General features: G+C 35.4%; 203 protein-coding genes, 2 pseudogenes and 2 riboswitches (2 of these 207 only partly in view). Of the genes and pseudogenes, 160 read left to right on the top strand and 45 right to left on the bottom strand.

What is annotated here, in order from left to right; genetic code table 11:
- Positions 1-346: the beginning of an ABC transporter ATP-binding protein gene (locus JOC75_RS15470; protein ID WP_204954918.1), read on the bottom strand. Its footprint begins 485 nt before the window's first position; the window shows 346 of its 831 coding nt (coding positions 1-346); it begins with the start codon at positions 344-346; the stop codon falls past the left edge of the window.
- Positions 347-667: 321 nt separating this feature from the next.
- Here JOC75_RS15470 and JOC75_RS15475 point away from each other — a divergent pair, with 321 nt between their 5' ends.
- A complete protein-coding gene (locus JOC75_RS15475) occupies positions 668-1,714 on the top strand; it encodes an NAD(P)/FAD-dependent oxidoreductase (protein WP_204954919.1) in 1,047 nt (348 codons plus the stop codon).
- Positions 1,715-1,841: 127 nt separating this feature from the next.
- Here JOC75_RS15475 and JOC75_RS15480 read toward each other — a convergent pair whose 3' ends face one another.
- Entirely contained in the window at positions 1,842-2,438 is a 597-nt protein-coding gene (locus JOC75_RS15480; RefSeq protein WP_204954920.1) for a LysM peptidoglycan-binding domain-containing protein, read from the bottom strand.
- A gap of 389 nt (positions 2,439-2,827) precedes the next feature.
- Between JOC75_RS15480 and JOC75_RS15485 the strand changes: the two genes are divergently transcribed.
- From JOC75_RS15485 to JOC75_RS15500, 4 genes are all read left to right on the top strand, one after another.
- Entirely contained in the window at positions 2,828-4,039 is a 1,212-nt protein-coding gene (locus tag JOC75_RS15485) for a NupC/NupG family nucleoside CNT transporter (protein ID WP_204954921.1), read from the top strand.
- Between the two features lie 175 nt (positions 4,040-4,214).
- Entirely contained in the window at positions 4,215-5,054 is an 840-nt protein-coding gene (locus JOC75_RS15490) for an oxidoreductase (protein WP_204955096.1), read from the top strand.
- 454 nt (positions 5,055-5,508) lie between these two features.
- Positions 5,509-7,257: an ABC transporter ATP-binding protein gene (locus JOC75_RS15495; protein ID WP_204954922.1), complete on the top strand. Its 1,749-nt coding sequence runs from the start codon at positions 5,509-5,511 to the stop codon at positions 7,255-7,257.
- A 1-nt stretch (position 7,258) separates the two neighbouring features.
- Positions 7,259-9,292, top strand: a complete 2,034-nt coding sequence (locus JOC75_RS15500; protein WP_204954923.1) for an ABC transporter ATP-binding protein — start codon at positions 7,259-7,261, stop codon at positions 9,290-9,292.
- Positions 9,293-9,496: 204 nt separating this feature from the next.
- Here JOC75_RS15500 and JOC75_RS15505 read toward each other — a convergent pair whose 3' ends face one another.
- The 3 genes from JOC75_RS15505 to JOC75_RS15515 form a co-directional block, all read right to left on the bottom strand.
- Positions 9,497-10,216, bottom strand: a complete 720-nt coding sequence (locus JOC75_RS15505) for a DUF421 domain-containing protein (protein WP_204954924.1) — start codon at positions 10,214-10,216, stop codon at positions 9,497-9,499.
- Positions 10,217-10,384: 168 nt separating this feature from the next.
- A complete protein-coding gene (locus JOC75_RS15510) occupies positions 10,385-11,635 on the bottom strand; it encodes an MFS transporter (RefSeq protein ID WP_204954925.1) in 1,251 nt (416 codons plus the stop codon).
- Between the two features lie 117 nt (positions 11,636-11,752).
- Complete coding sequence (locus JOC75_RS15515; protein WP_204954926.1) at positions 11,753-12,187, bottom strand: GNAT family N-acetyltransferase; 435 nt, start codon at positions 12,185-12,187, stop codon at positions 11,753-11,755.
- Positions 12,188-12,651: 464 nt separating this feature from the next.
- Between JOC75_RS15515 and JOC75_RS15520 the strand changes: the two genes are divergently transcribed.
- From JOC75_RS15520 to JOC75_RS15590, 15 genes are all read left to right on the top strand, one after another.
- A complete protein-coding gene (locus JOC75_RS15520; RefSeq protein WP_146949799.1) occupies positions 12,652-12,945 on the top strand; it encodes a WXG100 family type VII secretion target in 294 nt (97 codons plus the stop codon).
- Positions 12,946-13,019: 74 nt separating this feature from the next.
- The gene (yukD, locus tag JOC75_RS15525; protein WP_204954927.1) at positions 13,020-13,259 is read left to right on the top strand and encodes an ESX secretion system protein YukD; all 240 of its coding nucleotides are present in this window, start codon (positions 13,020-13,022) and stop codon (positions 13,257-13,259) included.
- Between the two features lie 14 nt (positions 13,260-13,273).
- Positions 13,274-14,617, top strand: coding sequence for a type VII secretion protein EssB (gene essB / locus JOC75_RS15530; RefSeq protein ID WP_204954928.1), 1,344 nt, complete (start codon positions 13,274-13,276; stop codon positions 14,615-14,617).
- Positions 14,618-14,654: 37 nt separating this feature from the next.
- On the top strand, positions 14,655-19,118 hold the full coding sequence (essC, locus tag JOC75_RS15535) for a type VII secretion protein EssC (protein ID WP_204954929.1): 4,464 nt from the start codon (positions 14,655-14,657) through the stop codon (positions 19,116-19,118).
- Positions 19,115-22,303, top strand: coding sequence for a type VII secretion protein EsaA (gene esaA, locus JOC75_RS15540; protein WP_204954930.1), 3,189 nt, complete (start codon positions 19,115-19,117; stop codon positions 22,301-22,303). Before essC ends, esaA begins: the two co-directional genes overlap by 4 nt.
- Entirely contained in the window at positions 22,293-22,799 is a 507-nt protein-coding gene (gene essA / locus JOC75_RS15545; protein WP_204954931.1) for a type VII secretion protein EssA, read from the top strand. The genes esaA and essA overlap by 11 nt, the downstream gene beginning before the upstream one ends.
- 24 nt (positions 22,800-22,823) lie before the next feature.
- Complete coding sequence (locus tag JOC75_RS15550) at positions 22,824-23,252, top strand: YwqH-like family protein (protein ID WP_204954932.1); 429 nt, start codon at positions 22,824-22,826, stop codon at positions 23,250-23,252.
- Complete coding sequence (locus JOC75_RS15555; RefSeq protein WP_204954933.1) at positions 23,252-23,518, top strand: DUF5344 family protein; 267 nt, start codon at positions 23,252-23,254, stop codon at positions 23,516-23,518. Before JOC75_RS15550 ends, JOC75_RS15555 begins: the two co-directional genes overlap by 1 nt.
- A 12-nt stretch (positions 23,519-23,530) precedes the next feature.
- Entirely contained in the window at positions 23,531-24,961 is a 1,431-nt protein-coding gene (locus JOC75_RS15560; protein WP_204954934.1) for an LXG domain-containing protein, read from the top strand.
- Positions 24,962-25,011: 50 nt separating this feature from the next.
- Positions 25,012-25,308 carry a DUF4176 domain-containing protein gene (locus tag JOC75_RS15565; RefSeq protein WP_204954935.1) on the top strand — a complete coding sequence of 99 codons (297 nt, stop codon included), beginning with the start codon at positions 25,012-25,014 and terminating at the stop codon, positions 25,306-25,308.
- A 485-nt stretch (positions 25,309-25,793) separates the two neighbouring features.
- Positions 25,794-26,360: a hypothetical protein gene (locus tag JOC75_RS15570; RefSeq protein WP_204954936.1), complete on the top strand. Its 567-nt coding sequence runs from the start codon at positions 25,794-25,796 to the stop codon at positions 26,358-26,360.
- Between the two features lie 169 nt (positions 26,361-26,529).
- On the top strand, positions 26,530-26,916 hold the full coding sequence (locus JOC75_RS15575; RefSeq protein WP_204954937.1) for a hypothetical protein: 387 nt from the start codon (positions 26,530-26,532) through the stop codon (positions 26,914-26,916).
- Positions 26,917-27,168: 252 nt separating this feature from the next.
- Entirely contained in the window at positions 27,169-27,774 is a 606-nt protein-coding gene (locus JOC75_RS15580) for a hypothetical protein (protein WP_204954938.1), read from the top strand.
- Positions 27,775-27,874: 100 nt separating this feature from the next.
- Entirely contained in the window at positions 27,875-28,510 is a 636-nt protein-coding gene (locus JOC75_RS15585; protein WP_204954939.1) for a hypothetical protein, read from the top strand.
- Positions 28,511-28,540: 30 nt separating this feature from the next.
- Entirely contained in the window at positions 28,541-28,828 is a 288-nt protein-coding gene (locus JOC75_RS15590; RefSeq protein WP_204954940.1) for a hypothetical protein, read from the top strand.
- Positions 28,829-29,254: 426 nt separating this feature from the next.
- Here the strand turns inward: JOC75_RS15590 and iadA are convergent, their stop codons facing one another.
- Positions 29,255-30,427: a beta-aspartyl-peptidase gene (gene iadA, locus JOC75_RS15595; protein WP_204954941.1), complete on the bottom strand. Its 1,173-nt coding sequence runs from the start codon at positions 30,425-30,427 to the stop codon at positions 29,255-29,257.
- Between the two features lie 371 nt (positions 30,428-30,798).
- Between iadA and JOC75_RS15600 the strand changes: the two genes are divergently transcribed.
- Positions 30,799-32,181 (top strand): VWA domain-containing protein, encoded by a 1,383-nt coding sequence (locus JOC75_RS15600; protein ID WP_204954942.1) that lies wholly within the window; start codon positions 30,799-30,801, stop codon positions 32,179-32,181.
- A 422-nt stretch (positions 32,182-32,603) separates the two neighbouring features.
- Here JOC75_RS15600 and pepT read toward each other — a convergent pair whose 3' ends face one another.
- Entirely contained in the window at positions 32,604-33,836 is a 1,233-nt protein-coding gene (pepT, locus tag JOC75_RS15605; protein ID WP_204954943.1) for a peptidase T, read from the bottom strand.
- Between the two features lie 218 nt (positions 33,837-34,054).
- On the opposite strand from pepT, the gene JOC75_RS15610 reads away from it, so the two are divergent.
- On the top strand, positions 34,055-35,086 hold the full coding sequence (locus tag JOC75_RS15610) for a hypothetical protein (RefSeq protein ID WP_204954944.1): 1,032 nt from the start codon (positions 34,055-34,057) through the stop codon (positions 35,084-35,086).
- A 63-nt stretch (positions 35,087-35,149) separates the two neighbouring features.
- Here the strand turns inward: JOC75_RS15610 and JOC75_RS15615 are convergent, their stop codons facing one another.
- Positions 35,150-36,079 carry a DMT family transporter gene (locus JOC75_RS15615; protein ID WP_204954945.1) on the bottom strand — a complete coding sequence of 310 codons (930 nt, stop codon included), beginning with the start codon at positions 36,077-36,079 and terminating at the stop codon, positions 35,150-35,152.
- 208 nt (positions 36,080-36,287) lie between these two features.
- The gene (locus JOC75_RS15620) at positions 36,288-38,354 is read right to left on the bottom strand and encodes a metallophosphoesterase family protein (RefSeq protein WP_204954946.1); all 2,067 of its coding nucleotides are present in this window, start codon (positions 38,352-38,354) and stop codon (positions 36,288-36,290) included.
- Between the two features lie 163 nt (positions 38,355-38,517).
- Between JOC75_RS15620 and JOC75_RS15625 the strand changes: the two genes are divergently transcribed.
- From JOC75_RS15625 to purU, 3 genes are all read left to right on the top strand, one after another.
- Positions 38,518-39,276, top strand: coding sequence for a threonine/serine exporter family protein (locus JOC75_RS15625; RefSeq protein WP_204954947.1), 759 nt, complete (start codon positions 38,518-38,520; stop codon positions 39,274-39,276).
- Positions 39,277-39,310: 34 nt separating this feature from the next.
- Positions 39,311-39,760, top strand: a complete 450-nt coding sequence (locus JOC75_RS15630) for a threonine/serine exporter family protein (RefSeq protein ID WP_204954948.1) — start codon at positions 39,311-39,313, stop codon at positions 39,758-39,760.
- Positions 39,761-39,850: 90 nt separating this feature from the next.
- Positions 39,851-40,750, top strand: coding sequence for a formyltetrahydrofolate deformylase (purU, locus tag JOC75_RS15635; protein WP_204954949.1), 900 nt, complete (start codon positions 39,851-39,853; stop codon positions 40,748-40,750).
- A 453-nt stretch (positions 40,751-41,203) separates the two neighbouring features.
- Here purU and JOC75_RS15640 read toward each other — a convergent pair whose 3' ends face one another.
- Entirely contained in the window at positions 41,204-41,593 is a 390-nt protein-coding gene (locus tag JOC75_RS15640) for a hypothetical protein (protein WP_204954950.1), read from the bottom strand.
- Between the two features lie 44 nt (positions 41,594-41,637).
- A complete protein-coding gene (locus JOC75_RS15645; RefSeq protein WP_204954951.1) occupies positions 41,638-41,844 on the bottom strand; it encodes a helix-turn-helix transcriptional regulator in 207 nt (68 codons plus the stop codon).
- Between the two features lie 219 nt (positions 41,845-42,063).
- On the opposite strand from JOC75_RS15645, the gene JOC75_RS15650 reads away from it, so the two are divergent.
- The 11 genes from JOC75_RS15650 to JOC75_RS15700 all read left to right on the top strand — a co-directional run bounded on the left by JOC75_RS15650 (position 42,064) and on the right by JOC75_RS15700 (position 52,982).
- Positions 42,064-42,891, top strand: coding sequence for a uroporphyrinogen-III synthase (locus tag JOC75_RS15650; RefSeq protein WP_204954952.1), 828 nt, complete (start codon positions 42,064-42,066; stop codon positions 42,889-42,891).
- A gap of 362 nt (positions 42,892-43,253) precedes the next feature.
- The gene (locus tag JOC75_RS15655) at positions 43,254-43,577 is read left to right on the top strand and encodes a PadR family transcriptional regulator (RefSeq protein ID WP_204954953.1); all 324 of its coding nucleotides are present in this window, start codon (positions 43,254-43,256) and stop codon (positions 43,575-43,577) included.
- Positions 43,570-44,127, top strand: a complete 558-nt coding sequence (locus JOC75_RS15660; RefSeq protein ID WP_204954954.1) for an HAAS signaling domain-containing protein — start codon at positions 43,570-43,572, stop codon at positions 44,125-44,127. Before JOC75_RS15655 ends, JOC75_RS15660 begins: the two co-directional genes overlap by 8 nt.
- Positions 44,124-44,969 carry a DUF4097 family beta strand repeat-containing protein gene (locus JOC75_RS15665; protein ID WP_204954955.1) on the top strand — a complete coding sequence of 282 codons (846 nt, stop codon included), beginning with the start codon at positions 44,124-44,126 and terminating at the stop codon, positions 44,967-44,969. The genes JOC75_RS15660 and JOC75_RS15665 overlap by 4 nt, the downstream gene beginning before the upstream one ends.
- Positions 44,970-45,525: 556 nt before the next feature.
- Positions 45,526-45,642, top strand: a riboswitch (SAM riboswitch).
- A gap of 172 nt (positions 45,643-45,814) precedes the next feature.
- Positions 45,815-46,834 carry a BMP family protein gene (locus JOC75_RS15670; RefSeq protein WP_204954956.1) on the top strand — a complete coding sequence of 340 codons (1,020 nt, stop codon included), beginning with the start codon at positions 45,815-45,817 and terminating at the stop codon, positions 46,832-46,834.
- Between the two features lie 76 nt (positions 46,835-46,910).
- Positions 46,911-48,419, top strand: coding sequence for an ABC transporter ATP-binding protein (locus tag JOC75_RS15675; protein ID WP_204954957.1), 1,509 nt, complete (start codon positions 46,911-46,913; stop codon positions 48,417-48,419).
- Positions 48,416-49,495, top strand: a complete 1,080-nt coding sequence (locus tag JOC75_RS15680) for an ABC transporter permease (protein WP_204954958.1) — start codon at positions 48,416-48,418, stop codon at positions 49,493-49,495. The genes JOC75_RS15675 and JOC75_RS15680 overlap by 4 nt, the downstream gene beginning before the upstream one ends.
- A complete protein-coding gene (locus JOC75_RS15685; RefSeq protein WP_204954959.1) occupies positions 49,482-50,399 on the top strand; it encodes an ABC transporter permease in 918 nt (305 codons plus the stop codon). The genes JOC75_RS15680 and JOC75_RS15685 overlap by 14 nt, the downstream gene beginning before the upstream one ends.
- A 42-nt stretch (positions 50,400-50,441) precedes the next feature.
- Entirely contained in the window at positions 50,442-51,104 is a 663-nt protein-coding gene (locus tag JOC75_RS15690) for a sulfite oxidase-like oxidoreductase (protein ID WP_204955097.1), read from the top strand.
- Entirely contained in the window at positions 51,097-51,819 is a 723-nt protein-coding gene (locus JOC75_RS15695) for a nucleoside phosphorylase (RefSeq protein ID WP_204954960.1), read from the top strand. Before JOC75_RS15690 ends, JOC75_RS15695 begins: the two co-directional genes overlap by 8 nt.
- 179 nt (positions 51,820-51,998) lie before the next feature.
- Positions 51,999-52,982 carry an aldo/keto reductase gene (locus JOC75_RS15700; RefSeq protein ID WP_204954961.1) on the top strand — a complete coding sequence of 328 codons (984 nt, stop codon included), beginning with the start codon at positions 51,999-52,001 and terminating at the stop codon, positions 52,980-52,982.
- Positions 52,983-53,278: 296 nt separating this feature from the next.
- Here the strand turns inward: JOC75_RS15700 and JOC75_RS15705 are convergent.
- The 3 genes and pseudogenes from JOC75_RS15705 to JOC75_RS15715 form a co-directional block, all read right to left on the bottom strand.
- Positions 53,279-54,541, bottom strand: a pseudogene (locus tag JOC75_RS15705) (MFS transporter); the annotation flags it as partial.
- 74 nt (positions 54,542-54,615) lie between these two features.
- Positions 54,616-55,023 carry a MarR family winged helix-turn-helix transcriptional regulator gene (locus JOC75_RS15710; protein WP_204954962.1) on the bottom strand — a complete coding sequence of 136 codons (408 nt, stop codon included), beginning with the start codon at positions 55,021-55,023 and terminating at the stop codon, positions 54,616-54,618.
- A gap of 169 nt (positions 55,024-55,192) precedes the next feature.
- Positions 55,193-56,398: a nitrate/nitrite transporter gene (locus JOC75_RS15715; RefSeq protein ID WP_204954963.1), complete on the bottom strand. Its 1,206-nt coding sequence runs from the start codon at positions 56,396-56,398 to the stop codon at positions 55,193-55,195.
- A gap of 268 nt (positions 56,399-56,666) precedes the next feature.
- Here JOC75_RS15715 and nirB (JOC75_RS15720) point away from each other — a divergent pair, with 268 nt between their 5' ends.
- The 5 genes from nirB (JOC75_RS15720) (at position 56,667) to cobA (ending at position 66,790) form a co-directional block, all read left to right on the top strand.
- Complete coding sequence (nirB, locus tag JOC75_RS15720; protein WP_204954964.1) at positions 56,667-59,003, top strand: nitrite reductase large subunit NirB; 2,337 nt, start codon at positions 56,667-56,669, stop codon at positions 59,001-59,003.
- 60 nt (positions 59,004-59,063) lie between these two features.
- Positions 59,064-61,196 (top strand): assimilatory nitrate reductase catalytic subunit NasC, encoded by a 2,133-nt coding sequence (gene nasC, locus JOC75_RS15725; protein ID WP_204954965.1) that lies wholly within the window; start codon positions 59,064-59,066, stop codon positions 61,194-61,196.
- A 1,188-nt stretch (positions 61,197-62,384) separates the two neighbouring features.
- Positions 62,385-64,799, top strand: coding sequence for a nitrite reductase large subunit NirB (nirB, locus tag JOC75_RS15730; RefSeq protein WP_204954966.1), 2,415 nt, complete (start codon positions 62,385-62,387; stop codon positions 64,797-64,799).
- A gap of 74 nt (positions 64,800-64,873) precedes the next feature.
- The gene (gene nirD, locus JOC75_RS15735) at positions 64,874-65,197 is read left to right on the top strand and encodes a nitrite reductase small subunit NirD (RefSeq protein ID WP_239589512.1); all 324 of its coding nucleotides are present in this window, start codon (positions 64,874-64,876) and stop codon (positions 65,195-65,197) included.
- A gap of 141 nt (positions 65,198-65,338) precedes the next feature.
- The gene (gene cobA, locus JOC75_RS15740; protein ID WP_239589513.1) at positions 65,339-66,790 is read left to right on the top strand and encodes a uroporphyrinogen-III C-methyltransferase; all 1,452 of its coding nucleotides are present in this window, start codon (positions 65,339-65,341) and stop codon (positions 66,788-66,790) included.
- A gap of 316 nt (positions 66,791-67,106) precedes the next feature.
- Here cobA and JOC75_RS15745 read toward each other — a convergent pair whose 3' ends face one another.
- The gene (locus JOC75_RS15745) at positions 67,107-67,253 is read right to left on the bottom strand and encodes a hypothetical protein (protein WP_204954969.1); all 147 of its coding nucleotides are present in this window, start codon (positions 67,251-67,253) and stop codon (positions 67,107-67,109) included.
- A 135-nt stretch (positions 67,254-67,388) separates the two neighbouring features.
- On the opposite strand from JOC75_RS15745, the gene desB reads away from it, so the two are divergent.
- Complete coding sequence (gene desB / locus JOC75_RS15750; RefSeq protein ID WP_204954970.1) at positions 67,389-68,507, top strand: Delta(10) desaturase DesB; 1,119 nt, start codon at positions 67,389-67,391, stop codon at positions 68,505-68,507.
- Between the two features lie 524 nt (positions 68,508-69,031).
- Here the strand turns inward: desB and JOC75_RS15755 are convergent.
- Positions 69,032-70,573 (bottom strand): FAD-dependent oxidoreductase, encoded by a 1,542-nt coding sequence (locus JOC75_RS15755; RefSeq protein WP_239589514.1) that lies wholly within the window; start codon positions 70,571-70,573, stop codon positions 69,032-69,034.
- A gap of 431 nt (positions 70,574-71,004) precedes the next feature.
- Here JOC75_RS15755 and JOC75_RS15760 point away from each other — a divergent pair, with 431 nt between their 5' ends.
- The 6 genes from JOC75_RS15760 (at position 71,005) to JOC75_RS15785 (ending at position 75,568) form a co-directional block, all read left to right on the top strand.
- Positions 71,005-71,355: a lmo0954 family membrane protein gene (locus JOC75_RS15760; RefSeq protein WP_204954971.1), complete on the top strand. Its 351-nt coding sequence runs from the start codon at positions 71,005-71,007 to the stop codon at positions 71,353-71,355.
- A 41-nt stretch (positions 71,356-71,396) separates the two neighbouring features.
- Positions 71,397-72,044 (top strand): PspA/IM30 family protein, encoded by a 648-nt coding sequence (locus JOC75_RS15765; RefSeq protein WP_204954972.1) that lies wholly within the window; start codon positions 71,397-71,399, stop codon positions 72,042-72,044.
- A gap of 268 nt (positions 72,045-72,312) precedes the next feature.
- A complete protein-coding gene (gene liaF, locus JOC75_RS15770) occupies positions 72,313-73,050 on the top strand; it encodes a cell wall-active antibiotics response protein LiaF (RefSeq protein WP_239589515.1) in 738 nt (245 codons plus the stop codon).
- Positions 73,047-74,090 carry a sensor histidine kinase gene (locus tag JOC75_RS15775; RefSeq protein WP_204954973.1) on the top strand — a complete coding sequence of 348 codons (1,044 nt, stop codon included), beginning with the start codon at positions 73,047-73,049 and terminating at the stop codon, positions 74,088-74,090. The genes liaF and JOC75_RS15775 overlap by 4 nt, the downstream gene beginning before the upstream one ends.
- Positions 74,083-74,715 carry a response regulator transcription factor gene (locus JOC75_RS15780; protein ID WP_204954974.1) on the top strand — a complete coding sequence of 211 codons (633 nt, stop codon included), beginning with the start codon at positions 74,083-74,085 and terminating at the stop codon, positions 74,713-74,715. Before JOC75_RS15775 ends, JOC75_RS15780 begins: the two co-directional genes overlap by 8 nt.
- Positions 74,716-74,728: 13 nt before the next feature.
- Complete coding sequence (locus JOC75_RS15785; RefSeq protein WP_204954975.1) at positions 74,729-75,568, top strand: STAS domain-containing protein; 840 nt, start codon at positions 74,729-74,731, stop codon at positions 75,566-75,568.
- A gap of 146 nt (positions 75,569-75,714) precedes the next feature.
- Here the strand turns inward: JOC75_RS15785 and JOC75_RS15790 are convergent, their stop codons facing one another.
- A complete protein-coding gene (locus JOC75_RS15790) occupies positions 75,715-77,271 on the bottom strand; it encodes an ABC-F family ATP-binding cassette domain-containing protein (RefSeq protein ID WP_204954976.1) in 1,557 nt (518 codons plus the stop codon).
- A 245-nt stretch (positions 77,272-77,516) separates the two neighbouring features.
- Between JOC75_RS15790 and JOC75_RS15795 the strand changes: the two genes are divergently transcribed.
- The 7 genes from JOC75_RS15795 (at position 77,517) to qoxD (ending at position 85,629) form a co-directional block, all read left to right on the top strand.
- Positions 77,517-79,694 (top strand): DNA topoisomerase III, encoded by a 2,178-nt coding sequence (locus JOC75_RS15795; RefSeq protein ID WP_204954977.1) that lies wholly within the window; start codon positions 77,517-77,519, stop codon positions 79,692-79,694.
- Between the two features lie 40 nt (positions 79,695-79,734).
- Positions 79,735-80,199 (top strand): SRPBCC family protein, encoded by a 465-nt coding sequence (locus JOC75_RS15800; RefSeq protein ID WP_204954978.1) that lies wholly within the window; start codon positions 79,735-79,737, stop codon positions 80,197-80,199.
- 300 nt (positions 80,200-80,499) lie between these two features.
- A complete protein-coding gene (locus tag JOC75_RS15805) occupies positions 80,500-81,474 on the top strand; it encodes a nuclease-related domain-containing protein (RefSeq protein ID WP_204954979.1) in 975 nt (324 codons plus the stop codon).
- A gap of 307 nt (positions 81,475-81,781) precedes the next feature.
- The gene (gene qoxA, locus JOC75_RS15810) at positions 81,782-82,711 is read left to right on the top strand and encodes a cytochrome aa3 quinol oxidase subunit II (RefSeq protein WP_204954980.1); all 930 of its coding nucleotides are present in this window, start codon (positions 81,782-81,784) and stop codon (positions 82,709-82,711) included.
- An 82-nt stretch (positions 82,712-82,793) separates the two neighbouring features.
- Positions 82,794-84,737, top strand: a complete 1,944-nt coding sequence (gene qoxB / locus JOC75_RS15815; RefSeq protein WP_204954981.1) for a cytochrome aa3 quinol oxidase subunit I — start codon at positions 82,794-82,796, stop codon at positions 84,735-84,737.
- Positions 84,738-84,740: 3 nt separating this feature from the next.
- Positions 84,741-85,337, top strand: coding sequence for a cytochrome aa3 quinol oxidase subunit III (gene qoxC, locus JOC75_RS15820; protein WP_146949733.1), 597 nt, complete (start codon positions 84,741-84,743; stop codon positions 85,335-85,337).
- 1 nt (position 85,338) lies between these two features.
- Positions 85,339-85,629 (top strand): cytochrome aa3 quinol oxidase subunit IV, encoded by a 291-nt coding sequence (gene qoxD / locus JOC75_RS15825; protein WP_204954982.1) that lies wholly within the window; start codon positions 85,339-85,341, stop codon positions 85,627-85,629.
- A gap of 73 nt (positions 85,630-85,702) precedes the next feature.
- On the opposite strand, the gene JOC75_RS15830 is transcribed toward qoxD, so the two are convergent.
- Complete coding sequence (locus JOC75_RS15830) at positions 85,703-85,969, bottom strand: spore morphogenesis/germination protein YwcE (protein ID WP_204954983.1); 267 nt, start codon at positions 85,967-85,969, stop codon at positions 85,703-85,705.
- 430 nt (positions 85,970-86,399) lie between these two features.
- Between JOC75_RS15830 and JOC75_RS15835 the strand changes: the two genes are divergently transcribed.
- The 4 genes from JOC75_RS15835 (at position 86,400) to JOC75_RS15850 (ending at position 91,607) form a co-directional block, all read left to right on the top strand.
- Entirely contained in the window at positions 86,400-87,608 is a 1,209-nt protein-coding gene (locus JOC75_RS15835; protein WP_204954984.1) for an MFS transporter, read from the top strand.
- A gap of 151 nt (positions 87,609-87,759) precedes the next feature.
- Positions 87,760-89,286 carry a sensor domain-containing diguanylate cyclase gene (locus JOC75_RS15840; protein WP_204954985.1) on the top strand — a complete coding sequence of 509 codons (1,527 nt, stop codon included), beginning with the start codon at positions 87,760-87,762 and terminating at the stop codon, positions 89,284-89,286.
- A 432-nt stretch (positions 89,287-89,718) separates the two neighbouring features.
- Positions 89,719-90,591, top strand: coding sequence for an ABC transporter permease subunit (locus tag JOC75_RS24375; protein WP_204954986.1), 873 nt, complete (start codon positions 89,719-89,721; stop codon positions 90,589-90,591).
- On the top strand, positions 90,588-91,607 hold the full coding sequence (locus tag JOC75_RS15850; RefSeq protein ID WP_204954987.1) for an ABC transporter permease: 1,020 nt from the start codon (positions 90,588-90,590) through the stop codon (positions 91,605-91,607). The genes JOC75_RS24375 and JOC75_RS15850 overlap by 4 nt, the downstream gene beginning before the upstream one ends.
- 46 nt (positions 91,608-91,653) lie before the next feature.
- Here JOC75_RS15850 and JOC75_RS15855 read toward each other — a convergent pair whose 3' ends face one another.
- Complete coding sequence (locus JOC75_RS15855) at positions 91,654-91,821, bottom strand: aspartyl-phosphate phosphatase Spo0E family protein (RefSeq protein ID WP_204954988.1); 168 nt, start codon at positions 91,819-91,821, stop codon at positions 91,654-91,656.
- Between the two features lie 211 nt (positions 91,822-92,032).
- Between JOC75_RS15855 and JOC75_RS15860 the strand changes: the two genes are divergently transcribed.
- The 4 genes from JOC75_RS15860 to JOC75_RS15875 all read left to right on the top strand — a co-directional run bounded on the left by JOC75_RS15860 (position 92,033) and on the right by JOC75_RS15875 (position 96,379).
- Positions 92,033-93,331, top strand: a complete 1,299-nt coding sequence (locus JOC75_RS15860; RefSeq protein WP_204954989.1) for a TolB-like translocation protein — start codon at positions 92,033-92,035, stop codon at positions 93,329-93,331.
- A 470-nt stretch (positions 93,332-93,801) separates the two neighbouring features.
- A complete protein-coding gene (locus JOC75_RS15865) occupies positions 93,802-94,707 on the top strand; it encodes an SDR family oxidoreductase (RefSeq protein WP_204954990.1) in 906 nt (301 codons plus the stop codon).
- A gap of 397 nt (positions 94,708-95,104) precedes the next feature.
- Positions 95,105-96,007, top strand: a complete 903-nt coding sequence (locus JOC75_RS15870) for an NAD(P)/FAD-dependent oxidoreductase (protein WP_204954991.1) — start codon at positions 95,105-95,107, stop codon at positions 96,005-96,007.
- Between the two features lie 117 nt (positions 96,008-96,124).
- Positions 96,125-96,379 (top strand): hypothetical protein, encoded by a 255-nt coding sequence (locus JOC75_RS15875; RefSeq protein ID WP_204954992.1) that lies wholly within the window; start codon positions 96,125-96,127, stop codon positions 96,377-96,379.
- A 154-nt stretch (positions 96,380-96,533) separates the two neighbouring features.
- Here the strand turns inward: JOC75_RS15875 and JOC75_RS15880 are convergent, their stop codons facing one another.
- Positions 96,534-97,385, bottom strand: coding sequence for an AraC family transcriptional regulator (locus tag JOC75_RS15880; protein WP_204954993.1), 852 nt, complete (start codon positions 97,383-97,385; stop codon positions 96,534-96,536).
- A gap of 444 nt (positions 97,386-97,829) precedes the next feature.
- On the opposite strand from JOC75_RS15880, the gene JOC75_RS15885 reads away from it, so the two are divergent.
- The 3 genes from JOC75_RS15885 to galT all read left to right on the top strand — a co-directional run bounded on the left by JOC75_RS15885 (position 97,830) and on the right by galT (position 101,629).
- Complete coding sequence (locus JOC75_RS15885; RefSeq protein ID WP_204954994.1) at positions 97,830-98,996, top strand: galactokinase; 1,167 nt, start codon at positions 97,830-97,832, stop codon at positions 98,994-98,996.
- 45 nt (positions 98,997-99,041) lie between these two features.
- Positions 99,042-100,031 (top strand): UDP-glucose 4-epimerase GalE, encoded by a 990-nt coding sequence (gene galE / locus JOC75_RS15890; RefSeq protein WP_204954995.1) that lies wholly within the window; start codon positions 99,042-99,044, stop codon positions 100,029-100,031.
- A gap of 71 nt (positions 100,032-100,102) precedes the next feature.
- Positions 100,103-101,629 (top strand): UDP-glucose--hexose-1-phosphate uridylyltransferase, encoded by a 1,527-nt coding sequence (gene galT, locus JOC75_RS15895; protein ID WP_338036600.1) that lies wholly within the window; start codon positions 100,103-100,105, stop codon positions 101,627-101,629.
- A 119-nt stretch (positions 101,630-101,748) separates the two neighbouring features.
- Here galT and JOC75_RS15900 read toward each other — a convergent pair whose 3' ends face one another.
- Complete coding sequence (locus tag JOC75_RS15900) at positions 101,749-102,063, bottom strand: YflT domain-containing protein (protein ID WP_146949718.1); 315 nt, start codon at positions 102,061-102,063, stop codon at positions 101,749-101,751.
- A gap of 469 nt (positions 102,064-102,532) precedes the next feature.
- On the opposite strand from JOC75_RS15900, the gene JOC75_RS15905 reads away from it, so the two are divergent.
- The 5 genes from JOC75_RS15905 to JOC75_RS15925 all read left to right on the top strand — a co-directional run bounded on the left by JOC75_RS15905 (position 102,533) and on the right by JOC75_RS15925 (position 106,402).
- Complete coding sequence (locus JOC75_RS15905; RefSeq protein WP_204954998.1) at positions 102,533-103,366, top strand: glycosyltransferase family 2 protein; 834 nt, start codon at positions 102,533-102,535, stop codon at positions 103,364-103,366.
- Positions 103,347-104,036, top strand: coding sequence for a uracil-DNA glycosylase (locus tag JOC75_RS15910; protein ID WP_204954999.1), 690 nt, complete (start codon positions 103,347-103,349; stop codon positions 104,034-104,036). The genes JOC75_RS15905 and JOC75_RS15910 overlap by 20 nt, the downstream gene beginning before the upstream one ends.
- A gap of 226 nt (positions 104,037-104,262) precedes the next feature.
- On the top strand, positions 104,263-104,577 hold the full coding sequence (locus JOC75_RS15915) for a DUF5327 family protein (protein ID WP_204955000.1): 315 nt from the start codon (positions 104,263-104,265) through the stop codon (positions 104,575-104,577).
- Between the two features lie 147 nt (positions 104,578-104,724).
- Positions 104,725-105,024, top strand: a complete 300-nt coding sequence (locus JOC75_RS15920; protein WP_204955001.1) for a hypothetical protein — start codon at positions 104,725-104,727, stop codon at positions 105,022-105,024.
- A 1,006-nt stretch (positions 105,025-106,030) separates the two neighbouring features.
- A complete protein-coding gene (locus JOC75_RS15925) occupies positions 106,031-106,402 on the top strand; it encodes a DUF423 domain-containing protein (protein ID WP_204955002.1) in 372 nt (123 codons plus the stop codon).
- Positions 106,403-106,455: 53 nt separating this feature from the next.
- Here JOC75_RS15925 and gerQ read toward each other — a convergent pair whose 3' ends face one another.
- Complete coding sequence (gene gerQ / locus JOC75_RS15930; RefSeq protein WP_204955003.1) at positions 106,456-106,947, bottom strand: spore coat protein GerQ; 492 nt, start codon at positions 106,945-106,947, stop codon at positions 106,456-106,458.
- Positions 106,948-107,215: 268 nt separating this feature from the next.
- Here gerQ and JOC75_RS15935 point away from each other — a divergent pair, with 268 nt between their 5' ends.
- Entirely contained in the window at positions 107,216-107,686 is a 471-nt protein-coding gene (locus tag JOC75_RS15935) for a GNAT family N-acetyltransferase (RefSeq protein WP_204955004.1), read from the top strand.
- Between the two features lie 134 nt (positions 107,687-107,820).
- Here the strand turns inward: JOC75_RS15935 and hemQ are convergent, their stop codons facing one another.
- Positions 107,821-108,570 (bottom strand): hydrogen peroxide-dependent heme synthase, encoded by a 750-nt coding sequence (hemQ, locus tag JOC75_RS15940; RefSeq protein ID WP_204955005.1) that lies wholly within the window; start codon positions 108,568-108,570, stop codon positions 107,821-107,823.
- Between the two features lie 580 nt (positions 108,571-109,150).
- Here hemQ and pta point away from each other — a divergent pair.
- Entirely contained in the window at positions 109,151-110,119 is a 969-nt protein-coding gene (pta, locus tag JOC75_RS15945; RefSeq protein ID WP_204955006.1) for a phosphate acetyltransferase, read from the top strand.
- 224 nt (positions 110,120-110,343) lie between these two features.
- Positions 110,344-111,189, top strand: a complete 846-nt coding sequence (lipL, locus tag JOC75_RS15950; RefSeq protein ID WP_204955101.1) for an octanoyl-[GcvH]:protein N-octanoyltransferase — start codon at positions 110,344-110,346, stop codon at positions 111,187-111,189.
- A gap of 55 nt (positions 111,190-111,244) precedes the next feature.
- On the opposite strand, the gene JOC75_RS15955 is transcribed toward lipL, so the two are convergent.
- Together JOC75_RS15955 and JOC75_RS15960 are read right to left on the bottom strand one after the other, a co-directional pair.
- Positions 111,245-112,054, bottom strand: a complete 810-nt coding sequence (locus tag JOC75_RS15955) for an EcsC family protein (protein WP_204955007.1) — start codon at positions 112,052-112,054, stop codon at positions 111,245-111,247.
- Positions 112,055-112,348: 294 nt separating this feature from the next.
- The gene (locus tag JOC75_RS15960; RefSeq protein ID WP_204955008.1) at positions 112,349-113,161 is read right to left on the bottom strand and encodes an RsfA family transcriptional regulator; all 813 of its coding nucleotides are present in this window, start codon (positions 113,159-113,161) and stop codon (positions 112,349-112,351) included.
- Between the two features lie 375 nt (positions 113,162-113,536).
- On the opposite strand from JOC75_RS15960, the gene JOC75_RS15965 reads away from it, so the two are divergent.
- The 4 genes from JOC75_RS15965 (at position 113,537) to JOC75_RS15980 (ending at position 116,730) form a co-directional block, all read left to right on the top strand.
- Complete coding sequence (locus JOC75_RS15965) at positions 113,537-113,761, top strand: YuzB family protein (protein ID WP_146949861.1); 225 nt, start codon at positions 113,537-113,539, stop codon at positions 113,759-113,761.
- A 236-nt stretch (positions 113,762-113,997) separates the two neighbouring features.
- On the top strand, positions 113,998-115,296 hold the full coding sequence (locus JOC75_RS15970; RefSeq protein ID WP_204955009.1) for an HD domain-containing protein: 1,299 nt from the start codon (positions 113,998-114,000) through the stop codon (positions 115,294-115,296).
- Positions 115,297-115,336: 40 nt separating this feature from the next.
- Positions 115,337-115,858, top strand: coding sequence for a YwgA family protein (locus JOC75_RS15975; protein ID WP_204955010.1), 522 nt, complete (start codon positions 115,337-115,339; stop codon positions 115,856-115,858).
- Positions 115,859-116,025: 167 nt separating this feature from the next.
- Positions 116,026-116,730, top strand: coding sequence for a Dps family protein (locus JOC75_RS15980; RefSeq protein WP_204955011.1), 705 nt, complete (start codon positions 116,026-116,028; stop codon positions 116,728-116,730).
- 106 nt (positions 116,731-116,836) lie between these two features.
- Here the strand turns inward: JOC75_RS15980 and JOC75_RS15985 are convergent, their stop codons facing one another.
- Positions 116,837-117,022: a 2-hydroxymuconate tautomerase gene (locus JOC75_RS15985; RefSeq protein WP_146949704.1), complete on the bottom strand. Its 186-nt coding sequence runs from the start codon at positions 117,020-117,022 to the stop codon at positions 116,837-116,839.
- A gap of 578 nt (positions 117,023-117,600) precedes the next feature.
- Between JOC75_RS15985 and JOC75_RS15990 the strand changes: the two genes are divergently transcribed.
- Positions 117,601-118,275 carry a site-2 protease family protein gene (locus tag JOC75_RS15990; RefSeq protein WP_204955012.1) on the top strand — a complete coding sequence of 225 codons (675 nt, stop codon included), beginning with the start codon at positions 117,601-117,603 and terminating at the stop codon, positions 118,273-118,275.
- Between the two features lie 77 nt (positions 118,276-118,352).
- The gene (locus JOC75_RS15995) at positions 118,353-118,874 is read left to right on the top strand and encodes a YwhD family protein (protein WP_204955013.1); all 522 of its coding nucleotides are present in this window, start codon (positions 118,353-118,355) and stop codon (positions 118,872-118,874) included.
- A 405-nt stretch (positions 118,875-119,279) separates the two neighbouring features.
- Here the strand turns inward: JOC75_RS15995 and JOC75_RS16000 are convergent, their stop codons facing one another.
- Positions 119,280-121,346, bottom strand: a complete 2,067-nt coding sequence (locus JOC75_RS16000) for a transglycosylase domain-containing protein (RefSeq protein ID WP_204955014.1) — start codon at positions 121,344-121,346, stop codon at positions 119,280-119,282.
- Between the two features lie 381 nt (positions 121,347-121,727).
- On the opposite strand from JOC75_RS16000, the gene speE reads away from it, so the two are divergent.
- From speE to argS, 6 genes are all read left to right on the top strand, one after another.
- Entirely contained in the window at positions 121,728-122,558 is an 831-nt protein-coding gene (gene speE, locus JOC75_RS16005; RefSeq protein WP_204955015.1) for a spermidine synthase, read from the top strand.
- Positions 122,559-122,778: 220 nt separating this feature from the next.
- A complete protein-coding gene (gene speB, locus JOC75_RS16010; RefSeq protein ID WP_146949699.1) occupies positions 122,779-123,660 on the top strand; it encodes an agmatinase in 882 nt (293 codons plus the stop codon).
- A 357-nt stretch (positions 123,661-124,017) separates the two neighbouring features.
- The gene (locus JOC75_RS16015) at positions 124,018-124,707 is read left to right on the top strand and encodes a CAP domain-containing protein (RefSeq protein ID WP_204955016.1); all 690 of its coding nucleotides are present in this window, start codon (positions 124,018-124,020) and stop codon (positions 124,705-124,707) included.
- A 74-nt stretch (positions 124,708-124,781) separates the two neighbouring features.
- The gene (locus JOC75_RS16020; protein ID WP_204955017.1) at positions 124,782-124,922 is read left to right on the top strand and encodes a hypothetical protein; all 141 of its coding nucleotides are present in this window, start codon (positions 124,782-124,784) and stop codon (positions 124,920-124,922) included.
- 137 nt (positions 124,923-125,059) lie between these two features.
- Positions 125,060-125,491, top strand: a complete 432-nt coding sequence (locus tag JOC75_RS16025; RefSeq protein ID WP_204955018.1) for a YwiB family protein — start codon at positions 125,060-125,062, stop codon at positions 125,489-125,491.
- A complete protein-coding gene (gene argS, locus JOC75_RS16030; RefSeq protein WP_204955019.1) occupies positions 125,488-127,158 on the top strand; it encodes an arginine--tRNA ligase in 1,671 nt (556 codons plus the stop codon). The genes JOC75_RS16025 and argS overlap by 4 nt, the downstream gene beginning before the upstream one ends.
- 261 nt (positions 127,159-127,419) lie before the next feature.
- On the opposite strand, the gene JOC75_RS16035 is transcribed toward argS, so the two are convergent.
- The 3 genes from JOC75_RS16035 to cls all read right to left on the bottom strand — a co-directional run bounded on the left by JOC75_RS16035 (position 127,420) and on the right by cls (position 131,514).
- A complete protein-coding gene (locus JOC75_RS16035; RefSeq protein WP_204955102.1) occupies positions 127,420-129,042 on the bottom strand; it encodes a family 14 glycosylhydrolase in 1,623 nt (540 codons plus the stop codon).
- 300 nt (positions 129,043-129,342) lie between these two features.
- A complete protein-coding gene (uvsE, locus tag JOC75_RS16040) occupies positions 129,343-130,299 on the bottom strand; it encodes a UV DNA damage repair endonuclease UvsE (protein WP_204955020.1) in 957 nt (318 codons plus the stop codon).
- A gap of 12 nt (positions 130,300-130,311) precedes the next feature.
- A complete protein-coding gene (gene cls, locus JOC75_RS16045; protein WP_204955021.1) occupies positions 130,312-131,514 on the bottom strand; it encodes a cardiolipin synthase in 1,203 nt (400 codons plus the stop codon).
- A gap of 295 nt (positions 131,515-131,809) precedes the next feature.
- Between cls and JOC75_RS16050 the strand changes: the two genes are divergently transcribed.
- The 16 genes from JOC75_RS16050 (at position 131,810) to JOC75_RS16125 (ending at position 157,047) form a co-directional block, all read left to right on the top strand.
- On the top strand, positions 131,810-133,924 hold the full coding sequence (locus tag JOC75_RS16050; RefSeq protein ID WP_204955022.1) for a (Fe-S)-binding protein: 2,115 nt from the start codon (positions 131,810-131,812) through the stop codon (positions 133,922-133,924).
- Between the two features lie 144 nt (positions 133,925-134,068).
- Entirely contained in the window at positions 134,069-135,247 is a 1,179-nt protein-coding gene (locus tag JOC75_RS16055; RefSeq protein ID WP_204955023.1) for an acetyl-CoA C-acetyltransferase, read from the top strand.
- Between the two features lie 39 nt (positions 135,248-135,286).
- Entirely contained in the window at positions 135,287-136,135 is an 849-nt protein-coding gene (locus JOC75_RS16060) for a 3-hydroxybutyryl-CoA dehydrogenase (protein ID WP_204955024.1), read from the top strand.
- 75 nt (positions 136,136-136,210) lie between these two features.
- Entirely contained in the window at positions 136,211-137,347 is a 1,137-nt protein-coding gene (locus JOC75_RS16065; protein WP_204955103.1) for an acyl-CoA dehydrogenase family protein, read from the top strand.
- 449 nt (positions 137,348-137,796) lie between these two features.
- Complete coding sequence (locus tag JOC75_RS16070; RefSeq protein WP_204955025.1) at positions 137,797-138,936, top strand: acyl-CoA dehydrogenase; 1,140 nt, start codon at positions 137,797-137,799, stop codon at positions 138,934-138,936.
- Positions 138,937-138,988: 52 nt separating this feature from the next.
- Entirely contained in the window at positions 138,989-139,612 is a 624-nt protein-coding gene (locus tag JOC75_RS16075) for a TetR/AcrR family transcriptional regulator (RefSeq protein ID WP_204955026.1), read from the top strand.
- A 59-nt stretch (positions 139,613-139,671) separates the two neighbouring features.
- Positions 139,672-142,932 carry a fused isobutyryl-CoA mutase/GTPase IcmF gene (icmF, locus tag JOC75_RS16080; RefSeq protein ID WP_204955027.1) on the top strand — a complete coding sequence of 1,087 codons (3,261 nt, stop codon included), beginning with the start codon at positions 139,672-139,674 and terminating at the stop codon, positions 142,930-142,932.
- Between the two features lie 652 nt (positions 142,933-143,584).
- Positions 143,585-144,112: a DNA-directed RNA polymerase subunit delta gene (rpoE, locus tag JOC75_RS16085; protein WP_204955028.1), complete on the top strand. Its 528-nt coding sequence runs from the start codon at positions 143,585-143,587 to the stop codon at positions 144,110-144,112.
- Between the two features lie 343 nt (positions 144,113-144,455).
- Positions 144,456-146,063 carry a CTP synthase gene (locus tag JOC75_RS16090; protein ID WP_204955029.1) on the top strand — a complete coding sequence of 536 codons (1,608 nt, stop codon included), beginning with the start codon at positions 144,456-144,458 and terminating at the stop codon, positions 146,061-146,063.
- Between the two features lie 797 nt (positions 146,064-146,860).
- Positions 146,861-148,162: an ABC transporter substrate-binding protein gene (locus JOC75_RS16095; RefSeq protein ID WP_204955030.1), complete on the top strand. Its 1,302-nt coding sequence runs from the start codon at positions 146,861-146,863 to the stop codon at positions 148,160-148,162.
- A gap of 77 nt (positions 148,163-148,239) precedes the next feature.
- Positions 148,240-149,181: a carbohydrate ABC transporter permease gene (locus JOC75_RS16100; RefSeq protein WP_146950185.1), complete on the top strand. Its 942-nt coding sequence runs from the start codon at positions 148,240-148,242 to the stop codon at positions 149,179-149,181.
- Complete coding sequence (locus tag JOC75_RS16105; RefSeq protein WP_204955031.1) at positions 149,181-150,023, top strand: carbohydrate ABC transporter permease; 843 nt, start codon at positions 149,181-149,183, stop codon at positions 150,021-150,023. The genes JOC75_RS16100 and JOC75_RS16105 overlap by 1 nt, the downstream gene beginning before the upstream one ends.
- Positions 150,024-150,142: 119 nt before the next feature.
- A complete protein-coding gene (locus tag JOC75_RS16110; RefSeq protein WP_204955032.1) occupies positions 150,143-151,153 on the top strand; it encodes a LacI family DNA-binding transcriptional regulator in 1,011 nt (336 codons plus the stop codon).
- A gap of 33 nt (positions 151,154-151,186) precedes the next feature.
- Entirely contained in the window at positions 151,187-152,536 is a 1,350-nt protein-coding gene (locus tag JOC75_RS16115; protein ID WP_204955033.1) for a GH1 family beta-glucosidase, read from the top strand.
- Positions 152,537-152,794: 258 nt separating this feature from the next.
- Complete coding sequence (locus JOC75_RS16120; RefSeq protein ID WP_204955034.1) at positions 152,795-153,397, top strand: YesL family protein; 603 nt, start codon at positions 152,795-152,797, stop codon at positions 153,395-153,397.
- A 635-nt stretch (positions 153,398-154,032) separates the two neighbouring features.
- On the top strand, positions 154,033-157,047 hold the full coding sequence (locus JOC75_RS16125) for a carbohydrate-binding domain-containing protein (RefSeq protein ID WP_204955035.1): 3,015 nt from the start codon (positions 154,033-154,035) through the stop codon (positions 157,045-157,047).
- A 513-nt stretch (positions 157,048-157,560) separates the two neighbouring features.
- Here the strand turns inward: JOC75_RS16125 and JOC75_RS16130 are convergent.
- Together JOC75_RS16130 and JOC75_RS16135 are read right to left on the bottom strand one after the other, a co-directional pair.
- Positions 157,561-157,993: pseudogene (locus tag JOC75_RS16130) on the bottom strand (terpene synthase).
- Between the two features lie 25 nt (positions 157,994-158,018).
- Positions 158,019-158,558 (bottom strand): DUF2529 family protein, encoded by a 540-nt coding sequence (locus tag JOC75_RS16135; protein WP_204955036.1) that lies wholly within the window; start codon positions 158,556-158,558, stop codon positions 158,019-158,021.
- A gap of 489 nt (positions 158,559-159,047) precedes the next feature.
- Between JOC75_RS16135 and JOC75_RS16140 the strand changes: the two genes are divergently transcribed.
- From JOC75_RS16140 to JOC75_RS16170, 7 genes are all read left to right on the top strand, one after another.
- Positions 159,048-159,422, top strand: coding sequence for a response regulator (locus JOC75_RS16140; protein WP_146950192.1), 375 nt, complete (start codon positions 159,048-159,050; stop codon positions 159,420-159,422).
- A 180-nt stretch (positions 159,423-159,602) separates the two neighbouring features.
- Positions 159,603-160,460, top strand: coding sequence for a class II fructose-bisphosphate aldolase (locus tag JOC75_RS16145; protein WP_146950193.1), 858 nt, complete (start codon positions 159,603-159,605; stop codon positions 160,458-160,460).
- 813 nt (positions 160,461-161,273) lie between these two features.
- On the top strand, positions 161,274-162,563 hold the full coding sequence (locus JOC75_RS16150) for a UDP-N-acetylglucosamine 1-carboxyvinyltransferase (protein ID WP_204955037.1): 1,290 nt from the start codon (positions 161,274-161,276) through the stop codon (positions 162,561-162,563).
- 573 nt (positions 162,564-163,136) lie between these two features.
- On the top strand, positions 163,137-164,408 hold the full coding sequence (rho, locus tag JOC75_RS16155; RefSeq protein ID WP_146950195.1) for a transcription termination factor Rho: 1,272 nt from the start codon (positions 163,137-163,139) through the stop codon (positions 164,406-164,408).
- Between the two features lie 224 nt (positions 164,409-164,632).
- Positions 164,633-164,845, top strand: a complete 213-nt coding sequence (rpmE, locus tag JOC75_RS16160; RefSeq protein ID WP_204955038.1) for a 50S ribosomal protein L31 — start codon at positions 164,633-164,635, stop codon at positions 164,843-164,845.
- Positions 164,846-165,066: 221 nt separating this feature from the next.
- Complete coding sequence (locus JOC75_RS16165; RefSeq protein ID WP_204955039.1) at positions 165,067-165,696, top strand: thymidine kinase; 630 nt, start codon at positions 165,067-165,069, stop codon at positions 165,694-165,696.
- Positions 165,697-166,459: 763 nt separating this feature from the next.
- Positions 166,460-172,948, top strand: coding sequence for a lamin tail domain-containing protein (locus JOC75_RS16170; protein ID WP_204955040.1), 6,489 nt, complete (start codon positions 166,460-166,462; stop codon positions 172,946-172,948).
- Positions 172,949-173,184: 236 nt separating this feature from the next.
- Here JOC75_RS16170 and JOC75_RS16175 read toward each other — a convergent pair whose 3' ends face one another.
- The gene (locus JOC75_RS16175; protein ID WP_204955041.1) at positions 173,185-173,874 is read right to left on the bottom strand and encodes a hypothetical protein; all 690 of its coding nucleotides are present in this window, start codon (positions 173,872-173,874) and stop codon (positions 173,185-173,187) included.
- Between the two features lie 486 nt (positions 173,875-174,360).
- Here JOC75_RS16175 and JOC75_RS16180 point away from each other — a divergent pair, with 486 nt between their 5' ends.
- Positions 174,361-174,795, top strand: coding sequence for a hypothetical protein (locus tag JOC75_RS16180; protein WP_204955042.1), 435 nt, complete (start codon positions 174,361-174,363; stop codon positions 174,793-174,795).
- A gap of 22 nt (positions 174,796-174,817) precedes the next feature.
- Here JOC75_RS16180 and JOC75_RS16185 read toward each other — a convergent pair whose 3' ends face one another.
- The gene (locus JOC75_RS16185; RefSeq protein ID WP_204955043.1) at positions 174,818-175,339 is read right to left on the bottom strand and encodes a MerR family transcriptional regulator; all 522 of its coding nucleotides are present in this window, start codon (positions 175,337-175,339) and stop codon (positions 174,818-174,820) included.
- Positions 175,340-175,539: 200 nt separating this feature from the next.
- Positions 175,540-175,926: an SMU1112c/YaeR family gloxylase I-like metalloprotein gene (gene gloA2, locus JOC75_RS16190; RefSeq protein ID WP_204955044.1), complete on the bottom strand. Its 387-nt coding sequence runs from the start codon at positions 175,924-175,926 to the stop codon at positions 175,540-175,542.
- Positions 175,927-176,083: 157 nt separating this feature from the next.
- On the opposite strand from gloA2, the gene prfA reads away from it, so the two are divergent.
- Positions 176,084-177,154 carry a peptide chain release factor 1 gene (gene prfA / locus JOC75_RS16195; protein WP_146950204.1) on the top strand — a complete coding sequence of 357 codons (1,071 nt, stop codon included), beginning with the start codon at positions 176,084-176,086 and terminating at the stop codon, positions 177,152-177,154.
- Positions 177,155-177,160: 6 nt separating this feature from the next.
- Complete coding sequence (gene prmC / locus JOC75_RS16200; protein ID WP_204955045.1) at positions 177,161-178,030, top strand: peptide chain release factor N(5)-glutamine methyltransferase; 870 nt, start codon at positions 177,161-177,163, stop codon at positions 178,028-178,030.
- Positions 178,031-178,576: 546 nt separating this feature from the next.
- Here prmC and JOC75_RS16205 read toward each other — a convergent pair.
- Positions 178,577-179,125 (bottom strand): DUF4240 domain-containing protein, encoded by a 549-nt coding sequence (locus tag JOC75_RS16205; RefSeq protein WP_204955046.1) that lies wholly within the window; start codon positions 179,123-179,125, stop codon positions 178,577-178,579.
- Positions 179,126-179,423: 298 nt separating this feature from the next.
- Between JOC75_RS16205 and spoIIR the strand changes: the two genes are divergently transcribed.
- The 5 genes from spoIIR to JOC75_RS16230 all read left to right on the top strand — a co-directional run bounded on the left by spoIIR (position 179,424) and on the right by JOC75_RS16230 (position 183,619).
- Positions 179,424-180,080: a stage II sporulation protein R gene (spoIIR, locus tag JOC75_RS16210; protein WP_204955104.1), complete on the top strand. Its 657-nt coding sequence runs from the start codon at positions 179,424-179,426 to the stop codon at positions 180,078-180,080.
- Positions 180,081-180,178: 98 nt separating this feature from the next.
- Positions 180,179-180,622 carry a GNAT family N-acetyltransferase gene (locus tag JOC75_RS16215; RefSeq protein ID WP_204955047.1) on the top strand — a complete coding sequence of 148 codons (444 nt, stop codon included), beginning with the start codon at positions 180,179-180,181 and terminating at the stop codon, positions 180,620-180,622.
- A 158-nt stretch (positions 180,623-180,780) separates the two neighbouring features.
- Complete coding sequence (locus JOC75_RS16220) at positions 180,781-181,827, top strand: L-threonylcarbamoyladenylate synthase (protein WP_204955048.1); 1,047 nt, start codon at positions 180,781-180,783, stop codon at positions 181,825-181,827.
- A gap of 425 nt (positions 181,828-182,252) precedes the next feature.
- Positions 182,253-182,813, top strand: a complete 561-nt coding sequence (locus tag JOC75_RS16225; RefSeq protein ID WP_204955049.1) for a manganese efflux pump MntP — start codon at positions 182,253-182,255, stop codon at positions 182,811-182,813.
- A 41-nt stretch (positions 182,814-182,854) separates the two neighbouring features.
- On the top strand, positions 182,855-183,619 hold the full coding sequence (locus JOC75_RS16230; RefSeq protein ID WP_204955050.1) for an alpha/beta hydrolase: 765 nt from the start codon (positions 182,855-182,857) through the stop codon (positions 183,617-183,619).
- A gap of 359 nt (positions 183,620-183,978) precedes the next feature.
- On the opposite strand, the gene JOC75_RS16235 is transcribed toward JOC75_RS16230, so the two are convergent.
- On the bottom strand, positions 183,979-184,956 hold the full coding sequence (locus tag JOC75_RS16235; RefSeq protein WP_204955051.1) for a CobW family GTP-binding protein: 978 nt from the start codon (positions 184,954-184,956) through the stop codon (positions 183,979-183,981).
- A gap of 198 nt (positions 184,957-185,154) precedes the next feature.
- On the opposite strand from JOC75_RS16235, the gene JOC75_RS24500 reads away from it, so the two are divergent.
- The 11 genes from JOC75_RS24500 (at position 185,155) to upp (ending at position 197,489) form a co-directional block, all read left to right on the top strand.
- Entirely contained in the window at positions 185,155-187,464 is a 2,310-nt protein-coding gene (locus tag JOC75_RS24500) for an alkaline phosphatase (protein WP_420828037.1), read from the top strand.
- A 111-nt stretch (positions 187,465-187,575) separates the two neighbouring features.
- Complete coding sequence (locus JOC75_RS16245; protein WP_204955053.1) at positions 187,576-189,000, top strand: alkaline phosphatase; 1,425 nt, start codon at positions 187,576-187,578, stop codon at positions 188,998-189,000.
- Between the two features lie 158 nt (positions 189,001-189,158).
- Positions 189,159-190,172, top strand: a complete 1,014-nt coding sequence (locus tag JOC75_RS16250) for a permease (protein WP_239589520.1) — start codon at positions 189,159-189,161, stop codon at positions 190,170-190,172.
- A gap of 21 nt (positions 190,173-190,193) precedes the next feature.
- A complete protein-coding gene (locus JOC75_RS16255; RefSeq protein WP_204955054.1) occupies positions 190,194-191,069 on the top strand; it encodes a TIGR03943 family putative permease subunit in 876 nt (291 codons plus the stop codon).
- A 310-nt stretch (positions 191,070-191,379) separates the two neighbouring features.
- A complete protein-coding gene (locus JOC75_RS16260) occupies positions 191,380-191,826 on the top strand; it encodes a low molecular weight protein arginine phosphatase (RefSeq protein ID WP_204955055.1) in 447 nt (148 codons plus the stop codon).
- Positions 191,827-191,851: 25 nt separating this feature from the next.
- Complete coding sequence (locus tag JOC75_RS16265; RefSeq protein WP_204955056.1) at positions 191,852-193,144, top strand: methyl-accepting chemotaxis protein; 1,293 nt, start codon at positions 191,852-191,854, stop codon at positions 193,142-193,144.
- A 116-nt stretch (positions 193,145-193,260) separates the two neighbouring features.
- Entirely contained in the window at positions 193,261-193,707 is a 447-nt protein-coding gene (rpiB, locus tag JOC75_RS16270) for a ribose 5-phosphate isomerase B (RefSeq protein ID WP_204955057.1), read from the top strand.
- A 16-nt stretch (positions 193,708-193,723) separates the two neighbouring features.
- A complete protein-coding gene (locus JOC75_RS16275; RefSeq protein WP_204955058.1) occupies positions 193,724-194,296 on the top strand; it encodes a TIGR01440 family protein in 573 nt (190 codons plus the stop codon).
- 586 nt (positions 194,297-194,882) lie between these two features.
- Complete coding sequence (locus JOC75_RS16280; RefSeq protein ID WP_204955059.1) at positions 194,883-196,124, top strand: serine hydroxymethyltransferase; 1,242 nt, start codon at positions 194,883-194,885, stop codon at positions 196,122-196,124.
- 348 nt (positions 196,125-196,472) lie between these two features.
- Entirely contained in the window at positions 196,473-196,772 is a 300-nt protein-coding gene (locus JOC75_RS16285) for a hypothetical protein (RefSeq protein WP_204955060.1), read from the top strand.
- 87 nt (positions 196,773-196,859) lie between these two features.
- A complete protein-coding gene (gene upp / locus JOC75_RS16290) occupies positions 196,860-197,489 on the top strand; it encodes a uracil phosphoribosyltransferase (RefSeq protein ID WP_204955061.1) in 630 nt (209 codons plus the stop codon).
- A gap of 111 nt (positions 197,490-197,600) precedes the next feature.
- Here upp and JOC75_RS16295 read toward each other — a convergent pair whose 3' ends face one another.
- The gene (locus tag JOC75_RS16295) at positions 197,601-197,870 is read right to left on the bottom strand and encodes a hypothetical protein (RefSeq protein ID WP_204955062.1); all 270 of its coding nucleotides are present in this window, start codon (positions 197,868-197,870) and stop codon (positions 197,601-197,603) included.
- A 209-nt stretch (positions 197,871-198,079) separates the two neighbouring features.
- Here JOC75_RS16295 and JOC75_RS16300 point away from each other — a divergent pair, with 209 nt between their 5' ends.
- The 11 genes from JOC75_RS16300 to JOC75_RS16350 all read left to right on the top strand — a co-directional run bounded on the left by JOC75_RS16300 (position 198,080) and on the right by JOC75_RS16350 (position 207,845).
- Positions 198,080-200,299, top strand: a complete 2,220-nt coding sequence (locus tag JOC75_RS16300; protein ID WP_204955063.1) for a S8 family serine peptidase — start codon at positions 198,080-198,082, stop codon at positions 200,297-200,299.
- A 209-nt stretch (positions 200,300-200,508) separates the two neighbouring features.
- Positions 200,509-200,730 carry an AtpZ/AtpI family protein gene (locus JOC75_RS16305; protein WP_146950226.1) on the top strand — a complete coding sequence of 74 codons (222 nt, stop codon included), beginning with the start codon at positions 200,509-200,511 and terminating at the stop codon, positions 200,728-200,730.
- 7 nt (positions 200,731-200,737) lie between these two features.
- A complete protein-coding gene (locus JOC75_RS16310) occupies positions 200,738-201,106 on the top strand; it encodes an ATP synthase subunit I (RefSeq protein ID WP_146950227.1) in 369 nt (122 codons plus the stop codon).
- Between the two features lie 20 nt (positions 201,107-201,126).
- Positions 201,127-201,861: a F0F1 ATP synthase subunit A gene (gene atpB / locus JOC75_RS16315; RefSeq protein ID WP_146950228.1), complete on the top strand. Its 735-nt coding sequence runs from the start codon at positions 201,127-201,129 to the stop codon at positions 201,859-201,861.
- A 45-nt stretch (positions 201,862-201,906) separates the two neighbouring features.
- Positions 201,907-202,119, top strand: coding sequence for a F0F1 ATP synthase subunit C (gene atpE, locus JOC75_RS16320; protein ID WP_146950229.1), 213 nt, complete (start codon positions 201,907-201,909; stop codon positions 202,117-202,119).
- Positions 202,120-202,282: 163 nt separating this feature from the next.
- Positions 202,283-202,801 carry a F0F1 ATP synthase subunit B gene (gene atpF / locus JOC75_RS16325; protein ID WP_146950230.1) on the top strand — a complete coding sequence of 173 codons (519 nt, stop codon included), beginning with the start codon at positions 202,283-202,285 and terminating at the stop codon, positions 202,799-202,801.
- Positions 202,798-203,343, top strand: a complete 546-nt coding sequence (locus JOC75_RS16330) for a F0F1 ATP synthase subunit delta (RefSeq protein ID WP_204955064.1) — start codon at positions 202,798-202,800, stop codon at positions 203,341-203,343. Before atpF ends, JOC75_RS16330 begins: the two co-directional genes overlap by 4 nt.
- A gap of 15 nt (positions 203,344-203,358) precedes the next feature.
- Positions 203,359-204,867: a F0F1 ATP synthase subunit alpha gene (gene atpA, locus JOC75_RS16335; protein ID WP_204955065.1), complete on the top strand. Its 1,509-nt coding sequence runs from the start codon at positions 203,359-203,361 to the stop codon at positions 204,865-204,867.
- A gap of 94 nt (positions 204,868-204,961) precedes the next feature.
- The gene (locus tag JOC75_RS16340; RefSeq protein WP_146950233.1) at positions 204,962-205,819 is read left to right on the top strand and encodes a F0F1 ATP synthase subunit gamma; all 858 of its coding nucleotides are present in this window, start codon (positions 204,962-204,964) and stop codon (positions 205,817-205,819) included.
- Positions 205,820-206,006: 187 nt separating this feature from the next.
- Positions 206,007-207,425 (top strand): F0F1 ATP synthase subunit beta, encoded by a 1,419-nt coding sequence (gene atpD, locus JOC75_RS16345; protein ID WP_146950234.1) that lies wholly within the window; start codon positions 206,007-206,009, stop codon positions 207,423-207,425.
- 24 nt (positions 207,426-207,449) lie between these two features.
- The gene (locus JOC75_RS16350; protein WP_204955066.1) at positions 207,450-207,845 is read left to right on the top strand and encodes a F0F1 ATP synthase subunit epsilon; all 396 of its coding nucleotides are present in this window, start codon (positions 207,450-207,452) and stop codon (positions 207,843-207,845) included.
- Positions 207,846-208,420: 575 nt separating this feature from the next.
- Here the strand turns inward: JOC75_RS16350 and JOC75_RS16355 are convergent.
- Positions 208,421-208,921, bottom strand: coding sequence for a hypothetical protein (locus JOC75_RS16355; protein ID WP_204955067.1), 501 nt, complete (start codon positions 208,919-208,921; stop codon positions 208,421-208,423).
- Between the two features lie 423 nt (positions 208,922-209,344).
- On the opposite strand from JOC75_RS16355, the gene JOC75_RS16360 reads away from it, so the two are divergent.
- The 4 genes from JOC75_RS16360 (at position 209,345) to spoIID (ending at position 213,179) form a co-directional block, all read left to right on the top strand.
- Positions 209,345-209,581, top strand: a complete 237-nt coding sequence (locus tag JOC75_RS16360) for a DUF1146 family protein (protein ID WP_146950237.1) — start codon at positions 209,345-209,347, stop codon at positions 209,579-209,581.
- A gap of 161 nt (positions 209,582-209,742) precedes the next feature.
- Complete coding sequence (locus JOC75_RS16365; protein ID WP_204955068.1) at positions 209,743-210,471, top strand: YwmB family TATA-box binding protein; 729 nt, start codon at positions 209,743-209,745, stop codon at positions 210,469-210,471.
- Between the two features lie 32 nt (positions 210,472-210,503).
- Positions 210,504-211,811 carry a UDP-N-acetylglucosamine 1-carboxyvinyltransferase gene (gene murA / locus JOC75_RS16370; protein ID WP_204955069.1) on the top strand — a complete coding sequence of 436 codons (1,308 nt, stop codon included), beginning with the start codon at positions 210,504-210,506 and terminating at the stop codon, positions 211,809-211,811.
- Positions 211,812-212,156: 345 nt separating this feature from the next.
- On the top strand, positions 212,157-213,179 hold the full coding sequence (gene spoIID / locus JOC75_RS16375; protein WP_204955070.1) for a stage II sporulation protein D: 1,023 nt from the start codon (positions 212,157-212,159) through the stop codon (positions 213,177-213,179).
- Positions 213,180-213,402: 223 nt separating this feature from the next.
- On the opposite strand, the gene JOC75_RS16380 is transcribed toward spoIID, so the two are convergent.
- Entirely contained in the window at positions 213,403-213,774 is a 372-nt protein-coding gene (locus JOC75_RS16380; RefSeq protein WP_204955071.1) for a VanZ family protein, read from the bottom strand.
- A 154-nt stretch (positions 213,775-213,928) separates the two neighbouring features.
- Between JOC75_RS16380 and JOC75_RS16385 the strand changes: the two genes are divergently transcribed.
- Positions 213,929-214,834, top strand: coding sequence for a stage II sporulation protein SpoIIQ (locus JOC75_RS16385; RefSeq protein ID WP_204955072.1), 906 nt, complete (start codon positions 213,929-213,931; stop codon positions 214,832-214,834).
- A gap of 37 nt (positions 214,835-214,871) precedes the next feature.
- On the opposite strand, the gene JOC75_RS16390 is transcribed toward JOC75_RS16385, so the two are convergent.
- Positions 214,872-215,297 (bottom strand): VanZ family protein, encoded by a 426-nt coding sequence (locus tag JOC75_RS16390; RefSeq protein WP_204955073.1) that lies wholly within the window; start codon positions 215,295-215,297, stop codon positions 214,872-214,874.
- 465 nt (positions 215,298-215,762) lie between these two features.
- Here JOC75_RS16390 and JOC75_RS16395 point away from each other — a divergent pair, with 465 nt between their 5' ends.
- The 4 genes from JOC75_RS16395 (at position 215,763) to mreB (ending at position 220,146) form a co-directional block, all read left to right on the top strand.
- Positions 215,763-216,065, top strand: a complete 303-nt coding sequence (locus JOC75_RS16395) for a DUF4212 domain-containing protein (protein ID WP_204955074.1) — start codon at positions 215,763-215,765, stop codon at positions 216,063-216,065.
- Positions 216,066-216,160: 95 nt separating this feature from the next.
- On the top strand, positions 216,161-217,810 hold the full coding sequence (locus JOC75_RS16400; RefSeq protein ID WP_204955075.1) for a sodium:solute symporter family protein: 1,650 nt from the start codon (positions 216,161-216,163) through the stop codon (positions 217,808-217,810).
- A 903-nt stretch (positions 217,811-218,713) separates the two neighbouring features.
- On the top strand, positions 218,714-218,989 hold the full coding sequence (gene spoIIID, locus JOC75_RS16405; protein ID WP_026563140.1) for a sporulation transcriptional regulator SpoIIID: 276 nt from the start codon (positions 218,714-218,716) through the stop codon (positions 218,987-218,989).
- A gap of 155 nt (positions 218,990-219,144) precedes the next feature.
- Entirely contained in the window at positions 219,145-220,146 is a 1,002-nt protein-coding gene (gene mreB, locus JOC75_RS16410) for a rod shape-determining protein (protein WP_204955076.1), read from the top strand.
- 546 nt (positions 220,147-220,692) lie between these two features.
- On the opposite strand, the gene JOC75_RS16415 is transcribed toward mreB, so the two are convergent.
- Complete coding sequence (locus JOC75_RS16415; RefSeq protein WP_204955077.1) at positions 220,693-221,595, bottom strand: amidase; 903 nt, start codon at positions 221,593-221,595, stop codon at positions 220,693-220,695.
- 38 nt (positions 221,596-221,633) lie between these two features.
- Positions 221,634-221,722, bottom strand: a riboswitch (cyclic di-GMP riboswitch).
- A 336-nt stretch (positions 221,723-222,058) separates the two neighbouring features.
- Here JOC75_RS16415 and JOC75_RS16420 point away from each other — a divergent pair.
- From JOC75_RS16420 to cotJC, 8 genes are all read left to right on the top strand, one after another.
- Positions 222,059-222,910, top strand: a complete 852-nt coding sequence (locus JOC75_RS16420) for a flagellar hook-basal body protein (RefSeq protein WP_204955078.1) — start codon at positions 222,059-222,061, stop codon at positions 222,908-222,910.
- Positions 222,911-222,925: 15 nt separating this feature from the next.
- Entirely contained in the window at positions 222,926-223,762 is an 837-nt protein-coding gene (locus tag JOC75_RS16425; protein ID WP_204955079.1) for a flagellar hook-basal body protein, read from the top strand.
- A 12-nt stretch (positions 223,763-223,774) separates the two neighbouring features.
- Positions 223,775-224,059 (top strand): DNA-directed RNA polymerase subunit beta, encoded by a 285-nt coding sequence (locus tag JOC75_RS16430; protein WP_204955080.1) that lies wholly within the window; start codon positions 223,775-223,777, stop codon positions 224,057-224,059.
- A 104-nt stretch (positions 224,060-224,163) separates the two neighbouring features.
- Positions 224,164-224,604, top strand: a complete 441-nt coding sequence (gene fabZ / locus JOC75_RS16435; protein ID WP_146950252.1) for a 3-hydroxyacyl-ACP dehydratase FabZ — start codon at positions 224,164-224,166, stop codon at positions 224,602-224,604.
- Positions 224,605-224,795: 191 nt separating this feature from the next.
- Positions 224,796-225,113 (top strand): hypothetical protein, encoded by a 318-nt coding sequence (locus JOC75_RS16440; RefSeq protein ID WP_204955081.1) that lies wholly within the window; start codon positions 224,796-224,798, stop codon positions 225,111-225,113.
- Positions 225,114-225,640: 527 nt separating this feature from the next.
- Positions 225,641-225,892, top strand: a complete 252-nt coding sequence (locus tag JOC75_RS16445) for a spore coat associated protein CotJA (RefSeq protein ID WP_204955106.1) — start codon at positions 225,641-225,643, stop codon at positions 225,890-225,892.
- A gap of 6 nt (positions 225,893-225,898) precedes the next feature.
- Positions 225,899-226,165: a spore coat protein CotJB gene (locus tag JOC75_RS16450; protein ID WP_204955082.1), complete on the top strand. Its 267-nt coding sequence runs from the start codon at positions 225,899-225,901 to the stop codon at positions 226,163-226,165.
- 57 nt (positions 226,166-226,222) lie between these two features.
- Positions 226,223-226,792 carry a spore coat protein CotJC gene (gene cotJC / locus JOC75_RS16455; RefSeq protein ID WP_204955083.1) on the top strand — a complete coding sequence of 190 codons (570 nt, stop codon included), beginning with the start codon at positions 226,223-226,225 and terminating at the stop codon, positions 226,790-226,792.
- Between the two features lie 80 nt (positions 226,793-226,872).
- On the opposite strand, the gene JOC75_RS16460 is transcribed toward cotJC, so the two are convergent.
- Positions 226,873-227,319, bottom strand: coding sequence for a YwpF family protein (locus JOC75_RS16460; RefSeq protein WP_204955084.1), 447 nt, complete (start codon positions 227,317-227,319; stop codon positions 226,873-226,875).
- Between the two features lie 57 nt (positions 227,320-227,376).
- Positions 227,377-227,787, bottom strand: coding sequence for a helix-turn-helix domain-containing protein (locus JOC75_RS16465; RefSeq protein ID WP_204955085.1), 411 nt, complete (start codon positions 227,785-227,787; stop codon positions 227,377-227,379).
- Between the two features lie 282 nt (positions 227,788-228,069).
- On the opposite strand from JOC75_RS16465, the gene JOC75_RS16470 reads away from it, so the two are divergent.
- The 4 genes from JOC75_RS16470 (at position 228,070) to JOC75_RS16485 (ending at position 229,978) form a co-directional block, all read left to right on the top strand.
- Entirely contained in the window at positions 228,070-228,477 is a 408-nt protein-coding gene (locus tag JOC75_RS16470; protein WP_204955086.1) for a hypothetical protein, read from the top strand.
- 173 nt (positions 228,478-228,650) lie between these two features.
- Positions 228,651-228,995: a single-stranded DNA-binding protein gene (locus JOC75_RS16475; RefSeq protein WP_146950259.1), complete on the top strand. Its 345-nt coding sequence runs from the start codon at positions 228,651-228,653 to the stop codon at positions 228,993-228,995.
- Between the two features lie 230 nt (positions 228,996-229,225).
- Positions 229,226-229,495, top strand: a complete 270-nt coding sequence (locus tag JOC75_RS16480; RefSeq protein ID WP_204955087.1) for a hypothetical protein — start codon at positions 229,226-229,228, stop codon at positions 229,493-229,495.
- Between the two features lie 78 nt (positions 229,496-229,573).
- On the top strand, positions 229,574-229,978 hold the full coding sequence (locus tag JOC75_RS16485; RefSeq protein ID WP_204955088.1) for a hypothetical protein: 405 nt from the start codon (positions 229,574-229,576) through the stop codon (positions 229,976-229,978).
- 169 nt (positions 229,979-230,147) lie between these two features.
- Here JOC75_RS16485 and JOC75_RS16490 read toward each other — a convergent pair whose 3' ends face one another.
- On the bottom strand, positions 230,148-230,686 hold the 3' end of the coding sequence (locus JOC75_RS16490) for a DEAD/DEAH box helicase (RefSeq protein WP_204955089.1). It continues 2,227 nt past the right edge of the window; 539 of the gene's 2,766 nt are visible here — the last part of the coding sequence; the start codon falls outside the window, past its right edge; its stop codon occupies positions 230,148-230,150.

Here is a 230,686-nt window from a genome sequence, read left to right on the forward strand (position 1 = left end):
CTTTTTTTGTTAATCGACCAAAACCCTTTTGATAAGGAAAACGTCCATATGATACAAGCTCACCAACAGTTAATCCACTAGCACTTTCAGGTGTTTGTGGAAGGATAGCCATTTTTTTTGCAAGTATTTTTGTGTTTTCTCTTGAAATGTTTTGTCCATCTAAAAGAACAGAGCCAGCTTGATGTGGAATAATACGCGTAATGGCTTTTAACAACGTAGATTTTCCACAACCATTTGACCCAATTATCGTCGTTATTTTCTTATCAGGAATTTCTACACTTAAATCCTTTATAATAAGTTGCTCTCCATAGCCTATTTGTAATTGATTTGTATATAGGCGAACCATTATGTACCTCCAATTTTATTTATTAATTGAAAATGATTATCATTACTGGTAATTAAATACTATAATTTCTTTTTGGTGTTGTCAACTTTATAAAAGGATTTGTTTGGGAATTAACAGCAATATTTAACAGGGAATTTAAACTAGATCTTATAAGGTATCTACAAAAGTAAGGGATAGCTAAAGATAATGAAAGCATAGTGGGAGAGCTATCCATGTAAAATAATAATCAATATGAAAACAACCATTGTAAAATACAAGGAATCGTTGTATATTTTAATGAGAATGATAATCATTAGCTGTATAAATGAGGAGTGGAATGATATGGAGCATGAACTATTCGATGTTACAGTTATAGGTGGAGGCCCCGCAGGTCTTTATTCAGCCTTTTATAGTGGACTTAGAGAAATGAAAACAAAAATAATAGAATATCAACCACAATTAGGTGGTAAGGTTCATGTATATCCTGAGAAAATGATTTGGGATATTGGGGGTCAGACCCCAATTTTAGGCTCAAATTTAATTAAACAGCTTGTTGATCAAGGTTTAACCTTTGATCCTACTGTTGTATTAAATGAAAAGATTGAGTCTATTTCTCAAAATGAAGATGGAACTTTTGTATTATTAGCTACTTCTGGTATGAAGCATTATTCTAAAACCATTATTGTTGCTGTTGGTGGCGGGATTTTAAATCCTCAAAAGCTTGAAATTGAGGGTGCTGAGAAATATGAAGTTGCTAATTTGCATTACACAGTGAAATCATTACAACGTTTTAAAGATAAAACTGTTATTATTTCTGGTGGAGGTAATTCAGCTATAGATTGGGCCAATGAACTAGAGCCAATTGCGAAAAAGGTCTATTTAACGCATAGAAAACCAGCATTGTCTGGCCATGAAGCCCAGGTCACACAGCTTTTAAATAGTTCGGCACATTGTTTTTTACAAACTTCCATTACAAAATTAATGGCTTCTGATAATCATGAGAAAATCGAACAAGTTGAATTAACAAATCTTGAAACTGGGGACATTACCTATTTGCCAATCGATGAAGTTATCATTAATCATGGCTATGAACGTGATGCCTCACTTTTAGAGAATAGTGAAGTGAAATTAGATTTAACGGATAACTTTTATATTACAGGCACTACAACAAGTGAATCCTCTGTAGAGGGTATATATGCTGCTGGAGATATCTTAAAGCATGATGGAAAACTTAATTTAATTGCTGGTGCATTTCAGGATGCGGCAAATGCAGTAAATAAAGCAAAATTGTTTATTCAACCTGAAGCTACAGCAATTGGAATGGTTTCTTCTCATAATGAAATTTTTAAAGACAGAAACCGTAAATTAATTAGAGAAATGGTTAAATGAGAATATCAAAAAATGTTTAAACAATAAAAACGTGAATTCAAAAGTGAATTCACGTTTTTATTTGATTTACCTTATCATATTCCAAATCGGAACCTGTGAGCAATAAAAGTTACTCTTTTTCAATAGATTAGTCTAAAGGAATGGCAATTTGTGAACCAATTGTTAATGCTCTAGGATCAACATTTGGGTTAGCATCCATTATTTCATCTACTGTTACCCCATCATACACACTTGCTATTCCATATAACGTATTTCCTGGTTGGACAGTATGATGTACATAGTTTGCATGTTCGTCACTATTGTTATTGTTATTTGAACTTTCACCAACAACAGTTATCTCTGATCCAATTGTTAGATTATAAGGATCATTACCTTCATTCATTTGATGTAAGTCATCTACTGAAACCCCGTCATATGCTTGTGCAATTCCATAGAGTGTATTTCCTGGTTGAACGGTGTGCGTAACCATTTCTCCATTTTGTGAACTATCTGAATGATTATTCGAGTTTAATTCAACCTCAGTGCCGACCGGGAGTGCATATGGATCTAAGTTACTATTATAATCCATTAAATGCTCAACACTAACATTGTTTTCTTGAGCGATACCCCAAAGTGTATCACCGGGCTCAACTGTTTCCGTTGCAGCATTTGCTGACAATCCACTTGCTCCGAACGCCATACCTAATGCTAAAGTTGGTACTAATACTTTTGAAGTTTTCTTCATGATCAATTCCTCCTTTAGTAGTATATTAGTTCATTACCTTAAATGGATTGACACTAAACGTGAAATTTCGACATTTATAGGATTCTGCTATTTTCTTATGTTTTCATCCTTTATTATCTAAGTTGATTCCTGCTTCTAGTAAGGAATTCATTACATTTATAATAGGCTAATTGAAATATTTCAAATCTGCATATGTAAGTAAATTTGTACTTGTATGAAGAATAACAAAGAAGCAAAAGCAAGATTGAGTTAAATTCTAAAGAATTTTAGAGCTAGTGAAAATTTATCCATTTACATAACCGAAACTATTTGTTAATATCAAATGGTTGTCTGACGACTGACAATTGGTAAGCGTTTTCTTAATTAAAATCTTCTAAGAGGTGACATTCATGAATGTATTATGGGGAATCTTTGGTATATTAACTGTTTTAGGTATTGGATTTTTGTTATCTAGTAAAAAGAAAATGATAAATTACCGCACAATCTTTGGTGGCCTAGCTATTCAAATTGTCTTTGCTTTTATTGTTTTAAAATGGGAAGCAGGAAGAGAATTACTTAAAGGGATGACAGCGGTCGTACAACATATTATAGATTATGCTAATGAAGGAATTTCCTTCGTGTTTGGACCAGCTGCAAATGTAGAAGAATTTGGATTTGTCTTTGCCTTTCAAATTCTCACGATAATAATCTTCTTTTCTTCATTAATTTCTGTACTATATTATCTGGGCATCATGCAATTGTTTATTAAATTTATAGGTGGAGGCTTATCTAAACTGTTAGGAACTAGTAAGCCAGAATCAATGTCAGCTGCAGCAAATATTTTTGTTGGACAAACTGAAGCACCACTAGTTGTTCGTCCATATTTAGATAAAATGACAAAATCAGAATTATTCGCAGTAATGACAGGTGGACTTGCATCTGTGTCAGGCTCAGTGCTTGTTGGATACGCTTTATTAGGTGTTCCACTTGAATATCTATTAGCAGCAAGCTTTATGGCTGCACCAGCCGGTTTAATTATGGCCAAGCTATTAATACCAGAAACAGAAAAAGTCAAAGCACAAGAATATAAGATGGAAAAGGATACAGAAACAGTCAATGTAATTGATGCTGCTGCAAAAGGGGCATCTGATGGATTAAAGTTAGCACTAAATGTTGGGGCAATGTTACTAGCATTTATCGCATTAATTGCTTTAGTAAACGGTATCTTAGGCTTATTTGGCAGTGTCTTTGGTTATAGTGATCTTTCTCTTCAAGCAATTTTGGGTATTTTGTTTTCTCCACTTGCTTTTGCTATAGGTGTACCATGGGCAGAGGCTGTGACTGCAGGAAGCTTTATTGGTCAAAAACTAGTTTTAAACGAGTTTGTTGCATATTCTGCTTTTGCACCAGAAATTGCTCAGCTATCTGAGAAAACAGTTATTGTTGTAAGCTTTGCTTTATGTGGTTTTGCAAATTTAAGTTCTATGGCTATTCTATTAGGTGGATTAGGTGGACTTGCACCAAGTCGTAGAGCTGATATAGCAAAGCTAGGAATTCGTGCAGTAGCTGCAGGAACACTAGCATCATTATTAAGCGCAGCCATTGCTGGAATGTTTCTTTAATTAACGATCTGAAATATAGACAAGAGCAACCAAGGATTGTTTTATGAATCCTTATGGTTCGCTCTTTTTTATTATGTTTCTTTTATATAATGAAGCATTCAGGCGTAAATTTGATTTACTATCTGATGCTAGGGTGTTATGGTCAGTTTATATAGTCGTGTTAAAAGGAGAAAAAATGAGAAATAAAATGGCGGTTGTAACAGGTGCTTCTAGTGGTTTTGGATTAGTAACTTCTATTGAGTTAGCAAAGAAAGGCTACACAGTCATTGCGACAATGCGGAAACTCAATAGTAGTACAAATTTCCTCAATGAGGCAACCTCTGTTGGTGTTAAAGATTTGATACATATAAAAGAGTTAGATGTGACAGTCAATCAATCGATTCAAAATCTTATGGGTTATATAGAGTCTTTAGGTTATATTGATGTTCTTGTGAATAATGCTGGCTATGCAGGAGCTGGCTTTGTTGAGGAAATTCCGATTGATGAATATAGAAAACAGTTTGAAACAAATGTGTTTGGAGCAATCAATTTGACTCAAGCAGTATTACCACTAATGCGTCAGCAGCAAAGTGGGAAAATCATTAATGTAAGTAGTATCAGTGGCAAAGTTGGTTTTCCAGGACTATCACCATATGTTTCTTCTAAGTATGCATTAGAGGGCTGGAGTGAGTCATTGCGTTTAGAAACGATACCATTTGGCATTGATGTTGTATTAATTGAACCTGGCTCTTTTCAAACAAATATTTGGAGTTCAGGAAAGCAAATAACAGAAAAATCATTAAAAAGAGAATCTCCTTATTATAAAACGATGCAAAGTCTTGAAAGCCATATTAATAAAGAAGCTTCAAACTATGGTGATCCTCGGGATGTTGCAAAGCTAATTAGTATGATATGTGATAAAAAATCACCATCACTACGTTATCCTATTGGCAAGGGAGTAAAGCTAACCATTTTACTAAAAACGATATTACCATGGAAAATTTGGGAATGGTTAGTGCTTAAACAAATAAAATAATTCGTTGACAATACATACTGGAAAATAATACAATTAGCTAAGAGGAAAAAATTTAAAAAATTGGAGGGTTATGAAATGAGAATTCGAATGAAATTACCTAATCAAATTTCATATGATGATGTGACCCCCAACCTATTACGTTAGAAGAGTAACGCTTTTATAAAGCATGTATAATTTTAATGCTAACGCAGGTCACTATGTTCATGACGTGCGTTTTTATATTGTCTTTTTTTTATAGGCATTATGCGATGTAACGCATAATGCCTTTTTGTGCTTGAAAAAACGATTAATTAAAGACAAATGGTTGTTATGAGCTTTGCTCGTTTCAATAAATACACCGAATTTGAAGGGAGTTTTTAAGATGATTAATCAAACTGTAAGGCGTATCGATCTAGATTGGATAAAAGGTGGCTAATCATTTAGTTTATGTCTTTAATAAAGGGAGGAATAGTATATGTTTTCAGTTTTAATGAAGTTAAGCTGGTTTTTTAAACAGCATTGGCGACGGTATACGGTTGCTATTACATTACTAATTATTGTTAGTTTTCTTGATATCATTCCGCCCAAGTTAATTGGAATCGCAATTGATGATATTCAGTTTGGACAAATGACAGCAAGCAGATTAAGTGAGCTATTGATATTTTTTGGTGTTCTATTAGTTGTTAGTTATTTAATCACATATGTGTGGATGTATCAGCTGTTTGGGGGAGCACATTTAATTGAAAGAACGTTAAGATATCGATTTATGAAACACTTGTTATCGATGACACCGAGCTTTTATGAAAAAAGCCGTACAGGCGATTTAATGGCCCGCGCAACTAATGATTTAAAGGCAATATCTTTAACAGCTGGTTTTGGGATTTTAACGCTAGTGGATTCAACTATCTTTATGATCATGATCGTCTTTGTTATGGGCTTTACTATTAGCTGGCAGCTAACGTTAGCGGCGTTAATTCCTTTGCCACTTATGGCAATTGCTATCAGTTATTTCGGAAAGCTTATTCATAAACGGTTTACCATTGCACAGGATGCATTCGGTGATATAAATGATCGAGTTTTAGAATCTGTATCTGGTGTAAGAGTAATACGTGCCTATGTTCAGGAAAAGGCTGATGAAAAGCGATTTAACGATATGACTGAGGATGTTTATGAAAAAAATATCTCTGTAGCTAAAATTGATGCTTTATTTGAACCTACTATAAAGATACTTGTAGGTTTAAGCTATTGTATAGGACTTGGTTACGGGGCATATCTAGTTTTTAATCAATCTATCACTTTAGGAGAGTTAGTCAGCTTTAATATATATTTAGGTATGCTAATTTGGCCTATGTTTGCCGTAGGTGAGCTTATTAATATTCTTCAACGTGGAAATGCCTCACTTGATCGTGTCAATTCAACACTTGCTTACCAGCAGGATGTTAAGGACGTTAGTAATCCAATAGATGTTCACATACCTAGTTCAATTGAGTTTGACAATGTATTCTTTCGCTATCCATCTTCAACAGTAGATAATTTGAAAAATATAAGCTTAGAAATACAAAGAGGGCAAACAGTTGGGATTGTTGGAAAAACAGGATCCGGAAAAACAACGTTGCTTAAACAATTTCTAAGAGAATATCCATTAGGGACTGGAGAAATATGTATTTCGGGAGTGAAGCTTGAATCAATTCCTATAGATACTGTTCATTCCTGGGTCGGTTATGTTCCACAAGAGCAAATCTTATTTTCGAGAACAATCCGGGAAAATCTTAAATTTGGTAAAGAGCATGTAACAGAGGATGAAATTGAACGTTCATTATTATTAGCAGCTTTTGATAATGACTTGGCTGTGTTACCAAAAGGTTTAGACACATTAGTAGGAGAAAAGGGTGTGGCTTTATCAGGGGGGCAAAAGCAACGTATCTCTATTGCTAGAGCGCTTATTAAGGATCCTGAAATACTTTTACTGGATGATGCTATGTCTGCAGTTGATGGGAAAACAGAAGCGAAAATAATAGAAAATATTCGAAAGGAACGTGCACAAAAAACAACCTTTATAACAGCACATCGTCTGTCTGCAGTACAGCATGCAGATTGGATTATTGTCATGGATGAAGGGAAGATTGTTGAAGAAGGAACACATGAACAGCTTCTTAGTTTAGGAAAATGGTATAAGGAACAATTTGATCGACAGCAGACAGCTTCTTATGGAGAGGTGGGATAACATGACACAGCCATCGACAGGAAAACGTCTTGTTCAATATGCTCTTCACTATAAGAAAATGATTATATTAGCATTGGTTATGTTAACCTTTGCAGTTGCAGCAGAATTAACAGGACCATTTATTGCAAAAAAGATGATTGATGACCATATGATGGGAATTCAAAGCCCGTGGGTTGAAGTAGCGAATAAAGACGATTCAGCAGTTGCTTATAATGACCGGTATTATAAAAGGGAAGACTACATTTCACAGGAAGACACATTAGGTGAAAGAGAAATGGAAATCATTCAAGTAGGGCGTTCCTTTTATACAACTGAAAAACACCTTACATTCACCGGTGAGGCTTCAATATCAGGCAATACACTAACAATCTCAAGTGGAGAAAGAGCTGAAACTTACCAAGTAGATAAATTAAATCAAAAGGAACTTTTAGCATTTTATCAGCCTGAGATATCACCAATTATTCTTCTATTAAGTTTGTATGTAGGCTTGTTATTTATTGCAGCAATCTTTCAATATGGAAAGTCCTTATTACTACAAAAAGCTGCAAATAGAATCATTCAAAAAATGAGAACTGATGTATTTGAACATATTCAAAGAGTACCAATTACGTATTTTGATAACAGACCAGCAGGTAAAATTGTTTCACGTGTAACAAATGATACAGAAGCAATACGTGAATTATATGTTAAGGTACTAGCAAGCTTTTTTACAAGTGGAATTTATATGACAGGAATTTTTGTTGCTTTATTTTTCCTTCATGTAAAATTGGCACTTATCACAATGCTGCTTATACCCATTATTTTTATATGGATTATTGTTTATCGAAAAATGGCGTCTAAGTATAATCATTTAATCCGAACTAGAGTAAGTGATATAAATGGAATGATCAATGAATCGATTCAGGGAATGACAATTATTCGTGCATTCAGACGTAAAAAAGAAACGCTAAATGAATTTGAAACGTTAAATGAAGAGCATTTCACATACCAGAATAAGCTACTTAGTTTGAACTCATTGACCTCACATAATTTAGTTGCAGTTCTTCGGAATATCGCATTTGTTGTGTTAATTTGGTACTTTGGTGGTCAATCTATTTCTGGGAGTGGAATCATTTCAGTAGGCTTACTTTATGCATTTGTTGATTACCTGAACCGCTTATTTCAACCTGTTACAGATATTGTAAATCAGTTAGCGCAGCTTGAACAGGCAAGGGTTTCATCAGAACGAGTTTTCCAGCTTCTTGATGAAAATGGCGAAGAAGTTGAAGTGAAGGAAATTCCTAGATATGAAGGTAATGTTAAGTTTGAAGATGTATCTTTTTCCTATAATGGTGAAAATGATGTATTGAAAAACATTTCCTTTGAAGCGAGAAAAGGCGAAACAGTAGCTTTAGTTGGTCATACAGGATCAGGGAAAAGCTCGATTATTAACCTATTGTTTCGTTATTATGATATTAATAGAGGAAAAATCACAATTGATGATAATGATATCACAAAGCTGCCACGTCAGCAGTTAAGACAACATATGGGAATTGTGCTTCAAGATCCCTTTTTATTCACTGGTACAATTGAATCAAATGTTAGCCTAGAAAATCAAGAGATAACCAAGGAGAAGGTTCATAAAGCTTTGCAGGATGTAGGAGCAGAGAAATTTATCAAGCAGCTCCCAAATCAGTATGAAGAGCCAGTACTTGAAAAAGGTAGTACATTATCATCAGGAGAAAGACAGCTCATTTCTTTTGCACGTGCACTTGCATATGATCCTGCTATTTTAATTTTAGATGAAGCAACAGCCAATATTGATACTGAAACAGAAGCAATGATTCAAAGGGCATTGAACATCGTGAAAAAGGGGAGAACAACCTTTATTATTGCCCACCGATTATCAACAATCCGTGAAGCTGATCAAATTTTGGTTTTAGATCATGGCGAAATTGTTGAAAGAGGCAATCATGAACAACTACTGAACCAAAAGGGTAAGTATTATCAAATGTATCAATTACAAACAGGGAAGAACACAGTACAAGTAGGATAAAATAATGTTTACCTTCTACTTTTAAAGGGGAAGATACTTTAAAAGTAGGAGGTATTTTTAATGAAGAAAATCATAAAGAGACTAATGAAATGGGCACCAATTATTTATCCTATTGCCAAAAAACTCTTAAATCAGCGAAAAGGGAAAAGATGAATAAGGATGTTTACCATATACTATTAAGTTTTCAACTTAATAGTTTTTTTATTAATTGTAGATAGGTGGAATTTTTATTTGTGTATCATCCTTTAATGAAATATGTAGTTTATGATTTTCATTTATCGCTGCAAAAAATACGTGTTGAGATGACAGGATTCCTTGCTGAGACAGCTGTTGTTTCAACCATTTTTCATCCAAATCAAAATATTGTAGAACATTGTGATAAATTTTCCCGTCCAATATCAATGGATAGGAAATGGATGGAATGCTTCGTTTGATACCCATATCCTCTAAAAATTGCTTTTGCTCTCTTCTTAAAACACTAAGCGAGCCATTTGCTTCTATAATGGCTGTTTTTACATCGCTTATATCAAACACATCTTTTTCTCTCAGCATTTGAAGAATATTATCAATTGAATAGCGTATCGATTTTATATTTTGTTTTAGCAGAATTCCATCTTGAACAACGATTGTTGGTTCAAAGGTAAGGAGTTTACCAATTTTATGATTAGAAATCTTCCAATTTGCCACAAGCCTTTGTAATAAGCCAATAACAACGATAGTAAAGGCAGTAGGAATATGTTGAATACTTGGGTCAGCGATATCAGCCCCAACAACTGCCCCTAAAGTAATAATGATTAGAAAGTCAAATATCGGTAATTCTCCAATTGCTCTCTTCCCCATAAAAATTGTTATGAATAGTAATAAAGGTAAAATGGTAATAATTCGCCCAAAAACAATTAGAATATCTTTTAGAGTTTCTTCCATTTAGATGCCTCCAGATAAGATTCGATAGAAAAAGGCTCTCCTAAATGAGTGGGATCAATACCTCTTAAAGAATATGATTATAAATAATCAAATTTTTAACAAACTAAAAAGGATTGTATTTTAGACTAAAAAAAGAGACGAATATAATCGTCTCTTTAAAAAAATTAATTAAGATACTTTAGGTTCAGGTACTCTAGATAAAATCACCAAACCTATAATGAACAACAGGACTAAACTAAATACACCACTACTTGAGTTTCCAGTTGCTTGCGCTGTTACTGCTACTAAAAGGGGACCCATTATAGAAGCAAATTTACCAAAGATATTGTAAAAACCAAAGAACTCATTAGCTTTTTCTTTTGGTATGAGTTTAGCGAAATATGAGCGGCTTAATGCTTGGATACCACCCTGTGAAGTTGCAACTAACATAGCTAATATCCAAAAATCTAATGTTGTTTCTAAGAAATAAGAGTAAATACAAACGATTATATAGATAAAAATTCCGACATATAGCATTTTCTTGCCAGTAAATTTTTCAGAAAGCCGACCAAACAAAATAGCAAATGGTGCTGCTACAACCTGGGTTACAAACAAAACAATCAATAAATTTGTTGAGTCTATACCAAGATCTGTTCCATATGCAGTTGACATCGTAATGATGGTGCCGACACCATCAATGTAAAAGAAATAAGCTAGTAAAAATAAGAATAAAGCCTTGTATTTCTTGATTTCTTTAAGTGTATTACCTAATCTTTTAAAGCTATTAAAAACAGGGTTTGGCTCACGTTCTATGTAATATTTCTGGTGGACATTTTTGAATAAAGGAATAGAAAATAAGCCCCACCATAATGCAGTTATGATAAAAGCAATTTTACTTGCTGATGTTACAGATAATGGAATCACTTCATTTTGTGCTAAAACTATGATTGCAATACTGATTATGAATGGAATTGTACTCCCGATATAGCCTAAACCAAAGCCACGTGAGGAAATACGATTCATCCTTTCTTCTGTTGTAACATCAACTAGAAAAGCATCATAAAAGACATTCGCTCCAGCTGAGCCAACAGCAGCTAGGGTGTAACAAATTAATAATAGCCACCACTTATCGGTAGGGATAAATGCAAGAAGTCCTGTAAATACAATCCCGATTGAGAAAAAGAAGGTAAAAAAGCGTTTCTTAAAGCCTCGGTAATCTGCAATTGTTCCTAAAATAGGTCCTAGCAAGGCTAAAATGAAGGTAGCAATTGCTATGGTATATCCTAAATATGCTGTTGAATTTGAAGGGCTAACTCCTGCATCTGTCGCAGCAGCTTTATAATATATTGGAAAAACAGCAGTGGAAATAATGATTGAATAGGCAGAGTTGGCCCAGTCATAAAAAATCCAACTATTTTCTTCTTTAGAAAAACGCTTCATCGCTTTGTCCTCCATAGTGAACTTCATTTCCATTGTACATGAAACTTCACATGGAAATACAAATGTTGAAAAATTTAACATTTACTTAACATGGATTTAATACTACAGTGAATTTTCCTACAAGTTCATTCCCATCACTGTTGATAAATCAGTAAAGCCAAGATCATCATATAATGATTTAGCCGGATTTCCTGTATAGACATTTAACAATACCTTTGCATAGCCTTCTTTTCTTAACTCTTCTATAGCACTATTCATTAACTGCCGACCAATACCTAGCTTGCGAAAAGCTGGAAAAACATAAACAGATGTTATTGTGCCAGTTCTTACCTCGTTTATCGGATTAAAGTCTGGTCCTATAAGTACCCATCCTGCAATTTGATTATGCTCGATTGCGATTATATAGTAAGCCCCACTATTTAATAATGGTACAAACATATTTAACCCTCTTTGTAGATCATTTTCTACTAACCCCATCGAACTTTCATTCATTGCTTGAATTGTCATATGAAGAAGAGTGTTTGTTTCATGGCTTGTTGCTTTTCTAATCATTTTTAGTTACACCCCATTTTTATACATATGAACATATCTTATGCCAACAGACCAAAATAGTGATTTCCGGATGTATCCGATCTATATGTTCGAAAATATAGGAAATCTACTTAATATGTAATCTATGATTATTAGCCCAAAATATATGGTGTGTAGAAGTACCTATTCACTTACTTTTTGTAAGAGTTTTTATCAGTCTAAAGTATGAAGTGAAGATAGGTTGTTTTTGTGTAAATCATACTGTAGACATTTGGGTTTAATAGGAAAATAGTTCCCTTTTTGCTTACATTTAAGTTTATATATGTAAATTAATGGTTATATGTGGTATTGGTATAGGTAGGGGATTTCGTGATTCAAACTTTATCACGGGACTTCTTAGGTTATTATGTTTTGACAGTAAAAGGGTATTCTTAAATCAAAATAGATTAGATGCCAAAATAAATAAGTGTTAGGAGAGGAAGTAAATGTCAGGAATTATTCGCGTTACCCCAGCAGAACTAATGGATATGTCAAATCGTTATTCAGGTGAAAGCAGCCAGGTAGAGGACCAAATTGGTCGTCTGGACACAATGATAAGAGATCTTGAAAGCATGTGGGAAGGTGAATCTAGTAGAGCCTTCAATGAACAATACCAAACATTAAGACCTTCATTTGTTCAAATGCAGCAGCTTCTTCAAGATATTTCTGAGCAATTAAATAGCACTGCTCAAGCTCTTGAAAATGCTGATCAGCAAATTGCAAGCCAAATCAGAGGCTAATAAAGCATATGTAAGTAATGGAGGAGTGCCGTATTTATACATAGGTGGTGCTCCTTCTTTATGAGGTGAGGATTATGTACATAGAAATTACCGTAGATTTAAAAAATTACCAAAGAGAAAGCTTTGATATTAGATTATCAAACTACCATTCTATAAAAAAAGTTATCAATATTGTGTGGCAGGCTAAAAAGATATCAGAAAATCCAAAAGAAGGATCATGGGTAAGGGTTGTTAATAAACAAAAAGTGATACAAGGAAATACAAGATTACTTGATGCAGGCATTATGACAGGAGACAGAATTGAAATTTTATGAAGGAGACAATGGGAATGTCACAGAACGATATCTCATATTTACAAGAACAGCTAGAAGCAGATATTAAACGCGAAGAAAATATTATAACCTTTACGTTTCAAAAGGAAAAAATAAAGTTAGACGATTCTACAGAAATATCCTTTATAACAAACATCAATCCTACGATTAAGAAAGAAGTTAGTATGATGGATGATGCGTTATCGATTCATTATACCATTCCAAAAACATACTCTTTTCTTCCTCCTCAACTTAAGCAATTAGATGAGAGAGAGCGGTTATTTCTTACATATAAGGTTGTACAACAGGTGAATCAACATGCTTTATCAAGAATACATCTACTTGTTTGTCCAGAAAATATTGCCCTAGATAAAGGATTAAATCCATACTTTCTACATCATGGAATAAAGGAGAGTTTACCTCCTTATGAAAGAGATCATGAACAATTACTAAAAGAAGTGAAGGCAACCATTATCTCAATTGTCGATTCACAATATACATTTGAGCAATATGTTTCTTACTCTCAAACATTAAAGCTGTCTACATTTGCTAAAAAGATAGTTGAGTCAAGCTCATATAATGAACTCCTTGATATTCTTGAGGATAGAATTCAAGGGTTGAATGAACAAAAGCCATTAATCATGATGGTGAATAAAAAAACGTGGAAACTTAATCGCTATGTTTTATATGGAGTTACTTTGTTGTTGATTCCTTCACTCATTTATTGCTTTTATTCTTTATTTTCCTTACAACCTAAACAAGAAAGCTTTATTTCTGCTCAGGAAATGTTTCTGCAAAATAATTATAGTGAAGTAGTAACAGAGCTGCAGCCCTATGATGTTGATGAGATGCCAAAGGTTACACAATATGAACTTGCTCTATCGTATATCATCAATGAGTCATTAACAGAAAATCAAAAGGAAACAGTGCGTAACACTATTACCTTACAATCTGATCCACAATATTATAAATATTGGATTTTAATTGGACGTGGTGAAGCTGAAGAGGCCCTAGATATTGCTAGATATATGGAGGACCGCGATTTAATTTTATTTGGATTATTAAAACATAAAGAGCTAGTCAAATCAGATGATGAATTGAAACGAGAAGAAAGACAGCAATTATTAGCTGATATTGAAGATGAAATAAAAGAATATCAGCGTGAAGTAGAGGAAGAGCTTGTAGAGGAAAATAATCCTGATCAGCCTGTCTCAAATTCAGTACAAGAAGACTCAGCACCTGAAGAAGATAAGGAAATGAAAAGTGACGTAGATAATGCTGATACAAAGGCAGAACAAGAAGACTCTGCAGCAGAAGAAAAACAAGATGACCCAGCCGTTGAGCAAGAGACTCAGCAATAGATAAGCTAAAAATGATAGAAATACAGGTGGTGAACATATGTCTGTGCTTTGGATTTTTAACAAAACGAACTATCAGCATTTACAACTTAAACCAAATAGTCATGAGGTAACAATTGGAGCTAGCGACAAGCATACATTGACACTTCATTCATTAACATCGCCATGTAAAATGATCAATAAAAATGGTACTTATTATATGGACCAAGGTGTTGAGCAAGAACGGGAACTTGTTAAGGATACCTTTCATTCACTAGCTGTTGGAGAAGAGGAACTATCCATTTATTTATCATCTAAAGACTTTGAAGGTAAATCCTATTACATAGGACATTTAGATGAATGTATCTTTTCATCAATTGACGAGAGTGCTACTTTTTTTAAAAAATCAGCTGAGCTGTTAAATCAGGAATCGTTTTCATTAAATCGCCTTCAAGGTCAAATAGAGGTGTCAATTCTAGCGGGAGTAAATGTGTATATAAATGGCCATTTAATCAAGGAATCAACAAAGCTAGAGGTTGGTGATGTAGTATGTTGGCCATTTATGATTATTACCTTAATTGATGAAGATGTGATAAGGGTAGAAAGTTTATCCGATTATAAAACAAGTCTTCCAGAAATGATTGAGCCTCAATCAGAAATGAAAAAAAAGTATCCGTCATATCGACGAACACCACGGATGGTTTATGAATTACCAAAAGAGAAGGTGCAGCTTTCATTTCCAACTCAGGATACAGAAGGATCAAATCGAAGTTTATGGCTCATCATTATGCCACCACTAGTTATGTTAGTAGTGATGGGACTTGTTGCGATCCTTGTTCCAAGAGGAATCTTTATTATTGTTTCCCTCGTGATGTTCCTGACAACCCTAGTAACCTCTACTGTTCAGTACTTTAAGGATAGAGGAACACAAAAGAAAGCAAAAGAACGCCGTAAACGTATATATACAAATTATCTTCATGCAAAAAGAAAAGAGCTACAAGAGCTTGCTGATAAACAAAAGGATGTACTCACATTCCATTTTCCTTCGTATGAACGAATGAAATATTTAACTAATCAGGTATCAGATCGATTATGGGAAAGAACGCTCGAAAGTCCAGATTTCCTGCAATTTAGGCTTGGTACAGGTACTGTGCCTGCTAGTTATACGATTTCTTCTACATCCTCAGACATGTCAAACCGGGAAATGGATGAACTATTAGAGGAATCTCAAACTCTTGAAAAAGCTTATAAGAATTTAAGCAATTTACCAATTACAGCAAATTTATCTGATGGCGCAATAGGATTAATCGGTAAGGATGCTGTATTAAAGAATGAATTACACCAACTGATTGGACAGCTGGCCTTTTTTCATAGCTACCATGACCTGCGATTGGTGTTTATTTTTGATGAGCATGAGTATAGCGACTGGGAATGGATGAAGTGGCTTCCTCATTTTCAGTTAGCAAATTCCTTTGCAAAAGGCTTTATTTATAATGAAAAAACTCGAGATCAATTACTGTATTCTCTTTATGAAATGATCAGGGAACGAGATCTTGAAGAAGATAAGGAAAAAATGAGGTTTTCACCACATTATGCATTTATTATTACAAACCATCAGCTAATATCAGATCACGTGATTTTGGAATATCTAGAAGGAGAACACGCTCATTTAGGGATTTCTGTTATTTTTGCTGCAGAAGCAAAAGAAAGCTTAACAGATAATATCCACACACTTATAAGGTACATTAATGATCAGCAGGGTGACATTTTAATTCAACAGAAAAAGGCTGTTCGCATTCCCTTTCATCTTGATGAACATAAACGTGATGGTAATGAAAGCTTTGCTCGTATGCTGCGAACTCTTGATCATCAAATTGGTATGACAAATTCCATCCCAACAAGTGTGTCCTTCTTGGAGATGATGAATGCCAAAAACATAGATGAATTACCAATTAAGAATAACTGGCTAACAAGAGAATCCTCAAAATCCTTAGCTGTACCAGTAGGTTTAAAAGGAAAAGAAGAAACTGTGGAGCTTAATTTACATGAAAAGGCTCATGGGCCACACGGATTATTAGCAGGTACAACAGGATCAGGGAAAAGTGAATTTTTACAAACATATATCCTTTCCTTAGCTGTGCACTTTCACCCACATGAGGTTGCCTTTTTATTGATAGATTATAAAGGTGGTGGGATGGCACAGCCATTCAAAAATATCCCACATCTACTAGGGACAATTACAAATATTGAAGGAAGTAAGAACTTCAGCTTACGAGCACTTGCTTCGATAAAAAGCGAACTAAAAAGACGTCAGCGCTTATTTGATCAGCATACTGTTACACATATCAATGATTATACGAAGCTTCATAAACAGGGAAAGGCTAAGCAACCTTTACCTCATTTATTCTTAATATCTGATGAATTTGCCGAGCTGAAAAATGAAGAGCCAGAGTTTATTCGTGAGTTAGTTAGTGCTGCACGAATTGGTAGAAGCTTAGGAGTTCACTTGATTCTTGCTACTCAGAAGCCAGGGGGAGTTATTGATAACCAAATTTGGAGTAACGCTCGCTTCAGGGTAGCTCTTAAGGTACAAAATACAGAGGATAGCCGGGAGATTTTAAAAAATGGTGATGCGGCCTCCATTACAGTTACAGGACGAGGATATTTACAGGTTGGAAATAACGAGGTATATGAGTTGTTTCAATCAGCTTGGAGTGGTGCCCCGTACTATGAGGAGGAATCCTTTGATTTAGAAGATGAGGTTGCAATTGTAACTGATCTTGGTTTGGTACCTTTATCAGATGTATCATCACAAGAGCAAAAACAAAAGGAAACGTTAAGTGAGATCGCTGCAGTTGTAGATCGAATTGAACAGCTTCAAGAGGAGATGGCGCTTGAGAGAATTCCAAGTCCATGGTTACCACCATTATCACCAAGAATCTATCCAGTGGATGAGGACTATGATGAACAAACAAAAGCAAAAATAGTGTTTGCTATGATCGATGAGCCTGAAAAGCAGAGTCAATCAAATTATACGTATGATGTAATTGATGATGGAAATATCGGTATTTTTGGATCAGCAGGCTATGGCAAAACAAATACAATGCTGACTTTATTACTTGGAATGGCAAGGAGCTTCACTCCTAAAGAGGTTCATTATTATTTAATGGATTTTGGTAACGGAGGATTATTACCTTTAAAACAGCTACCACATACTGCTGATTACTTTTTACTAGATCAAGAACGCAAAATAGAAAAGTTTATGAATATATTGCGTGAAGAGGTTGCAAGGAGAAAGCAGTTATTCCAAAAACAAGAAGTTAGTTCAATTAAAATGTATAACACATTAAGTGAAGAACAGCTGCCTTTGTTGTTTTTGGTGGTTGATAATTTTGATGTTATTAAAGAAGAAATGATGGATCTTGAACAACAATTAAATTCATTTGCTCGTGATGGTCAATCTCTAGGAATTTATATGATGTTAACAGCTACACGTATTAATTCTGTTCGCCAATCACTTATGAATAATTTAAAAACAAAGGTTGTTCACTATTTAATGGATACATCTGAAGGTTTTTCTGTTTTAGGAAGACTACCTTTTTCACCCGAAGCGATACCAGGTAGAGCAACGGTCAAGAAGGAAACAGCTTATTTCTCTCAAATTTATCTTCCAGCAGAAGGAAAAGATGATTTTGAACAAATGTCCAATATAAAAGCTCAAGTACAGAAATTGCAAGAGGTTTATACAAATGTAGAGAAGCCAAAGCCGGTTCCTATGCTTCCAACTGAGCTTACAATCACTAATTTCGCTGCATATGTGGAAAAGAAAAACGGTCTACTTCCAATAGGATTAAATGAAGAGCATGTCACACCTGTATATGTGAATTTCTTAAAGGTAAAGCATTGTCTAGTTCTGGGGCAAGCACAAAAAGGAAAAACAAATGCTTTGAAGGCTCTTATTTCTTCAGCTCTTGAACAAGATGTTGAGACTCTAGGGATTTTCGATGCAATTGACCGAGGCTTATCTACTTTCATTGGTGAAGATAAGCTTGTCTATCTAGAAGGCAAAGATCATATAAACTCTTGGTTAGATAAGGTTGAAGAACGATTGATCAAGAGAGAGGAAGAATATCAGAAGAATATTCTTGTTGGGAAAACAGCACAAATATATTCACCTATTTTGTTAGTTATAGACGGCTATGCTCGTTTCCTTCAAAATCTTGATAATCCTTTACAAGATAGAATTGTAAGATTCATGAAAAACTATAGTCATATCGGCTTTAATGTCATCATTTCAGGAAGCAATAATGAATTATCAAAGGGTTATGATCCATTAACAACAGAGATAAAGCAGATTCGTCAAGCAATCGTTTTAATGAAAAAGTCAGAGCAGACAATGTTCACCCTTACTTATGATCGCAAAGAAAAAGATGTTCAACCAGGGTTTGGCTATTATGTAGAAAATGGAAAAGAGCAAAGCATTCAAATACCGTTTGTTAATGTGGAGAGGAAGGTGCACGTATGAAAAAATCTGCAACCATCATAAAGTTACTTGTTGTTATTGCATTAATCGTCATTACCCCTCTTCTCTTCTTTCGAATTATTGGTGATAATCCGTTTAAGGTAGAAAAGGTAAGTGCTGCACAAACAATTGCCATTATAAATGAAGATATAGGAACCGAAGAAGAGGGAGAGCAAATACAGTTTGGTCAGGATATAGCATCGATTTTGAAAGAAAATTCAAGTTTTGAATGGACAGTTGTAGGAAGAAGTGCAGGAGAAAATGGGCTAAAAAGCCAAAAGTACGATGCAATTGTTTATCTGCCTTCTAACTTTTCAGAAAATGTTATGTCTTATAATGAAGCAAATCCAGTTAAAACAAACTTTCAATACAAAGTGCAAAGTCAGTTAAATGCAGTAAATAAAGAAAAGGTCTTGTTAGAATTAGAAAAATCAACAAAAAAAGTAAATCAAAAAATATCAACGCTTTATTGGAATTATGTATCAGCAGATATGGAAAATATCCGTCAGGAATTTGATGAAATTCTTGAAAAGGAAGTAGCTTTTCAGGAAGCAATGAGTGCCTTCTATCAACCTAGCTCAAAAGATCTTGCAGGACAAATAGAAGAACAAAAAGCAATGCTATCAAGTATTCAATCTTCCATTCAAGATGCTGGAAAAAGAACACCTGATCAGCAATCAATGCTAGAAGACTATGAACAAAATTTAACGAGCTTTGTAGAATATGTTGAACAATATAAAGAATATCAAGATAAACAACAGCAAATACTAGCTGAAATTCAAAAAGAAGCCATTCAATCCGTAACAGATGCAACAACGAACCAACAGCCTTTATTTCTTCAGTCAAAGGATTTGTTTGAAGAAAAAGGCGGAAGCTTTATCGAGACAATGAAAGTGATTGATTCTCAGATGGTTGGCTCGCAACAGGTTTTTGGCCAACTAGAGGAACAGCGTTATAGTCAAGTAGCTAGACAAATTAGTGATTATTATAATTTGCAAAAGAAGCTATTAGACTTTTATCAACAGCTAAAAGATACAACAGAGCTTAATGCTGTTGAGGTTGAGCTTGCGTCATATAGTGATAGCTTGAATGAAATGCCAGAAGAGCCAGAAGAGGAGACACCTGATAAGCCTGAGGAGCCAGGAAAACCTGATGATGAGAATCCAGAAGAGGAAAAACCTGATGAATCAGATAGCAGTAACTCAACACTATTAACAGCAAGCACTGAACCAAATGAAGATCCGCTTCCATCTGATGGAGAGGATGAAGATAATACGGAACAGCCTCCTACAGAAGAAGAAGGAGAGCCTGAAGTTCCGACAGAGCCAACTGAGCCAACAGAACCGGAAACACCTGAGGAAAAGTTTGTAGACCTAAGTGCTGAAAAAGCAGAGATTATGAGTATCGCTGATGAAATGACTGATTTAAAGGAAACTTTATCCGCCCTTTTAGAACCTACTCCTGATGATTTAGAAGGTGCAATAGTAGAATTAGAAGGTTTAAGTGAAAGGTTAGCAGATGTAAATATTTCTTTAAGTAATAAAGAAAATGGAGAAAACCCGTTACAAAGTAAACTAGACGATTTACAGAATACTCTTGCTGAAACCATTCGAACAGCAAGTGAAAGAATTAAGAATCTTGAAGGTGATATTGGTGTTCTTGAAGCAGATAAGAAAGAACTTGAAGAGGAAAGGGATAATCTGATTGGAGATATCCTAGATCTTGAAAAATCTAAAGAAGATTTGCAAAAGCTATATGATGACCTTCTTGCTAATTTCAATAAATTAGAAGCTGAGCTTAATTTATATAAAGATTATGAAACTAGTATTAAGGATGAAATAACGAATAAGGAACAATCGATTTTATCGTCAAAAGCATTATCTGAGACAAGAAAAGAAAAGCTTACTAAAATCTTTTCCAAGGAAATAAACAGCAAAGATCTTCTAGATATGATGTTTTATTATTCGTATTTGGATCGATATGAAGCTACTTTAATTAGCATGATATCTGAAGATCAAGCAAAAAAAGATACATTGAGTAAGCCAGAGTTACAAGATGAAGCGAATAAGATTGTAGCTATTACAAATGAGGAACAAGTAATTTGGGATCAGCTTAAAGGTGAACTGCCAACAACACAGGATGCTTTAAATACAATGGAGGATAACTTCACAGTCTTTATGGTTGAGTATCAGGTAACCGTTGATGAGCACCAAACAAAGCTGATCGAAAGCCTTGATATGATTGCGAAAGAAGCACAAGAAGTACTGAACCAAATTCAACAGCCAGAAAAGATGCTATCAGCTGCACCTCCAACATCAACGATAGAAGGTCAAGAAATGATAGTAGGAACTGAGCGAATCAATGATCAAATGGAATCTATTCACACATGGCTAGATTCTGTGCAGGAAAGCCAAACAAGTATTATTGACTATACAGGTGAGCTTCAAGGAAGAGTTGGTGACGTTCAAGCAGATGCAGATAAGTTAAATAATAAATGGGCAACAAATGTGGCATCAACTGAATTAATTAGAAATGACGTATTTAGTGTACTAGGCAATACATTTGTTGATGGACAATCAAACGGATATGTTTATGACTTCTTAACAAATCCATTAAAAATAAGTGGAGATATTCCTGAGGAAACAAAGAGTACAGTAGTTAAAAACATCCCACCGGTTGTTGTATTATTTATTGTTCTTGTATGTAGCTTGTTAATTGGTTATACAAGTTATTACTTTAAACAGCCGCCACTGTGGATTCAAGGTATTTTGTTTTTGTTATTAAATTTAATTGTTGGTTTCGTTGTAAGTCTATTTGGCTTAGACATTTATCCTTTAAGAGAAGAAAGTGCTGTGGAGTGGACGATCTTCACCATTGTCCTTCTTACAGTAGGGTCAGCATTAGTAAGAGTAGGATTTGCTGTCCATCATTTAGTGGGGTTATTTATAACAGTAGGTATGGTTATCTTCTATGTAACACCATTACTTGCTTTAACAACTCCAAACTTTAGCTTCCAGGATCCGATGTCTAAGGTGTATATGAGTATTCAATATGGAACAGAGTCTTTATTTACACAGGCTATGATTGTGCTTTGTTTATTACTTCTAGGTTTGGGAGCATTACAATACTTTATTGGTAGATCTCAGATGACGGTTATCGAGAAAGGGTCTGAAACATATGAAGCATAAGCAAGTGAAACTAGTTTTCTTCTTTCTTTTGATGGTAATGGTTTATCATCTCACAGCTGCTAATGTTGTGCTTGGCGTGGAAGAAAAGTCGAAGATTGATGAGCTTGTGCCGAATGATTATCAAAAAGAAAAATTCAAGATTAATAAAGATTTAATTTTAGATAAACAACAGCAGACCCAACGAACAACAATACCAGAGGAACAAAAAGAGTTAACATTTGAAGGGGAAAAAGTTTCAAATGATCGTGAAGTGAAGCATAACTTATTTTCAAGTGATGCAAAAGATTTAAATACAATTAAAGCAAAGGCTGTAAGTATGCAGCTTTTCTCAGAAAAAGAGCTGCTATCACAAAGTGCAATGGAGGAAGAGACAGACTCTTCCTCTGCTTCACCACTCAGCCTGTTAATTTGGATTTTAGTAGCAATATGCAGTATCTTGCTGATTGTTGTGCTTTTTGTATGGAATAAATCTACTACTTTAGAAAAACGGGTTTAAAAATAGCTAGTGAGGTGATTTTTCATGAGCTTATCAAGTACGTTATATGCGATTCAACGAACAATATCTTCACAGGCCAACGATCTTGATGAAAAAATTGATCGATTAAGAAAAGCAAAAAATGAAATTAATAGGGAGCAAGGCTATTTACTTCAAGAAATAACGAAGTTGAAACAACCAGATCTAGGTAAAGAATGGGTAGGAAAAAGAGCCAATGAATATGATGATGAACGTGAGGAAGCCTATTCTGTTATGCGGAAAATCGGTAACGTTGATTATGATGGATATCAGCAGCTTATCGAAAATAAAATCAATAGCTTAGAAATGGAAAGAAGTGTTCTTTCTTTTACACAAAGTCTGGCTTATGAAGCAGGAAGATTAGTTGGTAAAGGTGAAGAAGCGGCAGATGAGCTATCAGATCGTATTACTGACTTAAGAAGGCGGTTATTTTAATGGTAACAATTAAATTAAACTATCAAGCTGTCATAAAAGATCTTAATGAAGCGAAAGCAGCACTTCATCATGTAAAGCTAGCCACACCAAGTTCTGGTGATCTTGGTAAGAACAAATTAGACTACACAAGCTATTTTCTTGAGCGTGAAGCAAGAATTCATCAGCTAATTAACGAATATGTCTCCATTGTTGAAAAGAATCTTGAAGATACCAAAGTAAATGTCCGTTCATTAAAAGAGCAGGATGAAGCCATTACGAGAAACTAATGGAAAGGACAGATGCGGGCTGTGAAAGTATTTGAAGCAAAAACATTAATCGAGTCAATGGAAGACCGCTCACAAAATTATGATGATTTAAGAGAAAAGCTTCAACACCTAAAAAAGAAATTTACTGATATTGTTCAACTAGATGATGCTCTTCAAGGTAAAGGTGCAACAGCAATCAAAGGCTTCTATCAAGGTCAGATCGACGTTGTAGAAGCCTGGCTTCGCCTTATCGACCGAAATATCGCCTTTTTCAATGGCATATCAGGTATGACTGAAGATGTTGATTTAAGTGGTAACACTACTGTATACCTTCCCTTTCTTGAAGACGAACTATCCCATCACGAAACCAGCTATAGCGCGATGGTCACAAGTCAGCAAGAAGAGCTCCAAACAATATCCAATCGAATTGATGACCTTGTTCCTCTAAACGTATTTTCAATGGATCGCTTCAATGATCAACTAGCCCAGGCACAAAAGAAAAGGCGTTCTACAATACAAGCAGTAGAATCACTTGATGCAGACTTAAAAACAGAATATATGCTTTCAGAGAACGATGAATATTATGCAGTTACTCTCTTTCAGCAATTAATAGAAGCAACCAGACAAGGTGGCAATACAATTTCGCCAATCCATTTTAACGCTGAGGCTTATAAGTCGAGTGATGTTTATAAGCTGAAGGAGCAGGCAGAGAAGCAGGCGATTGATTATATAGCCTATAAAAATAAACAGGAAGAAGCAAGGGATCTCCAAGTTGAAAAAAGCCAAAATAAAACTGTTAATGATATAACTGAAAAGAATAAATTGAAAACAGATGATAATTATTATATTGCTGGGCAGACAGAACAAGTAAATGACCATTTTAAAGTCTCTGGTGGTGCTGGGTATTATAAAAATGATTGGATGGGACTTGATAAATTTAAAAGTGGAAGTAATCAACTTGGTGGTAAAAGTGAAACTAGTCTTATTCATGGTGGTATAGATTTTGATACGGATATAATTGATGGAAAGGGTGGTATAGATATACTAAATGGTACTGCAAGTGCACAGATTGGTGGGGAATCTATATTTGGATTGAAGTTGTTCCTTCCGCTTGTGAAGGCAGAAGGAATAGCCTATCAACTGCAGGGAAGAACACAAATAGATAGAAAAACTCCATATGTAGGAGAGATTTTTGGTGGAACAGGTATAGAAGGTAAAGGTACAATGGGGAATGCAAAAGCATATGCAGGTTTTGATAAAAGCTCTGTAGGTTTCGCTGCTAAAGCTGCGGTTGTTGAGGGAGAAGTAAATCCTATAATTGGCATCCCATTTACGGAAACAGAAGTAAAATTAACCTTTGGTATGTCAGGTGGAAGTATTGGTGGAGAAGCGAAGGTTGGTAAAGAAACTATCCTCGATCTACGGTTTATAATTGGAATAAAAGTAGGAATAAGTTTTGAATGATGTATATTGTAAACTTACTTTTGAAATTGAATTATCAGGGAGGGTAACAAATGAAAAGTGAAATTAACTCATTAGAATTAGAAATAGGAACCGATTTATTACCAATTGGGACTGTAGTCTCTGTCGAGGTTGTTAAACAGGCTGTTATGATATATGGTAGGAAACAGCAACAGGAGGATAATGATATTATCTGGGATTATGTAGGATGTCCATATCCTCAAGGGCATCTTTCGCATGAGACCAATGTTTTTTTTAATCAAAACCAAATTATTAAAGTAGAGTATAGAGGGCTAGAGACAAAAGGGGAACTTTTCTTACGTGATAAATTAAATCAGCTAGACCGATAGTTTTAGTATATATGGAGGGGTTAATTAACTTGAACAAGATTACTAACTGGTTGTTGGAACCATATAAGATAGGAACAAATGAGATAAGGGATTTGAGAAAATTACAAAGGGAAACAACTGATAAAGGAAAAAAGAATAGATTACATGGTCTAATTTCATTTAATGTGATTATATTCATCATACATACTTTTTTACTTGCTATGATCGCGACATATATCGTTCTTACTTTTGTTAATGTATTTTCCTTTTTAGGAATAGCATTTATTATTCCAATTATCATGTTTCTAAAATGGTTCTATAGGAACAGATATATGAAATTCAGGAAGGTCTATATCAATAAGGACCCCAACTCGATAAAACATTTTTAGTTGTAAAAGAATTCATTTACTCCTAATTTACAAAAGTAAGCTTTTCAATTATTTGATCTTCGAGAGGAACCCCCTTACTCAGCAATAATAAAATTGTCTCTGAAGGGATAGGTATACGTGAAAAAATTTAGTTTAATCATCACATTTATTTTGATGCTTGTCGGTTGTAGTAGTGGTATTTCTTCAGAGAAGCAAACGGATTCGAAACAAGCAAGTCCTGCAAGTACATCTACAGATAATGAGTTATCATATGAAGAAAAACAAAAAGAAATAGTTGATTTTATAAATGAAGATATGAACGAAATTGCTAGCTATGAAACGAAGGCAAATAAGGCATTAGCAAGTGTTTCTGCTGAAAACTTTAAGAACGATGAGGAGTTATACAAAGTTTTAACAAGTGAGGTTATTCCAGAGTACGAAAAGGCTCTTGAGAAAGCGAAATCACTTGAAGTAAGTGTCGAAGAACTAACGCCAATAAAAGATAAAATGAAGAAGGCATTAATTATCTATTACGATGCACTACAACTTGAGAAGGAAGCTTTAGAGAAAACAGATAAGGCATTGATCGAGCAGTCAAATGCAAAAGGTAGTGAATATATAGAAGCGATCACAGAATATCATGAAGAGATGGAGAAGCTAGCGGAAGAATATGGTGTTGATTATCAGAAAAGCACAACAAATTAATGTTGTTCAAACCAGCCTATAATAGACTGGTTTTTTATTTTATCTAACTTACAGTCTAGATTCTTAATTTAGTAATGGTAGATTTCTGAACGAGAAATAAAAAAAACCCTCTGAGGTTATGAAGCTTATTAATTTGGACAATTTTTCTTATAAATAAGGAGAGCATAATATGAGGAACGGAAAAAGAGCTGTCTATAAAGGTAAAGAGTATGAATATATTACAACTGACGATATCGTTTACAAATTGTTTGTACGTAAAGGATTTGTTGCTCCTAATGATTTTGAAATAAATGAGAAGGGGAACTTTCAAAAGTTAGTCAATAGAGGAGAACTAGACGAAGTCTACTATATTCGGCAATTTGCCAAGTATAAAGGACATACTCTTCCAATATGGGAAAGTGGTGATGAAAAGTTATTATTAGGTGAAGGTAGCTATACTATTGCCAAAGAATTAGAGTTTGCTCCATCGGACTTACCATGGGAGCGAGGATTATATAAGAAATGGGTACCAAGAATAGATATAGAAGAAATTGTAGAAGAAAGAATCCCACTATAGAAGACACGACTAAAGTCAAATTATTGTATAAACTTTATCGATTCTTCTTTAATCATACATACTTGCTTAAAAGTATGAGATTTTTAATACCATCTCATAAAGAGCTGTAAGACTATTATTACTGAAATGATAGCTATATCTTAGTGGTATTTTTCACACTGCAATATCCAAAACCAACTCACCCAAGAAACGACGATTTACAATATAAGCAATAGACTCAATACATTTAATTAATATGAAAGGAACAAGGAAATGGATATCAATCAATTACAATACATATGTACAGATTTAGGAATAAATATTGTTATTAATAATGGGGAAATAAAAGAGAATAAAGGATATTATGAAAATTATCATCAATTAGAAAGAGAAGGAGAAAATTGGTGCTATTCTGTAATGAATTATGAAAAGAGAACAGGATCGAGGAAAGAAGAGATTATAAAATTTTATGCTGAAAAAGAAGCTGTAAAATACTTTTTTATAAAAGTTTTATATCAGAATTATTCCTCGGAAATTTATCCGCCCTATAATCCAATAAAAAAATTCAACAGATTAGATGAATTATTAAAACACTTTCAAAATATCGGTATTTCAGATGAGTTTTACAGTTTTAGTGTTATTGAAACTCAAAAGATATATGGAGAAATAGAAGACGATAAGATTGTAGTTAGCTATATTGATGAAAAAAAACAAAAGAAATTCACAACATTACCATTAGATAGTAAAGATGGGATATTTGAAATTTATAGGTTAACTTATTCTCTTTGGTTATTAAAGACTTTAGAGGAGAAATATCTTGAAAAAGGTATTCTATTAGAAGAATTTAATGATGAAGATATAGTACGATTTATAAAGTGAAAATGATAATAAAGTTTTCATGCTTAAACTATATCAGTTTCTAATTATATCAACACTAACCCATATAGATGATGGTGTTAAAGGAAAGAGGTGATCTTAAATGAATATTATTCAAGTAGCAAAGCTATTAAATCGTGTGGGAAAGTTAGTGGAGACTAAAGATGGATATCTTAAAGAGAAAGAATTCTATTCTGAAAATTACTATCAGCTAAGTGAAGTAGATGGTGTTTGGGAGTTTGGATTAGTTATGATAGAAAGGACAAACAACCCAAAAATGAGGAAACTAAAAGAATTTAGCACAGAAACTGAAGGTGCAAAATACTTCTTTTTAGATAGACTATCGTCTTTCTTTTTTTCAGAGAAAGTTCGTCCGTTTATGATGGCGCATGATGAATTAGACATAGGAGGATCAAATTTTGATATAGATATGTTGTTTAAAACAATGTCTTTATTAAGCATTCCTTCTTCCTTGTTAATAAAAGCTAAGCAAAAAGTCAAACAAAGATCTATTCAGTTAGAAAGAGTAGATGAAACCAATTACATTGTTTCTTTTATTGGAGAAAAAGGAGAGATTATCCATTCAACGATCCCAATAAATGACCATAGAGCATTATTTATAGCATTTAAAAAGGTTTACATGCTCCACCTTTATGAACAAGAAGTAACTAAGCTGTTGGAAGATGAAGAGATCATAAATGACTTCTCTGAAAATGATATAAATTTATTTTTACAATGATTCTATAAAGCTATGCAGAGGTGGTTAAATATGAACTATAATCAATTTACCAAGGAGCTAGGAAATGAGTTTTTGATAATAAAAAAAGATGAAATTGTTCAATCTATTATAGATGTGTATCCAAAGAATATTGATGGAAGTGCTAACCTTGATGTGGGTTTTAAGTTAGTGGAGCAGAAATCTACCCAATCTCGATTGCTAAGAGAAGTTCAAAGAGAGCGAGAATACGAGATAAGCAAGTTTAGTAGCCAGGAAATAGGGGTTTTAGCACTTTATACTGTGGTAAGAGGTAAATTTGATAATTTAAAGATTGATTAAGATGTACAAAAGAAGTTAAGGGACAAAGCTGATACGTTACTTATAGGAGATGAGATTCTAAAAGATAGTATTGATAGTAAATATTTTTCTTTAGATCTAGAAAAAGAAGGAGCACTTAACATAGAAGAAGAATCAAAGAAATATACTATATATTATTTATCTTTTATGAAAGAAAAGGTAAGTATATCAAAGGACAGACCTTTGTCTAGTGCTCTTGTTGTACTTTATAATTATAGTTTATTACTTGAAAAATTTGAAAAACTCATAATTCCTTTGATAAAACAATCTTCATTACCTTTGGCCGAAAGTGAAATATTAAAAAGGATATTTATTGGAAAGTGATTCAGTTAAATGCTGAGCAGAGAAAAGTAATATCCCCTAAAGTTTTTCATATGATGGACCTAGCTAAGAGCTAAGCCCCCTTACTCAATCCTCAAACGTCCCTTTCACAATTGCCATTCCATTTTCAACCATATGCTGCCCTTTTGCCCAAACTGATTGAACATTTAGGTTATGATCTAATAAAACGAGATCAGCATCTTTGTCTACTTTTACTTCCCCTTTTTGATGAAGCTTTAAAACATTAGCGGGATTGCTTGTGATTACTTTTAGAGCTGCTGCAAGGTCAACGTTTTCTTCTTTAACTGCATCTCTTACCTCTTTGAACAACGTATTTACCTTCCCAATTTTAAGACCTATCATCTCACCGTCTTTATCAAAATCAGGGAGGCTAGCTTGTCCGTCTGATGTAAACGTAATTTGTTCAATCGGAACACCAGCTTCTAGCATTCTTCTTAGTCCTACACTACACTTTACCTCCCCTTCTTCGAGGAATTTAGGAATAGAACTTGTAGTAAAATCAACCCATCCACCCTTTTTAGCGTATTCGATGCCTGCTTCAAAAAGATGCGGATTTCGATTAATATGAGTTGGGTAAAATTGTCGGATAGGAAGATCTGTTGATGACACAACATGTAATAGTAAATCAAGGTGATCATGACTGTCTCCAACATGAATGTTCACAATGCCCGCTTTGCCTGAAAGCATTCCACCAATTCTTGCTGCAGATGCAATTTTAGCCATTTCTTCAATGGTTGGCTGTGAAGAACGATGATCGCTAATGGCAATTTCTCCAACACCAATGATTTTATCAATTAGAATAAGATCATCTTCAATCTTCCCTGTTAGTGTTTTAACTGGTACCTGATATGAACCTGTATGGACATAACATGAGATTCCTTCCTCTTCAAGACCCCTGGCTTTGGCTATCAAGCTACTCATTGTTCGAGTTGTGCCATCTGTGCCAATTACACCAACTAATGTTGTAATTCCGGCTGTGGTAGCATCAGACAGTTGAAGTTCGGGCGTACGAGTTTTATAGCTTCCCTCACCCCCACCACCCATAATATGGACATGAGAATCAATGAATCCGGGCACAACCTTATGCCCACCTGCATCTATCACTTTTATATCAACAAAGCCCTCAGGTACATCTATAGTATCTTCTACAAAGCCAATTTTATCGTGAACAAGAAGTATATCCTTTTTTCCTACATAATCAGGTGAATAAACCTCGCCATTTTTTATTAGTGTTAACATCCCAAATGTCCTCCCCTTCTACAAAAGATGGGGTCAGACCCCAAATTAAAGATACTTGATCAATTACTTAAAGGCAAATTGATTCAATGTATGCTTTGCCCATAAGGAATTTTTACTATGACTGGTTTATGCCCATTAATGGGCAATGTGAATGCACAGTTGTTAGGAAATAAGAGCTAACTCTAAAATTTTAGGTGAAATTTACTAAATAGCAGTTAAAGTTATTAGGTTAAAAGTATGGTTTTTAATTACATTAAAGTAATTTAATGTAATATATTTTATAATTATTGTGCTCAGAAATTTTATAAAAGGCTTATATAAATATCAAACATAAAGTTTCAACTTGCTTTATAAAGAAAGGAGAAATTCACATGAAAAGATTTACTTTGATTTTTGTCCTAATATCCTTAGTTGTAGGAATAATGGTGGGTTGTGGAGCTGATAAAGCTTCTGATAATAAGGTTAACTCTAACTCAGAACAAGAAAAAGAAAATGTTGAAAAAGAAGAAGAAACTGATGAAGAAAGTAGTAGCAATGATATAGAACAAGAGGTATCAACAACTTTAGAAGAAATAATTGAAGAGAAATCAGGTAAATATGCTGGCAATGCTTATAATGAAGCAATAGTACATAGAGATTTAGATGATAATAGCTTTCAGGATAAAGATAGCTTCCAAGTTTACAATTATTTATTAAGTCTTATGAGTGAATCAGAAACATATAAAGGCTTTTATGAGGATTTACAGAATTTCAATGATTCTATTGAAACATCAATTTCAAGCACTCCAGAGGGAATGAAGCTTGAAGATGGCCAAACGGTAAATGGAACTTCTAACATTGCGATTTTACTAGATGCTAGTGGAAGCATGGCTCAGAAAATTGGCGGGAAAACAAAAATGGAGCTTGCTAAGCAAGCAGTAAATGAGTTTGTTGCATCAATGCCTGAGGGATCAAATATTTCCCTAAGAGTATACGGACATAAAGGAAGTAATAGTGATAAAGATAAAAAGGCTTCATGCTCAAGCACAGAATTAGTTTATGAATTAAATTCATATGATGAATCAACATTTAAGGAATCATTAAATAGCTTTAAACCAACAGGCTGGACACCGATTGCCAATGCGATCAATGAGACGAAAAAAGATTTTGAACAGGTTAATAATGAAGCTCAAAATATCATTTATGTTGTGAGTGATGGAGTGGAGACCTGTGATGGAGACCCTGTAAAAGCTGCCAAAGAACTTCATGACTCAAATATAAAGGCTGTTGTTAATATCATTGGCTTTGATGTTGATCAGGATGGTCAGAAGCAATTGCTGCAGGTTGCAGAAGCTGGTGGTGGAAAATTTGAAACAGTAGACTCAGCAGATGATTTCAAGAAGGTTTGGGAGCGTGAGCGAGTACGTCTTTATAATGAATGGAGCTCTTGGTCAGCAGAAAACTATAATGACATAGCTACTGAGCAATCAAAAAAGATCAATAAATTATATAGTTCAAAATCAGACTTTTCTAATTTAACTTATGATGAGAAGAAACATCTTAATGAAGCAGTATACTACCTAAAAAATAAAGAACAAATTAGTTCTGAAGTGAGAGAAGAATTACTAAGTCTAATTAACCAAAGACATAATATTCTAGATGATTACCAAGAAGAATATAAGGCTTCAATTGAAGAAATTGAAACAGAAGGTAAAAGGCTGAAGGAAGAGATTCAAGATAAAGGAAAAGAAATGAAAGATAAATATAGCAATTAAATAATGGGAAAAAATGAGGCTGCGACATAAGTATTTTAGCTAATGATAAACCCTAATTATTAGGTGATATTTCAATTAATCTTTCACCTAATAGTTCGGGTCTTTATTTGCCTTTAAAAGATTTTAGTTTTTGTATTAATATCTTTAAGAACTTAGTGGAATGGAGCGGAAGACACTCGACTCCTACGGGAATTGAGGAAAAGCTGAGACCCCGCAGGCGTAGCGAGGAGGCTTAGCTTCCTCCCCGTGGAAAGCGAGTGTCTGCAGCGCAATGGAACGAACTTTTTTTTCAGCCTAACTGAATTTAGATTTATTCGTCTTTTTGGATGATTTCTTTAATTATATCCCAGCCTCTTTTTTACTACTGAACATAGTAGCGATATTGAACAAGTACTTACAGGCTACTCAAAACATGTGATAAATTATCCTCTTTTTTCAAACAGCTTAACAATTTCAATAATTGTTTCCACTGACTTCTCCATATTTTCAATTGAAATAAATTCAAATTTACCATGGAAGTTTTCGCCACCTGTAAACACATTTGGTGTTGGTAAACCCATATAAGAAAGCTGAGAGCCATCTGTTCCGCCACGAATTGGTTCAACGATTGGCTTTATACCGAGGTTTTCCATTGCTTGATGGGCAACATCAACAATATATTTTACTGGCTCGATTTTATCCTTCATATTGAAGTACTGATCATTCAGTTCAAATAAAATAGCTTCTTTTCCATAAAAAGATTGGAATTCAGCGACAAGCTCAGAAATTGTGTTTTTACGAGATTGGAATTTTTGTTTATCATGATCTCTTATTATGTAATGTACCTTTGTTTCTTCCACAGATCCTTCTATTGATATCAAATGGTAAAACCCTTCATAGCCCTCTGTGAATTCAGGTGCTTCCATTGCAGGTAATTTACTTTGGAAGGCCATAGCCATTTTAGCGGAACTCACCATTTTTCCTTTTGCTGTTCCAGGATGTACATTGTTTCCTTTAAAAGTAATTTTCGCAGCTGCAGCATTGAAGCTTTCATATTGAAGCTCACCTAATGGACCGCCATCAATTGTATAAGCAAAATCTGCACCAAAAGCATCAACATCAAATTTATGTGGACCTCTACCAATTTCTTCATCAGGTGTAAAAGCTACTCTTATTTTGCCATGCTTAATTTCTGGATGCTGGATTAAATATGCCATAGCCGTCATGATTTCTGTAATACCTGCTTTATTATCTGCGCCTAATAAAGTGGTACCATCTGTTGTCATTAGTGTGTGGTCAACATAATTTTCAAGGTTTGGAAATTGTTTTGGTGAAAGAATAATGTTTAATTCTTTATTTAAGACAATGTCCTTACCATCATAGTTTTCAACGAGCTGTGGGTTTACATTTTTACCAGTGAAATCTGTAGCGGTATCAACATGTGCTAAAAATCCAATTGTAGACACTTGCTTTTCTGTATTAGCAGGAAGTGTTGCCATTACATAGCCGTTTTCATCAATTGTTACATCGTCCATGCCGATTTGGTTTAATTCTTCTACAAGCATGTTTGCTAATGTTAATTGTCCCTCTGTAGACGGACAATTTTCGTTATTCTCATTAGATTGTGTATCAACCTTTACATAATTTGTTAATCGATCAATTAATTCTCTTTTCATTTTGTAACCCCTTCCTTATTGTAGGATAATTTTATATTATCATGGTCTGTGTGTTATCGCATTTTAAAATGAATCGACAGTAGAACTTTATTTTAATTTGATTAGTAATCCCCCCCCTTTGCACAATTTTTTAAAAAGCAGTGGTTATGATTTACTCATTAAATATGGTAAAACATTAGTAGCAGCATTAAATACGGTATAAAGAAAGGAATACATAAATGAACTTTAAAGATAGAGTTGAACCCATTCTCACAACAGATGATCCTTTTTTACAAGAATTTATTTCATATCTATTACATGATTATCCTGGCACAGAAAGTTCATGGCTAAAAAAGTTATTATTTAAGGCAAAGGAAAATCCAGAAAGTGCTTCTACGATCTTATTACTTTTAAATGTTGATTCTGCTGATGAAGAGGTTGCACGTATGTTAGCTGAGGGAGTGATAAACTCAGATCCAAGCATTGCTCCACTATATTTACAGTTAGTAAACAAATTGTCACCAGATCTAGTATTAACACAAAAACAGCTGATTGAATCATATATCTCTACAGAGGCATGGGATTTTTACGAATTATTAAAGAATGGAACAGAAGATGATGTGTGGCCCGCATTCTTTGAGACATTATCGAAACTAGAGTCTAACTATAATGAACACGAAGAATTTCAGAAGGCCAAAAATATCGCTTATACACTTGTCCAAAGAAACTGGATTACGGTAGATACTGTGGTTCGGATATTTCAGGAGAATCTAGTGGAAGAGTCATTTTTCTACAGTGGAATTCTTGCTATCTATTTAATGAGATTGATGAAGTTAGAGCAGTATATGGAAGATTTAGCAAAACTGCTTGAACGAGAGGATGAAGACCTTCTATTAGATGAGGTTTGTGAAACATTAATTTCCTTTCAATCTCCTGCTGTTATCGATGCAATCAAACCATATCTATCAGAACAAGAAACAAATATATATGCTCTTTCCATTGCGGAAAATATTAAAATAGAAGAAAGTGTAGACGCGTTACGCAATGCCTACTATAAAGTGGAACGAGATGATAGTAAAGAAATGATCATCGAAGCTCTCGCAAACCAGCTTCATTCAGATGCAGAAAAAGAAATAAATGATTATGTAAGTAGAAGACAGCACGGTTTTATCATTGATCTTGATTTAACCTCATATGGCTATTATAAAGTTGTAGGAATCGCTCATCCATTAATGTCAAAATGGGTAGAAACTCTACATAATAGAGCTTGAAGAAAGAGGCTGGGGCAAAATGAAAGAAATCATTTATTTTGCCCCAGCCTCTTTATGATTAATTCATGCAACATATTTTTGTTTCCCTTTACGATATCGTAATAATTCCTCAAATCCACCTGATCCAAGAACAACACCGAATATAATAAAGATAAATCCTAAAACCTGAGGAAGTGAGATCACTTCACCTAAGAATAACGTTGCCCCTACTAACGCAAAGAAAGGATTTAGGTTTATGAATATAGCAGATTCTGATGGACCTACCTTCCCTATTGCATAATTGTAGATCATATGGCCAACTGATGTAGCTAAAAAGGCAGATGCAAAGAATAGCAACCAAATACTGATTGATCCATTCCTCATACTCTGTAATCCGTTCGGCTCCACAATTAGACTAATAGCAAATAAAATGACTGATCCAAAAAGCAGCATGTACCCTGTCATTAATCGAGGATCCAATGTCCCTGAAATCTTCTTAATCATAATAAAGCTGATTGCTTGCAAGAAGATCGATAAAAATACGTGGAAATCACCCAATGAAATGGCTTGAAGTCCTTTGCCACTTTGAAAAATAATGAAGAAAATCCCGATAAAGCCAAATAAAATACCAGCAAACCGCAGAACGGTAACTTTATATTTTAATAAAAATATAGCTAAAATTGTTGTCAAAATTGGTCCCATACCTAAAATAAGTCCACCATTAGAAGCAGAGGTTTCCTTTAATCCAACTGATAGGAAATAATGGTGTCCAACTACATTAAAAAGTGAACATAAGATAATATAATAAAACTGATTTTTTGTTGGCTTCTTTAATAAACCTAAATAAAATAGAATAAAGAAGACCCCTACAGCAGCAGTAAAGATACGAAATGCTGTCATGGTAACTGGCATAAAGCTAGTAACAAGAAGCTTTGTTGCAATAACATTAAGTCCCCAGATGATCATTACAAAAAACAATGTAATATAAATTTGTAGTTTACTATTTCTACTCATGAATTTACTCCCTTAAAAACAAAAGATGTTACAGTATATTTCATAAATCATATAGCAAACACTTATTATTGTCTAATGTGCGAACACATTTTTATTTGAATGGAAATTAGGATGATTTTAGTAGTGATGAATACAAAAATCGATGGTTTTCACTAATATGACATCACAAAAGAAAAGAGGATACTATTTCAAGTATCCACCTAATGTTTTAGATATCTTCATTCAAAGGTTGCTCACCGAATGGTTTTGCAACAGAATCTAGAAGTAACTTACTTTGTATCTTATTACCTGAAAAATTTAATATTCCAAGATTATTATTTGTTATCAAAATTGAACCGTCTTTTATAGATTGATAGCTAATATCCTCTGTCCACGAAAGATGATTATTCTGTAAGGAATTTGAATCAAGATTATGATTGCTCACTTTGCGATCTTTTCCTTGAAGGGTATTGATCCACACAATAAGATTTAATAAACTGCCAAATACACCGCCAAAGCTATCATTATTCATCGGACTACTTGTTAGCTGGTAAATGGAAAGATCATGATTGTTTAACTCAACATTTGCTTTTGCAGTAAAAGCATAATGCACATCACCTGATAATATGATGGTGTCACTTGGCTGCCATTTTTTTAGTTGTTGTAGAAAAGACGAAAATCCTTTCATATTGTATCTCCATGCTTCAAAATCTAGCTTGTAATGAACAGGAACACCTAGTGCACGAAATGGATAGATATTGTTTTGAAGAAAACGCTCGATCAATTGTACCCCGTATAAAGGTGTGGCTGATGCGATAATTAACGGCTCTCCTGTCTTCCATTGGGCTTTTGATAATAGAGAATCAACAAGACTCCACCCTTTCTCTCCGATAAGTATTGGTGGTTTGCTTACTTCATCAACAAAGCTCAATAGCTTTACTTCTTCTAACGAAGCATCATATTCTCTTAGAGTTCGCGTATCAAGGAATAAAGAAGCTGGTGTTGTAGGTGCTACAAAATGCCAGGATTGAAAAGAGAATAGCTGTGATACCCAATTTACATAAGAAGTTGCTCCAACACGATAGTTTTTAAAATAAGCTGTATGTGTTTGAATAAAAGCTTCATCGTAATCTGCAGGCTGATTCCCCCATCCTTGAAACAGCCAGTATGCAGATAATCCGTTTGCAATTGTGTGTTTGCCTAGCGGTGAATCATATACATCTTCTTTCCATTGTGAAGAAAGATTCCAATCATCAGTTAAATCATGATCATCAAACATCATATAGGTTGGAGTATTTGCTAAAACCCTTCGAACCCTTGATATAGATTTCTCAAAGGCTTGAAGATCATTTAATTGTTCAGCATATCGTTTCTTATTCTCGATATACTCTTTATTATGTTCATCATCTGAGGATTTCTGTGAAGTAAAATGAATTTGATTTCGCTCATATACATCATTATAAGATTTCATAGCATTTTCTCCATGAGCTAAATTCCATAATTCAGGGCTCCAGCTTAGAAGATACATTACAGCATACTCACCAAGCGTTATTAAATGGTTATGCGCATTTGAAGAAGTGAATTGACAAAGGTTGTTCATAATATCTTGTCTACCGCGGACTTTCGTAAGCTGTTTTTTCCGCTTTTGTTCTTTTAGCTTTGGTTCTACAGCAACTAAGTTCTCATGCTGTGTACCGATTAACCTTCTACTTATATTATAGATAAATGAGAATATGGGGTCGGCTACATCATCGGCATAAATTTGATCTCCTAGCATAAACAATCCACTTGGTCTTTGAGAAAGATCATTTGAGGTTTTGGCTAATAAATGATCTGCTTCTGCTAAACGATCTGGACCTTTTCCATGAAGCTTTCTGCACGAGCCATATAGAATGTTCGGATTTATTGCTGATTGAATAAAAAACGTAGGATATTGGAAATCTTTATATACAATTGAGTCAGGATTTTCTTGGTTAAGTAATTCAAGGTTGTGTAAATCAAAGGCTTTTTCACTATTTTTAAAAGTGATGTTATAACCGAGAAGTTGGTCAACAGGAAATTCACCATAAAAGGGTGTAATTTTAATGAGATTTATAAATAGATGATCGCCTGTTTTTACTGTTTTTTGATTTACTCGAACATGTAAATCGTCATATTCAAATGATACTTCGTTTGTTTGAATGGTAAAAAGCTTAGCACTTATTGAAAATTCCTCACTTGTGGCTAACCATATATAAATATGTGACGGCTCTACCCTCCGAAGAATCGGACCAGCCAATATAGTTGGAAAATCCATTTATGTTAGTCACCACCTGAAATAGGTTTTTATTAACGTATTCAGATTTAGGCATTTTTGTGAGGGGGGGTAGAAGATTTTCAAACAATTAAGCTAATGGAATTGATTATCTAGACTTTCTTCATTACACTTTAACTAGACATCACAATGATGGAGTGAAAAAATGGTGAATTATAATGAAAATGAGATTTTCGATATAATGGAGGTATGCTTGCTAGCTGGGAAAATCATGCTCCGAAGTGGCGCAGAGACATACAGGGTAGAAGATACGATGATGAGAATTGGGTCAGCTTATGGAGTTGAAAAATCACATAGCTATGTAACACCAACTGGGATTATCTTTTCTGTTAGTAGTAAAACACCTACCCAATTAGTAAGAATTGAAGATCGATCAACAGATTTACAAAAGGTTGAAAAAGTAAATAGTATTTCAAGGGAAATTAGCAATGGTGAGCTTTCTGTAGAGGAAGCATATAAACAGCTTAAAGTGATTGAACAAGCAGCACATGCTTACCCAATATGGGTGCAAATTGCTGCAGCCTCAATATCAAGCGGCTGTTTCCTCATTATGTTCAATGGTGGCTGGAGTGATTTTTTACCTGCTGTTATTGCTGCCGGCATTGGATTTTCCAGTCTCATATATTTTCATCAGCTAGTTGAAATCAAGTTTTTTGCTGAATTTTTGGCATCCTTTGTTATTGGTTTATTAGCAGTTTTGATGGTCACCTTAAACATAGGAACAGAGTTAGATAAAATTATTATTGGATCTGTTATGCCTCTTGTACCAGGCTTATTAATCACAAATGCAGTGAGAGATTTAATGGCCGGGCACTTAGTATCAGGCATCTCAAAGGGTGCAGAGGCATTTTTAACAGCATTTGCGATTGGTGCAGGTGTGGCGGTTGTTTTTTCTATTTATTAGTTAAATTATTATTTTCAATATGGGGGCCTTACATATGATTGAGCAGCTTGCTACTAGCTTTATTGCATCAGCAGCATTTGGTGTCATTTTTAATGCACCTCAGAAGTCATTATTAAAATGCGGCTTAGTTGGAATGGTTGGCTGGATTATTTATGTAACACTTTATGAATATTCAAGTGATAGTGTTTTTTCCTCATTAGTAGCTTCCTTTTGTATTGCGATTATTAGCCAGTTTTTTGCTAAAAAATATCGTACACCTGTGATTATCTTTAACGTATCAGGCATTATCCCTTTAGTTCCAGGTGGGTTAGCATATGATGCAATGAGACGTGTTGTTGAAAATGAATATAACGCAGCTATTTCGTTAGCAGCAGAAGCATTTATGATATCTGGTTCAATCGCAATTGGACTGGTTTTATCTGAAGTGATCAATCAAATCATTCGAAAAAAGAAGCTGAGGAAGGTTTCTACAGAGGGTTTGTAAGTAATGTTTCAAAAGAAAATATGAAAAAATCTTAAGTATTTAAGCTAACTAATGTATAATGTTTTAATCACTTACAGAGAGGTTTGTATCATGAATTCATATATTAAGGATCAAGTAGAACAATTTCAAGTACGTAACAAAAACCGTGGACGATTATTAGTAAGCTGTCCAGACCAACCAGGTATTGTTTCAACTATTTCTCAATTCTTATTTTCCCATCAAGCAAATATCATTGAATCTAGCCAATATTCAACAAATCCAGAGGGAGGATCATTTTTTATTCGTATTGAATTTGAATGTCCGAATCTTGATGAAAAGGCAAGTAAAATGGAGCAGGAATTCACTGAGATTACTGGAGAATTTACGATGGAGTGGAGCTTCACACATGTGTACAATTTAAAGAAGGTAGCAATCTTTGTTTCCAAAGAGCTTCACTGCTTATTAGAGCTTCTATGGGAATGGCAAAGTGGAGATTTAATGGCAGATATCGCCCTTGTGATTAGTAATCATGAAGAAGCTAGAGAAGTTGTTGAAAACTTAAATATTCCGTTTTATCATATCCCTGCTAATAAGGATATTAGACAGGAAGTAGAAGAAAAACAGTTAAAATTATTAAAAGAGTATGATATTGATTTAATTGTGTTAGCTCGCTACATGCAAATTTTAACACCAACATTTGTTTCAGCAAACCCTAATAAAATCATTAATATTCATCACTCCTTCTTACCTGCATTTATCGGAGCAAGACCTTATGAAAGAGCTTATAACCGTGGAGTAAAATTAATTGGAGCAACATCACATTACGTAACAAATGACCTTGATGAAGGCCCAATTATTGAGCAGGATATAAGTCGAGTTGATCACCGAGATAATGTTGATAAACTAAAGAAAATAGGCCGTGGTGTTGAACGGAGCGTATTAGTACGTGCAGTGAAATGGCACCTAGAAGACCGTATTCTTGTTCATGGAAATAAAACGATTGTGTTTTAAAAGGTGTTTTGATTAAATAATCTGGAAATTAATTCAGTCTATGTACTACATTGGATTCAAAAGCAATTCATAGATAGACTAATGCACAAACAGGTTCCGATTCAGGATGAAAATATAGTAAACCACAATATAATTTTAGTGTGAATTCTCATTTGAATTCACGCTTTTTTTGTGATAATTCATCTTTTTGGAAAGTTTGTTGAACAGAGATACTACCTGCGAAAACAGGTGTGAAAGTTAGGAAGATGTAAGGAATCAAATTTGCAACGCTCATTTCTAATAGAAATGCAACTTCAAACTATGTATAAGATCTTGATGAGAAAGTAGTTCGTTCCATTTCGCTGCAGACACTTGCTTTCCTCTGCACCCGCAGGAGTCAAGTGTCTTCCGCTCCATTCCACTAAGTTTTTTAACATAAACTTGCTATGGGATGACTAAAAAAGTAGTAAGTTTTTAATAACGCTTCGACAATACAACAAACGATGAAAATACCGTAATTATCGTTAATGTTGCTAACAAACTAACAGTCTGATATCCACTTAGCTGAATGATTTCAAAATAAAGAAGTGGCATGAGTACAACCATATAACCTAATATAAAGAAATAACTTACAAACATCCCTCTTTCTCGTATTCTTTTTGATCGTTCATCATTTTCTTTAAATTGCGGATAGAGATACGATAAACAAAAACAAATAACTGTTGAACCTAAAAAAACAAATTCATATCCTACAAAAAACCCGCCTGTTGATATACTCGCAAAACTTAGTAACAAGCTATAAAATAAAAATAACAGACCACTAAATAAGAAAAACCTTCTCCCGACTTTACTACTCATTTGCATAAATATTCCCCTCTCTTAGCAAGTTCAAAATAATCCTGTAAAACCTATTCTTTTCCTTCGTCTTCTAATAGAAAAACTTCTTCTACAATTGTGTTAAAACATCGTGCTATTTGAATAGCCAGAGGCAATGAAGGATTATATCGACCTTTTTCAATAGATATAATTGTCTGACGTGAAACTTCTAGCATCTCTGCCATACGTTCCTGAGAGATTCCATTTTCCTGTCTTAACTGTTTCATACGATTTTTCATATAAGTAACACTTCCTCTATATAGATTATTGTAATGTAAAGTTACATTTACTGTAAAGGGTACTTTACATAGAAGACAGAGCTCAAATTGTGATATCTTTTTAAAAATGTGGTTTTGCTCAACTATATTTGCTCTACAGCCTTTTTTATTTATTGTTTCACTTATCTAACCTCGAAAAATGGTAAAATAATAGAAATGAATCATGACGGAGGGGTTTTTTTGAAACGATTAAATGGCAAAACAATCGCACTTGTTGGACAAAGGAAATCGGAAGAACTAAGCAAGCTTGTAGAAAACCTAGGTGGAGTAGCACTGATTCGTCCTGCACAGGGTACTGTATTTCTAGATGAATCAAATGTTGAAAAGGAAATACATGCACTAGTAACAGGTGATTTTGATTGGCTTATTTTCACAACAGGAATTGGCACAGACAAATTATATCAAACAGCGGTAAATATGGGATTAGGAGAAACATTTATTGAAGCACTGCAAAACGCAAAAATTGCAGCTCGAGGCTATAAAACTGTAAATGTATTAAAAAAATTAGGTATTAAAATAGATGTAAGAGATGATGATGGAAGCACTGCTGGACTGGTGAGACAGCTTGATGCTCATAAACTAACAGGTTGTCGGGTTGCACTACAGCTTCATGGAGATCCTGCTCCTTTATTGATTGATTGGTTAAAAGATCAAGATGCTGAGTATCGCGAAATTCTCCCATATCAACATATCCCGCCAAAACCAGAAGTCATGGAGCAATTGGTAGACGAAATTTTAAGTGGCAAGATTGATGCGGTTAATTTCACAAGTACACCACAAGCGAGATTTCTATTAGCATATGCTAAGGAAAAAGGAAAAGAAAAGGAGCTACTTCATGCATTTGAAACAAATGTGATTGCTGTATCTGTTGGTAAAGTAACAGCTCAAGCCCTTCGTGAGGTTGGAATTAATCGAATGGTTATCCCAGAAGAAGAGCGAATGGGAAGTGCGATTATAGCTTTAGTTCAGTTTTATCAAAAGCAAGAAGAAACGAAAGCAAATGAGTAAATCAAGGCTATTCTTTATATAAACTCAACTGAATTTAACAATATAGAAACAAGGATAGTAAAATGATTTATTTTTCCTCACATAGGTACTTAATTAAAAGTAAATAATGTTTAGTTGAAGCATATTTCTACTTGCTTAAAAGATCTTCATTGTATATTTTTTAAAATGAAAAGCGACTTTCTATAGTCGTTTTTCTCTTTTGGTTTGTATCTGAAGAAAATTTTGTAAATTTATTATTCAGTACCTTGCAATGTTCACTAGTGGATGGTAAGATATACTTGAAATTGGAAAAAACGTATTTTTTTGGTCCACTAGTAGATAATACACAGTAGTGATCAACATATAATAGGAGCTGACCGAAAATGAATGTTCAATTTAAGAAAGGTGTGCTAGAGCTATGTGTTTTAGTTCTGATCTCCAAAAAAGATCAATATGGTTATGAGCTAGCACAAAATATATCAAAGCGAATAGATGTTGCAGAAGGTACTTTATATCCATTACTTCGTAGATTAACAAAGGAAGATTACTTCACAACATATTTAGTTGAATCTTCAGAAGGACCATCGCGGAAGTATTATACCCTAACGGAGAAGGGCCGAGAGTATATGGTGAATTTGGTTGATGAATGGAAGCAGTTTAGTTCAGGTGTAAATCAATTAATTGAGGAGGGTATGACAAATGAATAAGCAAAAATTCTTAGGTGAATTATCAAATCAGCTAAAAAGTGTTCCACAGCATGATCGTAGTGAGATGCTTTATGATTTTGAGGAGCATTTTAAGAGTGGAATTCAAGAAGGTAAATCTGAAGATGAAATAGCACAAGGATTAGGTAATCCGAGAGCCATTGCAAAGGAATTACTTGTTGAATATAGAGTTACACAAGCAGAGACTGATCAATCAGTAAAAAGTATGTTCAATGTTGTGCTTGCAACAATAAGCTTGAGCTTCTTTAATATTATTTTTCTATTAGGACCGATTGTAGCTATTATTGGTGTTTATATTGCTTTAGCAGGTGTTGCACTTGGTTTTACACTTTCCCCAATTGCATGGATTGTTTCTCTATTTTTCATTGGTTTTACGGACTTTTTATCAGGATTTTTTGCTAGCGTTATCTTATGCAGTTTAGGTGTGTTAATGAGCATTGGAATGATTTATGTTGGTAAGTTTCTTTATAAAGTTATTTTGAAGTACGTTAAATTCAATATAAGGATTGTAAAAGGGGGAGAAAGTCGATGAAAAAGGTAGCTTTTACAGCTTTTATAACGCTTATTATTGGTATCATAGGTTTTTTTACTGTTAGTGGAAATGTGTTTTCAGTAGGAAGAAATGCAAGTATTGATGAAAGAGAAACAGTTACTTCTAGAAACATAGATTCTATGATTATAAAAGTAGATGTGGGAGAAGTGAATATAAAGGAAAGTAAGAATGACGAAATTGATGTTCATTTACACGGTAGTATAGCAAAAAAGCTTAAAGATCAAATGGAATTTTCAGTTGAAGAAAATGGATCTACGGTTGAGGTTAAAGTTAGTCAAAGAGAAAATACATTCTTCTTGCAATTTCCTTTTATAAATGCTGATTTTAATAGTAAACGAGTGTTAGATGTCAGTGTACCAAAAGAGTTACTTAATAAACTTGATGTGAAAACAGATGTAGGAGAAATTGCTATTAATGGCATTGATGTGGATGAGTTAAAGGCACATAGTGATGTTGGAGAAATATATGTTAATGGTTTCACTGGACTGGGTGATTTTCAGTCAAATGTAGGAGAAGTTGAATTAGAAAACATAAGCGGGAAAATTAAAGCTCATACCGATACTGGGGAGATTGACATAAAGGTAGAAGAGATGACCGATGATATTGAGCTTTCATCAGATGTTGGTGAAGTCACTGTTCGTTTTGCAAAAGAACCCAGTAACATTGGATTTGATTTAAGTAGTGATATTGGTGAGGTTTCAATAAATGGTTTTAAAGGCTATGATAACAATTCATCAGGCAGTATTATAACGCAAATTGGCAATGGTGGTCCAATGCTTAAGGTCAGCACTGATATTGGTGAGATTTTGGTAGAAAATTAAAAAAATCATTAGTGAGCTGATATATAAACAAGTATTGTAATGGTTGATTTCTGCTACAGGATGCTCGCTTTCCGCGGGGCGGGCGGTGAGCCTCCTCGACGCATAGCGTCTGTGGGGTCTCACCTGTCCCGCTGCTCCCGCAGGAGTCTCGCACCTTCCGCTCCAATCAACCCTATATAGTTTTGTGCAAAGCACTTTTAAACATAATAACTATATAGAATAGGGCCTAAATTAAATTTACAGCTCTATAACTAAGATAATTAGGCGTTTCAAACACATACAGATAGGTCATCATTCAACCGATTACATTTATACTGATTGTATAAAATTCTGTATTAAAAATGCTTTTGAAATACTCATCAACATTGTATTTTAATGGTTATTTATATGAATGCTTTGTGAGGTAACTATTTTTATATAGGAACCTCTCTTTAATGATATCGTAAAACATTTGATTTTGTTTTCGAAGTTATTAGAAAAAATAAAAAAATCCTTGCAATATTTTATATTTGCTTTAGAATAGAAAATAATTTAATTTTACGACAATTTACGACATACCTTATCAAGAGAGGCAGAGGGACTGGCCCTATGACGCCCAGCAACCACTATGTGTAATCTAACATAGAAAGGTGCTAAATCCTGCAGAACATATTTCTGTTCTGACAGATAAGGAAGAGATCTTAATAAGACAACTCTTCCTTTTAAAGGGAAGAGTTTTTTATTGTCTAAAAACGAACAATAAATAAACTTTTGTATTTAATGTTTGTGTTTTAGGGTTTAATTTTCTATAAAACTGTTGTATAGTTGTCACTATGATTAAAATTACCGAAGAAGGTGGAGCATCTATGAAAAAAATATTTGTCTTTTTAGCATTGTTTACATTACTTTTAGCTGGCTGTGGTGCCAATGAAACAGCGAAATCAGAAAGTGATACATCATCAGAAGAAAAAGCAAAGAAAGTAGCCCTGATTCTTCCAGAGAAAATTGGTGTGAACCCATTTTTCCAACAGATGGATGAAGGAGCTAAAAAAGCTGCTGAAGAATTTGGTTTTGAGTTTAAAACAATTGAATCTACAGACATTACGGCAATAGAAGAAAATCTTCGCGTAACAGTAGCAGAGGGATATGACCTAATTATTACATCTTCATTTGAATCAGAAGATGCACTTAAAAAAGTAGCAGGAGAAAATCCTGATCAACAATTTGCCATTATAGATACTACAGTCGATTTACCAAATGTACGAAGTGTCAATTTTAGAGAGCATGAAGCAGCGTATTTATTAGGAGCTACAGCAGGTTTATCAACAAAAACAAATACAGTTGGAATGGTTGCAGCAGTGGAAATTCCACTTCTGAAGAAATGGACAGTTGCTTTTGAAGAGGGACTTAAATCAACAAACCCAGAAGCACAATTCTTATTGAACTATGTTGGTAGCTTTGAAGATCCAGCAAAAGCAAAAGAACTGGCATTACTTCAATTCTCAAAGGGTGCTGACTTTATTGCTGGTGCGGCAGCAGTAGGAGATCTTGGTGTATTTGAAGCTGCTAAAGAAGAAGGCTTTTATACAGCAGGACAAGATATCGATCGAACAGAGCTTGATCCAGAGCATATCGTTCTTTCCCAACTAAAAGGAACAGATGCAGTTGCTTATGAAACAATTAAGGCTTTTGCTGAAGGAACGTATGAAGCAGGTGTTGTTGCTTATGGCTTAAAAGAAAATGGTGTTGGATTAACATATGTAACACATGATAGTAGCACACCATTAAATGACTTTGTGGGTCAAGAAGCAATCGATAAAGTGAAGGTTATTAAAGATGATATTATCATTGGAAAACTAGAAATTAAAAATCCATTAGAAAACTAATAAGATATGAATAAATGGAAACCGACTACTTTTATAGCAGTCGGTTTCCCATGCTTTTTGGAGAGGAGGAAGTAAGATGGCTGTTCGTTTAGAAATGAAAGATATGACAAAAAACTATGGTAGCTTTAAAGCGAATGATTCAATTTCTCTATCATTAAATGCTGGTGAAATTCATGCTGTCATTGGTGAAAATGGAGCAGGTAAAACAACATTAATGAGAATGCTGTATGGGATGGAGCAGCCTACCTCAGGTGATATTTATTTAGATGGAAAAAAGGTAGTGTTCTCTAATCCTAATGATGCCATTGAAAATAAAATCGGGATGGTACATCAACATTTCATGCTATTTCCTGACTTCACTGCAGCTGAGAATATTGTCATCGGTCATGAACCTATGAAAATTGGATTTTTTGATCGGAAAAAAGCAATTGAAGAAGTACAGAGCTTAATAGATCAATATAAAATTCCTGTTAGACCTACTGCTAAGACTGCTAGTTGTTCCTTAGGAGAACAACAAAGAATTGAAATTTTGAAAGTTCTCTATCGAGGTGCAGACATTATCATTTTGGATGAACCAACTGCAGTTTTAACTCCTTTAGAGGTAAAGGGCTTATTACAAACAATACGAGAGCTGGCTAATCAAGGGAAAAGTATTATTCTAATTACTCATAAACTACGTGAAGTGATGGAAGTAGCTGACAAAATGACTGTCTTGAGAAATGGGAAGGTAACAGGCTCTGTTTCAAGACAAGAAACATCAGTTGATGAGCTTGCTAAACTAATGGTAGGCCGAGATCTCCAGAATTTAAGTACACTCACTCCTATGGATGGAAAGCCAATACTTGAAGTAAGGAATATAACACTTCAAGAAAAAACGAATAAGCCTCTTCTTGATGATATTTCCTTTACTGTCAAGCAAGGTGAAATTGTTGGAATAGCAGGTGTTTCTGGTAACGGACAATCAGAGCTTCTTCAGGCGATAACTGGGCTGAGATCGATACAACAAGGAAATGTTTATTTAGAAGGAAAAGATGTGACAAATCAACACGCTGCAACCATTCGTGAAGCGGGATTATCGCATATACCAGAAGATCGCTATTTATGGGGTGCAGCTAAGGAAGCAACTGTTGAAGAAACAGCATTAATGGGGTATCACACAAAACCAATGTATCGTTCCAAATCCTTCTTACTAAAAAAGCCTTTCAGAAAATTAGTTCAGGACTGGATTAATAAATTTGAAATTAAAGCCGGATCACTAGATGAAGAAGCAGGTAACTTATCAGGCGGTAATCTACAAAAGCTAATTGTGGCTAGAGAGCTTGGACAAGAAACACCGATTTTAATTGCGGCAGAGCCAACTCGTGGTGTTGATATTGGGGCAATGGAATACATACATGAAGCTCTTCTTCATAAGCGGAATAAAGGTGAAGCTGTTTTACTTGTGTCGTCAGAGTTAACTGAGATTATGGCACTTTCTGATCGTATCCTTGTTATGTATGAAGGAAAAGTTGTTGGTGAAATAGGACGCAAAGATGCAACTGAAGAAGCAATAAGTGTCTTAATGGCAGGAGGGGTAACAGCATGACAGGCGTTCAAAATGGTATAAAGCGTTTATTTCAAGCGCTACTACAGCCCTTTTTTGCAATATTTTTAGGCTTGTTAACTGGAGCAATTGCAATAAGTATTGTTGGGGAACCTGTTCTAGCTTCTTATAAAGAAATGTGGAATGGTGCCTTTGGAAATTTTTACTTCCTCACATCAACACTAGCGAGAGCAACACCTATTATGCTTGTTGGACTTGGTGTTGCGCTAGCTTTTAGAGCAGGTGTTTTTAACTTAGGAGCAGAAGGACAGATGGTTTTAGGTGCTGTGAGTGCTGCATTAGCAGGTGTCTATATACCTGGAACTGGAATTGGAAAGACGCTTCTCGTTTTGTTAGTTGGAATCTTAGCAGGAGGTCTTTGGTCATTACTTGCAGGCTGGCTTGAAGCAAAATTTAAAGTTCAACTATTAATTTCTACGTTACTTCTAAACTATGTAGCTGTTTTATTTGCGAGCTATTTAGTATCAGATCCATTTCAAGATAAAACAGGATCAGGTGCATTAGCGCAAACTCATATGCTTGATCAAGATATGTGGCTTCCTAAACTTTTTCAAGGTATGAGTGTTCATTGGGGCTTTTTAATCGCAGTGGGTGCAGCGATTATCATGTTTATTATTTTTCGAACAACTTCTGCAGGATATGAAGTGAAAATGCTTGGATTAAATCCTTTTTTTGCATCTTACGGTGGTGTAAATAAAGTAAAAGTGATGCTAACAAGTATGTTTATTAGTGGTGCACTATCAGGCTTAGCCGGTACAGTTGAAGTGTTAGGCTCACAATATCGATTTGTAGATGGTGCTCTTACTGTCCCGGGGTATGCATGGACAGGCTTGATGGCAACATTACTAGCAAACTCTCATCCAATTGGTACAGCTATTACATCAATTTTCTTAGCGGCAATCGAAACAGGTGCAATGGGTATGGAACGTAATACGCAAGTTCCTTTAGAAGTTTCAAGCATTATTCAATCTGTTCTTATTTTATTTATTTCAGCAAAAATCACGTTAAAATGGTGGAAACGAAAATCGAAAGTGGGTGGATCACATGGAACTCTTTGACCTTACATTACTTAGCTCAACCATTCGTATGGTTACACCCATTTTATTAGCTGCACTTGGTGGTGCATTATGTGCACGTGTTGGTTTATTTAATGTTGGTTTAGAGGGCTTAGTACTAATTGGAGCCTTTTCAGCAATTGTAGGAAATCATTTAACAGGAAATGTGTTACTAGCTGTTTTATTCGCCGCCTTTATGTCATTTTTATTTGCGATGCTCTTTGCCGTTATGACCATCCAGTTAAAAGCAAATGATATTGTTGTCGGTGTTGCCATTAACTTTTTAGCACTTGGGCTTACAACCTTTGCTTTAAGAACAATTTTTCAGGTAAAAGGTGCTTATTATGATAAGGATATGGAAGGACTTCCAAAATGGGATATCCCGGTTATACAGGACATACCAGTTATAGGTTCGATCTTATCAGGACATTCCCCACTTGTTTATTTTGCCTTTTTAGCAGCCATTTTATTGTATGTATTTTTATATCGAACAGTTATAGGGTTTCGAGTTTTATCCGTGGGGATGAATCCAACAGCAGCAAAAAGTATTGGCTTAAAGGTTGGTTCATTACAGTACTTAGCTATAGGCTTGAGTGGTATTTTATGTGGACTTGCCGGTGCTCAGCTTTCATTAGGACAAGTGACATTATTTACTGAAGGAATGACAGCTGGACGTGGCTTTATTGCATTGGTTGCAATGATGCTAGGACAATCACATCCAATTGGTATTATCGGATCAAGTTTATTATTTGGATTTATGGATGCAATCAGTATCCGACTGCAAGGCTTTTCCCTACCCACTCAATTTACACAAATGCTTCCATACTTAATTACGATATTAGCCATGTTCCTATTAAGAGATCGAGGAATGGGCTCACAGCTTGGTAATCAACAAAGTGGAAGATAAAAAGATCGTTAGTCAAATAAATAACTGAAGGGGAGATAAATGATGAATAAAGCAGATCGAATAAAACGTATGAAAGTACCTGCCGTCGATCCACAGCTAGCCAAACGTTTACCACCTGGTCAGGTATTAACAGAGCGTTTTCCCATTCTACATGAAGGTGAAGTTCCTAAGTATGATCTTGAAAAATGGACATTGAAAATCTTTGGAGCAATTGATAAAGAAATGACCTTAACATTTGATGACATTATGAAGCTCACTCAATCTTCTGTAACGTGTGACATTCATTGTGTAACAAGATGGTCTCGTTTTGATAACACATTTACAGGAGTACTTTTTAAGGATTTATTAAAAGAGCTGAACATTAATCCAACAAGTAAATATGTGATGCTTCATGCAGATCAAGATTATACAGCAAACCTCGAATTATCTGATTTAGATCGTGATGATGTATTACTAGCACATTCATTTGAAAATGAACCACTAACAGATAAACATGGTTGGCCACTTCGATTGGTTGTTCCTCATTTATATTTCTGGAAAAGTGTGAAATGGATAAGAGGCATAGAATTCATTGATGAAAACAAACCAGGATTTTGGGAACAAAATGGATTTCATATGAATGGAGATCCTTTTAAGGAAGAGCGCTTTTCTGGTGAAGACCTGCCAATACCAGAGGATGAATGGGAGAGAAAGGACTATGACTGAGTTATTGACAAATCTAAAGGTGAACTCAGATGAATTGCCTAAAAAGGTGCTAGTTTGTGGTGATCCGGTACGAGCTGAAAAAATTGCTAGTTTACTTGAAGACTCTAAGCTTCTTGCAAAAAATAGAGAGTATCATTCTTATAAAGGTAGCTGGCAAGGTGTTGAGCTAGCAATAGTAAGTCATGGAGTAGGATCACCAGGTGCTGCTGTTTGCTTTGAAGAGCTAGCAAAGGGTGGTGCCAAAACCATTATCAGAATTGGAACAGCGGGTTCTTATCAGGCAGAAATTCAGCCTGGTCACATTGTGATCAGTACAGCTGCCGTAAGAAGAGATGGTTTAACAAGCCAGCTTGTACCAGAAGGCTTCCCTGCCGTTGCTACTCGGCAAGTTGTGAAGTCATTGGCTGATGCGGCTAATGCAAGAAATCAACAGATTCATGAAGGAATAACGTTAACATTGGATGTGTTCTATTCAGGTATCATCGAGTTTCCTCATGAATTGTATAAAAGGGCCGGAGTGTTAGCAGTTGAGATGGAGAATTCTGCTCTTTTTACAATTGGTGCGATCAGAGATGTGAAAACCGGGGCAATTCTTGCTATTGATGGCTATGCTGATGCTGATCTAAGAAATGAGTATAATCCACATACAGATGTAGTTTCAGAGGCAATTGAACAGGAAGCATTTATTGCTTTAGATGCGATTATTCATACTTAATAATAGAAGGTAGCTGTGATGAAATAAAGCTAATTTATTCTTCACAGCTACTTTTTTCAATCTGTTAGAAGTCCAATTTCTTTTGTTAACGCTTTATTTTTACTATAATAGATGTATTGTAATAAAAGTTAGGCCTGGTATATTAACAGTGCCTTTTAAAAAAAGGGATGGTGTAGAGTATGAACTATCGTCAATTAGGAGACACAGAGCTTAAGGTTAGTGAATTAAGCTTTGGTACATGGGCAATAGGAGGTTCTTGGGGTAAATCATCTGATCAGGAAGCATTAAAAGGATTAGAAAAAGCAATGGATGCAGGTGTTAATTTTTTTGACACTGCTGATGTTTATGGTGATGGACATAGTGAGGAATTGCTTGCAAAAGCTACAAAGGGTAAAGAAGATAAAATACATATAGCCACAAAATTCTGTCGTGCTGGAGATATTTTTGATCCGGAAACATATTCAGAAAAAGCAGTTACAGAATATTGTGAAGCAAGTTTAAAGCGCCTTAAACGTGAAACAATCGACCTTTACCAAATTCATTGTCCGCCAATGGAGATTTTAAAAGATGGACGTGTTTTTGAGGTATTAGATAAATTGCAGCAACAGGGTAAAATTCGTCACTACGGCGTAAGTGTGGAAACAGTTGAAGAAGGCTTATTTTGCTTAGAGCAGGAAAATGTAAAAGCACTTCAAGTTATTTTTAATATTTTCCGTCAAAAGGCCGTAACAGAATTACTTCCTCAAGCTAAAGAAAAAGGTGTTGGCATATTAGCACGTGTTCCTTTAGCAAGTGGATTATTGACTGGTAAATTTACAAAAGTAGCGAAGTTTGAAGAAGATGATCATCGTAACTTTAACAAAGATGGTGAACATTTCAATGTTGGCGAAACCTTTGCAGGTGTTGAGTTTTCTAAAGGTGTTGAATTAAGTGAACAGCTAAAGTGGATTGCTGAAGGTCGTGGCAATATGACGAGAGCTGCTTTACGATGGATTCTTGATCATGAAGAAATTACAACCGTTATTCCAGGCTTTAAAACAGTGAAGCAGGTAGAAGATAACTTACAAGCAACAGAAGTTCCACACTTCAGTGAAGCTGAGCTTAAAAAGTTAACAGATTTTTATCATCATGACATCCACCCGAATATTCGTGGAGTTTACTAATAAGTAGGAAAAAGAGTTAAAGCTGATTTATGTGGCTTTAACTCTTTTTTTTGAGGTTTGTATTGGAAGATTGCAGATTACTTGTAAAGCTGACGAAATTTGTCGAATGATGGAATAGTTAAGAAAGTTGATTGATTATCGTGAAAAGTTGAATGAATAACAGCAAAAGTTGAATGATTATTCCCCAAAGTTGAATGATTAATGAAAAATGAGAGAAACGAAGGTATCAACAATCATAAAATAGCTCAAATAAAACCCTGTCTATTCGAAAATAGACAGGGTTTTATCGTTATTGCTTATAAATTTGCAGAAACTGGTGCAGTTGTTGCTTCTTTTCTTCTTTGATGCCAGTGGTAGACGGCGATAATTCCGATAACAAACAAGCCAGAATAGAAATAGAGCACTTCATAGCCAAGTTGTGAGACGATTATCCCTAGAATGTATGAACCAGCTGCTATTCCGATATCAAAGAAAGTGAAAAATGTCGCGGTAGCATGACCACTACGCTTCAAATCTGTTGATTGAATAGCAAGTGTTTGTAAACACGGAACAATTGAGCCATATCCTAGACCGATAAAGCCCCCTGCTAAAAGGAATAGAAAAGTAGTTTGGGCAAAGCTTAGTAAAACTAATCCGAAAACAAAGAAAATGAGTGCTGGATAGATCACACTATTTGGCCCTTTATTATCAAATAAGCGACCACTAAAAGGTCTTGATATAATCATTACAACTGCAAAAACTACAAAGAAATAGCTAGCAGCTTCTAATAAATCAAGCTCTTTTGCATACATAGAGATAAATGAAATCACACTTGAATAGGCGAAAGCAACTAAACTACCGATTAAAGCGATAGGAAGTGCTTTTTTATCAAATAAATCCTCAAATGTTATTTTTTTATCCGAAATCTTTTGACTAGCTGGAAGCTCCTTAATTTTACTAAATGCTGTAAACACAACACCAATAACCATTAGTATAGCTAAAATAAGAAACAAAACAAAAAATGAGGAAAATTGTAATAAAGTTAAAGAGATAAAAGGACCGAATACTACGGCTAAGTTCATTGACATGGCAAAATAACCAAGTCCTTCTCCGCGGCGTTTGTTTGGTACCAAATCTGCGGCAATGGCTCCAGTAGCAGTAGTAGCAATGCTAAACCAAATGCCATGAAAAAATCGAAGTGCTAATAAGAGACCATAATGATCAATCCATAAATAGAGAAAGGATGATAAAGTAAATAAACTAAGACTTATCATTAATACTTTTTTCTTTCCAAAATCCTGTAGTAACTTTCCGGAAAATGGTCTAACAATAATGGCAGAAAGAAGTAAAGTCGTTACAATCAGTCCTGCTTCAACACTAGATTTATTAAGTTCATCAACAACATAAATAGGTAAAGAGGTTAATAGACCATAAAAAGTGACAAAGAGAAAAAAGTTACTTAAGAAGATACTAATAAAGCTCTTTGTCCAGATCGGCTGTTTATCAACGTTATTCATTTTTTCATCCTGCCTCCTTTGTTTTTTACTTTCCTGGAGTATAGTTACATAGAAATATAAGGCAAGAACAACGAGCTATTTTAAATTTCATCTGCTTTGGTCACAAAAGGCTATGTAGCTAGCTTGTGCTTACCTTATCAATTTCCTAGTTTACTTAATAAGGAAAGTAAGTATTGTTGTTCTTCCTCTGTTAACTTATGAAGCATTTGTTCTTCGAAATTTGTGACACTCTTCTCAACAGTGGGTAGATGACTTTCAGCCTTTTCAGTTAGAAATACAAGTCGTTCGCGCTTATCTTTGCCGTGCTTTCGTGAAATCCATCCAGCGTCTTCAAGCTTAAGTAGTGTGCGTGTAACAGTTGGTGCTTCAACACCTAAATAACGCCATAGTTCACTTTGTGTCATTGGTCCATTCGTTTTTAAGCAATAAAGGATCGACCATTGTGAACTGTATAATTGATGCTCTTGTAGCTGTTCATTAAGTTCTTTTGTCATATGCCTTGTTTTTTGGTATAGCGTATGAAATAACTCACTTTTATTTATCATCACATGTCACCACCTGAAATTATTTACCTAGGTAAATAATTAACTTCTACTACTATAACAGATTTATATTTGATGTAAAGGATTCTTGATTTTATTTTCTAAACCTAACTAACTACAAAAAAGCCTAGCAATAGTCTGCTAGGCGAAATTTAAATGATGAATTTTTCAATTATATTTTTACTGCGCGATCCTTTATATTCCATGTCTTTCTCCACGAGAAGTTTGCAATGACTAAGATTGCAATTGCAGCAAGGGCAATACATGAAAATGTGATAAATCCTGAAGAATAGGATCCTGTTAGTTCTTTTAATGTTCCTAAAATGTTTGGTAAGAAGAAACCGCCGATACCACCTGCTGCCCCTACTATTCCTGTTACCATACCAATTTCCTTTTGAAAGCGTTGAGGTACTAATTGGAACACTGCTCCATTACCCATACCTAAGCACATCATTCCAACAAAAAGTAATGCCGTGATCGCAAATAATGGTGGTAATTGACTTACACCTAGCATACAAACAGCAACACCGATGAATAGGAATGATAGGACTTTAACTCCACCTATTTTATCTGAGATATATCCTCCAACTGGTCTGAAAAAGCTTCCGGCTGCAACACAGAGTGTCACAAAGTCACCTGCTTGAACTGAGGAAAGGCCATATTCATCAACAAAGAACATACTAAGAAAGCTTGATAAACCGACAAAACCACCAAATGTAACACTATATAATAAGCAAAAGAACCATGTATCTTTATGAGCAAACACTTTAAAGTAATTTGCTAAAGGCTGTGGAGCAGGCTGTGTTGGTGCATCCTTCGCCAATAGTATAAAAACAAAAAACGTAATAAGAAGTGGGATAATGGCAAGACCCATTGTTACATGCCAACCAAAGCTTTCAGCTAAACGAGGACCAAATAAAGTAGCAATTAATGTTCCGCTATTTCCAGCACCTGCGATACCCATTGCTACACCTTGTAAGTGTGGAGGATACCATCTGCTAGCCATTGGAAGTGCTACTGCAAAGCTTGCACCTGCGACACCTAGTAAAATCCCAATCATATAAAGCTCAGGAATGGTATTACCAGCAAATAAACCCCAAAGTAAAGGAATAGTTGTGATACTCATCCCTAAAATAGCTGTCTTCTTAGGTCCAAAACGATCTGTTAGGATACCTAATACAATTCTAAATACAGATCCTGCAAGGATAGGAACAGCAACAATCATTCCTTTTTGAGAAGGTGACAAACCAAAATCCTGTGTGATAAAAACGCCTAGAGCTCCAAGAATAACCCAAATCATAAAACTGACATCAAAATACAGAAATGACGAAAAAAGTGTTTTTGGGTGACCGCTAGTTTTTAATTCTGATAATTTCATATAAAATCTCCTCTCATATTTGTTATTGTTAAAATTTTCTGTCTACTCATGTTCTGTGCTCATTATAAAACGTGAAAAAGAAGTAGAAAAGATACTTGTAATTAAATGTAACGCGGAATGTTAAGAAACCTTATTGTATCAATGGTTTGAAAAGCTCACTTTTAAAAATGTGTGTTAGGAAATATGACAAAAAACCAATGTGAAGAAGCTCTGTATGAAATAATGAGAGCAATAAATTAGGTCAGACCATTTGTGCTAGGAGGGTAATATGAAGCAAAAATTGGTGGTTGTCGGAAATGGAATGGCGGGAATCCGTTGTGTTGAGGAAATTTTAAAGCACTCTTCAGATGTTTATGAAATATCTATTATTGGCAGTGAAACACATCTTAATTATAATCGGATTTTATTGTCATCCGTTTTACAGGGAGAAGCAAAATTTGAGGATATCACACTTAATCATAGCGAGTGGTATTCGGGTAACAAGATAGATCTATACTCAGGTGAAACTGTGATTAATATTGATTCAACCCAAAAACATGTATTAACTGACAAAAATCGGTTGCTGTCATATGACAAACTTATTTTAGCTACTGGTTCATCTCCATTTGTTCTACCTGTTCCAGGTGTAGAAAAAGAAGGGGTCATCACTTTTCGAACAATCGAGGACTGTAAAAAAATGATTGAAACCACCAAAAATCAACGTGCAATTGTGATTGGAGGAGGAGTATTAGGTCTTGAAGCAGCTTGGGGATTGCTGCATCTTGGTTTAGATGTGAGTGTTGTACACAATTCAGAGTGTTTAATGCAGCGTCAATTAGATCAAGCTTCCTCCCAATTACTGCAAAAACAGCTAGAGAGAAAAGGTATAAAGTTTCTTTTAGGTAAAACAACAAAGGAATTCAATGGAGAAAACAAAGTAGAGGAAATAGTCTTTACTGATGATTCCTCGGTGTCAGCTGATTTGGTTGTGATGTCTGTTGGTGTTATGCCAAATGTACAGCTAGCTAAGGATAGCGGTATAAAAACTAATCGTGGAATTGTTGTAAATGACTTTATGGAAACAAGTGTAAAGGATATATATGCAGTTGGTGAATGTGTGGAGCATAACGGTTTTGTTTATGGACTTGTTAAACCGTTATATGAACAAGGAAAGGTACTGGCAAACCGACTTTGCAGTACTAAGAGTAAAAGGTATAAAGGCTCTGTGTTATCAACAAGCTTGAAAGTGCCTGGTATCGATCTCTTTTCGATCGGAGATTTAAGAGAAGATGAATCAACACAAGCATTAACAATACTAAATGAAATCAATGAAGTCTACAAAAAGATGATATTTCGTGGTGATATCATGGTCGGTGCAGTGTTATATGGCGATACAAAAAGTCAATCAAAATTAGCAGATGTGATAATGAAAAGAAAGCATATAAATGACGTGGAAAAGCAGCAGTTAATGTATTCAACAGAAAAAGATTACTCACTGTTAAGTTCAATGAAGGTAAGTGAGGTTATTTGTAACTGTAACGGAGTATCTAAAGGAGCTATTATGGAGGCCGTTCAGCATGAGGGAATATCAACTCTAGATGAAGTAAAGCAATGCACAAAAGCATCTAACTCTTGTGGTAGCTGTAAATCACTTGTTTGTGATCTGCTTGAATATATTCATAGTGATGATTGTGATGAAGTTACAGAAAAGAAGACACTGTGTGCCTGTACAGCCTTAACAGAAGATGAGGTTGTTTACGAGATTCAACAGCAGAACTTATCTTCAGTAGGTGAAGTAATAGCAAAGCTTAATTGGTTTTCTAAAGATGGGTGTTCAAAGTGCATACCGGCAATTTCCTACTATTTAGCGATGATCTATCCAAAAGCTGAAGCTGCTAACACCTCTAGTTTTGAAAACCAAGGACTTTTGCTTTCTTCTCAAAAGGACGGAACATATAGCCTTACCCCAAGAATATATGGTGGTAGAATATCCGCTCAAGAATTAAAGAAAATTGCCAATGCTATTGAAAAATATCAGTTGAGTTATGTCGGATTAACGTCAGCTCAAAATATACAAATAAAAGGAATAAAAAAGGAGTACGTTCAAGCTGTATGTGCCGAATTAAATATGAGTTTTCATTCTTTAGAAAATAACACTGTTCAACATATTAACACGTTGTTTGGTGAACATGCTTGTACTTGTGATTATGATGATGCCATGCAATTAGCAATTGATTTAGAAAAAGGTATGGAAACAATCATCACTCCATATAAAGTGATATTGAGTGTTTCAGCATGTAAGCATAGCAATGCGGATAATATTCAAAAAGACATTAATATTATTGGTGATGATAGAGGTTGGGAAATTTACGTTGGTGGTCAAATTCTTTCGCCAGATCAACAGGAAGAGTTGCTAACAATTGCCCAAGATGTAGTAGAAGTAAAACAAGTTGTTTTAGGATTAATTCAATATTATAGAGAAACAGCAAATTATTTAGAGTGTATTTTTGACTGGATTGAAAGAGTTGGGTTGATTCATATAAGAGAAGTTCTCTTTGAAGATTCTTTAAGAATGCAGTTGGTAGAAAGGTTAGAAGTGGAAGTGGAGCAAACATTAAGTTTCTAGGTGATTTCACTTGTAATGACTTATTTTTCTAAATAGATTAATAGAGGAGGTTCGTGTACATTGACTGATTTATTACTAAAATATTTCAGAACAAAGCAGCAGGAAGTTCAATCTGAAAAGGTGTATGATACGCAATGTCCATTTTGTAGTATGCAATGTAAAATGCAATTAATCGAACAATCTGTTGTATCTAGAAAAACGTTTAAAACAATTGGTAAGGATAATCCAACATCACAAGGAAGATTATGCGTAAAAGGAATGAATGCACATCAACATCCTTTTCATAAGGACCGAATTATGCATCCTTTGCTAAAGGTTAATGGTGAGTTTGTTCAAATATCTTGGGAAAAGGCATTGCAGCATATTAAGGAGCAGTTCGAATCAATTCAAGCTACGGATGGTCATGATGCTCTTTCTGTTTATGGAAGTGCGTCAATTACAAACGAAGAAGCTTATTTGCTTGGAAAGTTTGCTAGAGTAGCATTGAAAACTCCGTATATCGATTATAATGGTCGTTTGTGTATGTCCGCAGCAGCTACAGCAGCAAATCAGACATTTGGAGTTGATAGAGGATTAACAAATGCATTGTCTGAAGTACATCACACAAGGGTGATCATTTTAGCTGGCACAAATATTGCAGAATGTCAGCCAACAATCATGCCATATTTTGAAAAAGCAAAGGAAAACGGTGCATATATTATTGCAATTGATCCTCGTGAAACGGCAACAACAATGCTTGCTGATTTACATTTAAAGGTGAAGCCTGGGATGGATGCTGCTTTAGCGAATGGTCTACTCAAAGTGATTATTGATGAAGATTTAGTAGATGAACAGTTTGTTCAAGAGCGGGCAACAGGATTTGAAGAGGTTAAGGAGCATATTGATTCTCTTTCATTGGATGAAATTTCTAGCTTAACAGACGTTCCAGTTGAACAGATTAGAACTGCTGCAATAAAATTTGCAAGCGAGGATTCAGGTATGCTTTTTTCAGCGAGAGGGGTAGAGCAGCAAATTGATGGTACCCATGCTGTTCGTAATTTACTGAATATTCTAATCTCTACTGGCAAGATTGGGAAGAAATATTCTGGCTATGGAGCAATAACTGGTCAGGGAAATGGTCAGGGAGCAAGAGAGCATGGACAAAAGGCTGATCAGCTTCCAGGATATCGATCAATTGAAAATGAAGAGCATCGTGAACAGGTTGCAAAGGTGTGGGGTATAGATAAAGATGAGCTTCCTCGAAAAGGTGTATCTGCATATGAAATGTTCCAAAAAGTAAATGAGGGAAAAATAACGGGTATGTTCTTAATGTGCTCAAACCCTGTTGTCTCAAATCCGAATGCAAACTTTATTAAGCAGGCCTTAAAAAAGCTTAAATTTCTAGTTGCGGTAGAGATGTTTATTTCAGAAACAGCAGAAATGGCAGATCTCATTTTACCAACATCATCTTATCTAGAAGATGAAGGAACAATGACAAATCTAGAAGGAAGAGTCACACTAAGAGAAGCGAGTCGACCTTGCCCTGGTGAAGTTAAGCATGATTGGGAGATCCTTTGCGAAATTGCGAAGGTGCTAGGTAAAGAGAAGTATTTTCCTTTTACATGTGCAGAGGACATCTTTAATGAATTAAGGGAAGCAAGCAAGGGTGGAGCAGCAGATTATTATGGAATTACCTATGATCGAATTAGAAAAGAACAGGGAATACTCTGGCCATGTCCAGATATAGATCACAAAGGAACTGTTCGTTTATTTGAAAATGAATTCGCGCATAGTGATGGAAGGGCGAGAATGCTGCCTGTATCAAATTTGTCAGAAATTCCAAAAGAAAAGGTTGATGAAGAATATCCATTGTATTTAACAACAGGAAGAATTGTGTCTCAATACCTAACAGGTGTACAAACAAGAAAAAGCTCCGCATTAGCTGCAAGAAATTTCGAATCATATCTAGAGATTCATCCTGAAACAGCAAAGAGATACAATATTGAGCATAACAATTTAGTATCTGTTACTTCTAAACGAGGAAATATTGTTGTAAGAAGTAAGTTGTCTGAGAAAATTAGAAAAGATACAGTGTTTGTTCCAATTCACTGGGCAGAAGCACAAAATGTAAATCTGTTGGTAGGTGAGGATCTTGATCCGAGCTGTAAAATGCCTGGGTTTAAAGTGAATGCGGTTAAGGTTACGCCTGTTTGATTTATCGATTTGATCCATTAAAGGCTCTTTTCGTAAAAGTTATAGTGTTTAACAAAGGAGTGGTTGGTTGAGCTACAGGTTGTTCGCTTTCCGCGGGGCGGGCGGTGAGCTTCCTCGGCGCACTGCGCCTGTGGGATCTCACCTGTCCCGCTGCGCCCGCAGGAGTCTCACACCTTCCGCACAACCAACCACTGCTATCGTAAATTGTTTAAGAAATGAAAATAGAGAAACCTATAAGCTAGTTCTCTTTTTTCTTATTATTTTAGAAGATAATCAATTTACCTCTCCCAAATGAATCATATATAAATATTAAGATCTTCCCTCACCTTAAAATTCTGAGACCACAATATAACAATTTAGATAATCTATCATACAATCCTACCAGATAACTTATATATTACATCTACAAATCCCTTCATTCATGATTCTTCATACTTATTATTTTAAAACCGTTCTGACAAAAGTACAAAATGCTACTAATGCCCTTTAACAATACAAGCTTAACTTTTATTTAATGTAAAATTATCCTTTTCTATGCAGATACATAGTTTTTTCTATTGCTCTTACAATCTCTTAATTCAGCAATAAAAAGTAACTATGAAAAGATCTATATTAGCAGGAAGTTAACAAAGTATAAAAGTTCAATTTTTCAAGGGTTATTTGATTTCACACGCTATAGTGGAATGGAGCGGAAGACATTTGACTCCTGCGGGTGTAGAGGAAAGGCTGAGACCCCACAGGCGCTTGCGCCGAGGAGGCTCAGCTTCCTCCCCGCGGAAAGCAAATGTCTGCAGCGAAATGGAACGGAGTTGTTACGTACTAAAAGCTATTAAAATAACAACAAAGTTGCGAGACAGCATTTCCAAAAGATTAATTGATTTTAACTATCCTATAGTGGAATGGAGCGGAAGACATTTGACTCCTGTGGGTGTGAGGAAAAGGTGAGACCACGCAAGCGCTTGCGCTGAGGAGGCTCAGCTTCCTCCCCACGGAAAGCAAATGTCTGCAGCGAAATGGAACGAACTTGTTACCCTCAAAAGAACTAATTAGATAGAGAAATAAAACAAAATCAATAAATACATATCAGCCTAAATCTAAAAAACCATGTAAGGAAAGCTAACATGTATATAAAATAAATGATTTATCCGTGATACATTATAAGAAACTTTCCTAAGGGAGGCAATTCAAGTGGATAAAAAGAAATTAGTCTTAATTGGAAACGGAATGGCCGGAGTTAGAGCAATCGAAGAAATCTTAAAAATATCAAATGAATTATTTGACATTACAATCTTCGGAAGTGAACCACACCCTAACTATAATAGAATTTTATTATCAAAGGTTCTTCAAGGAGATACAGCTGTTAAGGATATAACGTTAAACGACTGGGATTGGTATGAGGAAAATAATATTACCCTTTATACAGATGAAACAGTCACGAAGATTGACTCAGAAATGAAGGTTGTTTTATCAGATAAAGGCCGAGAGATTGCTTATGATGAAGTGATTATTGCTACAGGATCCGTACCATTTATCCTCCCTTTACCTGGAGCTGATAAAGAAGGTGTAACAGCATTTCGTGATATAAAAGATACAGACATTATGCTTGATGCATCCAAAAGATTTAAAAAAGCAGCTGTTATCGGTGGTGGGTTACTAGGACTAGAAGCAGCTCGAGGTTTATTGAATTTAGGAATGGATGTTTCCGTGATTCACATAGCTCCAACATTAATGGAACGTCAATTAGATGAAACAGCAGGTAAATTATTGCAAAAAGAATTAGAGAAACAAGGAATGAAGTTTCTTTTAGAAAAAGCAACTGAAGAGATTTATGGAGAAGAGCGAGTAGAGGGATTGAAATTTAAAGATGGTACAAATCTTGAAGCAGATTTAGTTGTTATGGCAGTTGGAATTAAACCAAATATCCAACTAGCGAAAGAAAGTGGATTAACAGTAAATCGAGGAATTGTTGTAAATGATTATTTACAAACAGATCTTCCTAATGTTTATGCAGTTGGTGAATGTGCAGAGCATAACGGTATTCCATATGGCCTTGTTGCTCCTTTATATGAACAAGCAAAAGTATTAGCACATCAAATATGTGGTAAAGCTACAGCTCCTTATCAAGGCTCAGTTCTATCAACACAACTCAAAGTATCTGGTGTTGAAGTTTTCTCTGCTGGTGATTTTACAGAAGATGAAGAGAAAAAATCGATTAAGATCTTTGATGAGCAGGATGGAATTTATAAAAAGATTGTCCTCAAAGGTAATAAAATCGTTGGTGCTGTTTTGTTTGGTGATAGTAAGGAAGGTAATCGTCTGTTTTCAATGATTAAAAAAGAAGCAGATATTTCAGACACAGAGAAAATTAGCATTTTACAACCATTAGGTGCAGAAGCTGGAGAAAGCTTAGTTGCTACAATGAGTGCTGATGAAATTATTTGTGGATGTAATGGGGTTTCTAAAGGTGCCATTATTGAGGCCATTCAAGAAAAAGGCTGTACATCTGTAGATGATATTAAAGCCTGTACGAGTGCTTCAAGATCCTGTGGAGGTTGTAAGCCACTAGTTTCAGATGTTTTACAATTTGCGTTAGGCTCTGATTTTGATGCATCTACCCAAAAAGAAGCAATCTGTAGCTGTACAGCATTATCAAGAGACGAAGTTGTTGAAGAGATAAAATCAAAAGGTCTTAAACATATAAGAGAAGTGATGAATGTACTTGATTGGGAATCTGAGGAAGGCTGCTCTAAATGTCGTCCAGCTTTAAACTATTACTTAGGTATGGTTAATCCAATCGAATATGAAGATGAAAGAGAATCACGATTTGTAAATGAACGAATGCATGCAAATATTCAAAAAGATGGTACGTATTCAGTTGTTCCAAGAATGTATGGTGGAGTAACAAATGCGAAGGATTTACGAAAAATTGCAGATGTTGTTGATAAATTTGACATTCCATTAGTAAAAGTAACAGGTGGTCAACGGATTGACTTGTTTGGTGTTAGTAAGGATGATCTACCTAAAGTATGGCAGGAGCTAGATATGCCTTCTGGTTATGCTTATGGAAAATCACTGAGAACGGTAAAAACCTGTGTTGGTGAGCAATTCTGTCGCTTTGGTACGCAAGATTCAATGGGACTTGGAATACGATTAGAACAAAAATTTGAAGGCTTGCAAACACCTCATAAAGTGAAAATGGCAGTATCTGCTTGTCCGAGAAGCTGTGCAGAATCAGGCTTTAAAGATATTGGTTTTATTGGCATAGACGGTGGTTGGGAAATTTATGTTGGTGGAAATGGTGGTACACATGTTAGAGGCGGAGATTTATTATATAAAGTCAAAACCGATGAAGAAGCAATGAGTATTACTGGTGCATATTTACAATATTACCGAGAAACAGCAAACTATTTAGAACGTACATCAGCTTGGATTGAAAGAGTCGGCTTAGCACATGTTCAATCTGTATTAGATGATGCTGCTAAATGTAAAGAACTGAATGCACGTATGGATGAAACATTGTCTGTTTATAAAGATCCTTGGAAGGAAATCGTCGAAAGTAAGAAAACAACTAAAGAGTTATTTGAAACAGTGGGTAATGCTTGATTCTTATAAAATCGAATCGGAATGCAAATTGCACACTTTAAAGACTGAATATTTCGCCAAAGGGGATGATCGATATGAAGGAAATGACAAAAACCAAGTTATATGTGGGGCCTCTATTAGAATTACCTGAACGTGTAGGTAAAACCGTTATCATTGAAAAGGGAAAAGAAGTGGCAGTGTTTAGACTTTCTAATGGAAAAGTGAAGGCTGTTGAAAATAAATGTCCACATAAAGGTGGAGTATTAAGTGAAGGAATCGTAAGTGGGGACTTCGTATTTTGTCCGATGCATGATTGGAAAATTTGTCTTGAAGATGGAAATGTTCAAAAACCAGACTTTGGCTGTGTTAATAAATATGAAACACTTGTAGAAGAAGGCGATGTATTTCTATTAATATAGAAAAAAGGTATTTGGTATTTACTATATAGATTCTGTTATTATGTTAATACAATACTTTAATAGAGCAGCAAAGTAAGGTATAAAGCGAGGAAATTCTTCCCTTACTTTAAACAAAATAAAATGTGAGGGAGAATGATGGCAATGGGAAAGGTATATTTAGTAGGTGCTGGTCCTGGGGACAGTGAGCTTATTACAGTGAAGGGTTTAGAGACGATCAAAAAAGCGGATGTTATTTTATATGATCGTCTAGTAAACCCAGCAATCCTTGATCATGTACCATTAAATTGTGAGCTAATCTATTGTGGAAAGCTACCAACTCGTCATTTTATGAAGCAGGAAGAAATTAATACTGTATTAGTAGAAAAGGCATTAGCAGGCTTCACCGTTGTGAGGCTAAAAGGAGGAGATCCGAGTGTATTTGGAAGAGTTGGTGAAGAAGCTGAAGTATTAGCGGAAAACAACATTCCTTATGAAATAGTACCCGGTATTACCTCAGGAATTGCGGCTCCACTTTATGCAGGGATTCCTGTCACACACCGTGATTATGCAGGCTCCTTTGCCATTGTTACAGCTCATGATAAATCAAAAAATGGTAAGCCTGATATCGATTGGGAGGGCTTATCACGAGGAGTACAAACAATTGCCTTCTATATGGGGATTTCAAATTTAGAACATATATGTGAAAATCTAATTTTACATGGCAAGCCGGCTGATACTCCTGTAGCAATCATCAGGTGGGGAACATGGAGCAGACAGCAAACGGTTGTTGGGACATTATCAACAATTGTTAAGATGGTACGTGATCAAAAGATCGAAAATCCCGCTATTACATTAGTTGGCCAAATCATTGAAACAAGAGAAAAAGTAAAATGGTTTGAAGATAAGCCATTTTTTGGCCAACAAATATTATACGTTCGGGGAAATCTTGATAGAGAGAGCTCTGTTAAAGAACTTACAGATCTTGGTGCTGATGTTATTGAATTTCCCAAATGGAAGCTTAATGAAGCAACAGTAAATAATGATGATCGAAACAACCTCTTACAAGCAGAGAAGCTACTTTTTACAACAACATTATCAGTTACCTATTTCTTAAAGCTACTAAGGAAAGAAAAAATAGATATTCGTCAAATAAAAGCTGCTTTTTACTCCAGAAATAAACACATTCAAGATTTACTTGAGGAACATGGTCTACTTGCCTTTTTAGAGGATGAATTAATAAATAAAGAAGGCTGTTTAGTTATAGGATCAACTCAGATGGAACTGCATGATACCGAACAACATCTTGGTGTGTATGATTATTATGCTGATACTAGATTTGAATCTATTATCACTAGAGCGATATCTGATGCATCAATAAATTCGGTTATGTTAGATTCTAAAGAGGCTGTACATCTTTTAATGAAGAAATCAGCGAAATATCAAATAGAAAACCTATTGGAAGCATCCATCCTTGTTAATTGTTTAACAGAAGATGCATTAGAAGTGGCTAAAGCTTATGGACTTAACGCTAATTTATTAAATGAAATAGCTCCACCTGTTTTTACCGATTTAAACCAAGGTAAAGGTAGTAAAGTCATTGAATTAACTTACTAAATATAACGGCATAATGAGTCTTACTTCAAAAATCAGATTATCTCTTTAAGAGTTGATCTGATTTTTTATTTCTTTATTTTATTACTTAATTCAATACTATAGGGTCTAACAGTAGTTTTATGACTTACACTAAAATCGATAAAATGGTAATAAGTAACATAAAGCTTTATCGATTTAGCTAATTTTATCCAGTTGAGTATATTTTGGTAGATAATGTGGCATAATTTTTTCCTGTAGAAGTGTCTTTTGTAGAAGATTAGCTAACCATGGTATGGGAATTGTTTCCATGGTCAGCTTCAAAGTATTTCTAGAAAAATTAATACTCAATTTCTTCATAATCCTTAGGTTGAGGCACAGGTTGTTCTGGAAGTGAGATGTTGTATTCTGAAAGAGCTTCTGATTTTCTTCTGTAAATTTTTCCTTTAAGAGAGTTTGACTGTTTATTGTTAGCTGGCTTTTCCATATAAACAACTCCTTTTAATTATTGATGATTATAGTTTAACCAAAATGGGTATTAAAATGTTTGAATGTAGGCATTATGCCATTGTTAAAAATTCACATCAAATGAAAACAATTGTTATGGAAGGAGACATCTTAGATGAAGGATCTTCATTCTTTTGCATGGTATGCAAAGCAAATTTCCCCTAAGCTTCCTAAAAAAGTTTTTAAGCCTGTTCCTAGTAGGCTGTGGGGTGGACTAGCCTACTTATTAATTGTGGTTGCAGGTTTTTTAACGATTGGTTTATTTCAACTACATCCATTTATTTACCTGTTAATCTCATTTGTACTTGGCACAAGCTTTGCTGCAATGGGCTTTCTTGGACATGAGATATTACATGGAACAGTTGTCAGAAAACCGTGGCTCCGTGATTTTCTTGGGGCAATTGCTTTTTGGCCATTAAGTACAGGACCTAAATTATGGAGAAAGTGGCATAACCTTTCTCATCATGTAAATACACAGCATGAGGAACATGATCCTGATGCATGGCCTACATTAGAAAGACTTTCTAGAACAAAATTATTAAATTGGATTTATCGTTTACCACACGGAGTTCGAGCATTTGGCAGCTTTGCTTCACTAACACTGATGTTTTCACTACATTCAGCAAGAATGTTTGCTGCGTATATCAAGGAGTTTAATCCAAAGCATCGCCGTTCAGTATGGGTTCAGCTAATTCTTCCTTGGATATTTTGGATAACGCTACTATTTATAATGGGACCTATAAAATGGGTGTTTGCTTTCTTGATTCCATTACTTATCGCGAATGCAATTGTGATGGGGTATATCTCAACTAATCACAGATTAAACCCAATTACAGAGATCAATGACCCATTGGCAAATAGCTTAACCGTAACTGTTCCAAAATGGGTAGATGTGCTTCATTTCAATTTTTCCTATCACACTGAGCATCACCTTTTTCCTGGTATGAGCTCGAAATACTATCCTTTAGTAAAAAAACACGTGAAAAATATGTGGCCTGAACGCTACCATGAAATGCCAATTGGTCAAGCTTTAGTGGCGCTTTGGAAAACTCCGCGTCTTTACTATGAGGGAAATCAGTTAATTGATCCAAGAGAAGGTCACGTTTATTCAACACTAGGTCATGGTTTAGATATATCCAACATAACATTTCGTAAAGTAAACAAAGACGACGCTTTAGAGAGAATCATAAAGCTTTCGAAATCCAAAGTTGGACAAGTTGTAAAAGATAAATAATATGAGAAATTAAATATTTAAAATGATGAAAGAGGCTGGGAAATAAGTATTAGCAAATGATGAATCCGAATTATTAGGTGATATTTCAATTAATCATTCACCTAATAGTTCGGGTTTTTTATTTGCCGTCATCAATAGATTTTTTGATTTTGCATACTATTTTTAAGAACTAGTGTAATGGAGCGGAATACACTAGGGCACCTACTTAGAAGAAAGGAAAGGCTGTGTCCTAAAACTAAGCAAGCGTATCTGACTGAGGAGGCCAGCTTCCTCCCCGTGGAACGCGAGTGTCTGCAGCGCAATGGAACGAACTTGTTTCTTTCAGCTTAACTGAATTTAGATTTATTTGTCTTTTTGTATGATTTCTTTAATTATGTCCTAGCCTCTCAGTTCGTAGATAAAGGATCGCTGACTTTCGAGGTACTAAGCCTAGTTTGTAGCGGATACCCTGTTTGGTAATGGATATTAATTACGAAGAAAACAAGCATGTCAAAACATTTAAAGGGATAGACATTTGTCTATCCCTAGTTAAAATCCACCTTTTTTAAAGCTTTTTTCGCAGGTCCTTCGATTACATCTCCGCCTACATCAAATCGAGATCCATGACATGGGCAATCCCAAGAACGATCACCACTGTTCCACTCTACTTCACATCCCATATGTGTACACGTTGTATCAACAAGATTAATGTTACCGTCAGCATCTTTATAACAGCCAGCACGTTTTCCATTCACCATGACGATAGAGCCTTCATCATTTCCGATATCTTCAACACGCTTATCTGCTATATCGATTTTTCCCTCAATAAGATGTGCTGCTACATCGATATTTTGCTTTAGGAATTTCTTGATACTTGGATCAGCATAAAATCGAGATGGTGAATACAATTCTTCATACGGATTAGATTTTTCTGCAACAAGATCAGCAAGTAAATGTGCTGCTGCTGTTCCGTTTGTCATACCCCATTTACGGTAGCCTGTTGCAATAAGAATATTTGTTTTGTTTGAAGTGATTGGACCAACATAAGGAACCTTATCTAATGTATAAAGATCTTGAGCTGACCAGCGATATTTAATTTCTTCAATACCAAGAACTTCTTCACCAAACTCTTCTAATGCTTGGTAATGCTTATAAGTTGATTTTCCTTGACCGGTTTTATGACCATCACCACTTATTAAAATAAGCTTTTCTCCGTTCATCGGTGTGTAACGTAATGATCGTGTTGGCGAATCTGCGCTGTAGAACATCCCACCAGGGTAATCAAGCTTTGAACGAACAGCTAAAATATATGAGCGTTCGGCATGTAATCGAGCAAAATAAAAGCCTTTTTTATCAACAAAAGGAAAATGAGAACAAGCAATTGCAAATTGACATGCTACTCTATGACCATCTCTTGTGATAATGGTTGGTTTTGGTGTTGTTTCATCAATATCAATAGCTGTTGTTTGCTCGTATATTTCACCACCAGCCTTAATTATTTCATCGACAAGTGCTTTTAAATAATTTAGTGGATGATATTGACCTTGTGACTTCATAATAACAGCACCTTTAACATCAATCGGTAAAGGGATATCATCAACAAACTCACTATGTATTCCTAGCTTTTGATAAGCATCAAATTCTTTATGAATTTTTCTAGCGTATTCATCACTAATTGCGTACATATATGAATCTTCATCTGAAAAATCACAATTAATTTTTAACTCTTTCGACGTTTGACGAATAAAGTTCAGCGCCTCATTGTTTGCCTCATAGTAAAGCTTAGCTTTTTCTTCACCCAAATGCTGAATGAATTCATCATAAATTAGTCCATGCTGTGCCGTTACCTTTGCAGTTGTATGTCCAGTTGTTCCATTTAAAAGGTTTCCTGCTTCAATAATAGCTACTTTAAAGCCTTTTTTAGATAATAAATAAGCAGTTGTAATCCCAGTAATACCACCTCCAACAATGGCAACATCAGCTTCTGTATCAATTTTTAAAGGTGAAAATGTATTTAATTGTGAAGTGTCTCTCCAAAATGGTTCTGGTTCATAAGGCATTTTTCCTTGAGGAAATTCTTCAGTCATTCCTTCTACCTCCTATATATACGTTCATTTCATTTTTTCCAATATCAGTTAAAACATGTATGTTTTTTAAAAAGACTTTCAAAAAAAAACGCTGGTGCGCTTTTATAAATTGTGGATAGGAATGAGATCGTTCCATTGTGCTCCAGACGCTTGCTCTCCTCTTAATCCACAGGAGACAAGTGTCTTCGGCTCCAATCCACTATATTTTATGTGAAAAGTAATGGTATTGAATGAGTCTTATTCCTTCTACGCCTCAAGTCCTAGTACAAAATAAAGCTCTAGCTCGTTTTGAGCTTCTTACAATACAGGTAAGATAAAGACATAGAAAAGAGCACAAGTAATAACGGAGATTAGCTCAATAAATAAAACTTGTGTAGAGCTGAAGGTATTATTAAAAACTTCACGCTTTAAAAAAGAAAGGAGGAAAAAAGATGAAGAAGTTTGGTTATTTATTATTAGGTGGGGTGGCTGTTATTGTCCTACTATCAAATCTTGCGCCAATGATTGCCCTGGCATTAACTCTTGTGATTTTGTATTACTCTTATAGAGGCTTCGTAAAAACAACCTCAACATTTAATAAAGTGTTGTTAGCTGTAATCGGAGTAATTGCTTTGTTTGCGTCAGCATCCAACCTACCAGCAGTTCTTGGCTTTGTCGCTTTATATGTACTGTATGTTGTATTTAAAAACTGGAATAAAGCTTCTAAGGTAAAAGAAAAAGAAGAGGCAGATCCATTTACGAATTTTGAAAAAGAATGGAAGAACTTAAAAAGTAATTACTAAATAACTACTAGTAAAACCACAATTAAAAGGAGAGAAAAATAATGGCAAACATTTTTTCAAGAATTAAAGATACAGTAACAGCTGATTTACACGAGGCAATTGATCAAAAGGAACAAAAAAATCCTATTTCCGTTCTTAACCACTATTTAAGACAATGTGAAAATGAAACGGAAAAAGTTCGTAAGCTTGTTGAACGTCAATATTTATTAAAAGAAGAATTTAATCGTGAATATAAAGAAGCTCTATTTTTAGCAGATAAGCGCAAACATCAAGCAGAAGTTGCAGCAAAAGCTGGAGAATCTGAGTTACATGAATTTGCTATAAAAGAGCAAGCACATTATGAGGAAAGAGTAGCTCGACTAAATGAATCTCGACTTCAAACAGGTCGTCAGCTTGAGGAATTAGAGCAAAAGTATGAGGAAATGAAGCATAAATTAAAGGATATGCAAATAAAGCGTTTGGAATTAATGGGAAGAGAGAATATTGCAAGAGCTCATCATCGTATGAATAAAGTGGTTGAACAAAATAGCCTTTCAACAAAAGCTTTTTCTCGCTTTGAAGAAATGGAAGGCTATCTAGATCGTCTTGAGCATCAAGTAAATTCAACATATCACCGTAATACAATTGATGCAAGAATTGCTCAGTTAGAAAAAAAGATAAAAATGGAAGAAACAAATACAGTTTCATAAACGAAACGTGGTATTCTAAGAAAGTAGCAAGGTACCTGGAGCTAGACACAAAAACTAAGGTTGAAAACTTATAAATACTTCTTCCTTTTTAAAAAAGGCGTAGATTTCTACGCCTTATTGTGCATGAAAAATAAGAGCTATAAGGTTGATAGTAACAGCGATAGCAAATGCTAACGGGAATTTACCAATAAGTACAGATCCTTTTAAATAAATATACTATCTATCTACTAAAATCGAGTAAAATAAAAAAGGAAGGAGGATATCACTTATGATACAAAATAACGTAAAATCAGAATACTTCAATTGGATTGTTTTAATAGGAATACTCCTTCTTTTTTTAGAGGTTTTATTTTTTAATGGTGGATTAATTATTACCTTTATTTTATCGATTGGATCCATCTATTTAGGCCGAAAATGGAAGCCTCGTTTTAGCGGTAAGGTCTTTTTTTGGATAGGGTGGATATGGTTTATTATCACGGTTTTAAATATGATGACATTTCGTTACTTTTTATGTGTTGTTTTGTTATATTATATTATTCAGTTTTTCCAAACGCAGCAGAGACCGAAGAAAATTAAACCAATTTTGTTGGAAAAACCTAATGAAAACCGTACAGAACCTTTAATGGAGCGTAAAAAGTTATTTGATAATCGATTCTTTTCCAGTCAAGAAACACCTGAACATGCCTATGAGTGGAATGATGTTAATATCCAGGTGGGGATTGGAAATACAGTGATTGATTTAAGTGAAACCGTATTACCTAAAGGTGAATCAGTTATATCTATTCGCCATTTAGTAGGAAATGTAACAATTCTTGTTCCATACGAAGTTGAGGTTCATATCAATTCTTCGATAATCGCTGGAACGCTTGCGATATTTCATGAACAAGAACAGAGAATTATTAATGAAAATATTGTTTATGAAACAGAAAATTATCAGCCTTCTGAACAGAAAATAAAGCTTTTCACTTCATTTATAACAGGTAGACTTGAGGTGAAGAGAATATGACGATTATCCAAAGGCAAATTTTAAATGGAGCTATTTTTTCACTTTGCTGTTTTGTTTTATTATCATTATTGTTTTTCACTGCTTTCCCAATAGCTAAATGGAGTTCTTTATGGGAAGAAAAGATCTTTGATTTGCCTTTCATTTATATCGTACCAAGTATTAGTATTTTAATTGGTGTTTCTTATGGACTAATTTCAGGATTGTTTTGGCAAAAGCAGCTGAATTCAGTAGAAATGGCGATACGTGAGCTTGAAAAAGGTAAAGCGATATCTGCTGAGCCACATTCAGTACCAGAAATACTAAGCATTTGGAAAAAGATTGATAAGGTACAAAAGCAAATGTTAGAGCAAACAAAGCTGTCTCAAAAGCTAGCAAATGAAAGGGCAGAGGATCAAGAAAAAAGAATTCAAGAAATGGTATCACAAGAGAGGAATAGATTAGCAAGAGAATTACATGATTCTGTAAGCCAACAGCTTTTTGCTGCTTCTATGATGATGTCAGCTATTACAGAATCGAAAGCTTCTTCTGATGATCGTGAAACAAAGCAGCTAAGATTAATTGAAGAAACGATTCATCAATCACAGCTTGAAATGAGAGCACTTCTGCTTCATCTACGTCCTGCTGCATTAAAGGGTAAAACCTTACAAGAAGGAATTCAAGAGTTACTAGTAGAATTAATGCAAAAAGTAACAATGGATATTAAATGGAAGATCGAACCGATCACTTTAGATAAGGGTGTTGAAGATCACTTATTTCGAATTCTCCAGGAATCTGTTTCAAATACATTGCGTCATTCAAAAGCAACTAGCTTAGATATTTTATTAATATTAAGAGATGATTTTGTTATTTTACGAGTCTCTGATGATGGTGTAGGTTTTGAACTTGACGAAGAAAAAACCGGATCTTATGGGTTGCAAAATATGCATGAACGAGCTATTGAGCTTGGAGGATCTATGAAAATTGTAAGCCTAAAAAATAGAGGAACACGTTTAGAAGTGAGAGTTCCTGTGCTTGCAGGGGAGGGTGCAAAAGATGATTAAAGTGGTGTTTGTTGATGATCATGAAATGGTTAGAATAGGGGTTTCCTCCTATTTATCCGCACAATCAGATATAGATGTTATTGGTGAAGCTGATAACGGTAAAAAGGGTGTTGAATTATGCCTAGAGCTTCGTCCTGATATTATTTTAATGGATTTGGTTATGAAGGAAATGGATGGTATAGAAGCAACAAAAGCAATTATTGCTGCATGGCCTGAAGCAAAGATTATTATTGTCACAAGCTTTCTTGATGATGAAAAGGTGTACCCAGCACTTGAGGCAGGTGCAACTAGCTATTTGTTAAAAACATCTAAAGCTAGTGAAATTGCCAATGCAGTTCGCTCTACATTTCATGGGCAATCAATACTTGAGCCAGAAGTCACCGGAAAAATGATGATGAAAATGAGGCAAAAAGATGTCATTTCTTTACATGATCATTTAACATCAAGAGAGATGGAGATTCTCATGCTGATGACACAGGGGAAAACGAATCAGGAAATAGCTGATGAACTATATATCGCTCTAAAAACAGCAAAAACTCATGTGAGTAATATTTTAAGCAAGCTTGAGGTTCAAGATCGTACCCAGGCTGTTATATATGCTTTTAAACACTCGCTTGTAAAATGAAGGGAAGACCAATATGCATAGACATAATGAGTTATATGAATTTCTATTAGATAATTCTTGGGAAATAACTGAGCAATGGTATCAACAAATAGAAGGTCAAGATGAATCTTCAATATACGCTGCACAGGATACAGCAACAATTAATTCCTTAAAGGAAAAAAATCAAGAATATGTAATGCAGCTACATAGAATATTTAATACAGAAGAAAAGTCATTTTTTGAGAATTTCAAAGAATGGACTGCTCATTTAGCAAAAGATCAAAAGCATTTAGATACTGATGTTCATTATGTAGTAGGAGAATTTAATCGAACACAAGAGATTTACTTATCTTATATTCAAAAGTTTTATAAAGAAAATCAAAATCAGTTGACGATTGACCAATTCTTCACATGGAGTAACATTGTAAGAAAGGTTATTAATTTAACTATCTATATTTATATTGATGAAGCAAATAAAAATACAAAGAAGCAAATTGCGGCTCAAAAAGAAATGATTAATGAATTAAGCTCACCTGTTATTCTTCTTCAAAATGATGTTGCCTTACTTCCGCTGATTGGTGATATTGATACAGCGAGGGCTAAGTTAATTATAGAAAACACATTAGCACAATCTTCACAGCTTGGAATCAATCATCTATGTATCGATTTATCAGGAGTGGCAATTATAGATACGATGGTAGCTCATGAAATCTTTAATTTGATAAAAGCACTTAAATTATTAGGAATTTCAACCACTTTATCTGGAATCCGCCCTGAAATTGCGCAAACAGCTATCCAGTTAGGACTAGATTTCGAGGAAGTACATACAGCTGCATCTCTTGCTCAGGCATTAGAGAAAATAACTAAGGGTTAAGCTTAAACACAAAAGGGTTTACTTTAATTGAAATCATTAATCTTATTTTCATAAACTCTTAGGTTTTGACAATCAACAAGCATCATCATAAAACAAATTACATAACAAAAAAGCAGCTAGTAAGATTCAGCTGCTTTTTACTCATGTTAATTTGAACTATTTTCCGCCCAATCCTCAATATCCCATACCTTTGTTACCCAATCTTCATAAAAATCAGGTTCATGGCATACAAGGACAACAGTTCCTTTATAGGCTTTGATTGCGCGTTTTAATTCTTCTTTTGCTGTCACATCCAAGTGATTTGTTGGCTCATCAAATAGTAACCAGTTGCTTTCGTTCATTTGTAGCTTACATAAACGAACCTTTGCCTGCTCTCCACCACTTAATTGTGTTAATGGTCGTGAAATATGCTCGTTTTTTAAACCACTACGTGCTAAAAGAGCTCTTACTTGATGTTGATCTAAGCTTGGGAAAGCATTCCATACATCATCGATTGGCGTAATAGAATCAGCTTTTACTTCTTGTTCAAAATAAGAAGGAAATAGGAAATCACCACGATTTACCTTACCACCTAGTGGATCAATTTTCCCAAGAATTGTTTTTAATAATGTTGATTTACCAATACCATTACAACCAACAATCGCAATTTTTTCTCCACGTTCAATTGTCATCGTTAGCTTAGGTAAAAGAGGCTCATTGTAGCCAATTTCAAGATCCTTTGCTTCAAAAACAAAGCGGCTACTTCCACGAGATTCTTTGAATTCAAATGTTGGCTTCACAGCTGTTTCAGGACGATCAATTCGTTCGATACGATCAAGCTGTTTTTGACGACTTTTTGCACGACCTGTTGTTGAATAGCGTGCTTTATTTTTAGCAATAAAGTCTTCTTGCTTTTTAATGAATTCCTTTTGTTTTTCATACGCATGTATATGTTGATTTTTATTAATTTCAGCAAGCTCTAAGAACTTCTCATAAGTTGCTGTATAACGTGTCAGTTTTGAAAATTCTAAATGGAAAATAACGTTTGATACACCATTCATAAATTCTGTATCATGTGAGATTAATAGGAAAGCATGTGGATATTCTCGTAAATAATTGCTTAACCAGCGAATATGCTCTACGTCCAAATAGTTGGTCGGCTCATCGAGTAAAAGAACATCAGGCTGTTCAAGTAAAAGCTTTGCAAGTAATACCTTTGTACGCTGACCACCACTTAATGCAGATACATCACGTTCTAAACCAATCGCATCAAGACCAAGACCACGAGCTGTTTCTTCGACCTTCATATCTAATAAATAGAAGCCTCCAGCATCTAGACGATCTTGAATTTCTGCCATTTTTTCTAGCAATTCTTCAAGCTCCTCAGGACTTGCAGTTGCCATTTTATCTGTTACTTCATTTAATTCCTTTTCTTTCTCAAATAAAGGTAAAAAAGCATCGTTTAAAATATCACGGATTGTTTTCCCTTTTGTTAAAACTGTATGTTGATCAAGGTAACCATAACGAACACCTGGAGTCCATTCAACACGCCCATCGTCATGAATCAGCTGCCCTGTAATAATATTCATCATCGTAGATTTACCTACGCCATTTGCACCAACAAGACCTACACGTTCTCCCGCTAATAAGCGAAGTGAAACGTCTTTAAATAATGTTCGATCTCCAAAGCTATGACCGAGATTATCGATTGTTAATAGACTCATTTCTCTTTAACCCTCCAAAAATAAACAGTATCTTGCCTCATTCTACTATTTTTTTATTTAATAAGCTATTGGTATATAGATGAAGTATTTTGATTTTTCAATGTTTTTTCAATTTAACCTATGACAATAAACATTTACTATGATCATGCTTGTTTTAAAAAAATGGGTACGAAAACAAATTAGATTTACGAAGTAAATACACTTATAATAGAACAAGGACTATGTGTATGTGAAAGGATGTTTTGATGAGTAAAACTGTTGTTTTAGCTGAAAAGCCTTCTGTAGGAAGAGATTTAGCTAGAGTATTAAATTGTCATAAAAAAGGAAACGGATATCTTGAAGGAGATCAATATATCGTTACATGGGCATTAGGTCATCTTGTGACTTTAGCTGACCCAGAAACATATGGTGAAAACTATAAATCCTGGCGTCTAGAAGACTTACCAATGCTACCTTCACCATTAAAGCTTGTAGTGATTAAAAAAACAGGAAAACAATTTCAAGCTGTTAAATCTCAGCTTTTACGTAAAGATGTAGGAAATATTGTCATTGCAACTGATGCAGGTCGTGAAGGAGAGCTTGTTGCTCGCTGGATCATTGAAAAAGCACATGTGAACAAGCCAATTAAACGCCTTTGGATTTCATCTGTGACAGATAAAGCCATTAAAGAGGGCTTCCGTAAGCTTAAAAGTGGTAAGGAATATGAAAATTTATATGCATCAGCTGTTGCCAGAGCAGAAGCAGATTGGATCGTTGGGTTAAATGCAACACGTGCACTAACAACAAAGTATAATGCCCAGCTATCTACTGGTCGCGTCCAAACACCAACACTTGCCATGATTGCTCAGCGCGAGGAGGAAATCCGTAGCTTCAAGCCTAAGAAATTTTATGGCATGAAGGCTGTAACAAATGACGGATTATCTCTTATTTGGCAAGATGCTAAAACGAAGGATGCAAAAACATTTGCTGAAGAACAGCTTGATCAAAAATTAAAGGTTTTGAAAAATAAATCAGCAGTCGTTGTTGATGTGAAAACAACGCCGAAAAAATCCTATTCACCTGCACTATACGATTTAACTGAGCTTCAGCGTGATGCAAATAAACGATATGGTTATTCTGCAAAAGAAACACTTTCAATCATGCAAAAGCTATATGAGCAGCATAAAGTATTAACATATCCAAGAACCGATTCACGCTATTTAACAAGTGATCTTGTTTCTACATTAAAAGATCGACTTGATGCCTGCCGAACAAAGGAGCATGCTGCAGTTATTGCAAAAATTACAAAACAACCGATAAAAGCAAATAAATCATTTGTTGATGATCAAAAGGTTTCAGATCACCATGCGATTATTCCAACAGAAGAGTCTGTACCGATGAGTGCTCTCAGTGATAAAGAAAGAAAAATTTATGACTTAGTTGTGAAGCGTTTTTTAGCTGTTTTATTACCTGCTTATCAATATGATCAAACGATTGTAACAACTGAAATCGGGAATGAGCCATTTTTTGCAAAAGGAAAACAAATTGTTTCTCTTGGCTGGAAAGAGGTTTACACCGACTACAAAGACGAGGACAGTGATGACGAACAAACACTTCCTTCCTTATCAAAAGGTGACAAGCTTTCACTAACATCATTATCAAAAACAACAGGTGAAACAAAACCACCTTCACGCTTTAATGAAGCAGCTCTTCTTTCGGCAATGGAAAATCCAACAAAATATATGGCAGGAGAAAGCAAAGAGCTAATCCAAACAATAGGTGAAACAGGTGGATTAGGCACTGTTGCAACAAGAGCTGATATTATTGAGAAATTATATAGTAGCTTCTTAATAGAAAAGAAGGGGAAAGAACTGTTCATTACTTCAAAAGGTAAACAGCTGTTAACACTAGTTCCTGGAGATTTAAAATCTCCAGTGTTAACAGCAGAGTGGGAGAGAAAGCTAACAAAAATCTCAAAAGGCTCTTTACCGAAGCAAACCTTTTTAAATGAAATGAAGCATTATGCCAAAGAGGTTGTAAATGAAATAAAAAATAGCAAGCAAACCTTTAAGCATGACAATGTAACAGGAAAGAAATGTCCAGAATGCAGTAAGCTTCTTCTTGAAGTGAATGGCAAAAAAGGAAAAATGCTTGTTTGTCAGGATCGTGAATGCGGCTATAAAAAGGGTGTTTCAAAAGTTACCAATGCTCGCTGTCCAAATTGCCATAAAAAGCTTGAGCTACGAGGTGAAGGCGAAGGTCAAATGTTCGCTTGCCGCTGTGGTCACAGAGAAAAAATGTCAACATTCCAGGAAAGACGTAAAAAAAATCAAAACAGTAAAGTCTCCAAACGTGATGTTGCACAATATATGAAAAAACAAGATGACGAGTTTACTAACAATGCACTAGCAGATGCGTTAGCTAAGCTTAATCTTAAGAAGTAATTCCCTGCAAGTGAACGATTTTTAGAATAGGAAGATTAACATGCCACTTATTAAAACGGATATGTTTATTTATGCACCGCGCCACATTTGCTTTGATATTGCGCGGGATATTGATATTCACACCCAATCAACAAGCCAAACGAATGAACGCGCAGTTGCTGGTGTAACAAGCGGCTTGATTGGATTGAATGAAACGGTAACATGGGAAGCCGTTCATTTTGGATTAAAACAGAACCTAACTGTACGCATAACAGAACTGGATTTTCCAAACAGGTTTGTTGATGAAATGGAAAAAGGTGCATTCAAACGCTTTTATCATGTTCACGAATTTATCGAAAAAGAAAATGGTACATTGATGGTGGATTCGTTTGATTACACATCTCCATTTGGCTTTATAGGCAGAATAGCAGATCGACTTTTTCTCGAGCAGTATATGAAGGACTTTTTAGTGAAGCGTAATCGGTATATTAAGCTGATTGCGGAAGATAGGTATAGTGGGAAGTAGGAAGTGGGCCGCTTGGATGCGGCTTTTTTGTATTTGGGAAATTTGCAGGCGCGTCGGCATAGGTGGGTGTGGCTGACGGGGGGGCTTGCTTTGCGAAATTTGTTAATTGGTGTCGAATGAACGATTATATATGAAAGTTGAAGAAATAACATCAAAAGTTGAATGATTATCGCCCAAAGTTGAACGATTAATAGCGAAAGTTGATGATTCCTAGTTCCAAACGAAATTTAATATAAAAGGAGAGAGGAATTAGCTGTTTTTTATAGAAGATATACGTCATAAATGAATGGAGTTGATAGAATGATCATAAAAACACGTGAAAAGCCGCTAGTTATTTTACAACTAGAAGCATTAGTAGACAGGTTACCACAAGACCATATTAAACTACCTAGGATAAAAGAGAGTTTAGCGAAAAGAAAGGCCGGATACAAAGGAGAAAAGGCTGTTGACTATCATCTTGAGCAGTTACCGGAAAAAGACTTCATCATTTTAAATGATTTACGACTTCAAAATGATGTTTACTACTTTCAACTTGATTCTATCCTCATCAATAGTAGCTTTATAATTAATCTAGAAATAAAGAATATTGCGGGTACACTCTTTTTTGACCAAAACTTTCATCAGTTAATACGTACTATAGATGGCAAAGAAACTGCTTTTCCAGATCCAATAGTTCAGTCGCAGCAGCATGTTACAAAGCTAAAGAAATGGCTAGGCAATAAACAGTTTCCAGAAGTTCCAATTATTCCTCTTGTTGTAATAAGCAATACAAACACTCTCATCCGGACATCTCCTGAAAATCAACGGTTAAATGACATTGTCATCAACATCAATTACCTTCCCTTTAAAATCCTACAAATTCAAAAACTCTTTTCAAAACAAATGTTTACTGACAAAGATATGAAGAAATTAGCAAGGCAATTGAAGAAAAACCACATAGAGCAATTTCAACCTGTTTTACCTAGGTTTGAAATAGATGAAAAAGAGGTACTTAAAGGTGTAATATGTCCAGCTTGTAAAACGTTAGGTATGGCAAGGATATTTGGGAGTTGGTGTTGTCCTAGATGTCAAACAAAAGATAAAGAAGCACATATTCTGGCATTAAATGACTACTATCTATTATTTGGTCAAGATATTACAAATAAGCAATTAAGAAAACATATATGTATTTCTTCTCCTACATTAGCTGTAAGGATTCTAAACTCTGTAACTCACTCATCTCATGGATCCACAAAATCAAAAGTGTACAAATTATCCTTAATTGATAAAGAATAACCATCCAACTAATGCACAACCTCCCATTACAGTAGTATTTTTTCCAAATAAGTGAACAATTTATGATCAAATTATTACGAATTCGTGATCATCCGTTGAACGTTGCATGACACTTCTTTTTATTGATTATCAGAGAAGCGAACGTCTGATATGATGTGAGTAAGCAGTTTGTGTGATCTTTCACACAGTTTATTTTAAATTATATCGAATTGTAATTAGTTCATTTGTTCACAATTGCTTTTCGGATTTATGTAGTTCCAAAGAATAGATTGAAAGTTTATGTGTTTTTAAAGAAAGGAGTACTTGTATGAAATTGAAATTGGCTTTATTCACAATTATTTTATCTGCTATGACAGTACTTGCAGGTTGTGAGCCTTTATTGGTATTAGATCCTAAAGGTCCTCAAGCAGAAAGACTCGCTAGTGACATTCTATTATCAATGGGAATTATGCTAGGTATTGTTATTGTTGTATTAGTGTTATTGGTTATGACGTTAGTAAAATATCGTGCTTCTAAACAAGCAGATGATTATGAGCCACCACATATTGAAGGGAATATTTGGGTAGAGGCAGTTATGATTGGTATTCCAATCCTTATCGTTGCGTACCTTTCATTTGTTTCCGTACAGAGTAACTATATTGTAGAGTCAGCACCAAAAGGTTATGAAGATAAAGAGCCATTAGTTGTTTATGCTTCATCATCTAACTGGAAATGGCATTTTAGTTATCCTGAAGAAGGAATCGAAACAGTTAACTATTTATATATTCCAACAGATCGTGCTCTTGAATTTAAATTATATTCTCATGGACCCATTACAAGCTTCTGGATTCCACAATTGGGTGGGCAGAAATATGCGATGAATGACCATGTGACAACCCTTCATTTAGCAGCAGATGTTGCTGGAGACTATATGGGACGAAATGCAAACTTTAGTGGTGCAGGCTTTGCTGAAAATATTTTTGATGTAACAGCTATGTCACAAGAAGAGTTTGATGAGTGGGTAGAAGAAGTAAAGAAAACAGCTGAACCGATAACAGAAAATAAATTCGAGGAATTACTTGAGCCTGGTCATCTTGGACGTATGACATTCACTGGTACACACTTAGAATTCAATTCACCACCAGAAGGTCACCATAATCATGGCTCAACAGATGATGAAGATCATGAAGACCATGAAAATCATGGAGAAGAAACAGATTCACATTCATCAGAAGAAACAGATCATAGTCATCATTAATAGAGGTTTTTAAAGAGCTAAATCCTTAATAAAAAGGTTTTATCATTACGGATATTTCACTTCCGAAAGGAGTCAAAATAGAATGGAATTTTTCGAACGCTTTGCCATACCTCATCCAAGTCTTCCGATTTATATAGCAATGGTATCTATTGGACTTACTGTTATAGGAATACTTGCAGGGTTAACGTACTTTAAAAAATGGGGTTATTTATGGCGTGAATGGTTAACAACTGTAGACCATAAAAAAATCGGTATTATGTATTTACTTTCTGCCTTAGTGATGCTTTTCCGTGGTGGAGTAGATGCGATTATGATGCGTGCACAGCTTGCTGTTCCTGATAATGTTTTATTAGATTCGCAGCATTATAATGAAATTTTTACAACTCATGGAATTGTTATGATTTTATTTATGGCGATGCCATTTATCATGTTCTTTATGAACTTTGTTGTTCCATTACAAATTGGAGCACGTGATGTTGCTTTCCCACGATTGAATGCATTGAGCTTTTGGTTGTTCTTTATGGGTGCAATGTTATTTAATATCTCATTCGTAATTGGTGGTTCTCCTGATGCTGGGTGGACTTCGTATTTCCCACTTGCAGGGAACGAATTTAGTAAGTCAGTTGGTACGAATTATTATATGATTGCCATTCAGATTGCTGGTATTGGTACATTAATGACAGGTATTAACTTTATTACAACGATCCTTAAAATGAGAGCACCTGGTATGACGTTAATGAAAATGCCAATGTTCACATGGTCTTCTTTAATTGCTAGTGCAATTATCGTATTTGCTTTCCCTGTCTTAACAGTGGCACTTGCAATGGGAACAATGGACAGATTGTTCGGCACGAACTTCTTTACACTTGATAACGGCGGTATGGATATGCTTTGGGCTAATATCTTCTGGGTATGGGGACATCCTGAGGTTTATATCTTAATTTTACCTGCGTTTGGTATTTTTAGTGAAATTATATCTACATTCGCCAGACGTAACTTATATGGATACAAATCAATGGTAGGATCAATGGTTATTATCTCACTTCTATCATTTATCGTTTGGGCTCATCACTTCTTTACAATGGGTCAAGGGGCATTTACAAACAGTATTTTCTCTGTAACAACTATGGCAATAGCTGTTCCAACAGGTGTTAAGATTTTCAACTGGATACTAACACTTCGCAAAGGAAAAATTACTGTGCCAACACCAATGCTTTACTCTTTACTTTTTATTCCTCTATTCACTTTAGGTGGAGTAACAGGAGTAATGCTTGCGATGTCAGCTGCAGATTATCAGTATCATAATACGATGTTCTTAGTAGCTCACTTCCACAATGTTATTATTCCAGGTGTAGTTTACGCTATGCTTGCAGGATTCACTTACTACTGGCCAAAACTTTTCGGTTTCATGTTAAATGAGAGAATCGGAAAATGGACAGCATGGTTAATGTCTATAGGATTTATCTTGGCGTTTATCCCAATGTATATTACAGGACTAGATGGTCAAGCACGTCGTATGTACACATATTCTGAGTCAACAGGATTTGGTCCACTAAACATGGTTTCATTTGGTGGAGCTACAATAATGGGAATCAGCTTTGTTCTGATTGTTTATAACATCTACTATAGCTTCCGTTATGCATCAAGAGATATTGGTTCAGATCCTTGGAATGCACGTACGCTTGAGTGGGCAACACATACACCTGTTCCAGAATATAACTTTGCAATTATTCCAGAAGTTAAGTCTGAAGAAGCATTCTGGGATGCAAAGAAAAAAGGACATGTATTATTTAAAGGTGAATATGAAAAGATTCATATGCCTAACAACAGTGGTTTACCGTTTATCTTAAGCTGTATATTCTTTGTTTGGGGCTTCTCATTGGTATTTAGCTTATGGATCCCAGCAATTATTACAACAATAGGAATCTTTGTATGTATGACAGTACGTTCATTTGAAAAAGATCATGGACGTTACATCTCTGTGAAAGAGATTGAAGAAACTGAATCAGAATTGCGAGGTGCGTAATAAATGAAAATAGATAACTCGCTTCCGCTTGAATATAGTACCGAAGAAAATCGGTTAAAGATATTAGGATTTTGGATATTCCTAGGTGCCGAAATTATGCTGTTTGCAACACTTTTTGCATCATATTTCACACTAGAAGGACGTACTGCAGATGGTCCAACTGCAGCAGAAATATTTCACATTACACCCGTTTTAATTGAAACACTTTTATTATTAACAAGTAGTTTTACAATAGGGCTAGCCATTCATGCCATGCGACTTGGTAGACAAAAAGCAATGTTAACCTTCTTTGGAATTACACTTCTTCTTGGGTTAGCTTTCCTAGGAGTCGAAATCTATGAATTTGCTTTATATGTCCACGAAGGTGCAGGATTGCAAACTAGTGCATTCACTTCGATTTTATTAACAACATTAGGAACACATGGTGCTCACGTATCACTTGGGTTGTTCTGGGGATTGTTTATTATGATCCAAGTGAAAAAACGTGGATTAACACCTGAAACAGCTAACAAATCATTTATTTTCTCACTTTACTGGCATTTCCTAGATGTTGTCTGGATCTTTATCTTTAGCTTCATCTATTTGAAAGGAATGATGTAAGATGAGAGAGCTATTTCCAATGAAACAAGTCATGGGTTTTGCGTTTTCATTAGCTTTAACTGTCGTTGCACTTGCAGTATATTTCTTAGATATGTCATTCGCTTTAGGTATGACAATACTGCTTATCACAGCATTTATCCAAGCTGGTCTTCAACTAGTAGTATTTATGCATGCTGGTGAATCTGAAGATAAAAATGCGATTTATCTTAATATCTATTATGGAATTTTTATCGCTCTTGTAACAGTATTCGGTACATTACTAATAATGGTATGGGATATGGGCGGATATTAATTAAATAGCTGTACAATCAAAAAAGGTATGACTCAATTTAAGAGTCATACCTTTTTTGTATTGTGTAACGTTTTTAATAAATATAATCTTTTACTCGTTTTGAAAAGTGAGACAGATATACGTAAAAACCTGTTCCAAGAGCAGCAAGAACATTTATTGCGAAAATGATACCGAATAATGTGAATTCCAATGTGCCAAAGCTAGTTGTCATATATAAAGCAAACATGATCCACATTAGTGCTATAACAGGCATTTGAAGGATCGCAAGTTTTTTGTTTTCTTTCCATAGAAATAGTGGTGTCGCACTTGAAAATAGTAAATAAGCAAAGAATACGTCCATTTTGTATCAGCTCCTTTAAAATGTTGACGCTTTCAGTTTTGTGTCTAAAAAAAGAATGTTTTGTGAACATTTTGTTACAATTAATATAACATAGGACAAGCTAATAAATAAAGTAAAATGTGAATGATTTTAAAAAGAATTTGGAATGTTAAGTAATATACATTGACTATATAAATTTGTTTGAGTATAAGTGAAGATGGAGTATTTAAAAAATAATATTTAGTAGTGTTACGTTTTATTTAACCTTTTAGTGGGCTTTTTAAACTTTACACATTAATTCCTAAGTAAACCAAGAAATAAATCTTAAGATTATGAACAGGTTTCAGGAATAAATTATATACTTGATGTAAAAATCAACCGGTAATTTTTACATGTGTGGCAATAAAGTGAACACCACTATTTGAGGCTCTACTAGTGAAAGGTGGTCGAAATGGTAAAAACTCAAGAATTATCTCGAAGAAAATTACTAGGTATCGCAGGCCTTGGATGGATGTTTGATGCAATGGACGTTGGGATTCTATCATTCATTATTGCAGCTCTGCAGAAGGATTGGAATTTAACAACATCTCAGATGGGCTGGATAGGTAGTGTAAATTCAATTGGTATGGCTGTAGGTGCTCTAGTATTTGGTTTGATGGCTGATAAAGTCGGTCGTAAAAATGTCTTCATTATTACATTACTTTTATTCTCAGTAGGTAGTGGTATTTCTGCTTTTGTTACATCTTTAACACTCTTTCTTATCCTCCGCTTTTTTATCGGTGCTGGATTAGGTGGGGAGCTTCCTGTAGCATCAACACTTGTTTCAGAGAGTGTACCTGCTAATGAAAGAGGAAAGGTTGTTGTTTTATTAGAAAGCTTCTGGGCGGCTGGTTGGCTACTTGCGGCACTTATTTCATATTTTGTCATTCCGAGCTATGGATGGCAGGCAGCATTACTATTAAGTGCCCTACCTGCATTTTATGCTTTATATTTAAGACTGAAATTACCAGACTCTCCTAGATTCCAAGCAGTAAGTGTATCTAAACAAAAAGAGTCTTCATGGATGAAAATATCAAAGGTTTGGAAAAAGCCTTACACAAAACAAACAACAATGTTATGGATTTTATGGTTTTGTATTGTTTTCTCTTATTACGGAATGTTTTTATGGCTACCAAGTGTAATGGTTATGAAGGGCTTTAGCTTAATTAAAAGCTTTCAATATGTGTTGATCATGACACTTGCTCAATTACCTGGTTACTTCACTGCTGCTTATTTCATTGAACGTGCCGGACGTAAATTTGTGCTTGTTACCTTCTTAATCGGAACTGCAGTTAGTGCATATTTCTTTGGAAATGCCGATTCTCTACCTTTATTATTAACATCAGGAATTTTCCTTTCCTTCTTTAACTTAGGTGCATGGGGTGGATTATATGCATATACACCAGAGCATTATCCGACAGAAATTCGCGGAACAGGTGCTGGTTTAGCCGCTTCATTTGGAAGAATTGGTGGAATACTTGGCCCACTATTAGTTGGATATTTAGTAGCTGCAGATGTATCGATTAATGCGATATTCTTAATATTTGCTATCGCAATATTTATCGGAGCTATGGCTGTACTGTTCTTAGGAGAAGAAACAAAACAGAGGGAATTGGCATAAATACGATTAAAAGAGGTTAGTTAACGCTAATCTCTTTTTTGTAGATTTGAAAATTCTCCATATAATACCTAGGATAAGTTTTAAACAAATGCTACTCTTTCATAATTTGTATAAGCTATAATGAATTATGAAAGAAAAGTAGGTGAAGTAAATGACCTTGCGAAAAAAACTATTATTTGCCTCTATAGGTATTATTACCTTTTTTATGATCATCATTATGGTTATTGGTGGGATGATTACAAGTAAAATTCATTCCATTTATGAACGAGAACAAGTAACAAAACAAATGAATCAAACTCAAAATTTGATCAAAAATGAAATAGATGATTTAAATCAATTAAATTTAGATTACGCAGCATGGGTTGATACATCAAAGTTTATCCAAGATGAAAATTCTGAATATATTGAATCAAACTTCACAGAAGAAACCTTTGAACAAAACCGCATTGATCAGGTTCTATTTTTGAATCAAAGAGGTCAATTTGTATATAGTAGTAGGTTGAATCCTACTGGAGAATTAGCTCAGAATGTTGCAGAACCAGAATGGCTAGATCTTTATCATTTAAAAAAGCCTCTCTCCCCAGATGAAAGGATTAGTGGAGTTATCCAAACAAGTGAGGGGATAACCTTAATTTCTTCTCATCCTATATTAAATAGTCATTATGAGGGTCCATCAAAAGGAACTCTTATATTTACAAGGGAATTTGATCAGGAGTTAATTAATGAAATAGGTGATACGATTGAATTAGAGCTTTCACTTTTTCAAAATATCCCAAAAGAATTGAATTCATTACAGCTAAAGAAGCTAGGTGCGGATGACTTATACATTCATGAGCTAAATGATACTGAAATAGCTGGATATAGCACACTTTCTGATTTACTAGGAAATCAAATCAGTTATGTTGAGGTTAAAAGCGAGCGAACCATTTATAAAAATGGTAGACTTTTAGTTTTATTAAACCTCATCTCTCTTTTAGTATTAGTTACGATCATATGTACGGTAATTTATTATACTTTTGACAAAATATTTGCTTCTAGAATTATAAGGTTAAAGCAAAGTGTTATCGGAGTTCGTTCATGTAAGAAATTAGGGAACCGTGTTGGCAAGCATGGCGAAGATGAAATTGGTGATCTTGCCAATCAAATAAATGAAATGCTAGATGCTCTTGAAACCTATAGTGAAAAGTGGAAACAAAGAGCAAATTATGATTCACTTACAAATCTTCCTAACCGAGAATTTTTAACACAATTGATCACAGAAGAAATGACTAAAAAGGGAAATTTCTCTGTTTTCTTCATGGATTTAGATGGATTTAAGGATGTTAATGATACGTATGGACATGAAACAGGAGATAAATTACTACAAGTAGTTTCAGAGCGTTTAAAGAATGTTGTTCGTTCAGGTGATGCGGTCTCAAGACTAGGTGGAGATGAATTTGTTTTGTTAATCAAAAAAGCGAGTGATCAACAAATCATTATTGACTTAGCTGAAAGAATAGTCGAAGTAGTCAGTGAGCCTTTCCATATCAATAGCTCTGTCATTAATGTTTCAGCAAGCATTGGAATTGCTACGTATCCACAGCATGGAGCAGATTATCGATCATTAGTTAAGAATGCAGATGAAGCTATGTACAAAGCAAAAAGAAATGGTAAAAATAATTATTATATATTGAATTAAGCTTATGATAAAACATAATGAGGCTGGGACATATGTATTTAAGCTAATGATAAACCCGAATTATAAGGTGATAATTAACTATTCGCCTAATAGTTCGGGTTTTTATTTTCATCTTTAATAGACTTTTTGATTTTGTATACTATTTTTAAGAACTTAGTGAAATGGAGCGGAAGACACTAGGGCACCTACGGGAATAGAGGAAGGGCTGAGACCCTGGAGGCCTGAGTAGGCTCAGCTTCCTCCTCGGCGAATAGAGTGTCTGCAGCGCAATGGAACGAGCTTGTTTCTTTCAGCTTAACTGAATTTAGATTTATTCATCTTTTTGTATGACTTCTTTAATTTTGTCCCAGCCCCTTTTACATTATTCAAATAGTAGAATAATATATAAATAGAAATAAATAATTGGGAGGAATTAACATAGGAGGTGTAAGGGTGAAAAAGCTTGGTGGTATGATTGGTCAATTTATTGCTGCTTGTATAGGAATTGTTATATTTGGTGCAATACCTTCGTTGTTTTTCACTGTTGGTACAGAAGAAGGTCCTTTAGCCATGTTTTTTAAGACAGTAAAAAGTATATTGTATAGCTTAGTTCATTATGACGAACTTACTATCATGATGAGAGGAACAGAATATAAGCTTTATCCACTTATTTTAGAAGGTGCATTATATTCACTAACGCTGATCTTAGGTGCCTTGATTTTAGCGTACATAACATCGATATTATTAACGATCGGTACCATGCAGTTTCCTAAATGGCTAAGAGAGAAAATAAATTTTTTCATTTTGTTTCTTGAATCTCTGCCAGATATATTAGTCGTTTTAGTCCTGCAGTTAGTAATTGTCGTTCTTTATAAGAAAACAGATATCCTTCTGATGAAGGTTGTAACAGTTGGTGATAGTCAGGCCTTCTTATTACCTATCATCTGTTTAGCCCTTTTGCCTACCATTCAGCTTTATCGTATAACAGTTCATCTTTTTGAGGAGGAGCTTTTTAAGGATTATGTTTTACTAGGAAGGGCAAAAGGATTGCATCATACTTTTTTATTAGTTGTTCATGTGTTTAGAAATACCGCAATTTCTCTATTTTTTAATTTAAAAAACACAATCTGGTTTATGCTATCAACCTTAGTTGTTGTTGAGCTGTTATTTGGAATATTTGGAATTACCTATTACTTGACAACATATATGGCTCCAGAAGTATTCACCTTTATATTATTATTTTTATTTGTACCAATTTTTATTTTTTATCATATCGTCAAAATGGTCATTGAAAGAACAATTAAAGGAGGAGAAACAGTGGCATGATTAAATTATTTAAAAATCCTCTCTTTTTAATTGGGTTCGTGTTTATAGTTGGATTAGTCACAGTTAGTTTTATTTATTCTCATATAGTGAATAACGAAGTAAAGCAGATTTACCATATTTATGGTGAAGATAATGAATTAGTAGATTCAGCACCTATTGCTCCTAGGAAAGAAGCTTTGTTAGGAACGGATAAGCTTGGGTATGACATGTTAAGTAAGGTCTTAATCGGGGCAAAATTCACAATACTCGCAGCACTCATCATTGCTATACTAAGAATGGTCATTTCGGTGCCAATTGGATTGATAGTAGGAACATATTTCTCAAAAACAAAAAAATATTTAAATAGTTTAGTGGATGCTTTTCACTTTATTCCACTAACAATTATCGCTCTATATTTATTACATCCAGTTCTCTATATGCGACCAGAAGGCTTTGCATATTCTCTCACAGAACGAATGGGAATCGAAATTCTTGTATTAGCTATACTAACTGTGCCGATTTTATCTGTACTTATTGGTAATGAAGCAGGAGAGCTATTAAAATCTGAATATGTTATCAGTGCTAAAACATTAGGGGGATCTAACCTACATATAATGTTAAAGCACATTATTCCGATTATGAAGGATCGATTCTTCATCCTATTTGGACAGCAGTTTGTCCAAACCTTGATCGTTATGGCGCATTTAGGATTATTTAATTTATACTTTGGTGGGACGCTAGTGTCATTTGATCAGATGGGTACTGATCCACCTCAATCTATGACTAATGAATGGTCAGGACTAATTGGCGGGACAAAAATTTTCCTGCAATGGGCACCGTGGATTCCGTTAACTCCAATCATTTGCTTTGCCTTAACAATATTGGCAGTTTCATTTATGGTAGAGGGATTTTCTAGAGTAACAACAGGAAGACCTGTTTATTTTAAGAAAAGAAAAAAATTTAATGAAGATCAAATGAATAAAATGGACATAGAAAGTAGAAGTGATCAGTTCAAACTCTTGAACAAATCATCTTAATGAGGATTATCTTAGTAGGTGATTTTAATGTTTTTTAATAGCACAATCACCTACATTTTATTTTCTGATATCTGTTCAGAAGAACGTCAAGAGCTTGGCTGCATTTAATGGTTTCAGGGTGTTCAATCCCTTTATGCTCTGCAGTTGAAATCATTTCCATTCTAAGTAATGAAATTTCTGCCTCCAATTTATAAATGGGGAGCTCTATTTTCATTGTTAATACTCTCCTTAAGATAAATTTTTGATAGGAATTCGGTTTCTGCTAGTTAGGTATATATTAAAACAAATTATATAAAGATATAACATTTTCGACAATTGTTATCATAATATGACAGTGTTTTTAGGCTATAGCATTGTGGTGTAAGAGTTTTTGACATGCTACTAGTATAGCATCACTTCCACCTTAAACAAGGAGATGATATTTTTTGAAACAAAATCGGATAACTATTTTCGTTATGATCATTAGCTTTGCTCTTGCTGTTACTGCCATTTCTTATAATATGTTAGTAGAACATGATCCATATAAGTATTTTACGGGCTTGGGAAGCGAAATAGCTGTTTCACCGAATGATGAGGAAATTGCCTTTTCATATTTTTTAGATGGTAATGAAGAGATATATACGGCAAATATTGATGGCAGTAATATTGTTAAAGTTACAGAAGGTAGTAATCATCGCTATCATACACCAAGATTCTCAGTAGATGGGGAGAGTATTTTATATCTATCAACCTCTGAACATAATATTAACAGCTTAATCACACAAAATATTGACAGTGGTAGTAGTGTACAGCTTACAGATAGCACCCTACATGTGGCAGATGCCTTATTCTCTACTACAGGAGAAAGTATCTATTTTATTGGCATAATAGCAGAAGAGTTTAAAAAAGCAGAAGGTGAAACAAAAGAAGGCTTCGATCTTTATCAAATAGACATTGCTAGTAAAGAAGTAACACAGCTAACTGATAATGACCATTTTTCCATGACGAATCTTTCAATTTCAAAAGATGGGAAAAACATATATTATAGTTTATTCAAAAACACCGAGCAGCTTTATAGCTACAATTTAGAAGATAAGATAGAAACGCCTGTAGATGAAGAATCGAAGCGTGATGTATACTCTTCAGTTTTATCGTATGATAACAAGTATTTAGCTTATACAGCTGTTTCAGAAGAATCAGAGAATACATCATTATTTAAATATGAATTGTTTGTGAAAGACCTAGAAAGTAATGAAACAAGTAGGCTGACTGATTTGCAGACATATGTGCAGTCACCAACATTCTTTAACAAAACTAACAACCTAATCTTTTTGGAATATAAAAACTGGCCAGAAGAACCAGAGAACTATCAGCTGATGACCATGTCATTAACAGATGAAGCTCCTTCTCCACTAGATTTGGAACTACCTGAGTCACAAAAGAGCCATCTGTTTATGAAGCTAGTTGATCTTTTCGTAAGTGAAGCTGCGCTTGCTATTTATTACATCGTCTTTTTTGGATGTTTCATTGTTTTATCACAAAGACGATCGCGAAAAGTATTTCTCCCATTTTTTATTAGTTTAGGTCTTGCGGTTGTGTTATTTATTAGCAGCTTTGTTGTGGCCGCATTAAGTAACCCATGGTATGGAATAGCAATTGCAATGGTTGCGGCCGCGATGGTTGGCTGCTCACTTGTGTTGCTGCTTCTTACCTTTATTGTGAAGAAAATAATGAAACCTATTTGATAGAGAAAAGAGCTAAAGCTGTGAATGTGCAGCTTTAGCTCTTTTTTAGTTTTGCATTAAGTGGTGTGGCGGTGGGAATGTGAGTGAGTGGGGAGGCGGCGAATTTTGTCGAATGAACGATTATGCGAGGAAGTTGAACGATTATCACGAAAAGTTGAATGAATAGTAGATAAAGTTGAACGATTATAGCTCAAAGTTGAACGATTATAGCTCAAAGTTGAATGATTACTAAGATATGAGCTGAGTTTTAGCTATTGAGAGGAGTGACAAGTGTAGTTTATTTCAAGCTGGGAGTTGAATTGACACTATTTATTGCATTTTTTTCTGAAAAAGGCTCTTCTCACTAAGTAATAGTTCTCATTTTTTATCATTAAAGTGGTCGTATCGTTAATTTCTTGTTCTCTGTCCAAGCAATGTAGGAATAGTGTTAATTGAATGCCAAGATTACATGATCTCAGGGAGGGAATTAAATGTATCCATATCCTGTTTATCCATACTATGCGATGCAACAAAAAGTTAAGCAAAAACCAATAGTCTTTCCGCCTCAGCATCAGGAGCAACAGCCAGGGTTAGAATATAAAATGGATCCAAGGCCCATTTCTGAATGGGCTGGATACAAAGGAAGCGGCAAACTGAAAAATAAGGTTGCTATTATCACTGGTGGTGACAGTGGAATTGGAAGAGCGATAGCATATGCATTTGTAAAAGAAGGGGCAGCTGTTGTGATTGCCTATTTGAATGAACATAAAGATGCACAAGAAACAAAGCAAAGAATCGAGGAGCTTGGAGGAAGATGTTTGCTTATTTCAGGAGATCTTGGGCAAGAGCATACCTCCTATGAAGTAGTGCAAAAAACAATTCAAGCATTTGGCAGACTCGACATCATTGTGAACAACCATGCAATCCAAATTGTTCAGGAAAGTATTCTTAATATTTCCGCACAACAGCTTGAAGCAACCTTTCGAACGAATATATTTTCCTTTTTCTATATGACTAAAGCGGGTTTACCTTACTTAAAAGAGGGAAGTTCCATCATAAATACAACTTCAATTACAGCTTATGAAGGAAATGAGAAACTTATAGATTATTCAGCAACTAAAGGAGCGATTTTAACGTTTACACGTTCGCTATCTCTTTCATTAGTGGAGAAGGGGATAAGAGTGAATGGAGTTGCTCCAGGACCAATTTGGACTCCGTTAATTCCAGCTAGCTTTTCAGCAAAAAATGTATCAACCTTTGGCTCTGATACTGAAATGAAGCGACCAGGTCAACCCTTTGAATTAGCGCCATCTTATGTGTATCTTGCATCAGATGATTCTAGGTATGTAACTGGGCAAGTGCTGCATGTAAATGGCGGGAGATTTAGAACAACTTAACGAATTAGAATAACATTTTTCTATTTAACACAGGGTATAAAGTAATAAAATGCCTGTGTATAACCTGTGAATAGTGAAAAAAAGGCTTATATATATTGTGGCGAACGAATGTACCCACACAAAATGTGGATAGATATTGTGGATATGTTGATAACTTCTGTGGATAACATGCTATTAATTGTTCAAAACTATGTTAATATCTAATTTTTTAATTTGGGAAATAAAAATTTGTGGAAGAATAATAATTTTCTATAGATTTTACTTACTTATCCACAATCGATATTTGTAGTTGAAAGGATTTGAATTAGCAAATCCTTTCTTTTACTTCATATAAATTAGAATATTACCGAGACTTTGTTGCATTCTAATTTATACGAAGTAAAAAGGACGGGTGAAAATGGTAGCAAAGAATTATGAATGCATCATTGTTGGAGCAGGAATTGCAGGATTACAAGCAGCTATTCAGCTTGGAAGGTATATGCATAATGTACTTGTTATCGATTCTGAGGATGGAAGATCAAATTTATGCAGAGGTTATCATAATATTCTTGGCTGGCCAGATGGCGTTAGTGGTCAAACTCTTAGACAATTAGGTAAAAAACAAGCCCAAGACCTGAAAGTTGAATTTTTAAATGATAGTGTTATAAACGCACAAAAACAAGATCATCAGTTAACTTTACAAACCAGTTCAGCAAAAGAATTTAAGACCAAAACATTATTGCTTGCTACTGGAATAAAAGATCGTATTCCACCAATCAAAAACATTAATCCATGCTTAGGTATATCCGTATATGTATGTCCTGATTGTGATGGATATGAGGTAAGAGACAAGCATGTTTTATTACTTGGTTCCGGAAAAACCGGTGCAAATCTTGCGCTAACTCTAACATATTGGACAAATAATATTACGTTTATAAATCACGATCGAGAGAAACTAGATTCAAAAATAGAAGAAAAACTAAGAACTAAAAATATAAAAATTATCAATGAAAAAATAGAAGCAGTCATAGCAGAAAATGAGTCAGATTTTAAAGGAGTCATTCTTGAAAATGGACAAGCTATCACTGGAGATAAAGGCTTTATTGGGTTCGGAGGGAATGCTGTACATTCAGATTTAGGACATCAGCTAGGTGTTGAACGTCTAGAAAACAAACATTTACTTGTAGATCCAAGAACAAAAGAAACAAATATAACAAATGTGTGGGCTGCTGGTGATGTTGTTGCTCATTCGGAGCAGGTGACAATTGCCATGGCAGATGGGGTTCAGGCTGCAATATTTATTCATAAGCGACTATTATAAAGCTAGTGCATCATGGAAAAGAAAAAAGATCTATAATATATAAAAGCAGACTTTTACATTGCTGGGGATAATCTTGTATCATAGAAGCTAAGGAGAAAGACAAGGGAGAGAAAGGCAATGAAAAATGAAATAGAAGAGCTATATGATGAAGTGTATGAAAAGCTGGCAGATTATCATCAACAATCTCAGGATTTACTGATAAAGCTAGCATCAGTAGCGAAGGATGAACGAGAAGAGGAAACAGAAAAGCTGGAAAGAATAGAATTTGCTTTACAAGCTGCAAAGGACATTTTGGAAAACATGATGACTCCAGGAACAAAAATGACGATTATGCATCAAAAAGGACTTATTCAAATTGATTTAAATGAGTAGCAGAATGCATAGGCTGGGACATAATTATTTACTGTAATGATTAACCCGAAGTATTAGGTGATTGATCAATTAATCCTTCGCCAAATAGTTCGGGTCTTTATTTTGCTGTTTTCTATAGGTTTTTAAATTTTTGCACTGGCTTCTATATCTTCTTTTACTCCTCATCACCCTGGCGAATTTGACCTGGTGATTTTCCGGTCAGCTTACGGGTAATTTTATTTAAATAGTTAGCGTTTTTATAGCCTACTAATTGAGCTACCTCATCAACAGAATATTTTGTATGCTCTAACAGCTCAATCGCTTTTTGCAAGCGGATATTTGTTAAATATTGAATTGGTGTGACACCTGTTTCTTGCTTGAAGAGTCTTGAGAAATGATATTTCGATAGCTTTGAAGCTTCTGCCATTTCTTCTGCCCCGATTTCATCTTGATAGTAATTTCGTGCAAATAATACAGCACTTATGATTCCTTCAGACCAATCCTTCATTAATTTGTCATTTGTTGAAAGATATAAATAGAGCTCTGTAATAAAGTGATAAGCAATACTTGAGCCTTGATAAGCATTGGTAATCTTTTTATCTGTTGCATCATCATATATTTGCTTTAAAAGCTTAACGGGAGAAGATTCTGGGTGAAACCTGACAACCTGACTTTCAGAATGACGAATATATTCCCAACAACGCTTAGCTTGCTCGCCGTAAAGTGTTAAGTAAAGAAATTCCCATTTACTCGAATTCTCTGGTAAATAATAATGATAATTACTCGGACTGCTCACAATAAAAGCATGTCCAGGCTTTAATGAATAAATCTCCCCATCTATTGAAATTTCCCCTCCACCAGATAAGGTGTATTGAAAAATATATTTGCCTTGATCCTTTCTTTCTGTTCCACTCCAATTATAAAGTGAAGAATGCTGCTCATCCCAACCAACTGACCAGATTTGTGCAACAGAGTTTACATGGGGTTCATTAAAGCGAAAGGCAATGGCTCCGGTTTTCTTATCCATAGCAAAAAACTCCCCTTTTTCTACCCTTTTTATCATAGGCTCTTTTCTGAAAGAAAGTTATTAATTAACCTAATTTTGCGGTTGAAACATTGTTTTTATAGTATAAAAGGTACTAATCGATTAAGAAAAGATGCCACCAGGCTTTATACTGTGCAGTATTCTTAGAGTTGTTTAAGTAAACAAGGTTTTGGAAATAACTCTTCATATCAGCAAAAAAAGGGTGTGAAACTTTAAATTATATAGGTTAAAAACAAGTTGTTTTCAATGTTTTATTTAGTATTATCCATATAGTGAATAGCAAAAAAGTGCTAAAACTTCATTTTAATTTTACCATTGTTTCCAAAGAAAAAGGACTATAAAATGAGCTTACATACAAATTGAATATTTAACTCAAGATAAAAGGTAAGTTTTTACCAAATTACGATATAATGGAAGGTGATTTTCATGAAGAAGCAACTATTAGAAGAATTTACAAATATATTTAAGAAATCTGAAGAAGTAAGAGCCTTTTTTGCACCAGGAAGAGTAAATCTAATTGGTGAGCATACAGACTATAATGGAGGACATGTTTTTCCATGTGCATTAACCTTTGGGACATATGCATTAATCTCAAAGCGTGATGATCGGAAGGTTCAATTTTATTCAACTAATTTCCCTGATATTGGGGTTATTTCTTTGTCACTAGACGATACTTTAACATTGAATAAAGAACACGACTGGGCTAATTATCCAAAGGGTGTTATGAATGAATTTTTAAAAAAAGGAATTAAATTAGAGCAGGGCTTTGATATGCTTTTTTACGGAAACATACCTAATGGTGCTGGCTTATCATCATCAGCTTCTGTTGAACTGGCTACAGCTGTTGCCCTGCAGGCTATTTATGAAACAGACTTTTCACGTGTTGAGCTTGTGAAAATGAGTCAGCGAGCAGAAAATGAATTTGTTGGAGTTAGCTGTGGAATTATGGATCAATTTGCAATAGGAATGGGTCAAGAGAATCAAGCTATTTTACTAAATTGTCAAACACTTGATTATCAATACAGTCCAGTTGTTTTGCAAGACGCATCCTTAGTAATTGCAAATACAAATAAACGTAGAGCTTTAGCAGATTCTAAATATAATGAACGTAGATCAGAATGTGAGCGTGCGTTAAAAGCATTGCAAACAGAGGTTTCAATTGAATCATTGGGAGATCTTACACCAGAGCAGTTTGAAGGTTATCGTCATTTAATTCCAAATGAAATAGATCAAAAACGTGCGAAGCATGCTGTATATGAAAATGCCCGAACAATTTTAGCTGTGGAAAAACTTAATAACGGCGACATTGCAGGCTTTGGTCAATTAATGTGTGAATCACATGCATCTTTAAGAGATGATTATGAAGTCACTGGCTTTGAACTAGATACACTTGTTGAAGAAGCGGTAAACCAAGAAGGTGTGATTGGATCACGAATGACAGGTGCAGGTTTTGGTGGATGTACAGTTTCCATCGTGAAAAATGAGCATATTGAGAAATTCATTGAAGACGTTGGCAAAAATTATCGTGATAAAACAGGATTAACAGCTGAATTTTATGTAGCAAATGTAGGAGATGGAGCGAAGGAGATTTAATGTGCTCTGTTATTCTCTAAAAAAAGATTAGTGGAGGGAAAAACGATGGCAGTATTAGTATGTGGTGGAGCAGGATATATTGGAAGTCACGCTGTTTCTGAGCTATTAGATCGTAATGAGGAAGTTGTTGTTGTAGATAATCTGCAAAAAGGACATCTACCAGCTGTTTTAGAAGGAGCAAAGCTTTACACAGGTGATTTACGAGATGAAAACTTCTTAAAAACAGTTTTTCAAGAAAATGGAATCGAAGCAGTTATTCACTTTGCAGCTGATTCACTTGTAGGAGAAAGTGTTGAGCAGCCTCTTCAATATTATGAAAATAATGTATATGGAACAATGTGTCTTTTAAAGGTTATGACAGAGTTTGATGTAAAGAAAATTGTGTTCTCATCAACTGCAGCAACTTATGGTGAAGTGGAAAATACACCAATCGTTGAAACAGATCCAACTGTACCAACAAATCCATATGGCGAGACAAAGCTTGCTGTGGAGAAAATGCTGAAATGGAGCGAGCAGGCTTATGGCCTAAAGTATGTTGTATTACGTTACTTTAATGTTGCTGGTGCACATATGGAAGGAAAGCTTGGTGAAGATCATCAACCTGAAACACATCTTATTCCAATTATTTTACAAGTAGCATTAGGTGATAGAGAGAAAATTATGATCTTTGGTGATGATTATAAAACAGAGGATGGCACATGTATTCGTGATTATATTCATGTGACAGATTTAGCTGATGCTCATATTTTGGCAATTGAGAAGCTTAGAAAAGAAAATACAAGTGCAACGTATAATCTAGGTAACGGTAACGGATTTTCAGTGAAAGAAGTAATCGAAACAGCAAGAAAAGTAACAGGTCACCCTATTCCTGCAGAAGTAGCACCACGTCGTGCAGGAGATCCTGCAATATTGATTGCTTCATCAGAAAAAGCAGTAAAAGAATTAGGCTGGAAGCCAAAATATGCAGATCTTCACACAATGATTGAAAGTGCTTGGAATTGGTTCCAAAAAAATCCAACAGGCTATAAAAAATAAATCATAATTAATCGGAGCAGGCAGTATAGTCTGCTCCACTATCAAAATACGAGGAGATGATATTATTGTCTATAAATATAGAGCATGAGATTGAGAGGCTACTGCAATTTGGGCAAAAAAAGCAGCTGATTTCTAAATGGGACGTTGATCTTACTCGTAATAAAATACTTGAGGTTCTACAACTGAATGACGTGAAACCTATGATAATACCGGATGAAAATCTAGATTCTCCAGTAACGATTTTGGAAAATATCCTGAATTGGGCTGCTGAAAACAACCTATTAAAGGATAATACAGTTACCTACCGAGATCTGCTTGATACAAAGATAATGGGTTGTTTAGTCGGCACACAAGGTGAAATTATACGCCAATTTAATGAAATTTTTCATTCAGAATCTCCTCAAAAGGCAACAGAAGCCTTTTATCAATTTTCGAAGAATGTTCATTACATTCGAACAGATCGGATTGCGAAAAATGAGGAATGGCTTGTAAGTACTGAGTATGGCGATTTGCAAATGACGATTAATTTATCAAAGCCTGAAAAAGATCCGGTAGCAATAGCAGCTGCTCGTGAGCTACAAAAAAGTGAGTATCCATCTTGTTTATTATGTAAGGAAAATGTCGGATATGCAGGACGTTTAGATCATCCAGCTAGACAAAATCATCGAATTATCCCTGTAACACTACAGGATGAGCAGTGGTTTTTACAATTTTCTCCTTATGTATACTATAATGAGCATGCTATTGTGTATGCAGGTCAACATAAGCCAATGAAAATTTCGAAAAGTACTTTTCATAAGCTCCTTGATTTTGTTGAGCAGTATCCTCACTATTTTCTTGGATCGAATGCTGATTTACCAATAGTAGGTGGATCCATTTTAAGTCATGATCATTTCCAAGGTGGACATCATACATTTCCAATGGAAGTTGCTAAAGCAGAATACAGATTTAAATTGAGCAAATATCCATCAATTGACTTAGGTATTGTTAAATGGCCAATGTCAGTTCTTAGGCTTTCAGGTGAAAATAAAGATGACCTTATCCAAGCTGCTGAAGATATATTGAATGAATGGAAAAAATATAGCGATCCAACAGTTGAGATTGATGCGTTTACAGGAGAAACTCCTCATAACACGATTACACCAATCTCAAGAAGAAGAGGCGAGCTTTACGAGCTTGACCTTGTTTTACGTAATAATCGTACAAATGATGAACATCCATTAGGCATTTTCCACCCGCATCAAGAAGTACATCATATCAAAAAAGAAAACATTGGGTTAATTGAGGTTATGGGTTTAGCGGTATTACCGGGAAGACTGCTTGATGAGCTTAAGCAGTTAGCTAATGAACTACCAAAAGAAAATGTTCCTGCTGTTATTTTAGAAGATGATGAATTGAAAAAACACTATGATTGGGCTAAGAGCATAAAAGAAAAGCACCCAGAGCTTAGTCAGGAAAACAGCTATAACATACTACTCGAAGAAGTCGGAAAAGTGTTTGCTACTATTTTAGAGCATGCAGGTGTATTTAAACGTGACGAAGAAGGTCAGCAAGCATTTCAACGATTTACAGAGACGTTACAAAAGAACGTAAAATAAATTAAAAATACTAGTATAAGATAATCCTATGCTGGCGATAATGCTAGTAATCCCCCCTAATCTTTATATATGTATGTTCCTCCTTACGTTAGTAAGGAGGTTTTTTTTATAGTATTAAATTACTGGGCCACAATTACAACTTTTCCTTCATCTAATTCTTTTTCAAGTCTGACTGCTTCACTTAGTGATACGCCAATAGATGCCATTCTGATTTGAAGATCTTCTCCTCTTGAACGGAACACCCTTGCGATTTTATCAAACATTCCTTCCTCTGTTAGACCGATATCATTTGTATCTGTATGTTCTGTTAAATGCTTTGAACGAGTAAGATCATGTGCGAATAAATAAATTTCATCTTTTGAATATCCTTCAGCTTTTAACACAGATATCATTTCATTAGCTTGTACACCATTTTCAACTACATATGTTTTCATTCTTATCCTCTCCTTTTATATACTGTTATATTTCCCCTGCATTGTGTGATGAAACATTATTCAATAGATTAATGTGCTTGTTGTAAGTTGTTTTTGTAAATCCTGTTGATGTGAAAGCATGAGGAAAGTAGATTTCCTCTAGTTGAGCTGAATAAAAATTTAGGCTATGTTAAAGGTTAATGTTGATTTTTAGCACATTGTTGATTGGAGGTGAATACATGAGACTCCTGCGGGAGAAGCGTGTCAAAGGGAGACCCCACAGGCGCGCAGCTTACGAGGAGGCTCCCGGACCGCCCGCGGAAAGCGAATGCCTGAAACGGAAATCAACAACAAAGTTTAACAGAGCCAAAATTTAAAATCTGTTGCGTTAAATTTATAGGGCTTTCAGTGCTGCAGAAGATTTTTCCTATTAAAGATTCTGCTACCTTTGTTAAAATAGAGAATAGAATGTTGAAAAGGTGATGACATTATGAAAATATCAATTGTGATTGCAACATATAATAGACTTTTAGAGTTAGGCGAGCTTTTAGAATCGATATCAAAGCAAACCGTATTACCACATGAAGTGATCATTGTGAATGATGGTGGAGAAAGTGTTGCTGCTTTAGTTGATTTATATAAAGAACTACCGATAAAAACAATTGAACTAACTGAAAATGTTAAGCATGTTAAAGCTAGAAACATTGGTGTTCAACAAGCTACTGGTGATGCTATTATGCTTTGTGATGATGATGATATGATAGTAGCCAATCATATTGAGCAAGCACAATTGTATTTGCGCGAAGCTGACTTTATTTATTTTGATGCTGAAATTGTAGCTTTTGAGATACAAGGCCAAACTCGTTATCCTTTGTCTAGAAGAACATTTGCTTATCAGTATGATATAAAAGAAATGAGGAAGTTTTCCACATATATACCATCAGGTAGTGTGTATAAAAAAAATGTACACGAGAAAATTGGTTTGTTTGATTCTGAGGTTCATAATTATTGGGATTGGGATTTTATTCTTCGGGCAGCTAAAGTATGTAACATACAGCGTGTTCCAACTGCTAGCGTTATTTATGCCTTTTCTGAAAATGGCAATAATCAGTCAGCAGAATTGAATGAAAAACGAAAGCTGTATTTAGATAAATTATGTGAAAAGCATGATCTGGGTGACTTGCCTACAAAAAACTTCTTCGTTCTATTAGAAGAGCCTTATATGAAGCAAAGAGAAACAAAAACAAACATTGTTTGGGACGGTAAGCCCTTCGTTTCTCGTTTAGCTAAATTGGAGGTTAATGATGCTACACCATCACATTGAAGAAAATTGGCGGAAGCTACTTAAAGATACATTCAATGAAGAATATTTTGTAGAGCTAATGAGTTTTTTAGAAAAAGAGTATGATGAGCATACAATATTCCCTAAAAAGGAGGATATTTTCACCTCCTTAAATATAACAAGCTACAATGCTGTAAAAGCCGTCATCTTAGGTCAAGATCCCTATCATGGAGAAGGACAAGCACAAGGGCTAAGTTTTTCCGTTTCCCCTGATGTTAAATTACCTCCTTCACTACGAAATATTTTTATTGAATTAAAGGAGGACCTTGGTTTTCCTTATCCTCAAAGTGGCTCACTTAAAAAATGGTCGAAAGAAGGTGTTCTACTGTTAAACACTGTTTTAACAGTTAGAAAAGCTGAACCTAATTCTCATAAAGATAAAGGGTGGGAGAGATTCACAGATGAAGTGATATCTTTACTGAATAACCGAGAGCAGCCAATTGTATTTATTTTATGGGGAAAACATGCTCAAAAGAAGAAACACTTAATTTCTTCACCACAGCACTTCATTATTGAATCAGCACATCCTAGCCCTTTTGCAGCAAGAAAAGGCTTTTTTGGAAGTAAGCCTTTTTCAAGAGCAAATGATTTTTTGAAGAAAAAAAATCTTGGTGAAATTGATTGGTGTTTAACGGATGTTCATCCAAAATAAAGGAAATGATGGTAAAGGAGTTATCATACATGAATGAAGCACCTATAAATTGCGTAAAGTGTAAGCACTTCTATGTAACATGGGATTCCAGATTTCCTAATGGCTGTCGTGCATATGGCTTCAAATCTGCAAATAGGCCAGCCATTACGGTAAAACAATCATCTGGAATGTCATGCTTAAAATATGAGATGAAAAGAAAATAGCTCTACTATTTGGAGGGAATTAAGTGAATATACATGTATCAAAAATATTAACAAAAATGCAGGACGAAATAGAAAAAGCGAAAACAAGCACCTCAGAGCATCATATAAAAGAACATATTCTTATCATTCAGTCACTTTGTGATTTGATTGTCGAAAATAAAACACAAGCTCAATCAGTTATATCAGCATCACAAATAGTTTCACCTAATTCCAGTCAAATCAATCCTGCGGAGCTTCAAAAAATGATGGGAAATATTCCAACTGACACGAAGCAAAAACCCGAGTCTTCTTCCTATAAAGAAGAAGGGGCAAATGGTGATTCACTATTTGATTTTTAACAAATGAGTTAAAAATTCGACAGTGACTAATTGAATTTTAAAGATAATTAACTATTTCCATAACAAAGTAAACCAGCCAGAGAAATCCATCATAATATAACCTAATCAGGACACAATGATAATAAATATTGTGAGGAGGTTAGGAAAATGGCATATGATGATTTATTCGATGTAGGCAGAGGTAGATCTTTTATGGGATTATTTGATGATCTATCAGGAACAAAAATAGCTCAAGATCGCTATGACGTTTATGTTAATGAAGATTATATAGGACAGAAGTTCCTGTTAACAGCACAAGAATCTGTTCAAGATATAGATGATTTCTTAAAAAATGAAGGCATCAATCAATTCGACTCTTATGTAGACGGAGATCATTACTATATAAAAGCCGGAGCAGACAAACAAAGAGTAGAAGATGTCCTAAAAGTGTATCTTCAAAACCGATAAACAAACATTCACGATCAAACAAAAAAGGCTCTTAGACTGTAGACAATCCCAAGATTGTCTACAGTCTTTTTATTGATGGAAACAGTTTTCATTCTGTACCAAGACTGTTCCTTTTCGCTGCGGTCACAAGATTCTCTGGGGAGGGATGCGAGACTCCACGGCTGGGGTCTCGCATTCCTCCCCGATGAAGGACATGAGTAGCTATATTATTAAATGTTAATGAACTTATCTTGAAATTAAAAAAGGCAAAGCTAGAAAGCCGGTTAGAATAAGGATAAAGGTACAAAATATTATTAATTAATGAGAAAATGGTTACCGTCGATTTTCAAAGAAGATGCAATCTACTTTTATAGCTAAATGATTTAAGATATAAAAAGAAAAGTACTATTTTAACTATAAATATTAGCTTTAGAAAATGAGATGCGGTGTTCAGGGTACTAGATTTTGTTCTACACATGAAATAGTCTTAAATATTATTGTAGGCAGGTTTTCCAAGCTTATTCCTTAATAATCCACCATAGTGGAATGGAGCGGAAGAAACTTGACTCCTGCGGGCGCAGAGGAAAGGTCGAGATCCCGCAGGCAAAGCCGAGGAAGCTCGACTTCCTCCCCGCGGAAAGCAAGTTTCTGGAGCGAAATGAAACGATTTAAGTTCGATCTAAAATACGTACTAATTTTCTTTCACCCTTTAACTGCTTATCAAAAACTAACTCATTAAAAAGTCTAGTGACATCAATTCTTAGAAGGCTTTTTTATCCAAAGCTTATTCCTTAATAATCCACCATAGTGGAATGGAGCAGAAGAAATTTGGCTCCTGCGGGTGCAGAGGAAAGCAAGTTTCTGGAGCGAAATGAAACGAACTAATTACTACCTAAAATATTTTATACTGTATTTAGCAATGATCATCAATCATTCTTCATAAAACCATCAAAATTAATAAGTTGAAAAACATTTCATGTAAGGTAAGATGAAAGAGGAAGATACAAGGAAGGAGTGTGTAACAACAATGAAGCTTTTTCTTATTTTAGGTGCCATTAACGGCTTTTTAGCAGTAGCCTTAGGAGCCTTTGGTGCACATGGGCTAGAAGGGAAAATCCCTGAGAAATACATAAAAATATGGCAAACTGGTGTTACCTATCAAATGTTCCACGCTGGAGGTTTATTTGTTATCGCTTTTCTAATAGATAAACTTACAAATGTAGGCTTATTAACTACCGCAGGATGGTTGTTTTTAATCGGAATCATTTTATTCTCAGGAAGCTTATATGTGTTAAGTATCACACAAATAAGTGTTTTAGGAGCTATCACACCATTAGGGGGACTATCATTTCTAGCTGGATGGATTTTGCTAGGATATGTAGCTGTACGATATCTATAATACTTTCAAAGGCTGACATGATTTGTCAGCCTTTGTTTTTATTACCCTTCACATTATCTTGGTTGATAAGATGCTAGTGAATATTGAGGCTCGTATTGTAGTTCTTCGTCAAATGTTACATAATCTAAGTAAACCATTAACAATAAATAACGCATTCCTGTTTGTGGATCACTTAGGATAAGATGATCTCGACCAGCTGCTTCGATCACACCTTTGAAAATTTTAGCATTCCACTCACGATTGTTTTCAAAAGTCATATAAACTGTTGCAATCTTACCGCGATTTAAACGTAAAATATTCTCAATATAAGACTCCTCTAGAGGAAGCATACCTGGGATGTTTTGAGCAATCCCTTGTTGTTGTGGAAATTGTGGCACTTGATAACCTGGTTGAGCAGTGTATTGACCTGGATACGCATATGTAGCATAAGGTTGGTAACCTACTCCCTGCTGCTGCATCGGTTGCTGTGGTGTTGCTTGAGTACCTTGAGCACCTTGCACACCAGTCATATCATAAGGTTGAGCTTGAAATCTTTTGTTAGTCATTATAAAAACCCTCCCTGAAAATTTAATGTACACCAGGACAATTTGATTGTTCTGGAGAGTAAAAACAGTGATTTGTAGCAGCCAGAATTCAATGAATTGTAACGTTGAGCCGATAGAAGGAATAAACCCATTTTCTAAAACGACCCTTTTTGCTAAGGTTATTGATAGTAGCAAAAGGGCTCTTTTTTCAATCTTTGCTCATTCATAGGTATGTATAGGAAAAACAACTTATGCCATTTAAAGTAAAATTTATAAGGTGGGATTTGAGATGATTTCTGTTATGTTTGAGAAAGTGTCAGAAGAAAAATTACATATTGTACACGAAATTGTTTCGTCAAATAAAAAATATAACGTGTTAGAAAACGGTAACGAGCTACGATCAAATGAAGAATTAAAAGAAGAATTTCTAAATTCACAGACTCATAGCTTTTTTATTAAAATTGAAGATAGATATGTAGGAATAGTGGATTATATAGATGAAAATCCAAAAGACAAATATCCCTGGCTTGGATTATTAATGATAAGGGGAGACGAGCAAGGAAAAGGCTATGGAAAAAGTGCTTATCAATTATATGAAAATCACGTAAAGGAAACGGGAAGAACTGCTATTCGCATAGGGATTTTGAGAGGAAATAAACAGGCAAAGACATTCTGGGAGTCAAGAGGATTTCATTATGTTGAAACGAAGCCTTTTAAAAATGGCAAACAAGTTGACTGCTATCAAAAAAATATCGGTTAAGAAACATCAAAAAAAGGACGACTCATAAAGATAGGATTATTGAAAATCCTTCTGAGTCGTCCGTTTACATCTCATAATTTAGCCCAAGAGTAATATTTTTCAAAAGTGAACACTTCGAAAAACATTAAAGCCTATTAAACATGAAAGAAGGAATCTAATTTTTCTGGACTTAATAGATTTCCAACAAAGAATGAACCAAACTCTCCGTAGCGTGCACTTACTTCATCAAAACGCATTTCATATACAAGCTTTTTGAATTGTAGTACATCATCAGCAAAAAGTGTTACTCCCCACTCATAGTCATCAAAGCCTACAGAGCCAGTTATGATTTGCTTTACCTTCCCTGCATATGAACGTCCAATTAAACCATGACTTCTCATCATTTCTTTACGCTCATCCATTGAAAGCATATACCAGTTATCATCACCTTGGCGACGCTTATCCATTGGATAAAAGCATGAGTATTTAGCTTGTGGAAGCTTCGGATATAGCCTTGAGCGAATGTGTGGATTTTGATATGGATCTTCGTTGCTTTCTCCAGCTAAATAGTTACTCAGCTCTACAACAGATACATATGAGTATGTAGGAATGGTAAATTCAGCAAGCTTTGTTTTGTTAAATTCAAGCTCAATGTCGTTAAGCTCTTCCATTGTTGGACGTAGAATCATCATCATAAAATCTGCTTTTTGACCAACAATTGAATAAAGAGCGTGTGTGCCTTGCTCATTATTTTCTGTTACATTCCATTTTTCAAGTAAGCCTAAAAATTCGTTGGTTACTTCTTGTCGTTCTTCATTAGTTAAGAGCTTCCATGAAGACCAATCTATTGAACGAAAATCATGTAAACAATACCAACCATCAAGTGTTTGTGCTGCTTCACTCATTTATATTCACTCCTAATAAAAAATCATTATAGATACACTTTTACTATATCATAGTTTGTCCATACATCTCTGTGAATAAAACTTGAAAGTTAATAGAGATATACTTAAGTTTTAATAACTTTAAAAAAAACAGTTATTATGGATGGTGTTTCTGAAGAGCGTTTTTAATATCGTAGCAAATCCGTTCCATTCCACTATAGCAACCAACTCTGAGAAAGAAAGATTCAACAAGACTATATTAAGTACTAATTTGTACTTAGATAAAAAAACGAAGTATAAGAAATCAGCCATTTGCAAAAGAACAATGTACTTTGAACTGCTTAGTAATCAGCTTATATGACCGACTAAAACAAAATAATCACCAATAAGAGTAACTTTACATTTTTTGGTGAAATATAAAAGTGGAAATGGATTATCATCATCACATTTTTTAGCGGTGTGTGTATTTTTCAGTTTATTTTGAAATTTAAGACTTTCGTATGTAAGCGTTATTAGCTGTTTGTATTGTTTGAAATTACGAATAAGTGGAGTATTCTAGTGAAAGAAGGGTATTCACATACCAAATAAGGGAGGTATTTTTGTGTCAGATTTATTTGCGACATTAAAAGAAAAAGTGAGCGGACAACAAGTTAAGATTGTTTTTCCAGAAGGGTTAGATGAAAGAATTTTAACAGCTGTTAACCGATTAGCTGGAGAAGGTATTTTACATCCGATTGTTATTGGTAACCAACAAGAGGTAACAAGTAAAGCCAATGAGTTCAATTTAACATTAGATGGTGTAGAAGTATTAGATCCTCATACATATCCAGAAATGGACCAGCTTGTAGCAGCCTTTGTTGAAAGACGTAAAGGAAAAGCAACGGAAGAAGATGCACGTAAAATACTTTTAGATGAAAACTACTTTGGAACAATGCTTGTTCATCTAGGTAAAGCACATGGTCTTGTAAGTGGTGCTGTGCATTCTACTGCAGACACAGTTCGCCCAGCTTTACAAATTATTAAAACAAAAGAAGGAATTAAAAAGACTTCTGGTGTATTTATCATGGTTCGTGGTGATGAAAAATATGTTTTTGCTGATTGTGCAATTAATATTTCACCAGATAGCCAAGATCTTGCGGAAATTGCCATTGCTAGTGCGGAAACAGCAAAAATGTTTAATATCGAACCACGTGTTGCGATGCTAAGCTTCTCAACAAAAGGATCAGCAAAATCTCCAGAAACAGAAAGAGTTTCAAATGCAGTTGAAATCGCAAAACAACTGAATCCATCTATTGTTCTTGATGGTGAGTTCCAATTTGATGCTGCATTTGTTCCATCTGTAGCTGAAAAGAAAGCTCCTGATTCTGTTATTAAAGGAGATGCGAATATATTCGTATTCCCTAGCCTTGAAGCAGGTAACATCGGCTACAAAATTGCTCAACGCTTAGGTAATTTTGAAGCAGTTGGACCAATCCTACAAGGATTAAACAAGCCTGTAAATGACTTATCACGTGGCTGTAATGCAGAAGATGTTTATAAATTGGCATTAATCACTGCAGCTCAAGCTTAAAAAGTACAGGGGGGGTCAGACCCCGATAAAGGATCTGGCCCTCCAAATTATTGTGCAAGTAAGCTATATAGTTCACAAAGGTTAGTGAAAACAATATGTTTATTCCAAACCAAAAATCTTGCAAAAATCCCCTTTAAACATTCCTTTTATAATGACATCTACCATAAACCTTCGTAAATGATATAATGAGATAATTATTTTGTTAATGGGAGTAAAATATGAATATGTTAATCTCTTCAGCTTCATTAATTCATCAGCCACAATGGCGTTATATTGATCATTCAAGCCTAGGACCACAATTCGATGCACAGCATTCATTTGCGATTGATGATACATTATGTGCAAGTGTAGGGAAAGCTGTATCTCCTGCAGTTGCAAGAACCTGGATTCATCACGATACAATTGTTTTAGGTATTCAAGATACAAAGCTTCCGTTTTTAAAGGATGGAGTTGAATTTCTAAATCAAAGTGGCTACAAGGTGATTGTCCGGAATTCTGGTGGACTAGCTGTTGTTTTAGATAAAAATGTTTTAAATATATCACTTATTTTTCCTGATAGTGAAAAGGGTATAGACATTAATCGAGGCTATGATGCTATGCTTGCATTAATTAAATATATGTTTAAAAATCATGGAGCAAAGATAGAGGCACGCGAAATTGTTGGATCATATTGCCCTGGCAGCTATGATTTAAGTATAGATGGCAAAAAGTTTGCTGGTATTTCTCAAAGAAGACTTAGAGGTGGAATAGCGGTTCAAATTTATCTGTGTGTATCTGAAAGCGGAGAAGATCGAGCAGATTTAATTAGACAATTTTACGAGCTGTCCTTAAAAGGTGCTTCAACAAAGTTTACTTTTCCTTTAATAAAGCCTAGCACAATGTCATCACTTGCTGACCTGCTTCAAACAGATTTAACGGTAGAAAAGCTGTTGTTAGAGCTTTTACTAACATTAAAAAATCACAGTGAGCAAATAATTTCTTCTTCATTAACACCTGATGAACAGCTTCTTTTTCAACAAAATCTTATTAGAATGAATGATCGAAATGACAAGGTTTTTTCGAAAATATAAAAAAGAAAGTCAGCTATCAATTTAAGGTAGCTGACTTTCTTTGCAACGTTGCATTTTATTCGCTTTGAACCAAGTCTAGCTTTTCTAGTATTCTTCTTTTTCTGTACAGCATAATCCCTGCTTCTGATATATCATGAATCATAGAGCGGTTAGTCATCGCGCCAAAGAGAATGCCTGCGATGGGGACCATTTGGAGAAGCTTTTTCCAACCAAATTGATCTCGGTAAGTATAAACAACCTCACGCCAGCCTTGAAGCTGTGATATCATCTCACTTTTAGTTGCCTTATCTTGACCATAGTAGGATGATAACTCATTTAAGATTGCTTGTTTTCCAACAATGTCAGCTGATACAAACTGCAGACATTTTAAGATGAAAATTCGCTCTTCACGATCTTTTGGATCGTACCCATAGGCAATAGCAATTTCTTGAAGAGTTTTAAGGGATAAACCTAATAAAACGGGAATATCGATTGCTAGGGTGAAGATTCCTCCAACTCCAGTAGTGGCTCCCTGTATTGTCGCAAGATTACTACGATTTGTTTTTAGATCTTGACCAATTTGATCCATTGTCATTAATGGTAGAGTGGCGATTTCAGATATAGCTGTTATCTCATGTTCGGAGTGCTTATTAATTCTCGCTAGTATTAATTTTTCCTGTGTTAAATATTGTCCACCATTTTGTACAAATTGACCAAGTTCATCAAGCAAAACACTAATCTTTTTTTGAATGAAATTTGGTGTTAATTTATCTAATATTTTAAAAGGAAGTCTACCAATTCTTTCCCAAAACCAAATTCCTTTTTGGTCCTTCTCCCAGCTTTCTATTCCTTTTAGCTCAGTTTCTAACCAAACCTTAGTTTCCATCTAAATCCCTGCCTTTTTATACTTACTTGAAGACCCTTTTTTTGAAAAATTGTAAATTATACAAATGAACTGTTACAAGCATTGATTTTATCGATTAAAGCATAAAAAATATCATCCTTAGACTATATACCAGTGTTAATCACAAGACTTACTCTTTAAAATTTCTCTAGTATGTATATGTTTACGATTTTAGGATGTACTAAGTTTCAAAATTCACTCAGATAACTTTCTTAATAATAAAAAGACGTGAAGCTTCCACGTCTTTTTGTTTCTATTAATATACCCATTAATTGTTTATTCAGCCATTTTTTCCAAATTGCCATTGCGATCCATTTTAAAGGTTGTAGATACAGAGCGATCTTCTTCATCAAATAACACTAGTTTTCTTGCTCTGTTCATGATTTTCATTAATGTTTCATAGTCTTCTTGAACAGTTACTGTGTCTTGTTCTAATCTTGCAACCTTTTTACTTAGTTCCTCATTTTGGGCATAAAGCTCTTGGTTTTCACGCTTTAAACGTCTATTTTCACTTACAAGTGCTTCAGAGTGCTCATTGCTTGATTGGTAGGACTGTAAAAATGAAATAACTTGCTTCATTGTTAACCGACCAGTAGCAGGAACAAATTGGTTTAAATTAGATGTTTTATTGATGTTCATAGCAGGTTGTGGAGCTACTTTAGGTGCTGGAGCTGGAGATGATAGATTTGTTTTGACATCCTCATCTTCAGGCATAACCTCTGCCATATGACTCTCTAAAGCTGACATCATAGTAAGTTCTTCTTGTTCATCAAAATCGACGTCAGAATTAACTTCTGCTCCTTCTGGCATATCTGGTGTATATAATAATTGTTTTTTGACTGGTTGTCCTTTTCCAAGTGCTCTCATACGTTGTTTGCGTTGTTTTTTTGCTAGTTGAAGAGCTTTTTCATAATCATGTCTTACAACTGCATTCCAGCGAAAGCCACAAGCAGCAGATGTGCGGTTTAACTTATCTCCAACTTCTTCAAACGCATTTAGCTGTGTGCTGCCTTCACGAACATGTCGTAGTACTGTTTCAGCTAGTAATAAATCATTTTCTTCTGACCATGCATCTTGTCTTTGTTTCATTTTTTCCAACTCCCTATATAAATAGATGTTTTTTAAATGTAGTATTTCACTGTCAATAGCATGGACAACTTTCAATTGTTTTATACAAACATCTTAAGAGGATAGTAGATTTTTTTCATTATGCCTAAAAACATAAAGTTTTCTTACACCTTTTTAATCTATTATTAATCTTTAATAACAGGGAAAAGTACCCGGAAATGGAATAGAAAAGTGTTATTAATCATGAGGGTTTACTTGCATGTAGACTTATTTAAAGGTAAAATACCTTTTAGTGCAAAATTGAATGAGTCCAAAAATGTAAACTAAAAGTAGTTTCCTTTTGTGAATATAGGATGTATCAAGTAGTCCATGAAAGTTGAGAAAGGATCGATAATGATGGCAAATGAATTTCGTATTTGTGATGATTGCCAAGCAACAAATATAAAAACGCTTGTTCCTCGTTTAAATAAAATAGATTCAGAAGCTAAGATAGATATTGCTTGTCAATCTTATTGCGGTCCTGGGAGAAAGAAATCCTTTGCCTTTGTAAACAATCGCCCAGTTTCTGCCCCAACTGAAGATGAGTTAATCGAGAAAATTGAAAAAAAACTAGCAAAATAAAATCACCTCTGTGACTTTTTACAAAGGTGATTTTTTTATTGAGTAATAAAGTAGCGTCTGGATTCATCATAGTGGGAGCAAACTCCTTACTACCTATCAACTTATTAAAACAGCTTTCATAAAAAACAATCGCAAATTATGGGTGTTCATGTCGAGTTGAAGTCGATATAATAAAAGCAGTCGATTTAGTTACGAAAAACAACCTTAAAAATGATAGAACGGAAGAGGGAAAGACAATGCTAAATGAAAAGTTGTCTGAGGAAAAGGTTTTTAAAGATCCCGTTCACCGCTATATACATGTACGTGACAAGCTTATTTGGGATCTAATTGGAACGAAGGAATTCCAACGTTTGCGAAGAATTCGTCAGTTAGGAACAACATACTTAACCTTTCATGGTGCTGAGCATAGCCGATTTAACCATTCTCTTGGTGTATATGAAATTGTGAGACGTATTGTTGATGATGTATTTAATGGTCGTCCTGAATGGGATGATGAAGAAAGATTATTATGTCTTTGTGCAGCACTTTTGCATGATTTAGGACATGGTCCTTTTTCCCATTCGTTTGAAAAAGTTTTTCATCTGGATCATGAAGATTTTACGCAGAAAATTATATTAGGTGATACAGAGGTTCATGCTGTTCTAAGTAAAGTAGATAAAAGCTTTCCGAAGAAGGTCGCTGAAGTTATTGCCAAAACCTATGAAAAGAAACAGGTTGTAAGTTTAATATCTAGCCAGATTGATGCCGATCGAATGGATTACTTACAACGAGATGCTTACTATACAGGTGTTAGCTACGGTCATTTTGATATGGAACGTATTCTTCGTGTTATGCGTCCAAGAGAAGATCAAGTGGTGATTAAAAGTAGTGGAATGCATGCTGTTGAGGATTATATTATGAGTCGTTATCAAATGTACTGGCAGGTTTATTTTCACCCAGTTACTAGAAGCGCGGAAGTTATCCTTACCAAAATTCTCCATCGGGCAAAACAACTGCATCACGAATTTTATACCTTTAAACATAATCCTATACATTTTTATTCAATATTTGAAGATGAACTAACCTTAGAAGACTATTTAAAGTTAGATGAATCAATCATTCTCTATTATTTTCAAGCATGGCTTGAGGAAGATGATCCGATTTTAAGTGATTTATGTAGACGATTCATGAATCGCCAATTATTTAAGTTTGTTGAATTTAATCCTAATGTTCAAATGATGACATTAATTGAGTTAACAACACTATTTAAAAAAGCTGGTATCGATCCAGAATATTATTTAGTTGTTGATTCATCCTCTGATCTGCCATATGACTTCTATCGTCCGGGTGAAGAAGAAGAGAGATTGCCTATTCATTTATTAATGCCAAATGGTGAATTAAAAGAGTTATCAAGACAATCAGAAATTGTCGATGCCATATCTGGCAAAAGAAGAACAGATCATAAATTATATTTTCCATTAGACTTAATCGAGGATTTATCAACAAAACGAACGGCAAAAAAGAGAATCCTTGAATTATTAAATATAAATAAATAGTAATGATAGAAACAAAGAGATGTTAGGAGATGACGGGGCTTTGATGAAAGAACATGCTAAGCTGATGGAAGTAATCTCATCAGCTGGAGAAATCATTGGTCGGAAAAAGTTACAAAAGATGATTTATATTGCCAAAAAAATAGAGCTTCCTTTCTATGAAAAATATAATTTCCATTTTTATGGTCCTTACTCTGAGGAATTAACTCTTCGTATCGAAGAGCTTTGTAATTTAGGATTTTTAAATGAAATTCATGAAAAAAAGGGTGGTTATTTTCAGTACCGTTATTCACTAACAGACGCTGGAAGTGATTTTTTAGGACATTATGATTTAGATTTACCACCACTAAAAGACTGTATGTTGAATTTAAATGAACAAAGTTCACGCTTTCTAGAGCTTGTTTCAACGATTCTTTATTTTGAAGGACATTCTAAAGAAGAAGTTAAAGAGAAGGTATTCACGTTAAAGAGCAAGCAGCGCTACACTGAGGAAGAAGTGAATGAAGCGTATCTATATATTGAAAAAGTAAAGGATATTGTGAAAAACGAAGTCGCCCAACATTAATTTAATGTGGCGGCTTTTTTTAGTCTTTATTCATAATATCTCGCTCCTTGTACACACTATCTTTGTAAAAGGCTTTTTTGGGAAACACTGATGCTATAAGAAAATGATGTACATTTAGTAACAGCTTAAAAAAGAGCCGTGTAAAACAGATAAAAAGGAGTGATCATATGGAATCACATGATAATCAAGGTTTTTCACATGATGAATTTAAATTAAACAAAACAGGCTTTGATCCACAAATGCCAGGACATCAGTCAAACCACCAAGATAAAATGATTTTACGCCAAGAACCAAGAATGGCGAGAAAAGAAGGTAGTGGGATTAGTTTACCTTACGAAACTCGTCAGGAGATGGGCTTGCAGCTAGATGAGCATAATTGTGCATTAAATGTGGCACTTAACCAATACACGAAACATCATTGGTTAACAGAAGGAGCAGAATCATTTGGAAGCTTACATCATATTTTAGATGAACATATTGATGTAACAAAGAAGCATATTGATATGATTGGTGAAAGAGTTGCGCGCTTAGGGATGGTGCCAACCGCTCATCCTGTTACTCAGCATGAGCTTTCATATATTAAGCATGAAGTAGAAGGTCGCTACACAATGAGAGACTTCCTGCGAAATGACCTTGAGCATGAAATTAAAATTCAAGGCATGATGAGAAAAACAATTAGTCGTGCTCATGAACTAAATGATTTTGGCACAGTGCAGGTATTAGAAGGAGTACTATTAAAGCGTGAAGACTTTGGTTATCACATTTGGAGCCTGCTTGAAGATGATACCCTTGTTCGTGGCATGAAGCATCTTCTTGATGGAGAAGATGATATTGCATCTAATCGTAAGTTAAATGACAATTTAAAGCATTGATTACTAATTCCTGTATTGCTATTTGCTAGAAATGAAAGTGAGGAAACCTTTTAAATGGCTTCCTCTTTTAAATCTTATAAATCAAATTTTGCATTTATATATCTACCTATTCGTCGCTTAAACGCTTACCACCTAATGCATAATTGTTTTTGCTCATTTCTTCAATGAAGATAGCGATCTTTTCTGCAGGAGCACCTGTTGTTTCTGATACAGCTGCTGTAACCTTTTCAACTAAAGCTTTTTTTTGTTCCTCTGTTCGGCCTTCTAGCATTTTAACTGTTACATATGGCATTGTACTCTCTCCTTTTACCTTCTCTTTTTACAAAATTCTGTGAATGATGTCGATGAAAAAATATGTATAAACCACCTATCGAAAGCATTTGTACAAGAAATTGATCCTTAAATATAGTATACTTTATTCGAAAATAGATTGCATTACATGTTAATGTAGAAGGATATAGCGATTTATATAGAGATAGATCTTGACCTAAGTTGATCATTTATCACTCGATATAAATAGTGTAGTGTTAGTTGATCTTCTCTCCAGGTTGCTCGCTTTCCGCGGGGCGGGCGGTGAGCTTCCTCGGCGCACAGCGCCTGTGGGATCTCACCTGTCCCGCTGCACCCGCAGGAGTCTCGCACCTTCCGATACGATCAACTTACTCAGTTTTGTTATTAAATAAAGTTTAAAGCTATAAGATCTATTTAAGAACCTTTTTAAAATTAAGCATTGAGACATTTTCTTTATAAAATAGAAAACCCTTATCTATTGAGATAAGATGCCCAAGCTTTATACAGAATTACATATTTAGATTTATTTCAACACCTCAATGTCTGTTCAAATTTTACATATAACCAAAGGAGAAATAAATGAACGATTTTAGCAGCTTTTTAGCATTTCCTTTAGAAATGATTCCGTATGTTGTGATCACCTTAATTGTCGCCTTTACTCTTCATGAATTTGCTCATGCGTTTGTTGCCTATAAATTTGGTGATCCAACCGCACAAAGACAAGGAAGGCTGACACTATCACCACTTGCACATCTAGATCCATTCGGTACCATTTTGATCTTTATCGCTGGATTTGGTTGGGCAAAGCCAGTACCTGTTAATCGCTTCTTTTTTAAAAGACCGCGACTTGCTGGTGTACTTGTATCAGTTGCCGGTCCACTAAGTAATTTATTGCTAGCCTTTTTAGGAACAGCAATTGTGAACATACTATATGTATCTGGCATCATGACAATGGTACCAGGAAATTATGCAGAGCAATTAGATCTGTTTTTTGGGATTTTTGTTTCTCTTAATGTAATGCTATTTTTATTCAATTTATTGCCTTTCCCACCTTTAGATGGATATAGGATCATTGAAGATCTTGTACCAGCACATATAAGATCAAAAATGACTCAATATGAAAGCTATGGAATTGTTGTTTTCCTTATTTTAGTGATAACACCTTTAGATTCTTATACAATTCATCCATTTTTAAATATTGGCAATACAATTGTCATGAGCATCATTCATTTAATACTTAGTCCTTTATACTAAACATAATCTAATCACTGAGCCTGATTGAATCATCAGGCTCAGAACATATCTATAAAGTTAATATAGGAGGATATCATATGGAACAAGATAAAAAGAAAAAAAGCATTGGCTTTAATATTATAAAAAATGATCCAACAGATGGTCATGGAGGCTTTGGCATTGGTGCATTAAGTCTTGATAATGTATCACCTGTTTTTATAGATATTGAAGAAGATGAAGCATTTGTTGATATAGGTGCTATGCATGCTAGAAGTGTTGTAGAAAAAGGAATTAAGTTTCTTAAAACAAAAGAAGAGGTACCAAATGGTAAGCCGTATTGGCTCGTTTGGGTAACAATTGATCGTAAAGCAGAAGGACCGTACTATGCAGGTGTAACGGCTTGTGAGCTTACAGTAGACCGTTCAATAAGACGAGGCTATAAATCTCTTCCAGAGCATGTTAATCGTATGGATAAATCAATGAAGCGTCATATTATTGTTGATCATATGGATGATCGTTCAAAGGATATTCTTGCGAAATATTTACATAATCATAATGAAGATATGTGGAATTTATCAGAGCAAAAATTAAAGGATGATCTTAAAACAAATCATAGTTAAAACTGCTAAGAAGGTGCAAGGCTTCCAGGTGATCTTGTTTGGTTGCCTTGCAACTGAATATGTTAATAAAAGGCTGTTTTCGCAAACTTTGTTGCTTTTAAATACCCGAAGAAATCAGCACAGTAGTTAAGTTAGTCTAGTGGCATCTTTTTTTCATAAAGTGTACCTTTATATGCGGTACACTGTTTCTACTGTATATGTTGGTTACATAGCAACAATCATTAGAAAAGAGCCTAAAAAAAAGCAATATGTGGCTAAAGTGTGACAATTCAGTGAACAACAAGGGAATTTCTTGTGGTTACTCCATAAAATTAGTAGACTAAGATTACAGTTTTATAAAACTAGGACATAAAAAACCCCGAGCAACCTTTGCTCGGGGTTTTTTATTGATTGTATTATTATTCCTTAATCCCACCATTTAAATAGCTTATCAAACCAACGATCTTCTTCTTGTTTCTTTTCGTTTGCATCATTTTCTTCAACTTCATCGATATGATCTTCACAATATTCAGTTGGTTCGGTTCCTGTGATGAAATAGGTATATCTTTTACCAGGACAACCCTTTGTGGCGAGTTTTCCGCTTTCTGGATTAATATATGCACCGACAACACCATCTGGTGGTGTGAAGGCTTTAACAGATTGATCGTCTAATGCTTTTTCCATAAATGTTGCCCAAATATTTTTTGCATAGCTTCGTTCTTGAACAAGATTAATCGTTTTTCCTTTATCATATCCTGTCCAAACACCAGTAACTAATTGAGGAGACATACCAACCATCCAACTATCTGTTGAGGTGGTCCCAGATTTTCCAGCATATTCTCTTGTTAAGGCATCAGCAATACTATGTCCTGTAACTGATGTATAACTATTTAAGCTTGTATCAAACATTCCTGTCATCATATGAGTTGTTACAAATGCAGCTTGTTCATTTAAAAGCTGCTCCTTTGTTTTATCAGCTTTGTAGATGACCTCACCATCGGCATTTTCAATTTTTGTTACAAACTTCGGAGTGATCTTATTACCGCCATTGCCAAGCATTCCATATGCATTAACAAGCTCAATAAGGCGAACAGGAGATGTTCCTAAAGCTGTTGATGGAATTTGTTTGATTTTTGATGACAATCCAAAGAGTTCCCCTGTTTTTGCGAGCTCTTCCATTCCGATAAACATATGTGTTTTTACAGCAAAAATATTATCAGATAAAGCAATTGCTTCAAGCATTGTAATAAAATCATCAGCATAATAGTCGTTGTAATTACTTGGCTTATAATTTGCTTTCCCATTATCATACGTAAAGGATGTTGGCTCACTCTTCATCTCTGTTGAAGGAGTAAATCCTTTTGTAACGGCAGCATAATAAAGTAAAGGCTTTATAGAAGAGCCAGGCTGTCTTTTAGCTTGAGTTGCTCGGTTAAAGGGACTTTCCGCGTAATCACGACCACCTATTAATGCCTTCACATAGCCTGTTTTCGGATCCATGGCAACAAACCCTGCTTGGATATCCGATTTTTCATCAATCGATTGTTCAACAAGTTCTTCAGCAATTTCTTGCATGTCAGGATCCAATGTTGTGTAAATTTTTAATCCTTGTGTTTGGATCATTTGTTCATCAATTTGATATTCATTTTCTAAAGAGCTCATCATAGCATCCTGAAAATAAGGAGCAATACCCTTTTGAATATTATCGGTTTTTATTTTATATACAAGCTTTTGATTACCTGCAGTATCAAGTTCTTTTTCTGAAATATAGTTTTCTTTTTTCATAATTTCCAGAATAATCGACTGTCTCTTTTCAGCTTTTTCTTTATTAATATAAGGAGAATAGAGATTAGGACCTTTAGGAATTCCTGCTAGAAGTGCAGCTTCAGCTAATGTTAATTCCTTTGCACTTTTCCCAAAATAATAATTAGCAGCAGCTTCTATTCCATATACACCATGACCATAATAAATCGTATTTAAATAGCCTTCTAGAATTTGCTTCTTACTATAATTTTGTTCTAATCGAATTGTATATAATGCTTCATTAAATTTTCGCTTCCAGGTTTTTTCATGCTCTAAATATAGATTACGAGCATACTGCTGAGTTATTGTGCTAGCACCTTGAACCTTCGCCATTGCTTTAAGATCAGCAAGTGCTGCTCCTGCAATTCGTTTATAATCAAATCCATTATGTTTATGGAAATTCTGGTCCTCAATGGCTAATGTGGCGTTGAGTACATGCTCAGAAATATGATCAAGATTTACCCAATATCGCTTTTGGCCATTATGGAGTTCACCTATTGTTGAACCATCATTTGCATAAATGATTGTCGATTGTGGCACTGCTAAAGAAGGAGGTCCTTGCCACTTCGCATATAGTACAACACTTAAAATAACAGTTGATAAAAAAACAAAGAATAATAACCCTATAAAAGTGAGAGCACGAATTGTTTTTAATGTGATTTTTATACGTTTAGGAGTAATAACATCCAACCTGCTCACCTCCTTATTTTTATTTACGGACGTGTATACTATTAGCCATTATGAGTTTTTTAGGAGCTTTTTAAACATTTTGTTAAAAAGTCATAGATTTTTCCTTGATTTTCTGCTAGATTCAACTATAGCTTTAAAGAAATAACAGATCGTTTTTAGAAAGAAGAAAATCTTTTTCGGTAACAAAAAACAGATTGAAAATATACCGGATGTTCGTGAGATCAACCGGTTAAAATAATATGAGACAAGCTATATACGATTGTGCTTTTCACTTAAGATTTTTGGCTTTGTTAAAGCTCAAGTTTAACAAGGGTCCAAGTTTTAAATTTAAAGAGTAAGGATAAACGTATAGTAAAAGCTGGTTGAAAGGATGGTAAAAGAATGAGCGAATTATGGTACACAGAAAAACAAACAAAGAATTTTGGAATTACGTTAAAAGTAAAACAAACGTTACATACAGAACAAACTGATTTTCAATATTTAGAAATGGTTGAAACAGAAGAGTTTGGTAACATGCTTTTCCTAGACGGAATGGTTATGACATCTCAAAAAGATGAATTTGTTTATCACGAAATGGTAGCTCATGTACCTTTATTTACACACCCAAACCCTGAAAATGTACTTGTTGTTGGTGGTGGAGACGGAGGAGTTATTCGTGAAGTTCTTAAACACCCTCAAGTAAAAAAAGCAACACTTGTTGATATCGATGGTAAGGTTATTGAGTATTCGAAGAAATTCCTACCTGAAATTGCAGGGAAGCTAGATGATCCACGTGTTGATGTAAAAGTGGGCGATGGCTTCATGCATATTGCAGAAAGTGAAAATGAATATGACGTGATTATGGTAGATTCTACAGAGCCAATGGGACCCGCAGTTAACTTATTCACAAAAGGATTTTATGCTGGTATTTCAAAAGCCCTAAAAGAAGATGGTGTATTTGTTGCACAAACGGACAACCCATGGTTCACACCAGAGCTTATTACAAATGTTCAACGTGATGTGAAGGAAATCTTCCCGATTACACGTCTTTATACAGCAAACATCCCAACGTATCCAAGTGGATTATGGACTTTCACAATCGGATCAAAAAAACACGATCCACTAGAAGTAAGTGAAGACCGTTTCCACGAAATCGAAACAAAATACTACACAAAAGAACTTCACAAAGCATGCTTTGTATTACCGAAGTTTGTAAGTGATTTGATTAAATAAGAAAAGTGAAATCGTTAGTTCAGCCCCGACAAGATTTAGGAACTTAAGACCTCGAGGGGCTAGGCGATGAAGCTAGCCAAATAGACAAGCGTAATCGCCTGATCAGCCTCGGACAAGCTTAAGAGGCTCAAGAATTGAAATGCAATGTAAACAAAACAAAATAGATGAAATGAAGTGAGGGGTCTTTCTCTCACTTTTTTTAAAGAACGGAGGAAGTTTTGTGAAATTTGATGAAGCATATTCAGGTAATGTATTTATAAAAAGTCACCCTAATTATGAGGAAAGTGAAGCAGTAATTTATGGTATGCCAATGGATTGGACAGTTAGTTATCGTCCAGGCTCTCGTTTTGGTCCATCAAGAATACGTGAAGTTTCAATTGGACTTGAAGAATATAGTCCATATTTGGATAAAGAGCTTGATGAAGTGAAATACTTTGATGCTGGAGATATTCCCCTTCCATTTGGTAATCCACAAAAAAGTATTGAATTGATTGAAGAATATATCGATTCTTTATTAAAGGATGACAAGTATCCGTTAGGAATGGGTGGAGAGCATTTAGTATCATGGCCGGTCATGAAGGCAATGTACAAAAAATATCCTGATCTAGCAATCATTCATATGGATGCACATACAGATCTACGTGATGATTATGAAGGTGAACCTTTATCACACTCAACACCAATTAAAAAGATTGCAAATTTAATTGGACCTACTAATGTGTACTCTTTTGGCATACGTTCAGGAATGAAAGAAGAATTTAAGTGGGCAAAGGAAGTAGGCATGCATATTTCGAAATTTGAAGTTCTTGAGCCTCTTAAAGAAATACTACCAAAGCTTGCTGGACGTCCTGTATACGTAACAATCGATATCGATGTGTTGGATCCTGCACACGCACCTGGTACAGGAACAGTTGATGCAGGTGGAATCACATCAAAAGAGCTACTAGCTTCAATTCACGCAATAGCAGCATCTGATGTACGTGTTGTTGGCTCTGATTTAGTTGAAGTAGCACCAATCTACGACCCATCAGAACAAACAGCTAATACAGCTAGTAAAATTTTACGAGAAATGATTCTTGGTTGGGTTCAGAAAAAAGGATAATGGTATGGGGTCAGACTCTCGGGGTCTGACCCCATTTTCATTGTGACAACCTGTAATATCCTGTAATCTTGAGGATATATTTTGTCATATTTGAAGATGAATAAAAACCTGTCAACCATCATATTTAACTAAAAAATTGGATGTTATCCCATCTATTTCTGAAAACTAGTAACTATTACATAGATTGAATATTTTTATGATCTTATATTTTTCCTGAAAAAGAATAAATACTTATATGTCATTTTTCCTAGAAAGAAATCTACTTTTAATGTTTGTTAAAATCTCCCTCAATTATGACAAAAAACTGCATGTTACGATATGTGCGAAGTTAGAGGAGAATGAGGGAGGATAAACAAAATGAAAAAGAAACTAATAGTATCAATCGTTGCTAGTGCAGCAATATTGATGGCAAATCCTATAACGAATAAAGCGGATGCTGCCTCAAATACGACGTATACAAAGGTATATACTTATAAATCTAGTAATCTGAGCGCAGACCAAATTAATGCTTTATTTGAGAAGTATTTTAAAAATATTCGCGTTCAACAGCAGCCAGTAGAAACACAAAAAGTAGAACAACAACCGGTGACAACACCTATTAAACAACCTGTTCAAAAGCAACAGCCTGCTCAAAAAGAAGACACATCAAGTGAAATAGCAGGATACCAGCTTAATCAATTTGAACAACAAGTAGTAGAATCGACTAATCAGGAGCGTGCTAAAAATGGATTGTCAGCTTTAAAGGTTGATCCAGCTCTGAGTCAAGTGGCACGTGAAAAGTCTTTAGATATGCAAAGAAATAATTATTTTTCACATACAAGTCCGACTTACGGCTCACCCTTTGATATGATGAAGAAATTTGGCATCACCTACCGAGCAGCAGGTGAGAATATTGCAAAAGGTCAGCGTACTCCTGAAGAGGTTGTAAATGCATGGATGAATAGCGCAGGACATCGTAAAAACATTTTGAGTGCAAACTTTACACATATTGGTGTCGGGTATGTATCGAGCGGTAACTACTGGACACAGCAGTTTATCGGGAAATAACGTTAAGAAAGCGGCTAGCTTAAAACTAGTCGCTTTTTTGAGCGCACCTCATCACCGGGGAGGGAGCGCATTTTTTGTTGAATTATGTAGAATTTCTAATATATGGGCTATTTGAGCAAATAAAACCAGAGAAACAGCAAATAAAAAGATTAAATCGGCAAATAAAATCTCTAAAACAGCAAATAAACTCCACTAAACAGCAAATAACAGCTTAAGCAACATGCCAATTTCTTACGGCACCCCAAAATTCAAGTAGAATTCCCCCAAAATCTCTACAATCCCACCTTGCGAAGTTGCAAATCGTTCTTTATACTATTAAAGTTAAGGATATGAATGAAAAGGGAGTGTCGATATGACAGAAAGCACACCTGTTTCAATTAAAGTTGTTTCAGAAATTCATAATGAAAAAGATCATGATATCGAAAAGATTGAAGTGGATACAACAGGAGAGTATATCGAAAAGGGGCGTTCCATTTACCTTCGATATAATGAAAAGCATGAGCTAGGATCTGTGAGAACAACTGTGAAGATTAGCGGCGATGAGGTTGTTGTGATGCGATCTGGTGCGGTGACGATGAAGCAACGCTTTATTCAAGCAATACCAACAGTGACAGACTATGGCACTCCTTTTGGAAAACTACAGCTTCAAACATTTACACATACATTACAATTTGAAAAAACAGAGCTTGAAGATAGGCTCGTTATTTTATATGATTTGCAAATAGATGAAAATGAAAAGCATGTACATAAGCTAATGATTTCGTATAAGGAGGATAACAAATGAACATAGTTGAGCAAGTAAAAGAACGGTTGAAAGATGAAGTGAAAGCAGCAGTTTTAAAGGCTGGTTTAGCAGAAGAATCGCAAATACCTGATGTATTATTAGAGCTTCCAAAAGAAAAAGCACATGGTGATTATTCAACAAATATGGCAATGCAGCTGGCACGAGTTGCCAAAAAAGCACCTCGTATGATTGCTGATGAAATTGTCGCTAATTTTGATAAAGAGAAGGGCTCTATCGATAAAATCGAAATTGCTGGACCTGGCTTTATTAATTTCTATATGAATAATAGCTATTTAACTGATTTAATTCCATCTATCTTAAAAGCAGGAACAAGCTATGGTGAGACAAATGTAGGAAATAATGAAAAGCTTCAGGTTGAGTTTGTTTCAGCAAATCCTACTGGAGATCTGCATTTAGGCCATGCACGTGGGGCTGCTGTTGGTGATTCTTTATGTAATGTATTAACAAAAGCAGGCTATGATGTGTCACGTGAATACTATATCAATGATGCAGGAAATCAAATTAATAACTTAGCACGTTCAGTTGAGGCTCGTTATTTACAAGCTTTAGACAAGGATGCAGAGATGCCTGAAGATGGCTACCATGGTCAAGATATCGTTGGGATTGGGAAAAAGCTTGCTGAAGAATTTGGTGATCAATATGCTAACCAAGCTAGTGAAGAGCGTTTAAGCTTTTTTAGAGAATATGGCTTGAAATATGAAATGGGTAAATTGAAAGCTGACTTAGAGGAGTTCCGTGTACCATTTGATGTATGGTATTCTGAAACATCTTTATATCATAATGGGAAAATTGATAATGCTTTAGCGGCATTAAAGGATAAAGGTCATATTTATGAAGAAGAGGGAGCAACATGGTTCCGCTCAACAACATTTGGTGATGACAAAGATCGTGTTCTGATTAAAAATGATGGATCTTATACGTACTTAACTCCTGATATTGCTTATCATAAAGACAAGCTTGATCGTGGCTTCACAAAGCTTATCAATGTATGGGGAGCTGACCATCATGGTTATATTCCGCGTATGAAAGCAGCAATTGAAGCACTAGGGTATGGCAAAGATACGTTAGAGGTTGAAATTATTCAGCTTGTTCACCTTTATAAAGATGGCGAGAAAATGAAGATGAGTAAACGTACTGGTAAAGCTGTAACAATGAGAGATTTAATTGAAGAAGTTGGTCTTGATGCTGTTCGTTACTTCTTTGCGATGAGAAGTGCTGATACACATATGGATTTTGACCTTGATTTAGCTGTTTCAAAATCGAATGAAAATCCAGTTTACTATGCTCAATATGCACATGCACGTATTTGTAGCATGCTTCGTCAAGGTGAAGAGCAAGGACTTACTTTTGAGGATAACTTAAAGCTAGCTGAAATTTCATCTGAAAAGGAATTTGACTTACTGAAGAAATTAGGCGAATTCCCACAAGCTGTTACAGAAGCTGCTCAAAAACGTATTCCACACAGAATCACAAATTACATTTATGATTTAGCATCAACTTTACACAGCTTTTATAATGCTGAAAAAGTGCTTGATCCAGAGAATATCGAAAAAAGTCGTGCAAGACTTGCGTTAATGAAATCAACACAAGTGACATTACAAAATGCACTAACACTAATTGGTGTTTCTGCTCCTGAAAAAATGTAATAGGAAAGAGACTGGGACATAAATATTTAAGCTAATGATAAACCCGAATTATTAGGTGATAATTCAATTAATCTTTCACCTAATAGTTCGGGTTTTTTGCTTCTGCAATGGATTTTTGATTTTGCATACTTATTCTAAGAACTAGTGGAAAGTGAGTGTCTGCAGCGCAATGGAACGAACTTGTTTCTTTCAGCTTAACTGAATATAGATTTATTCGTCTTATGTTTGTCGCCGATGGCCAGGTACCTTGCGCTTTTTAAATTACCATTGAACTGTGTAACTACTATTCGTAGACGGTGTATTCCAAACATTATTGCTACCAGGCTCCCATGATTTTACAACATTATTTGAGCCTGCAACAACTGCTTTAAATTCATAATAACGATTTGCAGCTATATAAGCTGAACCTCTCCAGTCCTGGTATGTGCTGTTCCACGTTAGCTTGATTTTGTCACCATCGGCATTATCCCACATGCCCATTTCCCAGCGGTTTCCTGTTACATAAACAGTGTCACCTGAAGCGGTTGGGGCATTTTTAACGATGAAATCCACCTTTATTGGCTGAAGAATTAGAATATCTCTAAAACGGTCCATCTCAGCTGTTTTTGTTCCATTTGCATTGACTACATTTGCTAAGCGAAGTAGTGTAAATCCACTAAAGCCCTCATTAAACAAATGCTGTGCTGTATTACGATAGCGTGTTTCACTATAGCTAGCATCAGAGCTTGAAATAGCTAAGGCATTTTCACCATTTAAAACAATTCCTCTTTGTGTAGCAAGATTAGCAATTTGTGTAACAAGTGATTTAGGAGCTGAATAGTATGGGCTTGTATATGCCTGACTATTGTCCATTTCCAAGCAAGTGAATGTTAGGTGAAGATTACTCGCTTTAAATTGATCCAGTATTTTTGCATAATCATGATACCCTGCTGAATATTCAGTTGAATGTGGCATATATGGATCATTCATTTTCCAATGAAGTCCAGCAATCTTAGCCCCTATTGGTACACCAAAAGTAGAGTCGAAGTTTTGATGTGCTTTACTGCTAATTAACGAAAGATGCTTTGTTAAAACACTTTGGTACCAATTCATAAAGTCCTTACCATATTGACTATTATAAGCAGCACCTGACGTGAAGAAATTATCTCCATCAGATGGTGGATTCACTTGACTGAATGATGATAAATTTGTGTTCCAAGCAGCATTCAAGCTACTGATTGTACCATACTTTGCTTGCATATTATTTCTAAAATCTGTTTTTGCTGTTTCAGTATATGCCTGTAATTTTCCTCTTGAAGGATAGCTCCAGCCATCACCAGAAACATATGATGGAAAACGAAGCTCACCAGCTGGTCCACCACTTAAATAGATTTTAACAATGATATCTTTATAATCCGAGAAATTCTGAGCAAAAGATGAGTAGAGCTCATTATATTGAGTTGAAATCACATTTGTTGCCCAAGGTGAGACAGTTTCTTTGTTCACATAGCCTGTTTCTGATTCGTGTGTTAACACATCCTCGCTTGCAAGATTCCAGACCCAGTTAGGAACAGGAATATTACAATCATCACCAACATTTCCACCACATTGGTGTGTCGAAATGATTGGTACCCATTTTAGCCCTGATTCTCTTACAACTTGAGCATATTGACGATAGTAAGACCAATCAAACTGATTATTGCCATTCTTCTCTACATCGCCCCACCAAACATCAGTTGTTAGAGCATATACTCCATTACTTTTTAACGTAGCAAGCTGTTTTGAGAAATCACTCCAATTTGTGATTTTTGTTAAAGGTGCCATCACATATGCTTTGTAATCTGACTTAATATCTGCAGAAGCTGACGGGTTAAAAAATGTTGTTGTTGCTAAAAGAATAATCATGAAACTAATGCTTACCTGTTTTAGAAACTTTCTCACTGTAACTCCCCCTATTGTAAAATTTTTAAAACGAATCTTGAACTAATTTCAGAAATTAAAGCGCTTCCATTTATAAATAAAAATAAAAGGCTTTATGCGCAATCGATTGCACAATTTTCTGAAATTAATGTCTATCTTTAGAATATATGATAACACGTTTAGCAAACAAGTGATATATGTCCTATATTTCGACAAGTAAAATAGTGATAAATACCTATATTTAGTGAGGGTATCGAAAAAAAGAGACTAACTATAAAGTTAGCCTTACCACTCAATTGTTGCACCACCAATTCGTTTTACACCCCTAATTTTAGAAATATCCTCACAAAGCTTTATAGCAGCAAGGTCTTTTTTCTTAGCTTCAATCATTAAGTCAACGTTTGCATTGTGGTTTTTTAAAAATAATAATAATGGCATAAGAAATTCAGCATCCACATAATCTGCGTGGCTTCTAAATTCCTTTTCTGTTTTAGGTGATGACACGTGAATTTTTGGATGAAGACCAACAAAAGACCAGGTGTCAAAAATTTCTGGCAACAGCTCTTCGAAATTTTCATCTTCATCTTTATTTGCAATGTAATGGTGATAATCAAATAGCATCGGAATTTTTTCTTTTTGACAAATCTTCAATGTTTCTGTTGTTGTATAAGTTTTGTCATCATTTTCTAGGGTCATTCGTTTCTTGATCTCTGCAGGCAATTTCTTTATATTTTCATGAAATCGTTCTGTAGCTTTTTCCTTATTGCCATAAGCGCCACCTACATGAATGTTAATAATTGCTTCATCTGCAAGACCCATAGCATCTAATAAATCATAATGATATTGCATATCACCCACAGCATTATCTGTTATATGAGGCTTGTCACTAGTAAATAGCGTGAATTGATTAGGGTGAAAGCTAGTTCTTAATTTATTTTTCTTCACTAACTGACCGATTTCGGTGAGTAAATCCTTAAAAGGTGTACGATAATCCCATAGAACCTCTGGATGTGTTGCAAGAGGTACAATTGATGAAGATAGACGGTAAACTTGGATTTCTTGTGCAATATTGTAATGAATCATACGTAAAGTATGCTCTAAATTTTTTCTTGTTACATATAAAAGCTGATCTTTCCTCTCATTCTCGTCTAGCTGCTTCCATCGCGTAAAGGTTAACGACTTTGCAGGTGAGCAATCCCATAGAGCGAGAGCGTGTGAAACATAACCAAAGCGAATAATCATTTAACTTTCTCCTCATAGAAAATGTGAAATCATTGTTGCAAATCTCTCTTTTATTTTTGTAGTAAGAGGCCTTTTTTCATAGGCGCTATATGTTAATAGCTCAGAGTGCTTCATATCCTTGTGAATTAAGCCACGCACTTTTTCAATAAAAGCCGGATCGTAAATTAAACAGTTCATTTCGTCATTTAAATACATGCTCCGTTTATCGAAATTAGCTGTTCCAATATCACAAAATTTATCATCAATAATAATGACCTTGGCATGAAAAAATCCATAAAAAAACTGATAAATTTCTCCACCGGCTAAAATAAGCGGCCCAAAGTAGGGAAGTGATGCTTCCTTTACTAAGGGATGGTCCTTACCCATGGGTACCACTAATTTTACTTTTACCCCTCTTGATAAGGCTTCTAAAAGCTCATTTAAAATCATTTTTCCAGGAATGAAATATGGTGTGCAAATAATAATTTCTTGCTTGGCATTTTGGATAAAATCGATAAAATGATCTTCTAGCTTTTCACCATAAGTCGAAATAAACATATGGGTGCTTTCCCCTTTAGGATGTTTCTCAGAAAATCTAGGTTCGTTAAGATCATTTTCACCTGTAGAATCAAACCAGTCTTTTAGAAATTGCTGCTGTAAATCAATAACACCCTCACCTTTAATTTTAAGATGATAATCTCTCCAATAACCAAGCTTTGGATCTTGACCAATATATTCCTTACCGATATTAAATCCACCTAAATAGGAGGTTTTTCCGTCAATTACGGTTATCTTACGATGGTTTCTAGCTTGAGAAGTATAAAGTAAAAAAGGTAATTTAGGCTTATGTGAAAAGGCAATTCGAACTCCCTGGTTCTTTAAAGCTTGGATTTTTTTCTTACCTAATTTTGAGCTGCCAACATAATCAAGCAATAAACGTACATCTAAACCTTCTTTTGCTTTATCACCTAAAATAGATAAAAATTCATGGCTGATTTTATCATTTTTCACTATAAAAAATAACACATGAACATATGTAGTACTATTTTTAATGTTCTCGAAGTAATCTTTATAAAAATCATTTCCATCAATAAAAACTGATATGTCACTTTTTCTTAGAGGAAATTGGGTGTATTTAGAAGTTAAGAGATGATTTTTTCGACCAGCTTTATAGTCAAAGATCAACCACCCAATTAAAATTGCCACAACGATAGAGCAGATGATTAACGTATTCAATTTGCAATACCTCCTCCAAGTAGTAGCAGAAAATAGAATTGGATCAAAAGAAACGAATTGAATTTTATGGCTGTCAGAATTTATTTTTATTATCTTTAACGGTTACGAAGCTTTTTATGTACATGGCATCTAGATGGAATCGACATAATTCGGGGAGTGACAGGCACCAAAAAAACTATTGACTGAATGCTCATTCATTTATTATCATAGAGGTATAGTTAAAAAGGGAAGAGTTTTAGGGGTAGTGACCATAAAGTATTTTTTTGTTACAACTGGGAGATTGGGGGAAATTGAGATGGATGCACTTTTATGGGTGAATTTTATTGCGTTCTTAATTGTAACCGCTTACGCTGTACATCTATTTGCTTACTTAATTCGTACAAGGATGGCTTACATTAAGCTTGGAAAAAAGGTTGAATTTGATGGCAAGGTAAAGGAAAGATTCGAAAAGATTTTGGTGAATGTATTTGGGCAGAAAAAGTTATTGAAAGACAAGAAAAGTGGAATTATCCATGTCATGTTTTTTTATGGCTTTATTCTTGTTCAGTTTGGCGCACTTGATTTTATCATTAAAGGATTGATACCTGGTGCACATTTACCATTAGGACCACTGTATCCTGCCTTTACATTTTTCCAAGAGATTGTCACATTCATGATTTTAGTTGCAGTCGTTTGGGCATTTCACCGAAGATATGTTGAAAAACTTGTTCGACTAAAGCGAGGCTTTAAATCAGGCTTAGTATTAATCTTCATTGGTGGCCTTATGTTATCCGTATTACTAGGAAATGGTATGGGACTTAATTGGCATGGTCATGATTTAACATGGTCAGAGCCTATTGCTTCTTCATTTGCATTTTTACTTAGCTTTGTTGGAGAAACAGGCTCGATCGTTATTTTCTATATTGCTTGGTGGATTCACTTATTATTTTTATTAACATTCTTAGTGTATGTGCCACAATCAAAGCACGCACATTTAATTGCTGGACCGGCAAATGTTTACTTTAATCGTGTTTCAAACCCAGGAAAGCTTGAGAAAATTGACTTTGAAGATGAAACACAAGAATCGTTCGGGGTTGGAAAAATTGAGGACTTTACTCAACCTCAACTCATTGATTTATATGCATGTGTAGAGTGTGGACGCTGTACAAATATGTGTCCAGCAACAGGTACAGGGAAAATTCTATCTCCGATGGATTTGATTTTGAAATTAAGAGATCATTTAACCTTCACTGGAGCTGCGGTTACACAGAAACAGCCATGGGTTCCTGCGGTTGCATTTAGTGGGACAAAAGGAAATCAAATCGCAATGATGGCATCTGGTGCTGGTGCAAATGAATCTGCAGCAACAGCTGTTGACTACAGTCCATCATTAATTGGTGATGTGATTACAGAGGAAGAAATTTGGGCTTGTACTACATGTCGTAACTGTGAAGATCAATGTCCAGTTATGAATGAGCATGTTGATAAAATTATTGATATGCGTCGCTATTTAGTTTTGACAGAAGGAAAAATGGATGCTGATGCACAACGTGCGATGACAAATATTGAACGCCAGGGAAATCCGTGGGGTCTTAATCGTAAAGAGCGTGAAACATGGCGTGAAGCACGAGAAGATGTTGTTGTACCTACTGTTAAGGAAATGAGCAAAGCTGGAGAAGAGTTTGAATACTTATTCTGGGTTGGATCTATGGGATCTTATGATAATCGTAGCCAAAAGATTGCTCTTTCCTTTGCAAAACTACTTAACGAAGCTGGTGTGAAGTTTGCGATTCTTGGTAATAAAGAGAAAAATTCAGGTGATACACCACGTCGTCTAGGAAATGAATTTTTATTCCAAGAGCTTGCAACAAAGAACATTGATGAGTTTGTGAAGAATGACATCAAAAAGATCGTTACAATTGATCCACATGCGTACAATATCTTTAAAAATGAATATCCAGACTTTGGATTAGAAGCAGAGGTTTTCCATCATACAGAGTTACTTGCTGAGCTAGTGAAATCAGGAAAGCTAAAACCAAAGCTTGCTGTTGAAGAAACAATTACCTTCCATGATTCCTGTTATTTAGGAAGATACAATGAGGTATATGATGCACCACGAGATATTCTAAAAGCAATTCCTGGTGTTAAGCTTGTTGAAATGGAGCGTAACCGCGACAAGGGTATGTGCTGTGGAGCTGGTGGTGGACTGATGTGGATGGAAGAAGATACTGGCAGCAGAATCAATGTGGCGAGAACAGAGCAAGCATTAGCTGTTAAGCCATCTGTCATTAGTGCAGGCTGTCCATATTGCTTAACAATGCTAAGTGATGGAACAAAAGCAAAAGAAGTAGAAGAGACAGTAAGCACTTATGATGTAGCTGAACTACTGGAAAAATCGATTTTTGGCGAAATAAAAGAATTAGTTTCATAGTTATTTAGAAGAAAAAACGATCATAAAATGAAGAGGGGGGTCAGACCCCCTTTCAAATTTGCGAGGTAATCGAGCGAGCGTTCAGTCATTTATGTAAGCGTTTGCTATTAGATAATATTTTTTTATTTGAGGAGGAAATTAACAATGGCGAAAACAGTGATTTTAAGTGGTGTAAGAACACCTGTTGGAAAGTTCGGAGGCACACTCGCTTCGTTAACAGCTGCAGAATTAGGAGGAATTGCAATTAAGGAAGCTTTAAAAAGAGCAAATGTTGATAAAGACCAAGTGGATGAAGTGATTTTTGGAAATGTGCTACAAGGTGGGCAAGGTCAAATTCCTTCTCGTCAGGCTGCACGTGCTGCTGATTTGCCGTGGAATGTTAAAACAGAAACAATCAATAAAGTGTGTGCATCAGGATTACGAAGTGTGACATTAGCTGATCAAGTAATTAGAGCTGGTGATGAAGAAGTGATTGTTGCTGGTGGAATGGAATCAATGAGCAATGCACCTTATTTATTACCAAAAGCACGATGGGGCTTAAAAATGGGAGATAGTGCAGTAAAGGATTCTATGATTCATGATGGGTTAACATGTAGCTTTACAGGTGTACATATGGGCACTTACGGAAATAGAACTTCAAAAGATTTAGAGCTAACTCGACAAGCACAGGATGAATGGGCATTAAGAAGCCATCAGCGGGCAGTAAATGCACAGGAAGCAGGATTATTAGCTGAAGAAATTGTATCCGTGCCTGTTCCACAACGTAAAGGTGATCCAATAATTGTTGATCAAGATGAAGCGCCACGAAAAGACACGTCTATAGAGAGATTATCAAAGCTAGCACCTGTATTTGATCATGATGGCACAATTACAGCTGGAAATGCCCCGGGAATTAATGATGGAGCAGCTGCACTTGTATTAATGAGTGATGAGCGTGCACAAAAGGAAGGCTTGCAGCCACTAGCAACAATTTTAGCTCATACGGCAATCGCTGTTGAAGCAAAGGATTTTCCTAAAACGCCAGGTCTTGTTATTAATGAACTTTTAAACAAAGCAGGTAAAAGTGTTGAAGATATTGATCTATTTGAAATTAACGAAGCCTTTGCAACAGTTGCACTAGCTGCGAATCAACTAGCTAACTTAGATCCTGAAAAAGTAAATGTAAACGGTGGAGCTGTTGCACTTGGACATCCAATCGGAGCAAGTGGAGCAAGAATCATCATTACCCTTATACATGAATTAAAACGCAGAGGCGGAGGCATTGGAATTGCGGCAATTTGTAGCGGTAGTGGGCAAGGTGATGCGATCATGCTTCAAGTTTGAGGTGAAAAAAAACGTCAATTTTTAAGGGGGAGATAAGGAATGAGTATAGATAAAATAATGGTTGTTGGAGCTGGGCAAATGGGATCAGGCATTGCCCAGGTTTGTGCGATGTCAGGCATAGAAGTTGTACTACATGATATATCAGAAGAAATTGTTGGAAAAGGAATAAAATCGATTGAGAAACAGCTTACTAGATTGGTAGAAAAAGGAAAAATGTCCGAGAATGAGAAAAATGAAACACAACAAAGATTATCAACCTCAGTTAACCTCTCAAACGCAAGCTCCGTTGATTTAGTTATAGAAGCAATTGTTGAAAAAATGGAAATTAAAACAAAGCTCTTTAAGGAACTAGATAAACTAACAGCAGATCATACGATTCTAGCAACAAATACATCATCTCTGCCAATTACTGAAATAGCTGCTGCAACAAATAGACCAGAAAAGGTCATCGGAATGCATTTTATGAATCCTGTACCTGTTATGAAGCTAGTCGAAATTATTCGTGGTCTAGCGACAGCTGATGAAGTTTTTGACCAAATTAAGAATTTAACAGAGAAGATAAACAAGGTTCCAGTTGAAGTAAATGATTTTCCAGGCTTTGTTTCGAACCGAATTTTAATGCCGATGATTAATGAAGCAATCTATACCGTTTATGAAGGTGTTGCCGAGCCAGAAGCAATTGATGAAGTGATGAAGCTAGGCATGAACCATCCAATGGGACCTTTAACTTTAGCTGATTTCATCGGTCTTGATACATGTTTATATATTATGGAAACACTTCATGAAGGCTTTGGAGATGATAAATATCGACCTTGTCCATTGTTACGAAAGTATGTAAGTGCTGGCTGGTTAGGGAGAAAATCAGGTAGAGGCTTTTATACTTATTAAATTGCGATACTAATAGTTTTTTAATTCAAAGGGGTATTTTTTAGAGTGCAAAGTAACGCAAAGGGGTGGATTCGCGTGAATCTACATTTCACAGAAGAACAAATGATGCTGCAAAAAATGGTTAGAGAATTTGCTAAATCAGAAATTGAGCCATTTGCTGAGAAAATGGAAAAGGGGATTTTTCCGAGGGAATTGATAAATAAAATGGCAGCACTAGGTTTAATGGGTATCCCTGTTCCTGAAAAGTATGGTGGAGCAGGAATGGATTTTACAGCATACACAATCGCTATTCATGAAATCTCAAAGGCTAGTGCAACACTTTCTGTCATATTATCTGTTCATACTTCAGTCGGTACGTATCCAATACTTGCTTTTGGAAATGAAAAGCAAAAAGAAAAATATGTAAAAAGACTCGCAACCGGTCAGTACTTAGGCGCATTTTGTTTAACAGAACCAAGCTCTGGCTCTGATGCAGCAAGCATGAAAACACGTGCTGTCAAAAAGGGAGATCATTACCTATTAAATGGATCAAAGATGTTTATCACAAATGGTGGAGAAGCAGATACGTATATCGTTTTTGCACGGACGGGTGAAGGCAAGGGAAGTGAAGGGATATCAGCTTTTATCGTCGAAAGTGACACTCCCGGATTTGTTATTGGTAAAGATGAACATAAGATGGGGTTAAACGGATCACGAACCGTTTCATTAATGTTTGAAGATGCAATGGTGCCAGCAGACAATCTTTTAGGTCAAGAAGGAGAAGGTTTTAAAATTGCCATGGCTAATCTTGATGGCGGAAGAATTGGCATCGCAGCACAAGCACTTGGCATCGCAGAAGCAGCACTAGAAAAATCAATTTTATATGCAAAAGAAAGACAGCAGTTTGGCAAACCAATTTCCGCTCAACAAGGAATTGCCTTTAGGCTAGCTGATATGGCAACAAAGGTTGAGGCAGCAAAGCTACTAGTCTATCAAGCAGCATGGCTCAAAGAAAACAATTTACCATGTGGAAAACAAGCTGCAATGGCAAAGCTCCTCTCCTCTAAAGCAGCTATGGAGGTGTCAACTGAAGCCATTCAAGTCTATGGCGGCTATGGCTATACAAAGGATTATCCAGTTGAAAGATACTTCCGCGATGCAAAAGTATGTGAAATCTACGAAGGTACAAGTGAAATCCAAAAAATAGTGATTAGTAAGCATTTATTGAAATAAGGCTATATTCGTAATTTTGTTTCTAGCCAGATAACGAGGTCAATAAGCTAAAATCTTTCAGAAAGATCATATATGACAGGCCTTTTAGTTCAGTAATCTTTTATATTAGTGAATTAACTAAAATAGAAGATGTTTCAATGAAATCCATTTGATACCTACAGTTTCATTTAAAAGTATAGCTTTTTTCTCTAAGATTATTTTTACAATCAATCATTACAATAAATGTAGTGCAATGGAGCGGAAGAAAATTGACTCCTGCGGGTGCAGAGGAAAGGTCGAGACCCCACAGGCGTAGCCGAGGAGGCTCGACTTCCTCCCCGCGGAAAGCAATTTTCTGAAGCGAAATGGAACGGACTGATTACGATCAAATAATTTTATTAAAAAGCAAAAAGTATTAAAAAAATTCCTAATAAGCATGATAATTTTCAATGGAAAAGGGGAGATACACTATGTTTTTTAAACTATCAGAAGAACACGAAATGCTAAGAAAAACCGTACGAGATTTTGCTAAAAAGGAAGTTGAACCAACAGCAGCAGAAAGAGATGAACAAGAGCGCTTTGATATGGATTTATTTAAGAAAATGGCTGAATTAGGATTAACGGGTATTCCGTGGGATGAAGAGTATGGTGGAATTGGAAGCGATTACTTATCCTATGTAATTGCGGTCGAGGAGCTATCAAGAGTTTGCGCAAGCACTGGGGTCACTTTGTCTGCACATACATCATTAGCAGGCTGGCCTTTATATAAATTTGGATCAGAGGAACAAAAGCAAAAATACTTAAAACCTATGGCATTGGGAGAAAAAATTGGTGCATATGGCTTAACAGAGCCTGGCTCTGGCTCTGACGCTGGTGGCATGAGAACAAATGCAAAACAAGATGGAAATGACTTTGTTTTAAATGGATCAAAAATCTTCATTACAAATGGAGGAATTGCTGATATCTACATCGTATTTGCTATAACAGATCCTTCTAGTAAAAACAAAGGAACAACGGCTTTTATTGTGGAAAAAGACTTCCCTGGATTTTCAGTAGGCAAAAAAGAAAGTAAATTAGGTATTCGTTCATCACCTACGACAGAAATCATTTTTGAGGATTGTAGAGTGCCAAAGGAAAATATGCTTGGTCAACTAGGTGATGGCTTTAAAATTGCGATGATGACATTAGATGGTGGTAGGAATGGAATTGCAGCACAAGCTGTTGGAATTGCTCAAGGTGCTCTAGATGCTGCAATCGCTTATGCAAAAGAACGTGAGCAATTTGGTAAGCCAATCGCTGCACAGCAAGGAATTAGCTTTAAATTAGCAGATATGGCCACAAATATTGAAGCTGCGCGTCTATTAACCTATCAAGCTGCATGGTTAGAATCAGAGGGTCTTCCTTATGGAAAAGAATCTGCTATGTCAAAATTATTTGCTGGTGACATGGCAATGCAAGTAACAACAGAAGCTGTACAGGTGTTTGGTGGCTATGGCTATACAAAGGATTATCCTGTAGAACGCTTTATGAGAGATGCAAAAATCACCCAAATATACGAAGGAACACAGGAAATTCAACGACTTGTTATCTCGAGAATGATTACAAAATAAATGATGCTACGGAAATGAACAGATAATCATAAGAAAAGAGGTGGGGAGGTAGATGGAAAAACGTGAAGTTCTAGCATCTGTAAAAGATGAGAAATTAATAGAGAAACGGCGAAATCAAATGATTAAAGGAGCGGTCACTCTTTTTAAGGAAAAAGGATTTCATCGCACAACAACAAGAGAAATTGCCAAAGCAGCAGGGTTTAGCATTGGTACTTTATATGAATATATTAGGCAAAAGGAAGACGTTCTTTATTTGGTATGTGACACAATTTATGATCAGGTTCATAATCGCCTTGAAGAAAATATCGATACGAAGCTAGGGACGATAGCGAGCCTACAGCTGGCGATAAATAATTATTTTAAAGTGGTAGATGTGATGCAGGATGAAGTGTTAGTCATGTATCAAGAAGCGAAATCTCTATCAAAAGATGCACTTCCATATGTTTTAAAGAAAGAAAATGAAATGGCAGCCATGTTTAAAAAAATTATTGAAAGATGTGTGGAAAATCAGGAATTAACACTAACTGAAGAGCAGTGTGATATGGTGGCTCACAATATTATTGTTCAGGGGCAGATGTGGGCGTTTAGAAGATGGACACTTCAAAAGAACTACACACTTGAAAAGTACATTGAGATACAAACAAAGCTAATTCTACAAGGGGTTGTGGAGAAATAGTCTACGGACACTTTTGGCTTAAGCTTTAAGTGTTACGTAAAACACAGGGGTGGATGTTTATGACAATATCAGAGGTGTATAAGCCAATAAATGATGTTCGATTTGTTACAGCATCAAGCTTATTTGATGGCCATGATGCTTCAATTAATATTATGCGCCGGATTTTACAAGCAAGCGGAGCAGAAGTGATTCATTTAGGCCATAATCGTTCCGTTGAAGAAATCGTTGCAGCTGCAATTCAAGAGGATGCACAAGGTATAGCAATATCCTCTTATCAAGGAGGTCATGTGGAATTTTTTAAGTATATGCATGATCTACTACAGGAAAAAGGTGCAGGACATATTCGTCTTTTTGGTGGAGGCGGTGGAGTTATTATTCCCCGTGAAATAAGAGAATTACATGAGTACGGAATCGCTAAAATCTTTTCTCCTGAAGATGGAAGAGAGCTTGGTTTACAAGGCATGATTAATCATATGATTAAAGAATGTGATTTTTCTACAGTTGAAAATGAGAAGTTTGATCTTGACTTACTAAAGCAAGGGGAACAAAAGTCTGTTGCAAAGCTAATTTCATATGCGGAATCCAAGGTTTCTAAACGAGAATTATCACAAAATGCTGATCAATTTTTAAGACAGATCGAGGATTTTCACTCATCTGCACCAGTGATTGGGATTACTGGAACAGGTGGTGCTGGGAAAAGTTCATTAACAGATGAATTAATTAGAAGATTTTTAAATGAAGTGCCGGATTTAAAAATTGCTGTGTTATCGATTGATCCTACAAAACAGAAAACTGGTGGAGCATTATTAGGTGATCGAATTCGGATGAACGCAATTTTTTCACCGCGCGTCTTTATGAGAAGCTTAGCAACTCGTCAATCAAAATCAGAGCTCTCTTTAGCCATTTCAGATGCCATTTCAGTTGTAAGAGCTGCTGGCTTTGGATTAATCATTGTTGAAACAAGTGGAATAGGTCAAGGTGATGCTGAAATAGCTGAAATCTGTGATCTTTCTATGTATGTGATGACAAGTGAATTTGGAGCTCCATCACAGCTTGAAAAAATCGATATGCTTGATTATGCAGATTTAGTTGTAATCAATAAATTTGAACGCAAAGGATCTGAAGATGCAAAACGTCAGGTACAAAAGCAATATCAGCGTAGTCGTCTTTTATTTGATGAGCCATTAGAAAACATGCCTGTGTATGGAACAATTGCCAGTCAGTTCAATGACTTAGGTACAAACACGTTATTTTCAAAGCTATTAGAATTAATAAATGAAAAAACAAATCAACAATGGACATCATCATTACCAATCGTAAAAGATGTAGAAAAGCAAAATGTCATTATTCCTCCAGAACGTCGCTATTATTTACGTGAAATTAGTGAGACGGTAAGAAATTATCATAAATTATCAGATGATCAAGCTGAAATTGCAACGAAGTTATTCCAAGTAAAAGGAACAATCCAGGCTATTGCAGATCAAGATGATAACGAAGATGCTATGAAAACTTTAGTAGCTTTAAAAGAGCAATTAGAAGGAAAGCTAACAGCTGATTCAAAGGCATTGCTTAATAATTGGAATGACCTAAAGGAAAAGTATGCCGCAGATGCGTTTACAACAGTTATACGAAATAAAGAGATTGTGACTAAGTTAAAAACAATATCATTATCAGGACTGATGATTCCTAAGGTCGCACTACCAAAGTATAAAAATGAAGGCGATATTTTGGCATGGTTATACAGAGAAAATGTTCCTGGGGTATTTCCATATACTGCTGGTGTTTTTCCTTTCAAACGTGAAGGTGAAGATCCTAAGCGACAATTTGCAGGAGAAGGAACGCCTGAACGAACAAATCGACGTTTTCATTATTTATCAAAAGATGATGATGCAAAACGGTTGAGTACTGCATTTGATTCTGTCACCTTATATGGAGAAGATCCTGCATATCGTCCAGACATCTATGGGAAAATTGGTGAAAGTGGTGTAAGTATTTGTACACTCGAAGATATGAAGAAGCTTTATGCTGGGTTTGATCTTTGCGCACCATCTACTTCTGTTTCGATGACAATTAATGGTCCAGCACCAATTATTTTAGCGATGTTCATGAATACAGCAATCACTCAGCAGGTTAGTAAAAAGGAAGCAGAGCTAGGGAGACAGCTTAGTGATAAAGAGTTTCAAGAAGTGAAGTCCTTCACCCTCCAAACTGTTAGAGGAACAGTTCAAGCTGATATATTAAAAGAAGATCAAGGTCAAAATACTTGTATTTTTTCAACAGAATTTGCTTTAAGGCTAATGGGAGATATTCAGCAATATTTTATTGATTATAAAGTGAGAAATTACTATTCTGTATCAATTTCAGGCTATCATATTGCTGAAGCAGGAGCGAATCCTATTTCACAGCTAGCCTTTACCCTTTCAAACGGCTTCACATATGTTGAGTACTATTTAAGTAGAGGAATGGATATTGATTCGTTTGCACCAAATCTCTCGTTCTTCTTTAGTAATGGACTTGATCCAGAATACACTGTGATTGGAAGAGTAGCGAGAAGAATATGGGCTACTGTTATGAGAAACAAATATGGAGCAAATGAAAGAAGTCAAAAGCTAAAGTATCATGTACAAACCTCTGGACGATCTTTACACGCTCAAGAAATTGACTTTAATGATATCCGTACGACATTACAGGCATTAATGGCTCTGCATGATAACTGTAATTCTCTTCATACAAATGCGTATGATGAAGCAATTACTACACCAACAGAAGAATCTGTACGCCGTGCGATGGCCATCCAAATGATCATTACAAAAGAACATGGCTTAACTAAAAATGAAAATCCACTTCAAGGCTCCTTTATTATCGAAGAATTAACAGATTTAGTAGAAGAAGCTGTTTTAACAGAGTTTGACCGAATCAATGAACGTGGCGGGGTACTCGGTGCGATGGAAACTCAATATCAACGAGGCAAAATTCAGGATGAATCGATGCATTATGAAATGAAAAAACATACTGGAGAGCTACCGATCATTGGCGTGAACACCTACTTAAACCCAAATCCACCATCACAAGAAATGATGGATAATATGGAGCTAGCAAGAGCAACAAAAGAAGAAAAAGAAACACAAATTAAAAATCTACAAAATTTCCAAAAAGCCAACGAAGATAAAATCGAAGAAGCACTAAACCAACTAAAAAGAACAGCAATAGAAAACGGCAATATCTTTGCAGAGCTAATGGAAACAGTAAAAGTAGCAAGCCTAGGCCAAATCACAACAGCACTATATGAAGTTGGCGGGCAATATCGTAGGAATATGTAAGGTGCATAAAGTATAAACCGTATTTTATTTGCTGGTGCTAATGAAATTCTACTTTATGATGGATTTCTTCTTTAACTTTTTTAGAAAATTAAATTATGTATAAGCAATCTTTAAGTAAGTCAATTAATAAAGTGAAGTTTTTAAATGTCTTTAGCAGTAACTAATTTAAGGTTGATTGGAGCGAAAGGTGCGAGACTCCTGCGGGTGCAGCGGGACAGGTGAGATCCCACAGGCGCTGTGCGCCGAGGAAGCTCACCGTCCGCCCCGCGGAAAGCGAGCAACCTGTAGCGCAAATCAACCAGCACCATACTTATATTAAGCTTTAATGCTTTTATGTATAATGTCCATTACGTACCATAAAAAGTTGTTTGAACCCATGTTTATTATTCCTACAAGGGAAATTAAGCAGCTTATAATTCTCCTAAAAGCTACCTATTAACTGCAATAACCAATTATCCAAACTCTGACACAAAGGTGCAGAAGCATTTTTGTGTATTTTTTACGTTATAAAGGTGGCATAAACTACTAGAATTTGTTTATAATGAATGGTATGGTTTGTTGACTTTACAATTTGTACATAATGGTAACGAATAATACTAATGTTCTTATTTCTTAATTTATAGATTGATGACCTAGAAAGGGAGTGCCGTATTTGAGTCTAAAACAATTAACAGATGAGCAAATAAAAGAAATGGCAATGGTTGAGGTTGCATATGAACTTTTTATAGAAGGTAAAAAGCCTTATGTATTCAGTGAATTAGTAGAGGAAATAGCAACTTTACTAGGACTTACAAAAAAGCAGGTTGAAGATAAAATAGCTCAATTTTATACAGACATCAATATCGATGGACGCTTCATTTGTGTTGGAGAAAACATGTGGGGACTGCGTACTTGGTATCCATATGAGCAAATTGAAGAAGAAATTGTACCTGTTACAAAACCTAAAAAGAAAAAATCTAAAGCTTCTGATGATGATTTAGAAGAAGTGTTTGACGAACTAGAAGATGATTTAGATTATGATGATCTAGATGATTTCGATGATACAGATGATGATGAAGAAGATGATGATTTCGACGACATTGATGAAACGGATATTGATGACGATGATGATGATCTAATTGATGATGATGACGAAGATTTAGATGAAGATGATGAAGATGACGAGGAAGACGAAAAATAACAGTAAATCGTCTTGACTTTCTTTTTCACAGTAGGTAGAATCTATTTTGGGCTCTTAAAAAGCTATCGTTTGTAATTTTACATTTACAGCTCCCTTTCAACTAGTTTGGAAGGGAGCTTTCTTATTTTGTAGAGAAAAAAATGATGCGGAACTACGGTCTTTTGTCTTATAAAGAGCCGTTTTCCTTTAAATGAGGACAAGCAGTATTGAAACCTTTTTTAGGAAAATATTGCAAGTATATCTCACATTAGCTTAGCACCTCACACTTTACTAATAAGTTTTCCAAATTTATTTTTTAATTTAGTACAAAATAAAAACACATAGCTTCTTTAGGGGGAAGATCATGACAAAGTATATTTTTGTAACAGGTGGAGTTGTTTCATCTTTAGGAAAAGGAATTACAGCTGCTTCTTTAGGTAGATTGCTAAAAAACCGTGGTATGAGTGTGACAATTCAAAAGTTTGATCCATACATAAATGTGGATCCAGGAACAATGAGTCCGTATCAGCACGGTGAGGTCTTTGTAACGAATGATGGAGCTGAAACTGATCTTGATTTAGGTCACTATGAGCGTTTTATCGATGTGAACTTAACAAAGTTCAACAACGTAACAACAGGAAGAATTTATTCAACAGTGCTAAAGAAAGAACGTCGTGGAGATTATCTTGGTGGAACAGTTCAGGTTATCCCACATATTACGAATGAAATAAAAGAAAGAGTGTTCCGTGCTGGTAAAGAAACAGGTGCAGATGTTGTTATTACTGAGATTGGTGGAACTGTTGGTGATATCGAATCACTACCTTTCTTAGAAGCGATTCGCCAAATTAAAAGTGATATCGGCCGTGATAATGTAATGTACATCCACTGTACACTTATTCCATATATCAAAGCTGCTGGCGAGTTAAAAACGAAGCCAACACAGCATAGTGTAAAAGAGCTTCGTAGCTTAGGAATTCAGCCAAATGTCATTGTTGTTCGTACAGAAATGCCAATTTCACAGGATATGAAGGATAAAATTGCTTTATTCTGTGATATTGATACAAATGCAGTCATTGAATGTCGTGATGCTGAAACTCTTTATTCGATTCCTTTAGCTTTACAAGATCAAAATTTAGATACTATTGTGTGTAATCACTTGAAGCTTCAATGTAATGAAGCAGATATGACAGAGTGGACTGAGCTTGTGAAACGAGTGACTAATCTTTCTAAAACAACGAAAATTGGCTTAGTTGGGAAATATGTTGAACTACAAGATGCTTATATTTCTGTTGTTGAAGCACTACGTCATGCAGGTTATGAATATGATTCTGATATTGAAATTAAATGGGTAAATGCAGAAACATTAACAGAAGATACAGTGAAAACTCAGCTTGAGGATGTTGACGGAATTTTAGTTCCTGGTGGCTTTGGCGATCGTGGTGTTGAAGGTAAGATTTTAGCAACAACATATGCTCGTGTAAATAAAGTCCCATTCTTAGGAATTTGTCTTGGTATGCAAGTTGCATCTATTGAATTTGCACGTAATGTAGTTGGGTTAAAAGGAGCAAATTCTTCTGAAATTGATCCAAGTACACAATACCCGGTTATTGATTTACTTCCAGAACAAAAGGATATTGAAGACCTTGGTGGAACTCTTCGTTTAGGTTTATCACCAAGTAAGCTAGTAGAAGGAACTCAAGCTTATGAAGCTTATCAAGATGAAGTTATTTATGAGCGTCATCGTCACCGTTATGAGTTTAATAATGAATATCGTCAAGTGATGGAAGACGCAGGATTTGTATTCTCAGGAACAACACCTGATGGTCGTCTTGTTGAAATTGTTGAGCTTAAGGATCATCCTTGGTTCGTAGCATCTCAATTCCATCCTGAATTTACATCAAGACCAACAAAGCCACAGCCTTTATTCCGTGATTTTGTTCGTGCATCATTAACAGCTGCTGAGAAAATCTAGTACACATTTCTATATATTCTTATATTAGCTATAATCTAAAGAGGCTTGGACATAAGTATTTAAGCTAATGATAGAACCCGAATTATAAGGTGATATTTTAATCATTCACCTAATATTTCGGGTTTTTATTTGTTACTTCAATAGGTTTTTAATTTTGCATACTATTTTTAAGAACTAGTGGAATAGAGCGGAAGGCATTTTACTCCTGCGGGTGCAGAGGAAAGGCTGAGACCCCACAGGCGCTTGCGCCAAGGAGGCTTAGCTTCCTCCCCGGCGAATCTTATGTCTGTAGCGCAATGGAACGGACTTGTTTCTATTAACTCAACTGAATTTAGATTTATTCGTCTTTTTGTATGATTTCTTTAATTATGCCGCCCAAGTCTCTTCTTTTTTGTTATTTACATAGGTACTGGTGAACTTAGAAGGTGTTTCCCGCTTAAAGAAGAATATCTTTATTTATAGGGCTTGGCTATAACGTATCAGAGCTTGTGCATTTCCTCTATTATTATGTTCTACTTTCAAAAATTGATCATAAAATCCAATAATAAGAAACAAAAAATCATTCGTTTCTTTGGCCTATATGTATATGTTTATTACATTTTACGAAACCGGTTTTTATAAATTTTTAAAAAAATCAAAAAAACAGTTGAATAAAATGTAATAAAGTTATATAATTCTATTTGAAAGCGGTTTCTGTTACTAATAAATGTAATTGGTTCTCTGATTTCAGAAATCGGTTTCGTACAGAGTAACTGTTTCCGGTTCAAAATGAACAATATTTTAAGGGGGAAATACAGATGAAAAGCATGAAAAAATGGTTAGCTTTAGGTTTAACATTAGTGCTTGCGTTCTCATTGGCTGCTTGTAGTGGCGGTGGAAATGAAGGGGCTTCTAATGATGGTGGCGAAGGTGGAGACAAAAAAGTTGAATTAACGTTCTGGGCTTTTGGTGCTACTGGTTATGAAGAATTAGTAAAAGAATACCAGGAAGAAAATCCAAATGTTACAATAAAATTTAAATCTTCTGAAACAGCAGAACATCATGATGCATTATTCACAGCATTATCAGCTGGTAGTGGTGCTCCTGATATCGCGATGCTTGAGGTTGATCAATTTGATCGTTTCAAAGCAGCACAAGATCGTTTTGCAAATTTATATGACCTTGGAGCTAAAGATGTTCAAGATCAATATTTAGATTGGAAATGGAATGCTGGAGAAAATGCTGATGGCGATTTCTTATTCGGTCTTCCTACAGATATAGGTCCAAAAGCTTTATACTATCGTACAGATGTTTTCGAAGCAGCTGGTTTACCAACTGAGCCTGCTGAGGTTGAAGCATTAATTAATTCTCCAGAAGCTTTTAAAGAAGCTGGTTTACAAGTTAAAGAAAAAACAGGAAAACCTTTTGTTGATAGTATTGAAATGGCATACAGAGCTTATTTAGATTCAGCTGTAGAAACTTATTTAAATCCTGAAGGTGAGTTACTTATTACAGAAGAAGGAAATGCAGTTAAAAAAGCTTATGATTATGCAGTTGAGTTAAATGAAGCAGGAATTGTTGGTAACTTTGATATGTGGACACCAGAATGGTCTAATGCTGTAAACACTGGTGAATTTGCTGCAGAATTAGGTGCTGGTTGGTTAAAAGGTTGGATGGAAGGTAATGCTCCAGATGCTTCTGGTAATTTCAAAGTAGCTACTTTACCAACTGAATTTGCTGCAAACTGGGGAGGATCTTACATTGCAATCCCTGGTGAAACAGAAAATGCTCAAGCAGCATACGATTTTGTTGAATGGTTAGTATCACCTGAAAATCAATTAAAATCTTTCCAAAGCAATGGATTATTCCCTTCTGCACCAGCTGTGTATGAAATGGAAGAGTTCACTTCTAACCAAGACGAGTTCTTTGGTGGTCAAGTAACTTCTGAAGTATTTGCACAAGCTGCACAAGATATCGAAGGTGCTGTTTATAAAGGTGAGAAATACTTCCCGGTTCACCAAGAAGTTCTGAATGCACTTAAGAACGTTCAAGTTGGTGGAGATCCTGAGGAAGAATGGGATGCAGCTGTTAAGCGTGCTCAAGATCTAGTAAGTCGCTAATCTGACTATTCAATTATTTTGGTTATGGTGCTCATTTGGGCACCATAGCCAATTTATAAAGGAAACGGGGAGTGAAAATGGTTTCTGCAAATGAAAAAAAAGTCAAAACCAAAAGATTTTTGTCTGAAGAAAAGAAAGATATGATATCTGGATATTTATACGTTTCACCATTCTTCATCATTTTTGCGGTTGTAGGTCTTTATCCAGCGCTATTCAGTATGTATTTAGCATTCCAAAAGTGGAATGGATTAAGTCCAATGGAATTTGTAGGGTTGAACAATTTTAAGATTGTTTTAGTAGATCCGCTATTTTGGAAATCTGTTTATAACACACTGATTATTGGATTAATGGGAACTGCTCCACAATTAATTGTAGGGATTATTCTTGCATTTTTACTTAACTTATCGTTTCTCCGCTTTAGAAATTTCTTCAGAGTTACGATCTTCATGCCGTATATTACGTCAATGGTTGCAGTGGCCCTCATATTTAGTGTTTTATTTAGTAATCATGAATCTTCCCTAGCCAACTATGTATTAGGTGTATTTGGGTTCGATCCTGTAAGTTGGGGGACTTCCGAATGGGGTACAAAAATAGCCATTTCAATTATGGTTTTCTGGAGATGGGTTGGATACAATACAATTATTTATTTAGCTGGACTCCAAAGCATTTCTAATGATCTTTATGAAGCGGCAACAATTGATGGAGCTAATAAGTTTCAACAACTTATGTACATTACAATGCCGTTATTAAAACCATTTATCACTCTAACTGTTTTCTTCTCAACTGTTGGAGCATTACAATTATTCGCAGAACCAACGGTGTTCCTTGGAGCAGCTGCATTTACAAGAGATGAAGCGATGACTGTCGTGATGTATTTATATCGTGATGCATTCAAGCTACAATCCTTTGGTACAGCTTCAGCAACTGCGATTATCTTGTTAATCATCATTATCGTATTCTCAGCGATTAATACATTACTAACTTCAGGTTATGGTAAGAAGAGGAAGGAGGCAAAATAATGGGTGAAGTAGCTGGATCAAAAAAGTTTTCTTTAGGAAGAATTGCAATCTATGTTTTTATGAGTTTAGCATCCTTGCTTTCGCTTTTTCCATTTTATTGGATGTTTGTTATGGCAACAAGTCCAAGTTCTGCCTATAACTCAATCCCGCCAACAATAACGCCGGGTAACCTTTTGGTTGAGAACTTTCAAAAAGTATTAGGATCAATCGATTTCTTCCAAGCAATGTGGAATACGATCATCCTATGTACGTCAGTAACAATTATTGTTTTAATTATTAGTTCTTTAGCTGGTTTTGCATTTGCTAAATTCAAATTTCCAGGAAAGAATGCATTGTTTATAGGTATTCTATTAACAATGGTTATCCCGCCACAGCTTGGGTTAATTCCGCAATTCTATTTAATTTCAAAAGCAGGATTATTGGATACCTTGCAAGGGGTAGCACTACTTTTCTTCTTGAATCCATTAGGGATCTTCTTGATGAGACAATATGTGACAGGATCAGTTCCAGATGAACTTATTGAGGCGGCAAAGCTTGATGGCTGCTCTAACTTTAGAATCTACAGAAGTATTGTATTGCCAATTATACTACCAGCATTTGCAACATTAGGAATCATTGTCTTTACAGCTGTATGGGGAGAATTCCTATGGCAATTTACAATTTTAAGAGATCCAGAGATGTATACAATACAAGTTGCGTTAGCGAATTTAAGTAATACGTTCAATATCGACTTCGGTATGATTCTATCAGGTGTTTTCTGGGCGACTGTACCATTAATTATCATTTTCTTACTGTTTAATAGATTATTTATCTCTAGTATTACAGATGGAGCAGTTAAGTAACTCTCCTTACCAATATATTCATTGTAGAACAACATTTATAAAATTGAATTTTCGTGAAAATAATAGTAATCTAACAGTATTAACTTATTATGAAGGCGAAAGGCAAATGAGGAACCACTATGAATTTAACAATAAAAGATATCGCGAAAATGGCTGGAGTTTCTCCAGGAACTGTATCTAAAATTATAAACAATTATAGTGGCATTAGTGAAAAAACGAAGAAGAAAGTTATGGATATTATAACTGAAACAGGGTATCAACCTACTTTTTCTGCAAAGGCACTTGCCACTAAAAAGTCTAATTTAATAGGGTTAATATACGCTGGGAAAGTAAACGTTGATTTTACTCATCCATATTTTAATGAAGTTGTTACTTCGTTTAAAAAGGCGATTGGACTGTTAGGTTACGATATTATTATGTTTTCGAATGAACAATTTTATAAAGATAATGGTAGTTACCTAGCAAGATGTAGACATTTTCATGTTGATGGATGTGTCATCATTGCTGGAGAAGAAATAGAGGATGCCATTTATGAATTAGTAGAAGCTGGCATCCCATGTATGGGAATAGATTTAGAATTATCTGGACCAAGTGCAAGCTTTGTTATGAGTGATAATGTTAACTTGTCAAGACAGGTTATTCAGCATTTTTATTTACATGGTATTAGAGATGTTGGTTTTATAGGTGGAAAACGTGATTCTGCTATTGCCATGTTTAGAGAAAAAGGATTTATAGATGCGATGAACCAGCTTGGTCTAGACGTGAAAAAAGAGTGGATGTATTATGGCGATTTTCATGAGGAAAGCGGATATATTGCAATGAAAAAAATATTTGAAAATAAAACGCTTCCTCGTGCAATTTTTGCTGCATCTGATATGATGGCATTTGGCGCAATCAGAGCAATTAAGGAACAAGGCTTAAGAGTTCCAGAGGATATATGCATTATTGGCTGTGATGATATTGATGCTTGCCGTTATAGCAGTCCTAAATTAACGACTGTCAGACAGGATAAAGATCGACTCGGCAAGCTTGCTGCTTATATGTTAAATGATTTGATTAATGGAAAATCAGAGCTAAAGCCTATTTTTATTGATTCGAAATTAATGGTACGTGAATCATGTGGACGTTAATAAAGGTAGAGAAAATTAAGTGGAGGTAAAAAAATGGCTATCATAGAATTTCCAAAAGATATACGATGGGGAGCTGCTACAGCAGCATACCAAATCGAAGGAGCTGCAACGAAAGATGGAAGAGGTCTTTCAATATGGGATACATTTTCAAAAACGCCAGGTAAAGTTTTAAATGGAGATAATGGTGATGTAGCTTGTGATAGTTATCATCGCTATGAAGAAGATATCGAGCTTATGAAAGAATTAGGTATTGATATTTATCGATTCTCAGTTTCTTGGCCGCGTATTTTCCCAACAGGAACTGGTGAAGTAAATCAAAGTGGTCTTCAATATTATCACGATTTCGTTGATGCCCTTTTAGCAAATGGAATTGAGCCAATGTGTACTCTTTATCATTGGGATCTGCCACAGGCTCTACAGGATAAGGGTGGCTGGGAAAACCGTGAAACAGTTGATGCCTTTGCAGAATATGCTGATTTAATGTTCAAAGAATTTGATGGAAAGATTAAAAAATGGATTACGATTAATGAACCATGGTGTGTTTCATTTCTTTCAAATTTCATAGGGATCCATGCACCAGGGAATCAAAATCTTCAATTGGCAACAACAATTTCACATCATCTTCTACTTGCTCATGGTAAGGCTGTAACGAAATTCAGAGAATCAGGTCTTACAGGTGAAATTGGTTATGCTCCAAACCTTGAATGGAACGAACCATATAGCAATAAACAAGAAGATATTGATGCATGTAATAGAGGAATGGGCTGGTTTATTGAGTGGTTCTTTGATCCAGTTTTCAAAGGAAGCTACCCACAATTTATGCTAGATTGGTTCGAGAAAAAAGGAGTAACACTTTCAATCGAAGATGGAGATATGGCATTTATCCATCAGCCAATTGACTTTGTTGGGATCAATTACTACACAGGTAGTGTTGTGAGATATAAAGAAAACCATGATTTATTTGATAATGAAAAAGTGGATATTGGTTATGAAAAAACTGATTTTGATTGGAATATCTACCCTGAAGGTTTTTATAAGGCATTATCAAAGTTAAAAGATCAATATGGTCAAATTCCAATATATATTACTGAAAACGGAGCTTGCTATAATGATGGTGTAGAAAATGGTCGAGTTAAGGATCAAAGACGAATTGATTACTTAAAACAGCATTTAACTTCATTAAGTAGAGCGATAGATTCTGGTGTAAACATCAAAGGTTATCTAACTTGGTCATTACTTGATAACTTTGAATGGGCTGAAGGATATGACAAACGTTTTGGTATTATTCATGTTGACTTTAATACATTAGAACGTACAAAGAAAGATAGCTACTACTGGTACAAGCAAACAATCAAAAATGGTTGGTTTGATATGTTTTATTAATTTGTAGACCCCAATTGGAAATCGGTTTCTGGTTGGGGTTTTTTCTTATCATTTTTAACTCAGTTTATAATTAATTTATAATGCAATAGTATCTATCTTACAACATAATGCTACAATGAATAGAGTTAAGCACCAAAGCCTCTGATTTACAGGAGCTGGAAAGAAATTAAAGATTTAGAGAAAAACACTGAATACTCAAAGATTCAAGAACAGCCTAAGAGAATATAACAATAATTAAAGAGAAAGAAGAAGGATACTATGCGAGATAAAATTCAAAGAATATTAGAGATTTTAACAGCATTCTTTTTTCTAAATATGCTATGGATCATTTTTTGTTTACCGATCATCACAATCTTTCCTTCTACAATGACGATGTTTAGCATCGTAAGAAGATGGAAGCTGAATGAAATTGATTATGATGTAGCTAAACTATTTTTTTCAGAGTTTAAAGAAAATGCTAGGAAATACTTTATGCTAGGTGTAGTATGGCTAATTTTTGGTATATTGCTTATCATTGATTATTTCTTTATCATCACCATCCAGTTTGAAGCGAGAAATCTACTATTTGGACTTCTCTTTTTGGGTACTTTTATGTATTTAGGTATGTCGCTATTTATCTTTGGAATTGCTGTGAATTTTGATCTTCCTAAGAAGGCAATTTTCAAGAACGCCCTTTTATATACAATAGGAAAATTAGGAACAACAGTATTAACAGTTATGATTTTAGTAAGCATGGTGATTATTTGTTATATTGTGCCTTATTTGTTATGGATAATCGGTAGTATTACAGCATTTTTCATTTATACGACAATGAGTAATATGAACCGAGTCTCATGGGAAAAAGATAGTAGTCAAAAATAAGTTTCTTTTTATTGGATAGTAGATTTAAAATTCTTCAAAAAATGAAGCTTAGAATAATTTTTAAAAATGTTTAATAAAGACGAATATAAACTATTCTGAAGCTGGAAAAATACCTCGTTCCATTGCGCTGCAGACACTCCATTCGTCCGGGAGGAAGCTAGCTTAGCCTCCACAGCAACGCCTGCGGGTCTCAGACTTTCCTCTATTCCTGTAGGAGTCAAGAGTCTTCCGCTCGATTTCACTAGTCCAAATAAAGACCCGAACTATTAGGCGAAAGATTAATTGAGGTATCAGCTAATAATTAGGGTTTATCATTAACTTAAATACTTATATCCCAACCCCTTTTTTCATTTTGAGAAAGGGGTTTCCTTTTAGGGGAAGTATTTATCAGAAAATTTCAGTTTCTTAAAGAATATTCCTTTTATTTCATCTAGAAATCTAGTATAATTAAAAATGTTAGCGGTTACAATCTATTAGTTACTTATAAATACTATAAAAAGAGAGTGATTGCTTAAAATAATTTGAGGGGGAGATGGAGAAAGGCTTTTTTTACACTTAATAATGAAACCGTTTTCGTAACCTATATCGTTTTTGGAAACCGGTTTCTAAAACAAAATAATCAAGGGGGATTTATTTTGATAAAAAAGATGTTGAAGAAATTTACAGTCTATATGATGATATTCGGATTAATAGCTTCCATGCTTCCGTCTTTGGCAGCTGCTGAGGAATCTGATTATGGTAGTTTACTAGGTAATCCAGGTAAAAAACCATCTCAAGCTGGAGCTTTAAAGTTAACTGAAGTAAATGGACAAAAAACACTAACTGATAGTAGTGGGGCACCAATTCAATTACGTGGAATGAGTACTCATGGGTTGCAATGGTTCCCAGAAATTATTAATGATAATGCATTTACAACACTATCAAACGATTGGGGTTCAAATTTAATTCGTCTTGCCATGTATGTTGGAGAAAATGGATATGCAACAAACCCAGAGGTTAAGCAGAAGTTAATAGAAGGAATTGAACTTGCAATTAAGCATGATATGTATGTAATCGTTGACTGGCATGTTCATGCTCCTGGAGATCCTAATGAAGAAGTTTATAGCGGAGCTTTGGAATTCTTTGATGAAATTTCTACTAAATATAAAGATGTTCCAAATATTATTTATGAAGTAGCTAATGAACCAAGTAGTAATAGCAATGGTGGTAATGGAGTAACAAATGATGAAGCTGGTTGGAATGCGGTAAAGTCGTATGCTGAGCCTATCATCGAAAAAATCCGTGAAAATGGAGCAGAAAACATTGTTATTGTTGGAAGTCCAAACTGGAGTCAACGTCCTGATTTAGCGGCAGATAATCCGATTAATGACGAAAACACAATGTATACTGTTCATTTCTACACAGGCTCACATCCAGCAGCAGCTGATAGCAGTGATCGTGAAAATGTGATGAGTAATGCTAGATATGCACTTGAAAATGGAGTAGCTGTTTTTGCAACAGAATGGGGAACAAGTGAAGCTAATGGTAACAATGGTCCTTATTTAGACGAAGCTGATGTGTGGATTAATTTCTTAAATGAAAACAATATTAGTTGGGCAAATTGGTCTTTAACAAATAAAAATGAAACATCTGCAGCATTCACACCATTTCAACTAGGTAAATCAGAGGCAACAGATCTTGATCCAGGTGCTGACCATATGTGGTCACCAAAGGAATTGAGTATTTCTGGTGAGTATGTACGAGCTCGTATTAAAGGTGTTACATATGAACCAATCGATCGTACAAAGTTTTCAGAGATTTTATGGAATTTTAATGATGGAACATCACAAGGATTTGGTGTTAATGGTGATAGCCCTCCTTCAACAAAGGATATTACTACAACTAATGAAGACAATGCACTTAAAATTTCTGGTTTAAAAGCTAGTCAGGATATTTCTGAAGGGAATTATTGGGCAAATGTTCGACTTTCAGCTGATTCTTGGGATAAATCTGTTGATGTACTAGGAGCAGAAATGCTTACTATGGATGTCATTGTTGATCAACCAACAACTGTATCTATTGCTGCTATACCACAAGGTCCATCAGCAGGATGGGCAAACCCAACGCGTGCAATTAAAGTGAATAGTGAGGATTTTGTTGCTTTTGGTGATCAATATAAAGCAGTTTTAACAATAACCAAAGAAGATGCTCCTTCACTTGCTACTATTGGGGAAAGTCCTGATGATAGTACAATGAACAATCTTGTTCTTTTTGTAGGTGCTGAAAATGCGGATAGTATTTCTTTAGATAACATTACAGTTTCAGGAACAATTACTGAAGTAGAGGTAATAAATGACCCAGAAGGTGTAGCAACACTTCCGTCTACCTTTGAAGATGATACACGTCAAGGTTGGAAATGGAGTGGAGATTCTGGTGTAAAAACAGCTTTAACCATTCAGGAAGCAAATGGCTCAAAAGCTCTTTCATGGGATTTTGCTTATCCAGAGGTTAAACCATCTGATAATTGGGCATCTGCGCCTCGTTTAGATTTTTGGATGGATACATTAGCACGTGGTGATAATGATTACGTTGCATTTGATCTTTATATGGATCCAACTCGTGCATCAGTAGGATCAATAGCGGTTAACTTAGTATTCCAACCGGAGGCTCTTGGTTATTGGGCACAAGCACCAGGAACATATGAGATCAATTTAGAAGAACTTGACTCTGCAAAGAAAACATCTGATGGCTTGTATCATTTTGAAGCAAAAATAGATGTAAGCTCAATTGAAAACTTACAAGACGATACCTTGCTTCGCAATATGCTGCTTATATTCGCAGATGTTGAAAGTGACTTTGGTGGAACAATGTATGTTGATAATGTGAGATTTGAAAAAGCGGATCCAGGCACAGGTGGAGAAGAAGGAGAAACACCAGCACCAAACCCAGGTGAGGGAGAAGAAGAAACTCCAGCAGATCCAGATAAAATAATAAAAGAATTGTTTAATGTTGATGGGCTTGTCTATTCAATGAAGAATTCTGCAAAATCCACAACATTCACTAAAGAGGTTTTAAATCAATTACCTTTAAATTCTAAGATTGAATTAACTTATGAATCAACTAAGGTTCAAGTTCCTGTTGAAATCTTAAAGGTAGGAAAAGACATCACATTTAATTTTGGTGAAGTTTCAGCATCAGTAGAAAAGAAATCAGGAGCAATTAGTAAATTGTATGACTTTACAATTGTTACTGAGGATGGAAAGAAAATTAGTAACTTTGATAAAAATAAAGTGACTTTAATTTATACAATTGATCCTAATGATGTTAAAGATTGGGACAACCTTAAAGTGTTTTTTGTTGATAAAAAAGGTAAAAAAATAGAAGAGATTGAAACGAAATATAATAAAGACAAGAACGAAGTAACTGCTTCTCTTGCTCACTTTAGTATCTATGGTGTGTTTGAAGTAGCTGCAACTACTCCATCTGTTGAACCAGTACAAGAGGAAAATGGAGAAGGAGAATTACCAACAGTAGAAAAAGTTAGTTCAGGTAAAGAATTACCTAATACAGCTACAAGCTCATATACAACTTTATTAGTAGGTAGCGTATTATTACTAGCTGGAATCATGTCATATCTATTTATTAAAAGAAGAATGAGTGTAAGTAAGTAATTCAAGATCCAGTTAATAGGTATAAAGAGGCTGGGACATAATAGAAATCATGAAAAAAGACGAATGAACCTAAATTCAGTTAAGCTAAAAGAAACAAGTTCGTTCCATTGCGCTGCAGACACTCGCTTTCCACGGGGAGGAAGCTTGTGCCTCCTCAGCTACGCCTGCGGGGTCTCAGACTTTCCTCTATTCCCGTAGGTGCCCTAGTGTCTTCCGCTCCATTCCACTAGTTCTTAAAAATAGTATGCAAAATCCCAAAAAGCAATTGAAGACAAAAAAACTCGAACTATTAGGCGAAGGTTATTGAAATATCACCTAATAATTCGGGTTTTTCATTAGTTTAAATACTTATGTCCCAGCTATCGTGTAAATCTGAATTTTCCTGTCACAACCACTTTAAAAAAACGTCAAAATTCCTGGTCGGTTTGGCTGTTACTCTCTTCAAAAGCAAGGTTTTTTTGCTTCATTTCATGGTCAGTAAAGAAGGCTGTCCTTTTATTGGATTACGTTTTTTTAATCTTGAGATAAATAAATCCAATTTTTTTCATCAAATTCTTTAATAATATAAGTTGAATCAATTTTTTGTAAAACTTTATTGAAAGACTCTATATTTTTATCATAATCATACAAGTCTTCCATGAATATATTCCTTTATAATGAAATTCGTTAAATTTGAACTATTCACAAAATCCGAAAAGAACGTTCTCAAAGTAATTGAATCTTCTTTTGTGAAAGCTTCATCATTAAGTAATGAAATTCTAAAAACATTTAATATCTCATTTATGTCCTCATCGTCCATATAACATAAAGGGTCCAATTTTTTATCTTCCTCTGTAAAAGGATTTCTAGTATCCTCAATTACTACATAAGCGAAAATATGTCCATTCTTTAATACATGGAAAATTTCTAAATCACGCAATTTTAAAATTCTATGAAGTGATGTCATCGTTTCACCATACTTAATAATAGATTCAATCTTCTTCATATTCATTCAAAATCTCTTTAATTGTAAAACTTAAAGCGTAGTATACATATAACGCTGTCATTAATGCAGGGAAACCATATCTTTCACCATCATCACCTGGAATTAATGGTTGACGAAGCTTAGCATCTATATGTAAATCTGTGTTTTGATTTAATCCAGCATCTGTATTTTTTATTAAGGCAGAAACACCGACTGTTTGGATACCTTTACTAGTAAGTTCTTTTGCAATTGAAATTGCTTCTTCATCAGTTGAACGGTATGTAAAAAGAATCACTCTGTCTGCAGGTGTGACCTCTTTTATAGCGCCCTCTGAATCCAATAATGATTCTGCCCCTACTAAGTTTTCCGAACCTGTTAAAGCCTCTAAAACAACTCCGTGAAGCTCTTTGTGTCCATATAAATAAACTTTACCGTCCCCCACTAAGGCTTGTGCTAAGAGTCTTGCACTGTCTTCAATGCTCATTTCCTCTTGTTCAAGAATCCGATTAAAATGTCCTGTGATTTGTGTTGTGAAAATTTTCATCATTGAAAGTGAGCTCTCCTTCTTTTCAAATACTATTAGTATTATAACGAAGAAACATGAAATCTAAAAATGTTTAAAACCATTAGATTGACTATAAATGTGATATTCTAAAGAAGGGTTTTAGGTTAAATTACGACAAGTTAGGCAGAATTTGTCGACAAAAGATTAACTAAGAATGCAGGAGATAAACGGAAAAAGAAGAATTATTAATAAACAAGAAAACGTTTTAGTGGTTCAACTTTTTTTGATAGAATTGAATACTTTAACAAAATTTTCACCAAGGTTTATACATAGGCTAAGTAAAAACGTGATATTTAAATAATAATTGTGGGGATTTCAGCAGACAAAGGAGCTGGAAGATGAACAATTTTATTCACAACTTTATATTAAGCTTTTAAGTGCTAATTAGCGTTTAACAATAATATTGATAGCAAAGGTACCTTAAGGTATCAGTTTTAGAGAAAACTAAAAAAATAAGAGGTGTAATAAAACATGTTAAAAGAAAAAATATTAATTGTTGATGATCAATACGGTATTCGTATATTACTAAATGAAGTATTTCAAAAGGAAGGCTATCAGACATTTCAAGCAGCTAATGGCTTTCAAGCTCTAGAAATCGTTGATAAGCATTCACCAGATTTAGTTCTTCTAGATATGAAAATACCAGGTATGGATGGTATTGAAATTCTAAAAAGAATGAGAGTTGTTGATCAGGATATTCGTGTCATTATTATGACTGCATATGGCGAGTTAGATATGATTCAAGAAGCCAAGGATCTTGGAGCACTTACTCATTTTGCAAAACCATTTGATATTGATGAGATTCGTGGAGCTGTTAAGAAATACTTACCACTTAAAGCAAACTAGTAACATTATATTACCCAAATATCTGCAGAAATGTTGCCGTTTTTCGGGATTATTGGTATGCTAGTACATATGAAAAGTGATCATGCGGAATCTACATATTAGTGATAAATTCTGGTCAAGCTAGGTATGATATACTTTTCTGTATTAGAAAAATAAGGTTTCTTAGGAGGATTTTTCGACATGCCTTTAGTTTCAATGACAGAGATGCTGAACACAGCAAAAGACAAGGGATATGCAGTAGGACAATTTAATCTAAACAATCTTGAGTTTACTCAAGCAATCCTGCAAGCAGCTGAAGAAGAAAAATCACCAGTTATTCTTGGTGTATCTGAAGGTGCTGCTCGTTACATGGGTGGATTCAAAACAGTTGTTAAAATGGTAGAAGGTTTAATGGAAGATTATAAAACAACAGTTCCTGTTGCAATCCATTTAGATCATGGTTCAAGCTATGACAAATGTAAAGAAGCAATTGATGCTGGTTTTACATCTGTTATGATCGATGCTTCACACCACCCATTTGAAGAAAATATTGAAACAACGAAACAAGTTGTTGAATATGCTCATTCAAAAGGTGTTTCTGTAGAAGCAGAATTAGGAACAGTTGGTGGACAAGAAGACGACATTATTGCAGAAGGCGTAATCTACGCTGATCCTCAAGAATGTGCTGAACTTGTTAAACGTACTGGTATCGACTGTCTAGCTCCTGCACTTGGTTCTGTTCATGGACCATACAAAGGTGAGCCAAACTTAGGATTCAAAGAAATGGAAGAAATCGCTAACCTTACTGGTATGCCATTAGTACTTCATGGTGGTACTGGAATTCCAACAAAAGATATTCAAAGATCAGTATCTTTTGGTACAGCTAAAATTAATGTTAACACTGAAAACCAAATTGCATCTGCTAAAGCAGTTCGTGAAGTGTTAGCTGAAAAGCCAAACGAATATGATCCTCGTAAATACATGGGACCAGCTCGTGACGCGATTAAAGCTACAGTAATCGGAAAAATGCGTGAATTTGGCTCTTCAAACCAAGCTTAATTTTATAGAATATATTACCGCCTTTGTCGAAAAAGGCGGTAATATTCAGAAAATAAAGAAAGCGCTATCAAAATATGTCGAACCTCCTCTAAACCTGTTATATCTAGCTGACCTAGTTTAAAAGAATAATAGGAAACGGACTTGCTACTGCTTGTCCGTTTTATTATTTTAGCTTTTCCAGCATCAAAAACAACTTGGTTTAACAAAAAGAAGGAGCATGCTAAGTTTTTTAAAAGAAATCCTTTCATGTTAAGAGCGAGTATGACATACTCATATACTTACCACTAATAAAGTAAATCTCCTATAAAATCAAAGAAAATCCAAATTGTTATGATAAAACTTAAAGTTAAACATTGTTGTCCTGCTTAATAGATGGTTTAATAATAGTAGAGCTCATTTTTTGGAGTAAAGCTCATTTTATTATTTTCCTCTTTGTTAATTTAAACGTAATAAACAGAAACTTTAGATAGCCTTTTTATAAACTTAAATGATAAAGATATGTATTGACGATGCCATAAAAGGAAATAAAAGAGATAAACAGCTTGTTTTTTTATCACTAGTGTTACAAACCTAGTTGATAGGTAGAAGTGAAGGTTAGTTTATAGCTTCACCGACAGGACGGTATGGATTTATCTCTACTATTATTAGTGAATAAACTTTGTTGACAAGAGATGTTTTATTCGGAAAACATGATGGTAAGGAAATAGAAGCATGTTTCGTGTACGAAAGAATACATAATTATGTAGAATGACCGAAAAAGCTTGTCCTCCATGTTCTTTCCGCAAAGTCAACTTCATTAGAAGGGAGACTATTATGGAAAAATTAAAAATAGCAGGTGGAGATTTACTGAAAGGTTCAGTATCGATCAGTGGTGCGAAAAATAGTGCTGTTGCTTTAATTCCTGCGACGATTTTAGCAGAATCTCCAGTTACAATTGAAGGTCTGCCGAATATTTCTGATGTAAATATACTAGGTGATTTGTTAGAGGAAATTGGAGGTAAGGTAGAGCTTACCAACAATGAAATGATTGTAGATCCTTCAAATATGATTTCAATGCCTCTTCCAAACGGAAAAGTTAAGAAGCTTAGAGCTTCCTATTACTTAATGGGAGCGATGTTAGGTCGCTTTAAAAAAGCTGTGATTGGTCTTCCTGGTGGATGTCATCTAGGACCACGTCCAATTGATCAGCATATTAAGGGATTTGAAGCATTAGGTGCAAAAGTAACAAATGAACAAGGTGCAATATACTTACGTGCAGAAGAACTTCGAGGAGCTCGAATTTATCTAGATGTTGTTAGCGTAGGTGCGACAATTAACATTATGCTTGCTGCGGTTAAGGCTACAGGAAGAACAATTATTGAAAATGCTGCCAAAGAGCCTGAAATCATTGATGTAGCAACCTTACTAACAAGTATGGGAGCAAAGATAAAAGGTGCTGGAACAGATGAAATTAGAATAGATGGTGTTGAGAAGCTTAGCGGCTGTCGTCATTCAATTATTCCTGATAGAATTGAAGCTGGAACTTACATGATAATTGGTGCAGCAATGGGTAAGGAAGTAATGATTGATAATGTTATTCCGCTGCATTTAGAATCACTAATAGCAAAGCTTCGCGAAACAGGTCTCCATATTGAAACAAGTAATGACCAAATTTTAATTATTGGTGGACAAAAAGAGTTAAAATCAGTTGATATCAAAACTCTCGTTTATCCGGGCTTTCCAACTGATTTACAACAGCCATTTACTTCTTTCTTAACAAAAACAACCGGAACTAGTGTTGTGACAGACACGATATATTCTGCTCGTTTTAAACATATCGATGAATTGAGAAGAATGGGCGCCAAAATTAAAGTTGAAGGTAGATCTGCTATAGTCTCTGGTCCAACAAGATTACAAGGTGCAAGAGTAAAAGCAAGTGATCTTCGTGCAGGTGCTGCTCTAGTATGTGCTGGATTGATGGCAGACGGCATAACTGAAATCACAGGTCTAGAACATATCGATAGAGGCTATAGTCAGCTAGAAGAGAAGTTAACAGGCCTAGGAGCAACGATTTGGCGTGAGAAATTAACTGAAAAAGAAATTGATCAACTACAAAATTCTTAAATTGATTCGTGTAGCTAGAATGAAATACAATTTAACCACCTGGATGAACTCCAGGTGGTTAATATAGAATGTTATCGTTATTGAATCTAGATGTAAAACATTCATAGGAAGTAGACTAAGTCTTGATCTAAATTCTTCAAAGAAAAGCCTCTAGCTTACAATGAATTTTCCAAAAATGATTGATTAAAGTTGAAAAATAGGGTAAAAATAAAGAGTGCTGCATTGAACAACTAGCTTCAAAATCTACTTCAAGCTCACCTTCATTCCTTCTCTATCCAAATGTTATCTTCATTTGATTAGGCTCTTTTCTTTAAAAATTGTTGTTAATTGACCTAATGATTGTGAAAAACAGTGTTTTCTTCGCATGAAAGAAACCATTTTGAGAAGAAAAGATGTTATACTGTGCTGTTTATTTCGAGTATTAGAGGAAGCAACAAAGTTTACGCATCAGCCATGACTAATTGGTTATAAATCCTCAATTAAGCAGCAGCTAGACAAACTTCCATAGTTGAAAATTGAGTTTGAAATGATAAATAGAAATTAAAATTGAAAATGAAAAAGAGTGGTGTTTGTATGAATCAGGTTTCAATTTCTTCATTAGAACATTTGAAATTGAAGGAACTATATGAACTTGCGCGTCAGTATAAAGTTTCATATTATAGCAAGTTAACAAAGAAAGAATTAATTTTCGCTATTTTAAAGGCGAATGCTGAACAAGAAGATCTTTTATTTATGGAGGGTGTTCTTGAAATTATTCAGTCCGAGGGCTTCGGTTTTTTAAGACCAATCAATTATTCTCCTAGCTCTGAAGACATTTATATTTCTGCATCACAAATTCGACGCTTTGATTTAAGAAATGGTGACAAAGTTTCTGGTAAGGTTCGTCCTCCAAAAGAAAATGAGCGTTACTACGGATTGCTGCATGTAGAAGCTGTAAATGGTGAAGATCCTGAAACAGCTAAGGAACGTGTTCACTTCCCAGCATTAACTCCTCTATATCCAGATAGACAAATATTCTTAGAAACAAAATCAAATAATTTATCTACAAGAATCATGGATCTTATTGCACCTGTGGGCTTTGGACAACGTGGTCTGATTGTTGCGCCTCCAAAAGCGGGTAAAACAATGCTATTAAAAGAAATTGCTAATAGTGTGACAACAAATAATCCAGAAGCTGAGCTTATCGTCTTATTAATTGATGAAAGACCAGAGGAAGTAACGGATATTGAGCGCTCTGTTGCAGGAGATGTTGTTAGCTCAACATTTGATGAAGTTCCAGAAAATCATATTAAAGTAGCAGAGCTAGTGCTTGAGCGTGCGATGCGTCTTGTTGAACATAAAAAGGATGTTATTATCCTAATGGATAGTATCACTCGTTTAGCACGTGCTTATAACTTGGTCATTCCTCCAAGTGGACGTACATTATCAGGTGGTATTGATCCTGCAGCATTCCATCGTCCAAAAAGATTCTTTGGAGCAGCTCGTAATATTGAAGAAGGCGGAAGCTTAACAATTCTTGCTACTGCATTAATTGATACAGGATCTCGTATGGATGATGTTATTTATGAGGAATTTAAAGGAACAGGAAATATGGAGCTGCATCTAGATCGTTCTCTAGCAGAAAAACGAATTTTCCCTGCGATTGATATTCGTCGTTCTGGAACAAGAAAAGAAGAGCTTCTTATTCCGAAAGATCATTTAGAAAAATTATGGGCTATCCGTAAATCAATGACAGATTCTCCTGACTTTGTTGAGAAGTTCTTTAGAAAGCTTCGCCAAACAAAATCTAACGAAGAATTCTTTAGTAATTTAGATGCTGAGATGAAGACTGCAAGAAATCGCTAGAATTGGTAGTGAAGGCTGGGGCTTCCTCAGCCATCTTGCCTTATGCTTGTCGGGGCTAACCGGGATGCTTTCGCTTTTCTAGTAATATTTAACTTCAGCTTGCATTTGGTCTTGGCACTTGTTATAATTTGCTCATGTGCTTTTCTAGTTGTGATTTATCTTTTGATGAATCCACTAGTTATTACTCTGTTTCAGATGATTCAGGGCGGAAGGAGATGAAAAGAATGAAAACAGCTATTCACCCAAACTTTAATAAAGTTATGGTTAAATGTGCATGTGGTAACGAATTCGAAACTGGTTCTACTAACAAAGAGATCCGTGTTGAGGTTTGTTCTGAGTGCCACCCATTCTACACAGGACGTCAGAAATTTGCGGATGCAGGTGGACGTGTAGATAAATTCAACAAAAAATACGGCATTAAGTCACAACAACAATAATGCTTCTTTCAAACAGGCAAGACGAAACTGCTCTTGCCTGTTTTTTCACGCCTATTTTACCAATTTAAGCATATCCTACATACTATAGTAGGCTATTTTTCAGACATTTAGTATCATGTAAAGCATGTTTATATAGACAAAAAAGATACGATTAGTGTACCTTCTTAAATGGTACGGGTCAATCGACTCCAAGATGAATACGACGAAGGGAGAGCCGTTTCATGTATATAATGAAGCAAAGTGGTTGGCTTGAAGTCATCTGTGGTAGTATGTTTTCAGGTAAATCAGAGGAACTCATTCGTAGAGTTCGACGTGCAAAGTTTGCAAAACAAGAGGTTAAGGTATTTAAGCCAGTCATTGATAATCGATATAGTGAAGAAGAAGTTGTTTCACATAATGGAACAGCCATTATATGTAAGCCGGTAGCTTCTTCTATAGAGATTTTAGAATATATATCTGATAAAACAGATGTGATAGCTGTTGATGAAGTTCAATTTTTTGATGAGAATATTGTGGATGTTCTTACTTTACTAGCAAATCAAGGATATCGTGTTATTGCTGCTGGGCTAGATCAAGATTTTAGAGGAGAGCCTTTTAGTGTTGTTCCAGGGCTGATGGCTATTGCTGAATCAGTGACTAAGCTACAGGCTGTTTGTTCGGTATGTGGGTCTCCGGCAAGTCGTACGCAAAGGTTGATAAATGAAAAGCCGGCGTCATATGATGATCCGATTATATTGGTTGGTGCGTCTGAATCGTATGAGCCAAGATGTAGGCATCATCATGAAGTGCCAGGTTCACCTGTGAAGGATTTTAAGAAAGAGGAAAGTACTACAACGAAAAATAGCATTTAAGATGAACGAGGTAGACTTATTGGGGTCCTTTAATTAGGTGAAGAAAAGGACAGGCTTATAAAGTAAGGGTTACTTTTATCTAACAAATTATATAGAAGCTTATATAAACACATATTAAAACGCTGTTGAGTTTGAATTCAACAGCGTTTTTAAATTTAGAAATAATAGAAATAAGTGTTTGTAGGTAGAAATTAATCCGTTCCATTCCGCTCCAGACACTTGCTTTCCGCGGGGAGGAAGTCGAGCCTCCTCGCTTCGCCTGCGGGGTCTCGACCTTTCCTCTACACCCGCAGGAGTCAAGTGTCTTCCGCTCCATTTCACTAGGTCTAACTAACTTAAAGCAATAAAATAATGTTCATTGAAAATTTAAATCTACCATCTTAACAGTATCTTTTACTCTTAATAATATCTCAATTAATATATATGTTATCAAATACATAGTCATAAAACCTTAATTACCCTCGAACCTAATCACCATCTATTGAAACCTTCCTTTAGGTATGGTACTCAATTTGGTTATCCAAATTTACGTTACACCAGCTCATCCTTATTATTTATGGTTCAAAAAGAAAAATCTGTACTTCACCATATATCCCGTTCTGCATTAATAAAATTCCCTTCCTGAGCGTCCGTTTAATTCAATTTACAATTTCTTAATAATATATGGAAAAGTTTATAAATATTTACATCCTGTTTAAATTCAGTTTACATAGTTGAATTAGAATTAACATGAACTAGATTACTAGAGTTTGAGGAGGATATTATGGGCGGAAGAGCAGTACTTAGATTTTGTAAGAAATTGTTTATTTATGTTTGTTTAGTCATGATTGTTTTTTCTAATTTTATATCAGTACTTCCAGTGAAGAAAGTTTATGCTGTGGAGAGTGGAGACCAACCTACTATACTGAACGTTGAGGAAACAGAAGGAAAAGAGAAGGTAAATGAGGAGGTAGACGGTACATCTGATGATTCTATAGATCAAGTAGAGCCTGAAGAAAGTGCTGAAGTTATTGATTCGGAAAAGGAAATACAAGAGGATTCTCAAGAAGAAGCTGCGCAGATAGAAGCTGAGAAATCTGAGCAACAGGTAGAGAAATCACAAGACACAACAAAGACTCCTACAACTGAAACTGATCCAGTACCTACTCCACAAGAAGAAAGCACAGAAGAAACACCTCCTACTAAATCTAAAGAATCTACTAATAAAGTAGAAGAAGATTTTAATCGTTTTTCACCAATTTTAATCACTGAAATCACTCCTAATTCAAAAGGAGCAGATAATTACGAGTATTTTGAGCTATATAATAATACAAATCAAAAGCTATCATTAACAAACTATTCTTTTGTTTATCACTACACAGATGGTAGTTATGACGATAAAGTATTTCAGCTTCCAGCTACAGTAATGGAACCACAGGAAACTCTTATATTTTGGTATAATCCAAAAAATCTTTCATTCACTGATTTTAACAATCAATTTGGAACGAATTTAGCAAGTAACCAAGTGATCGAATTTACTGATGTTTTTCCAGGCTTTGCAAACGGAGGGAATCGTGCACTTATTATCAAGGATAAAAATAATCATGAGCTAGTTTCAGCAAGTTATCTTGGTAATGAAGCTGATAATGCTACTGGAAACGGAATTGATTATAAATATCCTGCTACAGGAACTAGTATGGACAAGTTAAAGGTAGTAGCTCCACCAACTCCTGGAGTCATTGAAGCTGCTCAAGTTCCTGCTAAACCAGTAGAATTAGAAGAACCTCCAGCAGAAGATACTAGTGCACCTGTTATTGACCATACATCTGTAAATGAAAGTAAAGCGTTTACTGACATTAACATATCTGCAAAAATAACAGATGATAAGGCAATTAATTCAGCTTCAACTCTATATTTTAAAAATGAAGAAGATACTGATTTTAGATCTTTACCAATGGTAGTTACAGGGGAAGATTCAACAATCGTTTCAGCTAAAATCCCTGCTAGTCATGTTACATCTACGATTACCTATTATCTTGAAGCATCAGATGGGGTAAACATAGCTAAAACAGAGGACTACATAATATCTGTAGAATTACCTGAAGAAACATTTAGTGAACAGCCGTTATTAATTACTGAAATTTCACCAAACTCTGCTGGTGGTGGAACGGATTATTATGAGTTCTTTGAGCTTTATAATAATACAACCCAGCCTTTAGCATTAACAAATTACTCCTTTGTTTATAAATATACAGATAGTGGAAAAGAAGTTATTTTTCAAGTACCTCAAACAACAATAGAGCCACAAGAGACACTTGTATTTTGGTTTAACAATGGAAATCGAACATTGGAGGATTTTAATACAAACTTTGGTTCAGGTTTAACTGCTGAACAAGTGATTGAATATAAAGATGTTTTCCCAGGCTTTGCAAACGGAGGAAATCGTGCAATCGTTATAAAAGATAGTTCGAACATAGAGGTCGTTTCTGCAAGCTATTTAGGAAACGAAAATGATAATACTGGAGCAGATATTCATTATATGTTCCAAACTACAGGAACTGAAATGGTAAAATATCAAGTGCTTTCAGCACCAAACCCGGGATTCATTTCACCTGTTCAAGTACCAACAAAACCAATTGAGCTTGAAGAAATCCCTAAGGATACTGAAGCACCAGTCATTAATCATACACCTGTAACTGAAAGTGATGCCTTTTCTACAATCACTATTGAAGCTGATATTAAAGACAATATGGCAGTACCATTCTCTACACTTTATTATAAAAAAGCTAGTGAGGAGAACTTTACTTCTTTATCAATGAATATGAGTGCTGATTCAGCTAAGTATTCTGCAACAATCCCTGGTTTAGATGTAGAAGAAAATATGATCTATTATATTGAGGCGGGAGATGGGACAAATACATCAACAACTGATGAATTTGTGATCACTGTTAAAAAAGATGAAGTCGATTATGACAAAATTCCGCAGTTTTTAGTGACTGAAATCGTTCCTGATACAACAAATGTCGGTACAGCTGATGGGTATGAATTTGTTGAAATCTACAATAATACAAATCAGGATATGAACTTTAAGGAATATAAGCTTCAATATCGTTATGGTAATGACCCAGCTAGTGATGTTGTATGGGCTTCTATACCAGATGATGTTGTGATTCCATCTAAAGAGACCCTTGTTTTTTGGATTATTAATTCACAAAATGGCGAGAAAACAGTTGCAGAATTTAATGCACACTATGGCTCAAACTTAGTAGAAAATCAGGATATTGTTAGAATTTATAGTGATGGAATGGCCAATGGTTCACCTAGAGGACTTGTCGTTGCTACAAATACAAAAGAAGAAATTACGGTTTCATATTACAACGATGTAGTGAATGTAGACGACACTGTTGCAGATAAAGGAATTGTTTTCAAATATCCTGAAAACGGCTCAAAACAATCGGTGAAAATAAGTGCTGGTCTGCTTGACGCAACCCCCGGAGCTGTTGATACTAACCAAGTACCAAAAAAACCAGTGCATATAATAAAGGATAATGTACCTCCAACGTTCGAAAATAAAACGAATATCACTGAAATACTGCAAACGGAGGATATAAAGATTTCAGCAGCAGCTTCAGATGATGTAGAAGTAAAATCAGTAAGATTATTTTATCGCACCAATGATCAAGATGCTTATAATGAGACATTACTAACATTAGATTCTGAAACTCATTTATATGAAAATATGATTTATGCTTCAGAGCTTATCGGTAAAGAATATGTTGAATATTTCTTTACTGTTTCTGATGGTACAAATGAAGTGAAAAGTGAAATCAACAAAATTATCATTAAAAACACAAATGATACATCTGATATACGCTTAAACGTAAAAGACCAACAAGTTCTTTCAAAAACAGAGGTAATAAAGGCTACTTCTAAGGAAGAAGAAGCAAAAGATGTGAAGCTATTTGTTGATAACGAAGAGTTAACAGAGGAAACATATCATTCCTTAGAAACAGAAGCTTATTTAGCATTAGAAGTGAATGGACTGAACACTTATTTCCAAAACGCAGTGACAATGGGTGATGATATTTTATTCTTAATGGACAAAGATTGGTTATCACATTGGAAAACATTTACGATACCTGTTGAAGCAGATCGTTTACAGCTTGGTGAAAACATCCTTACTGTTCGAGCAGGTAATAAAGCATCACCCTTCCAGCTTGAAGAAGATGAAGAAAATCGTGATGACTATAACTTACGTAATGTACGCTTGATTTTAGCGGATGGCACTGTTTTAAGAGATTCTGATAAAAATGATCCAACAAAGGTTTATGATATGGGCGATGATGGGACATTCCGACCATTTGAAGACTTTACCTTCACGATTACTGAAGAGCACACAACATCTAAAACATATACATGGAACACAACAACAGTGGAAGATGGAGAACATGTTGTTAAATCTCAAGATTCAGATCATGAGATTACAAAAACAGTATTGGTTGATAACACAGCTCCTTCTGTTGAAACAACGATTATAGAAGGAAAAGAATATAAAGGCAGCTTTACAATTGATGCCACTGTAACAGACGAGATAGCAGGTGTGAATACAGTTAAAGCATTACTAGATGGTGAACAAATACAGCTACCGTTCAACACTGCATCATCTCAGCTAGAAGCTGGTGAACATACGCTTTCCATTTTGGCGACAGATTTAGCTGGAAATGAAGCGGAAAAGGCTGTCACATTCTCTGTCACTAATGAGAATCCTTTTAAACCAGAGCTTATTTCTCCAACAGATGGTAGCTCTACACCTGTTACTGGTGATCCTAGATTAAAAGTAAAGGTTACAGATCCCTCAGGAGATGATTTAGATGTAAAGTATTATCAAGGCTTTAAATATGATACAAGTAACACCAACAATGTAAAGGCATTTAAAAATTCGACTGATTTCGAACCACCACAAATGATGGTGCCAGAAGGAGAAGAATCCTTTACAAATGAAGATAGATCAGCTGTATCAGAAAAAGATGGAACCTATTTGATAACAGATTCAAGTGAGAAGTTTCCATATCACCGATTTGATGTTCAAGTTGATTCATCCATTGATGAAAATGATGAAATTGAGTTAACTTGGAGTGGAAATTCTCTAGAGGGAAGAAAGGTGTCCATGTATGCTTGGAATCATAGTGAAGCGAAGTGGCAGCTTATTACGTATAAAGTTGCAGGAGCAGAAGATTTTGAATTAAAAGGGTATGTTGAGGTTAGTGATTTTGTGAAAAATTCAAACATCAATGTATTGATCCAGGATGAAATTCCAAGTACTCCTGATGAATATGATTATACATTTGTGTGGATGTCTGATACTCAATATTATTCAGAAAGCTATCCTTACATTTTTGAAAGACAAACAAATTGGATTGCTGAAAAACAAGAAGAATTAAAGATAAAGTACGTGTTCCATACAGGTGATTTAGTTGATAACTTTGATCAGCTGCAAGAGTGGAAATATGCTGATGAATATATGAGAGTTTTAGATGATAACAATGTTCCATATGGTGTTTTAGCAGGTAACCATGATGTTGATCAACTTTCTAATGATTACACTGAGTATTATAAGTGGTTTGGTACTGATAGATTTGAAGATAAACCATACTACGGTGATACGTATAAAAACAATCGAGGCCATTATGATCTTATCTCAGAAAATGGTAATGATTTTATCATGGTATATATGGGCTGGGGAATTCAAAATGAAGATTTAGAATGGATCAATGATGTGTTAAAACAATATCCTGATCGAAAAGCGATATTAAGCTTTCATGAATATTTACTCGTTTCAGGAAATCGAAGTCCTTTAGGTAACGAGATATATGAACAAGTAGTTGAACCAAATGAAAATGTCATTGCGGTTTTAAGTGGTCATTATCATGATTCAGAAACATTAATAAGTGAAATTGATGATGATCATGATGGTGTAACAGATCGTAAAGTATATCAAATGCTTGGTGACTATCAAGGTGGTCCTGAGGGTGGTCAAGGATATATGAAGCTTTTACATTTTGATCAAGATAATAATAGAATCATCGTCAATACGTATTCACCATATTTAGATGATTATAACTATTATGATCCAAGTGAATATCCAGGTAAAGATGAAATGATCATTGATTTAGAGCTTAGTGTTGATGAAAAAAGAGTCGCTACCGATTATTTTTCTGTCAATGTTAAAACAGATACAGAAATCGGTAAACAAGAAAATGTGCCGAGTGGTAGTGATACAGAAGTAACCTGGACAGGGCTTACAGAGAATGAAACATATTCCTGGTATGCTGTTGCGGAGGATCAGTTCACTGGAAAGTCAGTATCTGATATTTGGACATTCACAAAAGGGAAAAATGAAACAACGAATCCGACGGACCCAGGTGAAAACCCAGAACAACCAGGAGATGGAGACAACCCAGGTGAAAACCCAGACCAACCAGGAGATGGAGATAACCCAGGTGAAAATCCAGACCAACCAGGAGATGGAGATAATCCAGGCAAAAACCCGGAACAACCAGGCAATGGGACGAACCAACCTGGTAAAGATACATCTAACAATAATGGGGAAATTGCTGTTAAGCTTCAAGCTGGAAAAGCAACAATTTCAACAGAGGATCTAAAGCACCTATCAAAGAATACAAAGGTCATTTTAGATCTGAAAAAAGAATATAACGTTAAAGTTCAATTAACGAAGCAACAAATCCAAATAATGAAAGAAAAACAATTAGTGCTTGCGATTCAAAATCAAGATATGAATGTTTTCATTCCAGCTGAAAACTTACCTGATGGTGATGTTGTTATTACTGTTGAACGTATGAAGGATATTCATGAATCAGTAAGTGCTGTGTATGATTTTAGTATTACATCAGGAGATAAAATTTATCATGAATTTTCACAGAATATGATCCTTGAATTTAAGGTGAAAAAAGAAGTGAAAAATACTGATAAGGTGAAGGTTTATTATTACAATGAAGAGTTGAAAAAATGGGAGCTTATTGGTGGGGATTATGCTAACGGAATAGTTACTGCATCAACGAAACACTTTAGTACCTATGCTGCTTTTGAAATAACACCAGATGATAATATGGATGAGATTAGTGATCCAGAAGGTGGTTATCATTTACCTGAGACTGCGACTAGCATGTATACAATTCTTCTTAGCGGTATAATTCTCTTTTTGATAGGAGCAGGATTTGTTCTAAATCATCGGAGAAAAGTAAATAAAATGTAGGATGGTTCAAGGTGAAATTTAGGAAGTTATTAATGAATAGATAATCTTTTAATCATTACCTAATCAGAAAAATTAGAGTGAAGCAGTGCTAGAAAGAATGTGGAAAAACCCTAATTATCTTAAGTTTTAACAGTAAATTGGTAATATAAATAGCAAGTAGAAAAGCTCAGATTTCCTCTGAGCTTTTTTATGTGATATTTTACTAACCCAAATGGGACCAAAAGCCACTCATGAGCTTAATATTTAATATTTATCATTTTGATTAACTCTATGATTTTTTCATTATCACCTGGATCAACGTACACTAGCTTTGTATTGTTAATAATATCCTCTGTGTAATCCTTCATAAAGTTTTCCTCTACCTGAGCGGGGCTAGCCCAATGAGAAGGAACATTGTACACGTTAATCGTGCCATCCCCGTTACCACTATAGGTTACCGATCCGTCTACAGAACGAGAACCTTCCAATGTCACAACATCACTTGGATAGTTAGCACTAGTTTCATCATAAATATTAACAGGTTCTCCTGCTGGAATACGTCGTACATTTAATTCATCTATCTCTTGATTCGGTCCAAGTTGCAACCAAACACGGGCGTATTCAATTTGTTCACTAGAATACTGGGATAGTGTTTCTTTTTCTTCTTTATTTTCTACCTTTGAGTCACTATTTTCAGATGGGGTACTATCAGAAACTTCATTAACAGTTTTTTCTGATGAGGCATCATTCGCATCAACAGTGTCTGGTTCCTCTGATCCACTTGTTGACAAACTTTCATCTTTTTTGGTTGTATCGTCTTCTATTGATTCTAAAATTGAACCTTTTTCTGAAGAATTAGTAGTGGCTTCTTCGATTTTATTTCCAGTACATCCAACTAGCATAAATAAAGCAACATTTAAATAAAGAATATTTGTTAGATTTTTCATTTGTCAAACAATTCCTTTCATTATTAAGCAAAATCAAGTTTTAAGTAAGATTCACATACCCTAGTGGTTCACCTGCTGTGGTAGTGTGAGTACAAGTATTCACAAACTATAAAATTATTTTAACATAAAATCCCATTTATTTCTCGAAAAGATACTGGGACGAAAGTATAATTAACAAAAGAGAAACTGAACAATGGTTGAGTAGTTACGCCGAATCTAAAATATACTTCGTTTACCGCGGATGGTTGGAAAGCCACCTCATGCAACGCACTTTGGGACTAGTGTTGCTGATCATCCCGCTGGAGTCTACAATAATAATTCATCTAAACTTTAGTACAAGCATTCTCTTTTGTAGAATAGAAAAATTGAATCTTTTTCAGGTAATGTCGTGGAATAATCCTTATTTATCCACTAACACTAAAAGCAATTAGCTGCTCATGAAACAAATTCTAATCGGGCAACATAAAGCGTAGGAGGTGGTGTAATGTGAAGAAGTGGTTAATGTTATCAATTTTTTCTTTATGTTTAACAGGCTGTCAAATGCAAGCGCGAGAAGGCTATGAGCCTCAAGCTGAAGATATTAATGGAACACGTTTGATGAAGGATGGACATGCTACTTATGAAAATCAGGAATTAGCAGATGAGCCATATGTGCCGAATCAAAATCCGAATTTTATTGATTTGACAGAATCCAGACCAGATCTCGGATCAGATCAGAATAAGCTTGAAGAAGCAATCATGGATGATGAGGAATTAACATTAGGACCAGTTATGATGTTTGGAAATAAAATTCACACAACCGTGTATACAACAGAGGAGCTTTCAAAAAAGGAAAAGAAACAAAGAGTGAAGGAAATTCATGAAAAAATGATTACAGCATTACCTCGTTATCGAATTGATGTTGAATTAAAGCAAAAATAACAAGGGGCGTTGATGCCCCTTGTTAGAATCCAAAGATAGAACTAATTAAATTTTTCTTTCTGGATTTTTTTGGAGCTGATATGCTATCAAAAACAAGTAAGTGATCTTTAGCAGGAGCCTCGCGTTTTTGCCCATTTTCTAGCTCATCTATTCTTTGTTCAAGCTTTTGTATGGTTGATGTTAATTCTTCCATTTCTCTTCTATGCTGTAAAACTTGATAAGAAACAACATCATCTGCTTTATTTCTTACTCGTCGTTCTAGTTCATCAATTCGATTATTTATTTCATTAAATTTAGTAGTATCGATTGTTGTTGTCATTCTTTTAATAGACCCCTTCCGAATGTTGTCTAATGTATCAGGCTGTTGAGGTGTTTGATGTAGGGTTTGCTGTTGAATTTGTCTAATTTTTTTAATATCATCTTCAGAAAATTGATAATGTCCCAGTTCATTTTTCTCTAACTCCATGTCGTATTGACTAACCCATCTCATCAACGTTCTTCTAGAAACCCCAAGTAACTTAGTGACAGTTGTTGTACTATTCATCTTCTTCCTCCTTAAATTTCAGTACATAATCAAACTGCAGCTTTCTCATCATCCAAAGACAAACCAACAGACATGTGAACTTCTATTAGTAGGTTTTCGACTCTTAAAGCTAGTTACCTTCACGTTAGACAAAACAAGTATGTATTCGGCAAAGAAAGTGGATGTTTTACATAATATGATGCTGTAATGTCGAACCTATTTTATTTTTCATATAATTCAAGTGGTAAACCGTCTGGATCAGGGAAGAATGTAAACTTTTTATCAGTAAAAGGATCTACCCGAATATTTTCTACTTCTATCCCTTTTTCTAGTAACTCTTCTACTGCAGACTGGATATTGTCGACTTCAAATGCTAGATGTCGTAAACCTAGAGCCTCAGGATTTGTAGGTCGTTTAGGAGGGTTTGGGAATGAAAACAACTCAATTTGATATGTATCATTTACCTTTAAATCTAATTTATATGACCTACGTTCCTCACGATAAACTTCTGCAACTATTTCAAAACCGAGAATATTGGTATAAAAATCCTTTGAAACCTCGTAATCAGAACAAATAATGGCTACATGATGAATTTTATTAATATTCAAGCTAACTACCTCTTTTCATTATGGAATTATTTAATAACTGGTGTGATCTTAACTCATACTATTATAATATAAGCCAAATAAGATGAATTTGCTTTTGACGCTTTATGTGACCTATACTATAATTATAATGTTATGCATGAAAATTGAGGTGACATGTATGTTAGATCGTTTAGAATCGGTAGAATATCGTTATGAAAAACTAAATCAGCTATTAATGGATCCTGACATTATCGGAGATTCTAAGAAGCTGCGTGAATATTCAAAGGAACAATCCGATTTACAGGAAACAGTTGAAGTGTATCGTGAATATAAAGAAGTTCGTGAGCAAATTGCTGATACGAAATCAATGCTTGATGAAAAGCTTGATGCGGAAATGCGCGAAATGGCTAAAGAAGAGCTGTCAGAGCTAGAGGATCGTGAAGAAGAATTAACAGCACGTCTTAAGATTCTTCTTGTACCAAAGGACCCTAATGACGATAAAAACGTAATCGTGGAAATCCGTGGTGCAGCTGGTGGAGATGAAGCTGCGTTATTTGCTTCAGATTTATATCGCATGTACAGCCGTTTTGCAGAGATGCAGGGCTGGAGAACAGAAGTTATGGAAGCAAACGCAACAGGTACTGGTGGTTATAAAGAAATTATCTTTATGATCAATGGTAAAGGTGCATATTCTAAGCTGAAGTTTGAAAATGGTGCCCACCGTGTTCAACGTGTTCCTGAAACAGAATCAGGTGGACGTATTCACACATCTACAGCAACAGTTGCTGTTCTTCCAGAAACAGAAGAGGTTGAAGTAGAGATTCACGAGAAAGATATTCGTACAGATACGTTTGCGTCAAGTGGACCAGGTGGACAAAGTGTTAATACAACAATGTCTGCCGTTCGTTTAACACATCTTCCTACAAATACAGTTGTATCTTGTCAGGATGAAAAATCACAAATTAAAAACAAAGAAAAAGCAATGAAGGTACTTCGTGCACGTGTGTATGATAAATTTCAACGTGAAGCACAAGCAGAAATTGACCAAAACCGTAAGCTAGCAGTTGGTACAGGTGACCGTTCTGAGCGAATTAGAACATATAACTTCCCGCAAAACCGTGTAACAGATCACAGAATTGGTTTAACAATTCAAAAGCTTGATCAAATTCTAGAAGGAAAGCTTGATGAAGTTGTGGAAACGTTAATCGTTGAAGATCAATCAAGCCGACTTCAAGATGCGGAAGAGTAGAATAAGATGAAATTTGTATACGAAGCCCTTAATTGGGCTTCTTCTTTTTTAAAGGAAGCGGGAAGAGATGAAAATGCTGGAGAGCTATTGCTGCGTCACCATTTAAATATGGAGCGTGCGACACTACTGTCAAATTTGAGATTGGTCCTCTCAGAAGAACAAAAAGAAATTTTCATACATGATGTAAATAAGCATGGAGAAGGCATACCTGTTCAATATTTAATCGGCTATGAAGAATTTTATGGGCGACGCTTTAAAGTGAACAAAGAGGTGCTTATCCCAAGACCTGAAACAGAGGAGCTTGTTGAAGGAATTCTAACAAGAGCTACAAAAATGTTTGCAGATCAAAAAGAAATCAATGTAGTTGATATCGGCACTGGAAGCGGTGCGATTGCCATTACATTAGCTTTAGAAAAATCGGAATTCAAAGTGAGTGCTGTTGATATTGCAGAAGAATCCTTACAAATTGCTAAAGAAAATGCAGAAGCTTTGCAAGCAGCTGTAGAATTTTTACACGGTGATCTACTTGAACCGATTGCAAATAAAGCTAAAGAAGGAAAAATCGATATCCTAGTTTCAAATCCTCCATATATACCTGATTGGGAAATTGAAACTCTTTCACCTGTTGTGAAGGATTATGAACCAATGCGGGCATTAGCAGGAGGAAAGGATGGTCTTGACTTTTATAGAAGATTAATTTCAGACATGCAAGAGCTCCTGAATACTCCCGCTTTAATCGCATTTGAAATTGGAGCAGGTCAAGGGGAGGATGTGCAGAATCTTCTAAAGCAGGCTCTTCCATATGCGAAAGTTGAAGTTGTTTATGATATTAATGGTAAAGATCGCATGGTGTTTGCTGAAAAGAAGGAAGATTAACGGGTTCAGTTTACTATCGAAAATACACATTTCATATATTAGTGTTTTTTTATAGAATGAGGCTGGGACATAATTAAAGATGTCATACAAAAAGACGAATAAATCTAAATTCAGTTAAGTTGAAAGAAATAAGTTCGTTCCATTGCGCTGCAAACATTTGCTTTCCGCGGGGAGGAAGCTAAGCCTCCTCGTAAGCTGCGCGCCTGTGGGGTCTCAGCCTTTACTCTGCACCCGCAGGAGTCAAATGTTTTCCGCTCCATTCCACTAGTTCTTAAAAATAGTATGCAAAATCAAAAAATCTATTGAGGACAACAAATAAAAACCCGAAATGTTAGGCGAATAATCAATTGAAATATCTCCAAATATTTCGGGTTTATCTTTAGCTTAAATACTTATGTCCCAGCCTCATTTCTTGTATTCATTTTCAATCGCTTACTCAAAAAAAGTGAATATTATTAAAAATCGACTTATCCACAAGCCGCCCATGAATCACGTGATTATGGTAGATGTTATCTTGGATAATCGCTTAAATAAGGTACTCTCTTTTTAACCTAATGGATCTTCTCCAAATCTTTCCCATAGAACAGGAAATAGATTTTCTAGATCATCTTCTCCCCAATCAAATTCGATGTCATTTACAGGTTGCAATCCCTTTTTATCAAGAGCTTCTAATAATTCGTCGTGTATATTGTCATCCCATTCAATATCACCAGTCTTTATCAGGGTATAGGCATCAAGTCCAACCGAAAGTAACTCTTCATTTTGAGGGTACCCTTCGTCATCAAGGTTATCTTCATTTATATATTCTGCTAAAAATTCAGGGTCTCTCAATCCCTTGTTAAATACTACTTCTCCTTGTCCAATAAGCCATCCCCGAAAATAATCAAAAGCATCATCAGAACAGCCACCCATTAAAACAAACGCTGCTCCCCATAAACGGGAATTATAACTTGCATTCATTAACTCTTGAAATAGAAATTCATATTCCACAACTTCCTCTAATTCTTTTTCAGCTAATAACTCAGTTAACCATTCTGCTTGATCATCAAATTCTCTGGATTTCTCGATTAAACTCCACAATTCTTTCTGATCCATTATAAAGACCTCCATTTTATCTTCGCTAATTGGTAAATTTGACATATAATAATCGATTTTCTCACTTAAATGAACCTACCTGTTATAGTAAGTATAGTATTTCTCAACTAATACATATTTTAACATATTTAAGTTCATACCCATATTCTTTCAGGAAATCAGAAAACATAGAATACATCCTTAACTTTGATAACTAACTATTATTCTATCTATTAATCTATTTTTAAAAAATTTTTAAAAACATAGTTTAAGAATCTTTTACGCTGTCCATACTGTCTACCAAGGGAGGCGTTAGATGATGAAAAAACAACAATTAGCACTTATATATATAATCCTATTATTTGCAGGGGCAATCGCAAATGTTTATAAAGAACCAGTAGCAGCAACAAGCACTGATGAACCCGTTGTGATACCAGATGAGGCTATCCGATTAAGAATTCTAGCTAATAGTAATTCTGATGAAGACCAGGAATTAAAAAGAAAGATTCGTGATGAAGTGAATAAAGAAATTACAGAATGGGTGGAAGAATTAACTTCTGTAGAAGCTGCTAGAAAATTAATTCAATCAAGATTACCAGAAATAGAATCAATTGTGGAAGATGTACTAGAAAAAGAAAATATGCAACAATCATATTCAGTAGATTTCGATAATGTTAGCTTTCCAACTAAGCTTTATGGCAATTTCATTTACCCAGCAGGAGATTACGAAGCGATCCTTATTAGCTTAGGTGAAGCAAAAGGTGCTAACTGGTGGTGTGTACTATTCCCACCATTATGCTTCTTAGACTTTTCAAATGGAGAAGCTGTCGCAAGTGCAGAAGAAACAGAAGAGAAGCAAGTAGCTGAAAACGATCAAGCTGAAGCATCTTCTCTTGTTATAGATGAGGAAGAAGAAAAAGAAGAAGTAGAAGTTAAATTCTTCTTAGTAGAGTGGATTGAAGGGATATTTTCATAAGGTAAAAAAAGCGGGGTCAGACCCCTGCTTTTTTTTGGAATAAAACTAGATTTCATCTCATAGAGTTGTAGTAGAGAAAAATGATATGGGGTGAGATCATGTTTTATCAATTGAAAATAGCAGAAGAAAAGGATCTTGGTAGATTAACAGATTTTGTCGTAAAAGCTGGTGTGAGTTCTGATGGTATTTCAGAAATTATCGACTATTTTGTACTAATGGAGGATGGAGAAAATGAGATTGTTGCGTGTATTGGTGTTCAACCATTAAATGAGAATGGATTGTTAAGATCCTTAGTAGTGTCAGACAAGCTTAAACAAGCACATATCTTAACACTTTTCCAAAGTATTCAAACATTAGCTGAGAAAAAAGGTATTAATCATTTATTTTTGGTAACTAATAAAGAAGCATCAGTGCAACTTTTATCACTTATGGGCTTTGAAGAGATAGATTTTAAAGCAATTCCAGAGGATCTTTTAACTTTAGAGCATATGAATGGCTCACTAAAAGAAGAAAATGCAAAGATCATGAGAAGAACTGCTTAATATCCACACAGTTATCCACAATACCGCAAGTCTTATCCACAAATTGTGGATAAGACTTGTTTTATTATAGGACTTCTTTTATACTTTCAAGAGTCAAGAATCTACAAAACCGCGAAATTTGTAGATAAATCGAACGGTTGCAAAAGGAGTTATTTTAGATGAAAACGAAACTTTGGACTGTGGATGATCTTAGTAACTTATCCACTAGTTATCCACAAATCACACAGGCTGCAGAATTTATCCAAAAAAATGAGGTTGTCGCTTTTCCAACTGAAACGGTGTATGGGCTAGGAGCGAATGCATGCTCAGATGATGCTGTAAGAAAAATCTTTGAAGCAAAGGGTAGACCAAGCGACAATCCACTAATTGTCCACATTGCATCAATTGAACAGCTAGAGGAAATCGTTGAAGATGTATCTGATTATGCCTATCAATTAATCGAAGCCTTTTGGCCTGGTCCATTAACACTTGTATTAAGAAAGAAAGAAAATAAGTTATCCACATTCGTGACGGCTGGCTTAGATACAGTTGCAGTGAGAATGCCAAATCACCCGGTTGCTTTAGAAATCATTGCTAAATCAGGGGTCCCTGTGGCTGCGCCAAGTGCGAATCGATCTGGAAAACCAAGCCCAACACAAGCTAACCATGTTTATCATGACCTTGATGGAAAAATAAGTGGAATCATTGATGGTGGTTCAACAGGTGTTGGTGTCGAATCAACAGTCCTTGATTGTACATCAGATATTCCAACAATTCTTCGACCGGGTGGGGTAACAAAACAACAACTAGAATTCATCATTGGAAAAGTGAATGTCGATCAAGCATTAATCGACGAAGGTCATACTCCAAAATCACCTGGAATGAAGTACACTCATTACGCACCAAATGCACCTGTTGTGATCATAGATGGAAGTCATAAATATATTCAAAGCATAATTAATCAATATGAACAGCAAGGAAAAAATGTAGGTGTACTCACCACAGAAGAAGGATTAAATCATCTTCAAGCACAAAAAGTAATTGCCTGTGGAACGCGCAAAGACCTAAATACAGTTGCAGCAAAACTTTATGAGGTTCTACGCCAATTCGACAAAGAAGAAGTTGACGTTATTCTAAGTGAAAGCTTCCCCCTAGACGGAGTCGGTGAAGCAATCATGAACAGATTACTAAAAGCAGCAGGAAACAATGTGATAGTGGAAGAGTGAATGATTTGATTTCCGAGCTAGTAGTTTCTTTCTGAAAATTAATTTTCGAGTAGTTTTATTTCGAGTTTATGAATGATCATTTATATAGAGAAATGTTGAATACAACTGTGAACTAAGTTTTTTTATAACAACTTATATTTTGGTACTTTATATAGAAATGTAAACTATTTAGGTTGATTGTAGCGAAAGGTGCGAGACTCCTGCGGGATCAGTGGGACAGGTGAGACCCCACAGTCGCATGCGACGAGGAGGCTCACCGCCCACCCCGCGGAAAGCGAGCAACCTGTAGCGAAAATCAACCAAACCGCTACACTTTGTTATACTCCCTTAAATTGTAAGTTTGTCTCAGCTTTCAAAACATCATAATGTTCTATTCCAAATCGGACGTGCATAAAGTTAAATAGGCGTGTCCGAGGAGGGGGAACATGGATATTCAATCAATAATTGGGGAATTAATCACACTATTAATAATGGCTTTAGCTTTAGGAATGGACGCATTTTCCGTAGGCCTTGGAATGGGCTTAATTAAGTTGAGATTACGACAAATATTTTACATTGGTGTAACAATCGGTGTTTTTCATATATGGATGCCGCTCGTTGGTATGTTAATTGGACGACTTTTAACTGACACCTTTGGAACAATTGCAACTTTATTAGGCGGAGGTCTCTTAATATTATTAGGAATACAAATGGTTTTTTCATCATTTAAAAAAGACGACGAACCACTGATCACTCCAGTAGGCTTTGGGTTAATTGTATTTGCACTAAGTGTAAGCCTAGATAGCTTTTCAGTTGGCTTAAGCTTAGGGATTTATGGAGCCAAAACATTCCTGACTGTCGCTATTTTCGGGATCGTAAGTATGGTTCTAACTTGGATTGGTTTATTAGTTGGAAAAAGAGTGCAAAACTGGCTTGGCTCATATAGCGAAGCACTAGGTGGCGCCATTTTATTAGCATTTGGAATTAAGCTGCTATTGCCTTTTTAAAAGAGTAACAGATAAAAAGGTGATACAGAGGGAGAATAGAAATGATCGAATCATTTAAAGTACATATGACCCAATTAAATCAAGAAAGAAATATAAGAGTCTATCTTCCAAGGCAATATAATAAGGCAGATAAACGATATCAAGTGCTGTATATGCATGATGGACAAAATGTTTTTCAAAGCCCTGATGCAATTGGTGGTGTTTCTTTAGATTTAGAAAACTATTTAGATGAAAACGATATTGAAATAATCGTTGTAGCCATTGATCAGAACAGCAAAGAACGAGTTAATGAATATTGTCCGTGGGAAAACGGTGTATACAGTAGAGAGATATTTGGTTTAACAGAAACAACAGGTGGCTCTGGGAAAGAATATGTTGATTTTGTTGTTAACGATCTAAAGCCTCTTATCGATAGAAAGTACCGCACAAAAAAGGACAGCACTTCAATTGCAGGTATTTCATTAGGTGGATTAATCTCAACCTATGCTGCATGCTGTTATCCACAGGTGTTTAAGAAAGTTGCGGTATTATCTTCTGCTTTCTATAGAAATCAGGAACAAATAGAAAAATTATTAATAGAAACAGATTTATCTTTTGTTAAGGGATTTTACATCGATTGCGGAACAGCAGAGGCAAAGAAGGATATCAGAATTAGTGAAGCGTTTTTGGCTTCAAATGAAAAATTCTATCATATTTTAAATAAGAAGCATCATCATGTTATATTTAAAAAGCATCATGATGCAGAACATAGCTACAACGAATTTAAAAAGAGAGTTCCGAAGATGATCTCTTTTATAATAGATTAATGAAGAGGCTGGGACTTAAGTATTTAAGCTAAAGATAAACCCGAATTATTAGGTGATATGTCAATTAAACATTCGCCTAATATCTCGGGTTTTTATTTGCTGTCTTCAATAGATTTTTTGATTTTGCATACTTTTTTAAGAACTAGTGGAGTGGAGCGGAAGACATTTGACTCCTGCGGGTGCAGAGGAAAGGCTGAGACCCCACAGGCGCGCAGCTTACGAGGAGGCTTAGCTTCCTCCCCGGTGAATCTTATGTCTGCAGCGCAATGGAACGAACTTATTTCTTTCAACTTAACTGAATTTAGATTTATTCGCCTTTTTGTATGACATCTTTAATTATGTCCCAGCCTCTTCGTCTTCTATGTTAAGTGTAAAAAGGTTTGTTCGTAAGATTCTTTTATTGCATCACTATCAATTCCATTACCAATTAAAATAATAATTGGTTTCAATCCTTTTGAATTTACTTCTTCTAATGCAAGCTTTTTAGACGCGAATTGAAACGAATATAAATTTGGATCTTTATGAAAATGGACGATTCCTTTTCCTCTGAAAACATTTTCCGGTAAACCTTTTAACCATTTTTCAAATACCTTTTTATCAAATAGAGGTATATCCTCCAACTTAACAGCTTTGATAGACGCATGGTTAACATGATCATGATTACATGACGAATCTACTGAACATCCGCATGCAGATACTTGTTTGTCTGTTAAGTTAATTGTACGTACTCTCTCCATCAACAGCTCACTTGTTGATACATCCCCATATGAGGCGGATACGATCGGAATTTCCTCATGAACTAATTTCTTGATTTGAGTATGAATTTTATCGAGTTTTTTTTCAGAAACAAGATCTGTTTTATTTAAGATAATAAACGAAGCACTCGTAATTTGTTCCTTTAATAGCGTACGAACCTCTTTAGAGCTAGAAAAAATACTTTGATAGTCTAGGTAATTACTTGCATCTACTAAACTAATAACTGATTGTAAATTAAATTGATCAATATATAGTGGGCTTGAAAGCGCCTCAATAATTTCATTAGGGTTCGCAACACCAGTACCTTCTATTAACAAGATGTCGACAGGATTTTTGACAAATTGATCTAAAGTTGTTTTTAAATCCTCTTGAATAGAACAACAAATACAACCGTTTAAAAGCTCATACATTTGTTCTTTATCAAATAGATGGTTCTCAACATTTGTATCGCCAAGCTCATTGAGGATTATTCCAAGCTTTTGTCCTCTTGTATTGCATTCTTCAACGAGTTTTTTCAACACAGTTGTTTTACCACTTCCTAAAAATCCACTAATTATATAAACATTTATAGGTTGTTTCAACAAAAACCCCTCACTTTTTATTATTGGTATCAAATAGGAATCGTTACGATTATACACGTATATTATACACTTCGACAAGTAATTCTTCAAAAATTTACAAAAAATTTACCTTATCTACAAAATATATACATTTTTCCTTAACATTTACAAACTACCATTATAATTGTGAGAAAAATAGATTAAGGGAGGAATATGATAGTGGTAGTTAAAAGAGGCTTTACTAAGAAACTAGTTACTCTTGGTGTATTATCATCATTAGTAATCGGTAGTTTTGCTGGATTAAATCAAGAGACAGCAAAAGCTAATACCGCAGAAACACCAGAAATCAAGAATGTAATTTTCTTAATCGGAGATGGAATGGGACCTTCAACAGTAACAGCACACCGTTATATGATGGATGACCCTTCTACAAAGCAAATTGAGCTTACTGAATTTGATAAGTATTTAGTAGGTATGCAAACTACATACCCAGATGATCCTGCACAAAACATAACAGACTCTGCATCTGCTGCAACAGCAATGGCATCAGGAATTAAAACATACAACAATGCAATTGGAATGGATAATGAAAAAAATCCATACGAAACAGTACTTGAGCAAGCAAAAGAAGATGGAAAAGCAACTGGATTAGTTGCAACTTCAGAAGTAACACATGCAACACCAGCATCTTATGGTGCACATGATGAAAGTCGTAAAAATATGGATGCGATTGCAAACGATTATTTTGATGAGCTTGTAAATGGTAATCATAAAATTGACGTTATTCTTGGTGGTGGCTCTAAAAACTTCGTACCAGAAGATGGACGAAAAATCGATGGTCGTAATCTAGCAGAAGAATTCCAGAAAAAAGGTTATAGCTATGTAACGAATAAAGATGAATTAATGAAAGATGAAAATGGACAAGTATTAGGATTGTTTGCAAAGGGCGGTCTTCCAAAAATGATCGACCGTGATGACAGCATTCCTTCTCTAGAAGAAATGACATCTACTGCTATTGAGCGCCTAAGTAAAGATGAGCAAGGCTTCTTCTTAATGGTTGAAGGCAGCCAAATCGACTGGGCAGAGCATGATAATGATATTGTTGGAACAATGAGTGAAATGAATGATTTTGAACAAGCCTTTAAAGCTGCAATCGATTTTGCTAAACAAGATGAGCACACGTTAGTTGTGACAACAGCTGACCATGCAACAGGTGGTTTATCTTTAGGCGCTAACACGAAGGCTAAACCAAATGGAGATTATAATTTCCATGTTAATCCTATTCAAGCTTTCTCGAAAACACCTGACTATATCGCTGCTGAAATCTATGCAGCTGGAGCTGGTGCTGATGTTGTAGGAATTATGCAAAAGCATATTGATTCAAGCTTCTATAATCAAATTACAAATGAAGAAATCCAAGCAGTAAAAGATGCTGCTGCAGCAACTGATGGTATTGCAATTGATAATGCGATCGAAGCTATTGTTAATGATCATTCCGTAACAGGCTGGACAACTGGTGGACATACTGGTGAAGACGTTCCTGTTTATGCATTTGGTCCACAAAGCGAACGTTTTGCAGGATTAATCGATAATACAGACCAAGCAAAAATTATCTTCCAACTATTAGAAGAAAATAAAATGCCAGAAACACCTGAAAACCCAGAAACACCAGAAAATCCAGAAACACCTGAAGTACCAAAAAATCCAGAAACACCTGAAGTACCAGAAAACCCAGAAACACCTGAAGTACCAGAAACACCAGAAACACCAGAAACACCAGAAACACCAGAAACACCAGAAACACCAGAAACACCAGGTGATGAAACAGAGCAACCAAAACCACAAGAACTTAAAGTAACAATTAAAGATGGTAAAGCTTCAATTGATACAGAGGACTTAAAGTCATTAGAGGAAGGCTCGACAGCTGTTCTTGATTTTAAAGATGCATACAATGTGGAGCTATCTTTAAGTAAAGAGCAAATTGAATTATTAAAAGCTAAAAACATTGATCTTCACATGAAAAACAAAGATGTAAAAGTAAATGTACCTTTTGAAAATCTTCCAGAAGGTGATGTGAAAATTAAGGTAGAACGCATGAAAGACATTGATGATGCTCTAAGTGCTGTTTACGATTTCACAATATTTGCAGGAGATAAAGCAGTTCATCAATTTAAAGAAAAAATGACATTAGAATTTAATGTAACTGGTGAAGTAGAAAAAGAAGAAGATGTGAAACTATTCTACTATAACGAAGAAGATAAGAAGTGGGAATTAGTTGGTGGAGAATATAAAAATGGTGTTGTAACAGCAGGTACAGACCATTTCAGTTCTTTCGCAGTATTTGAATTAGAGATGGACAATGCAAAAGACGTAGATAAACTGAAAAAGCTTCCAGCAACTGAGGGAGGATATGGCTTACCTCAAACAGCTACTAATGTGTTTAATTTACTAGGATTAGGAATTGTTGTTTTACTAGCAGCTGGTGCAATCTTCTTTTATCAAAGAAGAAAAACGAAATTGAACGTTTGATAAATAACTAAGCTTAATAAAGGTAGGGCGGGAGGTACATGGTACATCTGTACTTCCGTCTACTCTTCATTAAGAGATTACTAGCATTATAAGAAATTAGGAGGGAAACTCATGGTTTTTAAACGATCGATTACGAAAAAACTAGTAACAGCAGCTGTATTATCAACAGTAGTTGTTGGAAGTTTTGCAGGCTTAAATCAAGATGAAGCAAAAGCAGAAAAAGAGTCTACAGCTAAAATAAAGAATGTCATATTCCTTATTGGTGATGGAATGGGACCTTCAACAGTTGCTGCTCATCGTTATATGAAGAATGACTCTTCAACTAAAATGATGGAGCCTACTGAATTTGACAAGTATTTAGTAGGAATGCAAACAACATATCCAGATGATCCAGCACAAAAGATCACTGACTCAGCTTCAGCTGCGACAGCAATGGCATCAGGTATAAAAACGTACAACAATGCGATTGGTATGGATAATGAGAAAAACCCTTACGAAACAGTACTTGAACGAGCTAAGGAGTATGGAAAAGCAACTGGTTTAGTGGCAACATCTGAAATTACTCATGCAACACCAGCATCTTATGGTGCACATGATGAAAGCCGTAAAAACATGGATGCAATAGCTGATGATTATTATTATGAGCTAATTAACGGTGAACATAAAGTTGATATCATGCTTGGTGGAGGCTCAAAGAACTTTGTGCCAGCTGATGGTCGTAAAAAGGACACTACTAATCTAGCAGAAAAATTTGTTGAAGATGGTTACAGCTTTGTAACTAATAAAGAAGAATTAATGAACGATAAAAACGGTCAAGTATTAGGTTTATTTGCTAAAGGTGGACTTCCTAAAATGATCGACCGTGATGATAGCATTCCTTCACTTGAAGAAATGACAACAACAGCAATCGAGCGCCTTAATCAAGATGAAGATGGCTTCTTCTTAATGGTAGAAGGAAGTCAAATCGACTGGGCAGAGCATGATAACGATGTTGTAGGTACGATGAGTGAAATGGAAGACTTTGAGCGTGCATTTAAAGCAGCAATTGATTTTGCGAAAAATGATGGTGAAACATTAGTTGTGACAACTGCTGACCACGCAACAGGTGGTTTAACATTGGGTGCAAATACGAAAGCAAAAACGAGTGGAGACTATAACTTCTTAGTTAACCCAATTAAAGCTTTCAATAAAACACCTGATTACATTGCGGCTGAACTTTATGCGTCAGGTGCAAGTGCTGATGTAGAAAGTGTTATGAAAAAATACATCGATAATAGCTTCTATAGCCAAATTAAGCCTGAAGAAATTCAAGCTGTAAAAGATGCAGTAGTAGCAAAGAATGGAACAGCAATTGATAATGCAATCGAAGCAATTGTTAATGATCATTCTGTAACAGGCTGGACTACAGGAGGACACACAGGAGAAGAAGTACCTGTATATGCATTCGGTCCAGAAAAATCTCGTTTTAAAGGTTTGATTGATAATACAGATCAAGCGAAAATTATCTTCCAATTATTAGAGGAAAATAATAAGTAAACGACAATATTTGAGTAGAAAGCCTTGTTAGTAGGCTTTCTACTTTTCTACTAAAGTAAGATCCTCAGGGTAAGTAATCTTCATTACATATAAAGTAGTCACTTGTATGGGCTTTTTGAATTTGGATGATACAAGAACATAGAAGAAGGGGTTTTAATATGAGAACAACGATGTTGAAGCAATCGAAGGAATTAATAGGTTTAGCATTGGTAGCAGTATTTATCTATTTCTTTATCTTTTGGGATTATAAAATCTTTCAAAATCAATTTTCTATCCCAAAAGACTGGTTGAACCTGAATACCATATTTTTGAGTATTGTCATTGAAGCCATTCCGTTTATTTTATTAGGGGTGTTTGTTTCATCTCTTATTCAAATATTTGTATCAGAAGAAACAGTAAAGAAGTATATTCCGAAGAATATGATTATAGCTGTGTTACCAGCCGCTTTGCTTGGTGCTATTTTCCCAGTTTGTGAGTGTGCTGTTGTGCCGGTTGTAAGAAGATTAATAAAAAAGGGAATGCCTTTGCATGTTGCATTTGTCTTTTTAGCTTGTGCACCAATTTTAAATCCTGTCGTTGCAGCTTCTACCTATTTTGCATTCCAAACAAATCTTAGCATTTTAACTGGTCGTATGGTTTTAGCTTTTATATTATCAATTATTATCGGTCTAGTATTATACGTTCTCTTTAAAAATAGTGACCAATTGAAGCTAACATCTGAGGAATTAGTTGGAAAGCAAACTAGTACTTCTGAAGTTCTTAATGTAAACAAATTAAAAGCAACACTTTATCATGCAAGTGATGAATTTTTTGATATGGGTAAATTCCTCATTATTGGTGCTTTTATCGCAAGCTTATTCCAAACATTCTTAGATCGAGAAATTTTATTAAATTTAGGTTCAAGTGAATTTTCTTCACCAATCGTTATGATGGTTTTTGCATTTGTGTTATCACTATGTTCAGAAGCAGATGCATTTATAGCAGCTTCCTTTGGTAATACATTTGCACCTGGAGCTTTACTAGCCTTTCTTGTTTATGGGCCTATGTTGGATTTGAAAAACACAATCATGCTATTCGCATTTTTCAAAACGAAATTTGTTTTCACATTTATTTTAGTTGTAACAGTAGTGGTTTATTTAGGAGTACTTGTATATCAAGCGGTTGTATTTTAAGACGGATGGAGGGAAATTAAAATGGATCAATCAACTGATTTAGGTTTTCAAAAATTCATAAGAGGTATTATATTAGTAGGCTTCACTATGCTGTTATTTAAATTGATCATTTCTGGTGATATTACAAACTTTATTGCACCAAAAATGCTTCCGTTTGCTTATTTTGCAACAGGAGTATTCCTTATACTAGGAATTTTACAAATATGGAGAAGTGATTCGAAAGAAGAATTAGATATCTATTGTGATTGTGGTCTTGATCATAGTGGGAAAAGGTCACCGATCAAATCAGTTTTAATCTATTCCTTATTTTTATTTCCGGTTTTAACAGGATTTATGTTTCCAGAAGTTGTCCTTGATAGTTCAGTTATCGCAAAAAGAGGAATTAACCTAGGAGCTTCAAATACTTCAGTTGAGCAAAATGCGAAGACAAGTGAAGATACAGTGGTCGAGGCTTCGGCATCAGAAAGTAGTTCAACATCAACATCTTCTGAAGCAAAAAGTCTTGATGAGTTATTTTTAGAGGGTTTATTAAATAGTGAAAAAATCGTTGTAAAAGATACAGAGTACCAGAAAATCACCAACTATATTGAAGCGGACTTAGATAAATTTGTAGGGAAAGAAATCGAAATAACTGGATTTGTTTATCGTGAGCCAGATTTTGAGCCGAATCAAATGGCAGTTTCCAGATTCACTGTTTCCTGCTGTGTAGCAGATCTTCAAGTAATTGGAACACTTGCAAAAGGCGATATGGCAACACAGCTTAAAAATGACCAATGGGTAAAGGTAACAGGAACAATCAATAAAACAGAACGAAATGGCCTTGCTCTTCCATCGATTGATATTGGTCAATTAGAAGTAATAGAAGCTCCATCAGATCCATATATTTATATTTATTAATGCTATAATGATTCAGTGTAGAGTTTATCTCTGCACTCTTTTTATCTTTGCTGTTAATTAATCTAACTATCTGTTGTTTTTATAAAGTGCTGTTTAATATTGCTAAAAGCTAAACTTAGTTAATGGAGCGAAATGAATCGATTCCATTCAACACCCTTCGTGAAACTTGTTATATCAATAAAGTTTACGAACCCCCCAAGTATTACAATCCCAATAGGAGAAAATAGTCCCGATATACATATTTTGTTCAATAAATTCGACTATTTTCTTACGTTTTTTTCGATTATAATATAATAAAGGAGTGTTTTATATGACAAATGTACTATTCATCTGCACGGGAAATACTTGTAGAAGTCCAATGGCTGAAGCTCTTTTAAATCATGTGAAGGATTCAGATTCAATTTTTGTTAAATCGGCTGGTGTTTTTGCAATGGATGACAGTGATGCATCTAGTCATACGATTGAAGTGTTACGTGAAAGAGGCATTACATGTCAGCACCAGTCTTCTAGTTTATCGAGTGATTTAGTAGAGTGGGCAACCATTATTTTAACAATGACAAATAATCATAAACAATCAGTTATCGATCAATATCCACAAGCCGGAAGAAAGACCTTTACTCTTTCTGAATATGTTACAAGTCCTGATGAAGAAAAGCGTGATATAACTGATCCATTTGGTGGACCTTTATCATTATACCGACAAACACGGGAAGATTTAGAAGCACTTATTATGAAGCTGAAAGATAAGCTTAAATAGAAGAAACAAACAGGGGGAGAAACACGTGAAGAATGATGAAAAGAGATATAAATTTAGCTTGCGTCGTAAGCTTGTTATTTTTACAACCGTTTTAGCACTTATTACATATTCAACAAGTGCTTTCTTTATTTATGTTTTAGTGAATTTTGCTGATCATCTTGTTGCACCAGAAGTATTCACTTTGATTACATTATTAATGGGTGTTTTCTGGTCAGGTGTTTTAGCGTATTTTGGTGCAGGCTTTATTACAAGAGCGCTAAAAAGACTTGAAACAGTTGTGTACAAAGCAGCAGAAGGTAATATTAAAGAAGATGTTCCATTAACCAAAAGTGATGATGAAATTAGAGGATTAAGTATTGCATTTAATTCGATGCTTGCAAATATGAGAAGTATGGTAGAAAGCATTGAATCAAATTTTCATGCAACAAATCAACAGGTCACTCAAATTGCGACAGCTTCGAATAATGCTTCTAAGCAAGCAGATGAAATCTCTTTAACTGTTCAGGAAATTTCACGTGGTGCTGATCAATCTGCTACATCTATTCAAGAAACAGCAGCATCTGTTGAAGATATTATTGAATTTGCTTCACAGGTAGAAGATAAAGCAACTTCATCTGAAAAAATGTCAAAACAGATGGTGTCATCATTAGAAGAAAGTAAAAAGGTTTATGATTCACTTATAACAGGTATTCAAACACTAGCTGAGGAAAATCAGCATTCAATGACAGCAGTTCGTAGACTTGAAGAGCATGCAAATGAAGTATCGACAATTGTCTCACTTGTTGGAGATATTGCTAATCAAACGAATTTATTAGCATTAAATGCTTCAATCGAGGCAGCAAGAGCAGGCGAGCATGGAAAAGGCTTTGCGGTTGTTGCTGAGGAAGTACGAAAGCTAGCTGATGAAAGTGCGAAAGCTGTTCAGGGGATTACAGGTCTTATCGGAAATATTCAACAAGAAGTTCAAAATGTGGTAGGTCAAATAGGTGAGCAAGTAGAAACAGCGAAAAGTCAGGCTGAAAATGGACAAACCTCTGCTAAAATGCTTGAAGAAACTAGTACTTCGATCTTAGATGTTGCAACAGCAGTTAACCAAATTAGCGAGCTTGTTCATCAACAAATGAATTCACTGCAAAAAACTGGTGCACAATCTCAAGAGGTGGCTGCAATTGCCGAGGAAACATCTGCAGGTGCTCATGAAGTGGCATCAGCTATTGCAGATCAAACAACAAATATTCAGCAAATTAGTCAGTTAGGAAAACAACTTTCTGAAAGTGCAGACGAATTACGAAAAACAATTGATCGTTTTCATAGATAAGAGATAAAATAGAATGGAAGAAAAAGCTAATAGCATGAGCGTTAGCTTTTTTCATTATCAGTAGATTATAGTATGATTAGTTTTAAGAATGAGATGAAAAGTTGGAGGGTGTATCAATGAAGGTTGCAATTGCTTCAGATCATGGTGGACTTAATATAAGAAAAGAAATCATTGCGTTACTTCAAGAGTTGAATATTGAATTTGAAGATATGGGCTGTGAATGTGAAACATCTGTAGATTACCCTGACTATGCTCTACCTGTAGCAGAGCGGGTGGCAAACGGAGAATTTGATCGCGGTATCTTAATTTGTGGCACAGGAATTGGTATGAGTATTGCAGCAAATAAAGTAAAAGGTATTCGCTGTGCACTTGCTCACGATACATTCAGTGCTCAAGCAACACGTGAACACAACGACACGAATATGCTAGCAATGGGAGAACGAGTAATCGGTCCTGGTTTAGCTAGGGAAGTAGCGAAGATCTGGTTAACAACTGAATATCAAGGTGGTCGTCACGCTACACGAGTAGGGAAAATCACTGAATACGAACAGAATCACAATTAAAGGAAGTCGTTAATTTATGACAAATCTTGAAATGTGGAAACAAGATTTAACCGCTTTATTAGTTGATTTTCAAAAACAAGCAAAGCTAGAAAAAGAAGATCTCCTCGTAATTGGCTGTAGTACAAGCGAGGTAATTGGTGAAAAAATTGGTACTGCTGGCACAGAAGAGGTAGCAGCCATGATTTTCAATACGTTAGCCGATTTTAAAGAAAAAACTGGAGTCAATTTAGCATTTCAATGCTGTGAACATTTAAATCGTGCGCTAGTTTTAGAAAAAAATGTGGCTAAAACAAATAAATTGCCTCAAGTCACAGTCATTCCTGTGCGAAAAGCAGGTGGCGCAATGGCTACCTATGCTTACAATTCTATGAACAATCCAGTAGTTGTCGAGCATATTGAAGCAGACGCTGGAATAGACATCGGTGATACTTTTATAGGTATGCATCTCAAGCATGTAGCCGTACCAATTCGAAGCAAAATAAAACAAATTGGTGCCGCACATGTTACAATGGCGAACAATCGCCCTAAGCTAATAGGTGGAGCAAGAGCCGTATATGAAAACACAATTGAAAACAGCTCGTGTCATTAAAAAGTAGGAGTCAACATTTGGTGTTGATTCCTTTTTTGTATGTTTTTCATTGAAATAGTGTAATTTTCATCCGATTTAGCATGTGAATAATGTATATCTGATCTGATATCGACCTTAACTAGTATGAATCATACTGAATTTCACTACCGAGAACACCGTTGAATAGGATAATCATTCAACTTTGGGCATTAATCGTTCAACTTTGCCCAATAATCATTCAACTTTTCGAAATAAACGTTCATTCGACAAAATTCGCCGCTAATTCGCCCCACAACCTACTTTAAAAACCAAACTTTCCAATTCATCGAAATATTCTACATTCGTAGTTGACATTACAATGAAAAGTAACGACAATAGGTTGTATATATAAACCAATTACAGCAAAAAAGTGAATGTTAATCACAATGTAAGCCTTTAATATTCGTCTTTTAGGTAATACACTAGAAAAAAACTTAAAAACTCTAAAAAAATATCAGAAAAACTTTTACATTACGATCTATAAACGTGTACAATATAGATGGAATTAGTCGTAAAATAATATGTAGGAAACAACAATTATCGGTTAAGAATGAAGGGAGACACACCAATGAAACATTTACCAGAACAAGATGCTAAGATATTTGAAGCCATTCAACTAGAGCGTACTAGACAAGAAACGAAAATTGAGTTAATAGCTTCTGAAAACTTTGTTAGTGAAGCAGTAATGGAAGCGCAAGGATCTGTTTTAACAAATAAATATGCTGAAGGCTATCCAGGACGTCGCTATTATGGTGGTTGTGAGCATGTTGATGTTGTAGAAGACATTGCGAGAGATCGTGCGAAGGAAATCTTTGGTGCGGAATATGTAAATGTTCAGCCACACTCAGGTGCACAAGCTAACATGGGAGTTTATTTCACTATTTTAGAGCATGGTGACACAGTTCTTGGGATGAACCTGTCTCATGGTGGACATTTAACACATGGTAGCCCTGTTAATTTTAGTGGTGTGCAGTATAATTTCGTTGAGTATGGTGTTGATGAAGTAACACATCGTATTAATTATGAAGATGTAGCAGAAAAAGCAAGACTTCATAAGCCGAAGTTAATCGTTGCTGGGGCTAGTGCATACCCAAGAGCAATTGACTTTAAAAAATTCCGTGAAATCGCTGATGAGGTTGGCGCATACTTCATGGTTGATATGGCACATATTGCTGGTCTTGTTGCTGCTGGACTTCATGAAAATCCAGTTCCATATGCGGACTTTGTTACAACAACAACACATAAAACATTACGTGGACCACGTGGTGGGATGATTCTTTGTAAAGAAGAATTCGGTAAAAAGATTGATAAATCGATCTTCCCTGGTATCCAAGGTGGACCTCTAATGCATGTTATTGCAGCAAAAGCAGTTTCCTTTGGTGAAACTCTTCAAGATAGCTTCAAAACATATGCACAAAACATCATTGACAATGCTAAAAGCTTGGCTGAAAAGCTTCAAGCAGAAGGTCTTACTCTAGTTTCTGGTGGTACAGACAACCATCTTTTATTAGTTGATGTTCGTTCTCTTGGCATCACTGGTAAAGTGGCAGAGCATGTACTAGATGAGATTGGTGTAACAGTTAACAAAAACACAATTCCATTTGAAACAGAAAGCCCGTTTGTGACAAGTGGTATTCGTATCGGTACAGCAGCTGTAACAAGTCGTGGTTTTGGTGCAAAAGAAATGGACGAAATCGGAAGCATCATTGCGTTCGCTCTTAAAAACCATGAAGATGAAGCAAAGCTTGCTGAAGCGAAGCAACGTGTTGAAGATTTAACAAGTAACTTCCCTTTATATCGTAACTTATAAGATCATATTTAGTGGCGACTTTCCATTTAGGAAGTCGCCATTATTTAAATTAGATATCATACTATAAAAACCACCTAGATTAAACTCCGAAATGTATTCTCTTAATAAAATGCTGTTTTCTCGTATTGCTATTTAAAAAATCTTTAGGAATAAATGTGATCGTTACATTTCGCTGCAGACACAAGATCCGCCGGGGAGGAAGTCAAGCCTCTTCGGTGGCGCCTGTGGGGTCTCGACCTTTCCTCTACACCCGCAGGAGTCAAGTGTCCTCCGCTACATTCCACTATCGTTTCTAAAAAAAGCAACAGTTTTTTTAAAGAAAACAGCCAAATGAAACGAGGGTTTAACATGCTTATATTATTCCTAGCTGGAGCAATCCTTTTACTAATGTTTATTACAAAAAGAATTCTATCTATTGAAAAAAACAAGCCAACAACAGGGCCAAAAGAGATGCTGCAAATTCTACATTCGTTATTTTGGGGTTTGCTAGTGTTGATGCTATTTTTCCTCATCCCAATGATCATATGGAAGCTTTCTGGTGGTTCTACTAATTGGGATGGTGTATATATTATCTTTGCCTCTGCTATTGGAACAATTGTCTTTTACTTTGGCTATTATGGTAGATTAAAAGCTAAACACTTGCACTAACTTTGTATATTTATCTTATTGGAACTTGAAACTATAGTTGTTTTTCTGTAAAATCTATTGAAGTGTCAAAGAAAAGGAGATGATTTGATGGGCAAGGTATATGTGTTTGATCATCCATTAATTCAACATAAACTTACATATATTCGTGATATAAAAACAGGAACAAAAGAGTTCAGAGAGCTTGTTGATGAGGTAGCTAGCTTAATGGCTTTTGAAATTACAAGAGATCTTCCTTTAAAAGAGGTTGATGTTGAAACACCTGTTACAACGGCAAAATCAAAGGTGTTAGCAGGTAAAAAATTAGGAATCATCCCTATTCTTCGTGCTGGTCTTGGAATGGTTGATGGCATTTTAAAATTAATTCCTGCAGCAAAGGTTGGACATATTGGTCTTTATCGTGATCCAGAAACACTACAACCTGTAGAATATTATGCAAAACTTCCATCAGATGTAGAAGAGCGTGATTTTATCGTAGTAGATCCGATGCTTGCAACTGGAGGCTCTGCTGTTGAAGCCATTAATAGCTTGAAAAAACGCGGAGCAAAAAATATCAAATTTATGTGTTTAATTGCAGCCCCAGAAGGTGTAGAAGTTGTGAAAGAAGCACATCCTGATGTTGATATTTTCATTGCAGCTCTAGATGAAAAGCTTAACGACCACGGTTATATCGTCCCTGGCTTAGGTGATGCTGGTGACAGATTATACGGAACTAAATAAATGATGACGAGAAGCTCTTATATTAAGAGTTTCTTTTTATATTTCTGAGGGCTGATTATTAGTATAGTTAGTTCCTTAACAGCATCGCATAAAATAAAAATGCTACATAAGCTATTTTTCGTTTATAGCTTCTAAAATCTCTCCCCTTAATTTAGCAGTTTCCTTCTCATTTTTTAAAGATTTCTCAACCTTCGCCCATCCAATGATGTACCGTAAATGTTCATCCTTCTTAAATAATTCTTCATTCTTTAAATAGATTTGTTTAAACCATTCTGTTTTCTTTAATAATTCAATATTCCGATTAATTTTTTTCTCATTTGGATTACCGCGAATAAACATAACCATCGACATACAAATATTTGTAAATAATTCAAGAATCATTGATTCACCTTTTTTCTTAGAAGATATCCTTGTTTTTATCATTCTATAAAAAATGGCAAATCCCTTTGCTTTTAGGAACACATCAATTTTAAATTATAGCCATTTGGAAGCAACTTTTGATTTCTTAACTTCTAAAAACATGCCTAAAACTACTTAAAGTTACATTTTCTCCCCACACCTCGTGCAAACTAAACATGAGGTGGATAACAATGAATATCAGAAAAATCATTTTTTCTTTATGTATCACACTATGCTTTACAACAACTGCATATGGAGAAACCTACCCTAATAGACCCGCTCTTCCTAGTGAAAACGAAGCTGATATTCAAAGAATACTTTTACTTGTTGATGAACCTGAATTTGATTCTTTTAGAAAAGAAGTACAAGCTCAACCTAACATTAAAATCCTTCAAACATATCAGCATGCATTTCATGGCTTCTCTCTAGAGGGCACTGTCGGAGAATTAAAGAAGCTGCAAAAACATCCTGCTGTTGTTCATCATAGTCAGGTTGTTTCATATAAACCACATTTAGAAACTAGTGTTCCTTTTATTGGTGGTGAAGATGTAAGAGGCTTGTTTGATCGAGGAAATCATCGATTAACAGGAAAAGGTGTTAAAGTAGCTGTTATTGATACAGGTGTTGATTACCATCATCCAGATCTAGATCAGAATTATGCTGGTGGCTTTGATATTATCGACGGTGATCAAGATCCGATGGAAACAATGGCTAGTGATGGAGATGAAACGCTTCATGGTACACATGTTGCTGGAATTATTGCGGCAAATGGGAAACTACGAGGAGTAGCACCTGAAGCAGAGATCATTGCTTATCGCGCCCTTGGTCCAGGTGGTATGGGGACGTCTGATCAAGTAATTGCTGCCATTGATAAAGCAATAGAAGATAAAGTAGATATCATCAATTTATCACTAGGAAATAATGTGAATGGACCTGATTGGCCAACAAGCCTAGCACTTGATAAAGCTGTTGATTCGGGAATCGTCGCTGTCACATCTAGTGGAAACTCTGGTCCTGATGTATGGTCAGTTGGATCACCAGGTACTTCAGGTAAAGCAATTTCGGTTGGAGCATCAACACCACCTTTAAAAACTCCTTATTTAAAAGTAGCGGGCATAACTGAGTTGATTTCCATGAATTTATTACAAGGTGCAAAGCCTTGGAATTTTAAAGGCATTGATTCAATGGTTCTTGGAGGAATCGGTGAAAAAAAAGATATAGACAAGATTGCTCGTGGCAAAATTGTTTTAATGGAAAGAGGCAAAATTACTTTTACAGAAAAAGTTTTAAATGCGAAACAACAAGGAGCAAAGGCGGTTATTATTTATAACAATGTAAAAGGAGCTTTTGCGGGATCATTAGAAATTCCCGTTGATATACCAGTGGTCTCAATTTCAAAGGAAGCAGGAGAAGCAATAAAAAAACAAATTAATAAAAAAGTATCATTAAGAACCGTGTATAAAAAAGAAGAAGATAAGCTGGCGGAATTTAGTTCAAGAGGGCCTGTTACAAATACATGGGCAATAAAGCCTGATGTTGTAGCACCAGGAGTTGCAATTCATAGTACAATACCCAATGGCTACTTAGCGCTTCATGGAACAAGTATGGCTGCACCACATGTTGCAGGAGCTTGTGCGTTAATTAAACAAGCACATCCTGATTGGAATCCAGAGCAAATAAAAGCCTCTTTAATGAATACAGCAAAGCAGCTAAAAAATGAAAAACAAGAGCTGCTAAAACCAACTGAACAAGGTACAGGTCGAATAAATGTAAAGGATGCAATCAATTCAGAGCTACTAGCATATCCAGGATCTCTTACATTCGGGAAATTTGAAGCATCTGACATGCGAACGAAAAAAGAGCTAACATTAACATTGGATAATCAATCTCCTAAGCAACAAATTGTAGATTTTAAAATACCGAAAAACGAGCCAGGAATTCATTGGGATTTGCCTAAAAGGATAAAAATTGAGCCAAAAGAAAAAAGGAAGATTTCGATCAGTGTTGATATAACAGCAAATCAGAAACAGCCAGGTTTACATCAGGATTGGCTGGAACTTAATTATGGAAAAGAGGAAATTCATCTACCTTATCTTTATGTAATTGATGAACCTCACTATCCGAGAATAATGGGATTTGAGTTCGGTCATGGTGATACACCTAATATGTATAAATACCAAACCTATTTACCGGGTGGTGCTGATGAAATAGGAATTGCCCTTTATGATCCAGATACAATGCTATTTGTTGGTTTTCTAGACTGGGATCGAAATATATCAAGAGGAATGCTTGAGAAAGATATTTCGATTAAAGACTCTAATTTAAAAGAGGGTATTTATAAAGCAATCGTTTTTGTGAAAAAAGATGGGCAAGAAGATGTCATTGAAACAGATATTTTACTTGGTGAATAATTAATGAAAAAAAGTAAGTCAAGGGCAAAATGTGAACGATTTGTGATGTTTTTAACAAGATTGTGAACATTTAACTTTAAACAGATTGACATGAAGTATATGCTATTGTATGCTAAACGAGGATGTAATGATAAGGTTTTCAAGGACCATTTACAAACCGTATTTTAACCCCTGGTTCCTTTATAAATCACCAAGCGAGGATTTATAAAATGCGACAAAAACAACGCCATCCGCTTCAAGCGATGGGCCTCATGTCCGCGATCCTTTCCCAATTAGTAGGTTCGACTTTAGTTGGGGTATTCGGAGGAAAATGGGTTGACGATTTATTGGGTACTGAACCACTTTTTTTAATCGTAGGCCTTCTGCTTGGACTAGCTATTGGAATATACGCCATGTATAGATTGGTCCACCACTATTTCTCGGGAGATTAAACCTTTCATGTTTGAAAATTTGCAACTAATGTTTTACAGATATCGTAAATACATATTATATCTGCTGGCCCTTTATGTATTAGCATGGGGATTTACAGACTACAAAACAGTTTTTCAAGGATTGCTGCTTGGAACATCAATGAGTCTATATAATTTATGGAACATGGTGAGAAAACAAAAGCAGTTCAATTCTGCACTAGAAGAAGGAAAGAAAGTGTCGCTGGGGACAGCTTCTAGAATGGCAACAGCCATTGTAGCGGTATTTTTTGCCCTGAGGTTTCCGGAGTATTTCCATTTGATTAGTGTTATTTTGGGATTAATGACAATGTATATCGTCATTATGATAGATTTTGCAATACAACATAATCGTACTTAGCTGGAAGTGAGGTGAATCTAATGGATCATGGAGCTCCTGTGAGAGAGTTTTTAGGTTTAACTTTTAATTTATCTAATGTATTAATGATCACGATTGCTAGTTTAATCGTTTTCTTAATAGCATTTCTGTCTACGCGGAATCTGAAAATGAAACCGACTGGTAGACAAAACTTTATTGAATGGATTGTCGATTTTGTAAGAAATATTATTGGCAGTACAATGGATATGCAAACAGGTGCCCGATTTGTAACGCTAGGAATGACCTTATTAATGTATGTTTTTATATCAAATATGTTAGGTTTACCTTTTGCTATCATCGTGGATCACGACCTTTGGTGGAAATCGCCAACAGCCGATCCCGCAATTACTTTAACACTAGCTGTTATGGTAGTTTCTTTAACTCATTACTATGGGATTAAGATGAAAGGTGCTAGAGAGTATGGAAAAGAATTTTTCCGACCAATGTCTTTCATGTTTCCTCTTAAAATTATCGAGGAGTTCTCTAACACGCTAACACTCGGTCTTCGTCTTTATGGTAATATCTTTGCAGGGGAAATACTTTTAGGATTACTTGCTACTCTTGCAGTAAGTGGTTATGAATCAAGCTTATTTAGCGGTATTTTCGGTACAATTGCTGCGGCAGTACCAATGCTAATCTGGCAAGCATTTAGTATATTTATAGGTGCAATACAAGCATTTGTATTTACAATGTTAACAATGGTATATATGGCACACAAAGTGAGTCAAGACCATTAATAATAAATTATAAAATAGTAATCATTCTTAAGGAGGAATTATATAATGGGAGCTTTAGCTGCTGCAATCGCAATTGGACTAGCTGCATTAGGTGCAGGTTTAGGTAATGGTATGATCGTTTCAAAAACTGTTGAGGGGATTGCTCGTCAACCAGAAGCGAAAAACGCACTTCAAACAACAATGTTTATCGGGGTAGCGTTAGTAGAGGCGATTCCAATCATCGCTGCTGTAATCGCATTTATCGTAATGTTCCAATAATAATCTTACTATATTTAATGGTTCATAGTGGCGAAGTCGTCTCAGGATGAGAATCTTCGCCATTGCTTTATGTATTGAAATCTTAAACTATTTCCATAACGTATTTTCAAACAATGATAGTCATAACCCATCATGGAACTCTTGAAGGGAGTGAAACCGAGCTATGTTAACTTTTGATCTTGCATTAGGTGCATCAACAGGCCTAAACACAGGAGATATCGTATTCCAGCTTGTTATGTTCTTAATTCTACTTGCATTATTAGGTAAATATGCATTTGGACCAGTTATGAACATGATGAAGCAACGTGAAGATTTTATTGCAAATGAAATTAATAGTTCTGAAGAAAGAAATAAAGAAGCACAAAAGCTAGTAGAAGAGCAACGTGAGTTACTTAAACAAGCACGTGTAGAAGCACAAGGACTAGTGGAAAATGCTAAAAAGCTTGGTGAGCAACAGAAGGAAGATATTATCCAGGCTGCTCGCTCTGAAGCAGGACGTCTTAAAGACGGAGCGCTTAAAGAAATTGAACAGCAAAAAGAACAAGCTGTTGCAGCATTACGCGAACAGGTTGCGTCTTTATCTGTCATGATTGCTTCTAAAGTAATCGAAAAAGAATTGAATGAGCAAGAGCAAGAAAAACTGATCAATGACTACATCAATGAGGTAGGCGAGGGTCGATGAGCAAAGGAATCGTTGCAAAACGTTACGCAGTAGCTCTTTTTCAACTTGCAAAAGAAAAAAACATTATCGATCAAATCGAAAATGAATTACTCGTTGTTAAAGAAGTATTTACAGCGAATCAGGATTTATTAGAAGTACTTAACCATCCGAAAGTTAAAAGTGAGACGAAGAAATCAATTGTGAAAGATTCATTTACAAATGTATCAGAACAAGTTGTAAATACACTTTTACTATTAGTTGATCGAAATCGTGCTAATGTATTAGCTGAAGTGGTAAGTCATTTCGTACAACAAGCAAATGAATATCGTGGCACTGAGGATGCAACTGTATACTCTGTCCGCGCATTATCAGAAGCTGAATTATCAGCAATATCTGCTTCATTTGCAAAGAAAATCGGAAAAAAATCACTCCGCTTACAAAACGTAGTCGATAAAACATTATTAGGTGGCGTAAAGCTACGTATTGGTAATCGAATTTACGATGGTAGTGTAAGTGGAAAGCTTGAACGTATAGAGCGACAATTAGTCGCAAATAGATTGTAGATAGGGGTGAAACTCATGAGCATCAAAGCTGAAGAAATTAGCGCGCTCATTAAGGCGCAAATTGAGAACTATCAGTCTGATATAAAAGTTAGCGATGTTGGTACTGTTATCCAAGTTGGGGATGGTATTGCTCGTGCTCATGGCCTCGACAATGTCATGGCTGGAGAGCTTGTAGAATTTTCAAACGGCGTTATGGGTATGGCTCAGAACCTTGAGGAAAATAACGTTGGTATTATCATTTTAGGACCTTACACAGATATTCATGAAGGTGACGAGGTACGTCGTACTGGACGCATCATGGAGGTTCCTGTAGGTGAAGCATTAATCGGGCGTGTTGTTAACTCATTAGGACAACCAGTTGATGGTTTAGGTCCAATTGAAACAACAAAGACAAGACCAATTGAAAGTCCAGCACCTGGTGTTATGGACCGTAAATCTGTTCATGAACCACTTCAAACTGGTATTAAAGCGATTGACGCACTTGTGCCAATCGGTCGTGGACAACGTGAGTTAATCATTGGTGACCGTCAAACTGGTAAAACAGCAGTAGCTATTGATACAATCTTGAATCAAAAAGATCAAGATATGGTTTGTATTTATGTTGCAATCGGTCAAAAAGAATCAACTGTTCGTGGTGTTGTTGAAACATTACGTAAACACGGTGCATTAGATTACACAATCGTTGTAACTGCTTCTGCATCACAACCAGCTCCAATGTTATTCTTAGCTCCTTATGCTGGGGTAACAATGGGTGAAGAATTCATGTATAACGGCAAGCATGTTCTTGTTGTATACGATGATTTAACAAAACAAGCTTCGGCATACCGTGAGCTTTCATTATTACTTCGTCGTCCTCCAGGTCGTGAAGCATACCCTGGTGACGTTTTCTACTTGCATTCTCGTTTACTTGAGCGTGCAGCTAAATTAAGTGATGCAAAGGGTGCAGGTTCTTTAACTGCTTTACCATTCATCGAAACACAAGCTGGTGACGTATCAGCTTATATTCCAACAAACGTTATTTCAATCACTGACGGACAAATTTTCCTTCAGTCTGACTTGTTCTTCTCTGGTGTACGTCCAGCGATTAACGCAGGTTTATCAGTATCTCGTGTTGGAGGATCAGCACAAATCAAAGCGATGAAAAAGGTTGCCGGTACGCTACGTCTTGACTTAGCTTCTTACCGTGAGCTTGAATCATTTGCTCAATTTGGTTCTGACCTTGATAAAGCAACACAAGCTAAATTAAACCGTGGTGCTCGTACAGTTGAAGTTCTTAAACAGGGCTTAAACAAACCATTAAAAGTTGAAAAGCAAGTTGCGATTTTATATGCATTAACTCGCGGATTCCTTGATGATATTCCTGTTGCTGATATCACTCGCTTTGAAGATGAGTTCCATGCACATTTAGAGCAGAACAATAAAGCCCTTCTTGAAGAAATCCGCACAACTGGCGGTCTTCCGAAAGATGAGGATATGAATGCAGCAATTCAAGGCTTCAAAAAGACATTTGCTGTAACTGAATAAAACAAACATGTGTGTGTGTGAAGGCTAATGTAGCGTTCACACACCATTCTTTTCATACATTTAGATGATTTTCTAATAAAGGTGGTGAGAACCTTTGGCATCATTACGCGATATAAAATCAAGGATTACTTCTACAAAAAAGACAAGTCAAATTACAAAAGCAATGCAAATGGTTTCTGCTGCGAAATTAAATCGCGCAGAAAATAATGCAAAAGCTTTTGGTCCTTATATGAACAAAATTCAAGAGGTTGTAGCTAGCATTGCTAATGGAAGCTCTGAAATTAGTCATCCAATGCTTGAAAGCAGACCTGTTAAACGTACTGGTTATTTAGTCATCACATCTGATCGTGGCTTAGCTGGAGCTTTTAACAGTAGTGTATTGCGTGCTGTTTACCAAACAATTCAGAAGAAGCATAAATCTAATGATGAGTTTGCCGTTATTGCTATCGGTAAAATGGGACGTGATTTCTTTCAAAAGCGTGGTATGAACGTTATTTCAGAGATTACAGGAATCGGTGATGATACATCTTTTGCAAACATTAAAGATATTGCAAGCAATGCAGTTAATATGTATGCAGATGGATCGTATGATGAACTATACATGTACTACAACCACTTCGTTAGTGCGATTCAACAAGACGTAACTGAGAAAAAGCTTCTTCCACTAACAGATATTTCTTCTAATTCAAATTTAACATCGTATGAATTTGAACCTAACCAAGGAGAAATTCTAGAAGTGCTATTACCTCAGTATGCTGAAAGTCTCATTTATGGAGCATTACTAGATAGTAAAGCTTCTGAGCATGCAGCACGTATGACGGCAATGAAGAATGCTACAGATAATGCTAAAGACCTTATTAACGGTCTTACATTAACTTATAACAGAGCTCGTCAAGCTGCGATCACTCAAGAAATTACTGAGATCGTCGGCGGAGCAGCTGCTTTAGAATAAAACCTACCAAGCTAATTATAAAACATAAAGTAATTAGCTTCAGTGTCTAGCTCCAGGCGCCATCGGCTCAAGGTCATAAGTCAAATAGTAATTGAAGGCAAGAGCGCCTTCTATTCCTATTCGCCTTATGCTTGTTTCCGATAAGCGGGCGCCCCTGAGCTTTTCTTAATAGATAGGAGGGAAAACGATGAATAAAGGACGCATTACTCAAATTATGGGTCCGGTTGTTGACGTAAAGTTTCCAAGTGGTCAACTTCCTGACATTTATAATGCCCTTACAATTAAAACAGAAGCGAATGATCAATCAGTCGCTATCGAATTAACTTTAGAAGTTGCCCTGCATTTAGGTGATGATACTGTACGTACTGTTGCGATGTCTTCTACTGATGGACTTGTTCGTGGAGTAGAAGTTGTTGACACAGGCGCAGCGATTTCAGTACCAGTCGGTGACGTAACTTTAGGTCGTGTATTTAACGTATTAGGTAATAACATTGACTTAGATGAGCCAATTCCTGCTGATTCTCGTCGTGATCCAATTCATAGACAAGCACCAAAATTTGATCAGCTTTCAACAGAAGTTGAAATTTTAGAAACTGGTATTAAAGTAGTAGACTTACTTGCACCTTATATCAAAGGTGGAAAAATCGGTCTATTTGGTGGTGCCGGTGTAGGTAAAACGGTATTAATTCAAGAGCTTATCAACAACATCGCACAAGAGCACGGTGGTATTTCCGTTTTCGCTGGTGTTGGAGAGCGTACTCGTGAAGGAAATGACCTTTACCATGAAATGACGGATTCTGGTGTTATTAAGAAAACGGCAATGGTATTCGGACAAATGAATGAGCCACCTGGAGCACGTATGCGTGTTGCATTAACTGGTCTTACAATGGCTGAATATTTCCGTGATGATCAAGGACAAGACGTTCTTTTCTTCATGGATAACATCTTCCGTTTCACACAAGCAGGTTCAGAGGTTTCTGCCTTACTTGGTCGTATGCCATCTGCCGTTGGTTACCAACCAACACTTGCTACAGAAATGGGTCAATTACAAGAGCGTATCACTTCAACTAATGTTGGATCTGTTACATCTATCCAAGCAATTTACGTTCCTGCCGATGACTATACGGATCCGGCTCCAGCAACGACATTTGCTCACTTAGATGCAACAACTAACTTAGAGCGTAAATTATCTGAAATGGGTATTTACCCTGCGGTGGATCCTCTTGCTTCGACTTCACGTGCATTGTCACCTGAAATCGTTGGAGATGAACACTATAGTGTTGCTCGTAATGTACAACAAACATTACAACGTTACAGAGAGCTACAAGATATCATTGCGATCTTAGGTATGGATGAGCTTTCTGACGAAGATAAGCAAACTGTTGCTCGTGCTCGTCGCATTCAGTTCTTCTTATCTCAAAACTTCCACGTAGCAGAGCAATTTACTGGTCAAAAAGGTTCTTATGTTCCTGTTAAAGAAACAGTTCGTGGATTTAAAGAGATTCTAGAAGGTAAGTATGATCACCTTCCTGAAGATGCGTTCCGTTTAGTTGGACGTATTGAAGAAGTAATCGAAAGTGCAAAACAAATGGGTGTAGAAGCCTAATTAGGGACCTAGGAGGGTATGAGTATGAAGACAGTATTAGTCAATGTCGTTACTCCCGATGGCCCAGTTTACGATGCAGACGTAGAAATGGTGAGTGTTAAAGCTCAAAGTGGTGAGCTTGGTATTTTACCAGGTCATATTCCTATGGTTGCCCCATTGCAAATTGGAGCAGTTCGCCTAAAGCAAGGGAGCAGCACTGAATTCGTTGCTGTTACTGGCGGCTTTATCGAAGTACGACCTGACAAGGTTACGATCTTAGCACAAGCAGCTGAAAAAGCAGAGACTATCGATATAGCTCGTGCAGAAGCAGCTAGAAAACGTGCCGAAGAGCGTCTAAATCATAAATCAGACGAAATCGATTTTAAGCGTGCTGAACTAGCACTACAACGTGCAATCAACCGCTTAAACGTAACGAAATAAATAAAAAAAGATGGTGCATGACACATAGTCTGCACCATCTTTTCTTTTTATAAGGGCTTTTAATTAGAAGGTTTTATAAGATTAAAAAAGATGTGTATTCTAAATGGCTAGAAAGCCAAAATAAAAAGAGTCAGAGAATATACCGTTTTATTACTTCGTTAATGTGGTCAAAAATTCGAAACACCATTGAAGTAGTAGTTATTAGCAAAAATATTTCTGTCAATTTTAGAAGGTTTCATATTTGAAAATTAAAACTCTGGATATAAGATGTCTTCTATATAATTAAATTCCTTAATAATTCTTTGGTTTTAAGGATAGGATTGTGCAAAGAAAAATTCACTTCACCCAGAAATAATGTAATTGTTCTTAAAAGGTTGGGTAACTATTTATTTTAAAACTTGATAGTGTAATGGAGCGGAAGAAACTTGACTCCTGCGGGTGCAGAGGAAAGGTCGAGATCCCGCAGGCAAAGCCGAGGAAGCTCGACTTCCTCCCCGCGGAAAGCAAGTTTCTGGAGCGAAATGGAACGAACTAGGATCCAACCAAGAAACCAAGTAAATGAAAATGTTTAACACTTACTTACAAAACCGTGCCATTCTGTCATAACGCTTAGAAAGTATCATTTCACTCTCATCCTTATGACTAACATAATGATCCAAAAACATGTTCTGAAAATATTGATGATAACGTCCATACCGAATACCCATCACAAATTTATTATCAATAAAAGGATACTCTTTTACTAACCACTCAGAACATTCAGGATTTTCCCTAACAAGAACTTCACACAAATATATGCTCATACATGTTTCAAACTCTGCTATCGTTATCTGTAAATCGAAGTATTTATTATCCTTAAATAAATCGAAATACAACTTTTCAATGTCCATTAAGCTCTTAGGAGAATAATCAATTATTATATTAAATTCGTTAGAAATCTCTTCAAGTAAAAAAAGATGATCTTTACGAAACTCGTAGTAATGTGCTTGTGCCGTATATATATTATCAAAATCAGGCAATTGTTCACCATACTCTTGTGTTATATCTCTATAGTGATTCAACTGTGGTTCAAACATCTTATCTCCCTCAAATCCCTTTAATATTCGGAAAAGAAAACTATCCGAAGAAAGTATATCATAGAAAATCCTTTGAAAAACTTGTAACAATACTTTCATAATTGAGGAGTATTTTGGATGTGTATGTATAGTAAAATAATGGAATGTGACTGATTTTTTTAGTATGTAAATGATTATTCAATATTCGTAAATTTTTATTAAATTTAAAAATCAATCATGTTACAGAACTTTCACTATATAATGAAAAAGGGTATATACCAGCATAAAAAACTAGTGAAAATTATTATGGTGGACTAGGTAAAAATGTGCTTGTAATTTTAAGAATTTGTTGTATGATTTAAGTTGCTTTGTGTCTTTTCTTTTGGTTAGTAAGTAGCTGAATTAGGGGCAGAAGGTACGTAGTTTTATGAGTTTTATGGAGGGATGAATGTGCCCGACTTTGGACAAATTGCTTTACTAAGTATGATTGTAAATATCGTTTTCTTTATGATCACTTGGTGGGCATTACAAGCAATAAACATTGAAAAATGGCTAAAATCTGGCAAAGTCATGCAAGCAAGAGTACTTTTAATTTTACTAACAATTGCAATCGGATCTTTGGTAAGTAATTTCTTTTTAGACTATTTATTATGGTCTCAACAACTTCCATCACTCTTTTAAACATGTTTATTGATGGTTAGAACTGGGAAGAAAAGCTATATATAACAAAAGAACTACATATATTGCGATTTCTATGGCCTTGTCTAATTTTGACGACTTTTTCCACGTATGTGTCCTTGCTTTCCGGTAACAATGTTACTAAGGAGAGGAAGTGACTCGGTGTGAAAAAAAGAGAAATGATGATTGTAGCAATTTTACTGTTTATTGGATGGAATATGGTGGCCAGTCATATAGATGCAAAAGAAAATCGTTCAAAGCTTGATTATATGGCGAGTGCAATGGAAAGCCATGATATTTCAATTAACGATTGGTCTTTATATTCAAAAAAGACTGTTGATAAAAAATCAATTGAAGAAGTGAAACATTTTACAAAGCAATATCGTCAATACACATGGACATATGAAACTGAGGATGACGTTTATAAAGCAATTGGTGTTTATCACAACAATGATAAAGATCTTACTGAAAAACTCCAGTTTATAACTACCCTCACAAATGTCCATACTCAATCGTATATCCTTTATGAGGTAAAGGGTGTAAGTACGCAAAATGATTGGAACAACTTGACTGACTACTTCAATAAGCAAGCATTCGACATTTTTCGTGAGAAAACTACAACTTTTGCTTGTTTAACAGGATCTATTGATGATATGATGAAAGGTGTTTTGAACCAAAAATCGAGCGAATTATTAAAATATTTTCAAGCAGAAACAATTGAAGAATTACAAGAAGATCAGTTTGTATCAGTATCAGCTAAAACCCCATTATGGGAAGATTTTATTCCAACAACAGATGATAACATGAATATGCAAATTTCATTGAGATCTGACGGATTGGGCGCTAAAACAACGGTCGTAATAGGAACACCAATCATTACGTCTGAATATTAATATAGAGAAATTGGGACGCGGAGGGGAATACTTTGGAAAAAATCATCGTCCGCGGCGGTCGTAAGTTAAACGGCACTGTTAAAGTAGAAGGAGCAAAAAATGCCGTTTTACCAGTAATCGCTGCATCTTTGTTAGCAAGTGAAGATAAAAGTATTATAAGTAATGTACCTACGCTCTCCGATGTGTATACAATTAATGAAGTTCTTCGCCACTTAGGCGCAGATGTCCATTTTGAAAATAATCAAGTGATTGTAGATGCATCAAAAGAGCTATCAACAGAAGCACCGTTTGAGTATGTAAGAAAGATGCGTGCATCTGTACTCGTTATGGGAGCACTTTTAGCCCGTAAAGGTTCTGCACGTGTTGCATTACCAGGTGGTTGTGCAATTGGATCTCGACCAATTGACCAGCATTTAAAAGGCTTTGAAGCTATGGGCGCTTCAATTAAAGTTGGAAACGGCTTTATTGAAGCAGAAGTAAACGGAAGACTGAAAGGTGCTAAGGTTTATCTTGATTTCCCAAGTGTGGGGGCAACAGAAAACATCATTATGGCTGCTTCTCTTGCAGAAGGTACAACTGTTCTTGAGAACGTAGCAAAAGAACCAGAAATAGTTGACCTGGCTAATTATATCAATGCTATGGGTGGTAAAATCCGTGGCGCTGGTACAGGAACAATTCGTATTGAAGGTGTTGAGGAACTAAAAGGTGCCCATCATTCAATTATTCCTGACCGAATTGAAGCAGGCACATTCATGGTTGCTGCAGCTATTACAAAAGGAAACGTACTTGTTCAAGATGCAGTACCAGAGCATTTAACATCTCTTATCGCGAAAATGGAAGAGATGGGAGTAGAAATAATAGAAGAAAAAAATGGTCTACGAGTTATCGGACCAGAAAATTTAAAATCAATTGATATCAAAACAATGCCACACCCTGGTTTTCCTACAGATATGCAATCTCAAATGATGGCATTGCTATTACGTGCTAAAGGAACGAGTATGATTACTGAAACAGTTTTCGAAAATCGTTTTATGCATGTGGAAGAATTCCGTCGTATGAATGGAGATATCAAAATTGAGGGTCGTTCGGTTATTATCAACGGACCAGTGGGATTACAAGGTGCAGAAGTAGCAGCAACAGATTTACGTGCAGGTGCAGCATTAATTCTTGCAGGATTAACAGCAGATGGCCACACACGTGTTACTGAACTAAAGCATTTAGATAGAGGATATGTAGGTTTCCACGAAAAATTAGCAGCAATCGGCGCTGATATTGAACGCGTAAAAGAAGACATTACAACAAAAACAAATTCTGATCAGCAAGCTGCCGTATCAGATTAATATGCCTTCATAAAAGAAGCAGGAGTCATTCATTGGCGCCCTGCTTCTTTTATTTGGTTTTTTTATTACAAAACCAAATAAAATATGTACAGAAAATAATTCTAATCAGGACTTTACTAGAATACCTATATTAGCTGGAGTTTATACATGGATATTGAAAATAATTCATAAAAAATTCAAATTGAGTAGGTCTAAGTTCTTTCTCCATAGAGTTGAAATCCCTTACCTGAACCTCCCATAAAATAAAGCAATTCCCTTGTTATTTCTGTCATAAAAGCTTGTCCATAACCATAAGATGGAATATAGATATACTATTTAATCTAAAACCTAACGGAGGCCTTAGACATGAAACCAATTAAACCAGCCCTTTTTATCTTTGGAGGATTATTTATCATTATCCTTCTTATTCCCACTTTACTCGTTACGCCATTTATGGATCAATCCAAAGGAAAATTAGGTGAAGAGCTAACTGTCGCAAAAGGCAATGTTCCTGTGTTAGCAGAATCACCTGTGGATGTTCCTGTTTATAGAAGTCAAGCTCAGCAAATCGAAAACATTCCATTAGAGGAATATGTTATTGGAGTTGTTGCATCTGAAATGCCAGCAGAGTTTGAAACAGAAGCATTAAAAGCACAAGCATTGGCCGCTCGAACATATATTACAAAGCAGCTTATGAACGAAAAAACATATGGTGCTCCAGCTGGATCTGTTGTGACAGATACAACAATGCATCAGGTTTATAAAAATCAAGAAGAATTGAAAAAACAATGGGGAAATGAATATACAGCGAAGTTAAATAAAATTACAGAAGCAGTAGCAGCAACACAGGGTAAGATTCTTACATATGATCAAAAGCCAATTGATGCCTCATTTTTTTCAACTAGTAATGGGTACACAGAGAACTCTGAAGCATATTGGAAGGAAGCCATTCCTTATTTAAAAAGTGTTGATAGCACATGGGACGAAAAATCACCTAAATTTTATGATCAAAAAATCATGACAATTAAAGAATTTGAACAAACTTTAGGGGTTAAAATTGATACGAGTAAAGAAACAGTTGGCACAATAAAGGAATTAACACCTGGAAAACGTGTAGCAAAGGTAGAAATTGACGGAAAAGAATTTACGGGAAGACAAATTCGAGAAAAATTAGAATTAAAATCCTCAGATTTTACCTGGAAAATCAAAGGTGACTCTATTGTTATTGAAACAGAGGGATTTGGACATGGAGTTGGCATGAGCCAATATGGAGCAAACTTTATGGCTGAAGCAGGCAAAACCTACGATGAAATCTTGTCACATTATTATCAAGGCACAGAAATCGGTACAGCTGAACCGTTTTTATCGAAGTATACAGCTAAACAATAGCTAGCGGAATGGAACCGATTAGGCATATTTGCTATTTTGAAGAGTTTATTTGATGACTAGCTCATTTTATTTGCTAAACTAACAAGTTTATTTGCTCGAATCATCTTTTTATTTGCTAAAACACATGATATATTAGTTTTTCGACAAAAACCGACTAACTATTCCATATAAAAAGCTATGAACATAGGTGGAATTCAATCCATCTACGTTCATAGCTTCTATTTTATTTCTTCGTAAAATAAATTCTCTTTGCAATCATATAAGACACAACAACACCAATTGTATCTTTGACAAAATCAATCACCGTAGCTGATCGAGCTGGTACAAAGGATTGGTGAATTTCGTCAGTTAGTCCATATAAGATAGCAATAACGGCAGCAACAATACTCATTCTTTCATTCCACTTATTGTGTTGGATAAAGGCAAAGGCTAATAACCAATAAAGAATCGCAAATTCAATAAGATGTAATGACTCCTTTATAAGGGAATCAAACGAAAAAGGTGTATTCACGACTGCATCTGCTGGGAAGCTGGATAGCGTCCAGATTAGCCCCATATATAGAAGGGGAAAAATAGTAAAGAGAACTTTTTTCATAGTAAACTCCTTGTTAAACCTCATGATTTAAGATTTTTTTCATATTGTACATATTATTATAAACATAGTGCATACTAAATTTTAAAAAATATTTTTAAAGATGTGTATATAATTCCGGAAATCTGTTCAGACTGATTTCTGAGGTGATGATAGAATGAGAGAGGAAGAAAAGAAACGTACTTCTCAAAACACAAAATTAAATCAATTTTTTAGAAAACGTTGGGTATTTCCGGCAATTTACCTAATGAGTGCAGCAGTAATCTTAACGGCGGTATTATGGTATCAAGGAATTAGCAACGATGTAGCTGAAGATCTTAACCAACAAAATAATCAAGGTGAAGATGTTGCATTAGAACAACCAGAAGCAGTTGAAGTTAATGCTTTAAAAGAAAACTTTGCAATGCCTGCAGTTGATCCAGATCAAGTACAAGTTGTGAAAAAGTTTTATGATGCAAATGCTTCTACTGAAGAACAAGAAGCTGCCCTTGTATTCTACAACAATACGTATAGAATGAACAAAGGTATTGATATTGCAAGAGAAGATCAAAAGGATTTCGATGTTGTAGCATCTTTAAGTGGTACAGTATCAAAAGCTGAAAAAGATCCGATTTTAGGTTATGTTGTTGAAATTGAGCATGAAAATGATGTTGTAACAGTATACCAATCATTAGCTGAAGCAAGTGTACAAGCTGGTGATAAAGTAGAGCAAAATGAACTAATCGGTAAAGCTGGAAAAAATCTTTATAATGAAGAAGATGGCATCCACCTACACTTTGAAGTTCGTCAAAGCGGAAAAGCTGTTAATCCTCTAACTTATATGGACAAGCCGGTAACATCCATTGAAGAGGCTACAACTGAGCAAGCTACAGAAGAAGCTAAAGAAGAAGAAGCACCAGCAGAAGAAGCACCAGCAGAAGATTCAGAAACTCCTAAAGAAGAAGGCGTAGAAGAGTCTGATGAGAAATCTCCAGAAACAGACAAAGATGCCCAAAAGGGAGAAACTGAAGGAAGCGAAGATTCTACTCAGCCTGAGGCATCAACCAATACAACAAACTCTTAATTTGTAATGATATCTTTTATATGAGGTTGAACTCACTTCACTCGAGATCAACCTCAATTTTTTTTGTTGAAAAAGGTAAAGCACAAACAAAGCCAATAACCCCACCCAATGTATTCAACAATAAATCATCCACATCAAAAGCCCCTACACGAAACCCGATCTGTAAACACTCAATACATAATGATAATAAAAATGTAAAAATCAAAGTCCTTCCAAAGGTTAGCTTTGGTATAAGGAGGACAATCAGAAACCCAAATGGTAGAAACGCAATAATATTCCCAACAAATTGATCAGTTAGTGAAAATCCAGAGAAAACTGAAAAATACCCATCTATTGTTTTAAAAGGAATAAAGTTATAAGCTAAAATTCCTTCGACAGATCTCCGGTATTGTGAGAAAAACAATAAATAAAAAAGGAAACAAAGATAAAACGTAAAGCATAGATATAGTACTAACTTTTTCATTTAAGAACCCTCCCCTTTGTTAAAGTAACAGAAATACCATCAAAATTGAAATTTATTTATTTCCCTAATCAGTTATCGATTTCTGTCGAGCGAATTGTCTGTGAAAATAATCCTGAATTTTCTAAAAAGTATTGACCGATCGGTATGTTCAATTCATAATAAAAAAGTAATTACATCAAATGTGTCAAAAAGGTGAACAAATATGCGTAATAATGGTAACGCTTACAACGAAAAGGAGGGATATTCAATTGTTCATCTTACTAATTTTTTGCATAACAGGTTTTAGCCTGTTTATGAGCTTTCGAAAAAAAAAGCCTCAATTCTTACTAATACCAGTTCTATCACTACTACTCTACTTCATTGTGCAAATTGCTCTCGTACCAGCTTCATTTATTGACACATTAAAATTTATTTTTAGTTTATCGTAAAAAACTGTATGCTTTATAACCTTATGGAGGTGGCTTTATGAAAAAGATTGAGAAAAAGGTTGCGGATGCATATTTTAAAGAACGAACACGCAATATTATTATTTATTTACTAATCGGGTTTGTTGCCTCATTTGGAGTGGTGTTGTTTGCCGAACCTCTAAGTAGAATCACTGTCAATGGCTTTCCATTCCATTATTTCATGGGAGCTCAAGGTGCAATTGTTATTTTTATTCTTTTATTGTTTGTTAATGCAAAGGTTAGTGACAGTATCGATAAAAAATATGGTATTGATGAAAATAAAAATGTTCAGTTAAGTGAAGGTAAAACAGTTGATCATTAATTTATAGGATTAAAATGAATCATCTGTGAGTCAACATCAGCTATCCGAGGGGAGATAGTGGGAAGAGGAATGCTCGAGACAAAAGGGGGATCTTCATGGACGCACAATTTTTAGTATCATTAACGATTATTTTAGTCACATTTGCTTTATATATTGGGATCGCAATTTATAATACGGCGAAACAAACATCAGACTTTTATGTAGCAGGGCGCGGTATTCCACCGATCTTTAACGGAATGGCTATCGGAGCTGACTGGATGAGTGCTGCTTCCTTCATTGGTTTAGCAGGAACAATCATGCTATTAGGCTATGACGGACTTGCCTATATAATGGGGTGGACTGGAGGATATCTTCTACTAACCTTTCTGTTAGCACCACAGCTTCGTAAATATGGACGTTATACGGTGCCCGAGTTTATCGGTGATCGCTATAACAGCCATACAGCTCGTGTCATTGCGGCAATTTGTACAATTATTATTAGTTTTACCTATTCAATTGGTCAGCTTTCAGGCTCTGGAGTTGTTATTGGACGACTCTTTGAAATAGATGCAAAGATTGGTACATTAATAGGGGTTGTGCTTATTGCATTTTATTCAGCATTCGGTGGAATGAAAGGGATTACATGGACACAGGTTGCTCAGTATTTAATCTTAATTATTGCGTATATCATTCCGGTAATCTTTATGTCTCTACAAATCACAGGTAATCCAGCACCATGGTTATCCTACGGAAAAATCGTAGAAGAAATGGGTGCACTTGATCGAGAACTAGGAATCTCTGAATATTTCGCACCATTTACCAATGGAACAAAATGGCAATTCTTAGCACTCATGTTTACCTTAATCGCTGGTACAGCAGGCTTACCACATGTTATTGTTCGTTTTTACACAGTGTCAACAATGAAAGCGGCAAGATGGTCTGGAGCTTGGGCTTTACTTTTTATCGGACTTTTATATTTATCAGCACCTGCTTATGCTGCGTTTTCACGCTTTATCTTAATGACACAGGTGGCGGGACAAAAGCTATCAGAGCTACCAGCATGGACAGCTTCCTGGGTTAATACGGGGAAACTACAAATAGCTGATGCCAATGGAGATGGAATTCTTCAATGGAGCGAGCTGATTATCTCAAATGACATTGTTGTTATGGCCACACCAGAAATTGCCAACTTAGGTTTATTTGTTATCGGTCTAGTTGCAGCAGGTGCCATGGCTGCAGCATTATCAACTGCAGGTGGATTAATGATTGCTATTTCATCTTCATTTGCACATGATATTTACTACAGAGTTCTAAAACCAAATGCTTCTGAAAAGAATCGTTTAGCTGTTGCTCGTTGGTCGATCGTTATTGCTACTGTTTTAGCAGGATTAGTGGCTCTAAACCCACCAGGAGCAATCACTCAAATTGTTGCTTGGGCATTTGCGCTTGCTTCAGGAACATTCTTCCCGGCTTTATTAATCGGAGTATGGTGGAAGCGATCTAATACCTATGGAGTAATATCCGGAATGCTAGCAGGACTTGGTGTAACACTAGCCTACATCTTCTTAGCTAAATATGGTGGTATTACTATTCTAGGTATAATTGACACAGGAGCAGGTGTATTCGGGGCTACAGCAGCTATCTTAACGAATGTCATTGTTTCTCTGTCTACTAAGCCACCTTCAATTAAAGCTCAAGAGGAAGTACTGAATCTTCGTTACCCTGAGCAAATGACTTATAAAGATGGCGAGGTTTGGATGGATTAAGTTGAATAGTAAATTTAGGACAATTGTGCTTAGTGGCATGATTGTTCTTTTTTTGGTTTTTAGAGAGAGAAAAATGGACTAGCTTCAATTGTTGATATCCCTAATTAATTTACATAGGGGAAAAGGAGTATGTTTTTATATGAAAATGGTTTCAGAGTGATTGTTCTTTTTAAACTTAATTTAGATAAATATAACTTTATAAAAGAGTCTTTTAAGGATCTGCTTTAACTCATTATTACTACAAACTAATTATGTTGATTGGAGCGCAAGGTGCGAGACTCCTGCAGGACTAGCGGGACAGGTGAGACCCCGCAGGCGCTTGCGCTGAGGAGGCTCACCGCCCGCCCCGCGGAAAGCGAGCAACCTGGAGCGGAAATCATACCCCGCTAAACTAACTTTACATGCCAAGATCCATGGGCCTCGAGAAAATAGCCAAAAAATACAATTTTATGAGTTATGTTTTCTACCAAAATGGAATACCTTTTAAATAGCAAATATCAAGGCTATAGTAAACATTTCCATCTATAACATTTTCTTCATTAGTTTCACTCTTAACTCGACAAATTTCTCGGGAAATAATCTTCTTTCCATATTACCTAAGTGTAAAAATAAATATTTTTTAACAGCAAAACATAAGGTTTTCCTTAGATAAATAAGGATTTAACAAAAAAATTTAAAGAATGCCTTGTCCCACTTGAGTTTTCTTGCATATATCCTTACCCAAGCTAATAAAATGTTACAAACCTATCAAAGAGAGTGTTTGAGGTGAGGGATCGTGAGTGTAAAATTTAATCGCTGTAATAGAGGCAACATACGATCATCTAAGAGAAATTCAGCCAAAGATACTTGGTATGCGAGTCTCATTTCACACTTCTCACATCCATATTAGGGAGGTCGAGTGGTGTGCACGATTACATCAAAGAACGCACAATCAAGATTGGGAAGTATATCGTGGAGACAAAGAAAACAGTTCGCGTGATTGCGAAGGAATTTGGAGTTTCCAAAAGTACCGTCCATAAAGATTTAACGGAAAGGTTACCTGAAATTAATCCTGATCTTGCCAATGAGGTAAAGGAAATACTTGATTATCATAAATCAATAAGGCATCTTCGTGGTGGTGAAGCAACAAAGCTTAAGTACAAGAAGGACGAGATTTTAGAAGAAGAGCCAGTGAAATAAGCGTCTATCTATAGATTTTTTGTAAATCGACATTTCCCTACATAAACCCGCGAAATTATTTTACAAAATCATACTATTTTTGCGAATTTATGATAAAATATTTAATTAGGTTAAACTATTACGGGAATGAGATATGCAAGGAGGATATAGATAGAATGTTTGCGAGGGATATTGGTATAGATCTAGGTACAGCTAATGTACTGATTCATGTTAAAGGTAAAGGAATTGTATTAAATGAACCATCCGTTGTTGCGTTAGACAAGAATTCCGGAAAGGTTCTTGCTGTAGGTGAAGAAGCAAGACGTATGGTAGGACGTACTCCTGGGAATATTGTTGCAATTCGACCATTGAAGGATGGCGTAATTGCTGATTTCGAAGTAACAGAAGCGATGTTAAAGCATTTTATAAATAAGCTAAATGTAAAAGGCCTGTTTTCTAAGCCACGTATGCTTATTTGTTGTCCAACTAATATTACATCTGTTGAACAAAAAGCGATTAAAGAAGCTGCTGAAAAAAGCGGTGGAAAAAACGTTTATCTTGAGGAAGAACCAAAGGTAGCAGCAATTGGTGCCGGAATGGACATCTTCCAACCTTATGGAAATATGGTAGTTGATATTGGCGGTGGAACTACAGATGTCGCAGTGTTATCAATGGGCGATATCGTCACCGCCTCTTCAATTAAAATGGCAGGGGACAAGTTCGACCTTGAAATTTTAAATTATATTAAAAGAGAGTACAAGCTTCTTATCGGTGAGCGTACAGCAGAAGACATTAAGATTAATGTTGCAACTGTATTCCCAGGTGCACGTAATGAAGAAATTAACATTCGTGGACGCGACATGGTAACAGGTTTACCTCGCACAATTACTGTAAATTCAAAAGAAGTGGAATCTGCACTTCGTGAACCAGTTGCTGCGATCGTACAAGCTGCTAGAAGTGTACTAGAACGTACTCCTCCAGAGCTATCTGCTGATATTATTGATCGTGGTGTGATTTTAACAGGTGGTGGTGCCTTGTTAAACGGACTTGATCAGCTATTAGCTGAAGAGCTTAAGGTACCAGTACTAGTTGCAGAAGCACCAATGGATTGTGTGGCAATTGGAACAGGAATCATGCTGGATAACATGGATAAATTACCACGTAAGAAATTTGGTTGATTGATTTCTTTACGGATAAATTCCTCGAAAAATTTAATATATATATGAAATAGAGCTAGGGGAACTTAGCTCTTTTTTATTTTCCTGAACTTTATCATTTTGAAAACTATATAGTGTATGGTTGATTGGAACTCCAGATTGCTCGCTTTCCGCTGAGCCCGCAGGATATTTCATAAGAGAAACAATTATGATCTAAGAAAAAGAGGATGGGGCAAAAGTATTTAAGCTAATGAAAAACCCGAATTATTAGGTGATATGTCAATTAAACATTCATCTAAGTTCGGGTTTTTATTTGCATACTATTTTTAAGAATTAGTGGAATGGAGCGGAAGACATTTGACTCCTGCGGGTGCAGAGGAAAGGCTGAGACCCCACAGGCGCGCAGCTTACGAGGAGGCTTAGCTTCCTCCCCGGCGAATCTTATGTCTGCAGCGCAATGGAACGAAAATGTTTCTTTCAACTTAACTGAATTTAGGTTTATTCCTCTTTATGAATGATTTCTTTAATTATGTCCCAGCCTCTAGGTGTTTTTAATAAAATTTTTATTTACTTCAATTCCATCCAACTACCAACATGATGAATAGAGAATCCATTGAAGCTTGGGTAGTTTCCGTAAGAATTTAGTACAAGCTCTAATTGTGTATTCATTTCAGCTTGTCCTTCTTCGTAGAAAGTTAAAAATCCATCATTGCCTAAATTCATTGTTTCAACAGCAATGTTCACTTTTTTGTTAAGTGTGTTTGCTAGATTCATTTCATATTTGACTAACTCAATAATACCGTTAGGACCAACAGCTTTATCGCGATAAGCCATAATCGATACTTCATCTGTTAATCCAATCGTCCATTGTGCAAGATTTCCTTTACCATGCTTGTTTTTAAAGTTCATTTCATCGAACCAAAACGGAATATCAACAGCAAATGAAATGCCTAGAGATTTTGCTGTTTTTGAAGCTGCTATTAATGCATTTTGATATTTATTAACTGCCGCTTTGTAGTTTGATGTCCATAGTGGTGATAGGTATGGTTCAATATCAAGGTGAATGCCTACAAATTTTTCATTAACGCCTGCACTCTGTTGATATGTGGTTACCCAGTTTAAGAAGTTCGTAAAGCCTTTTGTCGTTGGTCCCCAATTTGGATCACCATCTAAAGCATAAACCTTGATGTTCATTTTGGCTGCTTCACTAATAAACTCTTTATAATATGTTGCATTTATATTTCTATTAATTTGTAAATAAACATGCTTTACTTGTTTTTCTTCTAAAAACGTAAGAGTTGCTTCACGTTCGTTTACGATTTTCACTGTATCCCATAACCATGTTGAATACTCGGGTAATGTAGAGTCATCTATTGCATGTACTTTGTTGTTCATTCCAATAACTCCTAATTGACTACCTAAAACAAATAAAGCTATGATTCCACAAATGAAACCTTTTACGATCTTCATCAATTTTTCTCCCTTCAGCCCGAGGCTCATAAAGGGAGCCTGGCAGCTTGGCAACCGTACAATGAAATCATTGGTTAGGTCCATAGCTTTGCGTCCTTATCTTTCGACAAGTTTGCCTTTTTCAATTTATTTTTCTCAAGTATATAGACTTACTATAGAGATTAATATAGGTTATTAGACCTATAATATATATTTTGATTAGTATCTTTTTAAAAGGTTGATAACATTGAAATTGAGGCTTTTAATTTATATAGTACAATGGATCTGTTTCAAAGGATATGAAGTTATTTTTGCAAAAAAAGATAAAGAAAAAAATAATACATTAGTTGCTCATTTTAAAATTACAATCATTTCCTAAAAAAATGTGATGAGAAAACAGTCCATCTCCTTTATAATGAAAGATAGGGAATTCTGTCGAAAGGAATTCATTGTTCGGACTACTATAATTAAGGTGGGTGCACTAATGTTAAGAGGTTTATATACAGCAACAGCAGGAATGTTAACGCAACAAAGACGTACTGAAATGCTCTCAAACAACATGGCAAATTCTCAAACTCCAGGCTATAAAGCAGATCAAGGCTCTGTTCGTGCGTTTCCAGAGATGCTGCTACAAAGGCTGGATAATAAATCAGTACCTACTGTAAATGGCGCAAACTTTGGAGGAATGACACCAATTGGTTCAATTAACACAGGTGTTTATTTACAAGAGCTAAGTAACCATTACACTCAAGGTGGATTAAAGGAAACTGGCTTGAAATCTGACGTTGCATTAGTTGAAGAAAATGTTCCATTTAATCCTGAAACAAACCTTAAAGGAGCATTACTATTCGCAGTTGAGACGCCGGCTGGTGATGAGAGATACACACGTAATGGGAATTTTTCACTAGATAATAATGGAATACTACTCTCAAACGGAAATACAGTACTATCAACAGATGGTCAGCCTATTTCGATTCAAACAAGTAATTATGAAGTTACTCAAAATGGTGAGGTTTATAATCGTGACCTTCCTGCAGCAGAGCAATTTCTTGGACAAATAGATGTGAGATTTGAAGCAGATGTACGTAATTTAGTTAAAGAAGGTAATGGTTTATACCGTACTGCTGATGAAGGTGTTTTACCAACAGCTATTAATAACGAAAATATTCAATATAACCTAAGACAAAACTTCTTGGAAAATTCAACAGTTGATGTTGGGCGTACTTATACAGATATGATGACAGCTTATCGATCGTTTGAAGCAAACCAAAAAGTATTACAAGCATATGATAGAAGTATGGACAAGGCCGCAAACGAAATAGGCCGCTTAAGATAATAGGAGGTTCAAAATATGTTACGCTCAATGGTTACAGCGACTAATTCAATGACACAATTTCAGAAGCAGCTTGATAGAATTGGCCATAACTTAGCAAATGTTGATACTCAAGGATTCAAACGAACTGAAACTGCATTTTCAGAGCTTGTTCGTCAGCAGTTTACTACAAACACAAAAGAAACAGCTAATGAGCTTGAAGACAAGCTTATTTTGAATCATGAGCTGGGAATTATGCAGGGTGTAGGTGCGAAGTTAAATAATAAACTTGTTTTTACTCAAGGTAGTGTTAAACAAACTGGTCGTTCTCTTGATATTGCATTAACTGTTCCAAATCAATTTTTACAAATAGATGTTGATGGTGAGATCAATTACACAAGAGATGGAGCTTTATATTTATCTCCAACAACTGATGGCACAGATCGTTTTATGCTAACAACTGCAAGTGGAAATCGTGTGTTAGACGAAAATCAGGATCCGATTTATCTTAATGATAATTTTAAAGAAATTGTTATTTCCCAGGATGGCACACTATCTACTGTTCCAAATAATGATACAGAGCTTCCGCAAATCTTTGAGCTTGGTATTGTTGGGGTGGATCGTCCACAGATGCTAATTGAAAATGGTAATAATCTTTATGGGTTAAAAGACTTAGGAGATATTCAGATCAATGATGTGTTAACCTTCCTTGATGGCGCGGATCGTGCTGTACAGCAAGGAGCACTTGAAATGTCCAATGTTGATTTAACGAAGGAAATGACCGATTTAATGATCTCACAGCGTTCATACCAGATGAATGCGAAAACAGTCACACTTGGTGATCAAATGCTGGGATTAATTAATGGCGTTAGATAGGAGTTATGAAGATTGGTTGCAAAAGAAACGACTAAAACATACACTCGAGAAGAATTAAAAAAAGCAAAAAAGACACAAAAGGAGCAGGAGGGCACTGAGGAAAAAAAGAGTTCTCCTAAAATCCGTGTTCGACTACTGCCAATTTGGTTAAGAGTACTCCTTGTTGTTGTCTTAATGGGAATAAGTGTAATTGCTGGACTTGTTGTCGGCTATGGAGTGATTGGCAACGGAAATCCAGAAGATGCTTTAGATAAATCAACATGGCAGCATATCATTGATTTGGTTGAAAAAAAATAAATACACAGTTATACTTTTTCATAAAGGAAGGTAAAATACCTTCCTTTTGTTGTATAAGAAAAAGATTTTAAAGAGTCTAAATAAACACTAAGGAGTTTATACATATGCTTGATATCCAACAAATTAAAGAAATTATCCCTCATCGTTATCCTTTTCTTCTAGTTGATCGTGTTCTTGAAATTGAAGAAGGGAAAAAAGCAGTAGGCATTAAAAATGTATCTGCAAATGAAGAGTTTTTCAATGGTCACTTTCCTGATTATCCAGTCATGCCAGGAGTGTTAATTGTTGAAGCTCTTGCACAGGTAGGTGCAGTAGCGATTTTGAAAAAAGAAGAAAATCGTGGGCGCTTAGCATTTTTTGCAGGAATTGATAATTGTCGCTTTAAAAGACAAGTAAAACCTGGTGATCAGCTTCGTTTGGAAGTGGAAATTACTCGTTTAAGAGGTTCACTTGGAAAAGGAAAAGCCATTGCAACTGTTGACGGTGAAGTAGCGTGTGAAACAGAAATTATGTTTGCGCTAGGTGAGAAAAAAGCTGAAGAATAAACAGAAGAGACAAATTGACTAGAATTAGGTCAATTGTCTCTTTTTTTGTGGAAAGGTTTTATGAATTGAAAACTTGTCTATATAATTGTATCGGCCGAAAGTAAAAGTGTGTATGAAATAAATTTGTTTGGGAAACATAAGCAAAGACCGTAACAATACTAAAAAGGTCAAAATTGAAAGGAGCAATAATTATGAGCAAAAAGTGGTTTTTAACTTTATCAGGTTCTCTACTTGCGGCTATGATCGTAACTGGTTGTGCTGCAGATGATCAAGATCCAGCACCACCAGAAGATACAATGGAGGAAACTCCAGGTGAAGAATTAGAGCAAGAAATGGAAGAAGGCGTTAATGAAGGCGAAGATATGCTTGAAGAAGGCGGAGAAAATGTTGAAGAAGGCATGGATGAAACAGGCGACATGCTAGAAGAAGGTGCTGAAAATGTTGAAGAAGGTACAGGCACTGACTTAACAGAAGAAAATGGCGACGTTGATAAGGAAAATAATCAATAATTTTTGAGTGGGAAAGGCTAACATGAGATGTTGGCCTTTTTTTGGTTGTGGGCTACTTGTTGGGGGGGACTGTCCCTCAGCGTGCTAAAGGACCATTGTATAGAGCAGTGCTGGATTTGTCGAATTTTGAAGAATCGCCGATAAATTCGCATAATCGCTGATAAATCTTAAAAATCGCTGATAAATAGCCGGAATCGCCGATAAATCTCAAAAATCGCCGATAAAATTAAATTCTGGAGGGAAATTCGCTAGCATCGTGAATAAATTTTTAAAAAAATTTGCTATTTTAGTAGTCTCTTGGTAAATGTCTCCCCCATTTTATACATTATTAATAGAAACACTGTAGTTTTGTATTATTTTTTGGAAAGCAGAACAATTTGGGGTCTGACCCCCAGTCCACCCCCAGTCCCACCACTCCCCCCATTCATTTTTCCCCAAAAACATACATATTAGAGTTTCCACTCCGAATAGGATGTAAGAGAGCACATAAAAAGTTAGTGCTTATGATCTCAAAAATCGAGGTGTTAATGGTGAAAAATGTGAATGCTCCGTATGAGCAGCAGCTTTCGTATATGAAAACTTATCAGCCGTTTCATAGTCGTTTTGATCCGTGTCCACCCATTGGTGTGAAGTATTATTCAACTCCACCTCATTTGTATATGGGGTTTCAGCCACCTAATCTACAGCAATATTCTCCGAAGGCTGCGTTAAAAAGGGGAACACTTTGGCCAGCGTTATATGATCCATACAAAAATCCTTATGAAGCAAAAAGGGGGTAGTGAATCTTGAGTGGGAAGCAACTGCCAGATGAGTATTACCAGCTGTTAGGGGAGATTCAGGCAATTGATTTTGTGTTGGTCGAGTTAACACTTTACTTAGATACACACCCGAACGATATGCAGGCGTTGCAGCAATTTAATCAAGCTGCTGTACAAAGCAAACAGTTAAAACAGGTTTTTGAATCGAAATTTGGCATGCTCCAGCAATATGGGGGAAGTTTTGCGGATGCGAATTGGTCTTGGGGAACTGCACCTTGGCCTTGGCAAGTGTAAAGGACGGTCGGGAATATCTCCGGCCTACTTACTACATATGAGGGGAGATCGATATAAGTGTGGGTATATGAAAAAAAGCTTCAATATCCCGTTAAGGTAAGCACGTGTAATCCAACGTTGGCGAAATATTTAATTGAACAATATGGTGGAGCGGATGGTGAGCTAGCGGCAGCGCTACGTTATCTGAACCAGCGATACACCATTCCAGATAAGGTTGTTGGGTTATTAAATGATATTGGTACAGAGGAATTTGCTCACTTAGAAATGATCGCAACGATGATTTATAAACTTACAAAAGATGCAACACCTGAACAGCTTAAAGCAGCAGGTCTTGCGCCACATTATGTTAATCATGATTCGGCATTGTTTTATCACAATGCAGCGGGTGCACCTTTTACGGCAACATATATTCAAGCAAAGGGAGATCCGATTGCTGATTTATATGAAGATATTGCTGCAGAAGAAAAAGCTAGAGCCACATATCAATGGATTATCAATATGTCAGATGATCCTGACTTAAATGATAGTTTAGCATTTTTAAGAGAACGGGAGATTGTCCATTCACAGCGTTTTAGAGAAGCAGTTGAAATTCTGAAAGATGAGCGTGATCGTAAGAAGATATTTTAGCTAGTCTGGTCCGGAAAGTATTCCGGGCTTTTCTTTATATACAAAAAAACTACACTCTATACAAGTGCAGTCCCTAATCTCTATAATTTCGTCGTTTCTTTACGTTGATTGATATTCAGCTTGAATTCCTTCATCAGTGCCTCACCTGTTAAACCTTGCTCCATCAATGATTGCAGCAGTTCTTCTGGATCGTGAATTGGTCTTGATGTTAAAAGGCGACCATCTAGTAAGACGGATATATGATCGTCAAGTGGGACGATTGTTTTAACCCGGGCAAGAATTTGAGCGGGTGTATTTGTTTTTTTTGAAATTGTCACATAGACTTTTTCTTTTGTTTCAGCTTCTAGTAGCTTTTGAAAATAAGAGTCATATTTCTTTGGAACAAGTGCTTCAATTAACCAAGAGTTTTCTCCATCTTCTCTGTTCAGAACAAGACCATCCTCTAAAGGTATTTCTTTTGGACTAACTTCATCCTGACTAACACCTTCTTGTCCCATCATTAAATTAACAAGCTTAAATGTTTTCATTGCTTCACCCTCATTCGCTCATTTTCTTTAGTATAACATATGAAAATGAACAGCAAATTACTCTGAAATCTTTATCGATTTTTCGATAATTGTCATGAGCATTTCTTCAATAATTTTGCGATCCTTCGTTTTAACTAATAATAACTGATTCAAAATCGTAACCATTTTAGGCTGTTTTATTAAATAATCAATTATATGAGACAATTGTTGCTCTGTATGATATCTTCCATCTACCTCATATAGCAATTCATTTGTTTGGTGATCTCGACCAATTAGATGATCGATGCTCACATGTAAGGCATTACTTAACGAAAGCAAGTAGGTTAAGTCAGGCACTTGTTCACCTGTTTCAAGACGGGTGATAACTGGTCGTGATACATTAATTATTTCAGCAAGCTGCTGCTGTGACCAGCCATTTTTTTCTCGATAGTATTTAAGATTCATTTGAAATTTTTCTACCTCTCTCATTGAATCAACAAATCCCCTCTTCATGCTTCTTTTATCGTAATGGAGTATTTTATTTGCTAATGTACAAATTCAGATCATTCTAACAACTGTGCAAATTCTGTACCGTAATAGATAATTCGACCTATATCGAGAAAAATTGAAATAATTGACGTGTGAATGAGATAAACGACTAAATTACCAGTATATTGTCAAATTTAGCCGAATTTTAGATTAACTAAATTATTCGCTTAATATAATATGGAATATAATTACAGTATAAAATTGGAAAAGAGGTCATATGAAATGATTCCTTTTAAACTCAAATCTATTAAATCTAATCAGCATACTTTATCAAAAAGAAGAAACAAAAAAGAAGTGATTTTGCGATTAGCAGAGAGAACATTAGTAGATACATTATACTACAATTATAGAATTCTCTTGAATGCTACAGTTGAAATTCAATATGAAACTTTTGATAAAAACAATATTTTGCGCATAACCTTTCAATTAAAACAAAAAAACCTATCCATTACATATTTCGAATGGGATCATCTACAACATCACTTCAAACAAGTACCTCTTGATGATGAAACCTTTTCATCTTACCCAATTCAAAGCATACTACATAATTTAAACTTCACTGGAGAAAAGCACTTTTCATATGTAATGAACTCACAACAGCCTCTTCCAGATTTAGAAAGGAAACAATGAAAATAACAGAATTCTTTCGCAAAATAGAATTTGCTAGTAGTAAAAAACAAAATCTTAAAGTAATAATATCATTTCAAAGCAAAATCAGTCCGGATAATTATTTTTTACTCATTTTTCCAATTACTCACAATCTATTACAATACGAATGTACACGAAAAGAAAGGAGGAATGCAGTGATCAATCAAATAATTTTGGTAGGAAGGCTTACAAAGGATCCAGAGATTCGCTATACAGCAGATGGTGCACCTGTTGCCAACATTACACTGGCTGTTAGTCGTAATTTTAAAAATTCTGCAGGAGAAATTGAAACTGATTTTGTGAACTGTACAGTTTGGAGACGAACAGCAGAAAACACAGCTAATTATTGCCGAAAAGGGTCAGTTGTTGGTGTGTCTGGAAGGCTCCAAACAAGAAGCTATGATAACGCGGAAGGAACCAGAGTGTACGTAACAGAAGTAGTGGCTGACTCTGTTCGCTTCATGAGCAGCAAGCCCCGAGAGCTAGTTGAACAAGAATAAAAAGTAATATCCTCAAAAAGTGTCTGTAGCATAAAGAATCAATAGTTTCCCCTTAACTCCTCTTTGCATGTGGCTGGTTATTATATTAAATAATCAGCCGATTTTTTAAGAGTACTGAAGAGTTTAAAATGTGGAAAGGTAATCTGAAATTATACAATTTGTATAGTGAAATTATCTACTGTGACAAAAAGCTGAATTTTATTATAAACAAAAATAAGGTGGTGTTAAATATGAAATCAGATCAATTTTTAATTAAGCAGTTTGAAGAAAGCATTAAATCTCAAAAAGATAAAGGATCTCCTAAACTTAAAAATCGAATTGCGCGTGTTTTGCAAGTGGAGTACCATTTGGGTTTTAATGAAGCAATGGAACTTGTTTATTCAGAAGAAATACAAGAGAAGATAGATAATGATATTGAGTGGGCACAGCATATGGGTTCAGAATTTTGGGCAAATGAAATTTATGAAAATAATATAATAAACAAAGCCAATTTTATATAATTAAGAACTGGTTTAATATGGTGAGGGCTGTTCACGACATAAAAAATGATATAATAATACTAAAAGGAGTTGATGAAAATGGAAGAGTTGCTAAAAGCTTTTATGAAATCAATTGATAGTAAATTTACTACTATGGAAGGAAAATTTGAATCAATCGATAAAAGGTTTGCGAATGTTGAAGAAAAATTTGAGTCAATTGACAGAAGGTTTGCGAATGTTGAAGAGAAATTTGAGTCAATCGATAGAAAGTTTACAAAACTGGAAAACAATCAACAACATATTATCACAACAATTGAAAACCATGCATCTGAATTCCGCAGCCATTTTGTTAAAATAGAAACAGAATTAGAACAACATAGAGAAGCATTTTCAATCTATGCAGCTGATGTACACAAAATTAGAACTGACATCGACTACCTAAGCAGCAAAACAGGTATCCACGACACAAAGCTAAATAATATCGAAAAAAGACTAGAAGTATAAGCCGCACAAACAATAAAAAAACGACAGTCAAATGACTGCCGCGCTGCTTTTACTTCTGAACCTTTTTTTCGATTAATTTCACAAGCTTCTCCCATTGTGGTGCTTTTTTTTCTTCAGGTTTCTTCGCTTTTTGCTTTGCCACTTTGAAATAACCCCTCTGTTGTTATTTTTAACTCATCGATAATGAAAAGAGTTCTTCAAGCTCATCTGATGAAAGCTCTGTGATCCAGTTTTCGCTTTGGATGATCTCATCGTTTAATGATTGCTTTTTTTCGAGCATTTCGTCAATTTTTTCTTCGATTGTTCCTGTTGTGATTAGCTTGTGAACATGAACAAATCGTTCTTGACCGATTCGGTAGGCACGATCTGTTGCTTGATTTTCAACGGCCGGATTCCACCAGCGATCATAGTGAATGACATGATTGGCAGCAGTTAAGTTTAGGCCTGTTCCCCCAGCTTTTAATGAAAGAATTAAGATTGGGTATTCTTTGTTTTGGAACGATTCGACCATACGATCTCGCTCGTTTTTCATCAAACTTCCATTTAAGAATAACACCTTATCTCCTAGCTCTTTTTCTAGCAAGCTTTTCATCATTTCACCCATACCAATGTATTGAGTGAAAATCAGACAGCTTTCCTGCTGCTCGCGAATCGATGTTGTGAGTTCAATCATTTTTTCGATTTTATGTGAGCGAGTTAACAGCTGCT

Source organism: Metabacillus crassostreae (assembly GCF_016908395.1).
Classification (GTDB): Bacteria; Bacillota; Bacilli; order Bacillales; family Bacillaceae; genus Metabacillus; species Metabacillus crassostreae.

Coding starts and splice junctions, on each gene's coding strand:
- JOC75_RS15490 (WP_204955096.1), top strand. CDS start 4,215: ATGAGAAATAAAATGGCGGTTGTAACAGGTGCTTCTAGTGGTTTTGGA.
- nirD (WP_239589512.1), top strand. CDS start 64,874: ATGAAGGAAATGACAAAAACCAAGTTATATGTGGGGCCTCTATTAGAA.
- JOC75_RS15610 (WP_204954944.1), top strand. CDS start 34,055: ATGAACTTTAAAGATAGAGTTGAACCCATTCTCACAACAGATGATCCT.
- JOC75_RS15715 (WP_204954963.1), bottom strand. CDS start 56,398: ATGAAATTATCAGAATTAAAAACTAGCGGTCACCCAAAAACACTTTTT.
- JOC75_RS15665 (WP_204954955.1), top strand. CDS start 44,124: ATGAAAAAGGTAGCTTTTACAGCTTTTATAACGCTTATTATTGGTATC.
- JOC75_RS15710 (WP_204954962.1), bottom strand. CDS start 55,023: ATGATAAATAAAAGTGAGTTATTTCATACGCTATACCAAAAAACAAGG.
- JOC75_RS16225 (WP_204955049.1), top strand. CDS start 182,253: ATGGATATTCAATCAATAATTGGGGAATTAATCACACTATTAATAATG.
- JOC75_RS15645 (WP_204954951.1), bottom strand. CDS start 41,844: ATGAAAAATCGTATGAAACAGTTAAGACAGGAAAATGGAATCTCTCAG.
- JOC75_RS15475 (WP_204954919.1), top strand. CDS start 668: ATGGAGCATGAACTATTCGATGTTACAGTTATAGGTGGAGGCCCCGCA.
- JOC75_RS16425 (WP_204955079.1), top strand. CDS start 222,926: ATGTTACGCTCAATGGTTACAGCGACTAATTCAATGACACAATTTCAG.
- JOC75_RS16305 (WP_146950226.1), top strand. CDS start 200,509: ATGCGACAAAAACAACGCCATCCGCTTCAAGCGATGGGCCTCATGTCC.
- JOC75_RS15700 (WP_204954961.1), top strand. CDS start 51,999: ATGAACTATCGTCAATTAGGAGACACAGAGCTTAAGGTTAGTGAATTA.
- JOC75_RS15875 (WP_204954992.1), top strand. CDS start 96,125: ATGAAAAATGAAATAGAAGAGCTATATGATGAAGTGTATGAAAAGCTG.
- fabZ (WP_146950252.1), top strand. CDS start 224,164: ATGCTTGATATCCAACAAATTAAAGAAATTATCCCTCATCGTTATCCT.
- JOC75_RS16395 (WP_204955074.1), top strand. CDS start 215,763: ATGAAAAAGATTGAGAAAAAGGTTGCGGATGCATATTTTAAAGAACGA.
- JOC75_RS15685 (WP_204954959.1), top strand. CDS start 49,482: ATGGAACTCTTTGACCTTACATTACTTAGCTCAACCATTCGTATGGTT.
- JOC75_RS15830 (WP_204954983.1), bottom strand. CDS start 85,969: ATGGACGTATTCTTTGCTTATTTACTATTTTCAAGTGCGACACCACTA.
- JOC75_RS16380 (WP_204955071.1), bottom strand. CDS start 213,774: ATGAAAAAAGTTCTCTTTACTATTTTTCCCCTTCTATATATGGGGCTA.
- icmF (WP_204955027.1), top strand. CDS start 139,672: ATGACAATATCAGAGGTGTATAAGCCAATAAATGATGTTCGATTTGTT.
- JOC75_RS15980 (WP_204955011.1), top strand. CDS start 116,026: ATGGAATCACATGATAATCAAGGTTTTTCACATGATGAATTTAAATTA.
- atpF (WP_146950230.1), top strand. CDS start 202,283: ATGTTAACTTTTGATCTTGCATTAGGTGCATCAACAGGCCTAAACACA.
- galE (WP_204954995.1), top strand. CDS start 99,042: ATGGCAGTATTAGTATGTGGTGGAGCAGGATATATTGGAAGTCACGCT.
- JOC75_RS15865 (WP_204954990.1), top strand. CDS start 93,802: ATGTATCCATATCCTGTTTATCCATACTATGCGATGCAACAAAAAGTT.
- JOC75_RS15985 (WP_146949704.1), bottom strand. CDS start 117,022: ATGCCATATGTAACAGTTAAAATGCTAGAAGGCCGAACAGAGGAACAA.
- JOC75_RS16485 (WP_204955088.1), top strand. CDS start 229,574: ATGGAAGAGTTGCTAAAAGCTTTTATGAAATCAATTGATAGTAAATTT.
- JOC75_RS16215 (WP_204955047.1), top strand. CDS start 180,179: ATGTTTTATCAATTGAAAATAGCAGAAGAAAAGGATCTTGGTAGATTA.
- purU (WP_204954949.1), top strand. CDS start 39,851: ATGAATTCATATATTAAGGATCAAGTAGAACAATTTCAAGTACGTAAC.
- JOC75_RS16300 (WP_204955063.1), top strand. CDS start 198,080: ATGAATATCAGAAAAATCATTTTTTCTTTATGTATCACACTATGCTTT.
- desB (WP_204954970.1), top strand. CDS start 67,389: ATGAAGGATCTTCATTCTTTTGCATGGTATGCAAAGCAAATTTCCCCT.
- lipL (WP_204955101.1), top strand. CDS start 110,344: ATGTTAATCTCTTCAGCTTCATTAATTCATCAGCCACAATGGCGTTAT.
- JOC75_RS15560 (WP_204954934.1), top strand. CDS start 23,531: ATGCGGGCTGTGAAAGTATTTGAAGCAAAAACATTAATCGAGTCAATG.
- JOC75_RS15580 (WP_204954938.1), top strand. CDS start 27,169: ATGGATATCAATCAATTACAATACATATGTACAGATTTAGGAATAAAT.
- JOC75_RS16230 (WP_204955050.1), top strand. CDS start 182,855: ATGATCGAATCATTTAAAGTACATATGACCCAATTAAATCAAGAAAGA.
- qoxB (WP_204954981.1), top strand. CDS start 82,794: ATGGAATTTTTCGAACGCTTTGCCATACCTCATCCAAGTCTTCCGATT.
- JOC75_RS16390 (WP_204955073.1), bottom strand. CDS start 215,297: ATGAAAAAGTTAGTACTATATCTATGCTTTACGTTTTATCTTTGTTTC.
- JOC75_RS16135 (WP_204955036.1), bottom strand. CDS start 158,558: ATGATGAAAATTTTCACAACACAAATCACAGGACATTTTAATCGGATT.
- JOC75_RS16355 (WP_204955067.1), bottom strand. CDS start 208,921: ATGTTTGAACCACAGTTGAATCACTATAGAGATATAACACAAGAGTAT.
- essC (WP_204954929.1), top strand. CDS start 14,655: ATGTCTGTGCTTTGGATTTTTAACAAAACGAACTATCAGCATTTACAA.
- JOC75_RS15855 (WP_204954988.1), bottom strand. CDS start 91,821: ATGAAAATAGAGCTCCCCATTTATAAATTGGAGGCAGAAATTTCATTA.
- JOC75_RS16285 (WP_204955060.1), top strand. CDS start 196,473: ATGCTTATATTATTCCTAGCTGGAGCAATCCTTTTACTAATGTTTATT.
- JOC75_RS16165 (WP_204955039.1), top strand. CDS start 165,067: ATGTATATAATGAAGCAAAGTGGTTGGCTTGAAGTCATCTGTGGTAGT.
- JOC75_RS15995 (WP_204955013.1), top strand. CDS start 118,353: ATGGAACAAGATAAAAAGAAAAAAAGCATTGGCTTTAATATTATAAAA.
- JOC75_RS15690 (WP_204955097.1), top strand. CDS start 50,442: ATGAATAAAGCAGATCGAATAAAACGTATGAAAGTACCTGCCGTCGAT.
- JOC75_RS15920 (WP_204955001.1), top strand. CDS start 104,725: ATGGCATATGATGATTTATTCGATGTAGGCAGAGGTAGATCTTTTATG.
- rpiB (WP_204955057.1), top strand. CDS start 193,261: ATGAAGGTTGCAATTGCTTCAGATCATGGTGGACTTAATATAAGAAAA.
- esaA (WP_204954930.1), top strand. CDS start 19,115: ATGAAAAAATCTGCAACCATCATAAAGTTACTTGTTGTTATTGCATTA.
- JOC75_RS16330 (WP_204955064.1), top strand. CDS start 202,798: ATGAGCAAAGGAATCGTTGCAAAACGTTACGCAGTAGCTCTTTTTCAA.
- JOC75_RS16420 (WP_204955078.1), top strand. CDS start 222,059: ATGTTAAGAGGTTTATATACAGCAACAGCAGGAATGTTAACGCAACAA.
- JOC75_RS15970 (WP_204955009.1), top strand. CDS start 113,998: ATGCTAAATGAAAAGTTGTCTGAGGAAAAGGTTTTTAAAGATCCCGTT.
- JOC75_RS16170 (WP_204955040.1), top strand. CDS start 166,460: ATGGGCGGAAGAGCAGTACTTAGATTTTGTAAGAAATTGTTTATTTAT.
- prmC (WP_204955045.1), top strand. CDS start 177,161: ATGAAATTTGTATACGAAGCCCTTAATTGGGCTTCTTCTTTTTTAAAG.
- JOC75_RS15785 (WP_204954975.1), top strand. CDS start 74,729: ATGCATAGACATAATGAGTTATATGAATTTCTATTAGATAATTCTTGG.
- atpB (WP_146950228.1), top strand. CDS start 201,127: ATGGATCATGGAGCTCCTGTGAGAGAGTTTTTAGGTTTAACTTTTAAT.
- gerQ (WP_204955003.1), bottom strand. CDS start 106,947: ATGACTAACAAAAGATTTCAAGCTCAACCTTATGATATGACTGGTGTG.
- JOC75_RS15935 (WP_204955004.1), top strand. CDS start 107,216: ATGATTTCTGTTATGTTTGAGAAAGTGTCAGAAGAAAAATTACATATT.
- JOC75_RS15670 (WP_204954956.1), top strand. CDS start 45,815: ATGAAAAAAATATTTGTCTTTTTAGCATTGTTTACATTACTTTTAGCT.
- pepT (WP_204954943.1), bottom strand. CDS start 33,836: ATGAAAAGAGAATTAATTGATCGATTAACAAATTATGTAAAGGTTGAT.
- rpmE (WP_204955038.1), top strand. CDS start 164,633: ATGAAAACAGCTATTCACCCAAACTTTAATAAAGTTATGGTTAAATGT.
- atpD (WP_146950234.1), top strand. CDS start 206,007: ATGAATAAAGGACGCATTACTCAAATTATGGGTCCGGTTGTTGACGTA.
- JOC75_RS16480 (WP_204955087.1), top strand. CDS start 229,226: ATGAAATCAGATCAATTTTTAATTAAGCAGTTTGAAGAAAGCATTAAA.
- spoIID (WP_204955070.1), top strand. CDS start 212,157: ATGAAACCAATTAAACCAGCCCTTTTTATCTTTGGAGGATTATTTATC.
- JOC75_RS15790 (WP_204954976.1), bottom strand. CDS start 77,271: ATGAGTCTATTAACAATCGATAATCTCGGTCATAGCTTTGGAGATCGA.
- JOC75_RS16145 (WP_146950193.1), top strand. CDS start 159,603: ATGCCTTTAGTTTCAATGACAGAGATGCTGAACACAGCAAAAGACAAG.
- essB (WP_204954928.1), top strand. CDS start 13,274: ATGTCACAGAACGATATCTCATATTTACAAGAACAGCTAGAAGCAGAT.
- JOC75_RS15695 (WP_204954960.1), top strand. CDS start 51,097: ATGACTGAGTTATTGACAAATCTAAAGGTGAACTCAGATGAATTGCCT.
- JOC75_RS15575 (WP_204954937.1), top strand. CDS start 26,530: ATGAGGAACGGAAAAAGAGCTGTCTATAAAGGTAAAGAGTATGAATAT.
- JOC75_RS16445 (WP_204955106.1), top strand. CDS start 225,641: ATGGTGAAAAATGTGAATGCTCCGTATGAGCAGCAGCTTTCGTATATG.
- cobA (WP_239589513.1), top strand. CDS start 65,339: ATGGGAAAGGTATATTTAGTAGGTGCTGGTCCTGGGGACAGTGAGCTT.
- JOC75_RS16460 (WP_204955084.1), bottom strand. CDS start 227,319: ATGAAAACATTTAAGCTTGTTAATTTAATGATGGGACAAGAAGGTGTT.
- JOC75_RS15755 (WP_239589514.1), bottom strand. CDS start 70,573: ATGACTGAAGAATTTCCTCAAGGAAAAATGCCTTATGAACCAGAACCA.
- mreB (WP_204955076.1), top strand. CDS start 219,145: ATGTTTGCGAGGGATATTGGTATAGATCTAGGTACAGCTAATGTACTG.
- speE (WP_204955015.1), top strand. CDS start 121,728: ATGAGCGAATTATGGTACACAGAAAAACAAACAAAGAATTTTGGAATT.
- JOC75_RS15905 (WP_204954998.1), top strand. CDS start 102,533: ATGAAAATATCAATTGTGATTGCAACATATAATAGACTTTTAGAGTTA.
- JOC75_RS16015 (WP_204955016.1), top strand. CDS start 124,018: ATGAAAAAGAAACTAATAGTATCAATCGTTGCTAGTGCAGCAATATTG.
- JOC75_RS16385 (WP_204955072.1), top strand. CDS start 213,929: ATGAGAGAGGAAGAAAAGAAACGTACTTCTCAAAACACAAAATTAAAT.
- JOC75_RS15550 (WP_204954932.1), top strand. CDS start 22,824: ATGAGCTTATCAAGTACGTTATATGCGATTCAACGAACAATATCTTCA.
- JOC75_RS15630 (WP_204954948.1), top strand. CDS start 39,311: ATGATTGAGCAGCTTGCTACTAGCTTTATTGCATCAGCAGCATTTGGT.
- JOC75_RS16060 (WP_204955024.1), top strand. CDS start 135,287: ATGAGTATAGATAAAATAATGGTTGTTGGAGCTGGGCAAATGGGATCA.
- JOC75_RS15900 (WP_146949718.1), bottom strand. CDS start 102,063: ATGAAAACATATGTAGTTGAAAATGGTGTACAAGCTAATGAAATGATA.
- JOC75_RS15745 (WP_204954969.1), bottom strand. CDS start 67,253: ATGGAAAAGCCAGCTAACAATAAACAGTCAAACTCTCTTAAAGGAAAA.
- JOC75_RS16275 (WP_204955058.1), top strand. CDS start 193,724: ATGACAAATCTTGAAATGTGGAAACAAGATTTAACCGCTTTATTAGTT.
- JOC75_RS15500 (WP_204954923.1), top strand. CDS start 7,259: ATGACACAGCCATCGACAGGAAAACGTCTTGTTCAATATGCTCTTCAC.
- qoxC (WP_146949733.1), top strand. CDS start 84,741: ATGAAAATAGATAACTCGCTTCCGCTTGAATATAGTACCGAAGAAAAT.
- JOC75_RS15990 (WP_204955012.1), top strand. CDS start 117,601: ATGAACGATTTTAGCAGCTTTTTAGCATTTCCTTTAGAAATGATTCCG.
- JOC75_RS16025 (WP_204955018.1), top strand. CDS start 125,060: ATGACAGAAAGCACACCTGTTTCAATTAAAGTTGTTTCAGAAATTCAT.
- JOC75_RS15885 (WP_204954994.1), top strand. CDS start 97,830: ATGAAGAAGCAACTATTAGAAGAATTTACAAATATATTTAAGAAATCT.
- JOC75_RS16465 (WP_204955085.1), bottom strand. CDS start 227,787: ATGAGAGAGGTAGAAAAATTTCAAATGAATCTTAAATACTATCGAGAA.
- JOC75_RS15495 (WP_204954922.1), top strand. CDS start 5,509: ATGTTTTCAGTTTTAATGAAGTTAAGCTGGTTTTTTAAACAGCATTGG.
- JOC75_RS16150 (WP_204955037.1), top strand. CDS start 161,274: ATGGAAAAATTAAAAATAGCAGGTGGAGATTTACTGAAAGGTTCAGTA.
- JOC75_RS15615 (WP_204954945.1), bottom strand. CDS start 36,079: ATGAGTAGAAATAGTAAACTACAAATTTATATTACATTGTTTTTTGTA.
- JOC75_RS15565 (WP_204954935.1), top strand. CDS start 25,012: ATGAAAAGTGAAATTAACTCATTAGAATTAGAAATAGGAACCGATTTA.
- JOC75_RS15660 (WP_204954954.1), top strand. CDS start 43,570: ATGAATAAGCAAAAATTCTTAGGTGAATTATCAAATCAGCTAAAAAGT.
- JOC75_RS15780 (WP_204954974.1), top strand. CDS start 74,083: ATGATTAAAGTGGTGTTTGTTGATGATCATGAAATGGTTAGAATAGGG.
- rho (WP_146950195.1), top strand. CDS start 163,137: ATGAATCAGGTTTCAATTTCTTCATTAGAACATTTGAAATTGAAGGAA.
- JOC75_RS16115 (WP_204955033.1), top strand. CDS start 151,187: ATGGCTATCATAGAATTTCCAAAAGATATACGATGGGGAGCTGCTACA.
- JOC75_RS16120 (WP_204955034.1), top strand. CDS start 152,795: ATGCGAGATAAAATTCAAAGAATATTAGAGATTTTAACAGCATTCTTT.
- JOC75_RS15965 (WP_146949861.1), top strand. CDS start 113,537: ATGGCAAATGAATTTCGTATTTGTGATGATTGCCAAGCAACAAATATA.
- JOC75_RS16440 (WP_204955081.1), top strand. CDS start 224,796: ATGAGCAAAAAGTGGTTTTTAACTTTATCAGGTTCTCTACTTGCGGCT.
- JOC75_RS16250 (WP_239589520.1), top strand. CDS start 189,159: ATGAGAACAACGATGTTGAAGCAATCGAAGGAATTAATAGGTTTAGCA.
- JOC75_RS16075 (WP_204955026.1), top strand. CDS start 138,989: ATGGAAAAACGTGAAGTTCTAGCATCTGTAAAAGATGAGAAATTAATA.
- JOC75_RS16245 (WP_204955053.1), top strand. CDS start 187,576: ATGGTTTTTAAACGATCGATTACGAAAAAACTAGTAACAGCAGCTGTA.
- JOC75_RS16140 (WP_146950192.1), top strand. CDS start 159,048: ATGTTAAAAGAAAAAATATTAATTGTTGATGATCAATACGGTATTCGT.
- atpE (WP_146950229.1), top strand. CDS start 201,907: ATGGGAGCTTTAGCTGCTGCAATCGCAATTGGACTAGCTGCATTAGGT.
- JOC75_RS15600 (WP_204954942.1), top strand. CDS start 30,799: ATGAAAAGATTTACTTTGATTTTTGTCCTAATATCCTTAGTTGTAGGA.
- nirB (WP_204954964.1), top strand. CDS start 56,667: ATGAAGCAAAAATTGGTGGTTGTCGGAAATGGAATGGCGGGAATCCGT.
- JOC75_RS15960 (WP_204955008.1), bottom strand. CDS start 113,161: ATGAAACAAAGACAAGATGCATGGTCAGAAGAAAATGATTTATTACTA.
- JOC75_RS15910 (WP_204954999.1), top strand. CDS start 103,347: ATGCTACACCATCACATTGAAGAAAATTGGCGGAAGCTACTTAAAGAT.
- JOC75_RS15835 (WP_204954984.1), top strand. CDS start 86,400: ATGGTAAAAACTCAAGAATTATCTCGAAGAAAATTACTAGGTATCGCA.
- JOC75_RS15585 (WP_204954939.1), top strand. CDS start 27,875: ATGAATATTATTCAAGTAGCAAAGCTATTAAATCGTGTGGGAAAGTTA.
- yukD (WP_204954927.1), top strand. CDS start 13,020: ATGTACATAGAAATTACCGTAGATTTAAAAAATTACCAAAGAGAAAGC.
- JOC75_RS15795 (WP_204954977.1), top strand. CDS start 77,517: ATGAGTAAAACTGTTGTTTTAGCTGAAAAGCCTTCTGTAGGAAGAGAT.
- JOC75_RS16095 (WP_204955030.1), top strand. CDS start 146,861: ATGAAAAGCATGAAAAAATGGTTAGCTTTAGGTTTAACATTAGTGCTT.
- qoxA (WP_204954980.1), top strand. CDS start 81,782: ATGAAATTGAAATTGGCTTTATTCACAATTATTTTATCTGCTATGACA.
- JOC75_RS16205 (WP_204955046.1), bottom strand. CDS start 179,125: ATGGATCAGAAAGAATTGTGGAGTTTAATCGAGAAATCCAGAGAATTT.
- JOC75_RS15840 (WP_204954985.1), top strand. CDS start 87,760: ATGACCTTGCGAAAAAAACTATTATTTGCCTCTATAGGTATTATTACC.
- liaF (WP_239589515.1), top strand. CDS start 72,313: ATGATACAAAATAACGTAAAATCAGAATACTTCAATTGGATTGTTTTA.
- JOC75_RS16090 (WP_204955029.1), top strand. CDS start 144,456: ATGACAAAGTATATTTTTGTAACAGGTGGAGTTGTTTCATCTTTAGGA.
- upp (WP_204955061.1), top strand. CDS start 196,860: ATGGGCAAGGTATATGTGTTTGATCATCCATTAATTCAACATAAACTT.
- JOC75_RS16050 (WP_204955022.1), top strand. CDS start 131,810: ATGGATGCACTTTTATGGGTGAATTTTATTGCGTTCTTAATTGTAACC.
- JOC75_RS16360 (WP_146950237.1), top strand. CDS start 209,345: ATGAATGTGCCCGACTTTGGACAAATTGCTTTACTAAGTATGATTGTA.
- JOC75_RS15675 (WP_204954957.1), top strand. CDS start 46,911: ATGGCTGTTCGTTTAGAAATGAAAGATATGACAAAAAACTATGGTAGC.
- JOC75_RS16185 (WP_204955043.1), bottom strand. CDS start 175,339: ATGAATAGTACAACAACTGTCACTAAGTTACTTGGGGTTTCTAGAAGA.
- JOC75_RS16100 (WP_146950185.1), top strand. CDS start 148,240: ATGGTTTCTGCAAATGAAAAAAAAGTCAAAACCAAAAGATTTTTGTCT.
- JOC75_RS15515 (WP_204954926.1), bottom strand. CDS start 12,187: ATGATTAGAAAAGCAACAAGCCATGAAACAAACACTCTTCTTCATATG.
- JOC75_RS16400 (WP_204955075.1), top strand. CDS start 216,161: ATGGACGCACAATTTTTAGTATCATTAACGATTATTTTAGTCACATTT.
- JOC75_RS15590 (WP_204954940.1), top strand. CDS start 28,541: ATGAACTATAATCAATTTACCAAGGAGCTAGGAAATGAGTTTTTGATA.
- JOC75_RS16470 (WP_204955086.1), top strand. CDS start 228,070: ATGATTCCTTTTAAACTCAAATCTATTAAATCTAATCAGCATACTTTA.
- JOC75_RS16105 (WP_204955031.1), top strand. CDS start 149,181: ATGGGTGAAGTAGCTGGATCAAAAAAGTTTTCTTTAGGAAGAATTGCA.
- JOC75_RS15510 (WP_204954925.1), bottom strand. CDS start 11,635: ATGAAGCGTTTTTCTAAAGAAGAAAATAGTTGGATTTTTTATGACTGG.
- JOC75_RS16255 (WP_204955054.1), top strand. CDS start 190,194: ATGGATCAATCAACTGATTTAGGTTTTCAAAAATTCATAAGAGGTATT.
- JOC75_RS16280 (WP_204955059.1), top strand. CDS start 194,883: ATGAAACATTTACCAGAACAAGATGCTAAGATATTTGAAGCCATTCAA.
- qoxD (WP_204954982.1), top strand. CDS start 85,339: ATGAGAGAGCTATTTCCAATGAAACAAGTCATGGGTTTTGCGTTTTCA.
- JOC75_RS16295 (WP_204955062.1), bottom strand. CDS start 197,870: ATGATTCTTGAATTATTTACAAATATTTGTATGTCGATGGTTATGTTT.
- JOC75_RS15880 (WP_204954993.1), bottom strand. CDS start 97,385: ATGGATAAGAAAACCGGAGCCATTGCCTTTCGCTTTAATGAACCCCAT.
- JOC75_RS15480 (WP_204954920.1), bottom strand. CDS start 2,438: ATGAAGAAAACTTCAAAAGTATTAGTACCAACTTTAGCATTAGGTATG.
- JOC75_RS15955 (WP_204955007.1), bottom strand. CDS start 112,054: ATGGAAACTAAGGTTTGGTTAGAAACTGAGCTAAAAGGAATAGAAAGC.
- JOC75_RS15555 (WP_204954933.1), top strand. CDS start 23,252: ATGGTAACAATTAAATTAAACTATCAAGCTGTCATAAAAGATCTTAAT.
- JOC75_RS15870 (WP_204954991.1), top strand. CDS start 95,105: ATGGTAGCAAAGAATTATGAATGCATCATTGTTGGAGCAGGAATTGCA.
- JOC75_RS16310 (WP_146950227.1), top strand. CDS start 200,738: ATGTTTGAAAATTTGCAACTAATGTTTTACAGATATCGTAAATACATA.
- JOC75_RS15485 (WP_204954921.1), top strand. CDS start 2,828: ATGAATGTATTATGGGGAATCTTTGGTATATTAACTGTTTTAGGTATT.
- JOC75_RS15625 (WP_204954947.1), top strand. CDS start 38,518: ATGGTGAATTATAATGAAAATGAGATTTTCGATATAATGGAGGTATGC.
- JOC75_RS16415 (WP_204955077.1), bottom strand. CDS start 221,595: ATGAAGATCGTAAAAGGTTTCATTTGTGGAATCATAGCTTTATTTGTT.
- JOC75_RS15655 (WP_204954953.1), top strand. CDS start 43,254: ATGAATGTTCAATTTAAGAAAGGTGTGCTAGAGCTATGTGTTTTAGTT.
- argS (WP_204955019.1), top strand. CDS start 125,488: ATGAACATAGTTGAGCAAGTAAAAGAACGGTTGAAAGATGAAGTGAAA.
- JOC75_RS16055 (WP_204955023.1), top strand. CDS start 134,069: ATGGCGAAAACAGTGATTTTAAGTGGTGTAAGAACACCTGTTGGAAAG.
- JOC75_RS15850 (WP_204954987.1), top strand. CDS start 90,588: ATGATTAAATTATTTAAAAATCCTCTCTTTTTAATTGGGTTCGTGTTT.
- spoIIR (WP_204955104.1), top strand. CDS start 179,424: ATGAAAAAACAACAATTAGCACTTATATATATAATCCTATTATTTGCA.
- JOC75_RS16350 (WP_204955066.1), top strand. CDS start 207,450: ATGAAGACAGTATTAGTCAATGTCGTTACTCCCGATGGCCCAGTTTAC.
- iadA (WP_204954941.1), bottom strand. CDS start 30,427: ATGTTAACACTAATAAAAAATGGCGAGGTTTATTCACCTGATTATGTA.
- hemQ (WP_204955005.1), bottom strand. CDS start 108,570: ATGAGTGAAGCAGCACAAACACTTGATGGTTGGTATTGTTTACATGAT.
- JOC75_RS15760 (WP_204954971.1), top strand. CDS start 71,005: ATGAAGAAGTTTGGTTATTTATTATTAGGTGGGGTGGCTGTTATTGTC.
- JOC75_RS16035 (WP_204955102.1), bottom strand. CDS start 129,042: ATGATTATTCTTTTAGCAACAACAACATTTTTTAACCCGTCAGCTTCT.
- JOC75_RS15620 (WP_204954946.1), bottom strand. CDS start 38,354: ATGGATTTTCCAACTATATTGGCTGGTCCGATTCTTCGGAGGGTAGAG.
- uvsE (WP_204955020.1), bottom strand. CDS start 130,299: ATGATTATTCGCTTTGGTTATGTTTCACACGCTCTCGCTCTATGGGAT.
- JOC75_RS16175 (WP_204955041.1), bottom strand. CDS start 173,874: ATGAAAAATCTAACAAATATTCTTTATTTAAATGTTGCTTTATTTATG.
- JOC75_RS15925 (WP_204955002.1), top strand. CDS start 106,031: ATGAAGCTTTTTCTTATTTTAGGTGCCATTAACGGCTTTTTAGCAGTA.
- JOC75_RS15775 (WP_204954973.1), top strand. CDS start 73,047: ATGACGATTATCCAAAGGCAAATTTTAAATGGAGCTATTTTTTCACTT.
- JOC75_RS16220 (WP_204955048.1), top strand. CDS start 180,781: ATGAAAACGAAACTTTGGACTGTGGATGATCTTAGTAACTTATCCACT.
- JOC75_RS16260 (WP_204955055.1), top strand. CDS start 191,380: ATGACAAATGTACTATTCATCTGCACGGGAAATACTTGTAGAAGTCCA.
- JOC75_RS16110 (WP_204955032.1), top strand. CDS start 150,143: ATGAATTTAACAATAAAAGATATCGCGAAAATGGCTGGAGTTTCTCCA.
- prfA (WP_146950204.1), top strand. CDS start 176,084: ATGTTAGATCGTTTAGAATCGGTAGAATATCGTTATGAAAAACTAAAT.
- JOC75_RS15520 (WP_146949799.1), top strand. CDS start 12,652: ATGTCAGGAATTATTCGCGTTACCCCAGCAGAACTAATGGATATGTCA.
- JOC75_RS15640 (WP_204954950.1), bottom strand. CDS start 41,593: ATGCAAATGAGTAGTAAAGTCGGGAGAAGGTTTTTCTTATTTAGTGGT.
- JOC75_RS15805 (WP_204954979.1), top strand. CDS start 80,500: ATGATCATAAAAACACGTGAAAAGCCGCTAGTTATTTTACAACTAGAA.
- JOC75_RS15505 (WP_204954924.1), bottom strand. CDS start 10,216: ATGGAAGAAACTCTAAAAGATATTCTAATTGTTTTTGGGCGAATTATT.
- JOC75_RS15680 (WP_204954958.1), top strand. CDS start 48,416: ATGACAGGCGTTCAAAATGGTATAAAGCGTTTATTTCAAGCGCTACTA.
- JOC75_RS15765 (WP_204954972.1), top strand. CDS start 71,397: ATGGCAAACATTTTTTCAAGAATTAAAGATACAGTAACAGCTGATTTA.
- atpA (WP_204955065.1), top strand. CDS start 203,359: ATGAGCATCAAAGCTGAAGAAATTAGCGCGCTCATTAAGGCGCAAATT.
- essA (WP_204954931.1), top strand. CDS start 22,293: ATGAAGCATAAGCAAGTGAAACTAGTTTTCTTCTTTCTTTTGATGGTA.
- JOC75_RS16070 (WP_204955025.1), top strand. CDS start 137,797: ATGTTTTTTAAACTATCAGAAGAACACGAAATGCTAAGAAAAACCGTA.
- JOC75_RS15800 (WP_204954978.1), top strand. CDS start 79,735: ATGCCACTTATTAAAACGGATATGTTTATTTATGCACCGCGCCACATT.